The organism is Pectobacterium araliae, assembly GCF_037076465.1.
GTDB classification, from domain to species: domain Bacteria; phylum Pseudomonadota; class Gammaproteobacteria; order Enterobacterales; family Enterobacteriaceae; genus Pectobacterium; species Pectobacterium araliae.
In genome coordinates, this window is the sequence record NZ_AP028908.1 from 1,901,753 (window position 1) to 2,132,438 (window position 230,686).

The window sequence follows — 230,686 nt, forward strand, 5'->3', positions numbered from 1 at the left end:
CCGCATACAGCAGCGCCAGCGCAATCACGCCGCACAGGAATGGGCTGACTTCAAACATGCCGATATCCAGTTTTACCGGAATCTGCACGATGACGAGATTCAGGGTAAACCCGTCTGCCAGTATCATCAGCAACTGAGAAGAGCCGAAATAGATGAACAGCACGACCAGAATTTCTGGCAGGCCGCGCAACAGCGTCACGACGGCGGTTCCCGTCCAGCTCACGGCTTTCCAGCGGACAGTTTCCCAAACGGCAAACAGCATCGCCAGCGCGAGGCCGAGCACCAGTGCACAAACGGCAAGGCCGACGGTCATCCCGGCGGCGCTTGCAAGAGGTTGAAATTCAATCATTGCGCGTCAGATTATTGCTGGAACCATTTTTTGTAGATGGTCTCGTAAGTGCCATCCTGCTTGATTTTGTTGAGCGCATCGTTGAATTTTTTCAACAGCTCATCGTTATTCTGACGTACCGCGATGCCCAGACCGATACCGAAGTAGTCTTTATCCGTCACGCTTTGACCGACAGAGGCCAACGTATCGTTCTGCTTCAGCCATTCGTTGACCACGGCGGTATCACCGAACACGGCATCCAGACGACCATTCTTCAGATCCAATACCGCATTCTGGTAGCTGTCGTAAGGCACCGCGGTGATTTCAGGGTGCTTTTCCAGCAGGTATTTCTGATGGGTGCTACCATTCTGCATCCCTACGCGTTTGCCTTTCAGCGCCGCCATGTCGGCGACTTTCCCTTTTTGGGCGATGAACAGAGCAGAGTTGTCATAATAAGGTTGTGTGAATGACACCTGCTGCTGACGTTCAGGCGTAATATCCATCCCAGAGATAACGGCTTCAAAACGACGGAACTTCAGACCGGGAATCAGGCTGTCAAACGCCTGATTGCTGAACGTGCAGGTCGCTTGCATTTCTTTGCACAGTGCATTAGCCAGATCGATATCGAAACCTTGGATCTGGTTATTCGCATCGACAAATTCGAACGGAGGGTAGGACGCTTCGGTCGCGAAACGGATGGTGTCTGCGGCGTTTGCGGATACGGCACCAGCGGCGAATAAGGCTGCAATAATCAATTTTTTCATTATCATTTTCCTGATAGTAATCAATGTGACAAATAACCAGCGAATTCAGGCGTCTGCGGCTGGGTAAAATGCGTCGCATCCCCTTGTTCAACGATGCGGCCATTTTCCATATAAACGACTCGGCTGGCCGTTTTACGGGCAAATTCGACTTCGTGGGTCACAATCACCTGCGTAATGCCAGTTTCTGCCAATTCACGGATGATGTTGACGACCTGAGCAGTAATTTCCGGGTCCAACGCGGCAGTGGGTTCATCAAATAGCAGAACTTGAGGTTCCATCATCAGTGCGCGCGCAATCGCGACACGCTGTTGCTGCCCGCCAGAAAGATGAAGCGGGAAGCGATCGGCAAAGTCATTGAGGCGCAGGCGCGTCAGCAGTTTGTCCGCCCGCGCTTTCGCTTCTTCTTTACTCAGCCCCAGCACGCGGCAGGGCGCTTCGATCAGGTTCTGCACCACGGTCAAATGCGGCCACAAATTATATTGCTGGAACACCATTCCGACGTTCTGACGCAATTCACGGATCGCGCCGTCGGATGGCGTGTGCTGAAAATCAAACTGATTACCGGCGATGGAAAGCGTGCCAGAACGTGGCATTTCCAACAGATTAAGAACGCGTATCAACGAGCTTTTGCCCGCACCGCTGGGACCAAGGAGCACTAGCGTTTCACCCGCAGGACAATCGAGGGTGATATCAAATAGCGCCTGGTATGTGCCGTAGAAACAGTTAATGCCGTTTAGTTGAATACTCATGCGTAAGAATTGAATAGACATTGATGCGGCGAATGTTAACGTTGGCAGAATAGTTATGCAATCACCGTGGGTTAAAATTTGCCAATAAGCGATTTATTGGTTAAATAATAGCACAAAATAATGGCTTACGGCGTAGGGACACGGTTTCCCATCGCGGGTATTCGCAGAGCCGTACTGATAGGCAGCAATAAAGGAGACAACATGCAATTATCTACCACCCCGAATTTGGAAGGCTTCACGATTACTGAATATTGTGGCGTCGTGACTGGCGAAGCCATTCTGGGGGCGAATATCTTCCGTGACTTTTTTGCCAGTATTCGTGATGTCGTCGGTGGCCGTTCCGGTGCCTATGAGAAAGAGCTGCGTAAGGCGCGGCAGATTGCGTTCAAAGAGTTGCAGGAACAAGCGGAGGATTTAGGGGCGAACGCCATTGTGGGCATTGATCTCGACTATGAAACCGTTGGGAAGGATGGCAGCATGCTGATGGTGACCGTCAGTGGCACCGCGGTAAAAGTTCGCCGCTAGTAGTTGAAACAGCACGTATATAGCGAGTTGGTAAAGAGACGGTGTGGAAAAAACACATAATAGTGGAATAACGATGTTGAAATGGATGCTTTGCATAGTATTGGGGCTGTTGGCGGGGTGCCAATCAGTTCCTTCCTCGTTGCAGGAACAGAATAATTATGTACTGGAAACCGCATTACAGTCGCGGGCGCAGGAGTCTCGTATCCGCTTTCTGGTGATTCACTATACGGCGGAAGACTTTGCCACCTCGCTGAATATTCTGACGGATGAGCACGTCAGCGCCCATTATCTGATTCCAGCACACCCACCTTTGCAGTGCGGCAAGCCGCTTGCCTGGCAACTGGTGCCTGAATCTCAGGCCGCTTGGCATGCAGGAGCCAGTAGCTGGCGCGGATTTAGTCGATTGAATCATTCTTCGATTGGTATCGAGATCGAAAACGCAGGCTATCAGCGCACACTAACAGGCTATACGTGGGAGCCGTTTACCGCCTCGCAGATTCAGCTCGTGACTGCGATCGCTCGTGATATTGTCGGTCGCTATCAGATTGCCCCGCAAAACGTGGTAGCGCACAGCGATATTGCTCCACTGCGCAAACAAGACCCTGGGCCGCTGTTCCCTTGGCAGGTGCTGGCGCAAGCGGGCATTGGTGCCTGGCCGGATGTGCAGCGGGTCACGTTCTATTTGAACGGACGACAGCCTATGCAGCCGGTGGATGAAGCGGCTCTGCTGGAAAAACTGGGGCGCTATGGCTACTCGGTGCAAAACACGATGACGGCACGTGAGAAGCGGCAGGTGATTGCCGCTTTCCAGATGCATTTTCGACCTGATAACTATCAAGGTCAGCCCGATGCGCAGAGCGAAGCGATCGCTGATGCGCTGCTGGAGAAATACGGCAGCCGCTAAATCGTTTCCTTCTCTGCCAGTTTCGCAATACGCGCTGCCATGCCACGGAAGATAAACAGGTGAGCGGGCATCATCAGAAACCAGTAAACCAGCCCGTTAAACCCAGAAGGATGCCAGCGGGCGCGGACATCCACGGTTCGATGCGTGCCTTTATCCGTGATAGTAAAATTGAGTTTACCTAGTCCCGGCGCTTTCATGCCGAATAACAGCACTAACTGACGCTGTGGTTTGATAGAGATAACCTTCCAGCCGTCAATCTTGTCGCCCACTTCCAGCGTCGGATGCTCGGGGCGTCCGTAAGTCACGCCGTTGCCGCAGAGATCGTCCAGTCTGGCTCGAATATTCCACAGCGCATTCGCGTAAAAATATCCTTCCTTGCCACCAACCTGCTGGATGACCTGCCAGAGTGCCTGACTGGAAGCAGACGTCTCCATCGTATGGCCCGCCTGTTTGGGGTAAAAACCGTAATTCGGTTTCCAGCGTGCGCGGACTTCGGTGTCATCGCCCCAGTCGGCCTGCTGTACGCTCTCCATTTCGCTTTGCAGCGTGAGGCGCACGGCGTCATCAAAGCTCATCAGTTTTTGTGGAATCAACGTCTGTAGTGCGTGGCCATCGGCCTGTAAATCGTGCTTTAACCCTTGAATTAAGGCGCTGGCGATGGACGGGGGAACCGATGTCACCAGATGCAAGAACCAGACGGACACCAGATGCGTTGGCATAGGAACGGGGATCAGTAATCTGCGTTTACCGCTGATCTCAATGAAACGCTCGAACATGGTTTGATAACTGATGTATTCGGGGCCTGCGGCATCCATGATGCGATTTTCTGTCGCGGGGTGCTGCGCGATATTGATCAAATACACTAGCAGGTTTTCCAGCGCAATCGGCGACGATTTAGATCGCACCCAGCGCGGCGGCGTCAGTATCGGCAGGTTATAGACCATATCGCGCATGATCTCGAACGCCGCCGACCCGGCACCGATAATAATACCCGCACGCAACTCTGTGACGGGAATGCTGCTGTTACGCAGGACATCACCCGTGATCTGGCGTGCCAACATGTGCGGTGAGGTGTCATCCTTCGCCTGAAGCGACCCCAGATAAATGATCTGTGTTACGCGGCTGGAGGGCAGCGCCAGCAGCAGATTCATGGCGGCCATACGCTCTCTGGCGATAAAGTCCGCGCCGTCGCCCATACTGTGTACCAGATAATAGATCGTTTCCGCGCCCCACAGACCATCAGGCAGGCTTTCTGGCTTAGTGAGGTCAACCTGTTGACAGTCGACGCCCGGCCAGTTCCTCGACGCGAGGGATTCGATATTCCGACCGGCAGCGATGACTCGGTTGCCTTGTTTCCTCAACCGCTCGGTTAAATGGCGGCCAATATAGCCAGTTGCGCCCAGAATCAGAATTGGGGCTGAAGGAGATGTCATGCGCCAGCGGTTCCATAGCAAAATATAACCATGGCTTACTATATCCTAAATAATTCGTAACGGGGAAAAGGAAGGTGGTGAGGAAAAGTGTGTGGTATCAACGCGTAATTTACGCTGGTCTACCTGCCCGATAACCGTGGCTATCAGGCAGAAGGGGGTAAAACGAGGAGGGAATTAGGCCAAAACAGTGTCGCCTTGCAACTGGCAACTACAGGCCAAAACATAGCCCTGAGCGATCTCGGCGGGTGTTAGCGTCATGGTACTGCTGGTGGTGTAATTACCGGATAGCACGCGGGTTTTACAACTCCCGCACACCCCAGCACGGCAGGCGGCGATAACCTGCACCTTATTGGCTTCCAATGCGGCCAGCAGGCTGATACCCACTGGCACGCGCAGATTTTTTAGCGGACGGCTGATGGTCAGCGTGAGCCGATCGGCATCGTCATCCAACACGTCATCTGCCGGGCGGAACTGTTCTTTGAAGATACGGTTTGAGGTCACGCCAAGCTGCTGAGTCAGGGTTTCAATCTGGTTCATGTATGGCGCTGGGCCGCAGGTCATCACGGTGCGGCTGGCGATATCCGGCACGTGTTCGACCAGCAGATCGTCGCTGATACGTCCGGCAAGGAAACCGGGTGCGGCGTCAAATTCTGCCATCAGCGTAAGATGCAATTGCTGCGGATAACGCTGTACCAGATCTTGCCATTCGTTGGCGAAAATCACCTGCTGCGGGTTGCGCACATTGAAGATAACGTGAATATTAGTCTGCGGCTTGTTTGCCAGCAGCCAGCGGCACATCGACATAATCGGCGTGACGCCACAGCCTGCTGCGGCCATCAGGTAACGATCGCTGACGGCGTTAGCGCAGGTAAATTCTCCCTGCGCATCAGACAGCCACAGATAATCACCGACTTTCAGCGTTTGAGTCAGCCAGCGAGAGCCGATGCCGTCGTCCAGCCTTCTCACCGTCAAGGTAACAAAACGGCTGAGCCCCGGAGAAGAAGAAATCGTATACGCCCGTAGCGTCTCCGCGCTGTTAGCGATGCTGACTAGCGCATATTGGCCCGGCTGATACGGATAGAAATCATGATTAACCAGCGAAATCGTCCAGACATCCGGCGTTTCCTGGGTAATCGAGTGCACCTGCATGCGGTTAGGGCAAAGCGGTGTCGGCATCGTCATTGTTACTCTCCAAAAGAAACGGACTTACGGCGCATCTGGAAGTGGCCGCTGGGACATCATGTTATGACTGTCGGTACGTTGTCCGTCTTAATTCATCACGCGGCCAGAATGGTGTTCATGTCCTGTTCAACGGTGGTAATCGCCCGCATACCGAATTTGTCGTTCAGAATGGCAAGCAGGTTATCCGTCAGGAAGCCCGGCGCGGTTGGCCCGGTGTAGATGTTCTTCACGCCGAGAGACAGCAGGGTGAGCAGGATGACAATGGCTTTCTGTTCAAACCATGACAGCACCAGGCTTAGCGGCAGATCGTTGACGCCGCAACCCAGTTTTTCCGCCAGTTTGACCGCCAGAATAATGGCCGCATAGGCATCGTTACATTGGCCGACATCCAGCAGACGTGGCAGGCCTTCCAGCGTACCGAAGTCCAATTTGTTGAAACGGTATTTACCGCACGCCAGCGTCATGATCAGACAATCTTGTGGCACGTTCAGCGTGAAGTCGGTGAAGTAGCTACGCTCTTCACGGCTGCCGTCGCATCCGCCAACGAGGAAAACGTGGCGCAGCTTTTTCTGTGCCACCAGATCGATGACGGTATCTGCGGCGCTCAGCAGTGTTTCACGACCAAAGCCGACGGTGATCATGTGCTCAATTTCGCTGTACGGGAAGCCAGCCAGACTCTGTGCCTGTTTGATAACTGCGCTGAAGTCGTCACCTTCCAGATGGTTCACGCCCGGCCAGCCGACGATGCTGCGCGTCCAGATACGATCGCCGTAGTTACCTACGTTAGGATCGATAATGCAGTTAGAGGTCATGACGATTGCGCCAGGGAATTTGGCAAACTCAGTCTGCTGGTTCTGCCAGCCGCTGCCGTAGTTGCCTGCCAGATGCGTGAATTTTTTCAGTTCTGGGTAGCCGTGTGCTGGCAGCATCTCGCCATGGGTATAAATATTCACGCCGGTGCCTTCGGTTTGCTCCAGCAGCATGCGCAGGTCTTTCAGGTCATGACCGGAAATCAGAATGGCTTTACCCGCAATCGGACGCACGTTAACAGAAGTCGGCTGTGGGTGACCGTAGGCATCGGTTTCGCCACGATCGAGGATCGCCATAACGTTGAAGTTCATTTTACCGATGCCCATTGCGTTGTTCAGCAAGGTATCGACATCGGCTGGCTGTGTGCCCAACCACGCCATAAAAGCATGATATTCGGCATAGAGTGCATTGTCATACTGACCGAGAACGTGAGCATGCTCCATATAGGCCGCCGCACCTTTCAGGCCGTAAAGATTAAGCATGCGCAAGCCGTGGACGTCATCACCGATGATGGCTTTATCGCTATCCAGCGCAAATTCTTCCGCCTGTTGCAGTAAGGTTGGAATATCGTTTCCAGCCAGTTGCAGCGCCGCCATCGGGTGATCGACGGTTGCCGTGGCATCGTGCAGACGGCAGCGAACCGCCAGCGATTCACGCAGCGTGATGGCTTCCTGAGCGTAGCCAATAATACGTTGGGAATCGAAGTTAACGTTGGTCAATGTAGAGAAGAAGGCGCGTGGTGCAAAACTGTCGACATCGTGATCGATAATATCGAGCTCGCGTGCTTTCAGCACCCAGGCAGAAAGTCCCTGTAGCACAGCGACCAGCAGGTCTTGCAGATCGGAGGTTTCTGCGGTTTTACCGCACATGCCCTGCGCGTAAGAGCAGCCGTTTCCAACAGGGGTACGAATCGTTTGTTCACATTGCACACAAAACATAATGACTTCCTTTTTTAAGTTGCATTTAAAATGCTTGTTTAAAGCATAGTGTCAGCCGAGGCAGGTAAAAAGGCTTTTTTACTGCAACTTTAGGTAAATTTGATTTAGCGCAATTTTGATGATGGGCAATGAAAATCACTCTCAATCACGGCCCATAAACGAGGGAGAAAACGACGATAGGCGTGTACTTATGAGGTAAAGAACGCCATCAATATTGGCGCGGCGAGGCTTAATAAAAAACCGTGTACGATAGCCGCGGGTACGATATCGACACCCGCGCCGCGCTGTAAAACGGGCAGGGTGAAATCCATCGATGTTGCGCCGCAAAGACCTAATGCACAGGAACGATTGCGCTGCGCCAACGCCGGAATCAGCATAATGGCCAGCAGTTCACGGGTCAGATCGTTGAAAAATGCGGCGCTGCCGATGACGGGGCCGAGAGCATCGGTCAGTAGAATGCCAGATAGTGAATACCACCCGTAGCCGGATGCCATTGCCAAGCCGGTTTTCAGCGGTAACCCCAACACCCACGCGGCCAGCAGGCCACCACCGAGTGCGCTGATACCGACGATGAGCGCAATGACCAACCCGCGACGGTTTAACACAATCTGGCGCAGTGTCATCCCGCTGTTACGCAGTTGAATGCCGACCAGGAATAGCAGAAAAATCAGCGCGTATTCACTGCCTTTGCTGGCGTAGGTGAATCCTGACCATTGTGTTAATCCCAGTAAAAATCCACCGCAGACGACGCCGCAGAGAGTGAATGATTCAAGAATCATATGCAGGCGAGAAAATGGGGTGGCGTTTTTAAATTTGCTGTGCCATGCGCTACGTTTTTCCCACAGCCACAGCGCAATGCCGTTTGCTGCGAGAATGCAAAATGCGAAAACGCCCGTGTAGCGAAAGATTAGTAACAAATTGCTGCTGAGGTCTTCCAGAAAGGCCAGGCTCATTCCCATCAAAAACAGAATAACGTACACCATCCAACCCAGTAATTGGTTAATCCCCTGTAATGTTTTTTTGGCACGTAGCGGCACCAGATAGCCAATGATGAGCGGCAATAAAATCATTAATAATCCTGAATACATCACAGAATCGGTGTCCTTGCGCGAGAAAAACGGTGTTAACCCGTATGTTAGCGTTACCGGGATTGTTGTCGTCAGACCATGGGGTTTTCTTCTTCATTTCTACCCCGACAAACGGTGGCGCAGAGGAAATGTAAACCGTGCGTTGGCAGCCGTCGTGAGCGTCATCGGCTACACTTGGCGGGAAGACATACGATAATCTATTAAAATTAAACAAATTATCGGAGTGAGTAAAGCGTTGTCTGGCAGGATATTCTATACGATGGCTATCTTGGCAGCAGAAAACCGCAGGCAGTCGCTACAGGAGAGAAGGATGCATCTGGAAAGTATTGAAATCCTGGGATTTCGGGGAATCAATCGTCTGTCGCTGGTACTGGACGAGAATAATGTGCTGATTGGTGAGAACGCGTGGGGGAAATCCAGCCTGCTGGATGCCCTTTCGCTGCTGCTGGCTCCCACATTGCCGCTTTATCATTTTGATATGCAGGACTTTCACTTCACGCCGGGGGATGAAAATAGCCGGGAAAAGCATCTTCAGGTTATTTTTACCTTTTGCGAGACGGCAGTCGGCCATCATCTATCCCCTCGTTATCGTTCGCTGAGCCCCGTTTGGGTCGAGGGAAATGAATCGCTATACCGCGTTTTTTATCGGCTGGAAGGGGAAGTGGACGAAAGCCAGTCAGTCTTCACCTGGCGCAGCTTTCTGGACGCTGATGGGCACCCGATACCGCTGGATGATATTGATGAACTGGCTAGAGAGATCATCCGCCTGCATCCGGTTTTACGACTGCGTGATGCGCGTTTTATGCGGCGTCTGCGTACTGGGACGCTGGCGGCGACAGTAGATAACAATAATGAAAAACTGGCTCAGCAGTTTGAACAACTGATGCGCGAGTTGGCGCAGAATCCGCAGAAATTAACGGATAAAGAGCTGCGTCAAGGTTTAGTGGCGATGCGACAGTTGTTGGAGCACTATTTTTCTGAGCAGAATGCGACGGGCAACGACCGCCGCCATCATCGGCATGCGCGAACGCACAACGGTAAATCGTGGCGATCGCTGGACAACATCAACCGTCTGATTGCCGACCCCAATAGCCGCAGTCGCCGAATTATCCTGCTGGAATTGTTTTCTACGCTGTTACAGGCGAAAGGATCGGTGGTGTTGGATCCCCATGCGCGTCCGCTCTTGCTGATTGAAGACCCGGAAACCCGGCTACACCCGATCATGCTGTCAGTCGCCTGGGGGCTTCTGATGCAACTGCCACTCCAGAAAGTAACGACAACCAATTCAGGGGAGTTACTGTCGCTGGTGCCGATGGAGCAGGTGTGTCGTTTGGTGCGGGAATCTTCACGCGTTGCGACATACCGCATTGGTCGTCAGGGAATGAGTGCTGAAGACAGCCGACGTATCGCTTTTCACATCCGTCTGAATCGACCGGCTTCGCTTTTTGCCCGTTGCTGGCTGCTGGTGGAAGGGGAGACCGAAGTCTGGATGTTGAATGAACTGGCACGCCAGTGTGGTCATCATTTTGAGGCGGAAGGGGTGAAAGTGATTGAGTTTGCCCAGTCAGGCATCCGGCCATTACTGAGATTCGCACACCGTATGGGGATTGAATGGCATGTGCTGGTCGATGGCGATGATGCTGGGAAAAAATATGCGGCAACAGCAAGAAGCCTGCTAGCTACGCAGAATGAGAGCGAACGCGATCATCTGACCGTTTTGCCCGCATCGGATATGGAGCACTACATGTATCGTGAGGGATTTAGTCAGGTTTATCACCGCATCGCGCAACTGCCGGAGAAAGTACCGCTGTCGATGCATAAAATTATCATCAAGGCTATCCATCGTTCATCCAAGCCTGATCTGGCGATTGAAGTCGCGATGGAGGCGGCGGTAATGGGCAGCGATGCAATCCCTCCACTCATCCGTAGCATGTTCTCTCGTGTGCTGTGGCTGGCGCGCGGACGTGCCGATTAATGTTATGAAAAGATAAAAATGCCGTTCAGTATAACGAACGGCATTTGTCGCATTGTATTTTTTACTGTTTAGCGTCGTGTGTTCTGAGTAGAAGTGTAGGGTGTGGAAGGAATCAGGATACGGCCTCGACGATTTGTGGGACGATCAGGCAAGCATGATTGCCTTTCGGCCCTTGATGTACGTCAAACCTGACAACCTGTCCGGCTTTTAGCGTTCGGTAGCCATCCATCTGAATCGTTGAGTAGTGTGCGAAGATATCGTCACCGCCCCCTTCTGGACAGATAAAACCAAACCCTTTGGCATTATTGAACCATTTAACAGTACCTGTCTCCATGCATTGACATCCTTCGCAAGAGTATTCTTTTTCAGTAAGGTGTGGTTATTTGGTTACTACGAATACGAATTGATTAAAACCCCATCAATTCATCCGTACACTTTAGTGAAATCGATCCCGGCGTCAAGCGATCCACCGTGCGGCGAGGAGGGCAGTTTGTCAAAGTTTGATGCAGATAACGCTATTGATTAATCCACGATCGCGTGGTGTCATCAAGATATAGGTTACAGGCCTTGAATTTTGCTTTCCGGGAACCATTTAATCCCTCAGGTGGTAAAATAAAAAGCAGACGTGCTACTGTAAATGTAGAGATACCCGTAATGCTGATCGTTTAAGGATCGAGATACTGGGGGCTACCACGGTGCGAGGCATCCCTGCGGGAACCTCATCACCGTGTTTCCCCCTCAATCCATACTTAAGTCGCCAGCATTAAGAGATACCCGTCATCTTTCAAGTCGCAGGTGCTCATTTCCTGCTTCTCGGATTTATTGGGAATAAACAGACCAATATCGTGAGTCGCGATATTCGTTACATGATGTGGATAGAGAATGGGAAACAACAGCACGTGGTCACAATCTGAGAACCTGACCGCTGATAAACAGAAAGAAAAATTGCAGCCGCCATCCATGTATAACGTGGTGTTGAATAACGATGATTACACCCCGATGGAATTTGTTATTGACGTTCTGCAAAAGTTCTTTTCTTATGATATTGAACGTGCCACACAGCTTATGTTAACAGTGCATTATCAGGGTAAAGCAATTTGTGGCGTATTCAGCGCTGAAGTGGCTGAGACCAAGGTCGTACAAGTCAATCGTTATGCCAGAGAAAACGAGCACCCGCTGCTCTGTACGCTGGAAAAAGCCTGAAGTCAGGCGATTTATTGGGAGAGGTGCCTATGCTCAATCAAGAACTGGAACTCAGTCTCAACATGGCTTTCGCCAGAGCGCGTGAGCACCGACACGAGTTTATGACCGTGGAGCACCTGTTGCTGGCTCTGCTCAGTAATCCGGCCGCGCGTGAAGCGTTGGAGGCCTGTACGGTAGATTTAGCCGCACTGCGCCAGGAACTGGAAGCCTTCATTGAACAGACCACACCAACATTACCGCAGAGTGACGATGGGCGTGAAACTCAGCCGACGCTCAGCTTCCAGCGCGTATTGCAACGCGCCGTCTTTCATGTGCAGTCTTCTGGCCGCAGTGAGGTTTCTGGTGCTAATGTTCTGGTCGCCATTTTTAGCGAACAGGAATCTCAGGCTGCCTACCTGCTGCGCAAGCATGACGTTAGCCGCCTGGATATTGTGAACTTTATTTCTCACGGTACGCGTAAAGAAGAAACCGATCAGGCGCCAAACCCTGAAAGTCCCGTCAATGAAGAACAGGCAGGAGGGGAAGACCGTATGGAAAACTTCACCACCAATCTGAATCAACTGGCTCGCGTTGGCGGTATCGATCCGCTCATTGGCAGGGATAAAGAACTGGAGCGCACGATTCAGGTATTATGCCGCCGTCGTAAAAATAACCCGCTGTTAGTCGGCGAATCCGGCGTGGGGAAAACGGCGATTGCTGAAGGGTTAGCCTGGCGTATTGTGCAGGGTGATGTACCGGAAGTGATGGCAGAGTGCACCCTGTATTCACTGGACATTGGTGCGTTGTTGGCAGGCACTAAATACCGTGGTGACTTTGAAAAACGCTTCAAGGCACTGTTGAAGCAGTTGGAGCAGGATAAGAACAGCATTCTGTTTATTGATGAAATCCACACGATTATCGGTGCGGGTGCTGCGTCCGGTGGTCAGGTTGATGCCGCTAATCTGATTAAGCCGCTGCTTTCCAGCGGTAGGATTCGCGTCATCGGTTCCACTACTTATCAGGAGTTCAGCAATATCTTTGAAAAGGATCGGGCGCTGGCGCGTCGTTTCCAAAAAATTGATATCACTGAACCCAGCGTGGAAGAAACCATACAAATCATCAATGGCCTGAAGCCGAAGTATGAAGCTCACCATGATGTTCGCTATACCTCAAAAGCCGTTCGTGCTGCGGTAGAACTGGCGGTGAAATATATCAATGACCGCCATTTGCCGGATAAAGCCATCGATGTGATTGATGAAGCTGGCGCGCGCAGCCGTCTGATGCCGGCAAGCAAACGTAAGAAAACGGTCAACGTGAGTGATATCGAATCCGTTGTCGCCCGTATCGCCCGCATTCCAGAAAAAACGGTTTCTGCCAGCGATCGTGATGTGCTGAAAAACCTCAGCGACCGCCTGAAAATGCTGGTGTTTGGGCAGGATAAAGCGATTGAAGCGCTGTCTGAATCTATCAAGATGAGTCGTGCAGGGCTGGGCCAGGAGCGTAAGCCGGTCGGTTCCTTCCTGTTCGCTGGCCCTACTGGTGTCGGTAAGACGGAAGTGACGCTGCAATTGGCGAAGGCGCTGGATATCGAGCTACTGCGCTTTGATATGTCCGAATACATGGAGCGCCATACGGTCAGCCGCTTGATTGGTGCGCCTCCAGGCTATGTCGGCTACGATCAGGGCGGTTTGCTGACGGATGCGGTAATCAAACATCCTCATGCGGTGCTGTTGTTGGATGAAATCGAAAAAGCGCATCCTGACGTCTTTAACCTGCTGCTACAGGTGATGGATAACGGTACGCTGACGGACAATAATGGTCGTAAAGCGGATTTCCGTAATGTCATTGTTGTTATGACCACCAACGCGGGCGTGCGGGAAACACAGCGTAAATCCATCGGCATCATCCATCAGGACAACAGTACTGACGCGATGGAAGAAATTAAGAAGGTGTTTACGCCGGAGTTCCGTAACCGTCTGGACGGCATTATCTGGTTCAACCATCTGTCGACCGATGTCATTCAGCAGGTTGTCGATAAGTTTATCGTAGAACTTCAGGCGCAGCTGGATGCGAAAGGCGTGTCGCTGGAAGTGAGCGATGAAGCGCGCGACTGGCTGGCAGAGAAAGGCTATGACAAAGCAATGGGTGCCCGACCAATGGCACGCGTGATGCAGGAAAGCCTCAAGAAACCGCTGGCCAACGAGCTGCTGTTTGGTTCGCTGGTGGACGGGGGCTCTGTGACGGTGGAACTGGATAAAGAAACGCAACAGCTGACGTATGGCTTCGTGAGTGCGCAGAAGCGAAAAGCGGAAAGCGTTAATTAATCAATACTGCGTGTTACCTAAGAGGGATGCTGATGCATCCCTTTTTTATTGGTGCGCCGACTACAATTGATATCTATTGTTATAGGACACCGAGAGCAATGAACCCAGCAACAGGTCGCCTCCGGCTAGGAAATGTTGCTTGTATCCGTCGCGCAGACTCTCAATCGATGCCCATCAGGATCTATGGCAACAAAGGTATAACCGAACTCAAGATTTATTGGTTCGAGTGCAAACTTTACGCCTAATTCTTTCCATTCCTGATATATCGTGTCTACATCATTTGGGGTGACATCGGACAGGCAAATTTCAAACCCACCAAATTGGGCTTGAGGTTTTGGATCAATTCCTGATTTAGACTGAATGCCTAAAATAAACTCGGGGGAGAGGGGAAAAACAGAAAATTCTTCATAGGTTTCTAACGGTTCTGATTTTAATATTTTTTTATAAAATTCAGTGCTTAATGAAACATCTTCAACATAAATGATTAAGCTATTTGGTTTAAACATGTCACGTCCTTATATGAGCATTTCATCAATCGTATCTTTAATTTATATCCACACTAACTATACGCCGATTATCTTTGAAAAAGAGATGATTTTATTTGGCGCGATCGTTTAATCAGGATTGAAAGGCGATGGGCAAGATGACGTTAGAGTGAGGGCAGGGGCGGAAAGTATCCAAAAAACAAAAGCCCTTGCCATGAAGGAAAGGGCTGGAGAAGGAGTCACATCCTCATTTATCGCTGTTATCAGCGATGAGCGAACCGGTTAACGGCTGCGGAAGACAATGCGGCCTTTACTCAGGTCGTACGGGGTTAACTCTACAGTGACTTTGTCACCCGTCAGGATGCGGATATAGTTTTTACGCATTTTACCGGAGATATGAGCGGTAACCACGTGCCCGTTTTCCAATTCAACGCGGAACATGGTGTTGGGCAGCGTATCAAGCACGGTGCCTTGCATTTCAATATTGTCTTCTTTGGCCATCGAATCCTCTAGGTCTAACTACCTTTATTTTTTAACCGCAAGATAATGCCGAAAAACCGACATTATGTAAAGAAGCGTTCACGTTTGGCGCGTTATTTACCCGTTTTCTTTTATCACCACGCCGGTTCTGCAAGCTGTTGTGGTAACCAACAATTCTCATCGACAGCGATATCCTGCCACTGGGACAGCTGCTGTAGAAAGCGATCTCGGGGAATTTCACACACGCCCAGTGAGGCGGTGTGGGAATTTAACACCTGACAGTCAATCAACTGACCGCCATGGCGAATAAAATGCTGCTGAAACACTAACAGTGCGTATTTTGAGGCGTTATCCGTGCGGCTAAACATTGATTCGCCGCAAAATAATCGCCCTTGTTCAATACCGTATAACCCACCAATCAGTGCGCCATTATGCCACACTTCGACGGAATGTGCTTTCCCTACCTGATGAAGCTGGCGATAAGCCGAAATGATATCCGGCGTAATCCAGGTGCCATCGTGGTGTTCGTGTGCACAAGCGTGAATGACATCATCAAATGCCTGATTGAGCGTGGCGATAAAAGTGTGGCGCTTCAGAAATTTTTTCATGCTGCGGCTGAGGTGAAACTCGCCGGGAAACAGAACCGCACGCGGATTCGGAGACCACCATAAGATCGGTTCACCGGGGGAGAACCAGGGAAAAATTCCCTGGCGGTAGGCCGCTTTTAGCCGGGGAACAGAGAGATCGCCGCCAACGGCCAGCAGGCCATTGGGGTCATCCAGCGCATGGTTCGGATCAGGAAACTGAAGCGAGTGAGACGATAGCTGATAGAGGTGCATGTTTTTCAAACGTTGTATTGCAACGACGTTTGCCTTAAACGTGTTGGCGAAATTGCCAATAACGACCTTGTTGTGCCATCAAAGCCTGATGGCTGCCCTGTTCGATTACGTTACCATCGTCCAGAATACAGATGCGATCCATTGATTCTAAACCGTATAACCGGTGGGTGATGACGATCAGCGTCTTATTGGCACAGTGCTGGCGGAGCAGTTGCAGAATACGCTTTTCGGTTTCTGCATCCAACCCTTCAGTAGGTTCATCCAATAGAACGAGCGGTGCGTCGTGCAATAAGGCACGTGCCAACGCGATACGCCGCTGTTCGCCACCGGAAAGCTGACGACCGCCTTCTCCCAGCCAGGCATTCAGCCCCTCGTTTTCTAGCAGTTTTTCTAACCCAACCTGCTGTAATATCTCGGCCAGTTTTTCATCTCGTGCAGCCGGTGCTGCCAGTAACAGGTTATCACGCAGCGTGGCGCTGAAAATATGTACGCGCTGTGGTACGACACTCATCATGGCGCGGAGATCGTCTTCCCGCCAATTGGCTAGCGGGTGTTCATTGAGCGTAATCTCCCCGTATTCACAATTCCATGCGCGAGTCAGCAATTGTAATAGCGTCGATTTTCCGCATCCGGTGCGCCCAAGCCATGCCAGGTGTTCGCCCGGTTGAATCGAGAGCGTGATGTTTTGCAACACGGGCTGTGGCTGACCGGGATAAGTGAAACCGACATGTGAGAGTTCGAGTGAGGCTGTGCTCGATGTCTCTGGTCCATGTTCAGGGAACGTAACGTCAATGGGCTGGTGAATAATTTGATCGACCCTGGCGGCGGAAGCAATCACTTGTCCCATATGCTGGAAGGCCACCGTGACGGGAGCCAGCGCTTCGAAGGCGGCAAGCGACGCAAACACGAACAGGGCGATCAACGCACCGGGCTGTGGGTTACCGCCAACGCCATCGGCTGCCAGCCACAGAATCAGCGTAACAGTCAGCCCGCTGCATAAAATCATCACCGCCTGAGACAAACCAGTAAGATTGGCTTGCTGATGTTGGCGACGTAGCCAGTTAATTTCCACCAGTGCCAGCTGTTGTCGGACGCGGTCGAGTGCGCCAAAAACGGTTAACTCCGCCTGACCTTGCAGCCAGGTGGTTAGCTGAAGGCGGTATTGTGCCCGTAGTGCGGTTAAATCCTGCCCGATGCCGTTACCTGCGCGATAAAACAGAACAGGCAGACAGAGCAAGAGCACCAGCATGATAGCGCCAAGCGTCAGAGCCAATGTGACATCAATGAAGCTCAGACCGTAACAGACGATGAGAATGACGACAAAGGCGCTGACAATAGGCGAAATAACGCGAAGGTAGAGGTGGTCAAGTGTATCCACATCTGCCACGAGCCGGTTTAGCAGTTCAGCTTGACGAAACTGTGCCAGCCCGCCGGGAGAGAGCGGCAGAATACGAGAAAAGGTGAAAACGCGCAGACGCAGCAGAACACGAAATGTTGCATCGTGGCTGACGACTCTTTCGCCATAACGTCCAGCGGTACGCGCGATAGCGGCGCCCCGCACGCCTGCGGCAGGCAGCATATAATTAAAGGTGAGTAGCCCGACAATCCCTGCCAGTGCGGCTCCAGCGAGAAACCAGCCGGATAGGGCGAGTAAGCCGATGCTGGCCAGCAATGTGGCGATTGCCAGCACGACACCCAGACTTAAGCGCCAAATGTGTTGACGATAAAGTGCCAGAAAGGGTTTTAATACTCGCATCGTTTTTATCTGAGCCATTACAGCGCCCCCTGTCGTTGTGCCAGCAGTGCCGCGAAGGGGCCTGTTTCGGCGAGAAGTGTTTGATAATTCCCCCGCTGAACCAGTCGACCCTCTTCCATCACCCAAATGGCATCATAATCGGTGATATCGTTGAGCTGGTGCGTGACCAGCAGCGTGGTCTGAGAACGTGCTGCCGCGTTCAGTGCGCTCATAACCAGTTCCTCGCTGTGGGCATCGAGGCTGGCTGATGGTTCATCCAGCAGCAATAAGTTGCAAGGGTGGATAAGCGCACGGGCAACGGCGACGCGCTGTGCCTGCCCAACGGATAAACGTGCAGCACCATCACCGATGGACGTTTCCAACCCCTGTGGCAGTTGTGGTAAAAATTCTTGCACGTACGCGCGTTCAATCGCCTGCTGCAATTCCACAATGCTGGCCTGTGGATTACCCAGTAAAATATTGCCGCGCAGCGTCTGTTCCGGTAAATGGGGATTTTGCCCAACCCAGCTCAATTGCTTACGCCACGATTCAGACGTAAGCGAGTTGAGAGCTTTGCCATTTACGGTTAATGAACCACGATAAGGCAGGAACCCCAACAGAACATTAAGCAGTGAACTTTTTCCTGCTCCGCTGATACCGACTAACGCGATACGTTCGCCTGCGCGGATATTGAACGTTAATGGTTGGGTTAACGGCGTGCCGTTTGGTGCGAGGACAACCAGGTCTTCCGCGTGGATGGCAATGGCGGTATCGCTGCTGAATTCATCGGTGCCAAAACCTACCGATTCGCCTTCCTCGGCTAAAAAAGTCACCAGTGATTCCGCTGCACCGATAGCTTGAGCTTTGGCATGGTAGAAGGTGCCTAGATCGCGTAAAGGTTGAAAGAACTCCGGTGCTAAAATTAGGACGAGAAAACCAGCGAAGAGCGTGACGCCCATTCCATAATGACCAAAATCGAGTTCTCCGAGATAAGAGAAACCGAAATAGACGGCGACAACCGCGATAGAAATGGAGGCGAAAAATTCCAGCACGCCCGAGGAGAGAAATGCCATGCGCAGCACTTCCATGGTGCGGCTACGGAAATCTTCTGAGGCATGGCGGATTTGTTCGGTTTCAGCCTGACCGCGATGAAACAGGCGGAGTGTCTCCATCCCGCGCAGGCGATCGAGGAAGTGTCCGCTTAGGCGAGCCAACGCCAGAAAGTTACGCCGGTTGGCATCCGCGGCACCCATACCGACCAGCGCCATAAACAAGGGAATAAGCGGTGCGGTGAGAAATAGAATCAGTCCTGCGGCCCAGTTGAGTGGAAAGATCGCGATCAAGATAAGCAGCGGGACCAGCGCGGCAAGATACATTTGCGGCAGATAGCGGGCGTAATAGTCCTGCATATCATCCACCTGCTCAAGAATCATTGTTGCCCAACTACCCGCGGGTTTACCCTGAACCCAGGCCGGGCCGAGCTGCTGTAATCGATCCAGTACCCGCTTACGAATGTGCTGTCGAACCGCTTGTCCGCAAAGAAAACCGACACGCTCGCGTAACAGGCTGTTAAGCGCACGCAAAATAAAGGTGGCGATCAGCAGAAAGAAGGGGGAGAGCTGGGATTCTCGGGGGGTATGCTCGATGATCAAGGCATGCAACAGGGTGGCTAAGAGCCAGGCTTGTGCCACGATTAGTGCGCCGCTCAGAAATCCGAGCAGCAGTGAAAGCCGTAACCAACGTTGCGCCAGCTTGCTTTGCTGTTTCAGCCAGGCGGTCAGTTCTTGCTGTCTGGTTTTTTTCATCGGGCACCAGTTCGTTATGTTGCAGAAATGGACTTAACAGAAAATAACTCTTATGTAACTGTCAGGTAACAAAATTATCTTCTATCATGCAGAATGCCGCCATGTTACCGCGACAGGGACGCGCTGAAAACGAAAAGGAGAGGGGAAATCGGTGAGGCGATCAATTTTTGTGTTGCGGCAGGCAAATCGAAAGGAAGAAAACGGAACGGCTGTTGCCGCTCCGTTCCTGCATCGTACTACTTGGTGATGGTCAGCCCATCCAGGTAACGTTCAGCATCCAGTGCAGCCATACAGCCTGTACCGGCAGAGGTAATGGCCTGACGGTAAATATGGTCCATCACGTCGCCTGCGGCAAAGACGCCAGGAATGCTGGTTTGTGTCGCATTGCCATGAATACCTGATTGCACTTTGATATAACCGTTTTCCAGTGCTAATTGGTCGCCAAACACGACGGTATTTGGGCTATGCCCGATAGCGATAAACACGCCTGCCAGTTCCAGTTCTTCTGCGGCATTGCTTTGTGTATCGCGGATACGCACACCGGTTACGCCCATATCATCGCCCAGCACTTCGTCCAGCGTACGGTTGGTATGCAGGATGATGTTACCGTTTTTAACTTTGTCCATCAGACGGTCGATCAGAATCTTTTCTGAACGGAACGTCTCGCGGCGGTGAATCAAATGTACTTCCGCTGCGATGTTAGACAAATACAGCGCTTCTTCTACAGCAGTATTCCCGCCGCCAACGACGGCAACTTTCTGATTCCGATAAAAGAATCCGTCACAGGTTGCGCAGGCGGATACGCCTTTGCCTTTAAACGCTTCTTCAGATGGCAGGCCAAGGTAGCGAGCTGATGCACCCGTAGCGATGATCAGCGCATCACAGGTGTATTCGTCGCTATCGCCGAATAAACGGAATGGACGGTTCTGCAAATCAACACGTTCAATATGATCAAAAATCACGTCGGTATTGAACTTGGTCGCATGTGCATGCATACGTTCCATTAACAACGGGCCAGTTAAATTGTCGGCATCGCCCGGCCAATTTTCTACTTCGGTCGTGGTCGTCAACTGACCGCCTTTTTCCATACCCGTGATTAATACTGGCTGTAAATTCGCGCGTGCAGCATACACTGCGGCAGTGTAGCCAGCGGGGCCTGAGCCCAGAATCAATAACTTGTGATGTTTAACGGTACCCATGCTTTCCTCATTTCATGACGGCGAACAATGTTCATATAACCAGCCTTTACGACCAACTCGTTTCTTTAACGACGAACATATCTACCACGAACAATGAGAAAGATTGTAAGGAAATTACAAGAGTAAAAAAAGTATGCAGAAAAGTTGCTGGCTATTTGTTTAATCGTTAATGACGATGGAGAACATAAATTGCTGAAAAACCGGCCATATTCATAAGTAAAATGATTGAGCTTACCTCGGTAGAGGGCTCTGGCTTATCGAATCTGGCAGTTTCTTCTGATTTTCGTTGTTTTACTTTGACAATCGGCTGTGCATTTGCGAAAACATCTGGGTAAGAGGAAATTTTTTGTATGTGAACAGTTAAAAGCTCGGCTTTTTATTCGTTTTTGCGCAGGCAGGCCCTTGGGCCACGGATATGACGTGATGGCCTTCTTCGTTGGTCAGTAATACATGGGGCGATAACGAGAAGTTAATGACTGTTGATATACAAAATAAGCAGCGTGTCTTCTTTAAGGGTAACTCTGATACATGAGGTCTATCGGGGTAAAGCGGTGCAGGGAAAAGTGAAGAGAGACAATAATAATGGTAGACACTAAAAAGCGACCAGGAAAAGATCTCGATCGTATTGATCGTAACATCCTGAACGAATTGCAAAAAGATGGGCGTATTTCCAATGTCGAGCTTTCCAAACGTGTTGGGCTGTCGCCAACACCTTGTCTGGAGCGTGTGCGACGTCTGGAAAGACAGGGGTTCATTAATGGCTACACAGCGCTGCTAAACCCGCATTATCTGGATGCGTCACTGCTGGTTTTTGTTGAAATAACGCTGAACCGCGGTGCACCTGATGTGTTTGAACAGTTTAATTCTGCGGTGCAGAAGTTGGAAGAGATTCAGGAATGCCACCTGGTTTCCGGCGATTTTGACTACCTATTGAAAACGCGCGTACCCGACATGTCCGCTTACCGTAAACTCCTGGGCGAAACGCTGCTGCGTTTGCCGGGTGTAAACGACACCCGTACTTACGTGGTGATGGAAGAAGTGAAACAAAGTAACCGTCTGGTCATTAAGACTCGATAAACGCGTGGGTGTAAAACCCGATAAATTCAGCTACACTCCTGTGAATTTATACAGTCCCAGCGCCGGGGTTTCTCGGCGCTTTGTCATAAACCTTACAGGCCCCTGGAGAGACTCTTGAGCCAGGAATATACAGAAGATAAAGACGTTACCCTGAAAAAACTCAGCGGAACACGTCGTTTGCTTGAAGCGATTCTAATCGTTGTGGCACTTTTTGCGGTTTATCTCAGTGTCGCATTGCTCAGTTTCAGCCCCTCCGATCCCAGTTGGTCGCAGACTGCATGGCATGAACCTATCCATAACCTTGGTGGTGTGGCGGGTGCTTGGTTGGCCGATACGCTGTTCTTTATTTTTGGCGTTCTGGCCTATGCTATTCCGCCGATCATGTTATCCCTGTGCTGGGCCGCTTTCCGCCAGCGTGATAATCATCAATCCATTGAATATTTTACTTTCTCACTTCGCCTGATTGGGACGTTGGCGCTAATCCTGACTTCTTGCGGTTTGGCTGCGCTGAATATTGACGATCTCTACTATTTTGCTTCCGGTGGTGTATTGGGAAGTTTGTTGAGCAGTTCAATGATCCCGCGTTTTAACAGTATGGGCGCTACGCTGGTTCTGTTGTGCGTATGGGGGGCTGGGTTAACGTTGTTTACTGGCTGGTCATGGCTAACCATTGCCGAAAAAATTGGTGCGGGTGTATTGGGCTGTCTGACGTTCATGTCAAACCGCTCACGTCGCGATGAGGATGAGGAGTATCGCGAAGAACACGGTCGTGAAGAAGATGAGAACGAGGTGCTTAGCTTGCATCACGATGAAGCATCAGGTGAAGCGGCAACACAACAGCGTGATGACGATGACGTCCTGTTTTCTGCTCCCCCGGTTCCGGTTGCTAATGCCGTACACGATACGATGGCAGATAGCACGATAGAGACGGTATCACCTTCAACTGGAAACGAGCCAGCCGCTACACAGCCGATACTCTCAGCAGAAAGGCCAGCGGCAGCATGGTCTGATGCACCCGTGTCTGGCACTGTGCCGCCAATTACCCCATCTGCGATCGACTCGACGCCGCCGCTGTATTCGTTTGAGGTTCCTGAAGCGCCTATAACGACGCCAGATCCCCATGGCAGTGTGTCTATTCCTTATGGAAATGCTTACGAGAATCGTGTTGTACCGCCGATCGTCATGCCATCATCAGAGATTCAACCGTTTGCTGAGCCATCACAATCTGCACGCGATACCGATTTCAATGCGAATAACACTTTTACGCCGGCGTTCAGTGCTGATGCGGATGATAATCCGCAGATTAAACGCGGCGTAGGGCCGGAACTGCCGCGCCCGAATCCGGTTCGGATTCCTACTCGCCGCGAGCTGGCGTCGTATGGAATAAAGTTACCGTCGCAGCGGCTAGCCGAAGAACAAGCCAGGTTACAGGCGCAGAGCGGTAGCGCAGAGGCGGAGTTAACGAACGACGTGTATCAGGAAGAAACGCCGGATGACATCGCCCTGCAAGAAACTGCGTTGCAACAAGCGTATTTGGATCAGCAGCGTCAGCGTTATGGCGACGAGTATCCGTTACAGGAAGACGATGAAGACACACTCTTGCAAGCCCAACTAGCCAAAGATTTCGCTGCACAGCAGCAGGTTCGTTATGATGCCATCGCGTCACAACCTAATGAGATAACGCCTGTGCCGACAGTGTCACCTGCGGCCAGTGAGTCGGTTCGCCCAACGCCTGTAGCACCGCATAACGCCTTTTCATTCTCGCCGTTCAGCGCAGAAAATGAGCGCGAATCTGAACCGCATGTTTTTAGCGAGTCCTCGACTTTACCGCCGTCCTATCGCGCCGAGCCAGCGCTTCCGCCGATACACGCTGGTGAAGATGAGGACGATGACGACGATAAGCACAGCCCGCTGATGTTTGGCCAGCCAGTGCAACCGACACCAACGCCTGTTGAGGCGGTGAAACAGGAAAATGCGGCAGTGCCAGCGCATCATCCGGCAATGGATGGCCTGATTCATCCGTTCCTGATGCGTAATGAACAACCGTTGCAGAAGCCGACTACGCCACTGCCAACGTTGGATTTGTTGACCCCTCCACCCGCAAGTGAAGCCCCTGTTGATAATTTTGCGTTGGAACAAACTGCACGATTGATTGAAGCGCGTCTGGCTGATTTTCGCGTAAAAGCGGATGTGGTCGATCACTCTCCAGGACCGGTAATCACACGGTTTGAATTGGATCTGGCACCGGGCGTTAAAGCGGCCCGTATCTCGAACTTGTCGCGTGATTTGGCGCGCTCATTGTCGGTTGTCGCTGTGCGTATTGTTGAAGTGATTCCCGGTAGACCCTATGTCGGGCTGGAATTGCCTAATGCACACCGCCAGACCGTGTATCTGCGAGAAGTGCTGGACTGTGACGCGTTCCGGGATAATCCTTCGCCATTGTCGATCGTATTGGGGAAAGACATAGCGGGTGAACCTGTGGTTGCCGATCTGGCGAAAATGCCGCACTTGCTGGTTGCGGGTACGACGGGGTCAGGCAAGTCGGTCGGCGTCAATGCCATGATCATCAGTATGTTGTATAAAGCGACGCCAGAAGATGTGCGTTTTATCATGATCGACCCGAAAATGTTGGAACTCTCAGTGTACGAAGGTATCCCGCATTTGCTGACTGAAGTCGTAACCGACATGAAGGATGCAGCAAATGCATTACGCTGGTGTGTCGGTGAAATGGAACGCCGCTACAAGCTGATGTCGGCGCTTGGCGTGCGTAATTTGGCGGGGTACAACGAACGGGTCATGACGGCAAATGCGATGGGACGCCCGATTCCCGATCCGTTCTGGAAGCCGGGTGACAGTATGGATATGACACCGCCGGTGCTGGAGAAACTGCCATATATTGTTGTCATGGTCGATGAATTTGCCGACCTGATGATGGCGGTAGGTAAAAAAGTTGAAGAACTGATTGCCCGACTGGCGCAAAAAGCGCGTGCTGCGGGAATTCACTTGGTACTGGCGACGCAACGTCCTTCCGTTGATGTGATCACCGGGTTGATCAAAGCAAACATTCCGACGCGTATCGCGTTTACCGTTTCCAGCAAGATTGACTCACGGACTATCCTCGATCAAGGGGGGGCGGAATCGCTCTTGGGAATGGGGGATATGCTGTATATGGCACCTAACTCCTCGATCCCTGTTCGTGTTCATGGCGCTTTTGTGCGTGATGAGGAAGTGCATGCCGTGGTCCAAGACTGGAAAGCGCGGGGTCGCCCTCAATATATCGATAATATTGTCAGCGGTGGCGATGATGGGGAAGGCGGAAGCCTCGGCCTTGATGGCGATGAAGAACTCGATCTGCTGTTCGATCAGGCGGTGGAATTTGTCGTCGATAAGCGTCGTGCATCCATTTCCGGCGTACAGCGTCAGTTCCGAATTGGCTATAACCGCGCTGCGCGAATTGTTGAGCAAATGGAAGCGCAAGGCATCGTCAGTTCTCCTGGACACAATGGTAATCGTGAGGTATTGGCACCACCATCAATGGAATAACAACACGGTATCAGTTGAAATGACTCAACCATAAGGGCTGCGTGTGCAGCCCTTATGCAAAGAAGCGTAAATGCGCTAATAAGCAGATAATTCACCTATCACTGTCCGAGTGGGTTCAGATAACATAGATTCATCAATCACAGTGGTTCACAAAGTAACGGTGATCTACAAAGAACATCGACGCAACATTATGCGTTTGGCCTTTATAGACAAGGCCGGTTATATCAGGAAATTCAAAGGATTATGCGTATGAAAAAGTGGTTAGCTATCAGTTGCCTTATTGCGGGAATGACGTCGACCGCTGTCTATGCGGACGCAGCAAAAGATTTACAGGGGCGCCTCAATAAAGTAAACAGTTTCCACGCAAACTTCAGCCAGACCGTCACCAGCGCGGATGGCGCAGCGGTGCAGGAAGGGGAAGGGGAATTGTGGTTAAAGCGCCCTAACTTATTTAACTGGAAAACAACATCACCCGATGAAAGTGCATTGATTTCCGACGGGAAAACACTCTGGTTTTACAATCCGTTTGTTGAGCAGGTCACGGCGACCTGGCTGAAAGATGCAACAGGCAACACACCGTTCATTCTGATTACGCGTAACGATACCAGCGACTGGGATAAATATGATGTGCTTCAGAAAGGTGATGATTTCGAACTTACGCCGAAGTCAGCGAGCGGCAATCTGAAGCAGTTCGCGATTAATGTGACGACAAACGGCACGATCAAGCAATTTACCGCGACGGAACAGGATGGGCAGCGCAGTACCTATGTACTGAAAAATCAGCAAAACGGCGCTGTTAATGCCGCACGGTTTACGTTTACGCCACCGAAGGGCGTCACGCTGGACGATCAGCGTCAGTGAGGCCAGCGTGAGCAACCTGTCACTTGATTTTTCCCATAATGAATTCCAACCTCTGGCCGCGCGCATGCGGCCAGCAACATTGGCGCAATATATCGGCCAACAGCACCTGTTAGGTGTCGGTAAGCCACTGCCACGAGCCATTGAGGCAGGGCAGTTGCACTCGATGATTCTTTGGGGACCGCCAGGAACGGGAAAAACGACGCTAGCAGAATTAATTGGCCATTACGGACAGGCAGATGTCGAGCGTATTTCTGCCGTAACGTCTGGCATCAAAGAGATTCGCGAAGCAATTGAACGCGCTCGGCAAAATCGAAATGCAGGGCGACGTACCATTTTGTTTGTCGATGAAGTTCATCGCTTCAATAAAAGCCAGCAGGACGCTTTTCTGCCACATATCGAAGATGGCACGATCACCTTCATTGGCGCGACAACGGAAAACCCTTCTTTTGAACTCAATTCCGCATTGTTATCGCGCGCCCGCGTCTATTTGCTAAAAGCATTGACGGCAGAAGATATCGAACAGGTGTTATTGCAGGCGATGAGCGACCGTGAGCGTGGATACGGTGAGCAGAATATTGTCCTGCCAGCTGAAACGGGTCGAATGCTGGCAGAGCTGGTCAATGGCGATGCCAGACGTGCGCTGAATAGTCTGGAAATGATGGCGGACATGGCAGAAATTGATGCGCAGGGCATGCGCGTCCTGACGCCAGCACTCCTCAACGAAATTGCTGGTGAGCGCAGTGCCCGTTTTGATAACAAGGGCGATCGCTATTATGATCTGATTTCGGCTTTGCATAAATCAGTGAGAGGTTCTGCGCCGGATGCGGCACTTTATTGGTACGCCCGAATCATCACCGCTGGCGGCGATCCGCTGTATGTTGCGCGGCGACTGTTGGCGATTGCCTCTGAAGATGTCGGCAATGCCGATCCACGCGCGATGCAGGTGGCTATTTCTGCCTGGGATTGCTTCACCCGTGTTGGGCCGGCAGAAGGGGAGCGCGCCATCGCTCAGGCGATCGTTTACTTGGCCTGTGCACCCAAAAGTAACGCGGTATATAGCGCTTTCAAAGCAGCAATGCAGGATGCTCGTGAGAAGCCTGACTACGATGTTCCCGAACATTTGCGCAATGCACCTACCCGGTTGATGAAAGAAATGGGACTCGGAGCAGAGTATCGATATGCACACAATGAACCTAATGCCTATGCGGCGGGTGAGAGCTACTTTCCGCCTGAATTGGCGGATACACACTATTATGTGCCTACCTCGCGTGGCCTTGAGGGCAAAATTGGTGAAAAGCTCGCCTGGCTTGCTACTCAGGATCAAAATAGCCCGACAAAACGCTACCGTTGAACTAAGCGTTGCGGTAAGGTTATTGAGGTATTTTTTGAAACTGGCGCGCTAAGCGCGCCGTGTTCGCCATCATTTCATTTGATAATCATAAGCACAGGATTAGCATGCTCGATCCCAATTTACTGCGTAATGAGCTAGACGCAGTCGCCGAAAAGTTACTGGCTCGCAGAGGCTTTAAGCTGGATGTTGATACCCTGCGCAAGCAGGAAGAACGTCGTAAGGTATTGCAGGTAGAAACCGAAAACCTACAAGCAGTGCGTAATTCCCGATCGAAAGAGATTGGTGCAGCGAAAGCACGCGGTGAAGATATCGAGCCTTTGCGTCGTGAAGTTAACACATTAGGCGAAAAACTGGATGCCGCGAAAGCAGAGCTGGATCAGTTGCAGAATGAAATTCGCGATCTGGCGTTAACGATACCAAACCTGCCAGACGACTCCGTACCGCTTGGTAAGGACGATTCACAAAACCAGGAAGTCACTCGCTGGGGCGAGCCGCGTAAGTATGATTTCGCCGTGCGCGATCATGTTGAACTCGGTGAGATGGCTGCCGGACTGGATTTTGCCGCAGCGGTGAAATTAACTGGTGCGCGTTTTGTTGTGATGAAGGGACAGATTGCTCGTCTGCATCGTGCGCTTTCCCAGTTCATGTTGGATTTGCATACACAGCAGCATGGCTATCAGGAAGCGTATGTTCCTTATCTGGTAAACCACGCCACGTTATACGGTACGGGGCAGTTGCCTAAGTTTGGTGAGGATCTATTCCACACTAATCCGTTAAGCGAAGAAGCAGAAAGCAGCCAATATGCGCTGATCCCAACGGCTGAAGTTCCGCTGACTAATCTGGTGCGTGACGAGATTCTTGATGAAGAATCCTTGCCATTGAAAATGACCGCACACACGCCGTGTTTCCGCTCTGAAGCGGGGTCGTATGGCCGCGATACGCGTGGATTGATCCGTATGCACCAGTTTGACAAAGTTGAATTGGTGCAAATCGTCCGCCCTGAAGATTCTATGCGGGCGTTGGAAGAATTAACGACCCATGCTGAAACGGTGCTGCAACTGCTGAAATTGCCTTACCGCAAAGTGTTGCTGTGCACAGGGGATATGGGTTTTGGTTCCACCAAAACTTACGATTTGGAAGTTTGGCTGCCAGCGCAGGACACGTACCGTGAAATCTCTTCCTGCTCAAACATGTGGGATTTCCAGGCGCGTCGTATGCAGGCGCGCTGCCGCAGTAAGTCCGATAAGAAGACCCGTCTGGTTCACACGTTGAACGGTTCGGGACTGGCAGTTGGTCGTACACTGGTGGCGGTTTTGGAAAACTACCAGCAGGCCGATGGCCGTATTGAGATTCCTGAAGTGCTGCGTCCTTATATGGGCGGGCTGGAATTTATTGGTTAACCTCTGTTATCAGAATAAAGCGCCTCAGGGCGCTTTTTTTACGTCATCCGTTCGGTAATATTTTTTTATCGTAAAAATAATTTATCTATCCCATATCGCTTTTGTTATTTAATTTTTAAGCTAAAAATATTTTAAAATCAGATAAATAGTAGCCTTCTGTTTTCAAAGCTATGACCCTTTCTATGAGTGTTGATTAATTCTTTCAATCTATAATTTAAGAAAGAACTTTTCGCACTTTTTGCCCGGATTGACTTTTATATGCACAGTGGCATGATGCGCTCACTCTTCTCCCGTTGTTTGGTTATCCACTTCGCTATGTCTGCTTATTCCCCCCCAGTGCTGCTATTGCTCTGCGGACTTCTGCTGCTGACCGTTTGTATTGCGGTATTAAATACTCTGGTTCCACTTTGGCTGGCTTATCAGACTCTGCCTGTCTGGCAGGTGGGTCTGGTTGGTTCATCTTATTTCGGTGGCAATCTGGTTGGAACGCTATTAGCTGGCAAGCTAATCAAATTTTATGGTTTTAATCGCAGCTATTATTTCGCCGCTTTATTATTTGGCATCGCGATTGTGGGGCTTGGCATTTCTGCGGATATTGGCAACTGGTTGTTCTGGCGTTTTCTTGCTGGGATTGGCTGTGCATTGATTTGGGTTGTGGTCGAAAGTGCCTTGTTGTGTAGTGGAACACCGACGCAAAGAGGGCAACTGTTGGCTGCTTATATGATCGCTTATTACCTCGGTAGTGTGGTTGGACAGTTACTGCTTGGCGTGTTACCTACTTCATTATTGAGTGTGCTGCCGTGGATGGCGGCATTAGTTATTTTAGCCGTATTACCCTTGCTGTTTACTCGTCTCCCGACTCCGCCAGAACAGCGCGCAAAGCCCGTCAATATGTGGAAAATGCTGACATATCGCAGTGCGCGTTTAGGTGTACACGGCTGTATTATTTCTGGCGCAATTTTAGGTTCGTTGTATGGTCTGATGCCGCTGTATCTCTCCCATCAGGGGATGAATGATGCGCAGGTTGGATACTGGATGGCGCTGTTGATCAGCGCAGGCATCATTGGCCAATGGCCTGTTGGGCGTATGGCGGATCGCTATGGTCGATTGTTGGTTCTTCGGGTGTTGGTTTTTGTGGTGATTGTGGGCTGTATTGCCATGCTCAGTATCAGCCACTATGCCATGGCACCGTCGCTCTTCCTGTTGGGAAGCGCTGGTTTTACGCTGTACCCCGTTGCTATGTCATGGGCATGTGAAAAAGTGAGCCCTGATGAACTCGTGGCAATGAATCAAGCGTTGCTCCTCAGCTACACGCTTGGCAGCCTTTGTGGGCCAAGCGTTGCTGCGGTATTGATGCAGAGCTACTCCGATCGGTTGCTGTTTGTACTGATTGCTGCCATTGCTATGATCTACTTGATGCTGTTGCTCAGAAAAGCCGACCATCATCCAACGCCATTAGCTGCTGCTTGAGTTAGTGAGATCGAGGCTGGCCAGTGAGCTTTTTCCAGCCTCTACCATGTTATTCCATAGTGCTTCGGCTACTGGGCTAAGACGCTGTTTTGCGTTTCGCACCAGATAAAATATGCTGGTTAGCTTTAATCGATCTGGAGCAACGGCTGCAAGCCTCCCTTTTTCCACCCAAGATGCTGCATAATGGTCGGGGAGAAAACCAATATGGGTTCCCGCAAGCAGAAGTAATAGACTTCCTTCAAGATGCCAAGCTGTCTGATGGTAACCTTGCTTTGATACGGAACCTAGTTGTTTAGATATTTCGTTGACAGCGTGTCCACCAATTAGCAGTCTGCGAGGGTTTAATTCACCATTGAGCCATTCACGCTCGATCATTTCAGCATTTTCTGCTAGAGAATAAAAGTAGCTGTGTTCAACAAAGACCGGTTGATAAAAAATGTCTGCGGGGATGTCATCGGGTAAGGCGCTTAGAACAACATCGAGATGCCCATTTTTTAATCGTTCCATTAGTGGAAGGTATTCCATAATTTCGATTTCGACATTGACTTCCGGACTTTGGTCATAAAGATGAGATATCGCTTGTGATACAACGTTATTGGGGTGTGTGGCGATATTATCTAGGCAGCCAAGCTTTACCTTACCTATCAGTTGATGTTTGATTCGAGCTAGTCTGTTCGCGAAATCATCGAGTGTGGAAATGACCGACTTTGCCTCCTGATAGACAACTTCACCTTCAGTTGTTAAGGCAAAACCCCCTCTGCCACGTTCACACAAAACAAGCCCCAACGTATCTTCAAGTCGAGACAGGTAGTGACTTAGAACGGGTTGGCTTAAGCCTGTTGCAGTTTGTGCATTAGTAATCCCTTGTTTTTCAACAATTTTACAGAAAAGTTTTAACCAGCGAATCTCCAGTTTATCTAAGCGCATAGCATTTCCTTCGCATACATTACATATTTGAATGTTAACATCAAAATATATCTGTATTAATCGATATGAAACCCATTTATCTTGTTCTCACACCACATCATTGATGTGGTTGCCACAAAAGTGTGGTTTTATGCGTCACACCAGGGTCTCTCATAAGCACGATGGTGTTGTTAGCTTGCTAGCGACACCATTGTTCTATACGTCGTCAAGCAACCTCTATAAAATATCACAACGATACAATAATTATTTGCTGCTTATTAATGGAGGAATTATGTCTCAAGGGAATGCTGTGCCTGAAAAACAACTACAGGAGCGGCAAATCTATGATTATGAATACGAACCAGTCCCTGCTGAAGCCAGAAAAAGCTGGTATGTCATTGCCTTGATATGGCTGGCTATAGGGATCGATATTTCTGGTTTATTTTTAGGATCTTTTCTAAGTAGTGGGTTGCCATTTTCTCAGGCTGTCAGTGCCACGCTGATTGGATCAGCCTTGCTGGGTGTTCTTGCTGCATTATGTGCTAACGTCGGTTATGGATGTGGGCTATCAACCACGCTACTCAGTATCTCCGTTTTTGGGCGATTAGGTGGGAAAGTGATTGGCGTATTTTCCGCTGTTTCACTGGTTGGGTGGTTTGCTTTTCAACTTGATTTCTTTGGTGTGATGCTGCAAAAAGCACTGTCACATTATCAACTTGAACCTGGGCGCTTTTTCATCCTGCTTTTTGGTATGGCACTCATGGCATCGACAGCCATTTGGGGAGTTCGTGCGTTAGGGAAACTAAGCGCATTAAGTGTCCCGTTAATGCTTATACTCATCGTATCAGGAATATATCTTGCGGCTAGCGGCCATTCTTTTCCCGCCGAAGTTGTCATTAAGAATCCGATAAGCTTGGGGAGCGCTATTTCTTACGTGATTTCTATCTGGATAGTGGCTGCAAGTATTATGTCGCCTGATATCGCGCGTTATTCCAGGACACGTAAAGATGCCATATTAGGCTCAGGCTTGGGATTCTTACTGGGAAATAGTGCAACGATTCTTGTCGCGCTCATATTGACCCATATGGTTGGCAGTGACGATTTGGTCGAAATATTTTTTACTATCGGGCTCGGTGTTTCAGCTATTGTGATTTTAATTTTCGCGCAATGGACGACGAATAGTTCTAATTTAATTTCAGCTTCATTAGGCCTCTCTGTTGTTGTCAGAATAATATCCCGGCCAATACTCGTTGTGTTGATGGCATTTGCTGGTCTGCTTTTGGCTTATAACGGTATGATTAATAACTTTACTCAGTTTTTGTCGTTACTGGGTGTCCTGATTTCCCCTATTGCAGGGGTTTACCTTGCTGAATATTACTTTTTTGACTCTTCGCGTCTAAAGCAGGACGCATCACAACCACCATTACTGAATATTTGTGCATCTATCGCATGGTTATGTGGCAGTTCTGTCAGCTTGTTAACCGCTACAGATTTTTTTGATTTGTTCACGATAACATCTGTTTCTACGTTGGATGGCATAGTTATCAGTCTGGTAATGTATATCATTATGCGGAAAATGTTCCCGCAGTTGGTTGAATCGTCCGACTCACTCTCTAAATCCTAGTTTGCTTAGTGGGTATTGGATAAGTAATGGTCTGCTATATTGATTTTGAAATGATTGATGACATTGCGCTAGGAGCCTCAATTCTTGGCACTGGCGGCGGTGGAGATCCGTATTTGGGATCATTAATTGCAAAAAATGCTTTGCGCCACGGGAAGCCCGTAACGTTATGCAATTTGGATGGTATAAAGGATAACGATCTTTTTATCCCATGCAGCACGATGGGGGCGCCGACAGTCTCTGTGGAAAAAATCATTTCACCGCAGCAAATCCTTCTGGCATTTGAAACAATGGAAAATTATCTCGCAGAATCAGCTGCTGGAACTTTTTCTATCGAAGTCGGCGGCATCAACTCACTGATACCGTTAGTCGTTGCGGCTGCAAAAGGTGTCCCCGTCGTCGATTGTGACGCGATGGGGAGAGCCTTCCCCGAAGCGCAGATGGTGACCTTTTTCCTTGATGGTTTATCTTCGGCACCCAATACGCTGGCTGATGAGAAAGGTAACTCGGTTATCCTTAATCCAGTTGATGGTGTGTGGTCTGAACGGTTAGCCAGAGCCATTACGGAACAGATGGGGGCCGCCTGCGCCATGTGCGATTATCCATTACGCGGTAGTCAACTTAAGCGTAGTGCGATTAAAGGGACGCTCACACTGGCGCAGGATATCGGAAAAATGCTACGTCAGGCTCATCAGTCAGGTAGTCACCCAGTACAGTCTCTGCTTACGGTGTTAAATGGTCATCTCGTTGCATCAGGAAAAATTGTTGATGTAGTGCGGCGCACAACCGGCGGTTTTGCTCGGGGCAAGGTAGTGATTGATGGCATCGGAAGCGACAAAGGTGAATCGTTCACTGTGCTTTTCCAGAATGAGCTATTGCTAGCGTATCGTTCATCACAAACGACCAATCCTACACAGGATAATCTGCTGGCGGTGGTTCCTGACTTAATTTCTATAGTAGACAGCGAAACCGGACGCCCGATTATTACGGAGCATTTACGGTATGGGCAGCGAGTCGATGTTATTGCCTATCCGTGCAATGAAAAATGGCGAACGCCGAAAGGGATTGATGTTGCGGGTCCAGAGTATTTCGGTTATCCGGTGCAGTATGTACCGATAGAACAGCTTGTAAATCGCTGAGGCTTTTCCCCGATGTTACATAAACATGATTACCGACTCGGGATTGATGTCGGCGGCACAAACACGGATGCGGCAATTTTAGATGCTGACCTGCGCTGTATTGCGACGGCCAAATGTCCTACCAGCATGGACATCTACAGCGGTATCGAACGGGCGATTGCTGAGGTATTGGCGCAGTCTGGCATCGCGCCGCAGCATATTCATTATGCAATGTTAGGCACAACACAATGTACTAATGCGATTGTCGAGCGGAAAGGGCTGGATCGCGTCGGATTATTACGCCTGAGTTTGCCAAGCAGCGATAGCGTCCCACCGCTGTTTGGCTGGGATGACGAATGGCAAAAGACGTTAGGCGAGCATTTCTATCAACTTCACGGTGGCTATGAATTCGATGGCCGAGAGATTCATCCTGTATTATTGGATGAAGTGCGAGCGGTCTGTGACAAGATGCGTGGCTATGTGGATAGCGTGGCTATCTGCGGCGTATTTTCCCCAGTAAATAGTGCGCAGGAATTGCAGGTTGCTCGGTGGGTGAATGCGGCATTGCCTGATGTTTCTCTGTCGTTATCTCATCGGATTGGCAGCACGGGATTGCTGGAAAGAGAAAATGCGACGATCCTGAATGCGGCATTGCAAAGCACGGCAAATCGTTTTGTTAACGGCTTTACTCAAGCGCTAACCCGTCACGGCATTAACGCTACGCCATTTTTTGGGCAAAACGATGGTACGTTGATGTCCGAAAGTATCGTGAAGCAATATCCCATTTTGACGATGGCCTGTGGGCCGACGAACTCGATTCGTGGGGCGTGCCACCTTTCGGGATTGGATAATGCATTGATTATTGATGTCGGCGGCACGACAACAGATATTGGTGTGTTGGTGAATGGTTTTCCGCGTGAATCGTCAATCGCCGTTGAAGTGGGGGATGTGCGGACGAATTTCAGAATGCCAGATATTATTTCTATCGGTATTGGCGGCGGCACCTGCGTGCGGCAGTCTCAGGATAGAACGATCACCATTGGGCCTGACAGTGTTGGCTATCGTCTTCTTGAACAAGGCGTCAGTTTTGGCGGGAAAACGTTAACGCTTAGCGATATTATGCTGCAACTTCATCGTGAGCGATGGACATCAGCGTTTTCTCATCCGCTGCCCCAGTTGGATAAAACGCTTTGTCAACAGGCTTATCGTCAGATGATTGATAAAGTGGAAAGTGCTATCGATCGGATTAAATCGTCGAGTGCGGCTATTCCTGCGGTGCTTGTCGGCGGCGGAAGTATTTTGTTGCCTGAAGTTTTATCTGGCATCAGCCAGGTTGTGCGTCCGCTGAATTTCGATGCGGCAAATGCAGTGGGTGTTGCGTTAGGGAAGGTGGGGGCGCAGATCGAGCGCGTTGTGAAAATGCCGGATCATGACCGTGAAAAGATAAAAAACGAATTGCAACAGCAAACGATTTGTCTTGCAGAAGAGACGGGAGCTATATCAGGTAGCGTTGAAATCATTGATTATCAGGAAATTCCGTTGGCTTATCTGCCAGGAAATGCGGTGCAGGTGAAAATCAAAGCGGCAGGGAATCTGGCTTAGCACACTGTGTAACGATGCGCTGATGTTTATCTCTTGAAATGAAAATAGCGCGCCGTGGGCGCGCCATTTTTTCAGAAAGCGTCAAAGATTAGTAGATGACCTTGTGGCCGTAGCTTTCAAGAATCGATTTAACGCGATCCATCGTATCGGCCTTCGGCGGTTTCACACCGTCTAATTTGTACTCTTCGCCCATTGCGATCCACTTGTGTTTACCAAGCTCGTGATAGGGCAGAAGTTCAATTTTCTCGATGTTTGTCATATCTTTCGTGAACTCTCCCAATTTGTGCGCGGATGCGTCGTCGTCAGACCAGCCGGGAACCACGACATAACGTATCCAGGTTCGCTGGTTACGCTTTGCCAGATAACGAGCGAAGTCCAGAGTGCGATGATTCGATACGCCAACTAAATTTTGGTGTATGTCATCGTTCATTTGCTTCAGATCGAGCATCACTAAATCGCTGACGTCCAATAGCTTGTCAATGACGGGATCGTAACGGCGCACAAATCCATTGGTGTCCAGACAGGTATTGATACCTTCTGCTTTACAGGCGCGGAACCAGTCACGTACAAACTCGGCTTGCAGTATGGCCTCACCGCCCGATGCCGTTACGCCGCCACCGGATGCATTCATAAAGTGGCGATAGGTCACGACTTCTTTCATGAGTTCTTCAACCGTCACTTCCTTACCGCCGTGTGTATCCCAGGTATCACGGTTATGGCAATACAGACAGCGCATTAGGCAGCCCTGGAAGAAGATGATGAAACGGATGCCTGGGCCATCGACGGTACCGCAGGATTCAAAGGAGTGGATGCGACCGATTACTGACATTGCGAGGTTTTCTCCAAATTTGACCGGACAATAGCGGCCTTTATGAGCGCAGTCATGAGAAAGCGGGTATCGATCTGGCAGACGTTTCTGACAGAAGGACACCGTGTGACAGATGCTGCGTCGAATCTGTTTTGCAGGCCATCCACATTGAGCCAGCGTAGCTGGCTGGCAAAACAGGCTAACAATCTGAACAATAAAGCTAACAATCTGAACAATAAATAAGGGTAAGAAAAAGGCCCCACTGACGTGGAGCCTTTATTTTACGCCTTTTCAGACAGCCATGGAAATTAGATTGACTGTGTGAAAGTACGGGTAATGACGTCTTGCTGCTGTTCTTTCGTCAGTGAGTTGAAACGTACGGCATAGCCAGATACACGGATAGTCAACTGCGGATATTTTTCCGGGTTTTCCATCGCATCAAGTAGCATTTCACGGTTCATGACGTTGACGTTCAAGTGCTGGCCACCTTCGATGCTGGCTTCATGATGGAAGTAACCATCCATCAGGCCAGCAAGGTTCGCTTTACGCACGTTATCGTCTTTACCCAACGCGTTAGGGACGATGGAGAAAGTATAAGAAATACCATCTTTCGCGTAAGCAAACGGCAGTTTGGCAACAGAAGTCAGAGAAGCAACGGCACCTTTCTGGTCACGACCATGCATTGGGTTAGCACCTGGTCCGAATGGTGCACCTGCGCGGCGCCCGTCCGGCGTGTTACCCGTTTTCTTACCATATACCACGTTAGAGGTGATGGTCAGAACAGACTGAGTCGGGGTTGCGCCACGGTAGGTATTCAGTTTCTGAATTTTCTTCATGAAACGTTCAACCAGATCACAAGCCAGTTCATCTACGCGTGCATCGTTGTTACCGAATTGCGGATACTCACCTTCGATATCAAAGTCGATAGCCAGGCCATCTTCATCACGAATCGGCTTAACTTTGGCATATTTGATGGCAGACAAGGAGTCAGCAGCAACAGACAGACCGGCGATACCACACGCCATGGTACGGAACACGTCACGATCGTGCAGTGCCATCAGCGATGCTTCGTAGCTGTATTTGTCGTGCATGTAGTGGATGACATTCAGCGCGGTGACATATTGCTTAGCCAGCCAATCCATGAAGTGATCCATACGATCCATCACTTCGTCGAAGTTCAGAACATCGCCTTTGATTGGTTCTGATTTAGGACCAACCTGCATTTTCAGTTTTTCGTCCACGCCGCCATTGATAGCGTACAGCATGGTTTTCGCCAGGTTCGCACGAGCACCGAAGAACTGCATTTGTTTGCCAACGATCATCGGGCTTACGCAACAAGCAATCGCGTAGTCATCGTTGTTAAAGTCAGGACGCATCAAATCGTCATTCTCGTATTGCAGAGAAGAGGTATCGATGGAGACTTTAGCCGCATAATTTTTAAAGCTTTGTGGCAGTTTTTCAGACCACAGAATGGTCATGTTCGGCTCTGGAGACGGCCCCATGGTGTACAGCGTGTTCAGGAAGCGGAAACTGGTTTTGCTCACCAGTGTACGACCATCCAGACCCATACCAGCCAGAGACTCTGTTGCCCAAATCGGGTCACCAGAGAACAGCTCATCATACTCAGGTGTACGCAGGAAACGCACCATACGCAGTTTCATGACCAGATGGTCAATCATTTCCTGAGCGTCTTCTTCTGTGATTTTGCCTGCTTTCAAATCGCGATCGATGTAGATATCCAGGAAGGTGGAGACACGTCCGAAGGACATTGCTGCACCATTCTGTGATTTAACCGCAGCCAGGTAGCCAAAGTAAGTCCACTGAACGGCTTCCTGAGCTGTCGCTGCTGGGCCAGAAATATCACAGCCGTATTTAGCGGCCATTTCTTTAATTTGGCTCAGTGCATGATGCTGATCGGCAATTTCTTCACGCAGACGGATTGTTGCTTCCAGATCTTCACCGTTTTCCAGTTTGGATTGCAGAGAAGTGAACTGAGCAAACTTGTCTTTCATCAGGTAGTCGATACCGTACAGCGCAACGCGACGGTAGTCACCGATGATACGGCCACGGCCATAAGCATCTGGCAGACCAGTCAGAACGCCAGACTTACGACAACGCAGGATGTCTGGAGTGTAAACATCGAACACGCCTTGGTTATGCGTTTTGCGGTACTCGGTGAAGATTTTTTTCAGTTGAGGATCCAGTTCACGACCGTAAACTTTGCATGAACCTTCAACCATTTTGATGCCGCCAAATGGAATCAACGCACGTTTCAACGGCGCATCAGTCTGCAAACCAACGATTTTTTCCAGACCCTTGTTGATGTATCCCGCGTCGTGAGACGTGATAGTTGCAGCAACATTGGTATCAAAATCAACAGGCGCATGAGTACGGTTTTCCTGTTTGATGCCTTCCATGACGCTGTCCCACAGCGCTGAGGTCGCTTGAGTTGCGCCAGCCAGGAAAGACTCATCACCTTCATACGGCGTGTAGTTTTTCTGGATAAAGTCACGAACGTTGACGTTATCCTGCCATTCACCTTTGCTAAAGCCTTGCCATGCATTGGCCAATTTTTCATTCAGCTCGGTCATTTTACACCTACCTTTGATATGGATTTCTTAAAACCCGACGTTGCGGCCGATAGCACCTTAGTGGTGCTTGTCTCCACCGCGCAAATAAATTACCCAATATGTCAAACCGACCATTACGCCGCCGCCGATGATATTCCCTAGGGTGACGGGAATCAGGTTATCGGTAATGAAATGGCTAACGGTTAAATGTTCAAACTGAGACGGTACCATGCCAATGGCATTCCAGAATTCCGGGGTCGCAAAATTTTTGATAACGATGCCCATAGGAATCATGAACATGTTGGCGATGCTGTGCTCAAAGCCGCTGGCAACGAACATCGCGACAGGCAGAATCATGGCAAACATTTTGTCTGTAAGCGTACGACCAGAGTAGCTCATCCATACGGCCAGACAAACCATCAGATTAGCTAAGATACCCAAGCACAATGCTTCAACAAATGTATGCTCAAGCTTGTGCTCAGCCGTTTGCAGAACGTTCAGACCCCATGCACCGTTTGCGACCATATGCTCTCCTGAGAACCAAATAAGTCCAACGAAGAAAAGCGCGCCAATCAGGTTGCCGACATAAACATTAGCCCAGTTACAGGCTAGTTGCTTCCAGGTAATACGTCCACTGGCTTTAGCAATCACGATGAGAACAGTTGAGGTAAACAAGTCTGCGCCGCAGACGACAACCAGCATGAGACCAAGGGAGAAACAAATGCCCCCGATCAATTTCGCGATGCCGAAAGGAATCGTCGCTGTCCCTGTGGTAGCCGTAATATAAAAGACGAAGGCGATCGAAATAAATACACCCGCAGTGATCGCTAAATAAAACGTCGTGCACGGTTGTTTGGTAGCTTTATAGACTCCGGCGTCTTCAGCAACTTTTGCCATAGCGGCCGGTAGTAATAGAGTGAAGGGGTTGTCAGCTTTCACACTAACTCTCTCTTAAAATTTATCAGCGTTGAGATACTAACAAAGCAGTATACGGCAAAATTTGACGTGGATCATATTGCAAGAAATTAACGGGGTGATGGGGAGGGTGGGATACTGTGATTTAATGGGTAATATATTGAATATTATGGTAAAAAAATATTTTAATTTTTACAAAAAGAGTTGAATGATAGACGTTAAACCTACCGATTTAGCGTTAATGAAAATCATGTTTTGTAGAATTTCAGTACCGCCTTGTCGAGGTAATTTAATTAAAAATTCACCATTCAATAACAATATTCTGATTATGCATCACGAATAATAAAATATTGTCCTTCAGACAACAAAATAGCCCTTTTAAATGAAGGGCTATTGGGGTTATTTACAACAGAGCGTAGACATTATTTTGACTGCCAATAACGGCGTTTCGCCTGTTGCAGCTTTTCATAGGCCGCCAGCAGTGACTGATGCGCAGGTAAAGAGGCAAAGGTATCGTCTACGGCAAACAGGCCGTAGAAGCACGCTTCGCCAGCAACGGCGGCACTGGCGACATCAACCGTCTCACTACCGTACATTTTGGTAAAGGCATCGTAGTATTCAGCGGGATTGCGTTCAGGATCGAGCGCCAACAGCAGCAGGGTTTGCAGGCAACGATAGTAATTGCTGCGTTGTGTGCTGAAGACTGAATCGTTGAAATCCTGCGTCCATTCTGTCCAAGTCAGCGCCTGATCCAGGTCGCCGCCGGCCAGCGCCAACATGGCTTTCAATTCGCCAACGCGCAGAGTGAACCAGCCATTATCTTTGCCGGTGGCAATACCAAGCAACTCGCGTACGCGGGTGAAGTCATCCAGCCCTTCGTCATCCAACTGTTGTAACAATGTCAGATACGCTTCTTGTTCCCATTTGCTGTCAGGCAGAGCCAACAGCGTGTCACGCAGATGAGCACCCATGCTGTTATTGGCCAACAGCAGATCGTCAGCAGGATAGATGTCCGACATTCCTGGTACGATGATACGGCAGGCATAAACAGCCAGATGCTCATAGTCAGCAATGTAGACCTCTTTATCTTCCTGCTTGAAGATCGCCATCAGCGTGGCGAATTCTTCTTCTGTTGACCCTTTAAAGCTCCAGTCAGCAAATTCATAATCTGCCTCTTTTTTGAACATATCCCAGGAGATCAGGCCGCTGGAATCGATAAAGTGGGTTTCCAGATTAGCGTGCTCGGCCACTTCTTCATCATCAAACGTCGGCGGAGTGAAGACATCCAGATCTTTCAGGCCGCGGCCTTGCAGCAGTTCGGTGACGGTACGCTCCAGCGCTACGCCGAAGTCAGGGTGGGCGCCGAAGGAGGCAAAGCAGGTGCCGTTGGCGGGATTAAACAGCACCACGCAGATGACCGGATATTTTCCGCCCAGTGAGGCATCGTAAGAGAAAATCGGGAAACCTTCTTTTTCCAACGTTGCAATAGCTTTGACCACGCCTGGGTAGCGGTTCAACACCTCTTGCGGGATTTCCGGCAGGCTGATGGATTCGGCAATGATGCGGTTTTTGATACTGCGCTCGAATACTTCAGACAGCCCCTGAACACGGGCTTCGTTGGCTGTGTTACCCGCGGACATCCCGTTAGAAACGTACAGGTTACCGATGATATTCATCGGAATATAGACGGTTTGCTGATCGGACTGACGGGTAAATGGCAGCGCGCAAATACCTCTGTCGGCATTGCCGGATTGCAGATCGATCAGATCGCTAGCACTCAGTTCCTGTTCAGGATCGTAAAACAGGTGTAGGCGAGCATCCAAAATCCCTTCCGGCAGAGTATCGTCTTCCGGGATCGGGAACCATTTTTCATTCGGATAGTGAACGAAATCACCGCTAGCGATAGTTTTGCCGAGGTAGAAATCAGCAAAAAAATAGTTGGTGGACAGGCGCTCGAAATACTCGCCTAACGCAGAAGCCAGAGCCGCTTTCTTACTGGCGCCTTTGCCGTTAGTGAAGCAAAGTGGGCAATCACGGTCTCGAATATGGACAGACCAGACGTTTGGCACCGGGTTCAGCCATGACGCTTCTTCGATGTTAAACCCCAGGTCCTGGAGCTGCTGTTGAAAACGGGCGATGGAATCTTCCAGGGCGGCGTCTTTGCCTGGGATAAACGTTTGAGTCATGGTGTTCACTCTTATCGAGATTAGCGGAAGCGGCATGATACGGATTTTTCTGTCTGGACTCTATGTATTCATAACAGATCGGCAACAGTGAAAAAGCACAGACTGCGTAACGTGCCGTTTTGCATAATGAAAGCGCAATAAGCGTTGCAGCCGTGATGGACGAGTGATAAAACCGATAGTAGGGTAAAAGTAGTGTGGTTATGGCGGTCGTTCCGTTATAACTACAATCGTGTAACAGCGGTGTTTTTATAATCGGCAGGTTTATAAAAATGACATTTGTAACAACGGTGATAAAAACAGTCGCTATTTTTCAGGTGTGGTGAGGGGAAATGACTCAGATTTTTAATTTTAGCGCCGGTCCAGCAATGCTGCCGGTTGAAGTACTGCGTCGTGCTGAACAGGAATTATGTAATTGGAATGGCTTGGGTACATCGGTCATGGAAATCAGCCACCGTAGTAAAGAGTTTATGCAGGTTGCTGCTGAATCCGAACAAGATCTGCGTGACTTGCTGAAAATCCCCTCCAACTACAAAGTGCTCTTTTGCCACGGCGGTGCGCGTGCGCAATTTGCGGCAGTGCCGTTAAATCTGTTGGGTGAGCGTTCAACGGCGGACTACATCGACGGTGGATATTGGGCGCACAGCGCCATCAATGAAGCAGAAAAATACTGCACACCTAACGTGATTGATGTGAAAACGCGCGTAGGCGGCCTGCGTGGTGTTAAGCCGATGCGTGAATGGCAATTGTCTGATGATGCGGCATTTGTACATTACTGCCCGAATGAAACCATTGACGGCATTGCTATTGAAGAAGAACCGGATTTTGGCGACAAAATTGTGGTCGCCGACTATTCTTCCAGCATCCTGTCTCGCCGTATTGACGTCAGCCGTTATGGCGTGATCTACGCGGGTGCGCAGAAAAATATCGGCCCTGCAGGTCTGACGCTGGTTATCGTGCGTGAAGATTTGCTGGGCAAAGCACGCCGTGAGCTGCCATCGATTCTGGATTACCAAATTCTGGCAGACAATGATTCTATGTTTAACACACCGCCGACCTTCGCTTGGTATCTGTCCGGTATGGTCTTCAAATGGCTGAAAGAGCATGGTGGTTTGGTTGAAATGGAAAAACGTAACCAAGATAAAGCCGACCTGCTGTATAGCGCGATTGACGGTAGCGACTTCTATCGTAATGACGTCGCGGTGGCGAACCGCTCTCGTATGAACGTGCCATTCTTGCTGGCGGATTCGGCGCTGGATAAAGTCTTCTTGGAAGAATCAGTTGCTGCAGGTCTGCACGCACTGAAAGGTCATCGCGTAGTGGGCGGCATGCGTGCTTCCATCTACAATGCGATGCCGTTGGAAGGCGTGAAAGCGCTGACGGAATTTATGGCCGACTTTGCACGTCGCCACGGTTAATTAAAACCGTCTCCCGATACATTTTGATTAGCCCCGGACTTTCCGGGGTTTTTATGTCCACGTTGAAAGAATAGGCTTTACATGCAGGAATCCCTGACTCTACAACCCATCAAACTGATTAACGGCACGCTTAATCTCCCCGGTTCAAAAAGTGTCTCTAATCGTGCGTTGTTGCTAGCTGCCTTGTCTGAAGGTAAAACACGACTCACTAATCTGCTAGACAGTGATGATGTTCGCCACATGCTTACTGCGTTAACGGCGCTGGGCGTTGAATATCATCTGTCATCTGACCGAACCGTCTGTGAGATTACGGGTCTGGGTGGGGCGTTTACGGCATCGCAACCGCTGGAACTGTTTCTAGGGAATGCAGGTACAGCGATGCGTCCACTGGCAGCCGCGTTGTGCCTGACAGATGGCGATATTGTTCTGACAGGCGAGCCGCGCATGAAAGAGCGCCCGATCGGGCATCTGGTCAATGCACTGCGTCAGGGCGGGGCGAAAATTGACTATCTGGAGCAGGAAAACTACCCACCACTTCGTCTACACGGTGGTTTTCAGGGCGGTGAAATCAGCGTAGATGGCAGCGTATCCAGCCAGTTCTTAACTGCGTTGTTGATGACTGCGCCTCTGGCCACGCGGGATACGCAAATTAGCATTCAGGGCGATCTGGTTTCTAAACCATATATCGATATCACGCTGTATATGATGAAGGCGTTTGGTATTGAGGTACGTAACGAGAATTACCAGCGCTTCTTTGTCACAGGTCGCCAGCAGTACCGCTCACCGGGTGATTATCTGGTTGAAGGCGATGCATCGTCGGCTTCTTACTTTCTGGCAGCGGCGGCGATTAAAGGCGGTGTTGTTCGCGTGACTGGCGTAGGCCGTAATAGCGTACAGGGTGATATTCGCTTTGCTGACGTCCTGGAAAAAATGGGCGCGACCGTGCGTTGGGGTGAGGATTATATCGAATGTGAACGCGGCGAGCTGCGCGCGATCGATATGGATATGAACCACATCCCTGATGCGGCAATGACTATCGCGACGGCGGCACTTTTTGCCCAGGGTGGGACTACCACGTTGCGTAACATTTATAACTGGCGCGTGAAAGAAACTGATCGTCTGGCAGCTATGGCGATTGAGTTGCGTAAAGTGGGGGCGGAAGTTGAAGAGGGCAACGACTATATTCGTATTACGCCGCCCGCGACGCTGAAAGCGGCAGAGATCGGTACCTACAACGATCATCGTATGGCGATGTGTTTCTCACTGGTGGCGCTGTCGGATACGCCAGTCACCATCCTCGACCCAAAATGTACAGCGAAAACTTTCCCTGACTACTTCGAGCAACTGGCGCGTCTCAGCGAGCTGGCTTAATCTTTTTCTACGGCACGGTTTCCGTGCCTTTTCTCCCGTTCTATGCGCTATTTTTTCTTTTGAACTTGCGGACTACGTTCAGATAATGTCTTATTTTTCCCGTCATTCCGGCATTAGGGTAACCTTTCTCTGTATTGATGCGTATAATGAGGCTCCGTGACGCCATAAAACGGCGTAAGCGGAACTTCCCAGTATTAAAGGAGAGCGAAATGACGGTGATGGCACCGGTAGTTACGGTTGACGGACCGAGCGGCGCAGGCAAAGGGACGTTGTGTAAGGCATTAGCTGAAGCTTTACAATGGAACCTGCTGGACTCGGGGGCTATCTATCGTGTTTTGGCTCTTGCAGCGTTACACCACCATGTTGATATCAGCTCTGAAGATGCGTTAGTTCCGCTTGCTTCTCATCTTGATGTACGTTTTGTTGCAGAAGATGGGCAACTGAAAATTATCCTTGAAGGCGAAGATGTTAGCCACGAAATACGTACTGAAGCGGTAGGTAATACGGCTTCTCAGGCAGCAGCTTTCCCACGCGTTCGCGAAGCATTATTACGTCGGCAGCGTGCATTTCGTGAAGCTCCTGGGCTGATTGCCGATGGTCGTGATATGGGAACGGTAGTCTTTCCTGATGCACCGGTGAAGATTTTTCTGGATGCCAGCGCGCAAGAACGTGCACAACGCCGTATGCTACAGTTGCAGGGGAAGGGCTTTAATGTTAACTTTGAACGTCTTTTATCTGAGATAAAAGAACGGGACGAGCGCGATCGTAGCCGCCCTGTTGCGCCGTTAGTGCCTGCTGCCGATGCGTTGGTGCTGGATTCCACGGAAATGACGATCGATGAAGTGATAGCGCGCGCGTTGGCTTACGCCCGCGAAATTTTAGCGTAATCACAGAAAACTGAATTTTTACCTCGCTGTAAGGATGCACAGCGGGGCATGTTAAACAACCCCATTGAGCAGGATGCCAGATGGACGTTAAATTGAAACCCTTAAGATTATCAAACATGACTGAATCTTTTGCTCAACTCTTTGAAGAATCCCTGAAAGAAATCGAAACCCGTCCTGGTTCCATCGTACGCGGTGTTGTTGTTGCTATTGATAAAGATGTCGTACTGGTTGACGCCGGTCTGAAATCTGAATCTGCCATTCCGGTAGAGCAATTCAAGAACGCACAGGGCGAACTGGAAATTCAGGTTGGTGATGAAGTTGACGTTGCTCTGGACGCTATCGAAGATGGCTTCGGTGAAACGCTGCTTTCTCGCGAAAAAGCTAAACGTCATGAAGCATGGCTGACGCTGGAAAAAGCTTACGAAGAAGCTGCAACGGTTACTGGTATTATCAACGGTAAAGTTAAAGGCGGTTTCACTGTTGAGCTGAACGGCATTCGTGCGTTCCTGCCAGGTTCTCTGGTAGACGTTCGTCCGGTTCGCGACACGCTGCATCTGGAAGGCAAAGAGCTTGAGTTCAAAGTTATCAAGCTGGATCAGAAACGCAACAACGTTGTTGTTTCTCGCCGTGCAGTTATCGAATCTGAAAACAGCGCTGAGCGCGATCAACTGCTGGAAAACCTGCAGGAAGGCATGGAAGTTAAAGGTATCGTTAAGAACCTTACTGACTACGGTGCATTCGTTGATCTGGGCGGCGTTGATGGCCTGCTGCATATCACTGATATGGCTTGGAAACGTGTTAAACACCCAAGCGAAATCGTCAATGTGGGCGACGAAATCACTGTTAAAGTGCTGAAATTCGACCGCGAGCGTACCCGTGTGTCCCTGGGTCTGAAACAGCTGGGCGAAGATCCATGGGTCGCTATCGCTAAGCGTTACCCAGAAAGCACGCGTCTGACTGGTCGCGTAACCAACCTGACTGATTACGGTTGCTTCGTTGAAATCGAAGAAGGCGTTGAAGGTCTGGTACACGTTTCCGAAATGGATTGGACCAACAAAAACATCCACCCATCCAAAGTTGTTAACGTTGGTGATGTAGTGGAAGTGATGGTTCTGGATATCGATGAAGAACGTCGTCGTATCTCCCTGGGCCTGAAACAGTGTAAATCCAACCCATGGCAGCTGTTCGCTGAAACCCACAACAAGGGCGACCGCGTTGAAGGTAAAATCAAGTCTATCACTGACTTCGGTATCTTCATCGGTCTGGACGGCGGCATCGACGGTCTGGTGCACCTGTCCGACATCTCCTGGAACGTGGTTGGTGAAGAAGCCGTTCGCGAATACAAGAAAGGTGATGAAATCGCCGCTGTTGTTCTGCAAGTTGACGCAGAGCGCGAGCGTATCTCTCTGGGCGTGAAACAATTGGCTGAAGACCCGTTCAATAACTACCTGTCTGTTAACAAGAAAGGTGCTATTGTTACTGGTAAAGTTACAGCAGTTGACGCCAAAGGTGCTACAGTTGAATTGGCGGATGGCGTAGAAGGCTACCTGCGAGCTTCTGAAGCCTCTCGCGATCGCGTTGAAGACGCAACGCTGGTACTGAACGTTGGCGACAGCGTTGAAGCGAAATATACCGGTGTTGATCGTAAGAACCGCGTTGTTAGCCTGTCTGTCCGTGCGAAAGACGAAGCTGATGAGAAAGATGCAATCGCAACTGTTAACAACAAGCCGGAAGAAAACAATTTCTCCAGCGCGATGGCAGAAGCATTCAAAGCAGCTAAAGGCGAGTAATCACAACGGTAGAATGAGCAACGCAAGTTGCTCATTCTTGTAACGGTAGTCAGTTATCCTGGTTATTGATAACCGCACTTGGAGGAGCTATGACCAAGTCTGAACTTATTGAAAGGCTTGCTGGACAGCAATCTCATATCCCGGCCAAAGTGGTTGAGGATGCAGTGAAAGAAATGCTCGAACAAATGGCCTCTACGTTAGCCGAAGGCGACCGTATTGAAATCCGTGGGTTTGGCAGTTTTTCACTTCACTACCGTGCACCGCGTGTAGGTCGTAATCCGAAAACGGGTGACAAAGTTGAGTTGGAAGGTAAGTACGTCCCTCACTTTAAACCGGGCAAGGAACTCCGCGACCGCGCTAATATTTACGGCTAATTGTTAGTCTTAAATACCAGCCTTATAAAAGCACCCATCTCGGGTGCTTTTTTACGTTTATCGCTATTATTTTTTTCCGCGCCATCGGTAGTCGATAACGCGGGGGAAAGCTTATTTGTTGTGACGTTCTTTCAAACGATTGATGATGGTCGCCAGATCTAAATCCTGATCCTGCAACAGCACCAACAGATGGTACATTAAATCTGCTGCTTCATTGGTCAGTTCTTCACGGTCATGCACTGTTGCCGCTAATGCTGTTTCCAATCCTTCTTCACCGACCTTTTGCGCAATGCGCTTGGTGCCGCTGGAGTATAGGCGCGCGGTGTAAGAGCTATCTGGGTCGGCATGTTTGCGCTCGGCCAACAGTTGCTCTAGCTGATAGAGGAACGTCCAGTCGCTGGCCGCAGGCGAGAAGCAACTGCTGGTGCCCAGATGACAGGTTGGTCCGATAGGGTTAACCAGAATCAGCAGCGTATCATTATCGCAGTCTGGTGTAATAGTGACGACATTCAGGAAATGGCCGGAAGATTCGCCTTTCGTCCATAACCGCTGCTTGGTTCGCGAGAAAAACGTCACTTTGCCGCTCTCTTCGGTAGCTTGCAACGCATCCTGGTTCATATAGCCCAGCATCAATACCTCACCGGATACCGCATGTTGCACAACAACCGGCAGCATACCATCCGTTTTTTCCCAATCGAGTTGGTTTCGTTGTTCGTCGTTTAGAAAGTACTCTGCACTTAACACACTCGAATCTCCACACCTTGTTGCTTAAGATATTGTTTCAGCTCGCCAATATTAATAATTTGCTTGTGAAACACCGATGCTGCCAGCGCGCCATCAACGTGGGCGGTTTGGAACGCATCCAAAAAATGTTCCATGGTGCCTGCGCCGCCGGAAGCAATAAGCGGAACGTTGCAGACATCACGCACCAGATTTAACTGGTGTAAATCATAGCCGTTGCGCACACCGTCTTGATTCATCATGTTCAGGACAATTTCACCTGCACCGCGCTTTTGCACTTCTTGTACCCAGTCCAGCGTTTCCCAGGTGGTGACCTTGGTGCGTGTTTCGTCGCCCGTATATTGATTCACATGATAGCGACCGGTAGCAGCATCATGCCAGGTATCAATCCCGACGACGATGCACTGCACGCCATAACGGTCGGCCAATCGGGTAATCAGCTCTGGGTCGGCCAGTGCCGGTGAGTTGATGGAGATTTTATCCGCACCGAAAGAGAGGATCTGACCTGCTTCTTCCACGCTTTTAATGCCACCCGCCACGCAGAAGGGAATATCGATGACTTCTGCGACACGAGACACCCAGCTCTTATCGACGACACGACCGTCGGAAGAGGCGGTGATATCATAAAAAACCAACTCATCAGCGCCTTCCTGCGCATAGCGCTGCGCCAGCGGCACGATGTCACCGATGATTTCGTGGTTGCGGAATTGAACGCCTTTGACGACCTGGCCGTTACGCACGTCCAGACAGGGGATTATCCGTTTTGCCAGCATGAGATAGCCTCCGCGACGTTAAATTTACCTTCTAACAATGCGCGACCCACGATCACGCCTTGTACACCGCTGCCGCGCAAATTGGCGATATCCGTCAGATTACCGATGCCGCCGGATGCCTGAAAGGCAATCTGCGGGTAGCGCTGACTAATTTCACGATAGAGCTCGACGTTGGAGCCGCTCAGCGTACCGTCACGAGAAATGTCAGTGCACAGTACATGCTTCAGACCAAACGGCAGATATTGTTCGACGACCTGCTCAAGCGTGGCGTTTGAATTTTCCTGCCAGCCGCTGATGGCGACGAATTTCGTGCCGTTGGCGTCGATACGCACGTCCAGTGCCAGCACCAGCGCGTCTGCGCCGTAGCGGGTGAACCATTGCTGAACGAGTTCCGGCTGCTTAACGGCGGTGGAGCCAATGACGACGCGGCTGGCACCGGCTTTTAATAACGCTTCCACGTCCTGTTCAGTACGAATACCGCCGCCGATCTGAACGGGTACGCTAACGCCAGCTAACAACGTGGTTAATAGGGGGATCTGGCGGGCAGAGGGATCTTTGGCACCGGTTAAATCTACCAAATGCAGCACACCTGCGCCTTGTTGCTGGTAATCCTGCAAGCGGGGGAGCGGATCGCTGCCGTACTGGCGCTGTTGGCCATAATCACCCTGATGCAGACGGACAACCTGCCCATCAATCAGGTCTAATGCGGGAATAATCATGACGCTCTACATCTCCAGAAAGTTTTTCAGCAGTTGCGCGCCTGCTGCACCCGAACGCTCAGGGTGGAACTGCACGCCAAAGAAGTTATCTTTTTCCAGTGCGGCGGTGAAGGCTTCGCCGTAGTTGGCCTGCGCAATGGTGTTTTCGCAAACGGGCATGGCATAGCTATGGACGAAATAGAAATAGGCACCGTCATCGATATCGCGGAACAAACGGTGTCCGGCCTTCGGAATGACCTGATTCCAGCCCATGTGCGGCAGCGGCAAGCCGTGATCAACCATCTTTTTCACCGGCGAATCAACAATGCCGAGCGTGGGAATGCCGCCATTTTCGTCGCTGTTTGTGCCCAGTAACTGCATACCGAGGCAAATACCGAGAACGGGCTGGGTGCAGGCCTTGATCAACGCAATCAGGTCGCGATCTTGCAGTTGATTCATCGCGGCCTGCGCGGTGCCCACGCCCGGTAGAAACAGTTTATCCGCTTGCAGGACAATCTCGGCCTCGCGGCTGACGACGGGCGTATACCCCAACCGCTGTACGGCGTAGGTCACAGAAGAGAGGTTAGCGCAGCCGGTATCAAGAATAACGACCTTCATCAGAGCACTCCTTTCGAACTCGGCAGCGTGTCACCCTCGACGCGGATGGCCTGACGCAGCGTGCGTCCGAAGACTTTAAACAGGCTTTCAACACGGTGATGATCGTTACGCCCTTTGGTTTTCAGGTGTAGCGTACAGGCCATGGAATAAGACAGCGAGCGGAAGAAGTGTTCGACCATTTCCGTACTTAGATCGCCCACGCGCTGGTAGCTGAACTCTGCTTTATACTCCAGATGCGGACGTCCTGAAATATCCAGTGCACAGCGTGCCAGGCACTCATCCATTGGCAAAACGAAACCAAAACGGCCAATACCGCGTTTGTCGCCCAGTGCTTTATTCAACGCTTCGCCCAGCGCCAGACCGGTATCTTCCACCGTGTGGTGATCGTCAATGTACAGATCGCCTTTTACTTCAATGTTCATACGGAATCCGCCGTGAGTGGCGATCTGATCCAGCATGTGATCGAAGAAACCGACGCCGGTGTTGATTTTGCTGCCGCCTTCCTGATCCAGCCAGACGTTCACATCAATTGCGGTTTCACGCGTGACGCGGTTGACGTGGGCATGACGGTTACGCTTGGTCAACTGGTTGGTAATCGCTTGCCAGTTCAGGCTGCCACGCTGGTAGAGCAGGCCGGTAATGCCCATATTTTGTGCTAATTGAATATCGGTCTGGCGATCGCCGATGACGTAGCTGTTCGCCACATCCATCAGGCCGTTGTTCAAATAGGCCGTCACCAGTTCGGTCTTAGGTTTGCGGCAGGTGCAATTATCTGCTGGCAAATGCGGGCAGATCAGCACTTGCTCAAAACGGATGCCCTGCGATGTCAGAATCTGCATCATCAGGTTGTGCGGTGGATCGAAGGTTTCCTGCGGAAAACTCTCGGTTCCCAACCCATCCTGATTTGTAATCATCACCAGCGTGTAACCGGCTTTTTGCAGCGCCAGCAGCGAGGGAATGACATCTGGTTCCAGCGCCAGTTTATCCAGACGGTCAACCTGAAAATCCTCAGGTGGTTCAGCAATTAATGTTCCGTCACGGTCGATAAAGAGGTATTTCTGGCCCACGTGAGCTCCTTAAAATTAAGCGTTGATGCCCGGCAATGATTGTAATGCAGCAACAACGCGTTCACATTCGTAGCGGTTGCCGATAGTAATGCGCAAGCAGCCTGCGAGGCTGGGTTGCTTATTTTGGTCACGTAAAATAATGCCCTGATCCCACAGCGTTTTAAATACAGCAGGGGAAGCGGTAACGCGCACCAGCAAATAGTTACTCTCGCTGGGGAAGATTTCTTCAATGCAGGAAATGTCTTTTAAGGCGGCGCTCAGCCAGCGGCGGTTGGCGGTAACCTCTGCAACATTCGCCTTCATTTTGGCGATCCCTTCCTGGCTCAACGCCTGCGCCGCGATATCTGCTACCGGGGTGGACAGCGGATAAGGGGCGATCACCTTCAGCAAAAGTTGAATCACCTCTGGGTTTGCCAGCGTAAAGCCACAGCGCAATCCAGCGAGTGAAAAGGCCTTGGACAAGGTCCGCAGAATCACCAAATGAGGAAACTCAGCCAGCCAGACCGCGGTGGACGCCTGCGGACAGAATTCAATGTAGGCCTCATCGATAACGACCAACGCTTTTCCCTGTGCCAGCGTGAGCAACTGACGTAAATCTGCCGGTGCAATCAGGTTGCCAGTCGGGTTGTTCGGGCTGCAAACGTAAATGACCTTGGTGCTGTCCAATTGTGCTTCAATCGCATCGAGATCTAACTGCCAGTCTGCTTTGCTTGCCGCAGTGCGGCGCTCCACGCCAAATGTTTCGGCGCTAACGGCGTACATGCCGTAAGTCGGGGGACAGAAAAGAATCGCGTCTTTCCCCGGTTCACAGAATGCGCGAATCAGCAGTTCTATCCCTTCATCAGCGCCGCGGCTAACCAGAACCTGTTCCGGCGTTACGCCCGCATACTCGGCATAGCGGTTGATCACCGTTACTGGCTGGCATTCTGGATAGCGGTTCAACGTCTGCAACGTTAACTGATACTCAGGCGCTTGAGGATATTCATTGGCATTCAGCCAGACATCACCATTGCCGCCCAAACGACGGGCAGACATGTACGGTGTCAATGCGCGTACGTTGGCGCGTGCCAGTTCTTCAATACTACTCATGCTTGCTCCTTTAGTGCGGCAACACGCAGGGTAACAGCGTTTTTGTGGGCGGTCAGTTGCTCGGCCTGTGCCAGAATTTCTATCGTTGGTGCCAGTTGCAGTAACCCTTGCGGCGTGAGCTGCTGTACGGTCATGCGTTTCTGAAAATCGGCCAAACCGAGGCTTGAATAGGTTGAGGTATAGCCATAGGTCGGCAAAACATGGTTAGTGCCGGAGGCATAGTCACCTGCGGATTCCGGCGACCAGTCGCCAAGAAACACGGAACCCGCGCTGGTGATGCTATCAACCAGTGATTCGGCGTCGCGCGTCTGGATGATCAGGTGCTCTGGACCATATTGATTGCTGATTTCAACGCACTGTGCCAAATCTCGCGCGACGATAACCCGGCTGCTGGCAAGTGCCTGACGCGCGATGTCCGCGCGGGACAATTGCGTGAGCTGCTCTTCAACGGCGTCCGCCACGGCTTTGGCCATTGCTGCGTCGGGCGTGAGCAGGATGACCTGTGAATCTGGGCCGTGCTCTGCCTGCGACAGCAGATCAGACGCGACAAACGCAGGCGTCGCACCGCTGTCGGCGATCACCAACACTTCGGATGGCCCTGCGGGCATATCAATGGCCGCGCCATCGAGCTGCTGGCTAACCTGACGCTTGGCTTCCGTGACGTACGCATTGCCGGGGCCAAAAATTTTATCGACTTTCGGCACGCTCTCTGTGCCAAATGCCATCGCAGCAATCGCTTGCGCCCCACCAAGCTGAAAGACTTCTTTAATACCGCACAGCTGTGCGGCATATAAAATTTCATCGGCAATCGGCGGCGGTGAGCACAGCACCACACGACCGCAGCCAGCGATGCGTGAAGGTGTTCCCAGCATCAACACGGTCGACGGTAGAGGGGCCGAGCCCCCCGGAATATAAAGGCCGACAGTCGCGATAGGGCGAGTGAGCTGCTGGCAACGAACGCCCGGCTGTGTTTCGATATCGACAATCGGCAGCTTTTGCGCGTTGTGGAATGTCTCGATATTACGCACGGCGATTGACATCGCCTGTTTTACTTCATCACCCAGACGGGCGGAGGCAGCGGCAATTTCGGCATCGGTGACGCGAATCACATTCACCTGAACCTTATCGAACTGTGCGCTGTAGTCACGTAAGGCGCTATCACCACGGTTTTTCACGCTTGCCAAAATATCGCTCACGACGGCGGTAATACGGTCTGATGCGGAAATGGCCGGGCGTGTCAGCAACTGACGCTGCTCTTCTGCTGAGCAGCGCTGCCAGTCAACGATCGTGCTGAAACTGCCGATGCTTTTGGTGTTGTCAACCATTGTCATCACTCCATCATTTTTTCAATGGGCAGGACCAGAATAGAGCTGGCACCTAACAATTTCAGCTTTTCCATGGTTTCCCAGAACAGCGTTTCGCTGCTGACCATGTGCATGGCAACACGGCTTTGATCGCCAGCCAGCGGCAGAATGGTCGGGCGCTCAGCACCGGGCAGTAGGGCAATGACTTCTTCCAGACGTTCGCTAGGCGCATGCAGCATGATGTATTTGGATTCACGCGCCTGAATCACGCCTTGCATACGGGTCAGCAATTTATCGATCAGTTGCTGTTTCTCCGCAGGCATCTCGCCGTCACGCTGAATCAGGCAGGCTTTGGAGCGGTAAATGACTTCGACTTCGCGCAGGCCGTTGGCTTCCAACGTGGCACCGGTTGATACCAAATCGCAGATGGCATCGGCCAGACCCGCACGCGGTGCGACTTCGACGGAACCGTTAAGCAGACAGGATTTGAAATTAATAGATTTTCTGTCGAGATATTGTTTAAGCAGGTGAGGATATGAGGTGGCAATACGTTTGTTTTGCAGGCATTCAGGGCCGGTATAGGCTTCGTCCAGTGGCATCGCCAGCGACAGGCGGCAGCCGCCGAAATCCAGACGGCGTAGTGTGAAGTAACGCGGATCTTCACCTTGAGCGCGGCGGTTTAACAGTTCTTCTTCTAATACGTTTTCACCGATGATGCCCAGGTCGACCACGCCATCCATCACCAAACCGGGGATATCGTCATCGCGAACGCGCAGGATATCAATCGGCATATTTTCTGCGAATGCGATCAGACGCTGTTGCTGCAAGTTGATTTTGATACCGCAGCGTGCCAGCAACTCGCGTGAATCATCGCTCAGGCGGCCTGACTTCTGCATTGCTATCCGTAAACGTGTTTTATCCAGCATGGAAACCTCATTAACCTGTCAAATTTAAATGTCTAGAAATATAGCGAGCATAAAAAAACCCTCGGAAGATGATCTTCCGAGGGCTCTCTTTGTGTTCTGCGCCACTGGAAGATCTGAACGTCTTCCAGCACCAATTGCCCGAAAGACTAATCAGGATGATGGTGATGATGGTGGCTAAACAGAACGCGTGTCATAATATGTCTCTTTGTTGTGTCAGTATTTATTAAATGAATATCGATTTACTTGTCGAATAACCTAAACCATGTGCGGGTTGTTGTGCAACATCTTTTTAGCAGATATGGGAAGTTCGCTTTTATTGGGCGATACGCCAGCATAATCGTGCGGGGTATCGGTCTTTGATAGGCAGAAAAGCCTGTTGAAATCGGAAAGGTGCCGTAGCGATGGACATGAAAGCCGTTTACTCTGTAGGCATCGGTGTTAATCACAGGCTCCTTGCAGGGGAGAACGGCAGATGAAAAAAGTATCGATTGTGGGATTGGGTTGGCTAGGTATGCCACTGGCTCTGGCGCTGAATGGGCATGGTTACCACGTGGTGGGAACGAAAACGACCTCTGATGGCGTTGAAGCTGCGAGGATGAGCGGGATTGAATGCTATCAATTGACGCTGACGCCTGAACTGGAATGTGACGCTGACGAACTTAGCGCACTACTACAGGTTGACGTGTTGATCGTGACGTTGCCCGCCAGCCGAACGGCGGAAGGAGGCGACGGGTATGCACAAGCGGTACAGCAATTGGTGAATATGGCTCGTGTGTATCATGTCCCGCGTATTATCTTCACCAGTTCAACCTCGGTTTATGGCGATAGCAGCGGCACGGCAAGAGAAACCTCGCCGTTACAGCCGACGACGGTCGCAGGGAAGACGCTGGTATCCCTCGAACAGTGGTTGCAACATTTACCGGATATCTCCGTGGATATCTTGCGTCTTGCGGGGCTGGTCGGTGGCGATCGTCATCCTGGGCGTTTCCTTGCAGGGAAAACCAACCTGCCGCATGGCAATCATGGCGTGAATTTGGTGCATCAGGAAGATGTGCTGGCGGCGATCCTGTTACTGCTTAAGCTTCCGAACGGTGGGCATATCTACAACCTGTGCGCGCCAGAACATCCTGCCAGGCAAGATTTTTATCCTGAACAGGCACGCCGATTACAGGTATCTCCGCCACAGTTTGCACCCGTGACCGATAGCGCTCAGGGTCGAATTGTCGATGGGCAGCGTATCTGCCATGAGCTTGGGTTTGACTATCAGTACCCTAATCCTTCAACGATGCCGTTGAACGAGAGTTCGCCGCGTTAAGAATTCGTGTTGTGATGCGCCCGGAGAGCGTGCGGCTATCCGGGCGGGAGGTATTAGAACGACGTCCAGTCGCTTTCTGATGAAAGCGTTTTTTTGTCTGTCGTTGGCATACGTTGTGGCAACGCGTGCCGTGGTGTTGCGGGTGACGTGAGTGAAGCTGCGCGGTTGTCGGATTGAGACACGCGGAAGTGCTCAAGTAATTTCTCTAGCAGCACGGCCTGTTCTTCCAGCGAATTGGCGGAAATAGAGGATTCCATCACCAGCGAGGCGTTTTGCTGTGTGGTGGTGTCCAGTTCGCTGATTGCCTGTGCAATTTGCCCAATTCCCCGGCTCTGTTCTTCAGAGGCGGATGAAATTTCCCCCATAATATCGTTCACGCGGGAAACGGAATCGACGATTTGCTCCATAGTTTCTCCGGCAACGGCAACAAGGTGGCTACCTGCATTGGTACGTTCGACCGATTCTGAGATCAGTGCTTCGATGTCTTTGGCAGCCTGAGAGCTGCGCTGCGACAAACTGCGTACTTCGCCCGCGACCACAGCAAAACCACGACCTTGTTCACCGGCTCGAGCGGCTTCTACCGCGGCGTTTAGCGCCAGGATGTTGGTCTGGAAGGCAATACTGTTGATAACGGTGGTGATATCGGCAATTTTTCTGGAACTGGCCGCGATATTGTCCATGGTCGTTACCACTTGTTTCACAACCTCACCACCTTTAAGCGCATTTTGGGAGGCATCGGCAGCGATCTGGCTAGCATGTTTGGCATTGTCGGCATTGTTTTTCACCGTCGAGGTGAGTTCTTCCATGCTGGCTGCGGTTTCAACGACTGCCGCTGACTGCTGTTCGGTGCGTGATGAAAGATCGCTATTGCCTGTGGCAATTTTACTCGCTGATAGGCTGACGCTGCCGACGCTGTCCCGTACTTCGGAAATAACGTGGCGTAACTGTTCATTCATCGTCCCCATGGCGTGGGTGAGTCTTCCCAGTTCATCGTGGCGATCGGTATGAATCGTTGTGGTCAGGTCGCCACTGGCAATGCGTTCTGCCAGCGACAGGTTATGGATGATGGGACGGGTGATAATCCGGGTAATGTAGATTGAAATGATGATACCGATAATGACGGCAATGAGGCCGATAATCATCGTAATGGTGGCGGAGTTATAGGCTAACTCATCATTTTTGGCTTTGATTATGGCGGTCAGCGCATTAATGTCTGCGCTACTTTTCGTTCCTGCTCTCATGACCCGCGTTTCTGCTTTTTTCACGTCATCGAAAGCGGTGTAGTAGTTCGCATTGAGCTGTTGGTATTGCTTAACGTAATTGCGTAATGCGTCAGCTTGATCTTTCAAGTCAGTCGATAAAAGCGGTAATGCCTGATAGGCTGATTCCATTTCTGCATAACGAGTATTCAGCGCGGTTACTGTTTTCTCATCTTTTGTTATTTGCAGTTCATAACTCAGTTTTTGCACTTCACTTAACAAGAAGGCCAGCTTGCTCATCGCGTAATAAGCATCATTATCGGGGAATGAACTCGTGTTATGAATGGTTTGTGTAAAAGGCTCTAACGTAGCTTGTGTATGTAATACATTGACATTTTCTTGAATTCCAACGACTTTTAGTGTTGCGGTGGACATTGCGGAAACCGATGCCTGAAATTCCTCTAAATTTTCTTTTAAGTTTTTGATGTGATTTAATTCATCTGTGCTCCAAGCCAGATTTTTTGCACTGTCAGTTAAATCTGTCGCGCTCTTGACAAATTTTGCTAGAATATCTTTTGTTTTCTCATCAGGTGCGTAGAAATATTTAACACGATTTATTTTTGCCTGAAAAACCTCAATGTTGACGCTATAAATAAGATTGGTCTTTTCATAAATATCTTTAATGTCTTTAAATCTCTTTGCGCTAAGTGTCGAGGCAATAATAACGAGTAATAAAATAATGCCAAACCCCGCATACAATTTATGTGCGATCTTTGTGTTACGAATTCGACTAGCAAGATGTTGCATTATAACTCCCCATGTATGACGCTTTTTTAGCAAAAATATTGTTCACAATTTTATTGCTAACCACTATGGGTTATCGGGCTATGTTATTGCGATGTTAGTGTCAGATTAGGAGATAATAACGTTTTGTGATGGGTGTCAAAAAACACTGTGCAGATGCATGGTGTTTTATGTGGATATGGCTAAAACAGCGTAGTCTGATGATTATTTGGTAGTTTATTTATTAGTGATAAGGCGTTAAGTTGTAAAATCCAGCCCTGACGCGATATCAGGACTGGGAGGTAAAACGTTAGAAGGTTGTCCAGCCTGCGTCCTGTGCTTGTTTTGACGCCGGTGGTAAGTGTTTCTGCTGGGGCGACAAACTTGAGGTATTTGCTTTGGGTTGACGTCCCTCGTGAGTAGACAGGCGAAAGTTTGCCACCATACTTTCCAATATTGCAGACTGTTCCTCCAGCGAGTTAGCGGAGATTGACGACTCCATCACCAGTGCCGCATTCTGCTGCGTGGTGGTATCAAGTTCACTGATGGCGCGGGAAATTTGCTCAATGCCACGGCTTTGTTCATCGGAGGCGGAGGCGATTTCCCCCATGATGTCGTTGACCTGCGAGACGGAGGAGACGATCTGATCCATCGCGGTTCCCGCGTTGGCCACCAACCGCGTTCCCACATTGATACGTGACACCGACTCGGATATCAGGTTGGCAATCTCTTTTGCCGCTTGGGACGTGCGTTGAGAAAGCGTCCGTACCTCGCTGGCAACCACGGCGAACCCACGCCCTTGCTCTCCGGCTCTCGCGGCTTCTACGGCGGCGTTGAGCGCCAGAATATTAGTCTGGAAAGCGATGCTGTTGATAACGGCGGTGATGTCGGCAATCTTGTGCGAGCTTTCTGAAATGCCCGACATGGTATCCACCACATCTCGTACCACTTCGCCGCCCTTGTGGGCATTTTGTGAGGCTTCGGTGCTGATTTGGCTCGCTTGTTTGGCGTTCTCGGCATTGTTTTTAACGGTCGAGGTGAGTTCTTCCATGCTGGCGGCGGTTTCCACTACGGCGGCAGATTGTTGCTCGGTGCGTGAGGAGAGATCGCTATTACCCGCGGCGATCTTGGCTGCGGAGGTTGAAACGCTGTCCACACTGTCACGCACATCGCTGATCATATGGCGCAACTTTTCGTTCATCCTTCCCATTGCAGCGGTTAACTGACCCAGTTCATCATCACGGTCGACTGTGATTGTTGAGGTCAAATCGCCTGCGGCAATTTTTTCTGCCAGAGAGAGGTTATGAATTACGGGGCGGGTGATTTGGCGGGTAATCAGCAGTGAGATGATAATACCGATCACGACGGTGATGAGGCCAATGATCATCGTGATGGTAGCGGAACCGTATGCCAGCGCATCATTCTTCTCTTTGACGATAGTGATAATCGATTTAATGGAGGCGCTGCTTTTATCTCCGCCGACCTTCACGCCGTCTTCTGTTTTTTTCAGGTCATTGACGCTCTGAAAGTAGTCATTGTTGAGTTTTTTATAGCTGGTGGCATAGCTTCTCAGGCTCTCTACGGCGACCTTCTGTTCCGGTGCCAGCGCAGCAGTGACGGCCTGGTAGTTACTGTCAAAGCGGCCAAAAGCTTCATCGAACTTCTTCGCGGCATCGGCATTTTGCCTGAGCTGCAACGCATACGAAGCCTGTTTCAATTCTGCAACCTGCGTGACCAGATCCTCCGTCTGGTACTGTGTTACGTTATCAGAAGACTGCTGGCGTAGTCTGGCGTAAAAATTCGCAGTAATGTTTTGCCCGTTGGCGGCACTGATCTTGTCACGGTTTTCTACCACGCGCTGCGTGGCTTTCCCCATCTCGGTGATAGCATTCTGGAATTCGGTCAGGTGCTGGCCGAGATCGTTGACAAGAGTTGCCCCTTCTGGACTCCATGAGAGCGTTTTCGCTTCAGTGGTTAATTCTGACGCGTGTTTAACAAAGCCCGCCATGGTTTCACGCGATTTTTCATCATAGGAGTAAAAATACTTCAGGCGGTTTATTTTGGCCTGAAAGACTTCGATGTTGATGTTGTAAATAAGATTGGTTTTCTCATAGATATCGCGAATTTCCCTGAAGCGTCCTGCGCTGAGTAGCGATGCAATGATAACCAGTAGCAGGATGACCCCGAACCCAAGATAAAGCTTTTGGGATATTTTAAGATTTCTGATTTTTTTGGCTAAGAACATGTTGTCTCTCCAGGGATGAATTACTGGTATCAAGTAGCAAACTAATAAGGTATGACCCATAGTGCTTATCGGATTTATGACGCTTTTTTTTAGTGTGAGTGAAGAAACTAATAATAATTTGTGAGGCTTCTCTCTCACTATTGGACAACTGCACAGCAAGTAAGGGGGGTATTACCAATAAGCGTTACTTTGGTCGTTATCAGAATAAACACAGGAAATTGTGATTATTTTTTAATCTTTAAAAAATCGGGAAGAAAGTGGTTAATTTGGAAATATATTGAAATACAAATGGAATGAAAATAATGAATGGTTAAATTTTGTCTTAATGCTGGCGCGCGGAACGATGAGTTAATAACGTTACCCTTTCATCGGACTTTTTTTATCTTACTTTTCATCGCACACCGTCGTCTGGCTTTGCCGGATACGCTATGGCGGCGAATGGTACCGTCATAGCGTACGGGCTGCGGCACCTACAGGGTGCCCTTCATACGGTATAACCGACGCGGGTGGCCAATTTTGCCGTAACGCATTTCGATATCGAGGAATTGGTTCTCGACGCAGAACTCGAGGTAGCGGCGCGCCGTGGTTTTACTTAGCCCGGTTTTCTCGACAATCTCATCGACAGAATAGAGCGTCTCGTCTCCCTCATTGGCAAAAATCTGTTTGATCAGTCCCAGTGTGTTCTCCTCAATACCTTTTGCTGACGAAGAGGGCGCAGCGCCGGACGATTGCAACTGATAAAGAATATCGACGTTCTGCTGATCGACAACTTTGTAGGTATGCTGGGTTTTTACAAATTGAATAAAGCGTTCCAGCGAAGAACGCAGCCGTGGGTAAGAGAGTGGTTTGATTATGTAGTCAAAAGCCCCACAGCGAATCGCCTGAGCGCAGGTATTCATATCGCTGGCAGCGGTAATAAATATGACGGAGCAGTCCATCCCTTTCAGCAGTTGGCTTTCAATCAGCGAAACCCCTTCGCCGTCGGGCAAATAATTATCTAGCAGGATTAAGCGAGGCCTGTGCTGCTGAAGGAGCTTTTTGGCTTCAAAAAGTGTAGCGGCAATCCCTACGACGCGCAGATTGAAATTTTTTTCAATAAATTCAGCATGAATATTTGCCAGCTTACTTTCATCTTCAACGATTAAGACATCGAAATGTTCAGTGTGCTGCATGGTATGAATCCCTGTTAGTATCTGAAAGATAAAGAAGATCTAGTGCCCGTACACCCGTCATTCTCCAAATGGCTTGTGCGTTGTTCAACACACGGCAACTCAAATTATTTGGAGGATAGCGGTATAAATAGGGAAAATATGCTGCCGTTCGGCTGGTTGGCAGAAACTTCAATAATTCCCCGAGCCTGGTTTACGTAGCTGGCGACCAGATGCAGTCCCAGCCCGTGATCACCTTGCGTTTTACTGGTCACACCCATTTCAAACAGGCAATCGGCAATGGCCGGATCGATCCCTGTTCCCTGATCCGCGACTTCAATGACCAACTCTTGTTCACTGTCATAGATGTATATTTCGACAGGATAATGCGGCGTAGCCATGGCCAATGTGGCTTCCATCGCGTTATCCAGCAAGTTACCAATGATGGACATCAGCTCCGTTTCACTCAGTGCGGCAGGAATATGGGTGAGCTGGCAGCGTGGGTCGAAAACAATCTCAATGCCTTTTTCTCGTGCTGTCGCGTACTTGCCTAGCAGCAGCCCGCATAATGCTGGCGAACAGAAGCGGCGCGAAACAAAATCCAGCACCACCTGTGCACTTTCCGACTGCGCTTCAATATATTTGATCGCTTCGTCATAGCGTTTGAGGTGCAGCAGCCCAGCCAGCGTCGCGGTCCAGTTCAACTGCTCATGCCGCAGAATGCGCAGGCTATTCGCGTAACGCTTCACCTGACTGAGCTGCATGCTCAGTGTATGAATATCGTTTTTACTGCGGAAGCTGATGACCCAGCCTTGAAGCTCATCTTCTAGCATAATCCGCACCCGGCTGGCGATGACGGTGGCGTGATTAAAGCGACAAATTTCATCGTGAGTGTCGCTGTTCCACATCGCTTCACCGGAGAAGAAGGGGACGGGTTTAATGACGGTATCAATCGGCTTGCCGCGCAACAGATAGGAAGGTTCATTTAGTCCGAGGATTTCTTTGGCAGCATGGTTAATGGCGGCAATGCGGTGCTGTTTGTCGATCGCGATGACCCCTTCGTAGATCGATTCGAGTAACGCTTTCTGCTGCCTGACCAGCATGCGGATCTCAAGGGGTTCAAGACCAAACATCTGTTTTTTCAGATTACGTGAGAACCACCAGGAAAAGATAAACAGCGCGACAAACATCGCCAGAATGGCCAGCAGAATACGTGCTAGTTTACTGAACGTCAGGCTATCGATGTGAGTTTTCAAATAGCCCACGGAGACAATGCCGATCACCTGACCATCAGCAATGATGGGCGCTTTACTGCGTAGTGAGATGCCGATGCTGCCGTGGCGCACCGTGATAGCACTTTTTCCCTCTAATACATCGAAATTGTCTCCGCCGACCATCTGTGTGCCGACGAGTTGGTCATTCTCCGCATACTCAGAATGAAACAGGTGGCGCGCTTGACTATCGCCGATCACGATATAACTTGCATCGCTGCGTTGTTTTAATTGCCGAGCAAGGATATATATCTGTTTGATATTTCTATTTTTTACTGACTCGACTAGTGATGGGATGATGGCGATCTCTCTGGCCTGTACCTGCGCGCGCGTACCCAGCTCAGAATAGAGTTGTTTATCGATATCGTGATAATAATAAACACCTGCCATCAGCAGTAACAAAGAGAAGAAGACGATCAAATAGATAAACAATTTGATATGAAAAGAAAGTCTCACTCTCATGATGTGGGGTAGCCTACTGGTTAACTAAAAATAGCTACTGAATTTATCACGAATGCTAATCAGATTGGACTGAGAGGAAAAAAGTTGTGAGCAATAACACGTTTAAATCTGTTGTTGCCAATATGGTATGAGTAATAAATAGATAAAATTAAACGACTCCGTTTTCTTTAATAAACAACTTAATCACTTTTTATCAACATAATCACTTTTAGGAAATAAACACCATAAAAACCATAAAATCCTTAAAGTTTATTTTGAACAGAAAAACGTCTAACTGTCTGCGCAATAAACGATTATCGAATATAAATCATAAAAACCATAAACGCCTTTAAAACTCATTTTTTAATTTGAAGGGAATCACATAATAATAGATATCCGCCCCCTATGATGCACGGACAAAATAAAACGGGGACTAAGTTATGAGCACAACTGATGATTCATATATTGTGGTAAATAATGAGGCGGCTGGGAAGGCCTCATTAAAGGAAAAATGGTGGCACGTTCTGGATACCTACAAAGTCGGTATTATTCCAGTGCCACTTTTTGTGCTGGCGGGGGTATTAATCGGCATCGACTGCCTGAGTGGTAAGTTACCGAGCGATATCGTCGTGATGGTGGCGACGCTGGCATTCTTCGGATTTGCCTGTGGTGAATTTGGCAAGCGTCTACCGATTATCGGCAAGATGGGGGCGGCGGCAATCTGTGCAACCTTCATCCCTTCGGCGATGGTGCATTATGGCCTGCTGCCGGATGTTGTTGTGGAATCTACGACCAAGTTCTACAAGAGCACCAACATTCTTTATCTCTATATCTGCTGCATTATTGTCGGCAGCATCATGAGTATGAATCGGCAGACGCTGATTCAGGGCTTCCTGCGTATTTTCTTCCCGATGCTGTGTGGTGAAGTGGCTGGGATGCTGGTGGGGATGGGCGTGGGTATTGCGCTAGGTCTGGATCCGTTCCAAATTTTCTTCTTCCTGATTCTGCCAATTATGGCGGGTGGGGTAGGTGAAGGTGCTATTCCGCTGTCTATCGGCTATGCCACGATCCTGCACATGGATCAGGGGGTTGCTCTGGGACGTGTCTTGCCTATCGTGATGTTGGGCAGCCTGACGGCCATTATCCTTGCCGGTGTTCTGAATCAACTGGGTAAACGCTACCCACACTTGACTGGCGAAGGCGAATTGATGCCGAATAAAAGCAATAACCTGGGTAACGGCGAAAGCAGTGCTCCGGCTTCTGGCTTTAGTGGCAAAGCAGACGTAACGACGATTGCCTCAGGCGCGCTGTTAGCAATCCTGCTGTATATGGTGGGTATGCTCGGTCACAAAGTGGTTGGTCTGCCTGCACCGGTTGGCATGCTGTTCGCTGCGGTGCTGGTGAAGTTGGCCCATGGTGTTTCACCGAAAATGTTGGAAGGTTCTCAGGTTGTTTACAAGTTCTTCCAGACCTCTGTGACGTATCCGATTCTGTTTGCTGTCGGGGTGGCGATTACACCGTGGCAGGAACTGGTCAACGCCTTCACGATTCAAAACCTGCTGGTGATTATCTCTACCGTAGTGACGTTGGTCGGGACCGGTTTCTTGGTGGGTAAAAAGATCGGTATGCACCCGATTGATGTTGCCATTGTTTCCTGCTGCCAGAGCGGACAGGGTGGTACGGGTGACGTCGCGATTCTGACCGCGGGTAACCGTATGGTGCTGATGCCATTTGCGCAGATCGCAACGCGTATCGGCGGCGCGATTAACGTGTCGATTTCACTGCTGGTGCTCGCCAACTTTTTAGTCTGATGTCATTCAGAAAATAAAAAGAGGCTGAGAAAAATAAGTATTACGTTGAAAAAATGTGTTGAGTTAACGAAATAAAACCGCCATTGCGCGTGGGGTTATTTTGCACAGGAAATATTATGAAACTTGCAAGCTATCGTTATAACGGTAAAGACAGTTACGGCATTTATACTCCAACGGGATTAATCGATCTCGGCGGTAAAATTGGCCACCGTTACCCCGACCTGAAAGCATTACTGGCACAGAATGCATTACATGTCGCACATGAATTTAGTATGAGTACGCCGGATATTGCGGTCACCGATGTCACGTTCTTACCGGTTATTACCGCACCAGGGAAAATACTGTGCGTGGGGATGAATTATGCCGCTAAGCGTCAAGAATTTAATGAACTGAATCCTGCACCCACGTTATTCGTGCGCTTCGCAGATTCGCAAACCGGACACGCGACACCCGTCATCAAACCGCATTATTCCAGCGAATTTGATTATGAGGGCGAGCTGGCGGTCATTATCGGTAAAGGCGGACAGAATATTTCTCAGGATGTCGCACTTTCTCATGTCGCAGGGTATAGCTGCTACATGGATGGCTCTGCGCGTGACTGGCAGCATAGCTGGTTTACCGCCGGTAAAAACTGGCAGAAAACCGGTGCGTTCGGCCCTTATCTGACCACCACGGATGAAATTCCCGACCCGCATGTGTTGGCGATCCGCACGTATCTGAATGGCCGCATGGTGCAGGACGACAATACCAGCAGCATGATCCACAAAGTTGCTGAATTGATTGAATACATTAGTACCTTCACTGAGTTGAGTGCTGGCGACGTGATCATCACGGGTTCGCCGGGCGGCGTGGGTAAAAAACGCAATCCGCCGCTGTTTATGAAGGCGGGTGACTGCATTGAAGTTGAAATCGAAAACATCGGCCATTTGCGTAACACGATAGTGGATGCGGCAGCACCAGTGAAATCGGTTCCGATCACTGCTGAAGTCGCTGCGCACTAAGTTCAGGTGCTGGGTTTGTCGGTGTGAAAACCGGCAAGCCTGCAATGAATGCCCTAACTAATTTGAGTTGCAGGAAGAACCGTGATGTATGCCAATGATTCCGTCTTTTTTGACACGCTGGATGTGCGCCTTCGGGAGCAGGAGAGGGACGCCGTACGCCAGTTCCTTGCACACTGCCAGCTCGGCATGGATGACGATATTGACATCGTTGTTGTGGGTAAACTGGGTGGGCGACTGATCGCCTGCGCGGGTTTGGCTTCCAACACCATTAAGTGCGTTGCGGTCGATCCTGAATTCAGGCACCTCAATCTGGGTGTACAGGTGGTGAATGAAGTGATGCAACAGGCAGCGCAGCGCGGCCACTTTCACCTGTTTCTCTATACCAAGCCGGAAAATGTCGACATCTTCCGGGGATGTGGTTTCTACCCGTTAGCCTGTTATCAGGACAGCGCGATGCTGATGGAAAATACACCGATTGGTATCCAGCAATATTGTCAGTCTTTGGCAGATTGCGCGCAGCCTGAGTCGCTCACGATGCAAACCGAGAAAAAGATCGGCGCGATTGTCATGAATGCGAATCCCTTCACGTTGGGTCATTGCTATCTGGCGGAACACGCGGCACAGTCGTGTGATTGGCTGCACGTATTTGTGGTTCGGGAAGATGTTTCCTTTTTCCCATTCAGCGAGCGCCTGGAGATGGTACAGCGCGGCGTAGAACACATCCCTAATCTGACGGTACATGCTGGTTCGAACTACATGATTTCTAAAGCGACGTTCCCCGGCTATTTCCTGAAGGAAGAAAAACTGATCACCCGCGCCCATGCGGCGCTCGATCTCATTATTTTCAGGAAATATATCGCACCAGCCCTCGGTATTACTCAGCGCTTCGTCGGCACCGAACCCTTTTGCCCAGTGACGAATCAGTACAACCAGGATATGCACTACTGGCTGGAGAAAGACCAGACGGTGTCTGCCCCCGCGTTAAGCGTGGTTGAAATTGAACGTAAACGGCAAACCTCAGGACTGGCCATTTCCGCTTCGGAAGTCAGAAAATTACTCAAACTTCGGCAGTACAGCCGTATTCGGGACATCGTGCCAACCTCAACTTTTGAGCATTTACAGCACTATTACGAACCCGAGTACGCATAATTAAAATTAATCAGGATAAATCTATGAAGATTGTTAAGGAGTCTCTGGCAGGCACCTTTGAGTCCAGCGATTTGCTGGTCAAAGTGGCACCGGCAGACGGGAAGCTCACTGTGGTCATCAACAGCGAAGTCATTAAGCAGTTCGGTCATCAAATTAAACAGGTCGTAGATGACACGCTGAAAGCGCTGGGCGTAGAGGAAGGGACGATCATTGTGGATGACAAAGGCGCGCTGGATTGTGTCATCCGTGCTCGCGTGCAAAGCGCGGTACTGCGCGCTACAGACGGACAGCAGATTGAATGGGAGATATTATAATGAATAAGCTTCGCCGCAGTATGTTATTCCTCCCAGGCGCAAATGCCGCCATGCTGTCCAATGCATTTATCTATAAACCAGACTCCATTATGTTCGATCTGGAAGATGCGGTGTCACTGCGAGAGAAAGATACCGCGCGCCTGCTGGTTTTTCATGCGCTCCAGCATCCGATGTACCGCGATATTGAAACCGTGGTGCGGATCAACCAACTGAGTACGCCGTTTGGCCTGCTGGATCTTGAAGCGGCCGTGCGCGGTGGTGCTGATGTTATTCGTCTGCCAAAAACCGACTCCACTGACGATGTGAATGAACTGGAACACCATTTGGTTCGTATCGAAAAAGCCTGCGGTCGTGAAGTGGGTTCTACCCGCATTATGGCGGCGATTGAGTCTGCGGTGGGCGTGATTAATGCCGTTGCGATTGCCCGTTCTTCCGAGCGCATGATCGGGATTGCGCTGGCAGCGTTCGACTATGTGATGGATATGCAAACGGAACGCGGTGACGGAACAGAGCTGTTTTATGCCCGCTGCGCCGTGCTGCATGCGGCTCGCGCTGCCGGTATTGATGCCTTCGACGTGGTCTATCCCAACGTCAATGATGATGCCGGTTTCCTGAAGGAAGTCGATCTGATTCGCAAGCTGGGCTTTAACGGTAAATCCCTGATTAACCCACGCCAGATTGAGTTGCTACACAACGCTTATGCCCCGACGCAGGATGAAGTGGACTATTCCCATCTGGTGATCAAAGCCGCAGACGAGGGCGAGCGTGCTGGTCTGGGCGTCATTTCCCTGAACGGAAAAATGATCGACGGGCCAATCATCGACCACGCCAGAAGAGTTCTGGAACGTGCTCAGGCTTCCGGCGTTCGCAAATAGCCATTGCGCGATTACACCGCAATGGCCGCTCTCAGGAATTACAGGATTAGACAATGAGTCATTTTATTGAAGCACTGCAAAAGCAGTACCCGGAAAAACGTCACCTACAAGCCTTCGTCAGTGCCAATCAAAATACGCCGTGGCTGAATGATGTCGCCCAAAAGCATGAGCGCAAACTGTGTGCCGATCTGGAAGAGGCGATTCGCAACAGCGGACTGAAAGATGGGATGACAATCTCTTTCCACCACCATTTTCGCGAAGGCGATAAAGTCATTAATCGGGTGATTGATACGCTGGCACGCATGGGCTTTCGCGATCTCACGCTGGCATCCAGCTCGTTGATGAGTTGTAACGCTTCGCTGATTGACCACATCAAAGCGGGCGTGGTCAGCCGGATTTACACCTCAGGGATGCGCGGCAAGCTGGCCGATGCCATTTCTCATGGGTTAATGAAAGAACCAGTACAAATTCATTCCCACGGCGGCCGTGTTCATCTGTTGCAAAGTGGCGAACTGAATATTGATGTCGCTTTTCTGGGGGTTCCGTGCAGTGATGAATTTGGTAACGCCAATGGCACCGTTGGGAAATCCAGCTGTGGCTCGCTGGGTTACGCCATGGTTGACGCGCAGTTTGCTCGCAAAGTGGTATTGCTGACCGAAGCGCTGGTGCCGTTCCCGAACATGCCTGCCAGTATCGTGCAAGATCAGGTGGACTACATCGTTCAGGTCGATGAAGTGGGCGATCCGGCTAAGATCAGCGTCGGTGCGGCGCGCGTCACCAGTAATCCGCGTGAATTGCTGATCGCGCGTTCAGCGGCAGACGTGATTGAACATGCGGGCTATTTCAAAAACGGTTTCTCTATCCAGACCGGCTCTGGCGCGGCCTCAACGGCCTGTACGCGTTTCCTCGAAGATAAAATGCGTCAGCAGAATATCGTGGCGCGCTTTGCACTCGGTGGTATTACGGGCGGTATCGTCGATCTGCACGAGAAAGGACTGATCGAAAAACTGATCGATACCCAGTGTTTCGATGCCAATGCGGCGGCGTCGCTAGCGAAAAACCCCAACCATGTTGAGATTTCTACTAACGTTTATGCCAATCCAAGTTCGAAAGCGGCCTGTTGCGATCAACTGGATATGGTGATTCTTAGTGCGCTGGAAATTGATACCGATTTTAATGTCAATGTGATCACGGGTTCAGACGGCGTGATGCGTGGAGCATCTGGCGGACACTGCGATGTTGCGACGGCAGCGAATCTGACCATCGTCGTTGCGCCGCTGATTCGTAGCCGTATTCCGACGGTGGTACGTCAGGTAACAACCCGTGTTACACCGGGAGAAAGCATCGACGTACTGGTGACCGATCACGGTATTGCCGTCAACCCGGCGCGTCCTGACGTTGCTGAACGCCTGAAGCAGGCAGGTCTGACTGTGATGACGATAGAGGCGCTGTATCAACGTGCGATTGAACTGGTTGGTGAACCTCGTGCTATCGAGTTCCACGATCGCATCGTCGGCGTTATTCGCTATCGCGATGGCAGTGTGATTGATGTTGTTCGTCAGGTGAAAGAAGCCGACGAATAAGCGGTAAACCCATGAGGGAATCGATGATGACAAAGGCTGTTTCCATCTCGTTGGAAACCCTACTCGCGGCGAAGGAACGCCGCGCAGTTCGCCAACAAGAGTGGCTCGCTCGACATGGTGCGACGCTGGTTTCACTGACGCTGGTCACGCCGGGGCCAGTAAAAGATAACGACGGCTATAGGCAAGTGATGACCGAAGCGATCAAGGCGTTTGCTTCGCTGTGTCAAGCGCGGGGATGGATGGTGCTGGAGCAGCAGACATTCTGGCTGGCAACGGGGGCGGAAGGGCTGTGGTCGATCACCAAAGATGCATTGTCGGTGAAAGCGGCGACCATTGCGCTGGAAGATAACCATGAGCTGGGACGGCTATGGGATTTTGACATCTTCAGCCCGGAAGAGGGATCGATTGGGCGGTCGATGCTGGCGCATAGTGGGCGTGCCTGCTTATTGTGCGATCAGATGGCACATGCCTGTAGCCGTTCGCGCCGTCATTCGCTGCCTGAGTTGCTTGAACACATCGAGGAAAAGGTCAATGCCTACTTTACGCCAGCCTGACGGCATGCGGTTTGCCACGGCATCTCATTCTGCACCGTGTGAATATCAGGAACGCCATCTGTTACCCGATATTGGGCTGCGGGTAGCGCGTGCGCTGACAATGGAAGTCATGTTGACACCAAAACCCGGTCTGGTGGATCGCGCGAATAACGGGTCCCATCGTGATATGGATGTGGCGCTATTTCAGACCAGCGTTCAGGCTATTGCTCCTTGGTTCCACCATTTTACTGAGGCGGGCTATGAGTACGCCTGCGTACCGCTTGCGCAACTGTTGTCTCAGGTTCGGCCTATTGGTGTTGCCTGCGAGCAGGCGATGCTGTCAGCGACGAAAGGCGTGAATACCCATAAAGGGGGGATTTTTGCGTTTGGTCTGCTGTGCACGGCTGCGGGTTGGCTGGCAGGGCAGGGAGAGCGTATTACGCAGCGTAGCCTGTGCAACAGTGTTTCCATTATGTGCAGCGATCTGGTGTGTAATGAGCTGGAGTCGTGCTCTGGGGCGGCAACAGCAGGCGAACACCTCTATCAGCGTCACGGTCTTACGGGCGCAAGGGGTGAAGCTGCCAGCGGTTTTAATACCGTATGCCAGTACGCATTGCCCACCTTGCAGCAGGCGATTGCTGACGGTTCGGATGAAGAAACCGCGCTATTACGGACGCTACTGGTATTGATGGCTCATAATCCAGACACCAACGTAGTTTCACGTGGTGGAATGGACGGATTGGTGTTTGTGCAGAATTATGCGCAGAAATTACTGGCTGGCCCGCTGAATCGTCAGGCGCTGATATCGATGGATGAGGCGTTAATTGCCCGAAATCTTAGTCCAGGCGGTAGTGCCGATCTCTTGGCTGTAACCTGGCTGTTGTATCACTATCCTGCTGAATAGCGATCGGATGTTATAACGGAGCGGATGCGTGTCGATAAATTTCATCATTTGACCGCTCTTGAAAACTTTTTTACTAATCCGCTAAAGTTGTTGAGGAAATTGTTGATACCGTTTTCACCTATTTATATCATGTAATTTCAAGCGCCCCGCATGATCGTTTTCAATAGGCTGCCAGAGTGCCAGTGTATAAGCACTTATGGGACTTGAAAGATAACGAGGAGGCGTGCATCAATATAAGCCATTGACACATAATCCATGTAAATATGGTGGGGATGAAAGCGGTGAATGAAACTTTGAAAGAGCAGTTTGTTAAGCGCAACAAACTGGCTATCTGTGCAACGCTACGCGAATTAAAGAAGAATGATACGTCTCTGATGGTGCACCATCCTCACGGACAATTCATCAGTAAAATTCTTGATGTCGTACCCGACAGCAACCTGTTTGTCTTCGATTTAGGTGGCATTGCGCGTGAAAACAACCGTGCGCTATATGCGGGTACCCTGTCTTTTGTCGCTGAACCTGCTGGTGCAAAAGTCGAATTTAATGCCGAAATTGCCAAAACGGTGGAGTACGATGGGTTGCCCGCCTTCAGTGCGCAGATTCCTGAACGTCTTTACCTTATCCAACGTAGAACCTATTTCCGTATCAACACCCCACTGTGGCCACCGTTGACCTGCCGTGGCGAGTTGCCGGACGAGAGTGTTTTCCAGTTCGCCATCAAAGATCTCTCCTTGGGTGGATTGAGCTTGTATACCGACCGCGATACAACGGGATCGCTGACTGAAGGCGATATCATTAAAAACGTGGAAATGGATCTCGCCGATCACGGCTTCTTCTGCGTTGATTTGCAATTTGTCGGCCAGGCGATGGTGAAGATTGTCGATAATAAAGGTGAAGTGAAACTCACGCAGCGCCTGAGCTTTAAATTCCCTACACTGAATGCGGCGCAGGAGCGCGATCTTCAGCAGGTGATTTTTGAGTTGGAAAGATTACAAAACGAAAAGAAAAAGCGGTTTCAGGAGTTGTAATTTTTAAACACAACCCTTTATTTAGGCTTCACACATAACAGCAACGTATTTATAACGAGTATTATCTTATTTATCCTACTTATTTACCCATAAGTCATGTGAAAAGCCAACGTACAGGCAGATCGAAGAAGGGGGGGATAAATAAATGGTTTCTAACGTTCTCAGAGTCTTGTCAGATGAGATCGAGTGGTGCAGAATACGCGCCTTGCAAAATAACCGACGTCTAATAGCGTCGGTTATTTTTTTACATTTATGCTCGTCAACCTTCGGGTTACAGGGGTATTGGTGTGGCTTCTTACCTTTCTCTGTAGCTCAGGTTGGCTGGGTATAGGGTCTTCAACCAAAGAGGCCGGACAACGATCCGGATAGATAATTTTGTGTGTGCCTGTGAGCACAGTGAGGAAAGGAAAGATGGGGCAATTAACACGTTTCGCACCGGTGCCCGCCGGTTTGTGCTGCAAAGGTATTGGTTATGGCGCGACGCAGTCGCAAGTTATCTCTGGTGCTGTTACAGCCACCTCTTCTCATCGTGATTCAGGCGAGTCCTGTATCCACCCCCTTATTTTTAGTGCGTTCGCCGACAACAGTACTGTCTTTGCTGTGACTGACGGAGGTGTGCGCCATGTCGCTTGATTCTCAACTGCCTAATACTGGCGCAAAACGTGCCCAGTTAAAAAGAACGCTCACGCTGTGGCCTGTGGTTATGATGGGACTGGCGTACATGCAGCCGATGACCATTTTTGATACCTTCGGTATCGTGTCTGGCTTGACCGACGGTCATGTGGCTACTGCCTATGCGTTTGCGCTGATCGCCATTCTGTTCACGGCGCTGAGCTACGGCAAATTGGTAAAACGTTTTCCGTCCGCCGGTTCGGCTTATACCTATGCGCAAAAAGCGATCAGCCCGCACGTTGGGTTTATGGTCGGTTGGTCGTCATTGTTGGATTATCTGTTCATGCCGATGATCAACATCCTGCTGGCGAAAATCTATCTGGAAGCGATCTTCCCCGGCGTACCATCATGGATTTTTGTGGCGGCGCTGGTCGGGTTAATGACGTTGTTCAACCTGCGAGGTATCAACCTGGTGGCTAACCTAAACTCCATTATTGTGGTGGTACAGGTCGCTATCATGGCGGTATTCCTGGGGTTGGTGATCCACGGCGTTTATTTGGGGGAAGGTGCAGGAACGTTGACCAGCACGCGTCCGTTCTGGTCTGAGAATGCGCATGTCGTGCCGATGATTACCGGCGCAACCATTCTCTGCTTCTCGTTCCTGGGCTTTGACGGCATTAGCTCGCTGTCGGAAGAAACGCAGGATGCGGGTCGCGTGATTCCAAAAGCCATCTTCCTGACGGCGCTGATCGGCGGCGTGATTTTTGTTGCTGTGGCCTACTTCCTGCAACTGTACTTCCCAGATATCTCGCGCTTTAAGGAGCCAGATGCGTCTCAGCCGGAAATCATGCTGTACGTGGCTGGTAAATTCTTCCAGTCCGTTATTCTGGTGTTCTCCTGCGTCACGGTTCTGGCATCGGGTATGGCCGCACATGCAGGCGTGTCTCGCCTGATGTATGTGATGGGGCGTGATGGCGTATTCCCTGAGCGCTTCTTCGGCTATATCCACCCGAAATGGCGTACGCCGTCTTTGAACGTCTTACTGGTTGGCGTGATTGCACTGTCTGCGGTGTCGTTCGATCTGGTGACAGCAACGGCGCTGATTAACTTCGGTGCGCTGGTGGCGTTTACGTTTGTGAACCTGTCGGTTATTTCACAGTTCTATATTCGCGAACGTCGTAACCACACCCTGAAAGACACCATTAATTTCCTCGTGATGCCAGTGTTGGGGGCGTTGACGGTGGGGGCGCTGTGGGTGAATCTGGAAGCCAGTTCGATGACGCTGGGTCTGGTGTGGGCAACGATTGGATTGCTCTATCTGGCATTCGTGACACGCAGCTTCCGTCAGCCTGTGCCGCAATGCAGTGAAGAGCCGGTTTAAGTCAGCTGATGACTGACCGATAAGAAAAAGCGGAGCCAATGTGCTCCGCTCAGATTGATGACAAAGTCCTGGCCGTGAGGCCAGGACTTTGATCTAATAAGGTTAGTGCAAAAAACGGACTGACCGCCATGCTCAGAGAACCCTCCCCGCAGCAGTACCAGTTTGAAACCATCACCCTCGACGAACTTGTCCCAGAAGACCATCTGGTCCGTAAAATCGATGCTGCCATCAATTTTGAATTTATCCGCGATGCCGTTTCCCACCTCTATTGCCCCGATAACGGCAGGCCTGCTATCGACCCCGTTCGCCTGATTAAAATGATGCGGTTGGGCTACCTCTTCGGTGTCCCCTCTGAACGCCGTCTGGTCAAGGAAATCCAGGTCAATGTCGCTTACCGCTGGTTCCTGCGCATGGGCTTGACCGAGAAGGTCCCGGACGCCTCTACCCTTAGCCAGAACCGTATCCGTCGATTTAACGGCAGCGATGTCTTCCAGCAGATTTTTGACCATATCGTGTTACAGGCCCTGAGTCAGGGTATGGCAAACGGTCGTGTGCTCTACACCGACAGCACCCACCTGAAAGCCGATGCCAACCCGCGCAAAGCCGTGAATGAACTGCGCCCTGAAGGAGTCAGTGAATACTTCACGCAACTGAATGACGCGGTGGAGGCCGACAGGAAACAACGCGAAAAAAAGCCGCTGCCCGCCGCAAGAAAAGCAACCCAAAACGACGCCGTTAAAAACACCAAAGTGAGCACCACCGACCCGGAAAGCGGCTTTATGCACCGGGACAACAAGCCGAAAGGCTTCTTCTATCTGGACCACCGCACAGTAGACGGAAAGCATGGCATCATCATGGATACCCATGTGACACCAGGCAATGTGCACGACAGCCAGCCCTTTATCGGGCGACTCGAGCGGCAGGTAGAACGCTTCGGTCTGGAGCCGGTGGCGGTGGGCGTGGACGCGGGTTACTTCACGGCGGCGGTGTGCCAGCTCACTCAGGAGAGGGGTATCGCGTTGGTTCCGGGCTATCGCCGGCCACACAAGGGTCAGAACGCGTTCCAGAAGAAGCACTTCAGGTACGATGAGGAGCGCGATGTGTATGTGTGCCCGGCAGAGGAGTTACTGAACTACAGCACGACAGACCGTAACGGCTATCAACATTACCGTTCAGACCCGACGTTGTGCCAACGGTGTGAGCAGAGACAGCAGTGTACGCAGAACAGCAAAGCGCAGAAAACGCTAACCCGGCACGTCTGGGAAGCATCGAAAGAGGAAGCCAACAGGTTACGGCTGACGAAATGGGGCAAAAAGATATACGCCCGGCGTAAAGAAACGGTGGAGAGAAGCTTCGCGGATGCGAAACAGCACCATGGTCATCGATATGCCCGGTTCCGTGGACTGTCGAAAGTACAGATGCAGTGCCTGCTTGCGGCCACAGCGCAAAATATGAAGAAGATGGCGCTGCTGGCGCTTCTTTATTGTCTTTATGTGTGGCTGAAAAGGTCTTGTGAAGGTCAATACGCCGTCTTGGGTAAGCAGAAAGCTCAAATGACGAGGTTGTGGAAAAATATCGCGATCGCGACCTGCGGTCGCTAAAAAAGAAGAACCCCACCTGAAAAAGTGGGGTTAGTCAGCAGTCTGAGCGGAGCCAATGTGCTCCGCTTTTTTATGCTTTAGCCCACCAGTTCCTGCGCATAGGCGTACAGCGCTTTGAGCTGTGCCATCTTCTCTTTATTGTCTTCATGCAACTGATACAAGCTGCTGAGTTCTGACAGATAATCTTGCAAGCGCTCCGGCGTAAATACCGCACGCCGATGCTGCAACCAACGCTGCTGTTCGCGTTCATTCAGCGTGCCGGGGAAATTGCGGGCACGGTAGCGGAAGAACAGCGGTTCCAGACGATTATCGGCAAACGTGAGATCCAGCGCGGGAAGATTTTGCGGCGCGGTCTCCTGAATAATCTTCATCGCCATACGGTCGGCATCGCCAAAGAAGCCATCATAAAGCCGCAGATCGACATCATCAGAGGCGGCGAAAGCAGGGGCGTCGGCGAACAGTTCCACCACTTTTTCCCTGACGCTCGCGTTGTTGCGCAGCAGCGCCAAATTATCCAGACAGCGTTGACGATCGATGCCTAATCTTTCTGCGTCTTCCGGTCGTAAGGTATTGGCAGGCGCTAATACCGGACATTTATTGATGTGCACCAGCTTGAGTGGAACCGCGCTCTGATCGGCAGCCAGCGCCTCCCGGCGCGTGTATAAGCGTTCACGCAAGGTTTCGCTACCCAGCTCCAACAGCGGTGTCATATCGCCAGCCAAGTCGCACATGATGACCGCATTACGGTTGTCCGGGTGCCAGGCGAGCGGCACAACCCAACTGGTGTTGCTCCTTGCCGCGCCAAACATGCCAGACACGTGAACCAACGGCTTCATTTGCGGGATATCGATCAGTGCAGAAACTTTGTTTTTATTACGCAGCGGGAACAGATAGTCAAACAGCTTGGGCTGCGCCTGCTTGAACAGTTTTGCCATAGCGATGGTGGCGTACACATCGGACATTGCATCATGTGCTTGCTCGTGCGTGATGCCGTTGGCTTTTGTCAGATGTTCAAGGCGGAAACTGGGCAAACCGTCATCATTTTCCGGCCAGACGATACCTTCCGGCCGTAAAGCATAACAGGCGCGTAGCGCATCCAATAAATCCCAACGGGAATTACCGTGCTGCCAACTGTAGGCATAAGGATCGTAGAAGTTGCGGTAAAAGATATTGCGGCTGACTTCATCATCAAAGCGAATGTTGTTATAGCCCATGATGCAGGTGCCGGGCACGCTGAATGCTTCATGGATCTGACGGGCGAACGCCGCTTCATTCACGCCTTTCGCCAACGCAACCTGCGGGGTAATGCCGGTAATCATCACCGCTTCTGGTTCCGGCAGGTAATCATCGGTAGGACGGCAATAAATGACCAACGGCTCGCCGATAATATTGAAATCCATATCGGTACGGACACCCGCAAACTGCGCGGGGCGATCGCGCGCTGGATGCTTACCGAACGTCTCGTAGTCATGAATGAAAAAAGTGGGTTGTGTTTTCTCGGCCATATATGCAGTTAGCTACGTGTGCGCGTTGAGCCTGAAGTCAGGCAAACAGACTGGAAAGTGGCAAGGATACCATTGAATCGACTTTTCTGCGGTGCTTTCCTGATTTGCATCACTTCCCTGACTTACATCAATAGGCGGATAGACATAATCGCTAGGCATGAGTGTGTACGTTCGGTTACAATTTTCGTTTTAATGCGAATGATAATTAAATTCTTTATTGCCGCGTAGCGTCCGCTGCGGGGTAGCATTCGGCGACAAACAGCGAAATGGAGAACACACTTATGCGGTTAAATGCGGTGCGATTAAATGCGGCGTTTGCAGTGAAGGCGACGCTATTGGCATCTATGTTTGTTCTGGCCGGATGCGATCAGCAGGCATCGTCTTCAGAAGGAAGTCACACAGTTAACATTGAGCATGCACAGGGAACCTCTCAGGTTCCGCAACCGCCGAAGAAAGTGATTGTGTTTGATCCCACCTCTCTGGACACGCTGGATGCGTTGAAAGCCGAAGGCATTGCTGGCGTACCGAAAAGCAGCACGCCGCTGCCAGCGTTTTTATCAAAATACAACAGCGATACTTATCTGAACGCCGGGACGCTGTTTGAACCCGCCTATGAAGCGCTCAGCAGCGCTAAACCTGACCTGATTATCGCGGGTGGACGCACGCGCGACGCCTACGACAAACTGAGCGGTATTGCGCCGACGATCTCGATGGACGTGGATGAACACCAGTTTATGACGAGCTTTATCCAGCGCATCGAGCAACTGGGCACCATCTTTGGCAAAGAAGATGAAGCGAAAAAACAGATTGATGACTTTAAACAACAGATCGTTCAAACGCGCGCCAGAACGGAAAACGCGGGCAATGCGTTGGTATTGATGATCAGTGGTGGAAAAATGTCTGCCTACGGGCCTAAATCGCGCTTTGGGTTCGTGTTTGATGAGCTGGGCTTCAAACCAGCAACCGAGTTCCCTGATTCGGGCCGCCACGGCAATGTGGTGACATCAGAATTTTTACTGAGCGTGAACCCAGAGTGGTTGTTTATCCTTGACCGTGACAGTGCGATTGGTCGCCCGGGTGGTGAATCTGCTAAACAGGTACTGGATAACCCACTGATTCACAAAACCAATGCCTGGAAAAATAATCACGTGGTCTACCTGGATTCTGCATCGCTGTATATCGCTGGGGGGTTGCAAAGCTATAAAAACCTGGTGAGTACCGTCAACGACGCGTTGGATAAGCAATAACGGCAGATTACGGCAGAATCAATGAAGTCTTTTTACTATTCGCTAGGGCTTTTGTTTCTGGCCTGCATGATCGTTGTCAGCCTGTTTGTTGGGGCAGGGCAGTTGACTATGCAGGCCGTCTGGAACGATCCAGAAATGTGCGATATTTTCTTTATTAGCCGCGTTCCCCGCACTCTGGCCTTGTTGCTGGCAGGTAGCGCCATGAGTGTGGCAGGCCTCATCATGCAGTTGTTGACGCAAAACCGCTTTGTCGAACCGTCTTTGGCGGGAACCACGCAGTCGGCCAGCCTTGGCTTGCTGGTGGTGATGATTGCTGTGCCCAGCGCGACGATTTTCACCAAGATGGTGGTGGCGAGTCTGTTTGCGTTGGCGGGCACCTTCCTATTCATGATGCTGTTACAGCGTATTGTGTTGAAATCTGCACTGGTGGTGCCGTTGGTCGGCATTATGCTGGGTGCGGTCATCAGTTCCATCACCACGTTTGGCGCGATGTATTTTGATCTGTTACAGGCACTTGGTAGCTGGGAATCCGGTGATTTTTCCGGTGTCTTGCAGGGACGTTACGAGCTGCTCTGGCTGGTTGGGGCGTTAACGTTGGTGGCCTGCTGGATTGCTGACCGTTTCACGGTAGCAGGCATGGGGCGCGAATTTTCCGTCAATGTTGGCCTCAACTATCGGCAGGTGATGCTGATGGGGCTGAGCATTATCGCCATCGTCAGCGGCGTGGTAGTGGTGGTGGTGGGGAGCTTGCCGTTTATCGGGCTGATTGTGCCGAACTTGATCAGCATGATGCTGGGCGACAATGTGCGCAAAACGATCCCGTGGGTGTGCCTGCTCGGCGGCGGCTTGGTGCTGTGCTGCGATATTATCAGCCGCGTGATTCGCTATCCCTTCGAGATTCCAGTGAGTGTAATTCTTGGCGTCATTGGCGCTGCTGTTTTCCTTCTCTTATTGCTAAGCCAGAAACGCCATGTCAGTCAATGAACGTAATACGGTGCTGACTGGAGCTGTCAGCGAAAAACGTGCGGGGTTATCGCCTGTTCAGCGATTGCTGTGGCTGACGGGGGGGGCTGTCGTGGTGATCGTGCTATTTATGACTATCAACCTAGGCAGTAACTTACGCTACATTTTGACGCATCGCGGGTTGATGCTGACGACGATGCTGTTGGTGGCTTTTGCCGCCAGTGCGTCGACGGTGCTGTTTCAAACGGTGACGAACAACCGGGTGTTGACGCCATCGATTATGGGGTTTGAAGCCCTGTTCATCCTGATCCAAACCTCGCTGGTATTTACTTTCGGTATTGGCGGCATTCCGGGGTTGGGGATTGCGGGCAAATTTGTTCTTGAAACACTGCTGCTCATTCTCTTCTCCGCGCTGCTGTATCGCTGGTTGTTCACCGGCAGCCACAATAACCTGCATCTGGTTTTACTGGTCGGGATTATCTGCGGCACGCTGTTTCGCAGCATGGCGGGCTTAATGCAGCGTCTGCTGACCCCCGGTGAGTTCGCCATTCTACAGGGGCGGATGTTTGCCACCTTCACCCGTACTGTGCCTGAACTGGTGGCGCTGTCGGTTGGTATTACGCTGGTAGTCGCGGTGGTGATCTGGCGCATGCGCTTTCGGTTTGATGTGTTGGCGCTGGGACGTAATAACGCGATTAACCTGGGTATCGACTACAAGCGCAGCGTCACGGTCATTCTGCTGCTGGTTTCCGTGCTGGTCGCCATTTCAACGGCGCTGGTTGGCCCGCTCACCTTCTTAGGTTTTATGGTCGCAAACCTTGCCTATTTAGTCATTGGTTCCAGCCAGCATCGTCTGTTGCTGCCCGCGGCTTTTCTACTAGGCGTGATTTCACTGGTTGGCGGACAACTGGTGCTTGAGCACCTGCTGGATATGTCTGGAGCACTGTCGGTCGTGATTGAATTTGTGGGTGGATCGCTGTTTATTGTATTGCTACTGAAAAAGGTTTCCGTGTGATTGAGATCGGCAATGTAACTAAAACGTATAATAACGTGACGGTTCTGAATGATGTCACGGCGACGGTGCCTCGTGGTGGCGTCACGTCGATTATCGGCCCGAATGGCGCGGGGAAGTCGACATTGTTGTCCATCATCAGCCGCTTGCTGGACGCGGATCGCGGGCAGGTCAAAGTTAACGGCATGGACGTAATGACCACACCCAGCGATAAACTGGCGACGTGTTTGTCTGTGCTGCGTCAGGAAAACCAGTTTACCAGCCGCCTAACGGTAGCGGAGCTGGTGGGGTTTGGTCGCTATCCTTATACCAAAGGGCGGCTGAATGCTGACGATCGTGAACGTATCAACGCCGCGCTGGCGTTCCTCAATCTGACCGAATTGAAAGATCGGTTTTTAGATGAGCTTTCCGGCGGCCAGCGGCAGCGTGCCTATGTCGCGATGGTGCTGTGTCAGGACACGGAATACGTGCTGCTGGATGAACCGCTGAATAATCTGGATATGAAACACGCCGTAGCGATGATGAAGCAGATTCGCCGTGCGGCAGACGAGCTAGGCAAAACCATCGTGCTGGTTATCCACGATATCAACTTTGCTTCCGCCTATTCGGATTACATTATTGCGATGCGCAAAGGGCAGATCATCTACACGGGAAAACCGGAAGACATTATGGTATCCGAGGTGTTGGAAGATATTTTCGATACGGAAGTGGCCATTGAGCAGGTTCATAATCAGCGTATCGCGGTATATTACCGTTGATGGTTTGCTGACAGATTATCCGCTCAGCGAGGTGTTAGCGCAAAGGGCGTAAGCACTGCTTGAAAGACGCTGGGTATAACCTGTATGGTGAATGCATAAAGAATTTATGTATGACTTAAGGTAAGGGTAAAAGATGGATAAGGACACTAAGCCGTGTTTCCAGGATGTGCTGGAATTCGTGCGCATGTTTCGTCGTAAAAACAAACTTCAGCGTGAAATCATCGACAACGAGAAGAAAATTCGTGATAACCAAAAGCGCGTTCTGCTGCTGGACAACCTGAGCGAATATCTTAAACCTGGCATGTCCATTGAGGACGTACAGAACATCATCGCTAACATGCGCGGTGATTATGAAGACCGTGTTGATGACTACATCATCAAAAACGCCGATCTGTCGAAAGAACGCCGTGAGCTGTCTAAAAAGTTGAAAGCGATGGGCGAAGTTAAGTAACCTGACGCACCGTGTTTTACGGTAAACAGCTACGGTAAATAGCTATTGTAAAAGGATCGCTTCTGCGATCCTTTTTCTTTTACTGTGCGTACGGATCTTAACAAAGCCTGTTGGCGTTACAGACTATAGCTGCGCCTAGCGCTCCCTGTGCCGAACAAAGCTGGCGGAAAGCCGATCGAGTAAAATAGCCATCAGCACCACCACCATCCCACTTTGTAAACCCAAGCCGATATCAAGCTGCTGAATGCTACTGAGAATGTCATTGCCTAGTCCACCTGCACCGACCATGGAGGCAATGATCACCATCGACATCGCCATCATAATGGTCTGGTTCACCCCCGCCATGATTGACGGTTGAGCGGCGGGTAACTGTACTTTCCACAGCAGTTGCCACGGTGTACAGCCAAAGGCGACACCTGCTTCAATACGGGCAGCATTTACCTGACGGATACCTAAATCGGTCAGACGTACGACTGGCGGCATGGAGAATAAAATGGTGGCGAAAATACCGGGCGGTCGACCCAGCCCAAACAAGATCGTCGCGGGAATCAGATAAACAAAGGCGGGCATGGTCTGCATAAAATCCAACAGCGTGCGCACTATGCTACCAACGACCGCGCGCCGCGCGCTCCAGATGCCCAGAGGAATACCGAACAGCAGGCTGAAAAAAGTGGAAGAGAGCGTTAGCGCGAGGGTGATCGATGCGTGTTCGCTGTACCCGCTATAGATGATGTAGAGCATGGCAAGCAATGCGAACAGCGCGAATCCTTTTCCGATACGCCAGAGCCCGATACCCACGGAGAGGATTACCAGCCCCCACGGTGTTAACCATCCTGTGAGCGTTTCCATTCCCCCTGCGAAGGCATCAATACTCGCTGCCAGCGCGTCAAAAAAGCCACCAGCATGCGATAGCATGGCGTGGATTGCGCGGTCAATTTGGCGACTAAAATCTAATGGATAGGTCATAAATTTACCTTCTCAGGGCGCCATCTCGCTATCGGCATAACTTTCCGCCAGTTGCCAGCGTGATGTGTCCACGCCGGAGAAAAAATGGCGCACGTAGGGCGTTGCAGGCGTATTAATCAGAGTTTCCGCCTGGCCGACCTGCACCAGATTGCCCTGTTCCATGATGGCAATACGCGTTCCCAGTCGTAGCGCTTCCTCCATATCATGAGTGACAAACACGATGGTACGCCGTTGCTGCGTCTGTAGCGTCAGCAATAGCGATTGCATTTCCCGACGAATAATCGGGTCCAACGCGGAGAACGCTTCATCCATCAACAGCACTGACGGGTTCACAACCAGTGCTCTGGCAAGCCCGACACGCTGCTGCATCCCACCAGAAAGCTGGTGGGGATAATGGTTTGCTACCTGACCGAGCCCGACCTGTTCCAGCATATCCTGTGCTTTCTGGTAACGTGTTGCACGACTCACACCGGCGACTTCCAGACCGAATGCCACGTTATCCAATACCGTGCGCTCATCGAAAAGCGCGAAAGACTGGAAGACCATGCCCATTTTCTGACGACGTAGGGCGATCATTTGCGCAGATGAGAGTGATGACAGCTCTTGGCCGTCAAATAACACCGAACCGTCAGTGGGGGGAATCAGAAAATTCAGTGTGCGTAAAAGCGTCGACTTTCCTGAACCTGAAAGGCCAACGATGACAAAAATTTCGCCCGGATAAATTTGCAGATTAATATTATTCAAGGCATTAACCGACGTTTGCTGTTTAGCCCGAAAAAAAAGACCGCCTTTTTCTTTGCTGTAATAATTTTTATTGATGTCACGTAATTCGATAACTGGCTCTGACATGGCCATATCACCTATTTTCTGAGAATCATTATACGCTAACCTAAAATAGTCAGACCAAGTTAAAGGTTTTATTACGGAGAATAGAACTATTCTGCATTAGCTTAGCAATATTATTGCAATGCGTTATTTTTAAGATGGAAATTCCATGCCTCATCTAATAACCATGCTTTTACTTTTTCCTGCTGAGCAGATGACAGCTTTCCACTGGCGGAGATTAAGTAATATCCCCGCTCGGTGCGCATTTCTGGCCCACAGCGGAAAAGCTGTTTGCTGGCCAGAAAAGAGTCAATTAAGGGGCGCCAGCCGAGAGCAATGCCCTGGCCTTCAATAGCGGCCTGAATCACCAGAGAGTAGGCGTTAAACGTACGCGATGCCGTATGTTGCTGGCTGATAACCTGATGTTGTCGAAACCAGTCCTCCCACGTTAACCAGCGCGGTGGATGCGTTTCCGGTAGTTTTATTAACGGATGTCCCAGCAGTTTATCAGGCGAGGGGTTCGCACCGATTTCATTGATAAGATTTTGATTACAAACGGGAACGACGTCTTCGGGAAACAAGCGCTGCGCCTGCGTGCCTGGCCAATTTCCGTTGCCAAAATAAATGGCCAGGTGGGCGTTGTTGTCGCGGAAGTTGTAGTCGTTTGGCGAGGTGGAAATTTGTACCTCTACGCCGGGGATCAATGCCTGAATGTCGTTCAGACGTGGCAGCAGCCAGTAACTGGCGAAACCCATATCGGTATCGATTCGCAATGTGCTCCGCTGGTAGCGCGTGCGTTCCAATTGTTCGCTGATATCGTTAAGACAAGAGCGAACAATTTGATAAAGCCCATTGCCTGATTCGGTGAGTTCCACACCACGATGACGCCGTTCAAATAACGGTGTATTCAGTAGATTTTCAAGCATTTGGATGCGCTGACTCACGGCAGGTTGAGAAAGGCTTAACTCATTTCCCGCTGCGGTGAAATTGCCATGACGCGCCGCCGCCTCAAATACCACTAATACCTGTAATGGCGGTAGTTGTAATTTTCTTGCCATAATCTGACCTTATCTCATGATAATAAAATACCCCCTTCACAGAATGAAAAGGGCGTGAGATAAAAATATCACGATTCATTTAATTAATTTTAATTCCTGACTGATTATGCTTATAAATAAACCGAATATCGTTATTCTAATGGCCGATCAATTAACCGCCTCGGCATTACGAACGTATGGAAATAATGTCAGTCTGACCCCGAATATTGACAGGCTGGCGCGAGAAGGCGTGGTGTTTGAATCTGCATATTGTAACAGTCCGCTGTGCGCGCCGTCGCGGGCGTCATTAATGACGGGCCAGCTCATCTCGCGTAATGCCGTGTTCGATAACGCAGCCGAGTTTCACGCCGATTCGCCGACGTTTTGTCACTACCTGCGTGAACAGGGTTACCGTACCTGGCTTTCCGGCAAGATGCATTTTTGCGGCCCCGACCAACTGCACGGCTTCGATGAGCGGCTGACGACGGATATCTATCCTGCGGATTTTGGTTGGACGCCTGACTGGCGTCATCCCGAGCGGCGTCTGGATTGGTATCACAATATGAGTTCGGTGCTGGAGGCGGGCGAATGCGTGCGAACCAACCAGCTTGATTTTGATGATGAAGCCCTGTTTTTGGCGCGGCAACGGTTATATGACGCCGCTCGTCGCCCTGAGGACCCGCCGTTCTTGCTACTGCTGTCGTTGACGCATCCACACGACCCGTTTGCTATTCCCCGCCGCTATCTCGACCGATTCAATGCCGAGGATATCGACTTACCGAAAACGCAGACTGATGATGTTGAGGACGACCCTCATTCCGCCCGTCTGAGGGCGATGTATCAACTGGAGGAGGGACTACTTAGCGAAGATGACATTCGTCGAGCGCGTCATGCTTATTACGGCGCGATGGCCTATGTGGATGACTGTTTTGGTGAAATTGTACGCACGCTGGAAGAAACTGGACTGGCAGAAGATACCATCGTTTTTGTGGTCGCCGATCACGGTGAAATGTTGGGTGAACGCGGTCTGTGGTACAAAATGACGTTCTTCGAAAATGCGGTTCGCATTCCGTTTATTGTGCATAACCCGAAACGCTTCGCGTCGCGTCGTATCACCGAGAACGTTTCGCTGGTCGATTTGCTGCCTACTCTGTGCGAATTGGCGAGCGGTGAGGATCGCTCAGCGCGGGCGATTGCACCGCTGGATGGACGCAGCTTAGTGCCGCATCTGCGTGGAGAAACAGGCTCAGATGGCGTATACAGCGAATATCTGGCAGAGGGAGCAATAGGGCCAATGGTGATGATTCGCCGCGGGCCGTGGAAATACATTCACTCCCTGAGTGAAGCGCCGCAGTTGTTCAATCTGCAACAGGATCCGTATGAAAAGCGCAATCTGGCAACAGATAGTGAATATCAGGATACCGTTGAGAGCTTTGCTAAAGAAGTGGCCGCGCGTTGGCAGTTGGACAGCCTGAACCAGCAGGTGCTGGCGAGCCAGCAAAAGAGATTATTTTTAACCCGCATCGCGGGTCGTGACGCGATTCCTAAATGGGATTTTCAGCCTCATCAGGAAGCCTCGCAGCGCTATATCCGCAACCATCAAACACTGGACGAGCAGGAAGCCTTTGCTCGCTACCCACAGCCGTTAAAAAAATCAATCGGGGAAGCATAATGAAGCAGAAATCATTGTCGGTATTCATGCTGTTGGTCGGTGCTGCGCTATTGCCTGTGACCAGTTTCGCCGCAGAAGACCCACGCTGTGCGGTGGTCACGCAATCCGATCCCGGCTGGACGGATATCGCGGCAACCAACGCCGTGTCTGGCGTGGTGCTCAAGGCGTTGGGCTATCAGCAGAAGGTGCAGAATCTTTCCGTCGCGCTGGCTTTTCAGGGGCTGAAAACCGGGCAGGTTGATGTGTTCCTCGGTAACTGGATGCCCGCGCAGGAACCGATTATCAGCAAATATACCGCAGAGGGCTCAATCAAGGTGCTCGGGGCGAATCTCCCGGCCGCCAAATTCACACTGGCGGTACCGGAGTATGTTGCAGAGGCCGGAGTAAAAGATTTTGCTGATTTACAACAATACGCCGATAAGTTCGACCACAAAATATACGGTATCGCACCCGGTGCGCCAGCCAACCAAAATATTAAAAAGATGCTGGATAAACAGGATTTTGGGCTGCAAGGCTGGAATCTCGTGGAATCCAGTGAGAGCGGAATGCTGGCGCAGGTCACCCGTGCGACGAGCCGCAATCAGTGGGTGGTTTTCCTCGGTTGGGAGCCGCATGCGATGAATACGCGCTTCAAACTTACGTATTTAAGCGGTGGGGATGCCTATTTCGGCCCTAACTATGGTAGCGCGACGGTGAATACAGTGACACGTAAGGACTTCGCCACGCAGTGCCCGAATGTTAACCGTTTTTTCAGTCAGTTAACGTTTGATGTCGCGCTGGAGAATGCCATTATCACCCGCATTCTGGATGATAAACAAACTGCCGAAGACGCGGCGCGCGCAGAACTGGCGAAGCACCCAGAACGGCTTTCAAGCTGGCTTAACGGTGTAACCCACCGCGAAGGCCAGCCTGCTGAGGCTATCGTGAAAAAAGCGCTCGGGATTTAATGTGGTACGCCGTAGCCAGGTTGTTGTCATCGCACAGTCAGGGAGAAACGCAGGACGCTGAAAGTGGAATCAGGCTCACAGCGTCCATGTCGTTTACTGCCATTTAGCCGTTTTCTTGCGAAGCGTTTCCCTACCTGAATCTTTCGTCCTGTTGCATCAGCTTGGGTTACTGCAACATGCCAGGACGAACCACAGGAAAGAGGGAACGCTGTGTCATGGCAAGGGACGATGTCAGTAAATAGTCTGGCCTGGGCTGGTGTGCTGGGTATCCTACCGTTGCTTTTTTTACCGCAGATTCCAGCACAAACGCCGCTGTGGTGGGGCGGTGGTCTATCCCTTTGTGTGATATTGGTAGGGTATCGCTACGCGGGGATAGGTGTTGTGGCGATTATTGCCATGAGTTTTTGCTGGGCATCGTTGAATGCTCAAACCTTACTGTTACAAATTGAGCGCGCTACGCAGGGGCAGGTTAACGCTGTCGTAACGATAAGTAGCATACGGTTTAATGAGCATGATGATGATTGGATCACGGTTCGACTGGAAGAGATAAATCAGCACAGAATCTTCCCTCCATTATATGCCCAACTGACCTTATCACCTGAGATGAAAAACTGGTGCGGAGGTCAACGCTGGGCAATCACTGCCAATTTTCGTCCCATCCATAGTCGCTTAAACGAAGGCGGTTTTGATAGCCAACGCTGGGCGATAGCCAAACGGCAACCCGTGTCGGGTCGTGTGCTAACGGCAACGGTGGTTAACAGCCATTGTGACTTTCGCCAGCGCACGATTATACAGGCGGAGCAGCAGGTGCAGGGATTACCCTGGCGTTCTATTTTACTGGCGCTAACGTTTGGTGAGATGAAAACGGTGAGCCCTGATCTTAAAGCGCTACTTCAGAATACCGGGACGATGCACTTGATGGCGATTTCCGGCCTTCATATTGCGCTTGCTGGCCTGTTTGGTTGGGTAATCGTACGGGCGTTACAGTATGGCTTTCCTGTGCGGTGGATTGGTTATCGTCTCCCATTATTGACGGGCGTCATGGTTGCCTGGGGGTATGTCTGGCTGGCAGGGGGAAACCCACCGGCGGTGCGTTCTGCGCTAGCACTTAGCGTATGGGTCTGCCTAAAAATGCGCGGCGTTAACTGCTCAGCCTGGCAGGTTTGGCTATGGTGTGTCGCATTGATTCTGGTCAGCGATCCACTCAGCGTGCTGTCAGACAGTTTTTGGCTCTCTTGCCTTGCGGTGGCCTCGCTGATTTTTTGGTTTCAATGGGCTCCGCTTTCCTATCGGTTACAGACTCAGCGACGGTGGTTCTGGCTACGATGGCTTCATCTGCAAACGGGGATCACGCTGTTATTGATGCCTTTGCAGTTGCATATTTTCCACGGTTTTAGCATCACCTCTCTGCTTGCCAACCTGTGGGCAGTGCCTTTAGTCACCTTTGTTACCACGCCGCTTATTCTACTGGCATTGAGCACGGTTGCGTTTTCACCACTGAGCGAAAGGCTTTGGTGGCTGGCGGATATTTCACTGCAAGTGGTATTTGCCCCGTTGATGTCTCTACAAACGGGGTGGGTTTATCTTGATGCGTCGTTGCTACTTGTCAGTATCGCGGGATGGGGAGCCGTTGTAATTTGGCGTTTTAGCTGGTGGCGACACTATCCCATGAGTGTTGGCGCTATGATTCTTATTTTATTGGTTTTTCGCATAAAAACTGATGAGCCTGAGTGGCGTGTGGACATGCTGGATGTCGGCCATGGTTTGGCCGTCGTGATCGAACAACATGGGAAGGCGGTGCTGTACGATACGGGAAACCGCTGGGAAGGGGGAGATATGGCAACGCGAGAAATTTTGCCCTACCTGCGATGGCGTGGCGTCGATGTGGAAAAAATCATTCTGAGCCACAGTCATATGGACCACATCGGTGGTCTGGAAACCTTACAGGCAGCTTACCCGAATGCAGCAATCTATAGCGCTATTAACTCGGTGAGTCATCGTTCTTGCCTGCGTGGCGAACGTTGGCGCTGGCAAAATCTCACGTTTACCGTGCTGTGGCCACTTGAGCATGTCGAGAGGGCGGAAAATAATGACTCCTGTGTTATCCGCGTTGATGATGGTAAACACAGTGTTCTACTGACGGGCGATTTAGAGTCGGATGCGGAAAAAGCATTGATGAGAGTAGAACGCAGTGCGCTGCGTGCGAATTTGTTACAAATCCCCCATCATGGCAGTAAAACCTCGTCGTCTCCTCCCTTCATTCGTGCCGTTAACGCCGACGTTGTGATGGCGTCGGCGGCGCGTTATAACCCGTGGCGGCTGCCTTCAGTAAAGATTGTCGAGCGATATCGGCAACATGGCTACTCATGGCTAGATACGGCATCATTTGGTCAGCTAAGTGCACGTTTTTTCAGCGATTCATGGTATGTTTTACGGTTCAGGGATCACATATCGCCCCGTTGGTATCATCAGTGGTTTGGCGTCAGGCGGTATAATGAGTAAAATGGTCGGCTATTTCTTCCCGATTCAGGTTCACTACATGCTGAATGATAAAGATCTCTCCACCTGGCAGACCTTTCGCCGCCTATGGCCGATGATCTCTCCTTTTAAGGCAGGGCTTGCTGCTGCTGCAATCGCACTCATTATTAATGCGGCTGGCGATACATTAATGCTCTCTCTGCTTAAACCCTTGCTGGATGAAGGATTCGGTAAGGCGGAACGTTCAGTATTGCTCTGGATGCCGTTGGTTGTCATTGGGCTGATGTTAGTGAGGGGGCTGTCGGGCTTTGTCTCCAGCTACTGTGTTGCCTGGGTTTCAGGCAAAGTGGTGATGAATATGCGCCGCCGCCTTTTTTCCCACATCATGGGGATGCCGGTAGCGTTTTTCGACCAACAGTCGACGGGGACGCTGCTATCGCGTATCACCTATGATTCTGAGCAGGTTGCGGCTTCGTCATCTGGCGCGTTGATTACCGTCGTCAGGGAAGGGGCGTCAATTATTGGCCTGTTTATTCTGATGTTCTACTACAGTTGGCAGTTGTCCATCATCCTGATTGTGATTGCGCCGATTGTGTCGATCGCTATGCGACTGGTGTCCAAACGGTTCCGTAATATCAGTAAAAACATGCAGGACACCATGGGACACGTCACCACCAGCACGGAGCAAATGCTGAAAGGGCATAAAGAAGTGTTGATGTTTGGGGGCCAGGACGTTGAAACTAAACGTTTCGATCAGGTCAGTAACCGGATGCGTCAGCAGGGTATGAAGATGGTGTCTGCGTCTTCAATTTCCGACCCTATCATCCAACTGATCGCATCGCTGGCGTTGGCGTTTGTCTTGTATGCTGCCAGTTTCCCTAGCGTGATGGAGACATTGACTGCCGGGACGATCACGGTGGTGTTCTCTTCTATGATCGCGCTAATGCGTCCGTTAAAGTCACTCACTAACGTGAATGCTCAGTTCCAACGTGGTATGGCGGCGTGCCAGACGTTGTTCGCCATTCTGGACATGGAACAGGAGCGTGATACTGGCAAATTGGAAATCGAACGAGCGAAAGGTGACCTCGAATTCCGTCAGGTTAATTTCGCTTATCCAGGACGAGAAAATCTGGCGCTGAAAAATATCAATCTGCATGTTCCCGTTGGTAAAACGGTGGCATTGGTTGGCCGCTCTGGTTCAGGTAAATCGACAATTGCCAGTTTGATCACCCGTTTTTACGATATTCAGTCTGGTGAAATTTTACTTGATGGTCACGACTTACGCGAATATCGCCTATCTTCCTTACGCAATCAGGTGGCGCTGGTTTCTCAGAATGTGCACCTATTTAACGATACGATAGCGAACAATATCGCCTATGCCCGCAATGAGCACTATAGCCGTGAGGAAATTGAGCGTGCGGCAAAAATGGCGTATGCGACCGATTTCATCAACAAGATGGAAAATGGGCTGGACACGGTGATTGGTGAAAATGGTGTGATGCTCTCAGGTGGGCAACGCCAACGGATCGCAATTGCCCGTGCGCTACTGCGTGATAGCCCGATCCTGATATTAGATGAGGCCACGTCAGCGTTGGATACCGAATCTGAACGTGCGATTCAGGCTGCATTAGATGAGTTGCAGAAAGATCGTACTGCATTGGTCATTGCACACCGCCTTTCCACGATTGAAAAAGCAGATGAGATTCTGGTCGTTGAAGACGGCAGAATCATTGAGCGTGGTAACCATACTGCGCTACTGACGGCGAACGGTGCCTATGCGCAGTTGCATAGAATGCAGTTTGGCGAATGATTGAGCGTATTTGGTCCGGGCAGTCGCGGCTCTATTGGTTGTTACTGCCGCTTGCGTGGTTATACGGGTTCATCACGTTTCTGATCCGCCAGAGCTATCGACTGGGATGGCGGAAATGCTGGCGATCGCCTGTTCCCGTTGTGGTCGTGGGAAATTTGACGGCAGGGGGCAATGGGAAAACACCGGTAGTCATTTGGCTCGTCGAACAGTTGCAACACAGAGGTTACCGTGTTGGTGTGGTGTCGCGGGGTTACGGTGGAAAAGCTGAGCGCTATCCGCTGCTGCTTGATGAATCGGTAACGACGGCGCAGGCAGGTGATGAACCGGTGCTGATTTTCCAACGTACTGACGCGCCTGTTGCGGTTGCCCCCCAACGCCGGGAGGCCGTGCAGGCATTATTGGCTCGGCACACCGTAGATGTGGTGATCACCGACGATGGATTACAGCACTATGCGTTGGCAAGAGACATCGAACTGGTTGTGATTGACGGAATGCGGCGTTTTGGCAACGGTTGGTGGCTGCCAGCAGGCCCGATGCGAGAAAGAGAAAGCCGTCTGGCGTCGGTGGATGCCGTCATTGTTAACGGTGGCATGCCACGAACCAATGAGATAGGCATGACACTCACAGCGGGTATGGCAATTAACTTATTGTCCGGTGAATCGCGACCGCTGAGCCAATTACAGGATGTGGTGGCGATGGCGGGTATCGGACATCCTCCGCGTTTTTTTGCTACGCTGCGTGATGCGGGCGTCAGCATTGTGCGCGAAGTCGCTTTTGCTGACCATCAATCGTACCAGCCAGAACAGCTTGAATCGTTGACTCAAGATGTGAAGCAGCCTCTGCTGATGACGGAAAAAGATGCCGTGAAATGCAGAGCGTTTGCTAAAGATAACTGGTGGTATTTGCCCGTCGATGCCGTGTTAATTGAGCCTCATGGCACGCAATTACTTGATAAAATTGAAAGTGTTATTAACCGTAATGTCGGCGGAAAATGTGAATAATGTCGGTCATCGATCGGCCAAAGATGGAGGAAGTATGGATCACCGTTTACTTGAGATTGTTGCCTGTCCTGTTTGTAATGGTCGGCTGTACTTTAATAAAGAGAAGCTGGAATTGATATGCAAGGTCGATGGTTTGGCCTATCCGGTTCGTGATGGTATCCCCGTGCTGCTGGAAAACGAAGCGCGTAAACTCGGAGCTGACGAGACAGCACAATGACTTTTACTGTGATTATTCCTGCGCGTTTTGCGTCAAGTCGACTGCCAGGGAAACCGCTGGCGGACATCAACGGCAAACCGATGGTCGTCCATGTAATGGAGCGGGCGCTGGAGTCGGGGGCGCAGCGCGTTATCGTGGCTACCGATCATCCCGATGTTGAGGTCGCTGTGCGACAAGCTGGCGGCGAAGTATGTCTGACCCGTGCCGATCATAATTCTGGCACAGAACGTCTGGCTGAAGTTATCGAGCAGTACGGCTTTAGCGATGATGACATCATCGTTAACGTTCAGGGCGATGAACCACTTATTCCTTCCGTGATTATTCGTCAGGTGGCAGAGAATCTCGCCGCCAGTAAAGCGGGAATGGCAACGCTGGCCGTGTCGATTGAAACCAGCGAAGAAGCATTCAATCCAAATGCGGTAAAAGTGGTTACCGACGCGGAAGGATACGCACTGTATTTTTCTCGTGCGACCATTCCCTGGGACAGAGAGCGTTTTGCTCAGTCTAAAGAAGCCATTGGCGATCATTTCCTGCGTCATATCGGTATCTACGCTTACCGGGCTGGCTTTGTACGACGCTATGTCAGTTGGGCTCCAAGCCAACTGGAGCAAATCGAGTTGCTGGAACAATTGCGTGTGCTGTGGTATGGCGAGAAGATCCACGTTGCTGTTGCCAAAGCCGTTCCTAGCGTCGGTGTAGATACACCAGAAGATCTCGCCCGCGTGCGACAAATCATGGCTGCACAGTAAAACTCGTCGCATCAATCTGCGATGAGCGCGTTATAGGGGAATCTATTCTTATCGGAATAGTTTTTCCCCATGAAATTTTTTCTTAGTATTGTCATTTCGTTTTTTAATTATTTATCATTTATTTAGATAACTATTCTTAAAAAATAAAAATTATATCGTGCGGTTTTATTTATGCGATAATTAATTTTCATTTTTAATTTATACACGGCGAGTGGAACTTTTATTTTTATATTTAAATGTTACTATCAACTTGCCATGTTTTTGCATGGCGTTTTCTTTATTTCAACTAAGGATGGTAATAATATGAATGCTAAACGTTATATCGCAAATTTTTTCCTCGGCGGAATGTTAATGGGGGCAGCGGCAGGAAGCAGCGCGGCGGTTTATTACATGGCTCCCAACGGCAATGACGCGAATAATGGTAGTAAGAATTCCCCCTGGAAAACGATCGATCGTGCGCAGAAGACATTAAATCCTGGCGACCGCCTGTGGATACGCGGTGGTAAATACGTGTTCACCAAAGGGCTGAATGTCTGTGCTACGCGGACCGATGTAGTCAATGCGATTACGCTGAATAAAAGCGGCACGGAAGGTAAGCGTATTGAGTACTGGGCGTCTAGCGGAGAAGTGCCGATTTTTGATTTCAGCCAGATGCAGGATGATTGCCGGGTCAAAGGGGTTAACGTTGTTGCCGATTGGGTTTCCGTTAAAGGGCTGGAAATAACCGGTGTGCCACAACGTAATAACCTTAACCATGAATCCTGGGGCGTGTGGATTAGAGGCAGTAATAATATATTCGAGCAGTTGAATATTCATCACATTATGGGTACTGGTTTGTTCATCCAACGTGGGGGAAATAACCTGGTATTAAATAGTGACTCTCACCATAACTATGATCCACTGACCTCTAATGGTGCTGGTCAAAGCGGGGATGGTTTTGGTGCGCATATCCCTGCTAACCAACCAGGTAATATTTTCCGCGGTTGCCGGGCGTGGTCAAATTCGGATGATGGTTTTGATTTAATTAATGCCTATTCACCGGTGCTGATTGAAAACTCCTGGGCCTGGTCGCATGGGTATTTGCCGGGGACAACACAATCACTGGCTGCGGGTAACGGTAATGGTTTTAAAATCGGTGGCTACGGCGGCGTTTATGTGGCGAATGCGGTGAAACATACCGTGCGTAACTCGGTTGCGTTCTTAAATAAGGCTGCGGGTTTTTATGCTAATCACCATCCTGTAGCGAACGATTTCTTCAATAACACTGGCTATAAAAATAACCCGAACTTTAATATCCGCGGCATCGATGCAAATGGAAAAGCCATTGGGTTGGGTACGCTGCGCAATAATGTGTCTCACGGGGGTAAAGACCTGTCGTTCTCCGACGGAGCAAACATGCGCTATAATTCGTGGGATCTGAAAATTGCGGTATCAGATGCTGACTTCGAGAGCGTTTCCGTGACCGGATGGGATGCGCCACGTCAGGCGGACGGCAGCTTGCCGGTACTTAAGAGCCTGCATCTTGCATCGGGGAGCGCTCTGATCAACAAGGGGGGTGATGTCAAACTGCCTTATAAGGGATCAGCGCCAGATCTGGGGGCTTTTGAACGCGAATAGTGGCGAAATGTTAATACACTAGCCAGTCATTCACGGTATTCCTTGCTGACAGGCAGGGAGTACCGCTGCAACAACCCCGACAGGGTGTCTCTCATTATTATCCCGATGAGCTTACATAGGTAAGTGATTCGGGTGACTGACAAATCTGCCAGAGGCTGGTTTGAACGCTGCTTGCAGCGGCCCCAACGGGGCGAGGCACACGCAAGTGTGCTGAGTAGCGTAGCCAACGCACATGCAACTTGAAGTATGACGAGTATATTTGATCTGCGTTGAAGTATTTGTCTTCTGCTCGCCGCATCATGGTGAATGGAGCTATTTGGCTCAACTGAGGTATCACCGTTTATGGAACAGTTGAAATCAGAACTCAGTGCGGTGTTGGGGGAAAGCCTCAGCCGACTTGAGCGCATAAGCGAACAGCCCTATGCGGATCTGTATGCCTTGTATGACAAAGAAGGCAACGCCATTCCTTTGTTAGCGAAAAGTTATGTTTGTCAGGGGGTCGCGCAACAGGAAGCCTATAAGCTCTCGATGCTGGCGCGTGAAGGTGATGCCCGTCTGCCAACCGTCTATGGGTTGGTTCTGACGCAACAGCAACCTTACCGGGAGCTGCTGTTGATTGAGCGTTTACGCGGTGTATCGGTGGAAGCGCCACCAAGAAACGGCCAGCGTTGGACGTTGCTAATGGATCAAATTGTTGAAAACGTACTTGCCTGGCACCGAATTGACAGCCATGGTTGTGTCGGTTCTGTGGACAGCACGCAGGACAACGATTGGTTCAGTTGGTATCAACAGCGTCTGGAAGTCCTGTGGTCTACGTTGCTCAATGTTAGCGCGCCCCAGCTTACGCAGCAGGATCGCACCGTGCTTTATCGCTCTCGCCAGTGCCTGAAAATGTTGTTTGAGGATTTTGACGATAACTGTGTATTAGTGCATGGCAACCTTTCATTACGCAGTATGTTGAAGGATGCGCGTAGCGATCAACTATTAGCGATGATCAATCCGGGGATGATGCTGTGGGCACCCAGAGAGTATGAACTTTTCCGACTTTGCGAATCTGGCATGCCAGAGCAACTGCTTTATCACTATCTGAAACAGGCTCCCGTTTCTGAATCCTTTGTTTACCGCCGCTGGCTGTATGTGATTTGGGAAGCCGTGGCCCGCTATATTCACACGGGCCAATTGGATCGTCAGCTATTTGATGTGGCTTCCCGTGAGTTGTCCCCTTGGCTGGAGTGAGCCTGCGGTTGTGCCGCGTCGTGGGGTGCTGTCGTGGTTCCCTTTAGTAATTGCCAGAGGCGACCGAGCGTTTCATACCAGGCTCGTTCACTGTGTGATAGATAGTAAGCGGAAGGGAATACCTTTTCCCACGGATTAAGCGCAGACGTGATTGCCATCTGGTTCGCCGGAGCTGGAATCGGCGCTAGTCCTTGGGCTTGGAAAAATCGTATAGCGCGAGGAAGATGGTTGGCTGAGGTCACCAGCAGGAAAGTTCGATCGCCAACAATCTTAGCCGTTGCCGCCGCTTCTTCTTCCGTATCCCTCGGTGTATCCAGAATGACGATATCCTGCTGGGGAATGCCCAAACTTTCGGCGACCAGCGCCGCCGTTTTCGCGCTACTGACAGGGTTCCCTTGCGCAGCGCCACCAGTAAAAATCAATTTTGCGCCGGGGTTGGCATGATAAAGACGAACGCCTTCCGTGACGCGCGGGAGGCTATTGCTGATGAGATTAGAACTGGGTGCCCATTCCGCGTTATAGGTATATCCCCCGCCTAATACGACAATATACTCGACATTGCCCGCTTGCGGCGTCCGTCGCCAGGTTGGGTACTGTGATTCCAGTGGTAACAACAGTCGATCGGCAACAGGTTGCAGGCTGAGTAGAATAAGCATCAGCCAACTGGCTACTATCATCGTTTTCCCCGTGCGCTGTCGTTGGGTAAACCAGAGCAGCAACAGACCAACACCCATCAGAATCAATAGCAATGGCAGGGGTTGCAGAAGGCCACCGACGAACTTTTTGAGTGTGAAAAGCATAGAATTGCATTCCTTTTGAGTGAAAAAACCGCATCCGGGAAGATATCATGCGGTAAGGCCATTTATTCTAAGCCAGCCTGTGCCAAAATGGCAGGCAGGAAAAATCGCCTCGCGCAGATACGAGTTGCGTGAGCTATCCCGTTTATATGATGCGGAACAATGACTGATGCAGGATCGCAATTTTAACGATATCGCGGAAAAATTTGCTCAGAATATCTATGGCACAACGAAGGGGAGACTTCGGCTGGCGGTATTGTGGCAAGATCTTGACGGTCTTTTAGCCCAGCTTCCGGCACGGCCTTTACGCATCCTTGATGCGGGAGGGGGTGAAGGGCAGATAGCCTGCCGTCTTGCGGCTTTAGGACATCAGGTATTGTTGTGCGATGTTTCCGATGAGATGATTCAGCGCGCCAAAAATGCGGCAGCGGCGCAGGGCGTCACCCATAATATGCGTTTTGTGCAGTGTGCCGCACAGGATGTCGCGCAATATATGGACGGCCCCGCTGATCTGATATTGTTCCATGCGGTGCTGGAATGGGTCGCACAACCACAGCAGGCACTGAAAATATTGTACGATTGCCTGTCGCCGGGTGGCGCATTGTCCCTGATGTTCTATAACCATCATGGGTTGCTGATGCGTAACATGGTGGTGGGTAACTTTGATTATGTTCAGGCCGGTATGCCTAAGGGCAAACGGCGCTCGCTCTCGCCAGATCACCCGCTGAACCCGCAAGACGTGTACGGCTGGCTTGATGAGATGGGGCTGACCATTAGCGGGAAAACTGGCGTGCGTGTGTTTCATGACTACTTGAAAAGTAAACAGCAGCAAGTTGAAAAATTTGACGACATTCTGGAGATTGAACAGCGGTATTGTCGGCAAGAGCCTTTTGTAAGTTTGGGCCGTTATATCCATGTCATGGCGCATAAACCCCATTTGAAGGATGCATTATGAGTGATTTTTCCCAGACTGTACCCGAACTGGTCGCCTGGGCACGAAAAAACGATTTCTCCATTTCCCTCCCCACCGAACGCCTGGCGTTTTTGATGGCGATCGCCACGCTTAATGGCGAGCGTATGGATGGTGAAATGAGTGAAGGCGAGCTGATTGATGCCTTCCGCCATGTGAGTCAGGGATTTGATCAGACGAACGAAACCATTACTGTTCGCGCCAATAACGCAATTAACGATCTGGTGCGTCAGCGGTTGCTTAACCGTTTTACCAGCGAACAGGCGGAAGGGAATGCGATTTATCGGCTGACGCCGCTGGGGATCGGCATTACCGATTATTACATCCGCCAGCGTGAGTTCTCAACGCTACGGCTTTCTATGCAGCTTTCTATCGTGGCGCAGGAGCTCAGTCGTGCGGCCGATGCGGCGGAAGAAGACGGCGATGAGTTTCACTGGCACCGCAACGTATTTGCACCGCTGAAATATTCCGTTGCTGAAATTTTTGACAGTATTGATTTGTCGCAACGCGTGATGGATGAACAGCAGCAGGGCGTTAAAGATGATATTGCGGCGCTGCTAAACCAGGACTGGCGAGCCGCGATCGGTAGCTGTGAACACCTGCTGACTGAAACGTCATCGACGCTGCGTGAATTGCAGGACACGCTCGAAGCCGCAGGCGACAAATTGCAGACGAGCCTGTTGAGCATTCAGGATGCGATTATGAATAACCCGCATAACCTGGAGTTTGTCGATAAACTGGTGTTTGACCTGCAAAACAAACTCGATCGCATTGTGAGCTGGGGGCAGCAGACGATAGATTTGTGGATTGGTTACGACCGCCACGTACATAAGTTTATCCGTACTGCGATTGATATGGATAAAAACCGCGTCTTTGCCCAGCGATTACGCCAGTCAGTGCAGAACTATTTCGACAACCCTTGGGCGCTGACGTTCGCCAACGCCGATCGGTTGCTGGATATGCGTGACGAAGAGCTGACATTGCGTAGTGAAGAAGTGACCGGTGAGCTGCCGCCGGAGCTGGAGTACGAAGAGTTTAGTGAAATGCGCGAGCAACTGATCGCGCTGGTTGAGCAGGCGCTGCATAAATATAAAGCGCAACAGATTCCGCTGGATTTGAGTGAAGTGATGCGTGAATACCTCACGCAGTATCCTCGCTCGCGGCATTTTGATGTTGCTCGAATCGTGGTCGACCAGGCTGTACGTCTGGGCGTAGCCGAAACAGATTTCTCCGGATTGCCAGCACTGTGGCAGGCAATCAATGATTACGGAGCCAAGGTGCAGGCCCATGTCATCGATAAATATTGAACAATTTATGCCAGTAAAGCTGGCAAGCGCGCTGTCGAATAACCTTTTTCCCGCGCTGGACAGCCAATTGCGCGCTGGGCGCCATATTGGTATTGAAGAACTGGAAAACCACGTATTTTTGATGGATTTTCAGGAGGTGCTGGAGGAGTTCTACAGCCGTTACAACGTGGAATTGATCCGCGCGCCGGAAGGGTTCTTCTATCTGCGTCCGCGCTCTACCACGCTGATCCCGCGTTCGGTGCTATCTGAGCTGGATATGATGGTAGGGAAAATTCTCTGCTATCTCTATCTGAGCCCGGAGCGTTTGGCGCACGAAGGCATTTTCAGCCAGCAGGAGCTCTATGAAGAGTTGCTGAGTCTGGCGGATGAAAGCAAACTGCTGAAGTTGGTTAACCAGCGTTCCACCGGTTCCGATCTGGATCGCCAAAAGTTGCAGGAAAAAGTTAGAACCTCACTTAACCGCTTACGTCGGTTAGGGATGATCTACTTTATGGGCAATGACAGCAGCAAATTCAGAATTACCGAATCGGTATTCCGCTTTGGGACTGATGTGCGCAGCGGCGATGATGCCCGTGAAGCACAGCTACGCATGATTCGCGATGGTGAAGCGATGCCTATTGAAGGTAATTTGTCGCTGAAAGATGACAGCGACGATAACGATCGCACCGATGATACCGCGCCAGAAACGGGCGAGGATGAATAAGAGCGTATCCCATTCCTACTGGGGCAAGCTTTACGTGTTGAGGATGAACAGGAATGATTGAACGCGGTAAATTTCGCTCACTAACGCTGGTCAATTGGAACGGCTTTTTCGCCCGCACCTTCGATTTGGATGAACTGGTTACCACGCTATCTGGTGGTAACGGCGCGGGGAAATCCACCACGATGGCTGCTTTTATTACGGCGTTGATCCCTGACCTGACGTTACTGCACTTCAGAAATACGACTGAAGCCGGTGCCACCAGTGGCTCACGCGATAAAGGTCTGCACGGTAAATTGCGTGCAGGCGTCTGCTACTCCACGCTGGATGTCGTTAACTCGCGTCATCAGCGCGTGCTGGTTGGAGTTCGCCTCCAGCAGGTTGCAGGACGCGACCGTAAAGTCGATATCAAACCTTTCACCATTCAGGGGTTACCGACGGCGATACAGCCGACGCAAATTCTGACGCAGGTAGTCGGCGATCGTCAGGCTCGCGTACTGTCGTTGCAGGAACTGAAGGATCGCGTCGAGGAGATGGAAGGCGTTCAGTTCAAGCAGTTTAACTCCATCACCGATTATCATTCGCTGATGTTTGATTTGGGCGTGGTGCCTAGGCGCTTGCGTTCAGCCTCCGATCGCAGCAAGTTTTATCGCCTGATTGAAGCCTCGCTATATGGCGGTATTTCCAGTGCGATTACGCGCTCGCTGCGTGATTACCTGCTACCAGAAAACAGCGGTGTACGTAAAGCGTTTCAGGATATGGAAGCGGCGCTGCGTGAAAACCGCATGACGCTGGAAGCGATTCGCGTTACCCAATCCGACCGCGATCTGTTCAAGCATCTGATCTCTGAAGCGACGTCCTATGTTGCTGCTGACTACATGCGACACGCCAATGAACGTCGTATTCATCTGGATGGTGCGTTAGAACTGCGTCGTGACCTGTTCTCCAGTCGTAAGCAACTGTCGAGCGAGCAATATCGCCATGTGGAAATGGCGCGAGAACTGGCGGAGCAGAGTGGGGCTGAAGGCGATCTGGAAACGGATTATCAGGCAGCCAGCGATCACCTAAATCTGGTGCAAACTGCCATGCGCCAGCAGGAAAAAATCGAGCGTTATAACGCCGATCTGGAAGAGTTGAGCTACCGCCTCGAAGAACAGAATGAGGTGGTGGAAGAGGCGCGGGAGCAGCAGGCGGAAAACGAAGAACGTGCCGATGCTGCCGAGTTGGAAGTGGATGAACTGAAAAGCCAGCTTGCCGATTACCAGCAGGCGTTGGACGTGCAGCAAACGCGCGCCATTCAGTACCAGCAGGCGCAACAAGCGCTTGAACGCGCCCGCACGCTGTGCCAGTTGCCGGATTTAACGGCAGAGAATGCGGATGAGTGGCTGGACAGCTATCAGGCGAAAGAGCAGGAAGCAACAGAGATTCTGCTGATGCTGGAACAGAAGCTCAGCGTGGCCGATGCGGCGCACGGTCAGTTCGAACAAGCCTACCAGTTAGTGAGTAAAATTGCCGGAGCGGTCAATCGCAACGAAGCCTGGCAGGTTGCGCGCGATTTGCTGCGCGACAGCGCTTCACTGCGTTATCAGGCGGAGCGAGTACAGCCGCTACGGATGCGTTTGTCTGAACTGGAACAGCGCCTGCGTGAACAACAGGATGCTGAGCGGTTATTGCAGGATTTCAGCAAGCGCAACGGTCAGGATTATCAGCCAGAAGAACTGGAGTCGCTCCAGCAAGAACTTGATGCGCGGATCGAAACCCTGTCAGCGCTGGTGGCGGAAGCGGGTGAGCGCCGTATGGCGCTGCGTCAGGAACTTGAGCAGACCCAACAGCGCATTCAGAAACTGACGGTGCGTGCGCCAGTCTGGCTGGCCGCACAGGAAATGCTGACGCAACTGAGCGAGCAGAGCGGTGAAACGTTTGAAGATAGCCGTCAGGTGACGGAATTCATGCAGCAACTGCTGGAGCGCGAGCGTGAAACCTCGGTTGAGCGCGATGACATCGCCGCTCGCAAACGTCAAATCGAGGCGCAGGTTGAGCGACTAAGCCAACCCGGTGGTTCCGAAGACCCGCGTTTGAACGCGCTGGCGGAACGTTTTGGCGGCGTGCTGTTGTCTGAAATATATGATGATGTCACGCTGGATGATGCCCCGTATTTCTCGGCGCTTTATGGCCCGTCCCGCCATGCGATTGTGGTGCCCGATCTTTCGCTGATCCGCGAGCAGCTTGCCGGTCTGGAAGATTGCCCAGAGGATCTGTATCTGATCGAAGGTGATCCGCAGTCATTTGATGACAGCGTGTTTGCGGTTGAAGAACTGGAACGTGCTGTCGTGGTGAAAATCGCGGAGCGCCAGTGGCGTTATTCTCGTTTCCCAGAAGTGCCGCTGTTTGGTCGCGCCGCGCGGGAAATGCGGCTGGAAGGTCTACGTGATGAGCGCGAAGCGTTGGCAGAGCAGTACGCGACGCTGTCATTTGACGTGCAGAAAACGCAACGCTTGCACCAGTCTTTCAGTCGATTCATCGGTACGCATCTGGCTGTCGTTTTTGATGACGATCCCGAAGCAGAAATTCGTACACTTAGTTCCCGTCGTGGCGAGCTGGATCGTGCGATGGCCAACTTTGATGGCGAAAACCAGCAGCAGCGCCAGCAATACGATCAGGCGAAAGAAGCCAGCGCACAACTGAATAAACTGATTCCGCGTATTAGCCTGTTGTGCGATGAAACGTTGCAGGATCGCGTGGAAGAGATCCGGGCGGAGTTGGATGAAACCGAAGAATCTGCCCGTTTTATCCAACAGCACGGGGCAACGCTGGTTAAGCTGGAGCCTCTGGTTTCTGTCTTGCAAAGCGACCCGCAGCAGCATGAACAATTGCAGGAAGATTATGCTCAGGCGCAGAACGCACAGCGGCAGGCAAAACAGCAGGCATTTGCGCTGACTGAGGTTGTGCAGCGTCGCGCGCACTTTAGCTATGCTGATTCGGCTGGCATGTTGGGTGAAAATGCGGGTCTGAATGACAAACTGCGCCAGCGGCTGGAACAGGCGGAGGCTGAACGTGCAAAAGCACGCGAACAGCTACGCCAGCATCAGGCACAACTGACGCAGTACAGTCAGGTTCAGGCCTCGCTAAAAAGCTCTTATGACGCCAAACAGGACATGCTGAAGGAACTGACGCAGGAACTTCAGGATATCGGTGTGCGTGCGGATGCCGATGCTGAAGCGCGCGCCCGCCAGCGTCGTGATGAGCTACATGCCGCATTAAGCACCAACCGTTCGCGGCGTAATCAGTTGGAAAAACAGATTACGTTCTGTGAAGCGGAAATGGACAGTTTGCAGAAGAAACTGCGCAAGCTGGAGCGTGATTATCACCAGATGCGTGAGCAAGTTGTCACCGCGAAAGCGGGCTGGTGTGCAGTCATGCGTTTGGTGAAAGACAACGGCGTCGAGCGCCGTCTGCACCGCCGTGAACTGGCGTACATGGAAGGCGATGAGCTGCGTTCCATGTCGGATAAGGCGTTGGGTGCACTGCGTCTGGCGGTGGCGGATAACGAACATCTGCGCGATGTACTGCGGCTTTCCGAAGATCCGAAGCGACCCGAGCGCAAAATTCAGTTCTATATTGCCGTTTACCAGCATCTGCGTGAGCGTATCCGTCAGGATATTATCCGCACCGATGATCCGGTAGAGGCCATTGAGCAGATGGAAATCGAGCTTAACCGATTGACTGAAGAGCTGACGGCGCGTGAGCAAATGCTGGCTATCAGCTCTCGTAGCGTGGCAAACATCATTCGTAAGACGATCCAGCGTGAGCAGAACCGTATTCGGATGCTGAACCAGGGGCTACAAGCGGTTGCGTTTGGTCAGGTGAAGAGCGTTCGCTTGAACGTCAATGTGCGCGAAACGCATACCACGTTACTCAATGTGCTGTCCGAACAGCAGGAAATGCATCAGGATCTGTTTAACAGTAATCGTCTGACCTTCTCGGAAGCGCTGGCGAAATTGTATCAACGGCTTAATCCTGAAATTGATATGGGGCAACGCACGCCGCAGACGATCGGTGAAGAGCTACTGGATTACCGAAACTACCTTGAAATGGAAGTTGAGGTTAACCGTGGTGCGGATGGTTGGCTGCGGGCGGAGAGCGGGGCGCTATCGACCGGGGAAGCGATTGGTACTGGGATGTCGATTCTGGTCATGGTGGTACAGAGCTGGGAAGAAGAGTCTAAGCGCCTGCGTGGCAAAGATATTATTCCGTGCCGTTTACTCTTCCTCGATGAAGCGGCGCGTCTGGATGCCAAGTCGATCGCGACGCTATTCGAGCTCTGCGACCGCCTGGAAATGCAGTTAGTTATCGCGGCACCGGAAAATATCAGCCCCGAAAAGGGAACTACCTATAAGCTGGTGCGTAAAGTTTACCAGAACAATGAGCACGTCCATGTGGTTGGGCTGCGTGGGTTCGGAACGGAAGCGCCAGAGCAAGCTTTGTAGCTATGAGTTCTGCTGTTATTTTCTTCTATAATGATAAAGCCGCTTTTTTAAGCGGCTTTATTTTTACTTAAAGAGAAGGCTGACGACGAATGGGTTCATCAAATACGAAGATAATACCCAGAAGAAGAAGCAAAAATATTTTTCTCTTTATATACTGACGATAAAACGATTGCAGGCCGTAGAGGGATTTACGGGCGTATGTTGTAAAGTGGCATGCGGTAATAATGGCGCTATATAAAAACGATCCTATTTCATTCTTTATCGTTTTCTATACGAGGAAAGTGAAAGAATGAGTTTACGCTAGTGTGACCGTGTGCGAGCGAATTCGGTTTGTTATTTCCATGTTCAACGTGGATTGTCGTGAAAGCATAGTGATTAATGAGTACAGGGGATAAATGGATGTTGTTGTTACATAAGCGAAAAATGGTCAGGCTAATGTTGCGCGTGGGTTGTATTTGGGTCGGAAGCCTGTCTCCTTCGTTTTCGGTGTTGTCAGCGTCTCCGACGGTGTTGCCTGGATTATCACAAAGCGCGGGTGTGGTTTCTGTCGAGAAGAGTCGGGCAGGGCTTTTGGCTGCGCTGCCACACGGTATGGCGGTGCATTATCTCTCTGATTTATCATCACTTTATGCCAAAAATAGAATGCAACCGATGTGGGCAGATAACCGCGCTGTTCAACAGTTTCAGCAGCAGCTTGCTGAATTGGCGATAGCGGGTGTACAGCCGCAGTTCACCACGTGGGTGACCTGGCTGGCTGACCCTCAACTAACCGGATTTGCGCGTGATGTCGTGTTATCGGATGCGATGCTGGGCTATTTGCAGTTCGTTTCTGGCGTGGAGCGTAACGGCAATGACTGGTTGTACAGCAGCGTGCCTTATCGTCTGCAATCACCTGCGCTGAATAGCATTTCTCAATGGCAACAGGCCGTGGAGTCCGGCACCAGTGCGGCCTATGTGGTGTCGCTGGCACCGCCGCATTCGCAATACGCCAAAATGCATGAAGCATTGAAGATAATGCTGACGGACACGCGTCCCTGGCCGAACCTGAATCTGGCGGAATCTCTGCGCCCGGAACAGCAGAGCCGTGAATTGACCGTGCTGCGTGAGATCTTGCAACGTACTGGCATGTTATCGTCAACGGAGAGCATCACGCTTTTTAATGAAAATGTCGCTGCAACAACCACGTCGCTAACCGCACAAACCGCTGTTGTCGATGGCGCGACCAACGCAGACGATCGTTACACGGGAGAATTGGTTGAGGCGGTTAAACGCTTCCAGCAGTGGCAAGGGCTGGAAGATGATGGTGTGATTGGTAAGCGCACGCGTGATTGGCTCAATGCCTCTCCGCAAATGCGAGCAACGTTGCTGGCGTTGAATATCCAGCGTCTGCGCTTGTTACCGGATAATGTTCATACCGGTATCATGGTGAACATTCCCAATTACTCACTCATCTATTATCAGGATGGTGCCGAACGTTTATCGTCGCGCGTCATTGTTGGGCAACCGAAACGTAAGACGCCGCTAATGAGCAGTTCGCTGTATAATGTCGTGGTCAACCCGCCGTGGAATGTCCCTACGACGCTAACCCGACAGGATATTATTCCTAAAGTGGTGCGCGATCCCGGTTATTTACAGCGTCACGGCTATACGGTGCTGTCCGGCTGGAGTCAGGATGCAGAAGCCATTGACCCCTCAATGATCGATTGGCAGGGCGTGTCGGCAGAGCGCTTCCCCTATCGCCTGCGTCAGGCACCTGGGGCAAACAATTCGCTGGGGCGTTATAAGTTTAATATGCCGAATTCAGAAGCGATTTATCTGCACGACACACCGAATCATAACCTGTTCCAGCGTGATATCCGGGCGCTGAGTTCCGGCTGCGTGCGGGTCAATAAGGCATCAGAACTGGCTAACATGCTGCTACAGGATGCTGGCTGGAATAATACCCGCATTTCTTCCACGCTAGATCAGGGAAATACCACCTTTGTTTCAATGAAACATCGGATTCCTGTTAATCTCTATTACCTGACCGCGTGGGTCGCGGAAGATGGTAAACCGCAGTTCCGAACAGATATTTACAATTATGATGATATCGCCCGAGCGGGGACGAAAGTGCTGTCCAGCGCTGGGCTGTTGCTTCAGTAAGTATTGAAAACACGGGTATTAGCGGTACTGGCTTTTTATTGTTTTGCGGGAGAACGATGCGATCTCCCGCAAACCCGTAAGCAAAGCGGGTTGACTCACTTTTCTCTGGCAGTTAAGGTTCAAGGCGGTGCGTTTTGTACCGCTTTTATACCGTTCTTTTAGCCAGGATACTCGTTCTATGGATCACATTGACAATCATCGTCGTAAGTGGCTTGCACTGGGTGGTGCTGCCTTGGGCATCGCACTGCTTCCCGGTCAGGCATTTGCAACGTTATCTACGCCTCGGCCACGAATTTTGACGCTGGATAACCTGAATACTGGAGAACGGCTGAAAACGGAATTCTTTGATGGCAAACGGTATAACAAATCAGAACTCTCCCGCCTAAATCATTTTTTCCGCGATTACCGCGCTAATAAAATCAAAACGATTGATCCGCAACTTTTCGATCAGCTCTATCGTTTACAGGTCATGCTGGGCACCAACAAGCCCGTGCAACTGATTTCTGGTTATCGCGCAGTAGATACCAATAACGAATTACGTGCGCATAGCCGGGGTGTGGCAAAGCAGAGTTACCACACGAAAGGGCAGGCAATGGATTTCCATATTCAAGGTGTTCAATTGGCCAATATTCGCAAAGCTGCCACCAAAATGCGTGCCGGTGGGGTGGGCTACTACCCGCGCAGTGATTTCGTTCACATCGATACTGGTCCGGTCCGCACCTGGTAATCGGCTATAGCAGTGCGACACTTTTCTGATACGGCTCGCAGCAATATAGCGAGCCGTTTAGTTATTCAACATGGAGTGATATGAAATATCAAATTGTCCCTGTGACGGCATTTAGCCAGAACTGCACATTATTATGGTGTGAAAAAACCAATGAAGCGGCGATTGTCGATCCCGGTGGTGACGCAGAAAAAATCAAACAAGCCGTCGTTGATGCGGGGATTACGGTTAAACAAATTCTGTTGACGCATGGACATTTAGATCACGTCGGTGCAGCAGCGGAACTGGCCGAACACTATCAAGTAGCAATTATTGGCCCGCAAAGTGAAGATGCTTTTTGGCTGGACGGGTTACCTGCACAGAGCCGGATGTTTGGTCTGGAAGAGTGCGCGCCACTGACGCCATCACGCTGGCTAAAGGAAGGTGATGAGGTTAGCGTGGGCGAAACGACGCTGGCGGTTTTCCACTGTCCGGGTCACACACCGGGTCACATTGTATTCTTTGATGCCGAATCGCGTCTGGCACAGGTAGGCGATGTAATTTTCAATGGTGGCGTAGGGCGCACCGATTTCCCTCAAGGCGATCATCAGGCGTTGATTGCGTCCATCAAAAATAAACTACTGCCGCTGGGGGACGATGTGACATTTATTCCGGGCCATGGTCCGATGTCAACCTTAGGACATGAACGTAAAACCAATCCTTTCCTGCGTGAAGATGCCGCAATTTGGTAGTGTTTTATTGGCTTGAAAAGCAGAAATAAAAAAGCCGACACAGGGTGTTAATGCTATTCACTTAAGCGTGGATTTAGGGGGAAACACGGGGATGAGGTTCCCGCAGGGATACCTCGCACCGTGGTAGCCCCCAGTATCTCGTTTCTTAAACGATCGGCATTAGACACTGGGTGTCGGCTTTTTTGATCGCAGAACGATCAGAGTACGGCAACAATCGCTTCGCAGAGCGGCGCCATGTTTTCTGGCGTCATCCCAGCAACGTTGACACGGCCAGAGTTCACCGCATAAACGCCGAATTCGTCGCGCAGACGCAGAACCTGTTCCTTGGTCAAGCCGCTGAATGAGAACATCCCATTCTGGTTGATAATGAAGGAGAAATCCTGCTGCGCACCTTTTTCCTGCAAGGTATTGACGAACAACTGACGCATACGTTGAATGCGCTCACGCATCGCCGTCAGTTCCTGCTCCCAAATGGCCTTCAGTGCATCGTTACCCAAGATGGTAGCAACAACGGTTGCGCCGTGTGACGGTGGGTTAGAGTAGTTTGCGCGAATAGCGGCTTTCACCTGGCTGAATGCTTTATCTGCCGTTGCAGCATCAGCGGCCACCAGCGTACAGGCACCGACACGCTCATTGTACAAACCGAAGTTTTTAGAGTACGAGCTGCATACGATCAGTTCATCGTGAAGTGCGGCAAAGAGGCGCAGACCTTCCGCATCTTCTTCGAGCCCACGGGCAAAGCCCTGATAGGCGAAGTCAAACAGCGGTAGCCAACCTTTCGCTACCGACAGCTCTGCTAGTTTAGCCCACTGCTCGGCGGTAGGATCGATACCGGTCGGGTTATGGCAACAGCCGTGGAACAGTACCACGTCGCCTGCCTGTGCGGCATTCAGGCTGTTCAGCAGGCCATCAAAATCCAGCGCATGGTTTGCGGCATCGTAGTAATCATATTGGCAAATTTCTAAACCGACGGCAGAGAACACATTATTGTGATTTGGCCAGGTTGGGTTGCTGATCCAAATACGTTTTGCTGACGTCTGGTTGGCAATGAAATCAGCAGCTACGCGTAACGCACCCGTTCCGCCAGGCGTTTGTGCTGTACGAGCCCGTTTGTCGGCAATGATGGCATTCTGCTTGCCAAACAACAGTTCCTGCGTGCACTGACCAAATGCTGGCAGACCGTCGATGCCCAGATAGTTTTTGGTGGTTTCATTTTCCAGCAGATAGTGTTCTGCTTTTTTCACGCTGGTCAGAACCGGAGTTTTACCGGTTTCATCTTTATAGACACCAATACCCAGATTGATTTTATTCGCGCGGTCATCGGCGCGGAAAAGATCGGTCAGCCCGAGAATAGGATCGGCCGGTGCGGCAGAGATATTTTCAAACATTGCCAGAATGTTCCATAACTGAGATGAAATAAGAATTCTCAGAGTACCGTCAGTAAAAGGCTTTGCCAACCGTTGATGTCAAAAAGAAAGGGAAATAACAGGGAGAAGGAGAGAGACGAAATAAAAGACTGGTTAGGTGAGAATAATTGGCGCAGCGTGGTGCAAAACATAAACAAAAAATGCGGGAACGTTTTTCAATGTCGCTGGCGACGGCTCGTAGGGCGTTATCTAAAACACAATAAAAAAGACAGAGCCGAAGCTCTGCCTTTTCATGCAATACGAACGATTAACTCGTTACGTTATGCTGCGACAACTTAGAACTGATAGATTACACCGACGTCTACACGGTCGCTGTTTTCTTGATTAAATGTCTTAGTCTTGTCTTTATCCAGCAGGCTGATGTCGTACTCAACATAGGTAGAGAAGTTTTTGTTGAATGCGTAAGTTGCACCAACGCTTGCATATTTAACAGCGTAGTCGTTAGCAACGTTATTAATTTTGTCTTTACGAGATACGTAAGCAATGGTAGGCGTTAAACCGAAATCGAAGTTGTACTGTGCAACCACTTCAAAGATTTTGCTCTCATCAGCAATTCTGCCATCTGAGCTGCTGGTCAAGAAGAAATTACGACTTTCGCCGTAAACTGCTGCAACATAGATGTTGTTTGCGTCATATTTCAGACCTGTTGACCATACGTCAGCACGATCACCTTTAGCGCCAGCAGCATTTTGCTGGTCTTTAGTACGGTCATACGCACCGTAAGAGGCAACCACACCTACGCCGAAATCGGTATCATAGGACAGAGATGTCGCCCACGCATCACCATGTTGACGATCCAGACGTGAAATTTTAGCGTCACCGTCGTTCTCGTCTTTAGCGAGATATTGCAGACCGAAACCTAAACCGTCAACCAGACCAAAGAGATTGGAAGTGTTGAACGTTGCGGCGTTACCGATACGACCAGTCAGAGTATCAGTAACGCTGCTGTCGCCGCCGTTTTCTGGCAGTACGTCAGTATAGGCCAGAGCGTTGTAAGCGACGCCACTATTACGGCCATAGTCAAAAGAGCCGAAATCAGCAAATTTCAGTCCAGCAAATGCCTTACGGGTTTTGCCTTCATCATTATTTTTACTTTCTGTATTGTTAGCACCGAACTGGTATTCGAAAGTACCGTAACCTGTCAGGTCGCTAGTGATCTGCGTTTGGCCTTTAAAGCCCAGGCGAGCGGTAGTATTGTCTTCGTTTTCTGCACTCTGGTTTTGGAACGCATAACCTGCATGCACACGACCAGTCAGATCCAGCTTGTTCGCATCTTTATTATAGATTTCTGCTGCGTTGGCAGCGCCTGCGACTAACAGAGCTGGGATTACTACTGCAAGAATGTTGCGTTTCATCATTATTACCCTCATTGGTGTTATTTAGACACCTGCCACTGCCATAAATAATTCTTTAGGGAACTATTCCTGAAAGTTTGGTGTCTTCCTGTGTCTGAACGCAGTTTTCCATTCACTCGCCCGTTAATCCACCCTAAAGATGCTACAAACTTCGTAATCGAGTAACAAATAGAAAAATTATGTGTCAAAATGTAAAATACAGGGAACTTTTTGTGATATAACAAAAATTAAAAAAAAGAGCCGGGAAACCCGACTCTTTTTTTCTACATATTTGTTTTACTTATATTAAATTTTTATTTAGAAACTGGCATTCCGTGGTGTGCGTGGGAAAGGGATCACGTCGCGCACATTTTGTACACCGGTAACATAGGCAATCAGTCGTTCAAAACCTAAACCGAAACCGGAATGGGGAACAGTGCCGTAACGACGTAAATCACGATACCACCAGTAGTCTTCTTTATTCAGCCCCATCTCTTCCAGACGGCTATCCAACTGCGCCAAACGTTCTTCACGCTGAGAGCCACCGATGATTTCACCGATACCTGGTGCAAGAACATCCATCGCGGCAACGGTTTTACCGTCGTCATTCATACGCATGTAGAACGCTTTGATGTCTTTCGGATAGTTTTTAACCACAACCGGTGCTTTGAAGTGTTGCTCAGCCAGATAACGCTCATGCTCTGAGGAGAGATCAACGCCCCAGTAAACTGGGTTCTCGAACGGCTGCCCGCAATTCAGCAGGATATCGACGGCATCGGTGTAATCGACTTGGGCGAAATCGGAGCTGACAAATTTTTCCAGTCGAGTGATGGCTTCTTTGTCGACACGCTCAGCAAAGAACGCCATATCATCTGCACGCTCGTTCAATACGGCCTGGAAAACATATTTCAGCAGGTTTTCAGCCAGACCGGCTACGTCATCCAACGTGGCGAAAGCGACTTCCGGTTCGATCATCCAAAACTCGGCCAGATGGCGGCTGGTGTTGGAGTTTTCTGCGCGGAAGGTTGGACCGAAGGTATACACGTTGGACAGCGCACAGGCGTAGGTTTCGCCATTCAACTGGCCGGATACGGTCAGGAATGCTTCTTTACCAAAGAAATCTTCACTGAAATCGACTTTACCTTGCTCGGTACGTGGCAGATTCTCCAGATCGAGGGTAGAAACGCGGAACATTTCGCCCGCCCCTTCGGTATCGGATGCGGTAATCAGCGGGGTTGATACCCAGAAGTAACCATTCTCATGGAAGAAACGGTGAATCGCCTGCGCCAGCGTATGGCGAACACGCGCCACGGCACCGATCAGATTGGTACGTGGACGTAAGTGCGCGACTTCACGCAGGTATTCGATACTGTGACGCTTCGCCGCCATCGGATAGGTATCGGGATCGTCAACCCAGCCGACAACGTTGACGTGGGTGGCTTGCAGTTCGAAGCTTTGTCCTTCGCCCGGGGAAGCAACGACGTTACCGGTGATTTCAACGGAACAGCCGGTGGTCAGGTGCAGTACGTCATCCTGATAATTGGAGAGATTATTATTAACGACAGCCTGTAATGGATTAAAGCAGGAGCCGTCATAAACGGCGATAAAGGAGATACCGGCTTTAGAATCTCTCCGGGTACGTACCCAGCCGCGCACGGTGACTTCGCTGTCAACGGCGACACGGCCTTGCAGTACATCGACTACAGGCACTACGCTCATAAAATTCTCTCTTTAATTAATCGTGTTTAAGAAATATATCGTGGTTAAAACGTCAAATGGCCCAATCCGAGCCATTCGCTATGTTACTTGCGATGCAACAGGACACAAGCAGAAATCACCGGAATGGCGCGAAGTTTTCGCTCATGCCGGTGAATCTGCTGCAAAGTTGGTCAACATCTATAGGGGAAAGCCTCAACTGGCCTTTTTCACGCGGGGTAAGTCAAAGGCTTTGCGTAACTCACACACGAAGTTCTGATCCTGACAGATGGTTTTACCTGGGCTATCGGAAAGTTTTGCTACCGGTTTGCCGTTACATTCCACCAGCTTGATAACGATATTCAGCGGTTGTACGCTGGGGATATCACACGTCAGACGTGTACCTATGCCAAATACCAGATTCACACGTTGGTAAAAATGACGATACAGCGCCAGCGCTTTATCCAGATTTAGATTGTCGGAGAAGACCAGCGTTTTGCTCATCGGATCAATGTTCAAGCGTTGATAATGTGCAATGGCTTTCTCCCCCCAATCGACCGGATCGCCAGAATCGTGGCGTAGCCCCTGATAGGCTTCGGCGAACGGTAAATCGAAATCGCGTAGGAAGGCATCCATGGTGATGCAATCAGTCAATGCAATGCCTAAATGCGTGGAATATTCACGCAGCCACATGTCTAGTGCAGCGCGCTGGCTGTTTGCCAGCGTCGGACTAATCTGCTGATGTGCTTGAAACCACTCGTGTGCTTGCGTACCGACGGGGGTGATGCCCAAACGGCGCGCCAGATCGTAATTACTGGTGCCGATGAGATAAGGAAAATCGGCTTGCAGCACCGTAACAATCGTCTGCTGAACGTGGTGTGAGAAGCGGCGACGTGTTCCAAAATCCATCAGCTTAAATTGGCTGAGATCCACATCCGCGCTGTTCTGGCGGAAGCTCTCCAGTGAGGCAGACAGTTGGACGAGTGCCTGCTCAGTCGTGACGTTGGGCGAACGATGCCGATGCACGACTTCACTGATCACCGCCAGCAGGGGAACTTCCCACAGAATCACTTCACGCCACGGTCCGGTGATACGGATATCCAGTTTGCCAGCGTGATTCTTGATCGACACCTGCTGTGGATTGAAACGGAAGTCCCGCAGCCAGTGGAGATAATCTGGTTTAAAGAACGGCAGAGAAGAAAGGTAGGTGAACTCATCGTCACTCAATGACAGGAAACGCATCAGATCGACCTGATGGGCTATCTCGTCGGCGTAAACGCCTAATAACTCATCGCCACGGCAGCGGAATTCAGCCGCAACATCGACATCATAATAATGATGATACACCGCCTGTTGCATATGCAGCTTGTAGGCATCGGTATCCAGCAATGAGTGCAAAATCGGGGAAGTGTGCAAAGTCATAATGCGTTACAGCATCCTTGTAAGATGCCTATCCACCATCGGGACAATCAGCAATGTCCGGTCAGTATACCTTGATTATCTGTTTATTACATTACGACAACATAGCGAGATGTGCGGGAGGCGAACCACGGTACGATGATTATCCTCATAATTTTGTTGTGATAACATTAAGGTAACAGGTATAGACTTGATCTTTGATGTTTATGACGAGGTGGAAACTTTATATGAATCAACAGCCGCAAATAAAATATCGCCATGACTACCGTGCGCCGGATTACACCATTACCGATATAGCACTGGATTTCGATCTTCATGCTGAAAAAACTCGCGTAAAAGCCGTTAGCCAAGTGGTGCTGCAAGGGGACGCTGGCGCGCCGTTGACGCTGGATGGAGAAGGGTTGACGCTGATTAGTCTGAGCGTTGATGGCCAGCCATGGACACATTACCAGCAGCAGGACGATGGCCTGATTCTGACGCAATTGCCAGCGAGTTTTACGCTCAGTATTGAAACGGACATCAATCCTGCCGCCAATAGCGCACTGGAAGGGTTATACCTCTCTGGTGACGCGCTCTGTACGCAGTGTGAGGCCGAAGGATTCCGCCACATTACCTATTATCTCGACCGACCGGATGTGCTGGCGAAATTCACGACGCGCATCACCGCAGATAAAGCTCGCTATCCTTATTTACTCTCTAACGGTAACCGTATGGCGCAAGGAGAGCTGGAAGGTGGTCGCCACTGGATTGAATGGCAGGACCCGTTCCCGAAACCGGCTTATCTGTTTGCACTGGTTGCTGGGGATTTTGATGTCCTTGAAGATCGCTTCACGACGCGTTCTGGTCGCGATGTTGCGTTGGAGCTGTACGTTGACCGTGGCAACCTCGATCGCGCGGATTGGGCGATGACTTCGCTGAAAAATTCGATGAAGTGGGACGAAGAGCGTTTCGGTCTGGAATACGATCTCGACATCTATATGATCGTCGCCGTGGATTTCTTCAACATGGGGGCGATGGAAAATAAAGGGCTGAACGTATTTAATTCCAAATACGTGCTGGCCAAGGCGGAAACCGCGACGGATAAAGACTATCTGAACATTGAAGCGGTGATCGGCCATGAATATTTCCACAATTGGACGGGCAACCGTGTCACCTGCCGCGACTGGTTCCAGCTTAGCCTGAAAGAAGGGCTGACGGTGTTCCGCGATCAGGAATTCAGTTCCGATCTGGGATCGCGTCCAGTAAATCGCATTGATAACGTGCGAGTGATGCGGGGTGCGCAGTTTGCCGAAGATGCCGGCCCGATGTCGCATCCGATTCGTCCCGATCAGGTGATCGAGATGAATAACTTCTATACGCTGACGGTCTATGAAAAAGGATCGGAAGTGATCCGCATGATGCACACCTTATTAGGTGAAGAAGGCTTCCAGGCAGGCATTCGTCTGTATTTTGCGCGTCACGACGGCAGCGCGGCGACCTGTGATGACTTCGTGCTGGCGATGGAAGAGGCTTCTGGCGTCGATCTCACGCAGTTCCGCCGCTGGTACAGCCAGTCGGGCACGCCAGTATTGACGGTGCATGATGATTACGATCCGCAGACGCAACAATATCTGCTGAGTGTGAGCCAAACGACGCCAGTCGGTGCCGACAAACAGCAGAAGCTGCCGCTGCACATTCCGCTGGATATTGAACTGTACGATCTGCAAGGGAAGGTGATTCCGCTCCAGAAAGACGGGCAACTGTTGTCGTCAGTACTGAATGTAACTGAATCTGAGCAAACGTTCATTTTCGATCATGTACCTTGCCGCCCGATTCCTTCTTTATTACGTGAGTTTTCTGCACCGGTAAAACTGAATTATGCCTGGAGTGACGAACAACTGACGTTCCTGATGTGTCATGCGAGTAATGCGTTCTCGCGTTGGGATGCAGCACAGAGCCTGTTGGCTAACTATATTCGTCTGAACGTGTCTCGCTACCAGCAGAAACAACCGCTTTCTGTACCGATGCATGTCGTCGATGCTTTCCGTGGTGTATTGCTGGATGACAAACTGGATCCGATGCTGGCTTCTCAGATTCTGACATTGCCGAGCGAAAACGAAATTGCTGAACTGTTTGATATCATCGATCCCACCGCTATCGCTGCCGTACGTGACAGCATGACGCGTACGATGGCAAAAGAGATGGCGGATGAGTGGTTGGCGGTATACCACGCGAATCATGCGCCGCAATATCGTATTGAACATGCCGATATGGGCAAACGTGCGCTGCGCAACGTCTGCCTGCATTATCTGGCATTCAGCGATGCGGATCAGGCGGATAAACTGGTGCAAGCACAGTTCCGTCAAGCGGATAACATGACCGACTCGCTGGCGGCGCTAGCGGCGGCGGTTGACGCTCAACTGCCCGTGCGTGATGAATTGCTGACGCAGTTTGATGACCGCTGGCATCAGGATGGTTTGGTCATGGACAAATGGTTCGCGCTGCAAGCCACTAGCCCAGCAGATAATGTGCTAACCCGCGTGCGTGACTTGTTGCAACACCGTTCATTCAGCCTGAACAACCCTAACCGCCTGCGTTCGTTGGTGGGGGCGTTTGCCGCGTCAAATCCATCGGCTTTCCATGCAGAAGATGGCAGCGGTTATCGCTTTCTGACGGAGATTCTAACCGATCTGAACACCCGCAATCCGCAGGTCGCGGCACGGATGATCGAACCCTTGATCCGCCTGAAACGCTATGATGTTAAACGTCAGGCGCAAATGCGTCAGGCGCTGGAGCAACTGAAGACGTTGGAAAATCTGTCTGGCGATCTGTTCGAGAAAATCAGCAAAGCACTGCAAGACTAATTCCGTCACGGTCGTTCCTCTATCACACGCGGTAGCCTGCTGCGTGTGATATTTCCCCCCACGCTAATTTCTTACTTCCGCAAACGTTTTACTTTCCGCAGAGATGGCACTACCATCACCGACCGTGAGTTAAACCGTAATCCACTATTGCTTACTTTCTGCGTAAGCAAGATACCTTTGTGATAGGGATCTCAGGAGACAATATGTTCTATCCCGTTATCAAAAAAGCCCTGTTTCAGCTCGATCCAGAGCGTGCACATGAGCTGACCTTCCAACAATTACGCCGTATTACCAACACGCCTTTTGAATTTCTCGTCCGTCAATCCGTTCCGACTAAACCCGTTACCTGCATGGGATTATCTTTTAAAAATCCACTGGGTTTGGCTGCGGGATTAGATAAAGACGGCGAATGCATCGATGCGTTAGGCGCAATGGGATTTGGTTTTATTGAAGTGGGGACGGTAACGCCGCGTCCACAAGCCGGTAATGATAAACCAAGATTATTCCGCGTAGTGGAAGCGGAAGGGTTGATCAACCGGATGGGATTCAATAATAAAGGCGTGGATTATCTGGTCGAGAATGTAAAGAAAACGCGTTTTGGCGGTGTATTAGGGATCAATATTGGCAAGAATAAAGATACGCCAGTTGAGCAAGGCAAAGACGATTATTTGATCTGTATGGATAAGGTTTATCCTCACGCGGGCTATATCGCTATCAACATTTCGTCACCCAATACGCCGGGATTACGTAGCCTGCAATATGGCGACGCGCTGGACGATCTTTTGCTGGCGATAAAGAATAAGCAGACAGAATTAAAAGAGAAGCATCAGAAATATGTCCCAGTGGCCGTGAAGGTCGCCCCGGATCTTTCTGAAGAAGAATTGATCCAAATTGCCGATAGTTTGGTTCGCCATAACATTGATGGTGTGATTGCCACTAATACGACGCTCGATAGGAAACTGATTCAGGGGCTAAATCATTGCGGACAAACGGGAGGATTAAGTGGTCGCCCATTGCAGATGAGCAGCACGGAAATTATCCGTCGTTTGTCACAGGAATTAGCGGGACGTTTACCGATTATTGGCGTTGGTGGTATTGATTCTCTGGTTGCCGCACGTGAAAAAATGGAGGCTGGCGCATCGCTGGTACAGATATATTCTGGCTTTATTTTCCATGGTCCTCGCCTGATTAAAGATATCGTTACACATATTTAATCCGAAATGCCTTTCATTTTTAGCTGGGGGTTTATTTATCCCCCCAGCTAGTCTATATTTTATCCGTTTGCGTAAATAACCTATCAACCGATGTCTGATCTTCTTACCGCACCGTTTATAGAGATGAACGATTATTGCAATGTGAGAAAACACAATCAGCCATTTCTGATATTTCTACTGTGAAGGCGAAGGGTAAATAATATGAAGTTAAAACCTGACGATAACTGGCGCTGGTATTTTGATACCGAACACGATCGCCTAATGTTGGATCTGGCTAACGGCATGTTATTCCGTTCTCGTTTTCCTTCTAAAATGCTAACGCCGGATGCATTTAATGAATGTGCATTTTGCGTTGACGATGCCGCATTGTTTTTTACTTATAATGATAAATGCCAGAAAGTGGCATTACATCGCGATCTTCAGGGTGAATTAGTTCTGAATGCGCTGGTGGCAAGTCGATTCTTAAAACCGCTCATGCCAAAAAGCTGGCACTTCATCCAACAACCGGATGCCGTGGCCTATTCACCGCAGACGGGGGATGTTGTACAGGTACAGCTCACCGAAACGCATGAAATGGCCTGTTTTCTGGTGGCGGAAGCGGGAGATAAAGCCTGTCTCTGTTTGCTGGCGCAAGAACAACTGCCATTAAATGGGAAAATGATGGTGCTGGGCGACGCCATAAAAATCATGCACGACAGATTAATGCCTGCCGTCGTTCAGAATAGGGCCGAGTGGGAAACCACGCTGGGTGACGGTACGTTGGCATTTGAGTACGCCAAGGTCGTCTAAACCCCCGTCATACTTTAAGCTGCATACATGCTGGCTTTTCTTCGGCTATTGCAGATGAACGTCACTCTGCGGAATACAGCTACAGGTAAGAATCTCATCGTTTTCCCTGATGGCACTTTGCTTCAGCGCGGAAACCTCTCCGCAGACTAACGTCAATTTACAGCAACCGCACAGTCCAGCCCGACAAGAATAGGGGATTCGAATACCCTGTTGCTCCAATTGTTCCAGCAAAATTTGCTGATTATTTCCTTGCAACAATTTTCCCTGATAGTGGATGGTGACGGTCTGTTCGCTTTTTTCGGGAACGACAAGGTTTTCGACCACCTGAGCGGAACCATAAGGACGCGGTGGTTTGGTCGCTAACACTTCCAATGTGTCGCCCACGCGAATGATGCCTGTATTTCTGGCGACCAGATTTTGCCCAAAATCGACGTCACCGTTGTCGGCAGTACGGAAAGATTGCAGCGTTGCCAACGGCTCTGCTGACGGGTGTTTACGCCCGCGTTCGATGCTGACGGTAGTTAGAATGCAGCGGCTACAGGGTTTGACGACGTCAAAAACAACCTCGCCAATACGAATGGTCTTCCAGCTATCTTCGGCAAAGGCTTCTGCGCCCGTCACCACCAGATTAGGGCGAAATTGTTCAATTTTAATGCCGGCGGAGCAGCGCTGGCGTAGCGCCTGAAATGACGCATCATTGACTAATAGAAACGGATAACCATCGGCAAAAGCCAGAGGAACATCGGGATAATGCTTTACCCGCCGTGACGGCGCATTGCCCACCCAACGCAACTGCACGGCGCGCTGAAAATAGTGGCTTAACCAACGATTGATAGCATCGGGTGCAACGCTCGCGGTGAAGTGTGTTCCCCACACTTCTGTCGGCTGAGGTGATTCGGTAAAGTCGGCAAAACGAATCGTGGCCGTTTGACCATCCGGCGCGGCAATAAACAGCCCATCCGGTAGCAACGCGGGAGTAAATAACACCATTTGTGGATACTGGCGGGCAGTAATAAATGTGCCATCAGGTTCGGTGATCATGAACGCACGATCGTTCGCCAAACCGCTGACAGACGCCATCGCGTGGGACAGTTGCAACCCCCGCATCGATTTTACTGGGTGTATATAAAGCCGCGTTACGCCGATCACTGACCTGTTCCTTGCCGAAGTAAAGCGGCAACTTTATGACAAGCGTCTCGGATTAGCTATAATGCGCCCCAATTTCTTTTTTACTGTTTTTCTTTTTGGTGATAGTGACGACATGAATGCTTTGTTTGCCAGCACGGCGCGGGGACTGGAAGAGTTATTAAAGAGCGAGCTCGAATCATTGGGTGCGCAGTCCTGTGCGGTTGTGCAGGGCGGTGTCCATTTTGAGGGTGACAACCGCCTGCTGTACAAGAGCCTGTTGTGGAGCCGTCTGGCGTCGCGCATTCTGCTGCCGCTGAATGAATTCAAGGTGCACAGCGATCTGGATTTGTATCTGGGCGTGCAGGCGATTGACTGGTCAACGATCTTTAGCATCGATAAAACCTTTGCCGTGCATTTTACCGGCACCAATGAAGATATCCGTAACAGTCAGTACGGCGCGTTAAAAGTCAAAGATGCGATTGTGGATAGCTTTACGCGCAAAACCGGGCAGCGACCGGACGTGGCGAAACAGCAGCCGGATATTCGCGTTAACGTCTTTTTGCAGCGTGATATGGCCAGCGTGTCGCTGGACTTAAGCGGCGACGGCTTACATCAGCGCGGTTACCGCGATCTGGCCGGACTCGCACCGTTAAAAGAAAATCTGGCGGCAGCGATTGTGTTGCGCTCCGGCTGGCAGAGCGGCACGCCGCTGGTCGATCCGATGTGTGGTTCCGGTACGTTGCTGATCGAAGCCGCCATGATTGCGTCCGATCGCGCGCCCGGTTTACACCGTACACACTGGGGATTTAACGCCTGGTTAAAGCACGATGTTGAACTGTGGCGCGAAGTGATTGCAGAAGCACAAGTGCGCGCCCGCCAAGGTTTGCAGGCAACCACGTCACGCTTCTTCGGATCGGATAATGACCGCCGAGTGATTGAGATCGCCAAAGCTAATGCGCGTCGCGCAGGCGTTGCCGAACTGATTTCTTTTGACGTGAGGGATGCGGCACAGCTAAAAAATCCACTGCCAGAAGGCCCGAAAGGGACGGTTGTCAGCAACCCACCTTACGGTGAGCGTCTGGAAAGTGAACCTGCGTTGATCGCCCTACATAATATGCTGGGTCGTAAGATGAAAAGCGACTTTGGTGGCTGGCAGCTCTCGCTGTTCAGTGCGTCGCCGGAGCTACTGAGCTGTCTGCAACTGCGTGCTGAACGTCAATTCAAGGCGAAAAACGGCCCGCTGGACTGTGTGCAGAAGAATTATCAACTGGCAGAAACGCAGGGGGAATCTGCGGGGCAAATCGCAGAAGACTTTGCTAACCGCCTGCGTAAGAACCTGCGCAAGCTGGAAAAATGGGCGAAGCAGCAGGGGATTGAATGCTATCGCCTCTATGATGCCGATTTGCCTGAATATAATGTGGCGGTTGATCGCTACGGCAGTTGGGTCGTGGTACAAGAGTATGCCCCGCCGAAAACCATTGATGCGCAAAAGGCGCGTCAGCGCCTGTTTGATGTGATTAACGCGACGCTGAGCGTGCTGGAATTACCGTCGAACCGTCTGGTACTGAAAACGCGCGAACGTCAGAAAGGTAAAAACCAGTATGAGAAACTGGCACAGAAAGGTGACTTCCTGCTGATGGAAGAGTTTGGTGCCAAGCTGTGGGTCAACCTGACCGATTACCTCGATACTGGTCTATTCCTCGACCACCGCATCGCCCGCAAAATGCTGGGTGAGATGAGCCGTGGCAAAGACTTTCTCAACCTGTTTGCCTACACCGGCACGGCGAGTGTGCACGCTGGATTAGGCGGTGCACGTTCAACGACTACCGTCGATATGTCACGCACCTATCTGGAATGGGCGGAGAAAAACCTGCGGGTGAATGGCCTGAGCGGGCGTCAGCATCGCTTAATCCAAGCGGATTGCCTGTCATGGTTACATAACGGCCATGAACAGTTTGATGTGATCTTCATTGACCCGCCGACCTTCTCGAACTCAAAACGGATGGAAGAGTCGTTTGATGTCCAGCGCGATCATCTGGCGCTGATGAAAGATCTCAAACGCCTGTTGCGCCGTGGTGGCACTATCATGTTCTCGAATAATAAACGCGGCTTCCAGATGGATATTGCTGGCCTGACCGCGCTGGGGTTGAACGCCAAAGAAATCACAGCGCAGACCCAATCACAAGATTTTGCTCGTAATCGTCAAATTCATAACTGCTGGCTGCTAACGCATGCCGGTGAGGAAAAGTAACCGATGTCTTTAATTAGTGTTGCAGGAGCATGGCTGTCGTTTAGTGATGCGCCGTTGTTGGATAACACCGAACTCCATATCGAAGAGAATGAGCGCGTTTGTCTGGTTGGGCGCAACGGTGCGGGTAAATCGACGCTACTGAAAATTCTGGCCAAAGACATTCCGTTGGATGATGGCCGTATCATCTATGAACAAGATCTGATCGTCGCGCGTCTGCAACAGGATCCGCCGCGCGATGTTGCCGGTAGCGTGTTCGATTTTGTTGCTGAAGGGGTCGCGGCACAGGCGGGTTACCTGAAGGATTACCATGCCATGTTGCGCCTGGTAGAGACGGATCCCAGTGAAAAGAACCTGAACCAGCTCGCTAAGTTGCAGGACATTCTGGAGCATCAGGGGTTGTGGCAACTGGAGAGCCGTATTCACGAAGTGCTGGAACAGCTTGGCCTGTCTGCGGATGCTCCGCTGGCGTCGCTTTCTGGTGGCTGGTTGCGTAAAGCGGCACTCGGCAGAGCGCTGGTAAGTTCACCGCGCGTGCTGCTGTTGGATGAACCGACTAACCATCTGGATATCGAGACGATTGACTGGCTGGAAACCTTCTTGAAAACATTCCAGGGGAGCATCGTCTTTATCTCCCATGACCGTTCATTTATTCGCAATATGGCGACCCGGATTGTCGATCTTGATCGCGGTAAACTGGTTTCCTGGCCGGGTAATTACGAGAAATATCTGGAAGGAAAAGAAGAAGCACTGCGGGTGGAAGATCTGCAAAATGCGGAGTTCGATCGCAAACTGGCACAGGAAGAAGTGTGGATCCGTCAGGGCATCAAGGCCCGGCGTACCCGTAACGAAGGGCGCGTGCGGGCGCTGAAGGCAATGCGTCAGGATCGTGCGCAGCGTCGAGAAGTTATGGGCTCGGCGAAAATGCAGGTTGAAGAGGCTGCCCGTTCCGGCAAGATAGTGTTCGAGTTGGAAGACGTAAGCTATCAGATTGACAATAAGATACTGACACGCAATTTCTCTGCTCAGGTACAGCGTGGTGACAAGATTGCATTGGTGGGGCCGAATGGCTGCGGTAAGACTACACTGCTAAAATTGATGCTGGGTGGGTTAGAACCGGTCAGCGGACGTGTACACTGTGGCACGAAGCTGGAAGTTGCCTATTTCGATCAGCACCGCGCTGAACTCGATCCAGAACGTACGGTGATGGACAATCTGGCGGAAGGCAAACAGGAAGTGATGGTCAACGGCCGCTCACGTCATGTGCTGGGCTACTTGCAGGACTTTCTGTTCCATCCGAAACGTGCGATGACGCCAGTAAAAGCGCTGTCAGGTGGGGAACGTAACCGTCTGCTGCTGGCACGCTTGTTCCTCAAGCCTAGTAACCTGCTGATTCTTGATGAACCGACCAACGATCTGGATGTGGAAACGCTGGAACTACTGGAAGAATTAATCGAAAGTTATCAGGGAACCGTTCTACTGGTCAGCCACGATCGTCAGTTCGTGGATAATTCGGTCACTGAATGCTGGATCTTTGAAGGCGAGGGCAAGATTTCCCGTTTTGTCGGCGGTTATTTCGATGCGCAACAACAGCGTGCAACGACAACACCCCTGCGAACGACGACGGCTCCGGCAGTCACCGCGCCGGTGGCAACGGCGAACACCGCACCGTCCGCTAAACGAAATACTGGGAAATTAAGTTATAACCACCAGCGCGAATTAGAGCAGTTACCGCTGCGTATTGAACAACTGGAACAGGACATTGCGTCGCTGCAAGCGCAGATGAACGATGCCAGTTTCTTTAGTCGCCCACATGATGAAACACAGTCGGTACTGACCGCACTGGCGGAAGCGGAAAGTGCATTGGAAGCCTGCTTCGCACGTTGGGAAGCGCTTGAAGCACAGAAAAACGGCTAATCTGCGCTGTTTGTGTTATGTCATCAATACGGGAGGTTAACTCCCGTATTGATAGAAGATGTTTTCAGTCAGAAGCTGACGAGTTTGAAGGAGAGGGCGCGTGTGTTCCCATCACGATCGGCATGACTGTAATCTTCAACGTGAACATGGTCTTCACGACGAATATGGCCTTGAACACGAACATCATCACCATGATGACTATATGCTTTGCCCGCAGTGTGACCTGCTGGTGGAGTTACCTGCTTTGTTACAAGGACAGAAAGCGACCTGTCCACGTTGTAAAACTGCGCTAACTAGCCGTCAGGCGGAACCACGTAAACGGCCAGTCGGCTACGCGGTGAGCGCACTATTCATGTTATTGCTGGCAAATCTTTTCCCCTTCGTTTCTATGCGCGTGGCGGGAATCACCAGCGAAATTACCCTGATACAGATTCCTAAAGTGATGGTGGCGGACGACTACGCCAGCGTCGCGACGCTGTTTATGCTGTTTGTTCAACTGGTTCCCGCTTTCAGTATGGTGACCCTTATTTTGCTTTGCCTGCATGCTTCGCTGCCGTTGGCGTTGAAAAAAGGGATGGGCAAGATGCTACTTCATCTTAAAAGTTGGGGAATGGCAGAGATTTTTCTGGCTGGTGTATTGGTCAGCTTTGTCAAACTGATGGCCTATGGTGACATCGGCATCGGCACCAGCTTTATGCCTTTTGTTCTGTTCTGTCTGTTGCAACTGCTGGCTTTCCAAAGCCTCGATCGCCGCTGGCTATGGAATGATATTGTGCCGCCACCCGCGTTACCGGCACCGCCGGTTTTAGGGAAAAGCGGGCTATCGCAAGGGCTGCGTTCGTGTTCATGTTGCACTGCCATTCTGCCCGCCAGCCAGTTAATATGCCCGCGTTGTCACTCACGTGGACACGCCCGTAAGAAGCATAGTTTGCAATGGACGCTGGCTTTGCTGATCACCTCTGTCATGCTGTATATTCCCTCGAATCTGATGCCGATTATGGTGACCGAAGCCTTCGGCGATCGCATGGGATCGACGATCATGTCAGGTGTTATCCTGCTGTGGGGAATGGGATCTTATCCTGTCGCCCTGGTGATTTTTATTGCTAGCGTGATGGTGCCGACACTAAAAATGCTGGCGTTGGGCTGGCTGTGCTGGCAGGCCAATGGCAAAACGAAAAAAACGGAAGACAGCGAGCGAATGCACGTCATCTATGAGATGGTTGAGTTTGTCGGACGTTGGTCAATGATTGATGTGTTTGTTATTGCTGTACTGTCTGCGATGGTGCGCATTGGTCGCCTGATGAGTATTTACCCCGCCATTGGGGCGGTACTGTTCGCGGCCGTGGTGATTCTGACCATGTTTGCCGCGATGATGTTTGATCCCCGTTTGCTGTGGGATCGTCGTGATGATGTTCTTCATAAGGAGTCCTCCGTTGGCGAAAGATAATCATGCCGTTGCGGATGTAGAAGCGATTAAACGCTGGTCACCGGTCTGGATTGTGCCGATTGTCACGGTGCTGATCGGTGCGTGGATACTGTTTTACCATTTCAGCCACCAGGGGCCGCAAATCACGCTGATTACCAGTAACGCCGAAGGCATTGAAGCAGGTAAAACTGCTATCAAAAGCCGTAGCGTAGACGTGGGTGTGATAGAAAGCGTCGTGTTGAGCGATGATCTTCACCGGGTGGAGATCAAAGCGCGCTTGCATGATGGCATGGATAAATTATTAAAACAGGACTCCGCTTTTTGGGTAGTGAAGCCGCAAATTGGTCGGGAAGGGGTTTCCGGGCTGGGAACGTTATTATCCGGTGCGTACATTGAGCTACAGCCCGGTGCCAATAAAGATGAAAAGCGCGAGTTTACCCTGCTGGATGCGCCACCGCTGGCCTCGCCGGATGCGAAAGGCATCAGGGTGATACTGGACAGTGAACAATCCGGGCAGTTGAATGCGGGTGACCCTGTCCTGTTTCGCGGCTATCGGGTAGGGTCGGTGGAAACCAGCGAGTTCGAGCCGAAAGCGCGTAAAATGCGTTATCAACTGTTTATCTCAGCTCCGTATGACGGTCTGGTTACCAGCAACGTTCGTTTCTGGAAAGACAGCGGCGTCGCGTTCGATATGTCGGCACAGGGAATGCGTGTCGAAATGGGCTCTCTGACGACGCTGTTTAGCGGCGGTGTCAGCTTTGATGTCCCTGCCGGGTGGGAACTGGGTGATGCGGCCAAGGCAATGGCGCAGTATCGGCTATTTGATAGCCAGCGCAGTATCCAAGACTCGCTATACACCGAATATAAAGAGTATCTGCTGTTCTTCAGCGAATCGATTCGCGGTTTACAGGCGGGGGCGCCAGTTGAATTTCGCGGTATTCGGCTGGGGACGGTTGCCGAAGCACCGTTTTTCCCGAAAAATATGAAGCAGGAACTGGATGATGACTATCGCATTCCGGTGCTGATCCGTATTGAACCCGATCGGTTCGAGAAGAAGATTGGCGGCTCGTTCGACTTTGAACAGCATCTGAAGCAAGCCCAGTCGCTGGGGCTGCGTGCGTCGATGAAGTCGGCTAACCTTCTGACGGGGGCGCTCTATATCGACTTCGATTTTTATCCGAAAGAAAAAGTGGATAAGCAGCTGTTTGTTTTGGATGGTTACCCGATTCTGCCTACCATTGACGGGGGGCTATCACAGATTCAACAGAAGCTGATGGCGGTGCTGGATAAGGTGAATAACCTGCCGCTGAATCCGATGGTTAATGAAGCAACGAAGACGCTGACGGAAAGTCAGGCAACGCTGCGCGAAATGCAAAAAACGTTAGCGACGTTGAACAAACTGACGTCCAGCAAAGCGATGCAGGATTTGCCTGAAGATATGCAAAAAACGCTGCTTGAACTGAATCGTAGCATGAAAGGCTTCCAGCCTGGCTCACCAGCGTATAACAAGATGATGGCGGATATGCAGCGGTTGGATCAGGTCTTGCGGGAACTACAGCCTGTGCTGCGTACTCTGAACGAGAAAAGCAACGCGTTGGTGTTTGAGTCGTCGGGTAGTCAAGATCCTCAGCCGAAGAGGGCAAAATAATGATGAAAATCTGGACGCTAGTTCTGGTGCTGGTATTGAGCGCCTGTAGCAGTAGCAATACGCAGAAAACGTACTATCAGTTACCGACAGTTGTGGATACCAGCACGGTGCAGACTGCCCTGACTCAAGGGCAGTCGTTATGGGTTGAACATGTCAGTGTGGCGGATTATCTCGTTAATACGGGTTTGGTCTACCAGACTAACGATGTGCAGTATGTCATTGCCAGTAATAACCTGTGGGCCAGCCCGTTAGATCAGCAATTGCAGCAGGCGCTGGTGGCTAATCTGGGGCATAAACTGCCGGGGTGGGTCGTCACCACGCAGCCGCAGGGAAGTGAACAGGCTGTTCTGAACGTGGCCGTCACGGGCTTTCACGGTCGTTATGATGGGAATGTTGTCGTTCGTGGCGAATGGCTGCTGACCTATCAGGGAAAAGTGCTTAAACGTCCCTTCAGCGTGGTGCTGCCACAAACGGAAGATGGCTATGACGCGCTGGTAAGAACACTGGCTCAAGGCTGGCAGCAGGTTTCCCAGTCGATTGCCCAGCAGGCAAGTACGCTTAATTAAGTGTTACCGTTGTTTGAAACAACGACAACACGAAAAACTCGGGTTCTAAAAACCAGACCTTTAAAGATGTAATGCTGTGATTGCATTGCATTTTTAGAGGTTTTTTATTGTTTTCAAATGGTTATGTTTTTTCGTTCTCCAGTGGAGAAAATTCCTATTTTGGATCACAAATATGACACTGGCGTGAATTTTGCGCCTTGACCTTTGGCGGCAGAATCGGTATTGATAGTCTGTGGTTGCTTATAAAGTAATCATTGTTTTCTTTCCACCAGATAAATAATGAGGGAAATAAGGCATGAAGAGACAGAAACGCGATCGCCTTGAACGGGCTCATTCACGTGGTTATCAAGCCGGTATTGTCGGTAGACCAAAGGAATTTTGTCCTTATCAATCAATTAATGCTCGGTCTTACTGGTTGGGAGGCTGGCGAAAAGCCATGGAGGACAGGGCTGTTACCGCTTAGCGCGCCTTGTCATTAGAGGGAACGCCTCCGCTTTCGCGGAGGCTTTTGTATTTGTGCGCCGGGCATGGCGCGTAGCGCCTTGACGGGCGCTGTCCGTTGACTGTAGTGGTCAAGGGGCGACTTGGCGGTGAAAGTCCTCTACACACCCGGCAAGGGGAAGTGTTAGCCGAACGGCAAGGGTGCCCACCGCGAGGTGGGATCTGAAGGAAGCTGAAGGCAAAATGCTGGCCTGACGAACAGGAAGCAGTTTAGGCGGCACAGCGGGGTAAGGTGGCAAATATCATCAAAGCCCAATACTTGCACAGAACGCTGTGACGTAAAGCTGACAGGCATAAGCAGGAAGGTCGCGCGAATTACCCCGGGAGGGCTGCACGTTTGCTTCAGGGCTACCGAGCGTCGAGAGGCGACGGGATGAACGTGCAGCAGTCAGCCGAAGCCGTAGTAGTGCTGCATAACTGGCAGCATGAAGGGCTGAACATGATTAACCATGATTAGGACACCGATACTCGATGGGAATTAATGAGGCACAAGCGCAGAGCACTGCGGCCAGCGGCAGAGGAGACGGACAGTATCCGTCAGTGCTGCATGAGGGTGCTGAAATCCCCACGGCGGTCGGTGGGCAAACGAAAGCGGAAATGCCGTTGACGATGGAAACGGTGATAACGAGAGAGAACCTGATGCTGGCCTATCAGCGCGTGGTGGAAAACAACGGCGCGGCAGGGGTAGATAACCTGAAAGTGACGGAGTTGAAGCCGTGGCTGAAACAGAACTGGGCGAGTATCAGGCAGGCATTGATTACGGGCGCCTACCAGCCGCAGGCGATACGCAGAGTGGATATCCCAAAGCCGGACGGCGGCGTGAGAACCCTGGGTATCCCGACGGTAGTGGACAGGCTTATCCAGCAGGCGATAGCACAACAACTCAGTCCGGTCGTGGAGCCGCACTTCTGCGAATCGAGTTACGGGTTCAGAAGTAACCGCAATGCGTGGCAGGCAGTGCAACAGGCACAGCGCTACATACAAAGCGGGAAACGCTGGGTGGTCGATCTGGATCTGGAAAAGTTCTTTGACCGGGTGGATCATGACATTTTGATGTCACGTCTGGCGAGGCATGTCAGGGATAAACGGCTGTTGAAACTGATACGTCGCTACCTTGAAGCGGAAATGACGAACGGGTGCGAGACAGAGAAGCGAGGTAAGGGAATGCCGCAGGGCGGACCGTTGTCGCCGCTACTGTCGAACATTCTGCTGGATGAACTGGATAAAGAACTGGAGCGTCGAGGTCACAGCTTCTGTCGCTATGCGGATGACTGCAACATTTACGTGAGCAGTCGCAAAGCAGGCGAGCATATCTTTAGGGCAATCAGGGTGTACCTGAGAGACATACTGAAGCTAAAGGTCAATGAGCAGAAGAGTGCGGTGGCGCGACCGTGGGAGCGTAAGTTCCTGGGATACAGCGTGACACGGCACAAACAGACCCGACTGAAGATCGCAGGGAGCAGTGTCGAGAGGCTGAAGGAGAAGATCCGTAGCCTGACGACAGGGCACGCGACGAAATCAGTGAAAGGCGTAATCAATGAACTCACACCGATACTGCGAGGCTGGATGAGCTACTTCAGATACACGGAAGTAAAAGGAGTTCTGGAGAAGATTGACGGCTGGGTCAGGCGTAAACTGCGCAGTCTACTGTGGCGGCAATGGAAACGAACGTATACGCGAGCCCGAATGCTAATGCGAGCGGGCTTGTGTGAAAAGCGAGCGTGGAGGTCGGCGAGTAACCAGCGAGGAGCGTGGTGGAACGCGGGGTCGAGTCACATGAATGATGCGATAAAGACGGCGCAGTTCAGACGACTCGGCTTGATATCACTAGTGGAGCAGCAACGGCAGTTCCAGAGTTAACATGAACCGCCGTATGCGGAACCGCACGTACGGTGGTGTGAGAGGACGGCGGGAGTAATCTCGCCTCCTACTCGATTAGAGGCAAATGTCCTGATTTTACCTCTCTCTCTGTTCAATCGATACAGAGGTCAATCAACAAACGCGATTAACCAATATATGAATTTCGGATGATGATCTGGATATTTTCGCGTTTGTAACATCACTTACGAATTTATTTCGATTTCGATCATTTATTACCATTTTTTAGTCGTTATTGCTCGATTATGGTTTTAAATTGAGCGAATTGGGTTTTTTTTCATTATTTATTGTTAAAAAATCTATCATTATTACCTGAATGGTATGGCTCAAGGCGGCAATGTAGTATAACTTTTTATTCGGAATTTTCTGAAAAAGTTAAAGGTTAGAGAGAAAAATAGAGTGAAACTACGAACCAGAATTGCACTGCTGTGCGGTACGACCTTGTTAGGGATGCTAATTTTATCGGCAGTGGCGTTGAATACGCTTTATAGCACGATGATGAGCGAGCGCACTGGCCAACTCTCTACGCTGGTGGAACTGGCTCATTCGGCGGCGCAGAAAGCGTATGACCAGGAGAAAAGTGGCCAGCTGTCGCGCGACGAAGCAGAGAAAGAAGCCAAGCGGGCGATAGCCAGTTTCCACCAAGGCGATCGTTATTTCTTCGTGCGTGGTTACACGAACGATGTGAACTATGTTCACCCTAACCCTAAGCGCATTGGTATCGTCGATGCGAATGGCGGCAAAGAAGCGGGGGAACGCTACCGTGCGTCGCTTCAGGGTAATACGATCGGCACCGTGATTGCGGAAGGGACGCGCCCAGGGCAGCAGAATAAGGTTGAGAAGCTTTATGCCGTCATCAAGTTCGAGCCTTGGGACTGGACGATTGGCTACGGTGATTACATTGACGATATCCAGCAAACATTCTGGCACAATGCGTTGATTTTACTGTCTTTAGGGTTGGTTCTTCTGCTGATTATTTCCGCGTTTGCATGGAATATGTTGCGCACGCTGATGCGCCAGCTTGGCGGTGAGCCGCAGTACGCGGTGGATGTGGTACGCGAAATCGCGGAAGGCAATTTACGCGTTGACGTTGAAACGAAGCCGGGCGATCAAACCAGTATTCTCTACGCTATCCGCGCGATGCGAGACAACCTGTCGCATCTGGTTAATCAGGTTCGCAGCAGCACAAACTCCATTGCTACGGCTTCGACGCAGATCGCATCGGGTAACGGTGATTTGTCTGCGCGTACTGAATCGCAGGCCAGCGCCTTGGAACAGACGGCGGCGGCCATGGAACAGCTGACCGCAACGGTGAAACAGAACGCGGATAATGCGCGTTATGCGAATGAACTCGCTGTATCGGCATCGGATGTGGCTGTTCGTGGCGGTGACGTTGTCAGCCGAGTTGTCGTGACGATGGATTCGATCAGTCTCTCATCGCGTAAAATTGTGGATATCATCGGCGTGATTGACAGCATTGCTTTCCAGACGAACATTCTGGCGTTGAATGCAGCGGTGGAAGCCGCACGGGCGGGTGAGCAAGGACGTGGTTTCGCCGTGGTCGCGAGTGAAGTGCGCACGCTGGCACAGCGCTCGGCATCCGCAGCCAAAGAAATTAAAAACTTGATTGATGATTCTGTCGCTAAGGTTGGAGAAGGCACTGATTTCGTGAAGCAGGCTGGCGATACCATGAGTGAAGTGGTTGAAAGTGTGCACCGTGTAACATCCATGATGGGCGAAATCAGCGTCGCGAGTGCAGAACAGCGTTCCGGTATTGAGCAGGTTAATCTCGCGATCTCGCAGATGGATCAGAGTACTGAACAGAATGCGGCACTGGTCGAAGAAGCGCTGGCCGCCGCAAGATCGCTGAGCGAACAGGCACAGGGTCTATCACGCACCGTTGAACAGTTCCGCGTCGATGAATCTGCGGGCAGCTATCTGGCACTGGGAGCAAGATCGTAGAAACAACAAACGGCGGGGTTCAATAATAGAGTGAATCCTGCTGACGTTTCTCATCCATCCCATCACCATAAAAGAAAACGCCCCTGACTTGCGTCAAGGGCGTTTTCTTTTATATGGCGGTGAGGAAGGGATTCGAACCCTTGATACGTTTTCACGTATACACACTTTCCAGGCGTGCTCCTTCAGCCTCTCGGACACCTCACCGTGATCTCGCCATATGTCATGCTGGCGGACGGCGCTAATGTAGGGAAATTGCGGAACAGCGTCAACAAACTTCTGCACTCAACGTGTGTAATGAGCCAAAGTTAACGCAATTTGTTGCTTTTCTCTCCGTTTCTACTCTCGCACTGGTTTATTTCCCGGCATTGCTTCAAGAAACAATGTTTCACTTTTGTTAATAATACGTTGTAATTCCGCTTACTGGCTGCGGAATATCCCTAAAAATGGTATGCTAACTTGCACTCGTTGACCCCAGGAGAACCTATGTATCCCGTCGATTTACATATGCACACCGTTGCCAGTACGCATGCTTATAGTACTCTGCATGATTACATCATCGAAGCACAGCAGAAGAATATCCGTCTGTTTGCCATTACCGATCATGGTCCTGATATGGCGGATGCACCGCATTACTGGCACTTTATGAATATGCGTGTGTGGCCGCGTTTGGTTGATGGCGTCGGTATCTTGCGTGGCATCGAAGCGAATATTAAAAATATCGAAGGCGACATCGACTGTACCGGACCCATGTTGGATCAGGTGGATGTGATTATTGCGGGCTTCCATGAGCCGGTTTTTCCACCACAGGATAAAAATACGCATACTACGGCGATGATCGCGACTATGACACGTGGTGACGCGCATATCATTAGCCATCCTGGTAACCCGAAATTTCCTGTCGATATCCGCGCGATTGCGGAAGCCGCGGCGAAATACAACGTGGCGTTGGAGCTGAATAACTCTTCTTTTATGCATTCACGCAAAGGCAGTGAACCAAACTGTCGGGCGATTGCGGAAGCCGTTCGTGACGCCGGTGGGTTACTCTCTTTAGGTTCTGATTCCCATATCGCGTTTTCTCTGGGGGACTTTACCCACTGCGAGCGTATTTTGCAGGAAGTGAATTTCCCACAGGATCGGATATTAAATGTGAGTCCCCGTCGTGTGTTAGATTTCCTTGAGCAACGTGGGATGCCTGCAATTGCTGAGTTGATCGATTTGTGACGTTGTCACTTAAAAGCCGTTATTTAAAAACAGTATTACTTAAAAATAAATAGGATGATGAATGAACGAGTTTTCTATTGTGTGCCGTCTGTTGGGCACGCTGTTTTATCGTCAGCCGCAGGATACCTTGCTGACACCGTTATTTGCGTTGATTAAAGACGGGAAACTGGCGCAGCACTGGCCGTTGGATCAAGATGCTTTGTTAGCACGGTTGCAAAAAGGTCTGGATTTACCCGCAATGGCGGCAGACTATCAGGTGTTGTTTGATCAAAAAAATGGCTCGGTTTCACCGTTGCGCTCGACCTATGAAAGCGATGCCGATGATGCGGAAATTCGTACCTTTCTGCAACAGCGTGGCATGCCGTTAAATGACGGTGTGGTGGGTCATTTTGGTAGCTTACTGCTGGCGGCATCATGGCTGGAAGATCAGGCACAGGAAGATGAAACCGCAGCGCAAATTACGCTGTTTGATGAATATCTATTACCGTGGAGCGATCGTTTTCTCGGCAAAGTAGAAAGTCATGCTACCACTGCATTCTATCGCACATTGGCGATAGTGTGCCGCGAAGCGCTGGAAGCCATGCGGGATGAGCTGGGCGAAAGTGAAGAAGATGATGAGTTGGAAGCGGAAGAATAATACGGTGGGATGAAACCGTATTACGCCGATAGCAGACATCACGTGTGCTATCGGCGGGGGAATATTAGTCAGTAAACAGGATAACGATCTGGCCCGGTTTGATTTCGATGCCTTTCGCCATCTTCTTTGCCAGCGATTCTGTTGTGCTTTTATCCGCATTCAACAAATAGGCCGGTTTTTGATCAAAATAGCTTTTTAGCGATTGATTGAAATAAGGGCTCAGTGTTTTCATTACCGTCTGCATTTTTTCCGGTTGCACGGTGTAATCAACGAGTTCCATGTCTTTCAGATAAATCGCGCCCTGAGTTTTATCAAATACCGGCTGTGCTTTCAGTGTAAGCTTCATATCCGCCGCCTGATTGCCCAACAGGGAGGAAATATCGACCTTTGCGTTACCCGTCAGGGTCACTTTACCCGGTTCTGCGCGACCAATTTGACTGGATAGTTCGGTTAACACGATATGTGCATCCACCACGCCAGGCACGCCCAGTTGTTTCTGGTAATCATTGTGCTTTTGCAGGTACTCATTCACTTCCTGTTCACTGAGCGAGTATTGGGTGAGCTTATTGCAACCGCTGAGTGTAAAGGCAAGCAGCACAGCAGCCGCTGCTATCCATCCTGATTTTTTCATTATTTTAACCTCTTAGTACCATTTATGCGCGCGACTTATTCATTCGAGCAATGTCTTTACGTGGGCGATCTCTTTATATGAACAATCTACATAGTTTCGTATGGGCAGCGTGCGCCCGATACACAGAGTAAACAATAGGATAGCACTGAAATAGCCGATAATGCCGCTTAAGGATGAAACGGTGGAGCAAAACTGAATGGCTTGTGACGAAACAATGCTTTAAATGTATGAGGAAAGTAGAGAAGGACTGTACCGACGAGATCAAACTCGTCGGTACTATTCAAACTAATGCCCCCCCAACATCGCAGGTTCGATGCGACGTTGGTTGAACTGCCAGTACAGTGCGGCTAGCGTCAGGAACCCGATGGTGCCGAGCATGAACCACGGTAGCTCCGGTTGATTCAGCGCATGTCCGGTATCAAATAGCCAGCCACCGCCGCTGTAACCAATCGCGCCACCAAGTGCCAATCCAAGCCGACTGAAACCCATATAGCTGCCCCTTGCCCTGGCGTCTGCCAGAGAGGCACTTAAGGTTTCACGCGCGGGTTCAGCGATAATTGAGCCAATGTAAAACAAGCAGATAAGCATCAGCAGTGTTTGAAGCTCTGTCGTCATCCCGATCGGAAACATGCTGACAGACATGATAAACAGCCCGGCCATAAGACGTTGTTCCAGCCGGAAGTGTTTCTCGCTCCAGCGAGCGATAGGGTAAAGCAGCGTCAGCGACAGCGCCGCTTCAATGGCGTACATCCATTTCACGGCAGATGGTGTTCCAGCGAGTTGGTTGACCATAATCGGGAGCATCAACAGAACTTGTACGGCCAGCATGTAATAGCCTGTCAGCGTTAATACATACATCAGGAAACGACGATCGCGAATTACGCGCATCAGACCTTCCCCGATCGGGGTTCTTACTGTCGAAATGCGATAGGCGGGTAGTAACCAGGCATTGAGCGCAGCCGCAAGTACGAAGATAACGGCTCCTGCCCAACAAACAATCTCGAAATCGTACTGAAGTAACCAACTGCCGATTAGGGCACCGATAACGGCGCCAGCGCTATCTTGCATCATTAACAGGGAGTAGAAGCGGCCGCGCTCCTGCGGACGCACCAATTTGATTACCAGCGCGGTACGCGGTGGATCGAATAGCGTGCCACCAAGGCCGGATAGCGCACAAGACAACCAGAGCAGCCAGGGCTCATCGGCAATCGCCATAAAAACGAAGCCGGAGGCACGCAGCAGCATCCCAGTGATAATCATCGGCTTGGCGCCAAAACGATCGGCAATAGCCCCGCCGAAAATACCGAGCCCTTGCTGAATAAACTGGCGTAATCCCAAGGCGATACCGACTAATAATGCAGCCCAGCCGAGATCGTCGACAAAACGGATGGAAATAAGGGGAAAAACAACGAAGAACCCTAAAACCACCAGCATATTATCTAGTAATAAAAAATATTTACCCAAGCTCCGAGCTTGCGACATCAGAGGCATGTTTCACCACAATGAAAAAAGAAGGAAAATAACAGACGTGACTATTTTGTACTCTAATCCGACTTTGGTATAGCCTATTGTTGGATAATATTTTTTTATCGATTTAACGTTATGTGAGTAGCATTTTGGCGAGAAAAAATGGCTTTCCTGATTCAATTGCGCAATAACTCGGCGAAGAGGATTTTACGCCTATGAATTTATGTGGTTATAGTAAGGATTATCGGAAATACCGATATTTTGTGCTTGTGTAGAATAGTGATTTTTTCAGTGCCGATGAATTTTACTTATCGACAACATGGAGAGGTAGGGGGAAAAATGTTTGGCTATCGTTCAACACCAGCAAGAGTGCAGTTGACAACCGACAGGCTGGTGGTGCGTCTGGCCCATGAACGCGATGCATGGCGTTTGGCTGAATACTATTCTGAAAATCGTGATTTTCTCAAACCGTGGGAGCCCGTGAGGGACGCGAGCCATTGTTATCCATCAGGCTGGCAGGCGCGGCTGAGCGTGATTAATGATATGCATAAACAGGGCAGTGCCTATTACTTCCTCCTGTTAGATCCGAATGAAAACGAAGTGTGTGGCGTAGCTAATTTTAGCAATGTGTTACGGGGCTCGTTTCACGCCTGCTATCTGGGCTATTCCCTCGGTCAAAAATGGCAAGGGCAGGGGCTGATGTATGAAGCGTTGCAGCCCGCGCTGCGTTATATGCAGCGTCAACAGCATATGCACCGCATCATGGCTAACTATATGCCGCACAACCAGCGTAGCGGGAATTTATTGACGCGTTTGGGGTTTGAACGTGAAGGCTATGCGAAGGACTATCTGCTTATTGATGGAAAATGGCAGGATCACGTATTAACCGCGCTGACCAACGCCGAGTGGAAGTCTCCGCGTTAAGGAAAAATGATGAAATACCAATTGGATGCTCGTGAAGCCCGCGTGATCGGCTGTATGTTGGAAAAGCAGATCACCACACCAGATCAATACCCCATGTCACTAAACGGTATCACCACAGCCTGCAATCAGAAAACCAACCGCGAGCCAGTGATGGAACTGAGCGAAAGCGAGGTGCAGCAAACGTTGGATTTGCTGGTGAAAAAGCACTTCCTACGTACGCTCAGTGGTTTTGGTAACCGTGTTGTGAAGTACGAACATCGTTTTTGTAATTCCGAATTTGGCGACCTGAAACTCTCTCCTGCGGAAGTGGCGCTGGTAACCACGCTCCTTCTCCGTGGTTCACAGACCCCGGGGGAACTGCGTACGCGCGCGGCTCGATTGTATGAATTTTCAGATGTCAGCGAAGCCGAATCCACGCTTGAGCAACTGCAACGGCGTGACGATGGTCCATTTGTGGTCAGGCTCGCGCGGGAAGCGGGTAAACGAGAAAGCCGCTATCAGCATCTTTTCAGCGGTGAGGTCAGCGATGTATTGGCTTCTGAGGAAGAAACGGCGAGCGACAAGTCGCATCCGCTTACCGAGCGGGTTGAGGCGTTAGAAAAAGAGGTCGCTGAACTCAAGCGCCAGCTTGCCGTGCTGTTAGCGTAATGCATTTGTACCAGGGAGAATACCAGCCATGAAGCCTCAGTTGCCATCCGCGGACAGTACCGCAGAACCTATCGTATCCACCCGACGCCCCCGCATCGGTGTCGTCGGGCTAGGAGGCATCGCGCAGAAAGCTTATTTGCCCATTCTCAGCCAGGCTGCTCGCTGGGAACTGGTCGGTGCCTATTCTCCTGACCAGCAAAAAACGCAGCGGATTTGCCAGAACTACCGGATGACGAATTTCTCTACGTTGGATGAGTTAGCGGCTCATTGTGAGGCTGTTTTTGTCCATAGCAGTACCGCTAGCCATTTCTCCGTAGTGAGCCAACTGCTTAAAGCAGGTGTCGATGTCTATGTGGATAAACCGCTGGCAGAAACGCTGGATCAGGCGGAAATGCTGGTCGAATTGGCAGAACAACAAAAAAGAATTCTGATGGTCGGTTTTAATCGCCGTTTTGCCCCGTGTTATCAGCAGTTAAAACAGCGGTTAGACCAACCTGCATCTCTGCGTATGGATAAACACCGCATTGATAGCGTCGGGCCACAGGACGTGCGTTTTACCTTGCTGGATGACTATCTGCACGTAGTGGATACCGCGCTATGGCTGGCTGGCAGCGATGCTCAGTTGGTTGATGGTGTGCTGCATGCGAATGCGGACGGTCAACTGCTGTATGCCGAGCACCATTTCCAGAGCGGCGACTGTCAAGTGACGACCAGTATGCATCGTCAGGCCGGTAGCCAGCGGGAATGGGTTCAGGCTGTTGCTAAGGGAGGCCTCTATCAGGTAGACGAGATGCGTGCATGGCGTGAAGATCGTGAGGGAATGACGTTCAGCCCAGCGGTGCCATCCTGGCAAACTACGCTAGAACAACGCGGGTTTGTCGGTGCAGTGCATCATTTCATGACCGCGATTGAACAACGAAAACCAGCGGAAACATCAGGTAATCAAGCGTTACTGGCCCAGCGTATGATTGAGAAATTGCTGGGAAAAAGCTGAAAAGTTCGGCGGTTATGGCAATGTTAAGTAGCTATTACACGCGCAATGCGTAGACTAGTCGCACCTCGCAATCAGGATGACCTCAACGGGTCAACAATCACCCCTGAACCGTTCAGAACATAATCGGATGAATTTACTTAAATCACTGGCTGCCGTCAGTTCCATGACCATGTTATCACGCGTGTTAGGGTTTGTGCGCGATGCTATTGTCGCCCGCATTTTTGGGGCAGGCATGGCGACGGATGCCTTTTTTGTGGCGTTCAAATTACCCAACCTGCTTCGCCGTATTTTCGCGGAAGGCGCATTCTCACAGGCATTCGTACCTATTCTCGCCGAATATAAAAGCCAGCAGGGCGATGAGGCTACGCGAACGTTCCTCGCTTATGTTTCCGGTATGCTGACGCTGATTCTGGCGCTGGTTACCGTTGCGGGGATGGTCGCCGCCCCTTGGGTCATTATGGTCACGGCTCCTGGCTTTGCCGCGACGCCTGATCGCTTTGAGCTTACCTCTAATTTACTCAGAGTCACGTTTCCCTATATCCTGCTGATCTCACTGACTTCCATGGTAGGTTCGGTGCTGAACACTTGGAACCGTTTCTCGGTGCCAGCATTTGCGCCGACGCTGCTTAACGTCAGCATGATTGGCTTCTCGCTGTTTGCTGCGCCGTATTTTAATCCTCCCGTTATGGCGCTGGCCTGGGCGGTATTAGTGGGTGGTTTACTGCAACTCGGCTATCAATTGCCGCATCTGAAAAAGATTGGGATGTTGGTCTTGCCGCGCCTGAAATGGCGTGACCCGAGTGTCTGGCGAGTCATGAAGCTGATGGGGCCTGCGGTTTTAGGCGTGTCGGTGAGCCAGATTTCGCTGATCATTAACACTATTTTCGCGTCCTTCCTCAGCGAGGGCGCGGTATCATGGATGTATTACGCCGATCGTCTGATGGAATTTCCGTCCGGCGTGCTGGGTGTGGCGTTAGGGACGATCTTACTGCCGTCGCTGGCGAAAAGTTTTGCCAGTGGCAATCATGATGACTATTCCCGTCTCATGGATTGGGGGCTCCGTTTGTGTTTCCTGCTGGCGCTGCCGAGTGCGGTCGCATTAGGCATTTTGGCTAAACCGTTAACCGTGTCGCTGTTCCAGTACGGCAAATTTAGTGCTTTTGATGCGTTGATGACGCAACGTGCGTTGGTTGCTTACTCGATTGGGCTGATGGGGTTGATTGTCGTCAAAGTGTTAGTGCCTGGCTTTTATTCTCGGCAAGATATCAAGACGCCAGTAAAAATCGCGATAGTTACGCTGATTCTGACACAGGTTATGAACCTGATCTTTATCGGTCCGTTGCAACATGCGGGTCTGGCATTGTCCATCGGTCTGGCCTCCTGCCTGAATGCAGGATTGCTGTACTGGCAACTGCGTAAGCAGGATATTTTCCGACCACTGCCGGGTTGGCGAGGATTCTTGGGTCGCCTGCTGGCAGCAGTTATCGTGATGGCATTGGTTTTGCTGGGCATGCTGTGGTGGATGCCCGAATGGGATGACGGCAATATGACGATGCGTATTCTGCGTCTGTTGCTGGTTGTTGTCGCAGGGGCGGGTTCCTATTTCGCCACGCTGGCACTGTTGGGATTCCGACCACGGGACTTCGCCCGCCGTAGCGTGTAACAGCGCGACGCCATTGCGGAGTAAAAAAACGTAGGGAACGTTTTTCAACGTTGCACAGCAACGGCCCTCAGGGTGACGGACAAGGATGTTCGTCATAAAAAAACGCCATTGGTTTGTCACCAATGGCGTTTTACTTTCAATCGATGAATACGTTTTCAGGCGATGGAGAATTACATCTTCTCAACGGTTTCGATACCTAGCGTATCCAGACCTTGCTTCAACGTTTTCGCCGTAAGCAGTGCCAGTCTCAAACGGCTTTGACGCACGTCGTCACTTTCGGCGTTGAGAATCGGGCAGTGCTCGTAGAAACTGGAGAACAAGCCCGCCAGATCGTACAGGTAGCTACACATCACATGCGGTGTACCTTCACGGGCGACGGAGGTGATGGTTTCTTCAAATTGCAGCAGGCGTATGGCAAGCACAAATTCGCGCTCATCGCTCAGCGTAATCGGCTGCGTTAAACTGTCTTCCTGTATGCCTGCACGCTTGAAAATGGACGCGACGCGCGTATAGGCGTATTGCATATAAGGCGCAGTATTGCCCTCAAACGCCAGCATGTTGTCCCAATCAAAAACGTAGTCTGTAGTACGGCTCTTCGACAGGTCCGCATATTTGATCGCGCCGATAGACACTACTTTCGCCAGTGCGGTTAACTCATCGTTTTCCATCTGTGGATTTTTTTCTGCGATGAGTTTCAGGGCGCGATCGTAGGCTTCATCCAACAGTTCGGACAGTTTGATTGTTCCACCCGCACGCGTTTTGAATGGCTTACCGTCTTTGCCCAGCATCATACCGAACATGTGGTGTTCCAGGCTGACAGAATCGGGCACGTAACCGGCTTTACGCACGATAGTCCAGGCTTGCATCAAATGCTGATGCTGGCGAGAATCGATGTAATAAAGTACACGATCGGCGTTCAAGGTTTCATAACGGTATTTGGCACAGGCGATATCTGTCGTGGTATAGAGGTAGCCACCATCCTTTTTCTGGATGATGACGCCCATCGGTTCGCCTTCCTTGTTTTTATATTCATCAAGGAAAACCACTGTGGCGCCTTCGCTTTCAACCGCCAAGCCTTTTGCCTTCAGATCGGCAACGATGCCCGGCAGCATGCTGTTATACAGGCTTTCACCCATCACATCCTGTTTAGTCAGCGTAACATTAAGGCGTTCATAGTTGATCTGGTTCTGCGTCATGGTGATATCGACGAGCTTGCGCCACATCTGACGGCAATATTCATCGCCACTCTGTAATTTCACCACGTAACCGCGTGCGCGCTCGGCGAAATCGGCATCGTCGTCGTAGTGTTTCTTTGCTTCACGATAAAACGCTTCAAGATCGGACAGATCCATTTCGCTGGCGCTTTCGTTTTGCATTTTTTCAAGGTACGCGATCAGCATGCCGAACTGCGTACCCCAATCGCCAACGTGATTAGCGCGAATGATGTTGTGGCCTAAAAACTCCAGCGTACGGGCGGAGGCATCACCAATAATGGTTGAGCGTAGATGGCCGACGTGCATTTCCTTCGCGACGTTGGGGGCGGAGTAGTCAATCACGATCGTTTGTGGTTCAACGGGCATTAAACCCAGTTTTGGTGCATTCAGGGTGTTCTCAACCTGGCTCGCAACCCACTGTTTATCGAGAAAAATATTAATAAATCCTGGGCCTGCGATTTCCGTTTTTTCCGCAATGCCTTCCAGTGCCAAGAACGGGATGACTTTTTCAGCCAGTTGTCGTGGCGGCATACCGAGTTTTTTTGCCACTGCCATGACGCCATTAGCCTGGTAATCACCAAACTGTGCTTTTGCCGACTGACGGACCTGAGCTTCGCTGCCTGCTGGTGCGCCTGCGGCAGTTAACGCCTGGCTGACTTTTTCGGAGAGAAGAGCCTGAATATTCACCGGTTTACCTTAAATAAAAAATCAAGCCTTGCTTATACCATATTTGCCTTTCCCCGTCAGCAGACGGGCAGGGGGAACAGAGAGATATTCAGAGGGAAATTGCCCGCGGAGCGAGGGGGGGAAAGAGGGGGGAATATGAAAAAAGAAACAAGGAGAACACGAAAAAGAGAATGTAACTTAGGTAGAATGAAAATAAATAGAAATCGTGCGCTTAACGCTTTCTTGAACGGTTATTTACACCAATTTTATGTGAGTCTCTGGTTTTAAAATGACGAAAAATAGCATATGCCGCAATGGCAATAAGCACGATAGATATAATGAGTAAAACCATGGTGATATCTCTACGTTATTATTTGATTCCTTAATTTATATGTTTTCATTCTGGTGTTCAATGGGCTAAACCTTATTTAAGATTCTTCCCAGAACAAGTTGCGAAAAGTATCTCAAATTAACGTCGGGTAAAATACATTTCCGTTTATTAACTAAGCGATAGGTTTTTTTTTACATTTAATGCGATTTATAGGACGAGAATGTAAATCAATACATGTGAGAGGAACGTCTAATTTAATTAGAAAATGTTATGAATATGATATTCTCGCTGCATGAATAGCCGTTGATATGTGAGATGCTGTAAGGAGTGTTACCCGATATGTTGCCCGATGATTTGATAACAGATTTAGCGCGTTTTGAGCAAGAACTACAGAAATTTGCTGGTGTGCTACAACTAGATTTACGTGAATTTCATGCCGATCATATTTCTTTGCGCTGCCATCAGAATACGACCGCTGAATCATGGAAAACGGCGCTACTAAAAGCAGGCAGTCTATTGTCTGAAAACCTCATCAATGGTCGGCCAATCTGTTTGTTTATATTGGATAAAGCCATCTTGGTTGGTCCCTGGCTGATTACGTGTGTTGAGCTGCCGTGGCCAGGAGAGAAGCATTATCCCCATGAAGGCTGGGAGCACGTAGAACTGGTGCTGTCTGGTGATACAGAAACGCTGCATCAGCGTGCGTTAGCCTGCTTGTCTGATGACGCATTGTGTACACCGGGCATTAAGCTTAAATTTAGCGTTCCGCAAGGCGAAAAAGAACGAATTCCTAATCCGACGTTGGCGATAACCAATGGGAAAGTGACAATAAAATTTCATCCATATGATATACGAGATATTGTCGCGAGCGAAAGGTCTCCCCTGTGGCAAGAAAATAGTAGATAATTTGAGCATAACGTAATCAGAAAGATAAAATGATATACCCGTCATACTTCAAGTTGCATGTGCGTAGCCGCCTTCCTGAAACTCGAATTATTTGGGGTATATATTGCGTTATTCATGCCGATTTTTTTTACTGTAGAACAGATTAATAAAATTGTGGTTTATGTCATGTTTATTTCGCTAATGTATCGTGTTCATTGTGACTCCTGTCTCCTCACGACATGAATGTGAATGCCATAGTTATGACTTTACTCGGCGTGATGATTTGTCGATTTTCGATGATTAAGAAAAATGGTCTGGGAGTTTATGTGGAGGAGTCACGATGACGAAACTGGAAGTATGCTGCTATAGCGTTGATTGTGCGATAACGGCAGCGCAGTCTGGGGCCGACAGAATTGAACTCTGTGCAGGACAGCGAGAGGGGGGATTAACGCCATCCTATGGTACGCTGTGTGGTGCCCGCGAAAAGGTCGCGATCCCTGTTTACCCGATTGTACGTCCGAGAGGTGGCGATTTTTGCTACAGTCCGGCGGAGTTTGCGGCCATCAAATATGACATTGAGCAGATTGGCGAGATGGGATTCCCCGGCGTTGTTGTCGGCGTTCTCAATGAGGAAGGGCACATCGATTTGCTCAAAATGCGCGAAATCATGGCGGTGGCTCAGGGAATGGCAGTCACCTTCCATCGTGCATTTGATATGTGTTTGAACCCTTATATTGCATTAGAACAACTTACCGATCTTGGCGTATCGCGCATATTGAGTTCTGGGCAGCAGCAGACAGCGGAAAATGGATTACGTTTGTTACGTGAACTAACACAGGCTAGCCACGGTCCTATTATTATGGCGGGCTCCGGCGTGCGGTTGACTAACGTGCATAAATTTCAGCAGGCCGGCATCCGGGAATTGCATAGTTCCGCAGGCCAGTGGACGCCATCACCTATGCGTTATCGCAAGATTGGTGTGTCGATGTGCTCTGAGACGGAATTAGATGAATTTAGCCAGTACTGTGTGGATGGTGATGTGGTGGCCGCCATGAAACGGGCGGTCAGCCCGGATAGTGAAATGCAGTACGTATCGTAACCTAAGGAATTTCGCAGCGTAGCAATAGAGAAGCCGCGTTGCTGTAGATGCCACATCGTTATATTTTGCCGCGCCCGCCGCATACCATTAAGGTTTGCATGGCAAGTACCAAGCCCCAGTGTGTTACTGGGGCTTTTTTTGTCTAGCGCAGCGATTTAGGACTGGTAGATACCGGGTTTATTGGCAACCAATACCGCCCGTACCGGTGCGGGGTAGCCTTCTACCGTTTTTGTTGGATCGTCAGGATCGAGAAATTCGGCCAGCGACTCCGTTGTCATCCAGTCAGTTCGGCGTTGTTCCTGCGTCGTGGTTGCACAGATATCGACGATACGGACATCTACGAACCCACATTTCTCAAGCCACGTGGTTAAGGCCGTAGCGGACGGAATAAAGTACACATTACGCATTTGCGCGTAACGTTCTCCCGGTACTAATACCTGGTTCTCATCACCTTTGATGACCAGTGTTTCCAGTACCAGCTCACCACCCGCCACCAGTTGATTCTTCAGTTGCCACAGGTGATCGAGTGGGGAACGACGGTGGTACAACACACCCATAGAAAATACCGTATCGAAGGCTGCAAGTTCAGGCAGTTGTTCAATACCGAGCGGCAGAACGTGTGCGCGCTGATCGTCGCCAAGTAGTTTGCGCACGGCTTCAAACTGGCATAAGAATAGTTGCATAGGGTCGATACCGACCGCCATCGTGGCACCTTCGCCGACCATCCGCCACAGGTGGTAACCGCTGCCGCAGCCTACATCCAGAATCAGGCGGTTTTTCAGCGGGCTGATATGTGGCAGAACGCGCTGCCATTTCCAATCTGAACGCCATTCCGTGTTGATATCCACGCCGTAAAGCGAAAACGGACCTTTGCGCCAGGGCATCAGGTTACGCAGCAGTTTTTCAATACCTTCACGCTGGCCGATGGAAATATCAGGCTCAATACGCGCCGTGACGCTGTCGTTCAAGTCCAGCGAGGTTGGCGTTAGCGAGGGGAGATGTTCCAACGAGTTAAACCATAACTTGAATTTACCGTGTAAGGACTCTTGCTGCCAACTACTGAGCTGTGAAGGCAGCGTATTAAGCCAGTGGCTGAGCGGGCTTTTCGCGATTTGCTGATAAAAATTGCCGAAATCGATCACGCTTTTTCCTCTGCTTTCACGGCTAATAACGAACCAAAATTAAAACACTGAAACCACACTTCGCTGTGCTCAAAGCCAGCCTCTGCCAGCCGAGCTTTATGAGTTTCTACCGAGTCGGTCAGCATGACGTTTTCCAGCATGCTGCGCTTCTGGCTGATTTCTAACTCGCTGTAGCCATTGGCTCGTTTGAAATCGAGGTGCATATTGAACAGCAATTCCCCGACGTCTTTGTCTGCAAAGTTGAATTTCTCAGAAAGTACCAGCACGCCACCGGGGTTTAGTCCCTGATAAATACGCTCAATAAGCACCTGACGCTGAGAAGGTTCCAGAAATTGAAGGGTGAAATTCAACACAACCATGGAAGCATTTTCAATATCAATGTTCAGGATATCTGCTTCGACAATTTCGACGGGGGTTGTGGAGCGGAAAGCATCAATGTGGCTACGGCAGCGTTTCACCATTGCCGGAGAATTATCTACTGCGATAATTTTGCAACCCGATACGTGGATATTGCGTCGCATAGATAGCGTGGCTGCACCTAGCGAACACCCGAGATCGTAGACGAGGCTATCCGGGCGAGCGAACCGCTCTGCCAACATGCCAATCATTGAAATGATGTTGGAATAGCCGGGCACGGAACGTTGGATCATATCGGGAAATACGTCGGCAACGCGTTCGTCGAATGTCCAGTCGCCTAAATTGGCAATTGGCACAGAAAAAAGCATATCGCGGTTTGGCATGGCAGAAAGTGTACTGAGAGTAATAAAGAGGCGCGCATTCTAGCAGAATACGCTATACCCGTCATACTTCAAGTTGTCTGTGCTCTGGTTGTGCTCGTTACTCGGCTCATCTATGAGCCTCGCCCCGTTGGAGCCGCTGCAAGCAGCGTTCAAATCTGCTCCCGGCAGATTTGTCACCCGAATCACTTACCAGTGTAAGCTCATCGGGACTCACTCACTCACTCACTCACTCACTCACTCACTCGCTTGCCGTCTGCCTGAAACTCGAATTATTTAGGGTATATGATCTTCGTCTTCCACAGGGTGTGGACGCGGTTTTTGATTCTCGGACGCCTACTGCCTATGCGCCCGAGAACAGCGGGTATCGTTTTTGTCTCACGGCATCAATACAGCGTGAAAACCAGATCCCATGGAAGGTAGTAGAGATTTGCTACAATCATCAAAATGGTCGAGGCATAGGTTGCGGCCATACCTGAACGCCGCCAGCGAAATTCGCGATGCCGAAGGCCGTAGTAGTGAGCTAAGCGCCCGGCGATCAATAACATGCCGCAAAAATGGATCATGATGATAAGTGCGCCATTCATTTCCATCAGCACCAGCAAAATCACCGCAATCGGAATATATTCCACCGCATTGCCATGTACTCGGATTGCGGTTTGTAATTCATAAAATCCGCCGTCGCCATAGGCCACGCGATACTGCATTCTCAGTTTGAAAACATCAATAGACAGCTTTATCAACAAGATTGCGCCGAGCACGATATAGAGCGCACTTACCATTTTTTACTCCGTGACCTAACCGAAAACGGCTTGCAGAATAATAGCTTTACCTGGCGCCCCTGTCGCCTGTAAAGCCCAATTTTTTTAGCGGAAATGGGTTACATTAAGAGAATATTTATAACTAAACGAACTAACACATTCCCTGTTTGCTGAATCAAAAAAGCGTTGCTTGCCGCGGCCAATCCGGCTGCGGTGGCAATGTCGGGTCGATCTCGGTGAGTAATGGCCAGAGCTGTTGTGCCAGCGGTGGTGCATCACCAATATCCGGCGTGTGAATAAAGAAGAAGGGATTTGCCTCGGGCCACTGTGGCAGTTTATTGCGCCATGACTCAAACCAGCGTAGGTTTTCTTCCTGTGTTTCACTGCCGATAAAGCGGATCAGCGGTTGCGTGGCGGTCAACACGGCGTGTACTGGTACGCGCGGTTTTTTACGCTGGGCTTCACGCATTGCAGCACTATCTGGTGTGGCATGGTGGACTGGGCGGCTGTCTAAAATCACGCGATTGACGCCGCGCTGCTGTAGCCCCTGATTGAGCGCACGCTCCTCATCACCTTTAGCAAAAAATAGCGGGTGACGCACTTCTACTCCGTAGCTAAATTCCTGCGGTAAGGCATCAAGAAAGCGCCACAACACGGGCAATTGTGCGGGGCCGAAGACGGCAGGGAGTTGTAGCCATAACTGTCCGATACGGTGCTCAATCGGCTCAAGGCATTGATAAAAAGGCCGATATCACAGTCACAGTTCTGCAAAGCGGCTTTATGACTGATCGCCGAGGGAAATTTGAAGCAAAAGCGGAAGTTGTCATGCGTCATATCACGCCAGCGTCCGACAATCTCGCGCGAAGGTAACGCATAAAAAGTGGTGTTACCTTCAACGCAGGTAAAATAACGGCTGTAGTCGGCAAGATCGTTTAATCCCAACCGACTCCAGGCGGGATGCTGCCATTGTGGTAATCCGATGTACATCTACTGCACCATAATGTCATTGAGCTTCAATAGGATGTTTGCCATTATCGCGTAATTGACAGGGGAGCGCGAGTGAGTCGAGGGGAACCGTTTATAAAATCTCATCCGCCCACAGTGTTGCTTCCATTATCATGGTAAAGAAATTTTCTTCATCGATACCTAACTGATTTAAGAGGTGTTCAAGTTCTTCCCACTCTTGCTGTTCGTATTTAGCGATTAACGTCAGATAAATTGCCAGTTCGCCGGTGTTTTCTAATAAGCTTTGGTTAATTTTTTCGGATAATGCGATTTGTGAAAGCAGCAGCGGCATGGGGGAATCGAGTACGGCATCAAGCAGCGATAATAATCCGCATAGAAACGCTTCAGTGGTATCTTCCTTCACATTAAAGGAGGCATACAATAATTCAAAAAATCTGGCGCGGATTAAGCTGGTACGATAAAGCTCGCTGGGTTTATTTTCATTACTGCTGGTAATGCTAATTAATGAGACAAAACGTTTAAGTTCACGCTGCCCCAGCAGCATTGCCATCGAACGAAACGACATAGAGGTCGCGGTGATGCCAAAGCGGGTATGGTATTTGATATTAGTAATATGGCGCATTAATTTATAGTAAAGCGACAGATCGGCACAGACCAACTCTTCGATCGTGGCATAGTTGATCTCAGGTTTGTTTACCTCTCGTAGTAACCTGATGGTATTGCTGGAGTTATTGACCAATTTTTTTGATTTAATCATTTCAGGACGACTGAAAAAATAGCCCTGGAACAGTGAAATGCCCAGCTTTTTACTTTGCAAATATTGCTCATGTGTTTCTACTTTTTCAGCCAGATAGATTAACTTGCGCTGCGCGGTTCGTTTGATGAAATTGTCAATATCATCAAACCTTGATAAGGTTAAATCGAATTTGATGATATCAACGTAAGGTAAAAATCGATCCCACTCTGACCCCATCGAAAAGTCATCAAGTGCAATTCTGAAGCCCTTCCTTTTTAGCTTTTTTACGGCAGCAAAGAGATCATTATTCGGTATCGCATTTTCAAGGATTTCGATCACGACTTTTTCCTGTGGCAATACTTCGGCCTGGCCATCGATCAGCATCTGATGGGGAAAATTAATATAGTAAGGTTGTTCCACGACGGATTTTGTCAGTGGGTGGGTCAAAAATTGATCGGAAATAAGCTGTGCGGTCGCAAACTCAGGGCTGACATCAGGAAATTTATTGGTGATGTCCATGCGAAAAAGTAGCTCGTAGGCAACGGTTTGTAGGTGTTGATTTAAAATAGGTTGACGGGCAACAAATGAATACATAGCGGTTCTCCATGTAAACCATACGCATTAGCCAATAATAGGAACGCGCTTTTTATTAAAATTTTTATAAAAATAATGAGTTACTTATTAATTTTAGCAGGTTTTATTAAAAGGGAAGGCGGGTTTCCACAAATCCTCTTCCGGTGGCATTAGGGAAAAAGCGTCCTTTACTGAGAAGAGGTGTCATGTCAACCTCGCGGAGAAGTGATGGCTTTCGGGAGTCTGGGGCTGTGTTTTGCAACAACGCTATCCTGATTGGTGAACATTTCGTTAACCAGCAGAGAATTTTCGTAAAAAGAGTAGGCTCCTGCATCGCAGAGCGTTACCTTCATACTTATCGTTCGCGCTATTATCCTTTATAATAGCCGCCTTTTTTCACCGAACAGTAACTCAGAAAAACCATACCGCGCAGCGAAAATGTCACGGTTTTTGCACTGTGATTTACTGTGAAAAGTAATCTACCGTGAAAACGTGTGAGCTGGCGGATGAGTAAAAGGACATCGTGATGCGTACTAATTATTGCGGACAGTTGAATTCGTCCCATGTGGGCCAGGAAGTGACATTGTGCGGTTGGGTTAACCGCCGCCGCGATCTGGGTGGTTTGATTTTTATTGATATGCGTGACCGTGAAGGGCTGGTACAAGTGTTCTTTGACCCGGATCGTCAGGACGCATTTCAACTGGCATCCGAGTTGCGTAACGAGTTCTGTATCCAACTTACCGGAGTGGTGCGCGCCCGTCCAGAAAGCCAAATCAACAAAGATATGGCGACAGGTGAAGTCGAGATTTTTGCCAACGCCCTGACGATCGTTAACCGTTCTGAAGCATTGCCGCTGGATTCCAACCAAACCAACACCGAAGAAGCGCGTCTCAAATTCCGCTATCTGGATTTGCGCCGTCCTGAAATGGCGCAGCGCCTGAAAACGCGTGCCCGTATCACCAGTTTTGTTCGCCGCTTTATGGACGACCACGGCTTTCTGGATATCGAAACCCCGATGTTGACGAAAGCGACGCCGGAAGGCGCGCGTGACTATCTGGTGCCGAGCCGCGTGCATAAAGGCAAGTTTTATGCGCTGCCGCAGTCTCCACAGCTATTTAAACAACTGCTGATGATGTCCGGTTTTGACCGCTACTATCAGATAGTCAAATGTTTCCGTGACGAAGACCTGCGCGCTGACAGACAACCTGAATTTACCCAGATCGATGTGGAAACCTCTTTCATGACTGCGCCACAGGTGCGTGACGTGATGGAGAAACTGGTGCGTGAATTATGGCTTGACGTCAAAGGCGTCGATCTGGGTGATTTCCCGATCATGACGTTCGCAGAAGCCATGCGTCGTTTTGGTTCCGACAAGCCGGATCTGCGTAACCCGCTGGAACTGGTCGACGTTGCCGATCTGGTTAAAGACATCGAGTTCAAAGTGTTCTCTGGCCCAGCAAACGATGCTAAAGGCCGCGTGGCTGCTATTCGCGTACCGGGCGGCGCACAGCTGAGCCGTAAGCAGATTGATGAATACGGCAAGTTTATTGAAATCTACGGTGCGAAAGGTTTGGCCTACATCAAGGTCAACGAACGTGCCAAGGGATTGGAAGGCGTACAAAGTCCGGTAGCGAAGTTCCTGAGCGAAGACCTGTTGTCTGCACTGCTGGATCGTACTGCGGCGCAAGATGGCGACATTCTGTTCTTTGGCGCGGACAGCGCGAAAGTAGTAACCGATGCGCTGGGCGCGTTGCGCCTCAAATTGGGTCGCGACCTAAGCCTGACGAAAGACAACAGTTGGGAGCCGCTGTGGGTAGTCGATTTCCCAATGTTTGAAGGCGATGGTGAAGGTGGCCTTGCCGCGATGCACCATCCGTTTACTGCTCCGCGCGACATGCTGCCTTCTGAGTTGGCCGCTAATCCAGTTTCGGCGATCGCCAACGCGTATGACATAGTGATCAATGGTTATGAAGTGGGTGGCGGTTCCGTGCGTATTCACAGTGGTGAAATGCAGCAAACGGTGTTCGGTATTCTGGGCATTACCGAGCAAGAACAGCGTGAGAAATTTGGCTTCCTGTTGGACGCGCTGAAATACGGGACACCGCCGCACGCGGGTCTGGCATTTGGTCTTGACCGTCTGGTGATGTTGCTGACGGGCACCGATAACATTCGTGACGTTATCGCCTTCCCTAAAACAACGGCGGCGGCGTGTCTGATGACGGAAGCGCCAAGCTTTGCCAACCCGACTTCGTTGGAAGAGCTTGCTATTGCGGTTGTTGTAAAAGGGAAAGCGGCTCAGGATGGAAAATCCGAGAACGAATAAGATGGTATACAAGCGACCCGTTTCGGTGCTGGTGGTGATTTATGCCCGCGATACCGGGCGGGTGCTGATGCTGCAACGGCGTGACGATCCTGAATTCTGGCAATCCGTGACGGGGAGTATAGAAGAAGGGGAAAGTGCGCCGTATGCTGCACAGCGTGAAGTCAAAGAAGAAGTTAACATTGATATATCCGCTGAAGCGTTATCACTCTTTGACTGTCAGCGCTGTATTGAGTTTGAGCTATTTGCTCATTTGAGACGTCGCTATGCGCCAGGGGTCACGCACAATACCGAACATTGGTATTGTCTTGCGTTACCTGCTGAGCGCGAGGTGCAATTATCCGAGCACCTCGCTTACCAGTGGCTGGACGTGCCCAATGCGGCACAGTTGACTAAGTCCTGGAGCAATCGGCAGGCGATTGAGGAATTTGTTATTTATCCGGCCTGAACAGGCTTTTTTCGGAGATTTTTATGGCAGGTCATAGTAAGTGGGCTAACACAAAGCATCGTAAAGCAGCACAGGACGCTAAGCGCGGTAAAATCTTTACCAAGATTATCCGCGAACTGGTAACCGCAGCCCGTTTGGGCGGTGGCGATCCGGGTTCTAACCCACGTCTGCGCGCCGCGATCGATAAAGCACTGTCCAACAACATGACGCGCGATACGCTGAACCGCGCGATTGCCCGTGGTGTCGGCGGTGATGATGATGCCAACATGGAAACCATCATTTATGAAGGTTACGGCCCTGGCGGTACGGCTGTCATGGTGGAATGCCTGAGTGACAACCGTAACCGTACCGTTTCCGAAGTGCGCCATGCGTTTACCAAAACCGGCGGCAACTTGGGTACCGATGGTTCTGTGTCGTACCTCTTCACTAAGAAAGGCGTCATTTCTTATGCGCCAGGTCTGGATGAAGATGCGGTGATGGATGCAGCGTTGGAAGCCGGTGCTGATGATGTCGTGACGTATGACGACGGTGCGATTGATGTCTTCACGCCGTGGGAAACGTTTGGTGATGTGAAGGATGCGTTGGATGCGGCTGGCCTGAAAGCAGAATCTGCGGAAGTGTCGATGATTCCGTCCACTAAGGCGGATATGGATGCAGAAACGGCACCGAAGCTGATGCGTCTGATCGACATGCTGGAAGACTGCGACGATGTTCAGGAGGTTTACCATAACGGTGAGATCTCCGATGAGGTGGCTGAACTGCTGTAATGGCAGGTCGGTAATGCAACGTAGCAACAGCTATCCACACGGGCGAATCGGCGGAGCGGTATGATGATAATCGTAGCACCATGACAATCATAGTCGGCATTGACCCCGGTTCGCGCGTGACGGGTTATGGCATTATCCGCCAGCAGGGGCGGCATCTGACGTATCTCGGTAGCGGTTGCATTCGTACCGTGGTGGATGATATGCCTACACGGCTTAAGCTGATTTATGCGGGCGTCAGTGAAATCATTACGCAATTTCGGCCAGATTGTATGGCGATTGAGCAGGTTTTTATGGCAAAAAACCCGGATTCGGCCTTGAAGCTGGGGCAGGCGCGCGGTGTGGCTATCGTCGCAGGCGTGAATCAGGATCTGCCTGTGTTTGAATACGCGGCACGGTTGGTCAAGCAAACCGTGGTGGGAACGGGCGCAGCGGATAAAAAGCAGGTGCAGCACATGGTGCGCTCGCTGTTGAAACTGTCGGCCAGTCCGCAGGCGGATGCCGCAGATGCCTTGGCGATCGCCATTACACATTGCCACTTTAACCAGAACCTGCTGCGAACGGCGGCGGCAAAAGTTAACCCACTGGCAGGACGACTGCGTTGAAACAGGAGGCTGGATATTCATCCAGCCTTTTTTATGTTATATACTCGTCATACTTCAAGCCATTCATTCCCTATGTAAAAGGAAGCGCAACGTGATAGGTCGTCTCAGAGGCATTATTCTGGAAAAACAGCCGCCGCAGGTGCTGATAGAAGCTAACGGCGTGGGTTACGAAGTCCATATGCCGATGACGTGCTTTTACGAACTCCCTGAACTTAATCAGGAAGCGATTATCTTTACCCAGTTTGTTGTCCGCGAAGATGCACAACTGCTGTTCGGTTTTAATGATAAGCAGGAGAGGGCACTGTTCCGCGAACTGATTAAAGTGAACGGCGTTGGGCCGAAGCTGGCGCTGGCCATTCTTTCCGGCATGTCCGCGACACAATTTGTCAGCGCGGTTGAGCGTGAAGAGATCGGTGCGTTGGTTAAACTCCCAGGCGTTGGTAAGAAAACGGCAGAAAGGCTGGTGGTGGAAATGAAAGATCGCTTCAAGGGCTTGAGCGGCGATCTGTTTAATCCGGTCAGTGAGATTCCGCTGGCGTCGCCTGCTAGCGCAGACAGCCGTGTTGGCGAACCAGAAGCAGAAGCTGCTGCGGCACTGGTGGCGCTGGGCTATAAACCACAGGAAGCTAGCCGCATGATTTCCAAGATCGCGCGTCCTGATGCTGACTGTGAAACCCTGATTAGGGATGCACTGCGCGCAGCGCTGTGAGGTATTCATGATAGAAGCCGATCGTTTAATTTCCGCTGACGCTATTCCCGAAGAAGAATTTCTCGACCGAGCGATGCGCCCTAAGCTGCTGAAAGAATATGTGGGCCAGCCGCAGGTGCGTGAGCAGATGGAAATTTTCATTCAAGCCGCCCGCAAACGTGGGGATGCGCTGGATCATCTGCTAATTTTTGGTCCTCCCGGCTTGGGTAAAACGACGTTGGCGAATATTGTCGCCAATGAGATGGGTGTGAATATGCGCACGACGTCGGGGCCGGTGCTCGAAAAAGCGGGCGACCTTGCTGCGCTGTTGACCAATCTCGAACCGCATGATGTCTTGTTCATTGATGAAATTCACCGTCTGTCGCCCGTTGTGGAAGAAGTGCTGTATCCGGCAATGGAAGATTATCAGCTGGATATCATGATCGGCGAAGGGCCCGCCGCCCGTTCGATCAAACTCGATTTACCGCCTTTTACGCTGATTGGCGCAACGACGCGTGCGGGGTCGCTAACCTCGCCGCTGCGCGATCGTTTTGGCATTGTGCAGCGTCTGGAGTTTTATAATGTGGCGGATTTACAGTATATCGTTGGCCGCAGCGCACAGTGTCTGGGGCTGGATCTGACGCCGGAGGGTTCCCTTGAAGTGGCCCGTCGTGCTCGTGGTACACCGCGTATTGCTAACCGACTATTGCGCCGGGTACGCGATTTTTCCGAAGTTAAGTCGGAAGGGGCGATTACCGGAGATGTAGCGACGCAGGCGTTGGATATGCTGGCGGTGGATACCGAAGGCTTTGACTACATGGATCGTAAGCTACTGTTGGCGATCATCGATAAATTCATGGGCGGCCCCGTCGGGCTGGATAATTTAGCCGCAGCGATTGGCGAAGAGCGCGAAACTATCGAAGATGTATTGGAACCGTTTCTGATTCAACAAGGGTTTATTCAGCGCACGCCGCGTGGTCGAATGGCGACGCAGCACGCCTATCGGCATTTTGGCTTAACGCGTGAAGAATAGTGCCGTCTGAGCCTAGGTGACCCTATTCAGGGAGGCCGGATGGTCTCCCTGAATTTATCTGATTAGAACCAGGCTTCCCACATTGCCCCAACGTTGAACGAATCAAGCTGTGTATTGACGCCGGTCGTTGTCCGCGCGGTGTGTTTGTTATCCACTTCTCCGCCAGTCACATAGAAACGCAGCATCGGTCTGAACTCTGGCCCCATGGCGATCGAGACATTCTGGGAAAGCGTCAGCTTCCACCCTTTGTTATCACCACCCTGACCGTAATCTACGTGTTGGTAGCCTGCTTCAAGCCAGGTGGAATGCACATCATTCCAGAAATACATTGGGCGAACGATGGCATTGTAGTTACGACGGTCGTCCTGACTCGCAAAATCGTTCGAGTAGTCGTGGTAGGCCAGCAGATAGTCAACCTGCGTTTGCGGCGTGAATTTGTATTTACCTTCAAAGCTGGCATAGAAGGTTTTCAGGTTGTCCGTTTTGTTGTAAACGCTGTTATCCGCATTGTCCGAGTAGCGAGTGATAAACTGATTGAGGCTATTTTTCCCCGTGTGGCTCAGGACCGCGCCGCCTTGCCAGGCTTTCAGTCGTGCATCGTTATCCACCGCTTTCGAGTCAAAACCGTAGTTCGCGTACAGCGCAAGATCCAACGGCCCCAGCTTGATGCCGTGTACTTTGGAGGTCAGCGCGTAATTGCCTTTGTCTCCCGTGCCGGAGCTACCGGTACAACTGATGCGCGAGGGGTTCGCATTATCATCCATCACCTCAGGATTACAGGATTCCACGGCACCGACGGCCGCCATATCGAATTGAATACCGCCGAGTTCAAAATTCTTTATCCCCGCGCCTTGACCGTCATGGTTCATCCAGAAGTAGTCGTTGATGCCTTGCTGTGGGCGCTGGTGGAAATCACGTCCGGCCCAGAGATAGGCATTTGGCTGGGAAGCAAAAAGGTTGGTAACGCCTGCATAGGCTTTTTTCAGGTTAACTTCGTCACCCCAGTGGTCGATCATTACGACGACATCCCAGATTGCGCCGTTGTTACTTTTGAAAGCCTTGGAAAGCTGGAATTCACCGCCATTGCCTTCGTTGCCCAGACGGCCCAGTGCGGAGGCACCGTTATAGGAGCCGTCAACTGCCACATATTTCTGGTCACCGCTCTGGAATTGCGCACCGTAACGCGCATAGCCAGTAAAGTTGATGCCATAAGGTATCGCCATGTCAGGCGTTTTGGGGGCATCGGGCGTTGTCAGTGGATCGACCTGTTTACTGGCAATCGCGTCTAATTTGGCCTGACGTTCCGCCAGCGCTTTTTCTACGGCCTGAGCAACGATACGATCTAATTGCTCTTGAGTAATCGTTTCTTGTGCGAATGCGGAACCGGAGCAAAGGGCAGCCAGCACCGCCAGCGTAACGGGCAGTTTTTTGCAATGTTTCATCGTCATCTCAATTCGGTAAGTTATTTTCAGACAATAACCATCCCGCTCTGATTGGCGTGAATAATGACACGACGTTCAGAACAAGGTGATTGTTATTTTTTTAACAGCATGACGTAATTAAATAACTGACGTAATCGCTCCTCCTTTTAAGAGGCATTTATTATTTGCACTATTGCCGTTGATAAAGGTGAATAATCTCTTCTGATAATTCACGAGCAAGTAGCGATGTCATTAAATGGTCTTGAGCATGAACCATAATTAATGTCATCGGCTGTCTGGCTTCCCCCGCATCCTGTTCGATCAGTTGGGTCTGCATATGGTGGGCTTTACGCGCGTAGCCATCGGCTTCCTTCAACAGATTTTTAGCTTCATCAATGTTACCTTTACGCGCAGCCTGTAGCGCTTCAAAACACAGACTGCGCGACTGTCCCGCATTGACGATAATTTCCATTACTGCATCTTCTAATGTAATCATCATATGACCTGTTTTTTATGTGAACGAATATTCGCAGCACGTATTTTCTATGCCGCCTTCTTGAATGTCGTTCAGGTCGATGAAGGAGAATAATAAAAATATCCCGACCATGAACGCTTTATTTTATTTCTTCTATTTAATAGCTATCGCTGTTTTTATTAATCCCATTAATTACTACTCACTGTTTTCGTCAGCGAAATATCGCCTTGTATTTTTTGCTCCTCGGTTTTCATTAATGTGCGTTCATAAGCTCGCAGGAACGGCAAATACATCAGCGCGGAAAACACCATGCACATCAGGCACATGATCAGCGGGCTGAAACTCCAGTTTGCCGCCCACGATGCACCAATCGGTGCTGGTGTTGTCCATGGCGTTAACGACACCACCTGCACCAGCCATCCCATCTTGGTTGCGGTGTAAGCCAGCACGGCGTTAACCATCGGTACGAAGACAAAAGGGAGGAACAGCATCGGGTTCATAATGATGGGGGCACCAAACATGATCGGCTCGTTGATGTTAAAGAAGCTGGGTACGACGCCCATTCTGCCGATGGTCCGCAAGTGCGTGACCTTGCTGCGTAACAGCAGAAATGCCAGAGGTAGCGTCGAGCCGACGCCGCCAATCAACAGATAATGATCCCAAAAGCCTTGTAAATAGATATGTGGCAAGACTTCACCGGCCGCCAGTGCGGCCTGATTGACGGCCAGGTTAGTCATCCAGAATGGATTCATGATGCCCGTGACAATCAGCGAGCCGTGGATACCCGAAAACCAGAAAAGCTGGCACAGCAGCACGGACAGCAGAATCGCGGGCAGCGAGTCTGAGGCGGAGACCAGCGGTGCCAAAAGATGCATAATCGCTTCGGGAATGATCATGCCTGTTTGCGCCTCAACGAAGAGATTGAGCGGATGCAGTGTGGCAACAATCACCAACACGGGAATAAGAATTTCAAATGAGCGGGCGACTCCCGTTGGCACCTCTTTCGGCAGGCGAACCGTAATGTTGTGCTGTTTCAGCGCGGCATAAACGCGAGTGGCGTAGATCGATGTGAGTAAGGCGGTAAAAATGCCTTGCCCTGACAAATACTCGATAGAAATTTTGTCATCGGCGTAAGGGGCGGCAACGAGCAGGAAAGCCATCAATGCCAACAGGCCAGACATCACGGAATCGAGCTGAAGCTGTCGTCCCAGACTGGCCCCCACGCCTACGGAGATGAAAAATGTCATCACGCCCATGCTTAACTCGAAAGGCAGCATCAGTTGTTCGCGATAGGTGATAGAAAAGTCCAACCAGGTACGCGCAAACCCGACGGTGGTATCGGCGGAGAACGGGGGATAAATAAACACCAACATGAACGATCCGATGATCATAAAGGGGAGTGCGGCGGTAAAGCCATCGCGGATAGCGATCACATACTTTTGTTGCCCCAAACGCCCGGCCAGCGGGGTAATCGATTGTTCGATAGTGGCAATCATTGATTGATATAAGGAACTCATGTGAACACCTTTTCGTGTGTCACCGCGATGGCGACGGATCATCATCAAGTATGTTGTCGCCACATTACGTCTCATAACCCATTGTATTAACTGGTTGGATGGAAATGTCGCGTGTAGCAACCTTTTATAAACATCGGCTTATACCATTATGTATCTTCCGAAATGGATCGCATTTTTCGCTAAGCAGAATGTAAAAAGTTATTGCCAGGATGATTGGATATCATATGGAAACCGTTTTCCATGCAAAGAAAAGAGAACTGTGATGCCGGTCAATGTGTGACGATTTCTGGCGGTATTAATTAGATTTGCATCACATCTTATTCGCCAAAATGCTTCTTGGCTGTTAAACGGATAATCGGTTTCCATGCAGGGTGGAAACGGTTATACTGCGAAGCAACGTAATGCGCGGTTGGTGTTTAGGGTTTTGAGTCGGATTTAGCGTTTTCCAGGGGCAAAATGATGTCTACAATCAACGATGTATCGCGTTTAGCTGGGGTGTCCAAAGCCACAGTCTCCCGGGTGTTGAGTGGTTCGCGCGGCGTGAAGGAAACTAGCCGTCTGGCGGTGTTAAAGGCCGTTGATGAGCTTAAATATCGGCCAAACGTTATTGCTCAATCGCTGTTAAGCCAGTCAACCGGATGTATTGGTGTCATTTGCGCGCAGGACAACATCAACCAAACGACTGGCTATCTCTATGCGCTGGAAAAACACTTTAGTCGGCATCAGAAGCATCTCTTGTTACGGTTTGCCAGCAGTAGGGCAGAAGTGCTGAGTGTGCTGGATGAACTGACTAGCGGGTTGTGTGATGATATTTTAATTATCGGCGCACGCTTTCCGCTGAATCTGCCCGATAAGAACATTATTCTGATTGATTGCATGGAGGCTGACGCCACCAACAGTCTGCAATTCGATCATGCTTTTGCTACAGAAACAGCATGTAACTACCTGATTCGTCAGGGTAGACGACAAATCGCGCTGATTAATCCCTCTGCCAGCAGCTCGGCGGAACAGGTGTTATTAGGGTACAAGCGAGCGCTAGAAAATAACTTTCTGCCGTTTAACCGCAACTTGATTTTTATGGATGCGTCTTCATCGTCGTCGGTGGCGCTGCAAGTGTTGCTCAATAACAGTACGACGCTGAATTTCAATGCGCTTCTGGTAGCCGATGAGTTGGAAGCAAAACGCGTTATCACCCAGCTTCAGGCGTTTAATAAATCAGTACCGAAAGACATTATGGTATTCAGCCTTGCTGGTTCTCTCGATATTCCGGGCATTCCCGCGATACCCGCAATTGAATATTCGATGGATGCAGTGGCAGCCAGAATTGTGTCTTGGCTCAATGAAAAAACGCAAGATGTACTAAGCTCGTATGTTTTACGGGGAGATTTAATCATTCCAGATATGGCTAACCAGAAATAAACGCGGCTTATGCAGTTTTCAAAGCCCTTCTGAATCACGTATTTTGAAGGGCTTTTTGCTATTGCGTTTTTGTACTATTGACTGGTTGATAGGCTAAGCGGGTTGTGGTTTAAGCAAGCTGGCAATAAACAGCAGCGATGCGCACAGCACCACCGATGGCCCGGCTGGCGTATTATAACCCGCTGAGAAGGCCAATCCCCCTGTCACGGCAATCATGCCAACAATAATCGCGATGCTTGCCATTTGTTCCGGCGTCCGTGCGAAGCGTCGGGCACTGGCGGCAGGAATAATCAGCAGTGATGTAATGATCAATGCGCCAACAAATTTCATGGCGATACCAATGGTTAACGCGGTGGTCAGCATCAGTAGCAGCTTGGTGCGCTGGAGCTTCACGCCATCGACGTGTGCCAACTCCGGGCTAATCGTCATGGAAAGCAGCGCACGCCATTGCCAACGCATGACGGCGACAACGACGATCACACCAGCGCCGATCACCCACAGATCCTCTGTTGTGACGGAGAGCAAATCGCCAAACAGGTAAGCCATCAGATCCACACGTACATTGTTCATTAGACTGACGACCACTAATCCAAGCGAGAGCGCGCTGTGTGCCATGATGCCGAGTAACGTATCGACGGCCAGATAGGGACGCCGTTCCAGCCAGACGAGACCCAGTGCCAGAATGAGCGTTACGGCGATGACGGCAGCAAACAGGTTAATATTCAGCAGCAGGCCGAAGGCGACGCCGAGCAAGGAAGCGTGCGCCAGCGTATCGCCAAAGTAAGACATCCGTCGCCAGACGACGAACGAACCGAGCGGGCCTGCGGCAATAGCCAGTAAAATCCCCGCTAGCCAACCGGGAAACAGTAGCTCTATCATGCGTCGTTTCCCTCTTGTCTTTTTAGAATGATACGCCCTTGCAGGTCGTGGCGATGATTATGGTGATGGCGATAAATTGCCAATTGCTCGGTGCCGCGGTGACCAAACATGGCTAAAAATTCGGGGTGAAGGGAAACCACTTCGGGCGTGCCGGAGCAGCAAACATGTTGATTAAGGCAGAGGACTTCATCGGTTTTCGCCATCACCAAATGCAGATCGTGTGACACCATCAGTACGCCGCAGTGGAATTCTTGCCGTAGCTGATTAATCAGGTCGTACAGCGCCAGTTGCCCATTGACGTCGACACCCTGTGTCGGTTCATCCAGAACCAAAAGTTGGGGCTGGTTGAGCAGTGCGCGGGCTAACAGGACGCGTTGGGTTTCGCCACCGGAGAGTTTCTGCATCGGCTGTTCCAGCAGGTGCGCAGCCTGAACGCGTTTAAGGGCGGGTAAAATATCCTGCTTTTTCACGCCGGGGCGCAGTTGCATAAAACGGCTGACGGTCAAGGGCAGGGTGGTGTCCAGATGTAGTTTCTGCGGCACGTAACCGATACGTAGCGCTGGATCGCGAACCAGCGAGCCAGAAGTGGGAGAAAGTAGCCCCAGAACCACACGTACTAACGTCGATTTTCCTGCGCCGTTCGGCCCAAGCAGCGTCAGGATTCGACCTTCTTGTAAGGTCAGAGAGATATCTGACAGCACCTTTCGGCTGCCAAATGTCACTGAAATATTATTAAGTGATACCAATGTAGACATATAATTCGGTTTGCATAACTCATGTTACGTTATAATATAACAAACAACACCATAAAAATCGATGGGATCGACTTTCATGCAGCAATCTATTCAACAAAAAAAATGTATTCAGCCAAAAAAATGGTTAAAAAGTGTGTTTGTTGCCAGCGTGCTACTCGCAAGTGGGATGTCAATCAGCGCGGCATCCGCTGCGGTCATTACGTCAATTCGCCCTTTAGGATTCATTGCGTCGGCTATTGCCGATGGCGTGACGCCAACTGAGGTTTTGTTACCTGATGGCGCATCGCCCCACGATTATGCCCTGCGTCCGTCTGATGTCCAGCGTTTACAGTCTGCCGATCTGGTGATTTGGGTCGGACCGGAAATGGAAGCCTTCCTCGGGAAGCCGTTAGCGAAAGTTTCACCTGCAAAACAAATCGCGCTTTCCGCGCTACCCGGCATTAAAGCTGAGCTGGAAAAGGAAGCCGCTCATAGCCACGAAGAAGACCATGAATCCGCGCATCATGACCATGATAAAGGCCACGATCATAACCATGCCGGGCATAATGACGGCGACGATGGTCACCATCATGGTGAGTACAATATGCACATTTGGTTATCGCCGGAGATGGCAAAACAGGCGGCAATCGCCATTCATGCAAAATTATTGGAACTTATGCCTCAGAATAAGGACAAACTAGACGCGAATCTGCTTTATTTCACGGATAAAATTGCGCAAGCAGATGAAAAAATTGTTAAGATGCTAGCACCTGTGCAGGGTAGAGGCTATTTCGTGTTTCATGATGCCTATGGCTATTTTGAGAAACACTACGGGTTAAGCCCTTTGGGTTACTTCACGGTTAACCCCGAAATCCAGCCCGGTGCACAGCGTTTACATCAAATACGAACACAGTTGGTTGAGCACAAAGCCGTATGCGTTTTTGCTGAACCACAATTCAGGCCAGCCGTTATTAATGCTGTTGCCAAGGGAACCGACGTGCGCTCGGGTGTGCTCGATCCATTGGGAAGCAATATTGCACTGGGTAGAGATAGCTATGCCGATTTCTTGTTGCAGCTATCGAACCAGTATGTGAGCTGTCTGGAGGAAAAATTATGAGGATACGAATAAGTGCAGCAGATAGTCCGAACTATCGCTCTGGCGTATAGCAGTTTACCCCGGCCCCATCGCGTTATGCTGGGGTCGCTTACCGTTGTGACATTGGCCGTTGCTGTTTGGCGGCCTTTTGTTTATCCCCACGTCGATGATGCACCCGTCATCGTGAAAGATATCGATTTGGAAACCAACCAACTGCGTACGCTGACGCCGGAAGCCAGCGAACCGATAGACCAACCCTCGCCAGATGATGACATTCCGCAAGATGAACTCGATGATAAAGTTGCCGATGAACGCGGCTCACACGAGTATGTGGTTTCTACGGGGGATACCTTAAGCAGCATTTTGACGCAGTATGGGATCGATATTGCGGATGTCACCTTGCTCGCAGAGCAGAATAAAGATTTGCGCAACCTGAAAATTGGGCAGCAGATGTCGTGGGCTCTGGGAGAGAATGGCGAACTGCAAAGTTTGACCTGGCAGATGTCCCGCCGCGAAACACGCATTTATGAGCGTGTGGGTTCGGATTTTAAAGAGCGTATTGAAACGCTGAAAGGCGAGTGGCGCAACAGCGTCCTGAATGGCCGGGTGAGTGGCAGTTTTGTCAGCAGTGCGCAAAGCGCGGGTTTAACCAGCTCAGAAGTGCGTGAAGTCATCAAGGCGCTGCAATGGCAACTGGATTTTCGTAAATTACGCAAGGACGACACGTTTTCTGTTCTCATGTCTCGTGAAATGCTCGATGGCAAAAGTGAACAAAGTGAGCTGGTCGGCGTTCGTCTGAATACGGGCGGCAAAGACTACTACGCTATTCGTGCAGAAGACGGTAAATTCTACGATCGCGAAGGTTCCGGTCTGACGCGTGGCTTTATGCGTTTCCCGACGATGAAACAATTCCGCGTTTCCTCCAACTTCAATCCGCGTCGTTTGAACCCGGTGACAGGGCGTGTCGCGCCGCATAAAGGTGTCGATTTTGCGATGCCGATCGGTACACCCGTTCTGGCTGTCGGGGATGGTGAAGTGGTGATTGCGAAACGTAGCGGAGCGGCTGGCAACTATGTTGTTATCCGTCATGGCCGTCAGTACACGACTCACTTTATGCACTTAAACCGTATATTGGTTAAATCGGGTCAGAAAGTGAAGCGTGGCGATCGCATCGGATTGTCCGGTAATACGGGGCGTTCCACCGGGCCGCATCTGCACTACGAATTCTGGATCAACCAGCAGGCCGTTAACCCGTTAACGGCGCAACTGCCACGCTCTGAAGGGCTGGCGGGTAAAGAACGTCGTGATTATCTGGCGCAGGTGAAGGAAGTGGTACCGCAGCTTAAGTTTGATTAACGATATTGATTGCATGTTATGCCGGTGGCTTGCTGCCGGCATTTTCATTTATAGCGCATTTTATCGAACACGGGTTCCTGATTTTTTATTATCGATCAGGCGTGTTTTTGCGTAATTGTCGGCGAGTATTGCTAAACGTTGAGCGGCAATTATGATGGTGTTTATTGATTGATCTGAAGAGTTTAGGCATGGAAAAAGAAAAAAAATCGAACGCTGAATTTGTTCCCCAGTTTCAACGCGCCTTTTTTTATCCGCGCTATTGGGGCGTTTGGTTAGGCGTTGGTGTGATGGCACTCGCTGCCTATATTCCGGCACGGTTAAGAAACCCGGTACTCGGTGGGCTGGGGCGTTTTGTCGGGAAAATATCAAAAGGTGCCCGCCGCCGTGCTCGCATTAATCTGCTGTATTGCATGCCGGAGTTAACGGAAGCACAGCGTGAAGCCATCATTGATGACATGTTCGCGACGGCACCTCAGTCGATGATTATGATGGTAGAAGTGGGGATTCGTAACCCGAAGAAAATCGAGAAGTATGTACGCTGGCACGGTGAAGACATTCTTGAGCGTATTAAAGCGCAAGAGAAGAACGTGATCTTTCTGGTTCCACATGGGTGGGGCGTTGATATCCCCGCGATGCTGCTGACCTCTCGCGGGCAGCGTATGGCGGCGATGTTCCACAATCAGAAAAATGAACTGGTGGATTATTGGTGGAATCGGTTACGTCGTCGCTTTGGTGGACGTATCCATGCCCGCAATGATGGCATTAAACCGTTTATCAGCTCCGTGCGCTCTGGGTGTTGGGGGTATTACTTACCCGATCAAGATCATGGCCCTGAGCACAGCGAGTTTGTTGATTTCTTCGCGACGTATAAAGCAACGCTGCCCGCCGTCGGACGGCTGATGAAAGTGTGTCGCGCGGATATTGTGCCACTGTTCCCGGTATATAACGCCAAAGATGGTTGCTTGGATGTGTTTATTCGTCCGCCGATGGTTGATTTAGCAGAGGCGGATGATGCATACATTGCACGGCGCATGAATGAAGAAGTGGAAATTTTAGTCAGGCCGAACCCTGAACAGTACACCTGGATTCTGAAGCTGCTAAAAACCCGCAAACCGGGAGAAGTTGAACCGTATTGTCGGGATGATTTGTACCGTAATTAACTGCGGGATGAAAAGCAAATACTGCCTATTGATAAAAAAGCCGGACGATTTCTCGTCCGGCTTTTGCTCGAATGAACCGTCCGATACGGCGTAGCGGACGTCGTCAAGTAATAATTATTCCACGCGTAAGATGCGAATCGTGTTGGTTGTACCTACGGTCCCCATGATGTCGCCCTGTGTAACGATGACCAGATCCCCAGACATCAGGAAGCCTTTATCGCGCAGTCGGATCACCGCATCATTGGCCGCGGCAACGCCATCGGTGTAACTGTCGAAATGCACCGGGGTGACGCCGCGATACAGAGCGGTCAGGTTCAGCGTGTGCTCATGACGAGACATGGCGAAAATAGGCAGACCGGAACTGATACGGGACATCATCAGCGCAGTGCGGCCAGATTCCGTCATGGCGATCAACGCGGTAACCCCTTTCAGGTGGTTGGCCGCGTACATGGAAGACATCGCAATGGATTCTTCCGTGTTATCAAATTCCACGTCAAGGCGGTGTTTGGATACGTTGATGCTTGGAATTTTCTCCGCGCCTAAACACACTTTCGCCATAGCCGCGACGGTTTCCGCAGGATATTGACCCGCAGCGGTTTCTGCGGACAGCATCACGGCATCGGTGCCATCGAGCACGGCGTTGGCGACATCCATCACCTCGGCACGTGTTGGCATCGGGTTGGTGATCATCGATTCCATCATCTGCGTAGCGGTAATGACCGCACGGTTCAGTTGACGGGCGCGACGAATCAACTTTTTCTGAATCCCCACCAGTTCTGGATCGCCGATTTCAACGCCCAGATCGCCCCTCGCGACCATCACCACGTCGGAAGCCAGAATAATGTCATCCATTGCGGCATCTGAACAAACCGCTTCAGCGCGTTCAACTTTTGATACGATCTTGGCGTTACAGCCCGCATCACGTGCGAGTCGGCGTGCGTAGTTGAGGTCTTCTCCCGTACGTGGGAAAGAAACCGCCAGATAGTCGACGCCAATTTTTGCGGCAGTAATAATGTCGGCTTTATCTTTTTCCGTCAGGGCTTCGGCAGACAAGCCGCCACCGAGTTTATTGATACCTTTGTTGTTAGACAGCGGCCCACCAACGGTGACTTCGGTATAAACCTTCAGGCCTTCAACTTGAAGGACTTTCAACTGTACCCGACCATCATCCAATAGCAGGATGTCGCCTGGCACCACGTCGCTCGGCAAGCCTTTATAATCGATCCCGACTCTTTCTTTATCGCCTTCGCCTTTCGCTAAATTGGCATCTAGTAAGAATTTGTCGCCGATGTTCAGGAAGATTTTACCTTCTTTGAAGGTAGAAACACGGATTTTTGGACCCTGTAGATCGCCAAGAATGGCAACATGGCGGCCTAATTTTGCCGCAATTTCACGAACTTTGTTGGCACGTAATTGATGGTCTTCTGCTGTGCCGTGAGAAAAATTCATGCGTACTACGTTAGCGCCCGCACTGATAATCTTTTCGAGATTATTATCACGGTCGGTAGCGGGCCCCAGGGTGGTGACAATCTTGGTTCTTCTGAGCCGTCTGGACATGTATAACTCCGTTCACTTGTGAAGCTGTCGTGTTGCGATTAAGCGTCGAATAACGGTGCAAAATGTCACTTTATAACAAAACTGTTTCACCTGCGTTATTCGAACATCGTGTTGAGTCTGATTATCATACTGTACAGGTAATCCCCGTCATCTTTCCATGACCGTAGTCTCTGGTCACATTGCGATGAGGCGGGTAGATGATACCGCTCATTTTTCATGGATATAACTAAAAAACAAAGCACAATCTAAAACTTACCTATCACCTGAAGGGATTGATCAACCGTTCATCTTTATCAAAGCGTGATTCGCGCAAGGCCTCTTTGACCCGTTTCAGGTTATCACGAAATTTTTCTCCACGGCGTAAAGTAAATCCTGTCGCCAGCACATCGATCAACGTTAGCTGAGCGATACGGGACACCATCGGCATATAGACATCGGTGTCTTCAGGTACATCAAGCCGTAGTGCTAGCGAGGCTTCACGCGCCAGCGGTGTGCCGTCTGAGGTAATGGCGATCACGGTCGCATCGTTCTCGCGCGCCAACTGTGCCATTTCGACCAGACTTTTGGTTCTGCCAGTATGGGAGATCAATACGACGACGTCGCCGTCGCTGGAATTCATGCAGCTCATGCGCTGCATCACAATGTCATCGAAATAAACGACGGGGATATTGAAGCGGAAAAATTTGTTCATCGCATCGTGTGCGACGGCGGCGGAAGCACCCAAGCCAAAGAAAGAGATTTTCTTCGCCTGCGTGAGCAAATCCACGGCGCGGTTGACGGCAGCGACATCCAAACTGGATTTTACCTGCTCCAGGCCAGCCATTGCGGATTCAAAGATTTTACTGGTGTAGGCGTCAACGCTGTCATCTTCTTCAACGTTACGGTTCACATACGGCGTACCGTTTGCCAGACTTTGCGCCAGATGTAGTTTAAAATCGGGAAAACCCTTAGTTTCAAGGCGACGACAGAAACGGTTAACCGTTGGCTCACTGACGTCGGCCATTTTTGCCAAGGTCGCGATGCTGGAGTGAATGGCCGTCTGCGGAGTGCTCAGGATCACTTCAGCCACTTTTCTTTCTGATTTACTCAAGAGTTCTAAGTGACTCTGGATTTTTTCCAGCATATTCATACGACAGGGACCATGTAAGTTTTTTCCAATTTCAACTAAAGGTACAACTGGCATGCATTACGTGAAAAAATGCAGGTCATGAAAATATACTACGACCCTGTGATGGTTGGCAGCGGGCAACAGGCTAAGTTGGGTCCTTTTTTTGCCAGAACATGACATGTGTCTAACTTTCAGAAAAGTAATCGACTGTCAGAAACGACGAAAAATTTCGGTTTAGGGGAAATCAACACGTGATTCCAACCACGGCACAGCGCGATTGATGTGTGGTTTTCGGTCAATACCACCCGTTATTTGGCATTTTTATGATGGGTTTACTGGCTGTAGTCAAAAAGAGTACATTAGCGCTGTAATAAAATTACAGCATCCTGCAACGAGGAGATGAACATGGCGGTAACTTCAACAGCCCAAGCGTGCGATCTGGTTATTTTCGGTGCCAAGGGCGATCTGGCACGCCGTAAATTACTACCTTCCCTGTACCAGTTGGAAAAAGCAGGGCACATCCACGCGGACACCAAAATTATTGGCGTGGGTCGTGCGGATTGGGATAAAGCGGAGTATACCCGCGTCGTACGCGAAGCGCTTGACACCTTTATGAAAGAAGCCATCGATGATAAGTTGTGGGAAACGCTAAGCAGTCGGCTGAATTTCTGCAATCTCGATGTGGAAGACACCAAAGCGTTCAATAAACTGGGCAAGATGCTTGACCAGAAAAACCGTACTACTATCAACTATTTTGCGATGCCGCCCAGCACGTTTGGTGCGATTTGCAAGGGGCTGGGAACCGCAGGGCTGAATAAAGAGCCCGCGCGGGTGGTGATGGAAAAACCGCTGGGTACCGATCTGGCGTCTTCTCGCGTCATTAACGATCAGGTCGCGGAATTCTTTAACGAGTGTCAGGTTTACCGCATCGACCACTATCTGGGTAAAGAGACGGTTCTAAACCTGTTGGCGCTACGCTTTGCCAACTCGCTGTTTTCCTCAAATTGGGACAACCGGACGATCGACCATGTACAGATCACAGTAGCGGAAGAAGTCGGGATTGAAGGGCGCTGGGGCTATTTTGACAAAGCTGGCCAGATGCGCGACATGATCCAGAATCACCTGTTACAGATTCTGACGATGATTGCGATGTCTCCGCCGTCTGATTTGACGACTGACCGCATCCGTGATGAAAAAGTGAAAGTGTTGCGTTCACTGCGTCGTATTGACCGTTCCAACGTGCACGAAACGACGGTACGCGGCCAGTACACGGCTGGTTTTGTTCAGGGCCACAAAGTGCCGGGCTATTTGGAAGAAGAAGGCGCGAATAAAAGCAGCAGCACGGAAACCTTTGTCTCGATTCGTGTCGACATCGATGACTGGCGCTGGTCTGGCGTGCCGTTCTACCTGCGCACGGGTAAACGCTTGCCGACCAAATGTTCGGAAGTGGTGGTGTACTTTAAAAATCCTGCGTTGAACCTGTTCCATGATTCTTACCAGCAGTTGCCGCAGAACAAACTGATCATTCGCTTACAGCCGGATGAAGGTGTGGAAATCCAGATTCTGAATAAAATTCCCGGATTAGAACACAAGCACCGCCTGCAAACGGTGAAGCTGGATTTGAGCTTCTCTGAAACCTTTAATCAGCAGCATTTGGCAGATGCCTATGAGCGTCTGCTGCTCGAAACGATGCGCGGGATTCAGGCGTTGTTCGTCCGCCGTGATGAAGTTGAAGAAGCCTGGAAATGGGTGGACTCCATCATGGATGCATGGGCGATGGACAACGATGCACCGAAACCTTACCAGGCGGGAAGCTGGGGGCCTGTAGCATCCGTAGCGATGATCACTCGCGATGGTCGTTCCTGGAATGAGTTCGAGTAATTTTTTGATAATACGTCAGTAGCGAGAATGCCGGAGGATGTCGGCATTCCACGGTTTTAATGTATGGCTTACGGTGCGGTTGGCATTTGCGGCAACGCAGATCCCTGTGGCAGGGGCGCGCTATATAATTAATGATGCCTTCGGGCATGACTGGAGATAACTTTTGATGAAAAACTGGAAAACGAGCGCGGAACAGATTTTGACAACGGGTCCCGTTGTTCCTGTGATTGTGGTCAACAAACTGGAACACGCGGTGCCGATGGCAAAAGCGTTAGTCGCCGGCGGCGTTCGCGTTCTGGAACTGACATTGCGTACCGACTGTGCTATCGATGCGATCCGTGCGATTGCAAAAGAAGTGCCTGAAGCGATTGTGGGTGCGGGTACGGTCACAAACCCTGAGCAATTGGCTGCGGTGGTTGAAGCCGGTGCGCAGTTTGCCATTAGTCCGGGATTGACCGAGCCACTGCTGAAAGCGGCAACGGAAGGCAATATTCCGTTGATCCCAGGCATCAGCACTGTGTCTGAACTGATGTTGGGTATGGATTACGGCTTACGTGAGTTCAAATTTTTCCCTGCTGAAGCTAACGGCGGCGTGAAGGCGCTTCAGGCGATCGGCGGTCCATTTGCTCATATCCGTTTCTGCCCGACTGGTGGTATTACGCCGAATAACTACCGTGATTACCTGGCGCTGAAAAGCGTGCTGTGTGTGGGTGGTTCTTGGCTGGTGCCGAACGATGCGCTGGAAAGCGGTGATTACGCACGTATTACTGAACTGGCGCGTGAAGCGGTTGCAGGCGCAAAAGCGTAAGTTTACTGGCTACTGAATGACGAAGGCCACTCACTGCGAGTGGCCTTTTTTGTTATGGCGGGCGGTTAGTGACGGTATACACCGCCCAACAGCAAAGTAGATATTAACCGCTGACGTTTACGCCAGCCGCGACGCGCCTGGCGATTGCAACGGCATCGTCTGTGGTCTCTGCGCTGGCTAGCGCGACGCCCATACGACGCTTGCCATTGATATCCGGTTTGCCAAACAGGCGAATTTGCGTATGGGGGAGTAGTGCGCTTTCCAGCCCCTGATAGCGCGTATTGTTGCTCTCCAGTTCTGGCAAAATCACAGCAGAAGCCGCTGCACCGTACTGGCGAACTGCGCCAATTGGCAACCCAAGGAAAGCGCGGACGTGCAGAGCAAATTCGGACAGATCCTGAGAAATCATCGTCACCATGCCGGTATCGTGTGGGCGAGGGGAAACTTCACTAAAGATGACATCATCGCCGCAGACGAACAGTTCAACGCCGAACAGACCATAGCCGCCGAGCGCTTTCACGACATCGCTGGCCATCTTTTGCGCGCGTTCCTGCGCCAGCGCACTCATCTGCTGCGGCTGCCAGGATTCACGATAATCGCCGTCTTCTTGTCGGTGACCGATTGGTGCACAGAAATGAATGCCGTCAACCGCATGGATGGTCAGCAGGGTGATCTCAAAATCAAAATTTACCAACCCTTCAACGATGACGCGTCCGCCGCCTGCACGCCCGCCCTGTTGAGCGTAGATCCATGCCTGCGCTAACTGCTCAGCGGAGCGAATCAGGCTTTGTCCTTTGCCGGATGAGCTCATGACTGGCTTCACAATGCAGGGATAACCAATAGCGTCCACTGCCTGACGAAAGCTTTCTTCACTGTCGGCAAAGCGGTAAGTGGATGTCGGAACATTGAGCGTTTCGGCAGCCAGACGACGGATGCCTTCTCGGTTCATCGTCAGGCGTGTCGCTTCAGCACAAGGAACAACATGGTGACCCTGCTTTTCCAGCGTCACCAGCATATCGGTTGCGATGGCTTCAATTTCCGGCACGATGTAATCAGGACGTTCGGCTTCAACCAACGCTTTTAATGCATCGCCGTCCAACATATTGATGACGTGGCTGCGATGCGCAACCTGCATGGCGGGGGCATCGGCATAGCGATCGACCGCAATCACTTCGATTCCCAAGCGCTGACACTCAATCGCCACTTCTTTGCCTAATTCACCGGAGCCAAGCAGCATCACTCGTGTGGCATCCGCACGCAGGGCGGTTCCAATCGTTAACATAACCTTATACCTGATCGGGTTGTGAAAAATGGCCGCAGTATAAACGAAAACGTTTGCGTGCGCATTAAAGAGGGGGAGGCTCTGGAATGCATTACGCAAAAGCGCACCAAGAGACAAGGACGTAGCTTGGCATTGCTGGGCAATCGTGCCACTCTTCTTACAGAGTGAAAATTTTATGTCAAGACAACGAGATCCGACGCGATGAAGACACCGCAAGCAGAAAAAAGGCCCCACGCGATAAGCACACATGGCGATACGCGCATCGACAATTACTACTGGCTGCGTGATGACCAGCGTACCGATCCGCAGGTGTTAGCGTATCTGGAACAGGAAAATACCTATAGTGAGGCGATTATGGCGCCTCACGACGCGCGTAAACGGTCGCTGTATGACGAAATGGTTAAACGTATTCCGTCGACGGACATGTCTGTGCCGTATGTCAGAAAGGGGTATCGCTACCAAAGTCGCTATGAGCCGGGTAAAGAGTACGCCATCTATCTGCGTCAACCTGAGCAGGCAACAGACGCATGGGAAACGCTGCTGGATGGGAATCAACGTGCAGAAGGGCATGAGTTTTATAGTCTCGGCACGCTTGAGGTTAGCCCTGATAACACGCTGCTGGCGCTCTCGGAGGACTTTTTATCCCGTCGGCAGTACACGCTTCGTTTTCGCGATCTGAACAGCGGCGACTGGCTACCGGATGTGATCGAAAATGTGACGGCAGGTGCCGAATGGTCGGCAGATTCGACGGTGTTGTACTATGTGCGTAAACATGAGCAAACGCTATTGCCGTATCAGGTTTACCGTCATCGTCTGGGGAGCGACCCGGCACAAGATGAACTGATATATGAAGAGAAAGACGACACCTATTATGTCAGCCTGAGCAAAACGACATCAGAGCACTACATCACCATTTATCTCAGCAGCACCACGACGACTGAGGTGCTATTGCTCGATGCAACGATCTCAGAGGCGGTGCCGCAGGTATGCATTCCGCGCCGAAAAGATCATGAATATGGCATCGATCACTATCAGGGACGGTTTTATCTGCGCTCCAACCGAGAAGGGAAAAATTTCGGCCTCTACCGTTCAGACAAGCCTGATGAGCAAACGCTGGAAACACTGATTGCTCCACGGGAACACTGCGTATTGGAAAGTTTTGAATTTTTCCGTGATTGGCTGGTGGTGGAAGAAAGAGAGCGCGGTTTAACCCGATTACGTCAGATCCACTGGCATACACAAGAAGAAAAAACGATCTCCTTCAATGACGCGAGCTATGTGACGTGGTTGTCGTACAACCCTACGCCAGAAACGGCATTGATGCGATATGGCTATTCATCAATGACAACCCCCAGCACGCTGTATGAATTGAATCTGGATACGGGGGAGCAACAGTTACTTAAGCAAGCTGAAGTAAAAGATTTCTCCCCGGATAACTATCGGAGCGAACGTTTATGGATCACGGTCAGGGACGGCGTCGATGTACCCGTTTCCCTCGTTTACCATCGCGATCATTTCAGCCCTGGTAGGAACCCGATACTGGTTTACGGTTATGGCGCGTATAGCCATAGCCTAGATCCGGATTTTAGCGTTAGCCGTCTGAGCTTGCTGGACCGAGGGTTCGTCTTTGCCTTAACGCACATCCGCGGTGGTGGTGAACTGGGGCAACAGTGGTACGACGATGGCCGCCTGCTCAATAAAATGCATTCCTTCACCGATTTCATCGATGTGTCTCAGGCATTGATAGAAAAAGGCTATGGCGACAGAGAAAACATGTTCGCGATGGGAGGCAGTGCAGGGGGACTTTTGATGGGGGCGGTCGTCAATATGGCCCCCGATCTGTTCAAAGGCGTTGTGGCTCAGGTGCCGTTTGTTGATGTGCTGACGACAATGCTGGATGAGTCAATTCCGCTGACGACCGGAGAGTATGATGAGTGGGGCGATCCGAATAAACAAACCTACTATGACTACATAAAGCAATATAGCCCCTATGACGGAGTGACCGCTCAGCGCTATCCACATTTATTGGTGACTACGGGGTTACACGACTCTCAGGTTCAGTATTGGGAACCTGCGAAGTGGGTGGCAAAATTACGGGAAGTTAAAACGGACGATCGCCTAGTGTTATTGTACACCGATATGGATGCCGGACACGGCGGGAAATCCGGTCGCTTCAAACGCTATGATGATATCGCGCTGGAATATGCTTTCTTATTGATGGTGCTTGAAAAGGCGGCGTAAGAGCACAACTAGGGGTTAGCAACTGCGTTTATGAGGGTAAACCCGTCTTCGGGTTTACCCGATCAGCATGGCACATTACTTACTTAGGTAATATCAGCCTGTGGTTTCTTCGCCTTTTTATCGGCACGCTTTTCGGCTGCCGTTTTTAGTGGTTTTTTCTTGCTGTTCTTTTTGCTATCCAGTCCTTTACTCATATATTACCTCTCTTGATAAAAGGTTAGGCCGCCTCTCCATTAACCTCTTGTATGGGCCGATATGCAAGCAGAAAATCGTTTTTGCTGTGTAAGAATGTAACCCACGGAAGAGGGACACGGTAAAACAGTCTTGCTTGGACCGAAATAAGGTGAATCGCTATTTGGACTTAGGTTCGTAGGGTAAACGAGAGAACTGCAGCGACCTTTGCCGATAAAACATCACACGTTCACGAAAGTAGTTACGCAGGTGCTCGGGCTGTTCTCTCTCAACGGCCTCTGGAATGACGGGCATATTATAACGTTCTTTGAAGGCAACGCCTGATGCTGCCAGATCTACGTTAACTTTATCCATATCCTCTTTGGACAATTCTGCCAGATTATGTCCCATACCGCTTTCTCCTGCTTATTGGCCACAGACTGATAGGTGTCACGGTAAAGTAGCAACAGGAAAATGGCAAGTGTTCACCTTGTCATGTGGATGTTTATTATTCTGATTACGAAATAGGAATCATTTTTAATACAGATTTATCTGTAAATGATATAGCGCGATATTGTGATTTTTTGGTAATAAAAACGATTCGCAATAATACATTGAAAACCAGCTTTAAGTGATAATAAATATCAATAGCAATTATTATAATATATTGTTTTTATTGGTTATTTTACTAATTATTTGTTGTTGTTAATAAAGTGTTTTTTATTTTATTTTTTCAGGCATAATGCCCTAAATAATTTCACCTGCCGTGAAAATAGGGAGTAACTATGTTAAAAAAAGAAATGATTCAGAAGCTGAATGAGCAACTTAATCTGGAGTTTTATTCCGCAAATTTATATTTGCAAATGAGTGCATGGTGCGGTGACAAAGGCTTTGAAGGCGCATCTAGTTTCCTGAAGACGCATTCTCAGGAAGAAATGCAGCACATGCAGCGCCTGTTTGACTATCTGGATGATACGGGAAGCCTGCCTGTATTAGGCGCGATTGCTGCACCGCCGATTGATTTTGATTCACTGGCTGATGTCTTCAAATTGACCTATGAACACGAACAGTTGATTACAGCAAAAATTAATGAGCTGGCGCATGCGGCGATGGCATTGCAGGATTACTCTACATTTAATTTCCTGCAATGGTACGTGGCTGAACAGCATGAAGAAGAAAAATTGTTCCGTTCTATTCTAGACAAACTGGCTCTGGTCAAAGCGAGCGAAGGCGGTCTGTTCTTCATCGATCAGGACTTGAAAAAAATGTCTGCGGCGGCACCTTCAGCCTAACGGCAATCAACGCTTTTGTCGGCCAATGTGCATGTGAGTAACGCGGGATAATGTTCTTTTTATCCCGCTATTTCTTTCCTCGAACGACCTTCCTACTTATATCACATCGTCGATTTTATTCTTTGCTTCCCGCTCGACTTCATCTCCCTCTGTCGCTATGATCGCGTGAGTAGTGATATACAACTTTATGTTTTATAAGGTTTGATGCTGTCTTTCTGTGATTTGGACAAGGCTGCAAAACTCACACACATCATTGTCTGAATATGCATGTCGGGAATACCATGATGAAGAAATTTTTGCTATCAATCGTGCTTACCTCACTGTCTGCGAATGCTTTTTCTGCCGCCAAACTGGCAAATATCAGCCGACTGGAATATGGCGAACGCTGGGCTTTTACGCGTGAAGAAGTTCAACTGATTTGTCGCCCTGGCAATGCACTGTACGCCTTACATACTGGGACACTGATGCAATATCCACTGAATGATATTGCTATTGAGCAGATGAAGTCCGGGCAGGTAAGCGCACAACCGATAGATGTGATTTGGCTGGACGATCCTAAGCATCCGGAACAGAAGAAAAGTCTTCAGCCATTTATCGAACGAGCAGAGCAACTATGCTTACCAGAGGGGAAGCCATGAAGTAATTGATTTACCTATTTAATGTTAACTAATTACCTCTATTCGGTTAAGCGAAAGTGTGAAATCTGTTCCATTTGTGATAATTACGAACGGGTTTAAGCTGGAAAACGCGGTGCAGTTGGCTACGCTTAAGGTACAAGGCTAGTGCAGCTTGTATAAATGCCAACTTTTAGCGCACGGCTCTCCCAAGAGCCATTTCCCTAGACCGAATACAGGAATCGTATTCGGTCTTTTTTTAACTAATTGATATTTAATAGTTTATTTTTTATTTACACGAAAATACACGAAAAATCCACGAAATTCGATATACGGTCTTTTATAAATAGACGTAATCTTTCCCTCTCGTATCTAAATATTTCTCCGTCATCTTTGCTGATTTGTGACCCAGTAACTTCTGTGCAAACTCCTTTCCACGCTCTTTCTCATACAGCCTGCCAGCCAGACTTCGTATCTCATGAAATGTTGGCGGTTTCTCGTCTAACTCAATCCCTGCTGCCTTTCTTGCTTTAACAAACCCCTTTGTTAGCCCATTGAGTTCCACAGCCCCGTTAGGGTTATTTTTTCTAATACCGACACTAATCATGTAATCTGTATTGCTGGCATTAACGTCGCAAATAAAAATCATTTCCAGGCTCGCTTTGCGGGTCTTTTTATTTCAAAGAGATTGACGTGAATATGCGAAAAATCATTATGTTAGTACTGGCTTTACCATTGGCATCATTTGCTGCCATTAATGATACCAACAACGCTGCGCATGAAATCTGCCTGACTGAGTGGAATATTACTGACAAGGCGGGATCAACGGATAGAGATGTGCTGTCGATCGTCAATGAAGAGGTATCCAGCTTCAAAGAACGTGGTTTTAGCCTTTCAGATTTCGGTATTGATGAGTCGGAGTATATTGCTACATCGGCTAGAATTGCCGAATCATTTCGCAAAGATCATCGTCCTCCTAATCGACAATATGACGATGATCTAAGGGATACACTCAGAGAGTTGATGGTTCCTCGCTGTGTGACAAAAGTAAAAGAGAGTTTAACTAACCATTAAGCTATCGCGGTGCAAAAAATATGGGCTGCGCTAACGCGTGGCCTTTTTTATTTATTTGACCCGTCCTGAATGACGTTGATACATTTTTCTCGTTCCTTGAGGAAAATGTGATGAAACAATACGTGAAACGTAGTCAACGTGATTATTCTCTATCTCTTCTCAAGAAAACATTGTGTTCTTTCAATGGGAATGAGAAAAACTGTTGATGTTATCGCGAATGGAAACGAACAAGAGTATGTCGCAGAAGTGGGCGTTTGGGGGCAATATAAGCTGTGGCAAACTAAATAAACGGTAAACCTCTCTTGGCTGCTGATAAAACATCCGTTTATTGTCATGATTATCGCGATTCAGATCAGGTACTGTGTCTTTTAAAGGCACTGCACCTGTTAAGGATGACGGGGAGTTGCAGGATTGTCATTGGTTTTTAAACACTTTTAAAATAAATGCTTGCTAAAGATTTTCATCCATGCGTTAATAGCTCGTCGGTTTGATTCGCAGACCTAAAAAGCAGTTTAGTAAAGCAGTTCTCATTTCAAAGTGTTATCCATAGATATCCCTTCTTTTGAGCCTCCTTATTGTTGCTAATTAAATTCTGTGCACAGGCCCTATTTGCCGGAAGGCGCTATAAAAATTAAGGTAATTTCTATGTCTAACAAAATGACTGGTTTAGTAAAATGGTTTGACGCTGGTAAAGGTTTTGGTTTCATTACTCCTGACAACGGTAGCAAAGATGTATTCGTACATTTTTCTGCTATTCAGAGCAACGATTTCAAAACTCTGGACGAAGGCCAAAAGGTTGAGTTCACCATTGAAAATGGTCAGAAAGGCCCATCAGCTGGCAACGTTGTTGCGCTGTAATAAGCCAAATTGAATTGATGTTTCTCTTGCGATAGCGATGATGGTTTAAACCGGAGCAGCCAAGAAGAGCACTAAGAACCCCTAGCATAAAGCTGGGGGTTTTTTGTTTATATAGTATCTTGAATGGCTAAGGGATTTTTATACTTTACGTTTGCGGGAGTCACCGAACTATTCGTTCAATTGCGCATTGTTTTTTTATCATACCGTGTTTCTTTGCGAGGTTATTTCTCGTTTTACTGACTATCGACTAAATTTATAGAACACGATGTGATAGGAGGAAGCGATGACAGAAAAAAATGCAGGCGGCAAACATAAGGATGAAAACGATCATCCAGCAAAAGATGCACCGAAAGATCAGGGAGAGATTCCTCGTAAGCGTGATGACAGCAAGGATGATGTCGATGATCCGTTTGATGCGAATAAGGATTAATAAGTTGGCGACAGATTTCTGTCGCCAATTTGCTGCGAAGAATTAGTGTGTTTTAGGTGCCACTGCGACCGATGAGTTGGGGGTGAAATAATCGCTATCTTCCACAATCGGAATATAAATCCTGACCCATTCAGTGCCTTCAACCATCTCCCAACTATGTCCTTCACCCTGCGTATCGGCAGCGATCAAGACCGTTCCAGGAGAAAGCAGGAACGTTGAACCATCGCTGACCCTGAATTTCAACGTGCCTTTCAGTGTGATGACATACTGTTTGCGCGGTGCTGGATGAACGTTCATCTCCCAGTCTTCGGTGGAGTGACTGAGCCAAAATTTCTGTGCGGTGATTTTTTCCAGTGCTGGCACACTGCCAGTGACGAAGGCCGAGTGGTTGTCTGGGGTATTGATCAGTTTGATGGCTGGTATCCGTGGTACCTCAGTGCTTGAGGGCGCTGTGGCGGAATAAGCCGTAACGGAAGCCAATAATCCAGCAAACGCCAGAAGAAAACGCGATGTCTTTTTCATTTAAATAAAGTCCATATTATTTATACCCGATAAGCAGGCAACCCTATGTATGCCAGTCATCGAGGCATACGTCTTACAATTCTGGGATGGTACTGCTGAGAACTCTTCTTCACCAGACGGTTAAAACAATTGCACTGATTGGCATATTACTTGATTTGTTGATATTTTCGCCACAAAGGGATGAAGTGCAGAAACGTCAGGTGGGATTATTGTTGCGAATAATGCGACAGAGGAGCCCTGAGGCTCCCTGACGTCTGGTGTGAATTATTTATACAGAATCGCGGTGCCATGTAGCTGGTCGCGACCGGTAGCAGAAACGATGCGGTATGACGATGCACCCGCTTTTTGGGCTTTTTGAGCGACCTGAGCTTCGAAAGAATCTAACGATTGTGCCCCGCTAATGGAGACGGTCGCGATTTCTTGTGCAGCAAAAGCGCCGAAAGATAACGTTGAAAGAGCGACAACTGCGATAAAATTTTTGATGCTTTTCATGATTCATTCCTTCACGGTTTATTGTGTTAATTAGGTGGTTTGCCTTGATGTGAAAAATGATAGCGCCATACTCCGGTAATGAATATCAGAGAGATTTGCTATTCTTTTTCAAAAATATTGTTCGTTATTCGTTGTGCCATTCATTCCTGTTCCGCAGTAGGATGAAATCTGTGAACAATAAATCAAGTAGATAAAGGGAAGAGATATGCAGATTTCAGCTAATCGTCTGATGGCGACGATGCAAAGCGTATTGCAGAAAGCAGGATGTGAAGAAAATGAAGCCCGTATTGTCACTGAACACCTTGTGGCCGCTAACCTAAAAGGGCATGACAGCCATGGCGTAGGGATGCTGCCGCACTATGTAGCGTTCATCAGAAAAGGGATTATGCACCCGAATACGCCGGCGCGTTTACTGCGTGACAGTGGGGCTGTGCTGCAATTTACGGGCGATCGTGGTTTTGGTCAGCGCACGGGTAAAGAAGCGATGCAGGCGGCTATTGAGCGGGTGAAAACGACGGGCGTGTGTTTAATGACCCTGTCGTCGACCTGTCACTTGGGGCGCATCGGCACCTATGGGGAAATGGCGGCAGACGCCGGGCTTGTTTCGATACACTTTGTCAATGTTAACGATCTTTACCCGATCGTGGCTCCCTGGTGTGGCAGTGAAGCGCGCTTCGGAACAAACCCGATCTGTATTGCATTCCCGCCGACAGAGCACAATGCGGCTTTTGTTCTGGATTTTGCCACCAGCGTGGTGGCGCTGGGGAAAACCCGCGTTGCGTATCTGGCAGGCAAAACGTTTGATGAAGAGGTGATGCTGGATTGCAACGGTGTTTCCACTAACGACCCGAAAGTTATGTGGGAAGGCGAAAAACACGGTGCGTTAAAGCCGATTGCGAAACATAAAGGCGGCGGGTTGATTTTAGCGGCTGAAATGCTGGCCGGGCTGCTTTCCGGTGGCGGAACTATTCAGCCAGAGAATACACGTCAGGGAGCGATAGTGAATAACATGACGACGATTGTCATCGATCCCACCAGCATGGTTTCCATGGCGTGGTTGCAAAAAGAATATGATGCCATGCTGGACTACGTCCGTTCTTCAACGGCTCCCGATCCGACGCAGCCTATTTTAATCGCCGGTGAGCCAGAGAATTTGTCTCAGGTGCAACGCCGCGCTGACGGTATTTATCTGTCCGATCAGGAGTGGCAGAAAATCGTCGAAGCGGGGATATCACTGGGGATGAATCCGGCCGAATTTGCATTAATAGCATAATATTGTTCAGGAAAAAAATAACCGGGGGGGGATACTGATGCGGGGATGGTTACTATTTGCTGCGATGCTGGGGACGCTAATTGCCTTGGCACCCTGGGTTCAACGCCAGCTTCCACCCGGTTACGATCCTTTTTCTCCGCTGTCTGTCGATGATCCACCCACGTTTATTACTCGACTAAAAATGAAGTCTGTCGCCAGCGATCCTGACGCCTGTTTGGCGGTGTTAAAGCAGGCACAGGAAAACGGACGGCTGCGATTTTCCGAGGCCAATGCTATTCGTGGGCAATGCTCGGTAGCATCGCCTGTTCGGGTGCAAAGTTTTGGCGCGGTCACGCTGAGTTCCAGTTTTCTCGCCAGTTGCCCGCTGGCGCTGAGTAGCACCATGTTTGTGACGCAGGTCGCGGTGCCGCAGGCGCAATCTCTTGGTACATCACTGGCGCGTATCGACCATATGGGCAGCTATGCCTGCCGAAATGTGTATCACAGGCCAGAAGGGCGTCTGAGTGAACATGCAACGGCAGAGGCGTGGGATATCGCCGCTTTTCGCCTCTCTGATGGCCGACAGGTTAGCGTCCTGAATCAGTGGTCGGCCACGGACGATCGCGGCAGCTATTTACGCACCATATTCAGTGAAAGCTGTCGTTTTTTCGGCAACGCTCTGGGGCCGGAATATAACGCCGCGCACGCTAATCACTTTCACTTTGGTATGCGCGGTTTTGGTGTATGTCGATGAGGAAGTGACGTTGAAAATGAGGTGAGGGCGATAGCATCACCACCCTGATCGATATTTTGCGATAACCTATTAGGGAATAACGGGGTCAGGTATTGAGAATTTTTCTCTAAACTCGGTGAGTTTATTATGTGACTTCAGTAATTCTTCGGGCTTCATTTTTAGTGTGAGTGCCATGACCTTTTGGTATGCCTCACTTTTCCCGTTTGCCAGCGCAATCGAAAACCAGATATGGGCTAACGTATTATCTTGAGGAATTCCTTCTCCCTCATAATACATAAGGCCAAGATTATATTGCGCATTCGGTAAGTTTTGTTCCGCCGCTTTGGTATACCAGGCTATAGCTTGAGTATTATCCTTCTTAACACCTTGTCCATTGTAATAAACTACACCGAGATTGAATTGTGCCCAGGCATAACCCTGTTCGGCGGATTTGGTGTACCAGATTACGGCCTGGACGGGATCTTTCTTGACCCCTTTTCCCTTATCATAAGCGACCCCCAGATTGTATTGTGCATGGAATTGTCCTTGTTCAGAGGCCTTTCGATACCACGCGATGGCTTGAGCATAATTTTGCTGAACGCCTTTCCCTGTTTCATACAAATAGCCAAGATTGGTTTGTGCATCGGCGTTTTCTTGTGCTGCCGCTTTGGTATACCAGGCTAGGGCTTGAGAATAATCTTGTGGAACGCCTTTCCCGTTTTCATATAAATAGCCCAGATTAGTCTGAGCTCGGGCATAATTTTGTTCGGCGGCCTTGATGTACCAGACTCTTGCTTGAGCATAATCCTGTGGAACACCGTTTCCGTTGTAATACAGATCGCCCAGATTATTTTGTGCCGTGGCGTTTTCCTGCTCGGCAGCCTTGGTGTACCAGATCGCAGCTTGAGTGTAATCTTGTGGAACGCCTTTCCCGTGTTGATATAAATAGCCCAGATTAGCTTGAGCTCGGGCATAATTTTGCTCGGCGGCCTTGATATACCAAATTTTTGCTTGCGCGTAATCTTGCGGCACACTGTTTCCGTCGTAGTACAGATCGCCCAAATTTGTTTGCGCGTGGGAATGGTTTTGTTCGGCGGCCTTGGTGTACCAGACCCTTGCTTGCGCATAATCTTGTGGAACACCTTTTCCAGTTTCATACAAGTAAGCCAAATTGTTTTGTGCCCAGGCATCGCCCTGTTCGGCCGCTTTGGTGTACCAGATGACGGCTTGAGCATAATCCTGCTGAACGCTTTTTCCCTTATCAAACATATAGCCAAGGCTGTATTGGGCATCAGGATTGTTCTGTGCGGCTGCTTTCTGATACCAACTGACTGCCTGCTGATAATCCTGTTTTACATCTTCGCCATCATAATACCTGTCACCCAGAGCGTTCTGTGCTTCAGCATCGTTTTGATTGGCTAATGTCTGCACTTCAGTGAAAGTTTTGTTGTCGAATTTACCGGAAAAAGCGGGGGTGGTGTATAAGGCGCATCCCAGTGTCGCCCATAATAGTAATGAGGGTATTGATAATGAGGTCATGTGTAATCCGTCACGTGATAAGTATTAAATAGAAGCCCTGATGAACAAACCATACGGCATGGTTTCGCTAGCAGAAGACCAAACCGCTGGGAATAGTGAACCTAAACTCTAATATAATCAATTAACTAATATATTAATTGGGCAATAATAGGAATAGATAATCAGATGAAGGATTGGTAGCGCGTGCCGATGAGAGAATTAGAAATCAGCGTACTCTTGGGCAGGAACCCAGAAGCCATCAATATACGCTTCAATGGGGAAGCATCCCGCGCGACGCAGACGCTGTTCGTCCATCGCTTGTAGACACTGCGCTTCGGTGTTGTAGGCACCGACGACCAAATCGTCACAGCCATGCCCGAGATAACAAACAAATATCACTAACGCAAACATGTCGCTCTCCAGATATTACTGAGTTTCTCTATCTGTCAGGGTAATTGTAGATGAAAATCAGTAAGGACAGGGAGGCTGAGCGGCTCATCAGGTGGTTTTATCGCCACCTGATGCAGAAAGCGCATTTATTCGTTAGCAGGGGGCTGTGCGGAAGAGGCGCCATCCCGAACTAAATCGCGCGGCAGGCTGTTTTTTATCCGGCTGCTGATGCGTTTTGCCAGACCAACGGGCGTGTTTTGGTAGGTTAAAATCACTTCATCTGCTGTAGGGAGCGGCTCTGGGTAAGCGTCTTTACCCTGAAACCATTCACAGGCGATACGATCGTTCAGTGCGTAGGCATTGTCTGCGTTCGGATCGGCCAGCGCGACAATCGCTTCATGTTGCCAGCGGAAACCTTTAGGGAAACGTTCAGCGAGTTTAATACCAATCCGCGAGAATTTAATATTGCCAAAAGCGGAAGTCAGCGCCGTAGGGAAGAGCCAAATCTCGCTATCACGCTGCCACAGTTGGAGCAATGTCTCATCCCAGTGAATACCCTGCTTACGTGCAGCCTGGGTGAGCAACGTGCAATCTTTGGGCGCGACGGGAGAGAACGGGAATTTACCGACTTTATAACCCGGTCGCGGCAGCGGTGGCACGCTAGCGGTTTTACGTAAGCGGGCAACAAAGAAGCCTTCACTGTCATAAATCTGTGGGAAGACGTGCAAAAAACCTTCTTCCGTTGTGGCGCGTTCTGCATCGATGAAGAGACCGTCTAACGGCTCAAACTCGCAGGCATCAGGGAATTGCGCTCGTAACCAATGACAGACCTGCTGATTTTCCTGTCTGTTCAGCGTACAGGTGGAATAAATCATCACCCCGCCGGGCTTCAAGGCATGAAATGCACTCAGAATCAGATCGCGCTGTGTAGTGGCAATGTCGAGAATACTCTCTTGCGACCAGTGGCTCATCGCCGCCGGATCTTTACGCACCACGCCTTCCCCTGAACACGGGGCATCCAGCAGTATCGCATCAAAATATTCCGGCAGCGCTGCGCCGAAAACGCGCCCATCGAAGTGCGTAATCGCGGTATTGCTGACGCCGCAGCGGCTGATGTTGGCATGCAGCACTTTTACCCGGCTGGCTGAGTATTCGTTGGCAACGATGGCACCTTCGTTATTCAGTCGGGCTGCGATCTGCGTCGTTTTGGAACCTGGCGCAGCAGCCACATCCAAAATAGTTCCCAACGCATCATTACGATGAAACAGAGCACTGACGGGCAGCATTGAGCTGGCTTCCTGAATGTAGAATAGCCCGCTCAGGTGCTCCAATGTATTGCCTAACCGCGTATTTTCCTCTTCCGCGTTCAGTAGCCAGAAACCTTCCTGGCACCAGGGAATCGGTTCAAGCTGCCAGCCATAAGGTTGCACGAGCTGTAGAAAGGCATCAACGCTGATTTTTAGCGTATTGACGCGGATGCTTCGGCGCAGTGGGCGTTGGCAGGCGGCAATGAAATCCTCCATCGAAAGTGATGAAGGCATAACATCCCGCATAGTGTCGAGAAATTCAGTAGGCAGATTGGCTGGGGTAAATTTTGCCACGACGTGGTTCCGTACCAGTTATTCAGTAAAACGAGGGGAAAGGAGCGGCGAAGTGTAGCACGGATCTTTCATCGATAGCGTGAAAACGACAGGGCGACAACCGCCGCCCTGTTAGGTGCTGAATGCTAATTACTCGGGGGATTTGGGATTGCCGTACCCCATTGCCGCCACTCTTTAGGTTCTTCGTTCCTCAGCAAGAAGTGCTTTCCTTCCTGTGCCTTAGGGGCGAGTGGTGTGCTAGGGGGCGTGGCGAAGGCGATACCACCGCGAATAAACTGCTGGAAGGTGCCGCTCTTAATGACGCCGCCAACCAGTCCGAATTCCAGATTGTAGCCAGAAGCTTGCCAGAAGACGGAATTGTCGCGTACCAGATGCTGATAGCGTTTGCTAATGCGCAGCGACACGGCGATACGATCGGAAAGCGTGCCTAACGACAGCCCTGTCACCGTTCCCACCTCGATGCCTCGGAACAGAACCGGTGTGCCAACCTGTAGCGCCCCCGCTTCTGGCGCATCAACGCTGATATTCAGACCGTCCTGATAACGGGAATCAGAGATAGTCGCTTGTTGCAGCTCAAAATTACGCGTCACGCTACCGTTACCCGGTTCGACGTTAATATAAGGCTGGAATAGCGTTTCCAGATGATTCACACCGGCGGCGGAAATTTCTGGTGTGACGACGGAAAAACGTGCCCCGGAACGAGCGAAATTACGCACGTATTCAGGGTAGAGCACCGCCTGCACCAGCACTTCATTACGCTGTTCGGACAACTTCAGCGAATCCAACTGGCCGATATCGATGCCCAAATAACGAATCGGCATACCCGGTGCGAGTTTGCTGGCGTCGTAGGTACGCAGGATGATACGGCTACCCACGGCGCGCGCGGCGGTTTCGTTATTGTACAGTACACGCTTACCGCCTTTAATTTCCGGTGCGCCTTCCAGATTATCGAAGCTGATCGCCCCTTTAAGTGCGCGATTCAATGGTGAGGCCTGCACCGTTAAACCTGAGGTGTTCAACTGCACGCGGGCGCCACCTTCAGCCCAAAATACGCTGTTTTCTGTCAACAGCTTGCGGTGTTCTGGACGGATATAAACCTCGACTTCAAAGATATCCGCCTTGGGTCGCACCCGCATGATTTCGCCTACCTGGAATTTACGATACAGCACGATAGAGCCGTCCTGAATATCCGGTAAACTGTCGGTGACCAAGGTGAGGGTCGGTGAGGGAGTGGCACCGCGAATACCTTCTTCGGCTTTTTCGAGATCGCTGAACAGCGGGTAACGTGCCTGAACGTCACCTTTGCTGCCCGGTAAAACCTGAATGCCGCCGCTGACCCATTCTTGTGCACTGGCACCCAGCACTTGAATCCCATCCAGCCCCATCTTCACGTTCACTCGGCTGTTAACGATGAATTTGCTGTCGCGGTGTAGTAGCTGACGATAGCGCGGTTCGATCACCAAAATGAAGCTGACCCCTTGGTCGTCTAAGGTACGTTTCACGACCTGGCCGATTTGTACGCCGTGCAGCAGTATGGGCTGACCGCTATCAATGCCATAGCTTTGTGTCGCAGTGAGCTGAATAGAAAGCGCTCCGGGCTGTGAGAGTTGTTGTTGCCCTCGATCCAGCACCTCAAAATGCTGGCGCGGTTCGCCTTCGCCGGGGAGTAACGTCAGCGTTGGGCCACTTAGCAGACGTGACACATTCAGATCGCTGAGCGAAAGCTGGGGTTTGCTGAGTTCAATACGCGTGCCTTCTCGCATCAGCGATACCACGGAAGGATCGATGATCAATTCTCCGCTGACTTTGCTGTCGTCTGGATTCAACGTGACTTTATTCAGCGTACCCACTTCTAATCCTTGATACATCAGCGGAGTATGGCCTTCGGATAAGCTGTCACCGGAAGGTAAATCCAGCGTAATTTTCACCCCACGCTGACTTTGAGCCAGATCGGGATAGAGACGATAGGATTGCTCGGCGTTCGCATCCTCGCTCTCTTCTGGCGAGTCGAAGGCAATTGCACCATTGACCAGCGCTGCCAGATTCTCCATCTCAATTTTTGCACCGCTGACGCTGATGTCAGCATTAAAGCCGGACACATTCCAGAAACGGCTATTCTTTTTTACCAAATGGGTGAAACGGCGTTCGACCAGCACGTCAATCATCACACCGCGACGATCCTGAGAAACGGTGTAATCGTAGACTTTCCCCACCGGAATTTTACGGTAGTAAACCAGCGAACCTGTATTCAATGATCCGAGATCGTCGGCGTGGAGATGAATCAGCAATTCTCCGGTATTCACGCGGTATTTGGGCTGCGTATCCAGCGCGGAAAAGTGTTCCTGTGCCTCACCGGGACCGGGCATCATGCCGATGTAATTACCGCCCACCAGCGCATCTAGCCCTGAAACCCCGGCGAGAGAGGCTTTGGGTGTGACCAGCCAAAATTGCGTGCCGCTGCGCAACGCTTCCTTCATATCGCTTTTGATACTGGTTTCAACCTGTATGGTGCGCAGGTCTTCGCTCAGCTTAACATTTTGCACGGTGCCGACTTCGACGCCCTGATAGCGCACGGGGGTGCGCCCGGCGACAATGCCGTCAGCTGAGACGAAATCAATGGTGACTGTCGCCCCGCGCTCCTGCTGATTGGTGTAAATCAGCCAACCAGCAATCATTAGTGCAATCAGCGGCAGCAGCCAAAATGGCGATAGGCGACGCTTGTTTTTCACGGTCGCTTCGGTTGGTGTCCCAGACGTATTATCTTGCATTGTTATTCCACATCAGTGTTGTCCCACATCAGTCGGCTATCCAGCCATTCAACGGCAAGGATAGTGAGAATCACCGCCGCGCCAAAGTAAAAAGCAGCAGGCCCCATGGTGAAAGCGAGGAGTTGATCACGGTTGACGAGCGACATCGTCAGGGCAATCACAAATAAGTCGAGCATGGACCAGCGGCCGATCCAACGGATAATGCGTAGCAGCTTCATACGCATCATTATATTGCCTTCCGACTGGACATGAATGCTAACCAGCAGGCCGAACAGTACAATAACCTTAGTCAACGGCACCAGAATACTGGCGATGAAAACCACCATGGCGATCGGAATATTGCCTGATGCAAGCGAAAGAATACCGGAAAAGATCGTATCCTCTGTGCGTGCGCCGTTGACATAAATAATCGATATGGGCAGCAGGTTAGCGGGTAACAGTAAAATTATAGAGGCAATCAGCGCCGCCCAGGATTTCTGCAAGCTCTGACGCTGGCGCAAACGAAGCGGAATATGGCAACGGGGACACCGTCCCCGGTTGTCGGGCGAGCTGGTGAAATGGCAGGAAAGGCAGATTCGGTAGCGATCTGGGGAAATTAGCGGCCTCAGGCGTGGATAAAAGCGCTGCCAGAGTTGGTCGGTATTTAAGTGGATCAGCGTCAACAGGTTTAAGATCATCAGCGCCAGAAAGGCAACCAGCCCGATACCCGCCTGAACATCCGCGAATTCACGGACTTTGATCGCGGCGACCGCCATACCAACCAGATAGATATCCAACATCATCCACTCTTTTAGCCGTTGTAACATCAGCAGAATGGGGCGCAGGTTCATACCGATGCGAGGGGCAAAAAACAGGTATAACAGCGAAAAAACTAACGTTAGCGGTGCACCAACGGTACAAAAGGCGACCATACTTGCTGTGAGCGGGTGTCCTTGCCGGGTGATTTGCCAAATGCCTTCAAACAGGCTGGCATTGATGGTGACACCCAGCAGGCGAATGCTGATCAACGGTTCGGTGAAGGCAAACGGCATGAGTACCAGCATCGCGACGGCCATTGCAGCAAGCCGGGAAATGGCCCAGTCTCTGCCTGAACTGACTTTTGCATCACAGCGTGGGCAGTTTGCTGTCTGGTTCCGCTTCAACTGTGGCAGCGTAAAAACTGCATCGCATTCCGGGCAGCGATGATAGCGCTCTACGGCGGACGCGGTGCTTTTTGCGCCACCGGTTAGCGGTGGGCGGGCAGAAGAAAATGGCGCAGGGCGGGTTATATTATATATTTTCATCGTTCCTGCGATCCGGTAGAAGGTATCGAACCCTGTTATTCCCAATGGATAACGTATTCACAGCCACTCAGTGTAACTGAATGATAAATTCATAAAAGGATATGATCTCTGACCGATGTGATTTTACCGATGGAAATAGCACGATATGCACGACAACGATACCGTAAAACAGATGATTCTTCGCGCGAAGGCGCTCATCTTATGGCATTCTGTAGCCGATGCTAATGCAGCCTGTGTGGGAATTGTCCGCACTGTTTTGAAAAGACAACAATATATTTTATGAATAAACCAGTATGAATAAACAAGCATTTTATCAGGATCTCATTCGCGATCTGTCATCGCTTATTGCGGATGAAAACCGTTTTATTACGATTTTGTCAAACAGTAGTGCGCTGCTGTTTGAGCGTTTGGATGGGGTTAACTGGGCAGGGTTTTACCTGTTGGATAACGACACGCTTTTCCTGGGACCGTTTCAGGGTAAGGTTGCCTGTGTACGTATTCCGGTTGGCAAAGGTGTGTGCGGTGCGGCGATAGCTGAAAATCGCATTCAGCGCGTGGATGATGTTCATGCGTTTCCCGGTCATATTGCCTGTGATGCCGCGAGTAATGCTGAAATCGTGCTACCGCTTGTCGTTAATGGGCAACGGATTGGCGTTCTGGATATTGACAGTACCCTTTATCAACGTTTTGACGCGGAGGATGAAGAAGGGCTGAAGGCTGTGGTGAGCGTACTTTGTGCTCAACTGGAAGCGAGTGATGTGACAACATTCATCAATTCTCTCTCGTTGATACAAGGTTAACGTGGCAATTGCCGATGGCGTCATTATAATGACGCCTGTTCATGCCTGCGCCGGTTGGCAAACCCGTTGTAATCAGGAAATTTCATGGAAAATCAACCTAAGTTGAACAGTAGTAAAGAAGTCATTGCCTTTTTGGCAGAGCGGTTCCCGCTTTGTTTCACCACAGAAGGTGAAACTCGTCCGTTAAAAATCGGTATTTTTCAAGATCTTGTTGAGCGAGTACCGGAATCCGATAACGTCAGTAAGACGCAATTACGCTCTGCGCTGCGTCTTTATACTTCAAGCTGGCGGTATCTGTACGGTGTAAAATTGGGTGCTCAACGTGTCGATCTGGACGGTAACCCGTGTGGCGAGTTGGAACAGCAGCATGTTGATCATGCCCGCACACAGTTGGAAGAAGCGAAAGCGCGAGTTCAAGCTCAGCGTGCTGAGCAGCAGGCGAAAAAACGCGAAGCAGCCGGAGAGACGGCAGATGCAGTGCGTACTCCTCGTCCTGCTCAGAGACGTGCGCCGCGTCGTGATGCTTCAAACGACGCATCCCGAAACGGTGCATCTCGAAACAATCCATCTCAAAACAGCGCATCGCGTAAACCACGCCAGTCTTCTTCCGGCCAATCTCAGTCCTCTTCTCAGCAATCAGCGAATGCTCAACCGCGTCAGGCAAAACCTGCCAGCAATGAGCGTCAGCGGGTTGCGGTTACGGATGTTTCCAAACTGCAAATCGGTCAGGAAATCAAAGTCAGAGCCGGCAAAGACGCCATGGATGCCACCGTGCTTGAAATTGCCAAAGGCGAAGTCAGAGTACAATTGGCTTCTGGACTGGCAATGATTGTACGCGCAGAACACTTGCAGTTCTGATACGGAGGCCAACCTGGGCATGAACAACTTAGTCAAAATAACCGCCATTGCAGGCTTACTGCTGGCGGGCTCTAGTTTTGCAAATGAAAATATTACGCGTGTTGAGCAGATCCCTCAGCTCCATCAGGAGCCTCAACATGCCACCGTTAGCGACAGGGTGGCCTCACGTTTCCTGCGTTCGCATTATCGCCAGTTTATGCTGGATGCATCGTTCTCTGAGAAAATTTTTAACCGCTACCTCAACATGCTGGACTACAGCCACAATGTGTTGTTGGCCTCGGATGTAGCGCAGTTTTCCGGGCAAAAGAACCAATTAGGCGACGCGTTGAAATCCGGCCAACTGGATGTTCCGTATGCGTTGTACAATCTGGCGCAGAAACGTCGGTTTGAACGTTTCCAATATGCTCTGTCGCTGCTGGATAAACCGGTCGATCTGACGGGGAATGAGACGTTTGAGCTCGATCGCAGCAAAGCGCCTTGGCCACAAAACGCGGGGGAACTTAACCGTCTGTGGGATGCCAAGGTAAAATATGACTGGCTCAGCCTGAAACTGACCGGTAAAGATGATAAAGACATCAAAGAGACGCTGACCAAGCGTTACCAGTTTGCGATTCGCCGTTTGGCGCAGAGCAACAGCGAAGATGTTTTCCAACTCGTCATGAACGCCTTTGCGCGTGAAATTGACCCGCACACCAGCTACCTGTCACCGCGTAACACTGAGCAATTCAATACCGAAATGAGCCTATCGCTCGAAGGGATTGGCGCCGTGTTGCAGATGGATGATGACTACACCATGATTAATTCGATGGTGCCCGGGGGGCCGGCCGCGAAGAGTAAAAACATTACCGTCGGTGACCGTGTGGTCGGTGTAGGCCAAAGCGGTAAACCGATGGTGGATGTTATCGGCTGGCGTCTGGACGATGTGGTCGCGCTGATCAAAGGGCCGAAAGGCAGTAAGGTGCGTCTGGAAATCTTGCCTACTGGCAAGGGGACGAAAACCCGCATTGTCACGCTAACGCGTGAACGTATCCGTCTCGAAGATCGTGCGGTTAAAATGTCCGTCAAAACGGTCGGCAAAGATAAAGTCGGCGTGCTGGATATCCCCGGTTTCTATGTCGGTCTGACGGATGACGTCAAAGTTCAGCTCCAAAAACTGGAAAAACAGAACGTCAGCAGTATTGTGATTGACCTGCGGACTAACGGCGGCGGAGCGTTGACGGAAGCGGTAGGGCTTTCTGGTCTGTTTATTCCAAGCGGCCCTGTGGTTCAAGTGCGTGATAATAATGGTAAGGTGCGTGAAGACAGCGACACTGACGGCATTGTTTATTACAAAGGTCCACTGGTGGTGCTGGTCGATCGCTTCAGTGCTTCTGCTTCCGAGATCTTCGCCGCAGCGATGCAGGATTACGGTCGTGCGCTGATCGTGGGTGAACCGACGTTTGGTAAAGGCACCGTACAGCAGTATCGCTCGCTGAATCGGATTTACGATCAGATGTTGCGCCCTGACTGGCCTGCGCTGGGTTCCGTACAATACACGATCCAGAAGTTCTATCGCATTGACGGTGGCAGTACGCAGATGAAAGGCGTGACGCCTGAAGTGATGATGCCAACGGGCACCGAGACGGTAGATACCGGCGAGAAGTTTGAAGATAACGCGTTACCGTGGGACAGCATCAAAGCAGCCAACTACATAAAGAGCGGCGATTTGAAGGCGCTGATTAGCAGACTGCATGAGCACCATCAGGAGCGCATCGCCAAAGATCCTGAGTTCCAATTTGTTGCGCAGGATATTGCCCGCTACAACGCGATGAAGGATAAACGCAATTTCGTATCGCTCAATCTTGCCCAGCGTGAGAAAGAGAATGACGATGATGAAGCGTTGCGTCTGAACCGGATTAACGATCGACTGGCGCGAGAGGGTAAGAAACCCCTCAAATCGCTGGAAGATTTGCCGAAAGATTATCAGGCGCCCGATCCTTATCTCGATGAAACGGTAAAAATCGCTAACGATTTGGCGCAAGAACAGAAAGAGTAATACGCCAACGTTGTTCCGATTATCTTTTGAATCGTTCCTTAAGCGCCCTGTTAGTTTATCTGACAGGGCGCTTTGTTTTAGATGTGGCCGATGACAGTGTTGTGTCGTCAATGACGAATTAACGAATCTTGGTGGGTGAACAACCAAAACGGGTTTTAAACCGTTCGGAAAAACGCGCAGAGGATTTATACCCGCAGGCCTCAGCCAGACGTTGCATACTCCATGACGTTGTCTGTACCAACATCATCGCGTGCTGCATCCGCGTCTCCAGCAACAAGATTTCAAAACGCGTCTGCTCGGCAGACAACCTACGGTGCAGCGTGGCTTCGCTCATCGCCAGCACACGCCCAGCAGACTGTGCGGTCCAGTGGCGCGCCGGCTCCTCGCTGATAAGCGCACGTAGCTGAACTGTCACGCCGGGTTGTGGTGGCGCGCCAAAACGATATCCTCGTTCTGACAGTACCAGCAGCATATCCATCAGTCGGAGGTCGAGACGCGATTCATTGAGCGTGTTGTCTGTAATCCCTTCAACCAGACGCTGCAATGTACCACGGAGGTCGTCATCCAATGAGACAGACGTGAAGGGGTTCTGACGTTCTTCTGTCGCTAATTCATCAGGATAGCGGAGATAAAAACGCGTCAGAAGCGTGGGTGAAAACGTCAGAAAGATCGACCGGAAAACAGCATCATGGCCACCGGGCATTTTCATCAAATCGGCACTGGCATCCGGCGTAATCAGGCAAAGTTGAGACGACGTGTCGATAACCGTCGCTTTATCCTGCTCAAGAATGGTTAATTGACCAGAGAGAACCAGCAGAAGCGTGGCCTCATAAAAATGGAAACGCGTTGTCTGCTGCGGAGTGCGCAGATGAGGCTGGGCTAACGCACACAGGCCATACCGCTGGAGCGGCTGGCCTGACGGCAAGCGCCAGTCCACCGTTGCAATGAAAGGTGGAGAAGCAGGGCGCAGAGTGACCACAGTCATAACAATTGAGGATTCAACGTATACAACCCGGTGAGTTTCGCCTCCGTCAATACGGGCGCATGAGCCAATGCGGCGCGGACACTCGCCCCGTTAATCTCACCTTCTATTGTTAAAGACGGTGTCGCGAGAGCGTAAAGTGTGAAGATGTAATGGTGGACGAGCGCATCGTTCCATGGTGGGCAAGGGCCATCATAACCATAGTAGGTGCCTTTCATCTGCTCATCGCTGGCGAACCAGGCTGTGTAGTCATTAATACCGTGTCGGAATCCTGTTGGTGCATCTGGGCCTGCTTTGCCGCGCGGAGTAATGCTAGTGGAATGCGAGGCGGCGGCGATTTCGCTGACGCTGGCGGGAATATCCAACAATAGCCAATGGTAGAAATCGACACGGGGCAGAGAGGCGCTCACCTCGCGGCCTTCCTGATTCACATCGTCACCGCGACTGGGTACATCCGGGTCGTGGCAGATCAACACGAAAGACTGTGTCCCTTCGGGCGCGCCGTGCCAGACAAGGTGGGGATTGTGGTTAGAAGACAGCGCAATGTGGTTGTTTGCATCTGGTACGGCAAAGGCAAATTCGCCCGGGATAGTTTCGCCGTCCTGAAAACTGTGGCTGGAGAGTTGCAGCATGGTGGTGCTCCTTAGCGTGATTCTGATGGGGGTGGAATTATTATAGAAGAAGCCGCACGCAATTATTTTCCTAATACCGTCAGGATAATGCTTTTAGCTGTCAATTTGAGGGGTTGAGATATTTTTGCTAAAAAAATGGCTTCCGATAAGGGAAGCCTCTGTGATTGTGCCGATGCACATCGCGATAGCGTGCGCGATTAACGACCCGCTTTTAGCTGCTGGAAGTAGGTTTCATACAGCGTGTTGGCGCTGCCGACGTCGTTCTGCCATTCGCCTTTCGCGATGGTTTCATCATCTGGGTACAGCGTTTTGTCCCCTGAAACTTCAGGTGGCAGTAATTTTTTCGCTGCCAGATTCGGCGTCGGGTAGCCGATGGTTTCCGCAACCTGTGCTGCCACTTCAGGGCGCAGCAGGAAATCGATCAGCTTCATCGCACCGTCAACATTTTTGGCGTTGGCCGGAATCGCCAGACTGTCCATCCAGAAGATGCCGCCTTCTTTCGGCCAAATGACATCCAGCGGTGTCCCCGCCTGACTCGCAACATAAGCAGAACCGTTCCACACCATGCCCAGATTAACTTCGCCTTCGATGAATGGGTTGCCGGGGTTGTCCGAATTGAACGTCAGCACGTTTGGCATCAGGGTTTGCAGCTCTTTATAGGCCGCCTCAATCTCTTTGGGGTCGGTGGTGTTCGCGGAGTAACCCAGCTTACGCAGGGCGATTTGGAACACTTCACGCGCATCATCCGTCAGGAGCAGGCTGTCTTTATATTTCTTATCCCACAGATCGGCCCAACCGGTGACGCTGGCGGGGTCAATCACCTCATGATTAATACCAATCGCCGTTGCGCCCCAGATATAGGGAATCGAGTAGTCATTGTTCGGGTCGAAGGATTTGTGCAGCAGGTTCGGATCGAGATTATGGAAGTTGCTCAGCTTGCTGGTATCAATTTTTTGCAGCATGCCTTCTTTACTCATCTTGGCGATGAAATAGGTCGATGGCACGACCAGATCGTAGGCACCGTCCTTATAGGTTTTCAGCTTGGCATACATACTCTCATTGGATTCATAGGTGGAGTAAATCACCTTGATGCCCGTTTCTTTAGTGAACTGTTCCAACAGACCCGGTGGGACGTATTCGGTCCAGTTGTAGAAATAGAGCGTTTTACCGTCGTTGGCGTTGGCGGTGTTGATGCCAAACGCTAGCGCGCAGGCTGCCAGTAGGTGTGGCCACTTTTTCATTATGTTTACCTCCTTACAGGTCCCAAAGGAAATACCCGTTGTTTTCAGCGGGCATGAAAATCAGATGTGAATGACGTTAGCCGCAACCTTATTTTCCGGTGCGGTCGCGTAAAATCAGCTGGCTACTGAGCACCAGTACGAGTGACAGAATCAGCAAAATCGTTGCCAGCGCATTGACTTCAGGGGAGACGCCGACCTTCACCATCGAGTAAATCTTCAACGGCAGAATTTCATACGCAGGGCCAGTGACAAACGAGGACACTACCACATCATCCATCGACAGCGTAAAGCTGAGCAGCCAACTGGCCGCTACGGCTGGCATCGCTAGCGGTAGAATGATTTTGCGCAGAATAATCACTTCACTGGCACCTAAGTCGCGTGCGGCTTCCAACATTCGCACGTCGAAACCTTTCAGACGTGAGTAAACGGTGACCACCACAAAGGGCAGGCAGAACGTGATGTGGGAAAACAGCAGCGACCAAAACCCGAGTGATATGCCCAACAACATGAAGAGTACCAGCAGCGATATCGCCATCACGATATCCGGCGACATCATCACCACGAACAGCATACCGCCGACAAAAGGCTTGCCGCGAAAACGATACCGATACAGCGCGACAGCCGTCAGGGAACCCATCAACGTGGCGAACGTCGCGGAAAACACCGCCATCGTCAGCGAGTGCTGTGCAGCCTGAAGCAGGCTGTCGTTGTTCATCAGCAGCCGATACCAGTCCAGCGTAAATCCCTGCCAGTTGATGCCGAAGCGCGCCTGATTAAAGGAATTCACGATCAGAATAATGATCGGAATGTATAGGTAAGCATAAATGATGAACATAAATCCACCGCGGATTAAGCGTCCAGTCATTCCAGCTCTCCCTTTTTATTCAGCAGGCGGGCTGTGCGGTAGTAGATAAACAGCAGCACGCCCATGACCAGCGTCAGACAGATGCTGGTGGCGGCACCAAACGGCCAATCGCGGATATTGAGAAACTGGCTTTTAATCACGTTACCGATCAGCAAATTCTTGGCTCCGCCCATCAAATCGGCAACGAAAAATAATCCCATGGCGGGCAGTAGAACCAGCAGGCATCCGGCAATAATTCCCGGCATAGTTAGCGGGATTACCACGCGAATGAAGGTTTGCCATTGATTGGCACCCAAATCGCGGGCGGCTTCAAGGTAGGATTTATCGAGCTTTTCAATGCTGGAGTAGAGTGGCAGCACCATAAACGGCAGCAGGATATAAATCAGACCGAGAATCACTGCTTCGGAGGTATACATAATCCGCAGCGGCGTATCAATCAGGCCCGTCCAGAGCAGAAACTCATTCAGATGACCGCGCGTACTCAGAAAGATTTTCAGACCGTAAATGCGGATTAGCGAGTTAGTCCAAAATGGCACAATCAGTAGGAACAGCATCAGCGGCTGAATTTTTTTCGGTAAGCGCGCCAGAATAAAGGCAAACGGATAGCCGAGCAGCAGACAGCAGAGTGTGGCGATCACGGCCATGTTCAGCGAATGCAATAGGACAGAAGCATAAAGTGGATCGGCCAGTCGCGTGTAGTTTTCCAGCGTAAAGACCAGACTGACGAAATGGGTGTCATCGCGCGTCAGAAAACTGGTGCCGATGATCATCAGGTTGGGCAGGAAAACAAACAGCACCAGCCAGGCAACGATGAGGCTAATAATGATGTTTTGAAAGCGTTTACGCGACTTCTTCATCTTCATCGTGCAGGACGACCTCCCAACTTTCCACCCAGGTGACGTCTACTTTCTGGTTGAGTGAATGGTCGACGTCGGGATCGTCTTCATTAAAGAATTCGCTGACCATGACCATCTTGCCGTTTTCCAGCTCAATGTTGGATTCCAGCGTCATGCCTTTATAGTTGCGCTCACGCACATAGCCCACCATCCCTTCCGCTGGCATACCATCGCCCAGTTCTTCGACGCGTAAATCTTCCGGCCGCAGCAGCACGTTGAGGTGTTGGCCGACGTTGACTGGAACGCTGACGGTGATAATGCATTCGTGGCCTTCAACCTGTGCGCGAACCCGCTGTTCGTCCAGCGGTTCTAGTACGATGGCATCAAAGATATTGATTTCACCGATAAAACTGGCGACGAACAGATTTTTCGGTTCTTCGTAGATTTCACGCGGCGTTCCATCTTGCTCGATGCGTCCATCGCGCATTACCACAATGCGGTCAGACATGGTCAGCGCTTCTTCCTGATCGTGCGTGACGAAAATAAAAGTGATACCCAGCTTACGTTGCAGCGCTTTCAATTCATTCTGCATCTGCTTACGCAGTTTATAATCGAGCGCGGACAGGGATTCATCCAGCAGCAGCACTTTCGGCTGGTTAACGACGGCGCGAGCGATGGCAACGCGCTGTTGCTGGCCGCCGGACAACTGATGCGGGCGACGCTGCGCCAGATCTTCCAATTGCACCATTTTCAGCGCGTCAATCACGCGAGGGGCAATCTCTGCGGCAGGCGTTTTCTGCATGCGCAGGCCAAACGCCACGTTTTCAAACACGGTGAGATGTGGAAACAGGGCATAACTTTGAAACACGGTATTCACGTGCCGCTGCTCGGCAGGTTGATGAGTAATATCCTGTTTTTCCAGCATGACATTACCGCTATCGACCGTTTCCAGACCGGCAATCAGGCGCAGTACCGTGGTTTTTCCGCAGCCAGATGGGCCGAGGATCGTCAGAAACTCACCGTTATTAATGGTGAGATTAAAATGTGAAATGATGTCTTTGCCATCAAAGCCTTTATGGACGTTGATCAATTCAATGACCGGCACAGCCAGAGTGTTTTCTTTCATTAAGGTCTAGCTCTATTTCCTGATTTGGCCAATCAACGGCATTTCCGTTGCGATCGTACCAAGGGTTATCACCTTTCAGACAGCGTGTGCAATTAAGTGCGGCATTTTACGGGAAACGTTGCCTAACGCCAACTTGTGTAGTCCTGCATCCTGCCGATTAGTGAGCAAACGGTGGTGATTTAATCAATGGATTGGCTCAGATGTCTCTCTGTTGTTATGTAGTTGTTGCTTGTTTTGGATGTTCTTCGTGACGTGGTCGCTGCTTTTTGGTCAGAATTATGGTCTGACGGTTTGTTAAATCGGGAAAAAACTGACCTGACGCAATATCTACCGTGGTAGCCCTATCCATAATGCTTTTCAGGGTTCAGGGGGCATAAATAAGATGGATAAATTACTCGACAGATTTTTGAATTACGTTTCATTTGATACACAGTCTAAATCCGGTGTTCGGCAGGTGCCGAGCAGCGACGGTCAGTTAAAACTGGCGCGAGCGTTGCAGCAGGAACTGCTCGAACTGGGATTTGAACAGATTGCATTGAGTAAACAAGGTTGCCTGACGGCGACACTTCCGGCGAATGTCGCCTGGCCAGTACCGGCCATTGGCTTTATTTCACACATGGATACGTCACCGGATTTTAGCGGCAAAAATGTGAATCCGCAGATTCTGGAAAACTATCGCGGTGGCGATATTGCGTTGGGGATGGGAGATGAAGTGCTGTCACCCGTCATGTTCCCAGTTCTGCACCAGCTACTGGGGCACACGCTGATTACCACCGATGGCAAAACGCTGCTAGGGGCAGATGATAAAGCGGGGATCGCTGAGATTATTACCGCGTTGGTACGGCTGAAAAAAAGTCAGCTACCGCACGGGGATATTCGTATTGCCTTTACGCCCGATGAAGAAATTGGCAAGGGCGCGCAGTTTTTTGATGTCAAAACGTTTAACGCACAGTGGGCTTATACCGTAGATGGTGGTGGTGTCGGTGAGCTGGAGTATGAGAATTTTAATGCTGCATCGGTTCAGATAAAAATCGTAGGCAACAATGTGCATCCCGGTAGTGCCAAAGGTGTGATGGTCAATGCGTTGACGTTGGCCTCTCGCTATCATCAGCATGTGCCGGAGAATGAGTCGCCGGAGCAGACGGACGGCTATCAAGGGTTCTATCATCTCCACACGATAAAAGGTTCTGTAGAACGGGCAGACTTGCACTACATCGTCAGGGATTTTGACCGTAATGGTTTTGAGCGGCGTAAGCAGGTGATGTTGGATATTGCTGAAAAGGTCGGCGAAGGACTGCATCCAGATTGCTATATTGAAGTCACGATTACCGATACCTATTACAACATGCGTGAGCAGGTTGAACAGCACCCGCACATTATCGCGTTGGCACAGCAGGCGATGCGAGATTGCGATATTGAACCTAACATGAAGCCGATTCGCGGTGGCACAGACGGCGCACATCTGTCATTTCTGGGACTACCGTGCCCCAATCTGTTTACCGGCGGCTACAACTATCATGGTAAACATGAATTTGTCACGCTGGAAGGGATGGAAAAGGCGGTGTCTGTGATTATGCGCATTGCTGAACTGACGGCGCTGCGCGCGAAGCCGTAAGTGTACCCACTTTGCATCGACGAATAAGGCGGGAACTTCCCGCCTTATCTTTGCACGAACGATGAGCTTCGTTTGCCTTAATCTGCAAAGTACCAGTAACCGCTGTTAATCAACACGGTAAGCTGCGCGAGGAAAGATGGGTCTTCCAGTGCATTGCCCAGCTGTTCCGCATCAATAGTCAGGTGCTCAGCCAACGCAAACAGTGCCGCCTGGTGCGTGCTGTTCACTTTCTCTCCGTTAACGAAGCAGTTATCCCCAACACAGATGACTCGCAAGCCGCCTAAACGACGCAGCGGTTCACCTTGTTGCAGGTAATCATAGACTTCACCCACCTGATAAGGCGGTTCCGGTGGTGAGAGATCGAGTTCATGACGAGACTGGGAAATAAATTCACCAAACCAGTTCTGGAAATGCTCCGGTTGTTGCACCAGATCTAGCATCATTTTTTGCAGCGCATCCAGCTCTTGCGGCAGCACGCTGGCGACATGTTCACGGGAGGGAATATTGGGATCGCTGTAACGATAGCTACCGAGCTCACGGGAAAGTACATAATCGGCAAAGCCGCTAACCAGTTCGCGAGCGTTCGGTGCGCGGAACCCGACCGAATAATTCAGCGAATTCTCCAGTGAATAGCCTTCATGCGGGAAGCCCGGCGGAATGTACACGATATCGCCCGGTTCCAGTTCTTCATCAATAATCGCCTCAAACGGTTCAACCTGAAGCAGGTCTGGATGTGGGCAGTGCTGCTTCATCGGTATTTTTTCACCGATGCGCCAGCGGCGACGCCCCGTCCCCTGAATGATGAAAACATCATATTGATCTAGGTGCGGTCCGACACCTCCACCGGGAACCGAAAATGAAATCATCAAATCGTCGGTACGCCAGTCTGGCAACGGTCTAAATGGTTGCATCAGAGCGGAAGAGGGTTCATGCCAGTGGTCGACGGCCTGTACCAGCAGCGACCAATTACTTTCCCCCAGATGATCGTAGCTCTCGAAAGGACCATGGCTCACCTGCCAACGCCCATTCTGATGGCTGACCAGACGGCTATCTACCTCATTTTCCAACGCCAGACCCGCGAGTTCGTCAGGTGAAATCGGGTCGATAAAATGTGTGAAACCGCCTTTAATCAGGAGCGGGCGCTTTTGCCAATAGTTCGCTAAAAAATCCTGCCAGTCGAGGTTAAGCTGATAGTCCATACCGTTTTCCAGAAACTTGTTTTTGAGGAAATGACTGTTCTTGAAGACATGATTTTCGTGAAACAATCAATATGTTAAAATAATTCACACGTTGGCAATAAGTATAGCGGAAGCATTGCGCGCTGTACCGTCTTTCACCCTTCATTCTGGCTAAGGTTCTGGCGGGAGAAAATAGCTTCGACTCGGGCACCACCCAGTGCGCTGTCGCTAATGAGGATCTCACCCTGGTATTGTTCGATAATTTCGGCGGCAACGGCAAGGCCGATACCTTGTCCGGGGCGCATACGGTCGGCGCGTTGCCCACGTAGGAAGATCATTTCGCGCTTGCTTTCGTGGATGCCAGGACCATCGTCATCGATAATCAGATGCAGTTTGTGATCGGAGTGTTGCACGCTAATTTCGACAAATTCCAGGCAGTACTTACAGGCGTTATCAAGGATATTGCCCATGACTTCCATAAAGTCATTCTTCTCGCCCACGAAGGTCAACTCCGGCGGAATATCGAGCGTCAACACTACGCCCTTGCGCTGGTACACTTTATTTAACGCGGAACATAAGCCATCCAGTAATGCCGGAACCGAGTGGACTTCGCGTATCAGCAGATTATGTTCGGCGCGTACGCTGGCACGATGCAGGTAATAGCCAATCTGCTGCGAGATACGGCTGATCTGCGACAGCATAATAGGCTCAGCCTGATCGATAGTGATCTCTTTACCGGTTCGCAGCGCACGTAACGTGGTCTGTAAAACCGCCAGTGGCGTTTTTAAACTGTGGGTGAGATCGGTGAGCGTTGTGCGGTACTTATGGTAGCGCTGGCGTTCGTTATTCAGCAGAATATTCAGATTTTTTACCAGGCTGAACAATTCGCGCGGCGGGTTTTCATCCAGTTGATCGCGCGTCCCTTTTTCCAGCTCGGCGATCTGTTTTACCAGATGCTGAATAGGACGCAGGCTCCAGTGAGCGCCCAGCCACAGCAGGGGAAGCACCAGAAGAAGGTTGGCGATCAACACATAGCTGAACCATTCCCACACGACGTCTTCCTGTTGCAGTTCCTGTGGGATACGGTCGACTACCACAATGGTAATGGAGGGGAGATGCTCGGTCTTCGGATAAACGTTTACGGCGATGGAGTGCGTTAATGCATTACTTTGCGCGCCATTCAGCGCGCGTAGGCTGCTTAACAGTAAGGCATTGCCAGTTAAGACCGCGCTGCTGGTATCGGTGTCGGTATCTAATTCATGATAGGCCGTTTTGTTCAGCCATTCGGATTTTATTAGCGCTTCCAGCTCAGGGAAATGCTTTTCGCGCCAGAGCATGTTGCCATGCTCATCGTATATCAACACCAGAGTGGGGAAGTTGATGCCAACGTCGGGCGGCGTAACGATAGTCAGTTGGTTGTCGCGCCACTGTGCGAGACTGTAGTAGAGGTTGCTCTCGCCACGTAATAGGCGGAATGACGTTTTATCAAAGTTGACGCTATAACCGATAATGGCGACGACGCCATAAGCCAGCGACAACGCCAGCACAATGGCTGCTGTCGCAAGTAAAAAACGAATGCGAAGTGAAAAGGGTAGCTTCTTATCGTTATCGCTCATACCGAGCCTGAGGGGGTATCAATATCAAAACGATATCCTTGTCCACGCACGGTGGTGATCACATCCGGCGCATCGGCCTGTTGAATTTTCTTGCGTAGTCGCCCCATCAGCACATCAATGGTATGACTTTCCCGCAACTCTGCATCCGGATACAGCTGTAGCATCAAAGACTCCTTGCTGACGACTTTACCCTTGTTGCGAATCAACGTCTCGATAATGGTGTATTCAAACGCGGTCAATTTGATGGGGGTGCTGTGGATCACCAACTCGCGGCGCGACAAATCAACCTCAAAGGGCGGTAGGCTGATAATTTGTGATGCCAATCCGCTGTTGCGTCTCATCAGCGCCTGTAAACGTGCCACAACTTCTTCCATATGGAAGGGTTTAGTGACGTAGTCATCCGCACCCGCTTCCAGTACGGCAACTTTGTCCTGCCAGCCTTCACGCGCGGTCAGCACCAAAATCGGGAGCTTGGCCTGATTGGCACGCCAGCGACGGATCATGCTCATACCGTCTTCATCGGGCAACCCGAGGTCGACAATGGCAATGTCTGGCATGTTTTCATGCAGAAAATAATCCGCTTCTTTAGCGTCAGACGCTGCGTCAACCTGATGCCCCATTTCATTCATCTGAACGGTTAAATGATGGCGTAGTAATACATTATCTTCAACGACCAGAATCCGCATTGTTATATCCTCTGTCGAGTAGAAATGGCCATGTTTATCGAAATACGGCTATGCGCTGTGTCTTTCACGTATGTCTCTCCCGCCTATCAACATGGTGCCTGTCATACTTCAAGCTGCTTGTGCGTTGGTTGCCCTTACTCACCCCAGTCACTTACTTGTGTAAGCTCCTGGGGATTCATGCGGTTGCCGCCTTCACGCAACTCGAATTATTTAGGGTATATACGCAGAGAAAGTAATTTATTTTATTCGCTAAATTATCCACAGAGAGGGTAAACCGGGTATAAACAGGCTGTGAATGCTTGGTCTTATTGAAAACTGGCGGGCAGGGTGCCCGCCAGAGTGCGGTCGAAATTGGTTTGAAAATACTTATTTCAGGTCATCGACCATCGCGATAGCACGGCCGATGTAGTTGGCTGGAGTCATCGCTTTCAGGCGTGTTTTTTCTGCTTCCGGCAATGCCAAACCATCGATAAATTCCTGAATACCCGCAGCATCAACGCGTTTGCCACGGGTCAGCTCTTTCAGTTTCTCGTATGGCTTTTCAATCCCGTAGCGGCGCATCACAGTCTGGATGGGTTCTGCCAACACTTCCCAATTGTGATCCAGCTCGTCTGCCAGACGATCGCGGTTCACTTCCAGTTTGCTAATACCTTTCATTGTGGCCTGATAGGCAATCAGCGCATAGCCTACACCGACGCCCAGGTTACGCAGCACGGTAGAGTCGGTAAGGTCACGCTGCCAGCGGGAAACCGGCAGTTTGCTAGCCAGATGCCCCAGCACAGCATTGGCCAAACCCAGATTGCCTTCCGAGTTTTCGAAGTCAATCGGGTTAACCTTATGCGGCATGGTAGAAGAACCGATTTCGCCCGCAATGGTTTTCTGTTTGAAGTGATTCAGTGCAATGTAGCCCCAAATATCACGGTCAAAGTCGATCAAGATCGTATTAAAACGCGCGATGCAGTCGAATAATTCGGCGATGTAATCATGCGGTTCGATTTGCGTAGTGTACGGGTTCCAGTTGATGCCTAACGATGTGACAAAATTTTCGCTGAACTGGTGCCAGTCCACTTCCGGGTAGGCTGCCAGATGGGCGTTATAGTTACCGACGGCACCATTAATTTTGCCCAGAATCTCAACCTGTTGCAGTTGACGATATTGACGTTCCATACGGTAAGCGACGTTAGCAAACTCTTTACCGATGGTGGAAGGTGTGGCTGGCTGACCGTGAGTACGGGAAAGCAGGGGAATATCGCGGTATTCCTGCGCCAGTGTTTTCAGCGCATCAATGATTTGACGCCAGTGCGGCAGAATGACATCGCGGCGAGCGGTATCCAGCATCAGCGCGTGAGACAGGTTGTTGATATCTTCTGACGTACAGGCGAAGTGGATGAATTCGTTAACGGCATGCAGCGCGGGAATCGCAGCCACTTTTTCTTTCAGGAAATACTCAACGGCTTTCACGTCGTGGTTGGTGGTGCGCTCGATAGTTTTAATCCGTGCCGCATCTTCTTCGCTGAATTCGGCGGCAATCTTATCAAGGAAAGCGTTTGCGTCCGCGTTAAATGCAGGAACTTCCTGGATCTCTGCACAGGCCGCCAGTTTTTGCAGCCAACGTACTTCAACCTGCACACGGAATTTCAGCAAACCGAATTCGCTGAAAATGGTGCGCAACGTGCTGACTTTATCGCCGTAGCGTCCATCAATAGGGGAAACGGCGGTCAGTGAGGATAATTCCATCGCAAGCAACTCCTGAGATTGGTTTCAATAACAATTAATTTCGACAAGAACGATTAATTTCGACAAGAACGATTAATTTCAATAAGAACGATTGATTCTCGTGACGCTGGCGTTAGTTACACCAGCGTCAGCCATAGCGGCAAGAATACCATTAAACGGACGTGCAACGTGCCAATATCTGTTTCGCTTCTTTGACCAACTGGCTGCGTGAAAACATCAGTTGTAAGCGTCCGCCGCCAATTTGTTGCCAAAGCACGACAGAACGGATACCCGCCAAGAGTGTGGCACGCACTTTAGCCTGTACCTGACTGTTTTGTAGCACCTCTGGTGAGCCAGTAACCTGAATGCGTGGCCCCAACGTACTGATGACATCCACGTAAATTGCGGCCAATGCGCTAACGATCGTCTCGGAAAGCAGCTCGAAATGTTCCAGCTGTCGCTCCAACTGCCCGATACGTTTGCCCAATTCGTCCAGTGCGGCAGATTTTGCATTTAGCTTACGTTCTAGCGCAATCAGGCTGAATGTATAGCGCGATAATTCCGCACCCGCGCCTTTATTGCTGCTGGTGTTCAGGATACCTAATAGCGTTTCCAACCCAACTTTTAAGTTTTGTTCATCATTGCCATAAACGGCAAGTGTGGACGCTGGATTGAGGTTCAATACGCTGTTTAGGGAGGTATGCAGAACATCGTTATTACAGTTACCCGTATGAGCCAACTGTTGGACTAAATGCGCCGATTGGCAAACGCCAGCTAACGCCAGTGTGATTTCATAATAATTCTTAGCCACGGTTACTCCTGTAAGCGTTCTTCGATGATACCGCCACCAAGGCACACGTCGTCCAGATAAAAGACGGCAGATTGGCCTGGTGTCACGGCGGCGACGGGCTCATCAAAACGTACGGTAATGCGATCGTCGCCAAGCGGCGTGACGGTGCAGGGGATGTCCGCCTGACGGTAACGCGTTTTTACTGTACAACGACGTTCAGCCGTGAGTGGCTGGCGGTCGACCCAGTGCAGTTGCTGCGCGATTAAACCATACGACATCAGGCGAGGGTGTTCATGACCCTGTGCGACATACAGAATGTTGTTGGCGACATCTTTATCCACCACGTACCAGGGATCTTCGCCACCGTCTTTGACGCCGCCGATGCCTAATCCTTTGCGTTGCCCCAGCGTGTGGTACATCAACCCCTGATGTTGTCCCATCGGTTTGTTGTCGTCGACGGACAGAATCGGGCCGGGCTGTGCGGGCAGGTAGCGCGCCAGAAAATCGGTGAATTTGCGCTCGCCGATGAAGCAAATACCGGTAGAGTCTTTCTTCTTCGCGGTTGCTAGTTCAAGCTCTTCGGCAATTTTACGAACCTGTGGTTTTTCCAGCTCACCGACCGGGAACAGGCTCTGTGCAATCTGTTCGTGGCCCAGCGTATAAAGAAAATAGCTTTGATCTTTATTACCGTCCATTCCACGCAGCAAACGGCTTTTACCGTCAACATCGTGACGACGGACATAGTGGCCTGTCGCGATATAATCCGCACCGAGATCCTCGGCAGCGAATTCCAGAAAGGCTTTAAATTTGATCTCTTTATTGCACAGGATATCGGGATTGGGGGTACGACCCGCTTTATATTCTTCAAGGAAGAGTTCAAAAACGTTGTCCCAATACTCAGCGGCAAAATTGACGGTATGTAACTCGATCCCCAGCTTGTCGCAAACGGCTTGCGCATCGGCAAGGTCAGTGGCGGCTGAGCAATATTCGGTGTCGTCATCCTCTTCCCAGTTTTTCATGAACAGGCCTTCAACATGATAGCCCTGTTGCTGTAACAGGTAAGCGGAAACGGAGGAATCAACACCGCCGGACATACCGACAATCACTTTTTTCTGGCTGTTATCTGACATGGGAGTCTCACGAACTGAATTTACTGACGCATTGATGCGAAAAACAAGCGGCGCATTTTAGCATGTTGAACGGAGGGCTGCATCGCTATTCCTGCCACGAGCTGGTCAGGCCATTCACGGCAGGTCTAAAAAGGTGAATATTTAAAAAGGCCAGTTGAACGCGCCCAATAAGGCTAACGGGTAGCGTTCTAGCTGCTGATAGCAGCGAATACTTTCCGCCACCAGCGGTGAACGAAGCTGGCGAGAATGCAAAATTTCCTCGGCGGTCACCCAGCGGCAGCATTCAATATCGCTGTCGTGTGGCTGGGTGTCGACTCGCGTAGGCAGATCGAGCGCGAAGCAAAAGCGTAGAAACGGTGTGCTGTCTGGGGCAATCCATTGATGGAGGCGCAAAAAACTCTGCGGCGTGGCCTGAATTCCGGTTTCTTCCCACAACTCACGGCTCGACGCCTGAATCAGCGTTTCATCGGCTTCCAAATGGCCCGCAGGCTGGTTCCATAATAATTTGTCGTTAATTAACTCTTCGACGACCAGAAAATGGTTTTCGGCCTGCACGACGCAGGCAACCGTGACATGGGGTTTAAACATCCGCTATCTCCTTCCATTCTCCAGGTAACAGGTTTTCTACGGTTTGATTGGCCATGCCGTATCGAATCAGACGCAGGGTAGGATACCCGATATTCGCCGTCATACGACGCACCTGTCGATTACGGCCTTCATACAGCGTGATTTTTAGCCAGCAGTCAGGAATACTTTTACGCTCGCGTATTGGCGGATTGCGTGGCCACAACCAGTCAGGTTCTGGAACGATCTCCGCGCCTGCGGGCAGCGTCTTGCCGTCATTCAGTTCCAGACCCGTGCGAAAGCGCACCAGTGCGGCGTCATCAGGAATACCTTCTACCTGAACATAGTAGATTTTGGCCGTTTTTTCCGTCGGTTGGGTTAGCCGTGCCTGAAGCTTACCATCATTGGTGAGGATCATCAGACCTTCGCTGTCGCGATCCAGACGCCCGGCGGCGTAAATACCGCTAACCGGAATGTAATCTTTCAGCGTGCGACGCCCGGCTTCATCAGTGAATTGCGGCAAGACATCGAAGGGCTTATTGAACAAAACAATCCGGCGCGGTGCATTGTCAGGTTGCCTTTTTCTTGCTGGCTGTGAGCTGAATCGTTTAACTTTGTGATTTTTAACAGGGAATTTATTCATCATCTTTATAGTCGCGGGTAACAAAAGCATTATACTCGAAATGGTTTGCGATTGGCGCGGGCTAAATATTCAAGTAGTATTGACATGCATCTTACAAGTCATTAACAAAATTGCGCTCGAAGGAGAGGTTAATGGAAAGCAAAGTAGTTGTACCGACAGAAGGTCAGAAAATCACGGTTGACGCTCAAGGCAAACTGGTTGTTCCGAACAATCCGGTGATTCCGTTTATCGAAGGCGACGGCATCGGTATCGATGTAACGCCAGCTATGATCAACGTCGTTGACGCCGCCGTGAAGAAAGCCTATCAGGGCAAGCGCGCGATTTCCTGGATGGAGATCTACACGGGTGAGAAATCCACGCAGGTCTACGGTAAAGATGTCTGGTTACCGGAAGAAACACTGGATTTGATCCGTGAGTATCGTGTGGCGATTAAGGGCCCGCTGACAACGCCAGTTGGCGGTGGTATTCGTTCTCTGAACGTTGCGCTGCGCCAACAGTTGGATCTGTACGTTTGCCTGCGTCCGGTACGCTACTACGAAGGTACACCTAGCCCGGTTAAACAACCAGAGTTGACCGACATGGTGATCTTCCGTGAAAACGCCGAAGACATCTATGCTGGAATCGAGTGGAAAGCGGGTTCTGCTGAAGCAGACAAAGTGATCAAATTCCTGCGTGAAGAAATGGGTGTTAGCAAAATCCGTTTCCCTGAGCAGTGTGGTATTGGCGTGAAGCCGTGCTCTGAAGAGGGGACTAAACGTCTGGTTCGTGCTGCGATTGAGTACGCGATTACCAACGACCGTGATTCCCTCACGCTGGTTCACAAAGGCAACATCATGAAATTCACCGAAGGCGCGTTTAAAGACTGGGGCTACCAGTTGGCGCGTGAAGAATTCGGCGGTGAGCTGATCGATGGCGGCCCGTGGGTGAAGATCAAGAACCCGAACACGGGCAAAGAGATCGTGGTAAAAGACGTGATCGCCGATGCGTTCCTGCAACAAATCCTGCTGCGTCCTGCTGAATATGATGTGATTGCCTGTATGAACCTGAACGGTGACTACATTTCTGATGCCCTGGCGGCACAGGTTGGCGGTATCGGTATTGCACCGGGCGCGAACATCGGTGACGAATGCGCACTGTTTGAAGCTACGCACGGTACGGCACCGAAATACGCGGGTCAGGATAAAGTGAACCCAGGTTCCGTTATTCTGTCTGCTGAAATGATGCTGCGTCACCTGCAATGGTTCGAAGCGGCTGACCTGATTGTTAAGGGCGTTGAAGGCGCGATCAAGAACAAGACCGTGACTTACGATTTCGAACGTCTGATGGAAGGCGCTAAACTACGGAAATGTAGTGAGTTCGCGCAAGACATCATCGATAATATGTAATCTGCTCTTTAACGCAGGTTATAATGAATGGTAGGGGCCAGTTCAGGCCCCTTAATATTGCCCTCAATTTATTTTCCCCAACATCATCCCGTCTTGTATTAATCAATATTGACCTTACCAACCGTTATGGGTGATCAATGCCCTGTGAATCAGTAATAAGCCGGAAGTACATCTGTTCGGGAATCGGACTGTTCCAGCCTCCTGTATACATGGTGAAACCGATCATGCCGAAAAGGATACCGAGCACCAGTACGGCCATCGTAATACCGGACAACGCGGTTTGTTGCCATAGCGGTTTCGCTGCGGCACCACCTTTTTCCTGCGCTCCTGAAGGTTTCATCAATGAGAAATGGAGCGTCGATGCTACCGGGCAGGATTCGACGCAGGTCATGCAGGCTGTGCATTCTGCTGTTCTCACCTGAATCAGCTTATCCACCGGGATGTTAGACGGGCAGGCCTTGGCACACTTACCACAGTCGATACAGCTGGTGGCTTGCGACGAACTTTGAAGGGCGACAGCAGTGAAAATACGCCTAAGATCGCGCCGTAGGGACAGAGGTATCGGCAACATGTTGAGAAAGTTCGACCAAATCGCGTTATGTGTTTATTTAAAACTATAGTTGTTTTTGCGTCAACATCTTTAGTTTTAATTTGGGTTGTTTTTGGTTGTAAAACGAAATGGCGGTCTGCGGGTTATATGCTAGAAAAGGTTCGATGAAAGAGTAAAAAAATCCCGCCATAGGGCGGGAAAGCAACACATAGACAGGAGGAATAACACAACATCAACAAGGGATGGTGAAACAATAGCACGGTGATTGTATAAAACTGTGACGCGTGGGTAAGGTTATCTGGGGGAGGGTAAATGTTTTTGACATATGAAACAAAGCCGGTGCTCGCATTGGTTTGCCAGCTTTGATGAGAGGAAAGGTCGATAGCGACGTAAGCGGAAAACCACCTATATCGAGCTATAACAATACCGAATACCAGAACACGCGACCGATGATCTCGACCTCCGATTCGTAAGCTTCTTCGTCAGCATCGCGGTTAAAGCTATGGATGACGAGGAGGCCGCCAGGCTTGCGGTAAAGTTGTTTGATTCGCTTGAGCTTGTCGTTGCCGCTGCCCTCCTGAGCAATGGCGTAGAGCTTTCCATCAATGATACGCTTGTTGTTGGTATCAACGGCGACAGTGGTGCCATCGGGGATGATGGGTTCCATACTGTCGCCCGCTGCCGGGAAACAAAGCACACCTGAACCGTCAGTATTTGCACCGACTTTACGCAGTGTTGCTTTAGAAAAACGGAGCTTAAAGTCGTTGTAATTCTCACTTTGAATGCGTCCGTCGCCGCAGGCAAACTCTATATCCTTCAAAAAAGGTACTTCCACCTCGTCCTTTGATAGTTCTGTCGTGCTATCCCAAGCTGATACGGTGCCCCATTTTGATGTTGGCGGAATACTCGATTCCTGGAGTGATCGAACCACCCTGTCGCTACGCATTGGGCCTTCGCCATTTGCCAACCATTCAGGGCGAATATGGAGTACATTGGAAAGCTCAACAATTTTGGTTGTTTGCGACGCTTTCCCCCCCTCAATCTTCTGTATGGCGGCCTGAGATACGCCAATCATGTCGCCAAGTGCTTTTTGGCTAAGCCCTTGTGCAGCCCTGGCGGTCTTTAATCGTTCTGCAAGTGTCGTTTTCATTCGGTCAATTTACAACCTAAGTTGTAAATCATCAAGCGGATATTAATCGTGCTGACAAAAACCAACGTTATATATAGCTGGTGTGCGAAGAAAATCATAAATACAACCATGGAGACAGCTAAAGTTGTTATATCGCGCGAAAAAACTGTGCGTATGTATGAGATAACATCAAAATAAACGCTATCGCCTGACTATCAAAAATCCTAATAAATGTCAGGCTGTCATAGTATCGTCTTATTCCACCCCCTGATTTGGCTTAAACCTGTGTGTCACTTGATCTAAATCACAATCTGGCCGCAACCATTTTGCTTTTATGGAAATCCCGTTGTGGGAAATATAACCAATAAATTTGTTTTATTATGCATGCGCATGACTGCGTGTCGCGGAGGATGTATGTCTGTAATTCGCACGTGTTTAAGTCTGTTTGGCGGTGATACGGTAATTGTCCGGTGTGCTAATACGTTTGAAGTAAAAATGAGCAATGGTGAACAGGAAACAATGGCTAAAGAGAACCGTTATACGGAGGATTCTATTTGCCGCTATGCGGAAGGTGAAGTGTATTTAACTGTTCCTTATACAGGGGTTTGGGATGTCGTTATTCGAGCGAAGAATGATACCCCTGAGCATTCAATAACCTATTTCCCCGCCTGATGATACCTTGGTTGGTTATATTCTGTTAATAACTTGATAATACGTTGTCGTTATCCAGTAATAAGTATTTGAATATACCAACCCTTCTCTTTATTTTTTGTCTGCATTACTGCACGTGTGAGTTCATCGGTATCTTTCTATTTCGCTTTTCATCTATCATCTTAATTGATGCTTCCAGTTGTTATTATTAATGATTCGAAGGGGTGATAGAGTTTGAATCTTTTGCCATACTCAACATTCGGCCACTTTCTGGCGAGAAAAAGAGCCTTGGTTTACTCACGTTGACCTGGTGTTGCTCTTATTGTGCTCATTGCTGCAATATTTTGGATTTATAGCTAACCTTTTGTCTAATCTGAACATTAATACGGTGGGAGGGGGGAACCCATGAGTCGTGCCCCAATAAGCAAAGATGAAGACAAACGCCTTGCTGCTCTTCGTGAGTATGGAGTTAGAAACGCACTGTTCGATCCGAGTCTGAGCAACCTGATTAGCCTGGCTGCCAACATTTTTAGTGCCCCCATCGTTTTAGTCTCGTTGGTGGAAGCTGAACGTCAATTGTTTGCCGCCAGTGTAGGGGTTCCTTTTTGCGAAACACCACGCGATATCTCTTTTTGCGCCCACACGATCTTGAAGAAAAAGATCATGGTGGTGCCTGATGCACTTAAGGATGTGCGATTCAAAAATAACCCACTGGTTGTAGGAATTCCCTGTATTCGTTTTTATGCAGGGATACCCTTAATTACGCCGTCTGGGCATGCTATTGGCACGTTATGCATTATTGATTTGAAGCCCAGAGCAACATTCACCAAGCGTGATGAGCACAATTTGCAGGATCTGGCGTCATTGGTTATGGACAAGCTGGAAATGCGGCGTCTGGAATTGGCGCGTAAAGCCAGTCAGGTGCGTTTTGAAAATATCGCCAATACCTCGCCTGATACGATTTTGTGCGTTAATGAGAAGGGGATGATTACCTTCTGGAATGCGGCCGCAGAGAAGATGTTGGAATACAGCGACGATGAAATTATCGGTCAAAATATTAATAACATCATACCTGACGCTTTTATCGTGCAGCTTAAGCAACGGGTCACTGACCGTGATTCCCTGATGAAAGGGGTGATGCTGGAACTGAACGTACAAGCCAAAAGTGGTAACCGGGTTCCGGTCGAACTGTCTGTTTCGATGTGGGAAGACAATAACAACATTAGCTATGGCGCGATATTGCGTGATATTACCGAGCGTCGGCGCAACGAAGAGCGACTGTTTTTACTGGCGCACATGGACCCCTTGACGGGGTTGGCAAACCGGACATTATTAACATCAAATTTGGAAACCGCGCTCAAGAATGAACCTGCGGTCTGCATCATGATGGTCGATCTGGATGGGTTTAAGGATGTTAATGACAGTCTGGGGCACTCGAGTGGCGATGATATTTTGGTGCACGTTGCCAAAAAAATAAAAGCAACCGTTCGTTCCGGTGATGTGGTCGCGAGAATGGGTGGAGACGAATTTGCGCTGCTGTTTCCAAGCCTGAATGATAAAAGGGTTGCGGGTAAAATTGCTGAGCAAATTATTCATGAAATTTCTCAGGCAATGGTTATCGACGATCACCAAATCAATATCAGTGCCAGTATTGGTGCGGTGCTGTACCCAGAATATGGCGCGACCGTGCAGGAACTGTTGACCAGTGCAGATTTAGCGTTGTATCAGGCGAAATCTGAAGGCCGGAATTGTTATCGTTTTTTCACGCGCGAACTGCTTGAAGCCTTTCAGGCTAAGCATGCTTTCCAGTTAGAGTTTGTGCGGGCTTATGAGCAGCATGAATTTGAAATGTTCTATCAACCACAGGTAAAACTGGCAACAAATGAGATTGTTGGTGCTGAGGCGCTGTTACGTTGGCGTCACCCAGAGAAAGGGCTACTTGGCCCTGCTGCATTTCTTACCGCACTGGAAAATGGCCCGTGGGCGGAACGAGTAGGGGATTGGATCGTAGAAACGGCCTGTAGGCAGGCCGCAGAGTGGTGTCAGGTCAGCAACAGCTACTTCCGTATTAGTATTAACCTTTTCAGTGCGCAATTTCGTACTGGCATGTTGGCGCAAAAGATTATGGATACCCTCGCTCGTACAGGGTTGTCACCAAGTTCGCTGGAGCTTGAAATCACGGAAAACATCATTCTGCGTTACGATGAAAATATGTTACAGCCATTAAAAACGCTGCAGGATGCGGGAATCGGGATTGCCTTTGACGACTATGGAACGGGCTATGCGTCTCTCAGTATGCTGAAGAACTACCCGGTGACTCGGCTGAAGATCGACCAAACCTTTGTCAGGACTATGTGTGAATCTCCGCCGGATGCAGCGATTGTCAGGGCAATCCTCTATCTTGGGAAAAGTTTCGGTCTGGGTGTGATTGCAGAAGGGGTTGAAACGTTAGAGCAGAGTGAGCGACTGCGAGGCAAAGGGTGTGAAGAAGCTCAGGGATATTTGTTCGGACATCCGATGCCTGCAGAAGAGTTTACCCAGCTACTGAAGTTGAATAAACCAACAGACGTGTAAGCTGTTGTGTTACAGCAATCCTTTCTAAAAGCCTGCGTTTGCTGGTTTTCATTCGCTAACACCGTCTTCGCATTGTTAGCAGACTAAAAAGTGGAATCTGGATCACATTTTTTCTATAGTGCTGGCTCGTAACCCAGTATCGGATGTCCCGTGCACGAAATATTTGAGATGCTCCTTGCGGTTTTTGACCGCGCCGCCTTGATGCTGATTTGCCTGTTCTTCCTGACGAGGACGCACCAGTTCCGGCAATTGCTGCAAAAAGAGCAACATTCGCCGAGAGAGCGGGTGACGGTGACGGCCATTTTTTCACTGTTTGCACTGTTCGGTACCTATTCCGGCATTAATGTTGAAGGATCGCTTGTCAACGTGCGCGTGATTGCGGTGATGTCCGGCGGAATTCTCTTTGGCCCTTGGGTGGGCATCGCGACCGGTATCATTGCAGGAGTGCATCGTTATTTAATTGATATTGATGGCATTACCTCCGTACCTTGCCTGATTACCAGCATCATCGCAGGTACCACTTCTGGCTACATCAATAAAAAAATCAAAAAAGAGCAGCAGTGGAGCATCGGGATTCTGGGCGGAATGCTGTGTGAGTCGTTAACGATGCTGCTGGTTGTGGTATGGGCGACGCCAATCGAGTTAGGGCTGGATATTGTGTCAAAAATTGCGGTGCCGATGATTCTTGGCTCTGTGTGTATTGGCCTGATCGTTTTACTGGTACAGAGCGTGGCGAATGAAAAAGAGGTGATTGCGGCCAGACAAGCCAAACTCGCGCTGGATATTGCACACAAGACACTGCCGTACTTCCGTAATATCAACAGTGATTCGCTGACGGCCATTTGTCGGATCATTCGCACTGAAATTAATGCAGATGCGGTAGCGATAACGAACACGCAGCACATTCAGGCTTACGTGGGGATTGGCGAAGACAAATATAATATCGGGCACGACATTATCAGCCCGATGACGCAGCAGGCGATTCAGGATGGGAAAATTATTATTAAAAATAATGATGAACAGCATTTGACGCCGGAAATCCATTCGATGATTGTCATCCCGCTATGGGAGCACGGGCAGGTGACTGGCACATTGAAAATTTACTACTGCCACGCCCATAAAATTACCTATTCATTACGCGTGATGGCCGTTGGTTTATCACAAATCATGTCAACGCAAATTGAAGTCTCCCGCACCGAACAATTGCGAGATATGGCAAATAAAGCGGAATTGAGAGCGCTGCAAAGTAAAATCAATCCGCACTTTCTTTTTAATGCACTCAATGCGATCTCCTCATCTATTCGTATTAATCCCGATACCGCGCGCCAGTTGGTGATCAACCTGTCTCGCTATTTGCGCTATAACCTCGAACTCAACGACGATGCGCTGATCGATATAAAGAAAGAGCTGTACCAAATTCAAGATTATATCGCGATTGAGCAGGCGCGGTTCGGTGCCAAATTAACGGTGATCTACGATATAGACGACGATTTAGCGTATAAAATTCCCAGCTTATTAATTCAACCGTTGGTAGAAAACGCGATTGTGCATGGTATTCAGCCTTGCAGAGGCAAAGGAACCGTTGTGTTATCCGTGAAAGAGCAGGGCGATAAGCTGCTGGTAGCGGTAAAAGACACGGGCAATGGCATTAGTCAGGAAACGATGGATCGCGTCGCGCGTAACGAATTGCCAGGGAATCGAATTGGTCTGCTGAATGTCCATCATCGGGTGCGTTTACTCTATGGCGATGGTCTGCATATTCGCCGTCTGGAACCTGGGACTGAGATTTATTTCTACATTCCACGAGAAGATAAAACCCCGTCGGCGTTGCCGGATGCCGTGCTGGTGCCGTCGTCGACCTATTCTGCTGCTGAACACAGAGGAGGCAACCCATGAAAGCCATTATTGTTGAAGATGAGTTCCTCGCACAGCAGGAGCTGAGTTACCTTATCGAACAGCATAGTGATATTACGATTGCGGCAACATTCGATGACGGGCTGGATGTACTGAAATACCTGCAACATAACGACGTCGATGCAATCTTCTTAGATATTAATATTCCGTCGTTAGATGGTGTATGGTTGGCGCAAAATATCAGCAAATTTGCGCATAAGCCTTACATCATTTTTATTACGGCGTACAAAGAACATGCGGTCGAGGCGTTTGAAGTCGAGGCTTTCGATTACATTCTCAAGCCGTATCATGAATCGCGCATCATCACGATGCTGCGTAAACTGGAAACGACCTGGCAACAGCGGCAAATGGCACCCGCTGTTGAAACGGGCGCGCAGGTAGGGGCACCGAGAGGCGCACAGCAAACGATTAATTTGATGAAAGACGAACGGATTATCGTCACGGATATTAATAATATCTACTACGCTGCTGCGCAGGAAAAAGTCACGCTGGTTTATACCCGGCGTGAGGAATTCATCATGCCGATGAATATTACGGAGTTTTGTCATCGCTTGCCGGAAGAGTATTTCTTCCGTTGCCATCGCTCTTACTGCGTCAACCTGACGAAAATCCGTGAAATTGTCCCCTGGTTTAACAATACCTATATCTTGCGATTGAACGATCTGGATTTTGAAGTCCCGGTAAGCCGAAGCAAGATAAAGGCGTTCAGGTCATTGATGCGTCTTTAACGGCATTTCATTCCGCGTTTCAGGCATCTCATTCCCTATTCGATCAACCATTGTCAGCCCGCTTGTATACTAGCCTCAGCCCATAAGCTGACAGTGTTTTGATGGATTTTCTCTTCTCCACATCAGCTTATATTTTTTAGCGTGCCGAGCGAATCGGACCAATTTTGATGTAGGGGAAAACCCATGAATACTAAACCTGTTAATCGGGGAGTCATTGTCCTCGGTACGATTATCACCCAAATGGGACTCGGCACGATTTACACCTGGAGTTTATTCAACCAGCCTCTGGTGGATAAATTTGGTTGGGCGTTGAGCTCTGTGGCGACGACGTTTTCAATTACCAGTTTCTGCCTGGCATTTGCCACACTGTTTGCTGGTAAATTTCAGGAGCGTATTGGCCTGCGCCGCTTAACCATGATCGCTGGTATTGCTCTGGGTGCCGGTCTAATGGCCAGCGCGGTGAGTCCGTCGCTGACGTTGATTTATCTGCTGATGGGGGTTGTTGTCGGTTTTGCTGACGGCACGGCTTATATCACGACGTTGTCTAATTTGATCAAATGGTTCCCTAACCGTAAAGGGCTGATAGCGGGTGTTTCAGTTGGCGCATTTGGTACCGGAAGCCTGTTGTTTAAATATGTAAACAGCTTTTTGATTGTGGAAGTCGGTGTCTCAGAAGCCTTTTTCTACTGGGGGATTATTGTTATGGCGATGATTCTGGTCGGGAGTTCATTGCTGAAAGAGCCTGCTACGGTGCCCGTACAGCAGGCTGCGGTTCAGGGAGCGTCGCGTGATTTCTCGCTGGCCGAGATGTTGGCAACCAAAGAATCGTATATGCTGTTTATTATCTTCTTCACCGCATGCATGAGTGGCCTGTATTTGATCGGCATTGTGAAAGATATTGGTGTGCAAATGGCCGGAATGGATATGGCGACGGCGGCCAATGCTGTGTCTGCGATTGCGATTTTTAATACCGTTGGGCGTATTGTGCTTGGTGCACTTTCCGATAATGTCGGGCGTATGCGAGTGATTAGCTTTACGCTGTTTGTCACTATTCTTGCGGTGTCAGTCATGACCTTTCTGCCGCTTAGTCCAATTCTGTTCTTTATCTGTGTCAGCGCGATTGCCTTCTGTTTTGGTGGCAATATCACGGTATTTCCGGCGATTGTCGGTGACTTCTTTGGTCTGAAAAATCACAGCAAAAACTATGGCGTGATTTATCAGGGGTTCGGTATCGGTGCGCTGTCTGGCTCGTTTATCGCCGCACAGTTAGGGGGCTTCCAGGCCACCTTTATGGCAATCATCATTATGTCTGCCGTCTCGCTGCTGATTACCCTGTGGATTACTCCCCCTAAATACCAACCTGTTACTGACGCAATGCGTGCGGACATGGCACATGCACAAAGTTAATAACATCCCACGCTAACAGAATATCGCGCTGGGCTGGCACATGCTGCCCAGCGTGACGTTTTTCCTCTTATTATCCCTGCAAAATACCTGCTCTTCATCTGCTGAAATATCGCGATACAGTTCACCACTTTCACCGTCATCCATGTATCACAGGCGAACTCTAGCGCCGTTAAGTGATACCCGTGCCTTAGTCGATCCTGACGCCGTATAGGGGGGGGGGGCACTCATCCGTGCTGGCGTTGGGGTGATTCAGGTCGATCACACTGCCGCATTTATCGATTTTTAGTCAACGCTATTACGCTGAGCTATCGGGGTCACCAGCAAGCAGGATGCCGCTTTCCTTTTGAAAAATGTAAAGTTATGTGGATTTAGTAACTGAAAAGTTAAGAATACTTGAAAATACCACGACAACCCATACGATGTAGGTGTTGTAAACTTTATTTTTCTGCGAGAGGAAATCAGACCTTTATGATGCGTATTGCGCTTTTCCTGATCACCAACCTGGCGGTGATGTTGGTTTTCGGGCTGGTACTCAGCCTGACGGGAATTCAGTCCAGCAGTGTCCAGGGCTTAATGATTATGGCTGGGCTGTTTGGCTTTGGCGGTGCGTTTGTTTCACTGCTGATGTCTAAATGGATGGCGTTGCGGTCCGTTGGCGGTGAGGTCATTGAACAACCACGTAACGAAACCGAACGGTGGTTGGTGGAAACCGTTCGTTCACAGTCACAGCTGGCTGGGATCGCGATGCCACAGGTGGCTATTTACCATGCGCCAGACATCAATGCGTTTGCGACGGGAGCGCGTCGTGATGCTTCTCTGGTGGCGGTGAGCACGGGTTTGCTGCAAAACATGAGTCGTGACGAGGCCGAAGCGGTTATCGCGCATGAAATTAGTCATATCGCGAATGGCGACATGGTAACGATGACGCTGGTTCAGGGGGTAGTAAACACCTTCGTTATCTTTATCTCTCGCCTGATTGCTCAGGTCGTTTCTGGTTTTCTGTCCGGCAATCGTGATGAAGGCGAAAGCAGTAACGGCAATCCGCTGGTTTATTTTGCCGTCGCGACCGTGCTGGAACTGGTGTTTGGTATTCTTGCCAGCATTATTACCATGTGGTTCTCACGCTATCGTGAATTCCATGCGGATGCCGGTTCTGCCAAGCTGGTGGGGCGTGAAAAAATGATCGCGGCACTGCAACGCTTGAAGACCAGCTACGAACCACAGGAAGAGGGCAGCATGATGGCTTTCTGCATTAACGGAAAATCGAAATCCTTCAGCGAGCTATTCATGTCACACCCGCCGCTGGATAAGCGCATCGAAGCGCTCCGATCCGGTGAGTACCTGAAGTAATTCACGCTAGTTTCTTCCCAAAGGCCCATTCGGGCCTTTGTTATTTCTGCGTTTATTGATTCATCGCTCCTGCTCTTTATCTGTCCGAATGTTTTCATTAGATCTGAAACAGGTGGTGAAAATATGAAGAATGTTTTATAAAATAAAACCACGATCACGGAAAAATGAAACATTGTTTCTATAATGTCGATATAACAGGCGTCTCGCGTGAGATTGGTGGCCTGATTTTTGAACAACCAGTGTCGGCGTGACCGACTAGCTGGGCGAGCTGAATGTCAGGTTATCGGAGAGTATGCGCGTGTGGCGTCAGATTCTTCATGATAAGTTCTAAGGATTTACGGATGGCCAAAGGTAACAAGATCCCCCTAACGTTCCATACCTATCAGGATTCAGCAACTGGCACCGAAGTTGTGCGTTTAACCCCGCCCGATGTTATCTGCCACCGCAACTATTTCTACCAGAAATGTTTCTTCAATGATGGCAGCAAACTGCTGTTTGGTGCAGCATTTGATGGTCCATGGAATTACTATCTGCTGGATTTAAAAGCGCAGAACGCCACGCAGTTGACGGAAGGCAAGGGCGACAACACCTTCGGTGGTTTCCTGTCCCCGAATGACGATGCACTGTATTACGTTAAAAACACCTGCAATCTGATGCGCGTCGATCTGGCTACACTGGAAGAGAAAACCATTTATCAGGTGCCTGACGATTGGGTCGGCTACGGTACTTGGGTTGCCAATTCCGATTGCACTAAAATGGTCGGTATTGAGATTAAAAAAGAAGACTGGAAACCACTGACCGATTGGAAAAAATTCCAGGAGTTCTATTTCACTAATCCTTGTTGCCGTCTGATTCGCGTCGATTTAGTCACCGGCGAAGCGGAGACGATTCTTCAGGAAAATCAGTGGTTGGGTCACCCAATCTACCGTCCAGGAGATGACAATACGGTCGCTTTCTGCCATGAAGGTCCACACGATTTGGTTGATGCCCGTATGTGGTTTATCAACGAAGACGGTACCAACATGCGTAAAGTGAAAGAACATGCTGAAGGCGAAAGCTGTACCCACGAATTCTGGGTGCCAGATGGTTCTGCGATGATTTATGTCTCTTACCTTAAAGATGATACCAACCGCTATATCCGCAGCATCGATCCCGTTACGCTGGAAGATCGTCAACTGCGTATCATGCCGCCATGTTCTCACCTGATGAGTAACTATGATGGCACTCTGTTGGTGGGGGATGGTTCCGATGCGCCAGTCGATGTACAGGATGACGGCGGTTACAAAATTGAAAACGATCCGTTCCTGTATGTTTTCAACCTGAAAACCGGCAAAGAACACCGTATTGCGCAACACAATACATCCTGGGAAGTGTTGGAAGGCGACCGTCAGGTCACCCACCCACACCCTTCTTTCACGCCGGATAATAAACAAGTCCTGTTTACTTCTGACGTAGATGGAAAGCCTGCACTGTATCTGGCGAAGATTCCTGATTCAGTCTGGCACTAATAATATTAATAATATTAATAATACTAATAATACTAATAAATCCGCGTCACATTTTATGGCGCGGATTATTTTAAAATATTTACTTACATATTATTTTATTTTATTAAGTCTCTGACGCGGTTATTTCTCAAACTTAACTTGATTATCGTTATTGCGCCATTGCCATAATCAAAGCGTTCCCTTTATACTAAAACCATTGTTCTATTTTTTTTAAAACAAAAAAAACTGAGTAGGGTAACCACAAAAATGGCTAGTGCAGATTTAGATAAACAACCCGATTCCGTGTCGTCCGTTTTAAAGGTTTTTGGTATTTTGCAGGCATTAGGTGAAGAGAGAGAAATTGGTATTACCGAGCTTTCTCAGCGCGTCATGATGTCCAAGAGTACCGTTTACCGCTTCTTGCAGACGATGAAATCCCTGGGCTATGTGGCGCAGGAAGGTGAATCGGAGAAATATTCGCTGACGCTCAAGTTATTTGAACTTGGGGCAAAAGCATTACAGAACGTAGATTTAATCCGCAGTGCGGATATACAGATGCGTGAATTGTCTGCTCTGACGAGAGAAACGATCCACTTAGGCGCACTGGATGAAGACGGCATCGTTTATATCCACAAAATTGATTCGATGTATAACCTGCGCATGTATTCGCGTATCGGTCGCCGTAATCCCCTGCACAGTACCGCAATTGGTAAAGTGCTATTGGCATGGCGCGATCGTGGCGAAGTGGAAGAGGTTCTATCGACTGTCGAATTCACTCGCAGTACACCACACACGTTGTGTTCTGCTGAAGACCTTCTTAATCAATTGGATGTCGTGCGCGAGCAAGGCTACGGCGAAGATAACGAAGAGCAGGAAGAAGGACTACGTTGCATCGCTGTTCCGGTATTCGATCGCTTTGGTGTGGTGATTGCTGGCCTCAGTATTTCTTTCCCAACAATTCGTTTTTCAGAAGAAAATAAACACGAATATGTCGCGACGTTGCACACCGCAGCCAGAAATATCTCTGAGCAGATGGGCTACCACGATTATCCTTTCTGATATCCCTTATCGCTTGCTAAGCCTGTCCTTGCCGACAGGCTTTTTTATGGCGTGCCGTCGCAAGCGACGTTGAAAAACGTTCCCCACGTTTTTTTATTTTTGCACCAAGACGATAACGATGTACATCAACATGCTGTGGATAACGGACTGCGTCGGGTATCGAATTTGGCTACGCCCTGATGTTAAGATAGCCCGTAGATGTCTGTCTAAGTAGCGATAAGTGGAGTCGTTGTGAACATATTAGAAGTGGTTTTCATCTTGTTGGTTGTGCTACTGGCCGCACTGGTCTGGTTTTTTGTCAATCGTGCGAGCGTCAGAGCGAATGAGCAAGTGAAATTGTTGCAAGAGATCGTAGAGCAGCAACGCCAGCAGTTAGCGTTATTGAAAAGATTGTTGCCTCAGAATGTAGAGAAAAGCGAACCGGAAGCGCTTGTCGCCGAACTTGGTCGTGATGATGATGTGGAGTTAACGTTTAAAAATGTCATTCCCGAACGTTAATAGTCCAATCACTGTGTAGCGCTTAAATACATTTCTTTTGTCTGTTTGCACCTGCTTTCATGCGGATGCCGCAAACAGGCACTGTTATAAAATGAAGAAAGCTTTACAGGAAGCACAAAAACAACATGGCAAACCATCAAAAAAATATAGCAAACGATCAACAGGAATTGGTTCTAAAACGAGGGCTAAAAAATCGGCATATTCAGTTGATAGCGCTGGGGGGGGCCATCGGTACTGGGCTATTTTTAGGGATATCGCAGACTATTCAAATGGCTGGCCCGTCCGTTCTATTGGGCTATGCGATCGCTGGCATGATTGCGTTTCTGATTATGCGGCAACTGGGTGAGATGGTAGTGGAAGAACCAGTAGCGGGTTCATTCAGCCATTTTGCCTTTAAATACTGGGGCGATTTTGCGGGTTTCCTCGCGGGTTGGAACTACTGGGCGATGTTTATTCTGGTAGGAATGGCGGAGTTGACCGCCGTGGGGATTTATATCCAATACTGGTGGCCTGAGACGCCAACCTGGTTGTCTGCGGCGATCTTTTTTGTGCTGATCAACCTGATCAATCTCGTTAATGTACGGATGTTTGGGGAAACGGAATTTTGGTTCGCCATTATCAAAGTCCTTGCCATCGTCGGAATGATTGTCTTTGGCAGTTGGCTGTTGCTGAGTGGTAATGGTGGCGAAACGGCGACGGTTCGTAATTTATGGATTCATGGCGGATTCATGCCGAATGGCGCAAGCGGCTTGATCATGGCGATGGCGGTGATCATGTTTTCATTCGGTGGCCTGGAATTGGTGGGGATCACGGCCGCAGAAGCGGCCGATCCGAAACGTTCTATCCCTCAGGCGACTAATCAGGTGGTGTACCGCATCCTGATTTTCTATATCGGCGCGCTGTCTATTTTGTTGTCACTCTACCCGTGGGGGAATGTCGTCGGCGGCGGTAGTCCATTTGTCCTGATTTTCCATGCCCTTAACAGTAACATAGTGGCGAACGTGCTCAACATCGTGGTACTGACGGCGGCGCTATCCGTATATAACAGCGGCGTATACTGCAATAGCCGGATGCTGTACGGTTTGGCAAAACAGGGAAATGCGCCAGCGTCTTTGGCTAAGGTGAATGCGCGCGGTGTGCCCGTTCGCTCTATCGCGCTGTCGGCGCTGGCGACCTCACTCGGCGTAGCGATTAACTACCTGATGCCGGGCAAAGCCTTTGAGCTGCTGATGGCGTTGGTGGTGTCCACGCTGGTGATTAACTGGATCATGATCTGTTTTGCCCACCTGCGTTTTCGTCAGGCGATGATAGCGAAGGGCGTTGTGCCTGCGTTTAAAGCTTTCTGGTATCCGTGGAGTAACTATCTGTGTCTGGCGTTTCTGGCGGGGATATTGGTGATTATGCTGCTATCGCCAGAGATTCGCATCTCGGTCGTGTTAATTCCGTTCTGGATTGCCGTTATTTGGCTTGGTTTCCGCTTTTCCCGCAAAAATAATGCAGCACTGAAGTCGGCACAGACACCGTAACGATTTTCTGGCCTGCTCATTACGATACCAAGATGAGCAGGCTACCATCCGGCTTTAACACCCAAGTTATAAGGTGTATTATTGCCCCGACGTTATTCATGTCACGCTAATGCGCACCTGTAGTGTTCGCATCATGTGTATATATTTCACAGAGTACAGAGAAATAGCATGGGTAACACTTTTGATTTTCAATTGATATGCGATTTTTTGCATGTGAGCTTTCGTGTGGCTCACCACTGTAAATAAGGGAATTATAATGCCAGTTATCACCCTTCCTGATGGAAGTCAGCGTCATTACGACCACGCCGTTTCTCCCCTCGATGTTGCACTTGATATTGGTCCCGGTCTGGCAAAAGCCTGTATTGCCGGACGTGTCAATGGCGAGCTGGTTGATGCCAGCGATAAAATCGATACCGATGCGCAGTTAGCCATCATTACTGCCAAAGATGAAGCCGGTCTGGAGATTATTCGCCACTCCTGTGCGCACCTGCTGGGTCATGCGATCAAGCAACTGTGGCCAAATACCAAAATGGCGATTGGCCCGGTTATCGATAACGGTTTTTACTATGACGTTGACATCGACCGAACCCTGACTCAGGAAGACGTTGAGCTGCTCGAAAAGCGTATGCACGAGCTCGCTGACACTGACTATGACGTAATCAAGAAAAAAGTCAGTTGGCAGGAAGCGCGCGACGCGTTCGCTGCGCGCGGTGAGACCTACAAAATTGCGATTCTGGACGAGAACATCAGCCACGACGATCGTCCAGGTCTGTATCACCATGAAGAATACGTCGATATGTGCCGTGGTCCGCACGTCCCGAATATGCGTTTCTGCCATCATTTCAAATTGCAGAAAACCTCTGGTGCATACTGGCGCGGCGACAGCAAAAACAAAATGCTGCAACGCATCTACGGCACCGCATGGGCGGATAAAAAGCAGTTGGCTTCTTACCTGCAACGTCTTGAAGAAGCCTCTAAGCGTGATCACCGTAAAATCGGTAAACAACTTGACCTGTATCATATGCAGGAAGAAGCGCCGGGTATGGTGTTCTGGCACAACGACGGCTGGACGATCTTCCGTGAATTGGAAGCGTTTGTGCGCATGAAACTGAAGTCGTACCAGTACCAGGAAGTGAAAGGTCCATTCATGATGGATCGCGTGATGTGGGAAAAAACCGGTCACTGGGAAAACTACAAAGAAGCAATGTTCACGACGTCATCAGAAAACCGTGAATACTGCATCAAGCCGATGAACTGTCCGGGCCATGTACAGATTTTCAATCAGGGATTGAAATCCTATCGCGATTTGCCGCTGCGTATGGCTGAATTCGGTAGTTGCCATCGTAATGAACCGTCAGGCTCTCTGCATGGTTTAATGCGTGTGCGCGGCTTCACTCAGGATGATGCACACATCTTCTGTACGGAAGAGCAGGTTCGTGATGAAGTGAACAGCTGCATCAAGATGGTGTATGACATGTACAGTACCTTCGGTTTTGAAAAAATCGTAGTGAAACTGTCTACGCGTCCTGAAAAACGCATTGGTAGCGATGAGATGTGGGATCGCGCTGAAGCCGATCTGGCAGCCGCGTTGACTGAAAATAACATTGAATTTGCTTATCAACCGGGTGAAGGGGCGTTCTATGGCCCAAAAATTGAATTTACCTTGCATGACTGTTTGGATCGCGCGTGGCAGTGTGGTACGGTGCAGCTCGACTTTTCATTACCGGGTCGTCTGAACGCATCTTACGTTGGTGAAAGCAATGAACGTCAGGTGCCGGTTATGATTCACCGGGCTATTTTGGGTTCAATGGAGCGTTTCATCGGTATTTTGACCGAAGAATTCGCTGGTTTCTTCCCAACCTGGTTAGCGCCGGTTCAAGTGGTGATTATGAATATCACCGATAGCCAGTCTGATTATGTCAACGAATTGACCCAAAAATTGCAAGAAGCGGGCATTCGTGTGAAAGCAGACTTGAGAAATGAGAAAATAGGCTTTAAAATCCGCGAACACACTTTACGACGCGTTCCCTATATGCTGGTTTGTGGCGACAAAGAGGTCGAGGCAGGAAAAGTTGCTGTCCGTACTCGTCGTGGTAAAGACCTGGGGAGCCTGGATGTCAGTGAAGTTATCAGCAAGCTGCTGCAAGAGATTCGCAGCCGTAGTCTTCATCAATTGGAGGTATAGGTATTAAAGGCGGAAAACGAGTTCAACCGGCGCGTCCTAATCGCATCAACAGAGAGATTCGCGCACATGAGGTACGCCTGTCAGGCGTCGAAGGCGAACAGCTGGGCATCGTAAGTCTAAATGAAGCATTAGAAAAAGCCGAAGAAGCAGGTGTTGATTTAGTTGAAATCAGTCCGAACGCCGAGCCGCCGGTTTGCCGAATTATGGATTACGGCAAGTTCCTTTATGAGAAGAGTAAAGCCACAAAGGAACAGAAGAAAAAACAAAAAGTTATTCAGGTCAAGGAAATCAAATTCCGGCCTGGTACCGATGATGGCGACTATCAGGTCAAACTACGCAACCTGATTCGCTTTCTTGAAGATGGTGACAAAGCTAAAATCACACTGCGTTTCCGCGGTCGTGAAATGGCGCACCAACAGATTGGTATCGAAGTGCTTAACCGCGTTCGTGACGATCTGAGTGAACTGGCAGTCGTCGAATCCTTCCCATCGAAGATCGAAGGCCGCCAGATGATCATGGTGCTAGCACCGAAGAAGAAACAGTAAGGCATTCAAGTAGCAAGACCGTACAACCGTTGTGTTGTACGGCTTTGTTCGCCTTGTCTGATTCGTTTTATTAACAATGCGAAGTGGAAATAACAATGCCAAAGATTAAAACAGTACGTGGCGCCGCTAAACGCTTTAAAAAAACCGCAGGCGGTGGTTTTAAGCGTAAGCATGCTAACCTGCGTCATATTCTGACCAAAAAGTCAACTAAGCGTAAACGTCACCTGCGTCCGAAGGGTCTGGTCTCCAAAGGGGATCTGGGTCTTGTCATCGCTTGTCTGCCATACGCATAAGTAACCTTTTTTTAATTCAGAATAAGACTTTAGGAGAGAGCATATGGCTCGCGTAAAACGTGGTGTAGTTGCCCGTGCACGTCACAAGAAAATATTGAAACAAGCGAAAGGTTACTACGGTGCCCGTTCGCGTGTTTATCGTGTTGCCTTCCAGGCAGTAATCAAAGCTGGTCAATACGCTTACCGCGACCGTCGTCAACGTAAACGTCAATTCCGCCAACTGTGGATTGCACGTATCAATGCGGCAGCTCGTCAAAACGGTTTGTCTTACAGCAAATTCATCAACGGCCTGAAAAAAGCTTCTGTTGAAATTGATCGTAAGATTCTGGCCGATATCGCAGTATTCGATAAGTTAGCGTTCAGTGCGCTGGTCGAAAAAGCGAAAGTGGCACTGGCGTAAGTCAGTTGAAAGAGGGAGCTTTGGCTCCCTCTTTTCGTCAAGCGCCACAGTTTTCGGTATTTACAATACCATTTGTTATTTACACGGCTTTTTGTGATTCTCAAAACAAGGTAACGCAAGTATGAACGCTGCTATTTTCCGTTTCTTTTTTTACTTTAGCGCCTGAACTCAGGGGGCTTTGCGCGTAAGAAAAGAAACGAAAAGTAGCGCTTAAGCCTCCCTTAGGGAGGCTTTTTTATTTATAATTATCGGTTTTTACTCTCGTTTTAGTAAAACGACATTCTTCAATCATGACCGTTGGCCACATAGGCAGAAAAAGAGGAACACAATGCCACATCTCGCAGAGCTGGTTGCCAAAGCCAGAACAGCTATAGAAGAGGCTCAGGATGTTGCCGCACTAGAAAATGTGCGTGTCGAATATCTGGGCAAAAAAGGTCACTTAACCCTTCAGATGACCTCGCTGCGCGAGTTGCCGGCTGAAGAACGTCCTGCGGCTGGTGCTGTCATTAACCAGGCTAAGCAAGACGTTCAGGACGCGCTGAATACCCGTAAGCAAATGCTGGAATCCGCTGAGTTAAATGCACGTCTGGCACAAGAAACCATTGATGTCTCTCTGCCGGGCCGCACCATTGAAAATGGTGGTTTGCATCCGGTGACGCGCACCATCGATCGCATCGAAACCTTTTTCGGCGAGCTGGGTTTTTCAGTCGTAACCGGGCCAGAAATCGAAGACGACTATCACAACTTTGATGCGCTGAATATTCCAGGGCATCACCCTGCGCGTGCTGACCACGACACGTTCTGGTTTGATGCAACACGTCTGCTGCGTACACAGACTTCAGGCGTTCAGATCCGCACGATGGAAAAGCAGCAACCGCCTATCCGTATCATCGCGCCGGGCCGTGTTTATCGTAACGATTACGATCAGACCCACACGCCGATGTTTCATCAGATGGAAGGGCTGATCGTCGATAAAGACATCAGTTTCACCAATCTGAAAGGCACGCTGCATGATTTCCTGCGTAATTTCTTTGAGGAAGATTTACAGGTTCGCTTCCGCCCGTCTTATTTCCCGTTTACTGAGCCGTCCGCAGAAGTGGATGTGATGGGTAAAAACGGTAAATGGCTGGAAGTGTTGGGTTGTGGCATGGTGCACCCGAACGTCCTGCGTAATGTCGGTATCGATCCGGAAGTCTATTCTGGTTTCGCATTTGGTATGGGCATGGAGCGTCTGACGATGCTGCGCTATGGCGTGACCGATCTGCGTGCATTCTTCGAAAACGATCTGCGTTTCCTCAAACAGTTTAAGTAAGGCGGGTATACATCATGAAATTCAGTGAACTCTGGTTACGCGAGTGGGTAAACCCGGCGGTTGACAGTGAAACGCTATCCGAACAAATCACGATGGCTGGGCTGGAAGTGGATGGCGTTGAACCTGTTGCTGGCGCATTCCACGGTGTGGTTGTCGGTGAAGTGGTTGAATGTGGGCAGCACCCGAATGCAGATAAACTGCGTGTGACAAAAGTAAATGTTGGTGGCGATCGCCTGCTGGACATCGTTTGCGGTGCGCCGAACTGCCGTCAGGGGCTGAAAGTGGCGGTGGCGACGGTAGGTGCCGTGTTGCCAGGCGATTTCAAAATCAAAGCCGCCAAACTGCGTGGCGAGCCGTCTGAAGGTATGCTGTGTTCATTTTCCGAATTGGGCATTTCCGACGATCATGATGGCATCATTGAATTGCCAACGGATGCACCGATCGGCACGGACATTCGTGACTATTTGGCGTTAGATGATAACGCAATTGAAATCAGCGTGACGCCAAACCGTGCTGATTGCTTAGGCATCA

194 protein-coding genes, 1 tRNA gene, 3 pseudogenes and 2 other annotated features (2 of these 200 cut by a window edge) are annotated in these 230,686 nt (G+C 50.2%); of the genes and pseudogenes, 114 read left to right on the plus strand and 84 right to left on the minus strand.

From position 1 onward, the window contains the following. The 3 genes in view from artQ to artP are tightly spaced (at most 20 nt apart) and all read right to left on the minus strand, a layout consistent with a single transcriptional unit that may run on beyond the window. On the minus strand, nt 1-349 hold the 5' portion of the coding sequence (gene artQ, locus AACH44_RS08655) for an arginine ABC transporter permease ArtQ (RefSeq protein WP_261849176.1). Its footprint begins 368 nt before the window's first position; only the first 349 of its 717 coding nucleotides appear in the window; its start codon is at nt 347-349; its stop codon lies off the left edge, out of view. 11 nt (nt 350-360) lie between these two features. Then, nucleotides 361-1,092 carry an arginine ABC transporter substrate-binding protein gene (artJ, locus tag AACH44_RS08660; protein ID WP_261849177.1) on the minus strand — a complete coding sequence of 244 codons (732 nt, stop codon included), beginning with the start codon at nt 1,090-1,092 and terminating at the stop codon, nt 361-363. Between the two features lie 20 nt (nt 1,093-1,112). Beyond that, nucleotides 1,113-1,841, minus strand: coding sequence for an arginine ABC transporter ATP-binding protein ArtP (gene artP, locus AACH44_RS08665; protein WP_261849178.1), 729 nt, complete (start codon nt 1,839-1,841; stop codon nt 1,113-1,115). 201 nt (nt 1,842-2,042) lie between these two features. On the opposite strand from artP, the gene AACH44_RS08670 reads away from it, so the two are divergent. Both AACH44_RS08670 and AACH44_RS08675 read left to right on the plus strand, forming a co-directional pair. Then, a complete protein-coding gene (locus AACH44_RS08670; RefSeq protein WP_005967367.1) occupies nt 2,043-2,366 on the plus strand; it encodes a heavy metal-binding domain-containing protein in 324 nt (107 codons plus the stop codon). A gap of 73 nt (nt 2,367-2,439) precedes the next feature. Beyond that, on the plus strand, nt 2,440-3,270 hold the full coding sequence (locus AACH44_RS08675; protein WP_338659566.1) for an N-acetylmuramoyl-L-alanine amidase: 831 nt from the start codon (nt 2,440-2,442) through the stop codon (nt 3,268-3,270). Here the strand turns inward: AACH44_RS08675 and AACH44_RS08680 are convergent. The 4 genes from AACH44_RS08680 to AACH44_RS08695 form a co-directional block, all read right to left on the minus strand. Next, nucleotides 3,267-4,703: an SDR family oxidoreductase gene (locus tag AACH44_RS08680; protein ID WP_261849179.1), complete on the minus strand. Its 1,437-nt coding sequence runs from the start codon at nt 4,701-4,703 to the stop codon at nt 3,267-3,269. The two genes, AACH44_RS08675 and AACH44_RS08680, sit on opposite strands and share 4 nt — an antisense overlap. A 174-nt stretch (nt 4,704-4,877) precedes the next feature. Next, nucleotides 4,878-5,885 (minus strand): NADH oxidoreductase, encoded by a 1,008-nt coding sequence (gene hcr, locus AACH44_RS08685; RefSeq protein ID WP_261849180.1) that lies wholly within the window; start codon nt 5,883-5,885, stop codon nt 4,878-4,880. A 95-nt stretch (nt 5,886-5,980) separates the two neighbouring features. Then, the gene (gene hcp, locus AACH44_RS08690) at nt 5,981-7,633 is read right to left on the minus strand and encodes a hydroxylamine reductase (RefSeq protein ID WP_261849181.1); all 1,653 of its coding nucleotides are present in this window, start codon (nt 7,631-7,633) and stop codon (nt 5,981-5,983) included. Nucleotides 7,634-7,821: 188 nt separating this feature from the next. Then, nucleotides 7,822-8,721: a lysine exporter LysO family protein gene (locus AACH44_RS08695; RefSeq protein ID WP_261849226.1), complete on the minus strand. Its 900-nt coding sequence runs from the start codon at nt 8,719-8,721 to the stop codon at nt 7,822-7,824. Nucleotides 8,722-9,031: 310 nt separating this feature from the next. Between AACH44_RS08695 and AACH44_RS08700 the strand changes: the two genes are divergently transcribed. Beyond that, nucleotides 9,032-10,696: an ATP-dependent endonuclease gene (locus tag AACH44_RS08700; protein WP_261849227.1), complete on the plus strand. Its 1,665-nt coding sequence runs from the start codon at nt 9,032-9,034 to the stop codon at nt 10,694-10,696. Nucleotides 10,697-10,808: 112 nt separating this feature from the next. On the opposite strand, the gene cspD is transcribed toward AACH44_RS08700, so the two are convergent. Beyond that, entirely contained in the window at nt 10,809-11,030 is a 222-nt protein-coding gene (cspD, locus tag AACH44_RS08705) for a cold shock-like protein CspD (RefSeq protein WP_039300708.1), read from the minus strand. Between the two features lie 548 nt (nt 11,031-11,578). Between cspD and clpS the strand changes: the two genes are divergently transcribed. Both clpS and clpA read left to right on the plus strand, forming a co-directional pair. Beyond that, nucleotides 11,579-11,899, plus strand: coding sequence for an ATP-dependent Clp protease adapter ClpS (clpS, locus tag AACH44_RS08710; RefSeq protein WP_005967385.1), 321 nt, complete (start codon nt 11,579-11,581; stop codon nt 11,897-11,899). A 29-nt stretch (nt 11,900-11,928) separates the two neighbouring features. Beyond that, on the plus strand, nt 11,929-14,202 hold the full coding sequence (gene clpA, locus AACH44_RS08715) for an ATP-dependent Clp protease ATP-binding subunit ClpA (protein WP_261849182.1): 2,274 nt from the start codon (nt 11,929-11,931) through the stop codon (nt 14,200-14,202). A gap of 125 nt (nt 14,203-14,327) precedes the next feature. Here the strand turns inward: clpA and AACH44_RS08720 are convergent, their stop codons facing one another. The 6 genes from AACH44_RS08720 to trxB all read right to left on the minus strand — a co-directional run bounded on the left by AACH44_RS08720 (nt 14,328) and on the right by trxB (nt 20,745). Next, complete coding sequence (locus AACH44_RS08720; protein ID WP_137740449.1) at nt 14,328-14,708, minus strand: VOC family protein; 381 nt, start codon at nt 14,706-14,708, stop codon at nt 14,328-14,330. 261 nt (nt 14,709-14,969) lie between these two features. Next, nucleotides 14,970-15,188, minus strand: coding sequence for a translation initiation factor IF-1 (gene infA / locus AACH44_RS08725; protein WP_002211347.1), 219 nt, complete (start codon nt 15,186-15,188; stop codon nt 14,970-14,972). A 113-nt stretch (nt 15,189-15,301) separates the two neighbouring features. Then, nucleotides 15,302-16,006 carry a leucyl/phenylalanyl-tRNA--protein transferase gene (gene aat, locus AACH44_RS08730; protein ID WP_261849183.1) on the minus strand — a complete coding sequence of 235 codons (705 nt, stop codon included), beginning with the start codon at nt 16,004-16,006 and terminating at the stop codon, nt 15,302-15,304. Nucleotides 16,007-16,040: 34 nt separating this feature from the next. Further along, nucleotides 16,041-17,780, minus strand: a complete 1,740-nt coding sequence (gene cydC, locus AACH44_RS08735; protein WP_338659567.1) for a heme ABC transporter ATP-binding protein/permease CydC — start codon at nt 17,778-17,780, stop codon at nt 16,041-16,043. Continuing rightward, nucleotides 17,780-19,546, minus strand: coding sequence for a heme ABC transporter permease/ATP-binding protein CydD (cydD, locus tag AACH44_RS08740; RefSeq protein ID WP_261849185.1), 1,767 nt, complete (start codon nt 19,544-19,546; stop codon nt 17,780-17,782). The genes cydC and cydD overlap by 1 nt, the downstream gene beginning before the upstream one ends. 236 nt (nt 19,547-19,782) lie before the next feature. After that, nucleotides 19,783-20,745, minus strand: coding sequence for a thioredoxin-disulfide reductase (gene trxB, locus AACH44_RS08745; protein ID WP_261849186.1), 963 nt, complete (start codon nt 20,743-20,745; stop codon nt 19,783-19,785). A 582-nt stretch (nt 20,746-21,327) separates the two neighbouring features. On the opposite strand from trxB, the gene lrp reads away from it, so the two are divergent. From lrp to AACH44_RS08775, 6 genes are all read left to right on the plus strand, one after another. Next, on the plus strand, nt 21,328-21,822 hold the full coding sequence (gene lrp, locus AACH44_RS08750; protein WP_005967536.1) for a leucine-responsive transcriptional regulator Lrp: 495 nt from the start codon (nt 21,328-21,330) through the stop codon (nt 21,820-21,822). A gap of 114 nt (nt 21,823-21,936) precedes the next feature. Continuing rightward, complete coding sequence (locus AACH44_RS08755) at nt 21,937-25,365, plus strand: DNA translocase FtsK 4TM domain-containing protein (protein WP_261849187.1); 3,429 nt, start codon at nt 21,937-21,939, stop codon at nt 25,363-25,365. A gap of 249 nt (nt 25,366-25,614) precedes the next feature. After that, nucleotides 25,615-26,226, plus strand: a complete 612-nt coding sequence (gene lolA, locus AACH44_RS08760) for an outer membrane lipoprotein chaperone LolA (RefSeq protein ID WP_261849188.1) — start codon at nt 25,615-25,617, stop codon at nt 26,224-26,226. 7 nt (nt 26,227-26,233) lie between these two features. After that, nucleotides 26,234-27,577 (plus strand): replication-associated recombination protein A, encoded by a 1,344-nt coding sequence (locus AACH44_RS08765; RefSeq protein WP_261849228.1) that lies wholly within the window; start codon nt 26,234-26,236, stop codon nt 27,575-27,577. Nucleotides 27,578-27,681: 104 nt separating this feature from the next. Continuing rightward, nucleotides 27,682-28,977: a serine--tRNA ligase gene (gene serS / locus AACH44_RS08770; protein ID WP_261849189.1), complete on the plus strand. Its 1,296-nt coding sequence runs from the start codon at nt 27,682-27,684 to the stop codon at nt 28,975-28,977. Nucleotides 28,978-29,292: 315 nt separating this feature from the next. Continuing rightward, a complete protein-coding gene (locus tag AACH44_RS08775) occupies nt 29,293-30,447 on the plus strand; it encodes an MFS transporter (RefSeq protein WP_261849229.1) in 1,155 nt (384 codons plus the stop codon). Here AACH44_RS08775 and AACH44_RS08780 read toward each other — a convergent pair. Continuing rightward, nucleotides 30,433-31,374 carry a LysR family transcriptional regulator gene (locus AACH44_RS08780; protein ID WP_261849190.1) on the minus strand — a complete coding sequence of 314 codons (942 nt, stop codon included), beginning with the start codon at nt 31,372-31,374 and terminating at the stop codon, nt 30,433-30,435. The two genes, AACH44_RS08775 and AACH44_RS08780, sit on opposite strands and share 15 nt — an antisense overlap. A gap of 271 nt (nt 31,375-31,645) precedes the next feature. Between AACH44_RS08780 and AACH44_RS08785 the strand changes: the two genes are divergently transcribed. Genes AACH44_RS08785 through AACH44_RS08795 form a run of 3 tightly spaced genes read left to right on the plus strand, consistent with a single transcriptional unit; the run spans nt 31,646 to nt 35,694 of the window. After that, the gene (locus tag AACH44_RS08785) at nt 31,646-32,977 is read left to right on the plus strand and encodes a cytosine permease (protein ID WP_261849191.1); all 1,332 of its coding nucleotides are present in this window, start codon (nt 31,646-31,648) and stop codon (nt 32,975-32,977) included. A 26-nt stretch (nt 32,978-33,003) separates the two neighbouring features. After that, nucleotides 33,004-34,113, plus strand: a complete 1,110-nt coding sequence (locus tag AACH44_RS08790; RefSeq protein WP_261849192.1) for a DUF917 domain-containing protein — start codon at nt 33,004-33,006, stop codon at nt 34,111-34,113. Between the two features lie 12 nt (nt 34,114-34,125). Beyond that, complete coding sequence (locus AACH44_RS08795; protein ID WP_261849193.1) at nt 34,126-35,694, plus strand: hydantoinase/oxoprolinase family protein; 1,569 nt, start codon at nt 34,126-34,128, stop codon at nt 35,692-35,694. An 88-nt stretch (nt 35,695-35,782) separates the two neighbouring features. On the opposite strand, the gene pflA is transcribed toward AACH44_RS08795, so the two are convergent. Then, complete coding sequence (gene pflA / locus AACH44_RS08800) at nt 35,783-36,523, minus strand: pyruvate formate lyase 1-activating protein (RefSeq protein WP_261849194.1); 741 nt, start codon at nt 36,521-36,523, stop codon at nt 35,783-35,785. A 54-nt stretch (nt 36,524-36,577) separates the two neighbouring features. On the opposite strand from pflA, the gene AACH44_RS08805 reads away from it, so the two are divergent. Next, nucleotides 36,578-36,745, plus strand: a complete 168-nt coding sequence (locus AACH44_RS08805) for a hypothetical protein (RefSeq protein ID WP_261849195.1) — start codon at nt 36,578-36,580, stop codon at nt 36,743-36,745. A gap of 65 nt (nt 36,746-36,810) precedes the next feature. On the opposite strand, the gene pflB is transcribed toward AACH44_RS08805, so the two are convergent. The 3 genes from pflB to ycaO form a co-directional block, all read right to left on the minus strand. Continuing rightward, complete coding sequence (gene pflB, locus AACH44_RS08810) at nt 36,811-39,093, minus strand: formate C-acetyltransferase (protein WP_261849196.1); 2,283 nt, start codon at nt 39,091-39,093, stop codon at nt 36,811-36,813. Nucleotides 39,094-39,150: 57 nt separating this feature from the next. Beyond that, nucleotides 39,151-40,011 carry a formate transporter FocA gene (gene focA / locus AACH44_RS08815; protein WP_261849197.1) on the minus strand — a complete coding sequence of 287 codons (861 nt, stop codon included), beginning with the start codon at nt 40,009-40,011 and terminating at the stop codon, nt 39,151-39,153. A gap of 398 nt (nt 40,012-40,409) precedes the next feature. Next, complete coding sequence (gene ycaO / locus AACH44_RS08820; protein WP_261849198.1) at nt 40,410-42,173, minus strand: 30S ribosomal protein S12 methylthiotransferase accessory factor YcaO; 1,764 nt, start codon at nt 42,171-42,173, stop codon at nt 40,410-40,412. 329 nt (nt 42,174-42,502) lie between these two features. Here ycaO and serC point away from each other — a divergent pair, with 329 nt between their 5' ends. From serC to ihfB, 5 genes are all read left to right on the plus strand, one after another. Beyond that, a complete protein-coding gene (serC, locus tag AACH44_RS08825) occupies nt 42,503-43,588 on the plus strand; it encodes a 3-phosphoserine/phosphohydroxythreonine transaminase (protein WP_261849199.1) in 1,086 nt (361 codons plus the stop codon). Nucleotides 43,589-43,669: 81 nt separating this feature from the next. Continuing rightward, nucleotides 43,670-44,959, plus strand: a complete 1,290-nt coding sequence (gene aroA / locus AACH44_RS08830) for a 3-phosphoshikimate 1-carboxyvinyltransferase (RefSeq protein ID WP_338659568.1) — start codon at nt 43,670-43,672, stop codon at nt 44,957-44,959. Nucleotides 44,960-45,168: 209 nt separating this feature from the next. Beyond that, entirely contained in the window at nt 45,169-45,846 is a 678-nt protein-coding gene (cmk, locus tag AACH44_RS08835; protein ID WP_261849201.1) for a (d)CMP kinase, read from the plus strand. Nucleotides 45,847-45,962: 116 nt separating this feature from the next. Next, nucleotides 45,963-47,636 (plus strand): 30S ribosomal protein S1, encoded by a 1,674-nt coding sequence (gene rpsA, locus AACH44_RS08840; protein WP_107169815.1) that lies wholly within the window; start codon nt 45,963-45,965, stop codon nt 47,634-47,636. Between the two features lie 89 nt (nt 47,637-47,725). Next, nucleotides 47,726-48,010 (plus strand): integration host factor subunit beta, encoded by a 285-nt coding sequence (ihfB, locus tag AACH44_RS08845; RefSeq protein ID WP_005967571.1) that lies wholly within the window; start codon nt 47,726-47,728, stop codon nt 48,008-48,010. Nucleotides 48,011-48,121: 111 nt separating this feature from the next. Here ihfB and hisIE read toward each other — a convergent pair whose 3' ends face one another. The 9 genes from hisIE to hisL form a co-directional block, all read right to left on the minus strand. Further along, nucleotides 48,122-48,685 carry a bifunctional phosphoribosyl-AMP cyclohydrolase/phosphoribosyl-ATP diphosphatase HisIE gene (gene hisIE / locus AACH44_RS08850; protein WP_338659607.1) on the minus strand — a complete coding sequence of 188 codons (564 nt, stop codon included), beginning with the start codon at nt 48,683-48,685 and terminating at the stop codon, nt 48,122-48,124. A 62-nt stretch (nt 48,686-48,747) separates the two neighbouring features. Further along, entirely contained in the window at nt 48,748-49,524 is a 777-nt protein-coding gene (gene hisF, locus AACH44_RS08855) for an imidazole glycerol phosphate synthase subunit HisF (RefSeq protein ID WP_005967575.1), read from the minus strand. Beyond that, complete coding sequence (gene hisA / locus AACH44_RS08860) at nt 49,506-50,243, minus strand: 1-(5-phosphoribosyl)-5-[(5-phosphoribosylamino)methylideneamino]imidazole-4-carboxamide isomerase (protein WP_261849203.1); 738 nt, start codon at nt 50,241-50,243, stop codon at nt 49,506-49,508. Before hisA ends, hisF begins: the two co-directional genes overlap by 19 nt. A gap of 6 nt (nt 50,244-50,249) precedes the next feature. Beyond that, on the minus strand, nt 50,250-50,840 hold the full coding sequence (gene hisH / locus AACH44_RS08865) for an imidazole glycerol phosphate synthase subunit HisH (protein ID WP_261849204.1): 591 nt from the start codon (nt 50,838-50,840) through the stop codon (nt 50,250-50,252). Beyond that, nucleotides 50,840-51,907 (minus strand): bifunctional histidinol-phosphatase/imidazoleglycerol-phosphate dehydratase HisB, encoded by a 1,068-nt coding sequence (gene hisB, locus AACH44_RS08870; RefSeq protein WP_261849205.1) that lies wholly within the window; start codon nt 51,905-51,907, stop codon nt 50,840-50,842. Before hisB ends, hisH begins: the two co-directional genes overlap by 1 nt. A 15-nt stretch (nt 51,908-51,922) precedes the next feature. After that, complete coding sequence (gene hisC, locus AACH44_RS08875; RefSeq protein WP_261849206.1) at nt 51,923-52,996, minus strand: histidinol-phosphate transaminase; 1,074 nt, start codon at nt 52,994-52,996, stop codon at nt 51,923-51,925. Further along, nucleotides 52,993-54,321 (minus strand): histidinol dehydrogenase, encoded by a 1,329-nt coding sequence (gene hisD, locus AACH44_RS08880; RefSeq protein WP_261849207.1) that lies wholly within the window; start codon nt 54,319-54,321, stop codon nt 52,993-52,995. Before hisD ends, hisC begins: the two co-directional genes overlap by 4 nt. Before the next feature lie 5 nt (nt 54,322-54,326). Continuing rightward, the gene (hisG, locus tag AACH44_RS08885) at nt 54,327-55,226 is read right to left on the minus strand and encodes an ATP phosphoribosyltransferase (RefSeq protein WP_261849208.1); all 900 of its coding nucleotides are present in this window, start codon (nt 55,224-55,226) and stop codon (nt 54,327-54,329) included. 49 nt (nt 55,227-55,275) lie between these two features. After that, nucleotides 55,276-55,397 (minus strand) — a sequence feature (His leader region). Further along, nucleotides 55,373-55,420 (minus strand): his operon leader peptide, encoded by a 48-nt coding sequence (hisL, locus tag AACH44_RS08890; protein WP_233983461.1) that lies wholly within the window; start codon nt 55,418-55,420, stop codon nt 55,373-55,375. (Overlaps the previous feature by 25 nt.) A gap of 278 nt (nt 55,421-55,698) precedes the next feature. On the opposite strand from hisL, the gene AACH44_RS08895 reads away from it, so the two are divergent. Further along, nucleotides 55,699-56,541 (plus strand): SDR family oxidoreductase, encoded by an 843-nt coding sequence (locus AACH44_RS08895; protein WP_261849209.1) that lies wholly within the window; start codon nt 55,699-55,701, stop codon nt 56,539-56,541. A 53-nt stretch (nt 56,542-56,594) separates the two neighbouring features. Here AACH44_RS08895 and AACH44_RS08900 read toward each other — a convergent pair whose 3' ends face one another. The 4 genes from AACH44_RS08900 to AACH44_RS08915 all read right to left on the minus strand — a co-directional run bounded on the left by AACH44_RS08900 (nt 56,595) and on the right by AACH44_RS08915 (nt 63,649). Next, the gene (locus AACH44_RS08900; protein ID WP_261849230.1) at nt 56,595-58,547 is read right to left on the minus strand and encodes a methyl-accepting chemotaxis protein; all 1,953 of its coding nucleotides are present in this window, start codon (nt 58,545-58,547) and stop codon (nt 56,595-56,597) included. 286 nt (nt 58,548-58,833) lie between these two features. Continuing rightward, nucleotides 58,834-60,768, minus strand: coding sequence for a methyl-accepting chemotaxis protein (locus AACH44_RS08905; RefSeq protein WP_261849210.1), 1,935 nt, complete (start codon nt 60,766-60,768; stop codon nt 58,834-58,836). Between the two features lie 470 nt (nt 60,769-61,238). Beyond that, nucleotides 61,239-61,940 (minus strand): response regulator, encoded by a 702-nt coding sequence (locus tag AACH44_RS08910; RefSeq protein ID WP_261849211.1) that lies wholly within the window; start codon nt 61,938-61,940, stop codon nt 61,239-61,241. 104 nt (nt 61,941-62,044) lie between these two features. After that, the gene (locus AACH44_RS08915; RefSeq protein WP_261849212.1) at nt 62,045-63,649 is read right to left on the minus strand and encodes an ATP-binding protein; all 1,605 of its coding nucleotides are present in this window, start codon (nt 63,647-63,649) and stop codon (nt 62,045-62,047) included. Nucleotides 63,650-64,068: 419 nt separating this feature from the next. On the opposite strand from AACH44_RS08915, the gene AACH44_RS08920 reads away from it, so the two are divergent. From AACH44_RS08920 to AACH44_RS08970, 11 genes are all read left to right on the plus strand, one after another. Then, the gene (locus AACH44_RS08920; RefSeq protein WP_261849213.1) at nt 64,069-65,439 is read left to right on the plus strand and encodes a 2-hydroxycarboxylate transporter family protein; all 1,371 of its coding nucleotides are present in this window, start codon (nt 64,069-64,071) and stop codon (nt 65,437-65,439) included. Between the two features lie 116 nt (nt 65,440-65,555). Then, nucleotides 65,556-66,440, plus strand: coding sequence for a fumarylacetoacetate hydrolase family protein (locus tag AACH44_RS08925; RefSeq protein ID WP_261849214.1), 885 nt, complete (start codon nt 65,556-65,558; stop codon nt 66,438-66,440). A gap of 84 nt (nt 66,441-66,524) precedes the next feature. Then, nucleotides 66,525-67,589 (plus strand): [citrate (pro-3S)-lyase] ligase, encoded by a 1,065-nt coding sequence (citC, locus tag AACH44_RS08930; RefSeq protein WP_261849231.1) that lies wholly within the window; start codon nt 66,525-66,527, stop codon nt 67,587-67,589. Nucleotides 67,590-67,612: 23 nt separating this feature from the next. Further along, nucleotides 67,613-67,903: a citrate lyase acyl carrier protein gene (gene citD / locus AACH44_RS08935; protein WP_261849215.1), complete on the plus strand. Its 291-nt coding sequence runs from the start codon at nt 67,613-67,615 to the stop codon at nt 67,901-67,903. After that, nucleotides 67,903-68,778 carry a citrate (pro-3S)-lyase subunit beta gene (gene citE / locus AACH44_RS08940; protein WP_261849216.1) on the plus strand — a complete coding sequence of 292 codons (876 nt, stop codon included), beginning with the start codon at nt 67,903-67,905 and terminating at the stop codon, nt 68,776-68,778. Before citD ends, citE begins: the two co-directional genes overlap by 1 nt. A 53-nt stretch (nt 68,779-68,831) precedes the next feature. Further along, on the plus strand, nt 68,832-70,361 hold the full coding sequence (gene citF, locus AACH44_RS08945) for a citrate lyase subunit alpha (RefSeq protein WP_261849217.1): 1,530 nt from the start codon (nt 68,832-68,834) through the stop codon (nt 70,359-70,361). A 26-nt stretch (nt 70,362-70,387) separates the two neighbouring features. Further along, on the plus strand, nt 70,388-70,915 hold the full coding sequence (citX, locus tag AACH44_RS08950; RefSeq protein WP_261849232.1) for a citrate lyase holo-[acyl-carrier protein] synthase: 528 nt from the start codon (nt 70,388-70,390) through the stop codon (nt 70,913-70,915). Then, nucleotides 70,893-71,798 carry a triphosphoribosyl-dephospho-CoA synthase CitG gene (gene citG / locus AACH44_RS08955; RefSeq protein WP_261849218.1) on the plus strand — a complete coding sequence of 302 codons (906 nt, stop codon included), beginning with the start codon at nt 70,893-70,895 and terminating at the stop codon, nt 71,796-71,798. The genes citX and citG overlap by 23 nt, the downstream gene beginning before the upstream one ends. Before the next feature lie 272 nt (nt 71,799-72,070). Beyond that, entirely contained in the window at nt 72,071-72,826 is a 756-nt protein-coding gene (locus AACH44_RS08960; protein ID WP_261849219.1) for a flagellar brake protein, read from the plus strand. 622 nt (nt 72,827-73,448) lie between these two features. Continuing rightward, nucleotides 73,449-74,819, plus strand: a complete 1,371-nt coding sequence (locus AACH44_RS08965; protein WP_261849220.1) for an APC family permease — start codon at nt 73,449-73,451, stop codon at nt 74,817-74,819. Between the two features lie 128 nt (nt 74,820-74,947). Further along, on the plus strand, nt 74,948-76,420 hold the full coding sequence (locus AACH44_RS08970) for an IS1182 family transposase (RefSeq protein ID WP_338659569.1): 1,473 nt from the start codon (nt 74,948-74,950) through the stop codon (nt 76,418-76,420). A 77-nt stretch (nt 76,421-76,497) separates the two neighbouring features. Here the strand turns inward: AACH44_RS08970 and sbcB are convergent, their stop codons facing one another. Beyond that, a complete protein-coding gene (gene sbcB / locus AACH44_RS08975; protein ID WP_261849653.1) occupies nt 76,498-77,925 on the minus strand; it encodes an exodeoxyribonuclease I in 1,428 nt (475 codons plus the stop codon). A 281-nt stretch (nt 77,926-78,206) separates the two neighbouring features. Here sbcB and AACH44_RS08980 point away from each other — a divergent pair, with 281 nt between their 5' ends. From AACH44_RS08980 to tmaR, 5 genes are all read left to right on the plus strand, one after another. After that, on the plus strand, nt 78,207-79,172 hold the full coding sequence (locus tag AACH44_RS08980) for a siderophore ABC transporter substrate-binding protein (protein ID WP_261849654.1): 966 nt from the start codon (nt 78,207-78,209) through the stop codon (nt 79,170-79,172). A 21-nt stretch (nt 79,173-79,193) separates the two neighbouring features. Then, nucleotides 79,194-80,156 carry an ABC transporter permease gene (locus tag AACH44_RS08985; protein WP_261849655.1) on the plus strand — a complete coding sequence of 321 codons (963 nt, stop codon included), beginning with the start codon at nt 79,194-79,196 and terminating at the stop codon, nt 80,154-80,156. Next, nucleotides 80,143-81,150, plus strand: a complete 1,008-nt coding sequence (locus tag AACH44_RS08990) for an iron chelate uptake ABC transporter family permease subunit (RefSeq protein ID WP_261849656.1) — start codon at nt 80,143-80,145, stop codon at nt 81,148-81,150. The genes AACH44_RS08985 and AACH44_RS08990 overlap by 14 nt, the downstream gene beginning before the upstream one ends. After that, entirely contained in the window at nt 81,147-81,905 is a 759-nt protein-coding gene (locus AACH44_RS08995) for an ABC transporter ATP-binding protein (protein ID WP_261849657.1), read from the plus strand. The genes AACH44_RS08990 and AACH44_RS08995 overlap by 4 nt, the downstream gene beginning before the upstream one ends. Before the next feature lie 133 nt (nt 81,906-82,038). Then, entirely contained in the window at nt 82,039-82,356 is a 318-nt protein-coding gene (gene tmaR, locus AACH44_RS09000; RefSeq protein ID WP_261849658.1) for a PTS system regulator TmaR, read from the plus strand. A gap of 135 nt (nt 82,357-82,491) precedes the next feature. Here tmaR and AACH44_RS09005 read toward each other — a convergent pair whose 3' ends face one another. The 3 genes from AACH44_RS09005 to AACH44_RS09015 form a co-directional block, all read right to left on the minus strand. Beyond that, nucleotides 82,492-83,322: an ABC transporter permease gene (locus AACH44_RS09005; RefSeq protein WP_261849659.1), complete on the minus strand. Its 831-nt coding sequence runs from the start codon at nt 83,320-83,322 to the stop codon at nt 82,492-82,494. A 12-nt stretch (nt 83,323-83,334) separates the two neighbouring features. Next, the gene (locus tag AACH44_RS09010; RefSeq protein ID WP_261849660.1) at nt 83,335-84,171 is read right to left on the minus strand and encodes an ATP-binding cassette domain-containing protein; all 837 of its coding nucleotides are present in this window, start codon (nt 84,169-84,171) and stop codon (nt 83,335-83,337) included. 110 nt (nt 84,172-84,281) lie between these two features. Then, on the minus strand, nt 84,282-85,205 hold the full coding sequence (locus AACH44_RS09015) for a LysR substrate-binding domain-containing protein (protein WP_338659570.1): 924 nt from the start codon (nt 85,203-85,205) through the stop codon (nt 84,282-84,284). Nucleotides 85,206-85,311: 106 nt separating this feature from the next. On the opposite strand from AACH44_RS09015, the gene betC reads away from it, so the two are divergent. From betC to AACH44_RS09060, 9 genes are all read left to right on the plus strand, one after another. Further along, nucleotides 85,312-86,856 carry a choline-sulfatase gene (betC, locus tag AACH44_RS09020; protein WP_338659571.1) on the plus strand — a complete coding sequence of 515 codons (1,545 nt, stop codon included), beginning with the start codon at nt 85,312-85,314 and terminating at the stop codon, nt 86,854-86,856. Next, nucleotides 86,856-87,803: a choline ABC transporter substrate-binding protein gene (choX, locus tag AACH44_RS09025; protein WP_261849663.1), complete on the plus strand. Its 948-nt coding sequence runs from the start codon at nt 86,856-86,858 to the stop codon at nt 87,801-87,803. The genes betC and choX overlap by 1 nt, the downstream gene beginning before the upstream one ends. 228 nt (nt 87,804-88,031) lie before the next feature. Further along, the gene (locus AACH44_RS09030; protein WP_338659572.1) at nt 88,032-90,305 is read left to right on the plus strand and encodes a ComEC family protein; all 2,274 of its coding nucleotides are present in this window, start codon (nt 88,032-88,034) and stop codon (nt 90,303-90,305) included. 37 nt (nt 90,306-90,342) lie between these two features. After that, nucleotides 90,343-92,091, plus strand: coding sequence for a lipid A ABC transporter ATP-binding protein/permease MsbA (gene msbA, locus AACH44_RS09035; RefSeq protein ID WP_261849689.1), 1,749 nt, complete (start codon nt 90,343-90,345; stop codon nt 92,089-92,091). Then, nucleotides 92,088-93,092 (plus strand): tetraacyldisaccharide 4'-kinase, encoded by a 1,005-nt coding sequence (lpxK, locus tag AACH44_RS09040; RefSeq protein WP_261849665.1) that lies wholly within the window; start codon nt 92,088-92,090, stop codon nt 93,090-93,092. The genes msbA and lpxK overlap by 4 nt, the downstream gene beginning before the upstream one ends. A gap of 34 nt (nt 93,093-93,126) precedes the next feature. Continuing rightward, the gene (locus tag AACH44_RS09045; RefSeq protein ID WP_107168257.1) at nt 93,127-93,309 is read left to right on the plus strand and encodes a Trm112 family protein; all 183 of its coding nucleotides are present in this window, start codon (nt 93,127-93,129) and stop codon (nt 93,307-93,309) included. Continuing rightward, the gene (gene kdsB / locus AACH44_RS09050; protein WP_261849666.1) at nt 93,306-94,058 is read left to right on the plus strand and encodes a 3-deoxy-manno-octulosonate cytidylyltransferase; all 753 of its coding nucleotides are present in this window, start codon (nt 93,306-93,308) and stop codon (nt 94,056-94,058) included. Before AACH44_RS09045 ends, kdsB begins: the two co-directional genes overlap by 4 nt. A 303-nt stretch (nt 94,059-94,361) precedes the next feature. Then, nucleotides 94,362-95,675 (plus strand): pectate lyase PelN, encoded by a 1,314-nt coding sequence (pelN, locus tag AACH44_RS09055; protein WP_261849667.1) that lies wholly within the window; start codon nt 94,362-94,364, stop codon nt 95,673-95,675. Between the two features lie 342 nt (nt 95,676-96,017). Next, entirely contained in the window at nt 96,018-96,911 is an 894-nt protein-coding gene (locus AACH44_RS09060; RefSeq protein ID WP_261849668.1) for a YcbJ family phosphotransferase, read from the plus strand. Here AACH44_RS09060 and elyC read toward each other — a convergent pair. Then, nucleotides 96,863-97,711, minus strand: coding sequence for an envelope biogenesis factor ElyC (gene elyC, locus AACH44_RS09065; RefSeq protein ID WP_261849669.1), 849 nt, complete (start codon nt 97,709-97,711; stop codon nt 96,863-96,865). The genes AACH44_RS09060 and elyC overlap by 49 nt on opposite strands. Nucleotides 97,712-97,877: 166 nt before the next feature. Here elyC and cmoM point away from each other — a divergent pair, with 166 nt between their 5' ends. From cmoM to AACH44_RS09100, 7 genes are all read left to right on the plus strand, one after another. Continuing rightward, nucleotides 97,878-98,663 (plus strand): tRNA uridine 5-oxyacetic acid(34) methyltransferase CmoM, encoded by a 786-nt coding sequence (cmoM, locus tag AACH44_RS09070; RefSeq protein ID WP_261849670.1) that lies wholly within the window; start codon nt 97,878-97,880, stop codon nt 98,661-98,663. Next, the gene (gene mukF, locus AACH44_RS09075; protein ID WP_261849671.1) at nt 98,660-99,985 is read left to right on the plus strand and encodes a chromosome partition protein MukF; all 1,326 of its coding nucleotides are present in this window, start codon (nt 98,660-98,662) and stop codon (nt 99,983-99,985) included. Before cmoM ends, mukF begins: the two co-directional genes overlap by 4 nt. Further along, complete coding sequence (gene mukE / locus AACH44_RS09080) at nt 99,966-100,688, plus strand: chromosome partition protein MukE (protein WP_338659573.1); 723 nt, start codon at nt 99,966-99,968, stop codon at nt 100,686-100,688. Before mukF ends, mukE begins: the two co-directional genes overlap by 20 nt. Nucleotides 100,689-100,741: 53 nt before the next feature. Continuing rightward, nucleotides 100,742-105,172: a chromosome partition protein MukB gene (gene mukB, locus AACH44_RS09085; RefSeq protein WP_338659574.1), complete on the plus strand. Its 4,431-nt coding sequence runs from the start codon at nt 100,742-100,744 to the stop codon at nt 105,170-105,172. Nucleotides 105,173-105,571: 399 nt separating this feature from the next. Then, a complete protein-coding gene (gene ldtD / locus AACH44_RS09090) occupies nt 105,572-107,314 on the plus strand; it encodes a L,D-transpeptidase (RefSeq protein ID WP_338659575.1) in 1,743 nt (580 codons plus the stop codon). Between the two features lie 178 nt (nt 107,315-107,492). Then, on the plus strand, nt 107,493-108,041 hold the full coding sequence (locus tag AACH44_RS09095; protein WP_261849675.1) for a YcbK family protein: 549 nt from the start codon (nt 107,493-107,495) through the stop codon (nt 108,039-108,041). Between the two features lie 80 nt (nt 108,042-108,121). After that, the gene (locus AACH44_RS09100) at nt 108,122-108,769 is read left to right on the plus strand and encodes an MBL fold metallo-hydrolase (RefSeq protein ID WP_261849676.1); all 648 of its coding nucleotides are present in this window, start codon (nt 108,122-108,124) and stop codon (nt 108,767-108,769) included. Between the two features lie 197 nt (nt 108,770-108,966). Here AACH44_RS09100 and AACH44_RS09105 read toward each other — a convergent pair whose 3' ends face one another. The 4 genes from AACH44_RS09105 to pncB form a co-directional block, all read right to left on the minus strand. After that, entirely contained in the window at nt 108,967-110,157 is a 1,191-nt protein-coding gene (locus tag AACH44_RS09105; protein ID WP_261849677.1) for an amino acid aminotransferase, read from the minus strand. Between the two features lie 314 nt (nt 110,158-110,471). After that, nucleotides 110,472-111,554: a porin gene (locus AACH44_RS09110; RefSeq protein ID WP_338659576.1), complete on the minus strand. Its 1,083-nt coding sequence runs from the start codon at nt 111,552-111,554 to the stop codon at nt 110,472-110,474. 294 nt (nt 111,555-111,848) lie between these two features. Beyond that, a complete protein-coding gene (gene asnS, locus AACH44_RS09115) occupies nt 111,849-113,249 on the minus strand; it encodes an asparagine--tRNA ligase (RefSeq protein WP_261849678.1) in 1,401 nt (466 codons plus the stop codon). Nucleotides 113,250-113,441: 192 nt separating this feature from the next. After that, nucleotides 113,442-114,647 (minus strand): nicotinate phosphoribosyltransferase, encoded by a 1,206-nt coding sequence (gene pncB / locus AACH44_RS09120; RefSeq protein ID WP_261849679.1) that lies wholly within the window; start codon nt 114,645-114,647, stop codon nt 113,442-113,444. Nucleotides 114,648-114,871: 224 nt separating this feature from the next. Here pncB and pepN point away from each other — a divergent pair, with 224 nt between their 5' ends. The 3 genes from pepN to AACH44_RS09135 all read left to right on the plus strand — a co-directional run bounded on the left by pepN (nt 114,872) and on the right by AACH44_RS09135 (nt 119,490). Beyond that, nucleotides 114,872-117,487, plus strand: coding sequence for an aminopeptidase N (gene pepN / locus AACH44_RS09125; RefSeq protein WP_261849680.1), 2,616 nt, complete (start codon nt 114,872-114,874; stop codon nt 117,485-117,487). 203 nt (nt 117,488-117,690) lie between these two features. Further along, the gene (gene pyrD, locus AACH44_RS09130; protein WP_261849681.1) at nt 117,691-118,701 is read left to right on the plus strand and encodes a quinone-dependent dihydroorotate dehydrogenase; all 1,011 of its coding nucleotides are present in this window, start codon (nt 117,691-117,693) and stop codon (nt 118,699-118,701) included. 201 nt (nt 118,702-118,902) lie between these two features. Next, entirely contained in the window at nt 118,903-119,490 is a 588-nt protein-coding gene (locus AACH44_RS09135; RefSeq protein ID WP_261849682.1) for a cell division protein ZapC, read from the plus strand. 45 nt (nt 119,491-119,535) lie between these two features. Here AACH44_RS09135 and AACH44_RS09140 read toward each other — a convergent pair whose 3' ends face one another. Beyond that, a complete protein-coding gene (locus AACH44_RS09140) occupies nt 119,536-120,639 on the minus strand; it encodes a YcbX family protein (protein WP_261849683.1) in 1,104 nt (367 codons plus the stop codon). Between the two features lie 112 nt (nt 120,640-120,751). On the opposite strand from AACH44_RS09140, the gene rlmKL reads away from it, so the two are divergent. The 8 genes from rlmKL to AACH44_RS09180 all read left to right on the plus strand — a co-directional run bounded on the left by rlmKL (nt 120,752) and on the right by AACH44_RS09180 (nt 132,764). Continuing rightward, nucleotides 120,752-122,869 carry a bifunctional 23S rRNA (guanine(2069)-N(7))-methyltransferase RlmK/23S rRNA (guanine(2445)-N(2))-methyltransferase RlmL gene (gene rlmKL / locus AACH44_RS09145; RefSeq protein ID WP_261849684.1) on the plus strand — a complete coding sequence of 706 codons (2,118 nt, stop codon included), beginning with the start codon at nt 120,752-120,754 and terminating at the stop codon, nt 122,867-122,869. A gap of 3 nt (nt 122,870-122,872) precedes the next feature. Beyond that, nucleotides 122,873-124,783 (plus strand): ABC transporter ATP-binding protein, encoded by a 1,911-nt coding sequence (locus AACH44_RS09150; protein ID WP_261849685.1) that lies wholly within the window; start codon nt 122,873-122,875, stop codon nt 124,781-124,783. Nucleotides 124,784-124,985: 202 nt separating this feature from the next. Then, on the plus strand, nt 124,986-126,230 hold the full coding sequence (gene pqiA, locus AACH44_RS09155; protein WP_338659608.1) for a membrane integrity-associated transporter subunit PqiA: 1,245 nt from the start codon (nt 124,986-124,988) through the stop codon (nt 126,228-126,230). Beyond that, nucleotides 126,190-127,857: an intermembrane transport protein PqiB gene (gene pqiB, locus AACH44_RS09160; protein WP_425606638.1), complete on the plus strand. Its 1,668-nt coding sequence runs from the start codon at nt 126,190-126,192 to the stop codon at nt 127,855-127,857. The genes pqiA and pqiB overlap by 41 nt, the downstream gene beginning before the upstream one ends. Continuing rightward, on the plus strand, nt 127,857-128,423 hold the full coding sequence (pqiC, locus tag AACH44_RS09165; RefSeq protein ID WP_261849688.1) for a membrane integrity-associated transporter subunit PqiC: 567 nt from the start codon (nt 127,857-127,859) through the stop codon (nt 128,421-128,423). The genes pqiB and pqiC overlap by 1 nt, the downstream gene beginning before the upstream one ends. A gap of 295 nt (nt 128,424-128,718) precedes the next feature. Then, complete coding sequence (rmf, locus tag AACH44_RS09170; protein ID WP_010276992.1) at nt 128,719-128,886, plus strand: ribosome modulation factor; 168 nt, start codon at nt 128,719-128,721, stop codon at nt 128,884-128,886. A 509-nt stretch (nt 128,887-129,395) separates the two neighbouring features. After that, on the plus strand, nt 129,396-130,784 hold the full coding sequence (gene ltrA / locus AACH44_RS09175; protein ID WP_338659228.1) for a group II intron reverse transcriptase/maturase: 1,389 nt from the start codon (nt 129,396-129,398) through the stop codon (nt 130,782-130,784). 417 nt (nt 130,785-131,201) lie between these two features. Next, nucleotides 131,202-132,764, plus strand: coding sequence for a methyl-accepting chemotaxis protein (locus AACH44_RS09180; protein WP_261847636.1), 1,563 nt, complete (start codon nt 131,202-131,204; stop codon nt 132,762-132,764). 114 nt (nt 132,765-132,878) lie between these two features. Here AACH44_RS09180 and AACH44_RS09185 read toward each other — a convergent pair. After that, nucleotides 132,879-132,968, minus strand: a tRNA-Ser gene (locus AACH44_RS09185). Nucleotides 132,969-133,247: 279 nt separating this feature from the next. Here AACH44_RS09185 and AACH44_RS09190 point away from each other — a divergent pair. Then, nucleotides 133,248-133,985 (plus strand): phosphatase, encoded by a 738-nt coding sequence (locus AACH44_RS09190; RefSeq protein WP_261847635.1) that lies wholly within the window; start codon nt 133,248-133,250, stop codon nt 133,983-133,985. A gap of 61 nt (nt 133,986-134,046) precedes the next feature. After that, complete coding sequence (locus AACH44_RS09195) at nt 134,047-134,622, plus strand: TorD/DmsD family molecular chaperone (RefSeq protein WP_261847634.1); 576 nt, start codon at nt 134,047-134,049, stop codon at nt 134,620-134,622. A 64-nt stretch (nt 134,623-134,686) separates the two neighbouring features. On the opposite strand, the gene AACH44_RS09200 is transcribed toward AACH44_RS09195, so the two are convergent. Further along, nucleotides 134,687-135,253, minus strand: coding sequence for a lipoprotein (locus AACH44_RS09200; RefSeq protein WP_261847633.1), 567 nt, complete (start codon nt 135,251-135,253; stop codon nt 134,687-134,689). 285 nt (nt 135,254-135,538) lie between these two features. After that, entirely contained in the window at nt 135,539-136,744 is a 1,206-nt protein-coding gene (gene mdtH, locus AACH44_RS09205; protein ID WP_261847632.1) for a multidrug efflux MFS transporter MdtH, read from the minus strand. Between the two features lie 315 nt (nt 136,745-137,059). On the opposite strand from mdtH, the gene rimJ reads away from it, so the two are divergent. The 4 genes from rimJ to murJ all read left to right on the plus strand — a co-directional run bounded on the left by rimJ (nt 137,060) and on the right by murJ (nt 140,949). Then, nucleotides 137,060-137,644 (plus strand): ribosomal protein S5-alanine N-acetyltransferase, encoded by a 585-nt coding sequence (gene rimJ, locus AACH44_RS09210; RefSeq protein ID WP_137741380.1) that lies wholly within the window; start codon nt 137,060-137,062, stop codon nt 137,642-137,644. A 9-nt stretch (nt 137,645-137,653) separates the two neighbouring features. Beyond that, nucleotides 137,654-138,292 (plus strand): YceH family protein, encoded by a 639-nt coding sequence (locus tag AACH44_RS09215; RefSeq protein ID WP_261847647.1) that lies wholly within the window; start codon nt 137,654-137,656, stop codon nt 138,290-138,292. 28 nt (nt 138,293-138,320) lie between these two features. Further along, the gene (locus AACH44_RS09220; protein ID WP_261847631.1) at nt 138,321-139,286 is read left to right on the plus strand and encodes a Gfo/Idh/MocA family protein; all 966 of its coding nucleotides are present in this window, start codon (nt 138,321-138,323) and stop codon (nt 139,284-139,286) included. Nucleotides 139,287-139,413: 127 nt separating this feature from the next. Further along, complete coding sequence (murJ, locus tag AACH44_RS09225; RefSeq protein WP_261847630.1) at nt 139,414-140,949, plus strand: murein biosynthesis integral membrane protein MurJ; 1,536 nt, start codon at nt 139,414-139,416, stop codon at nt 140,947-140,949. 170 nt (nt 140,950-141,119) lie between these two features. On the opposite strand, the gene argS is transcribed toward murJ, so the two are convergent. Continuing rightward, nucleotides 141,120-142,850 carry an arginine--tRNA ligase gene (argS, locus tag AACH44_RS09230; RefSeq protein ID WP_338659577.1) on the minus strand — a complete coding sequence of 577 codons (1,731 nt, stop codon included), beginning with the start codon at nt 142,848-142,850 and terminating at the stop codon, nt 141,120-141,122. Between the two features lie 649 nt (nt 142,851-143,499). On the opposite strand from argS, the gene AACH44_RS09235 reads away from it, so the two are divergent. Next, nucleotides 143,500-144,066, plus strand: a complete 567-nt coding sequence (locus AACH44_RS09235) for a VOC family protein (protein WP_261847628.1) — start codon at nt 143,500-143,502, stop codon at nt 144,064-144,066. Between the two features lie 319 nt (nt 144,067-144,385). After that, complete coding sequence (gene cutC / locus AACH44_RS09240) at nt 144,386-145,144, plus strand: copper homeostasis protein CutC (RefSeq protein ID WP_261847627.1); 759 nt, start codon at nt 144,386-144,388, stop codon at nt 145,142-145,144. Between the two features lie 155 nt (nt 145,145-145,299). On the opposite strand, the gene cmoB is transcribed toward cutC, so the two are convergent. From cmoB to AACH44_RS09265, 5 genes and pseudogenes are all read right to left on the minus strand, one after another. After that, nucleotides 145,300-146,286 carry a tRNA 5-methoxyuridine(34)/uridine 5-oxyacetic acid(34) synthase CmoB gene (cmoB, locus tag AACH44_RS09245; RefSeq protein ID WP_261847626.1) on the minus strand — a complete coding sequence of 329 codons (987 nt, stop codon included), beginning with the start codon at nt 146,284-146,286 and terminating at the stop codon, nt 145,300-145,302. Beyond that, nucleotides 146,283-147,026 carry a carboxy-S-adenosyl-L-methionine synthase CmoA gene (gene cmoA, locus AACH44_RS09250; RefSeq protein WP_261847625.1) on the minus strand — a complete coding sequence of 248 codons (744 nt, stop codon included), beginning with the start codon at nt 147,024-147,026 and terminating at the stop codon, nt 146,283-146,285. Before cmoA ends, cmoB begins: the two co-directional genes overlap by 4 nt. A gap of 383 nt (nt 147,027-147,409) precedes the next feature. After that, nucleotides 147,410-147,805, minus strand: a complete 396-nt coding sequence (locus tag AACH44_RS09255; protein ID WP_261847624.1) for an MAPEG family protein — start codon at nt 147,803-147,805, stop codon at nt 147,410-147,412. Nucleotides 147,806-147,959: 154 nt separating this feature from the next. After that, a pseudogene (locus AACH44_RS09260) lies at nt 147,960-148,771 on the minus strand (DUF72 domain-containing protein). A 91-nt stretch (nt 148,772-148,862) separates the two neighbouring features. After that, nucleotides 148,863-150,080 (minus strand): EAL and HDOD domain-containing protein, encoded by a 1,218-nt coding sequence (locus AACH44_RS09265; protein ID WP_261847622.1) that lies wholly within the window; start codon nt 150,078-150,080, stop codon nt 148,863-148,865. Between the two features lie 505 nt (nt 150,081-150,585). On the opposite strand from AACH44_RS09265, the gene aspS reads away from it, so the two are divergent. The 6 genes from aspS to ruvB all read left to right on the plus strand — a co-directional run bounded on the left by aspS (nt 150,586) and on the right by ruvB (nt 155,917). Next, entirely contained in the window at nt 150,586-152,382 is a 1,797-nt protein-coding gene (gene aspS / locus AACH44_RS09270; protein WP_261847621.1) for an aspartate--tRNA ligase, read from the plus strand. A 1-nt stretch (nt 152,383) separates the two neighbouring features. Continuing rightward, nucleotides 152,384-152,827, plus strand: a complete 444-nt coding sequence (gene nudB, locus AACH44_RS09275; RefSeq protein ID WP_261847620.1) for a dihydroneopterin triphosphate diphosphatase — start codon at nt 152,384-152,386, stop codon at nt 152,825-152,827. 23 nt (nt 152,828-152,850) lie between these two features. Beyond that, the gene (locus AACH44_RS09280) at nt 152,851-153,594 is read left to right on the plus strand and encodes a YebC/PmpR family DNA-binding transcriptional regulator (RefSeq protein WP_010275900.1); all 744 of its coding nucleotides are present in this window, start codon (nt 152,851-152,853) and stop codon (nt 153,592-153,594) included. Nucleotides 153,595-153,674: 80 nt separating this feature from the next. Next, nucleotides 153,675-154,196, plus strand: a complete 522-nt coding sequence (ruvC, locus tag AACH44_RS09285) for a crossover junction endodeoxyribonuclease RuvC (protein ID WP_261847619.1) — start codon at nt 153,675-153,677, stop codon at nt 154,194-154,196. Nucleotides 154,197-154,287: 91 nt separating this feature from the next. Beyond that, nucleotides 154,288-154,905, plus strand: a complete 618-nt coding sequence (gene ruvA / locus AACH44_RS09290) for a Holliday junction branch migration protein RuvA (RefSeq protein WP_261847618.1) — start codon at nt 154,288-154,290, stop codon at nt 154,903-154,905. 7 nt (nt 154,906-154,912) lie between these two features. Continuing rightward, complete coding sequence (gene ruvB, locus AACH44_RS09295) at nt 154,913-155,917, plus strand: Holliday junction branch migration DNA helicase RuvB (protein WP_015730385.1); 1,005 nt, start codon at nt 154,913-154,915, stop codon at nt 155,915-155,917. A 62-nt stretch (nt 155,918-155,979) separates the two neighbouring features. Here ruvB and AACH44_RS09300 read toward each other — a convergent pair whose 3' ends face one another. From AACH44_RS09300 to AACH44_RS09310, 3 genes are all read right to left on the minus strand, one after another. After that, nucleotides 155,980-157,359 (minus strand): carbohydrate porin, encoded by a 1,380-nt coding sequence (locus AACH44_RS09300; RefSeq protein WP_261847617.1) that lies wholly within the window; start codon nt 157,357-157,359, stop codon nt 155,980-155,982. Between the two features lie 169 nt (nt 157,360-157,528). Next, nucleotides 157,529-157,834: a PTS lactose/cellobiose transporter subunit IIA gene (locus tag AACH44_RS09305; RefSeq protein ID WP_261847646.1), complete on the minus strand. Its 306-nt coding sequence runs from the start codon at nt 157,832-157,834 to the stop codon at nt 157,529-157,531. Between the two features lie 167 nt (nt 157,835-158,001). Further along, entirely contained in the window at nt 158,002-159,330 is a 1,329-nt protein-coding gene (locus tag AACH44_RS09310) for a PTS sugar transporter subunit IIC (protein ID WP_261847616.1), read from the minus strand. A gap of 459 nt (nt 159,331-159,789) precedes the next feature. Here AACH44_RS09310 and AACH44_RS09315 point away from each other — a divergent pair, with 459 nt between their 5' ends. Continuing rightward, nucleotides 159,790-160,749 carry a LacI family DNA-binding transcriptional regulator gene (locus AACH44_RS09315; RefSeq protein WP_261847645.1) on the plus strand — a complete coding sequence of 320 codons (960 nt, stop codon included), beginning with the start codon at nt 159,790-159,792 and terminating at the stop codon, nt 160,747-160,749. 93 nt (nt 160,750-160,842) lie between these two features. Here AACH44_RS09315 and znuB read toward each other — a convergent pair whose 3' ends face one another. Next, nucleotides 160,843-161,628 (minus strand): zinc ABC transporter permease subunit ZnuB, encoded by a 786-nt coding sequence (gene znuB / locus AACH44_RS09320; RefSeq protein ID WP_261847615.1) that lies wholly within the window; start codon nt 161,626-161,628, stop codon nt 160,843-160,845. Beyond that, entirely contained in the window at nt 161,625-162,383 is a 759-nt protein-coding gene (gene znuC / locus AACH44_RS09325; protein WP_261847614.1) for a zinc ABC transporter ATP-binding protein ZnuC, read from the minus strand. The genes znuB and znuC overlap by 4 nt, the downstream gene beginning before the upstream one ends. Before the next feature lie 76 nt (nt 162,384-162,459). On the opposite strand from znuC, the gene znuA reads away from it, so the two are divergent. The 3 genes from znuA (at nt 162,460) to lpxM (ending at nt 165,974) form a co-directional block, all read left to right on the plus strand. Next, nucleotides 162,460-163,479, plus strand: coding sequence for a zinc ABC transporter substrate-binding protein ZnuA (gene znuA, locus AACH44_RS09330; protein WP_261847613.1), 1,020 nt, complete (start codon nt 162,460-162,462; stop codon nt 163,477-163,479). 12 nt (nt 163,480-163,491) lie between these two features. Further along, entirely contained in the window at nt 163,492-164,814 is a 1,323-nt protein-coding gene (gene mepM, locus AACH44_RS09335; protein WP_261847612.1) for a murein DD-endopeptidase MepM, read from the plus strand. A 188-nt stretch (nt 164,815-165,002) separates the two neighbouring features. Further along, entirely contained in the window at nt 165,003-165,974 is a 972-nt protein-coding gene (lpxM, locus tag AACH44_RS09340) for a lauroyl-Kdo(2)-lipid IV(A) myristoyltransferase (RefSeq protein WP_261847611.1), read from the plus strand. Nucleotides 165,975-166,088: 114 nt separating this feature from the next. Here lpxM and pyk read toward each other — a convergent pair whose 3' ends face one another. Both pyk and AACH44_RS09350 read right to left on the minus strand, forming a co-directional pair. Next, a complete protein-coding gene (pyk, locus tag AACH44_RS09345) occupies nt 166,089-167,531 on the minus strand; it encodes a pyruvate kinase (protein ID WP_261847610.1) in 1,443 nt (480 codons plus the stop codon). Between the two features lie 259 nt (nt 167,532-167,790). Continuing rightward, nucleotides 167,791-168,660, minus strand: coding sequence for a MurR/RpiR family transcriptional regulator (locus tag AACH44_RS09350; protein ID WP_039286791.1), 870 nt, complete (start codon nt 168,658-168,660; stop codon nt 167,791-167,793). Between the two features lie 384 nt (nt 168,661-169,044). Here AACH44_RS09350 and zwf point away from each other — a divergent pair, with 384 nt between their 5' ends. Both zwf and AACH44_RS09360 read left to right on the plus strand, forming a co-directional pair. Continuing rightward, complete coding sequence (gene zwf, locus AACH44_RS09355) at nt 169,045-170,520, plus strand: glucose-6-phosphate dehydrogenase (protein ID WP_261847609.1); 1,476 nt, start codon at nt 169,045-169,047, stop codon at nt 170,518-170,520. Between the two features lie 166 nt (nt 170,521-170,686). Continuing rightward, the gene (locus AACH44_RS09360) at nt 170,687-171,328 is read left to right on the plus strand and encodes a bifunctional 4-hydroxy-2-oxoglutarate aldolase/2-dehydro-3-deoxy-phosphogluconate aldolase (RefSeq protein ID WP_103860831.1); all 642 of its coding nucleotides are present in this window, start codon (nt 170,687-170,689) and stop codon (nt 171,326-171,328) included. A gap of 103 nt (nt 171,329-171,431) precedes the next feature. Here the strand turns inward: AACH44_RS09360 and purT are convergent, their stop codons facing one another. Then, entirely contained in the window at nt 171,432-172,610 is a 1,179-nt protein-coding gene (gene purT / locus AACH44_RS09365; protein WP_261847608.1) for a formate-dependent phosphoribosylglycinamide formyltransferase, read from the minus strand. 201 nt (nt 172,611-172,811) lie between these two features. Here purT and AACH44_RS09370 point away from each other — a divergent pair, with 201 nt between their 5' ends. Further along, entirely contained in the window at nt 172,812-174,851 is a 2,040-nt protein-coding gene (locus AACH44_RS09370; protein ID WP_261847607.1) for a S9 family peptidase, read from the plus strand. Nucleotides 174,852-175,202: 351 nt separating this feature from the next. On the opposite strand, the gene AACH44_RS09375 is transcribed toward AACH44_RS09370, so the two are convergent. Beyond that, nucleotides 175,203-175,433, minus strand: coding sequence for a DNA polymerase III subunit theta (locus tag AACH44_RS09375; protein ID WP_261847606.1), 231 nt, complete (start codon nt 175,431-175,433; stop codon nt 175,203-175,205). 374 nt (nt 175,434-175,807) lie between these two features. Between AACH44_RS09375 and ftnA the strand changes: the two genes are divergently transcribed. Both ftnA and AACH44_RS09385 read left to right on the plus strand, forming a co-directional pair. Continuing rightward, entirely contained in the window at nt 175,808-176,314 is a 507-nt protein-coding gene (ftnA, locus tag AACH44_RS09380; RefSeq protein WP_015840082.1) for a non-heme ferritin, read from the plus strand. Between the two features lie 281 nt (nt 176,315-176,595). Next, complete coding sequence (locus AACH44_RS09385; RefSeq protein ID WP_261847605.1) at nt 176,596-176,952, plus strand: YebY family protein; 357 nt, start codon at nt 176,596-176,598, stop codon at nt 176,950-176,952. A 316-nt stretch (nt 176,953-177,268) separates the two neighbouring features. Here AACH44_RS09385 and AACH44_RS09390 read toward each other — a convergent pair. Beyond that, nucleotides 177,269-177,550 (minus strand): annotated as a pseudogene (locus tag AACH44_RS09390) (tyrosine-type recombinase/integrase); the annotation flags it as partial. Between the two features lie 77 nt (nt 177,551-177,627). Here AACH44_RS09390 and AACH44_RS09395 point away from each other — a divergent pair. The 3 genes from AACH44_RS09395 to AACH44_RS09405 all read left to right on the plus strand — a co-directional run bounded on the left by AACH44_RS09395 (nt 177,628) and on the right by AACH44_RS09405 (nt 179,290). Then, nucleotides 177,628-178,002: a hypothetical protein gene (locus AACH44_RS09395; protein WP_261847644.1), complete on the plus strand. Its 375-nt coding sequence runs from the start codon at nt 177,628-177,630 to the stop codon at nt 178,000-178,002. A gap of 645 nt (nt 178,003-178,647) precedes the next feature. Beyond that, complete coding sequence (gene cspE, locus AACH44_RS09400; RefSeq protein ID WP_005967874.1) at nt 178,648-178,860, plus strand: transcription antiterminator/RNA stability regulator CspE; 213 nt, start codon at nt 178,648-178,650, stop codon at nt 178,858-178,860. Nucleotides 178,861-179,143: 283 nt separating this feature from the next. Beyond that, entirely contained in the window at nt 179,144-179,290 is a 147-nt protein-coding gene (locus AACH44_RS09405) for a hypothetical protein (protein WP_261847604.1), read from the plus strand. Nucleotides 179,291-179,332: 42 nt separating this feature from the next. On the opposite strand, the gene AACH44_RS09410 is transcribed toward AACH44_RS09405, so the two are convergent. Both AACH44_RS09410 and AACH44_RS09415 read right to left on the minus strand, forming a co-directional pair. Further along, entirely contained in the window at nt 179,333-179,812 is a 480-nt protein-coding gene (locus tag AACH44_RS09410) for a hypothetical protein (RefSeq protein ID WP_261847603.1), read from the minus strand. Between the two features lie 264 nt (nt 179,813-180,076). Next, a complete protein-coding gene (locus AACH44_RS09415; protein ID WP_261847602.1) occupies nt 180,077-180,304 on the minus strand; it encodes a YdgH/BhsA/McbA-like domain containing protein in 228 nt (75 codons plus the stop codon). 205 nt (nt 180,305-180,509) lie between these two features. Between AACH44_RS09415 and AACH44_RS09420 the strand changes: the two genes are divergently transcribed. Both AACH44_RS09420 and AACH44_RS09425 read left to right on the plus strand, forming a co-directional pair. Continuing rightward, entirely contained in the window at nt 180,510-181,577 is a 1,068-nt protein-coding gene (locus AACH44_RS09420) for a malate/lactate/ureidoglycolate dehydrogenase (protein ID WP_338659578.1), read from the plus strand. Between the two features lie 37 nt (nt 181,578-181,614). Then, a complete protein-coding gene (locus AACH44_RS09425; protein WP_261847600.1) occupies nt 181,615-182,310 on the plus strand; it encodes an extensin family protein in 696 nt (231 codons plus the stop codon). A gap of 69 nt (nt 182,311-182,379) precedes the next feature. Here AACH44_RS09425 and AACH44_RS09430 read toward each other — a convergent pair whose 3' ends face one another. The 5 genes from AACH44_RS09430 to yebS form a co-directional block, all read right to left on the minus strand. After that, a complete protein-coding gene (locus AACH44_RS09430) occupies nt 182,380-183,828 on the minus strand; it encodes a tetratricopeptide repeat protein (RefSeq protein ID WP_261847599.1) in 1,449 nt (482 codons plus the stop codon). A 198-nt stretch (nt 183,829-184,026) separates the two neighbouring features. Next, nucleotides 184,027-184,218, minus strand: a complete 192-nt coding sequence (locus AACH44_RS09435; RefSeq protein WP_261847598.1) for a YebW family protein — start codon at nt 184,216-184,218, stop codon at nt 184,027-184,029. Nucleotides 184,219-184,343: 125 nt separating this feature from the next. Next, nucleotides 184,344-185,798, minus strand: a complete 1,455-nt coding sequence (gene rsmF / locus AACH44_RS09440; protein WP_261847597.1) for a 16S rRNA (cytosine(1407)-C(5))-methyltransferase RsmF — start codon at nt 185,796-185,798, stop codon at nt 184,344-184,346. A 125-nt stretch (nt 185,799-185,923) separates the two neighbouring features. After that, a complete protein-coding gene (locus tag AACH44_RS09445; protein WP_261847596.1) occupies nt 185,924-188,566 on the minus strand; it encodes a PqiB family protein in 2,643 nt (880 codons plus the stop codon). Between the two features lie 2 nt (nt 188,567-188,568). Further along, nucleotides 188,569-189,849 carry a membrane integrity lipid transport subunit YebS gene (gene yebS, locus AACH44_RS09450; protein ID WP_261847595.1) on the minus strand — a complete coding sequence of 427 codons (1,281 nt, stop codon included), beginning with the start codon at nt 189,847-189,849 and terminating at the stop codon, nt 188,569-188,571. A gap of 293 nt (nt 189,850-190,142) precedes the next feature. Between yebS and AACH44_RS09455 the strand changes: the two genes are divergently transcribed. From AACH44_RS09455 to prc, 3 genes are all read left to right on the plus strand, one after another. Further along, nucleotides 190,143-190,649, plus strand: coding sequence for a GAF domain-containing protein (locus AACH44_RS09455; RefSeq protein ID WP_261847594.1), 507 nt, complete (start codon nt 190,143-190,145; stop codon nt 190,647-190,649). An 84-nt stretch (nt 190,650-190,733) separates the two neighbouring features. Further along, complete coding sequence (gene proQ / locus AACH44_RS09460; protein ID WP_261847593.1) at nt 190,734-191,507, plus strand: RNA chaperone ProQ; 774 nt, start codon at nt 190,734-190,736, stop codon at nt 191,505-191,507. Between the two features lie 19 nt (nt 191,508-191,526). Beyond that, the gene (gene prc, locus AACH44_RS09465) at nt 191,527-193,542 is read left to right on the plus strand and encodes a carboxy terminal-processing peptidase (protein WP_261847592.1); all 2,016 of its coding nucleotides are present in this window, start codon (nt 191,527-191,529) and stop codon (nt 193,540-193,542) included. 118 nt (nt 193,543-193,660) lie between these two features. On the opposite strand, the gene AACH44_RS09470 is transcribed toward prc, so the two are convergent. The 6 genes from AACH44_RS09470 to potA all read right to left on the minus strand — a co-directional run bounded on the left by AACH44_RS09470 (nt 193,661) and on the right by potA (nt 199,224). Further along, nucleotides 193,661-194,527, minus strand: coding sequence for a helix-turn-helix transcriptional regulator (locus AACH44_RS09470; protein ID WP_261847591.1), 867 nt, complete (start codon nt 194,525-194,527; stop codon nt 193,661-193,663). Further along, nucleotides 194,524-195,156 (minus strand): YbhB/YbcL family Raf kinase inhibitor-like protein, encoded by a 633-nt coding sequence (locus tag AACH44_RS09475; RefSeq protein ID WP_261847590.1) that lies wholly within the window; start codon nt 195,154-195,156, stop codon nt 194,524-194,526. Before AACH44_RS09475 ends, AACH44_RS09470 begins: the two co-directional genes overlap by 4 nt. 197 nt (nt 195,157-195,353) lie before the next feature. Continuing rightward, the gene (potD, locus tag AACH44_RS09480) at nt 195,354-196,397 is read right to left on the minus strand and encodes a spermidine/putrescine ABC transporter substrate-binding protein PotD (RefSeq protein ID WP_261847589.1); all 1,044 of its coding nucleotides are present in this window, start codon (nt 196,395-196,397) and stop codon (nt 195,354-195,356) included. 88 nt (nt 196,398-196,485) lie between these two features. Continuing rightward, on the minus strand, nt 196,486-197,262 hold the full coding sequence (gene potC, locus AACH44_RS09485) for a spermidine/putrescine ABC transporter permease PotC (RefSeq protein ID WP_261847588.1): 777 nt from the start codon (nt 197,260-197,262) through the stop codon (nt 196,486-196,488). Continuing rightward, nucleotides 197,259-198,119: a spermidine/putrescine ABC transporter permease PotB gene (gene potB, locus AACH44_RS09490; protein WP_261847643.1), complete on the minus strand. Its 861-nt coding sequence runs from the start codon at nt 198,117-198,119 to the stop codon at nt 197,259-197,261. Before potB ends, potC begins: the two co-directional genes overlap by 4 nt. After that, the gene (potA, locus tag AACH44_RS09495; RefSeq protein WP_261847587.1) at nt 198,103-199,224 is read right to left on the minus strand and encodes a spermidine/putrescine ABC transporter ATP-binding protein PotA; all 1,122 of its coding nucleotides are present in this window, start codon (nt 199,222-199,224) and stop codon (nt 198,103-198,105) included. Before potA ends, potB begins: the two co-directional genes overlap by 17 nt. A gap of 382 nt (nt 199,225-199,606) precedes the next feature. On the opposite strand from potA, the gene pepT reads away from it, so the two are divergent. Then, nucleotides 199,607-200,839 (plus strand): peptidase T, encoded by a 1,233-nt coding sequence (pepT, locus tag AACH44_RS09500; protein ID WP_261847586.1) that lies wholly within the window; start codon nt 199,607-199,609, stop codon nt 200,837-200,839. Nucleotides 200,840-200,916: 77 nt separating this feature from the next. On the opposite strand, the gene AACH44_RS09505 is transcribed toward pepT, so the two are convergent. The 8 genes from AACH44_RS09505 to rluE form a co-directional block, all read right to left on the minus strand. Further along, entirely contained in the window at nt 200,917-202,038 is a 1,122-nt protein-coding gene (locus AACH44_RS09505) for a cupin domain-containing protein (RefSeq protein WP_261847585.1), read from the minus strand. Between the two features lie 134 nt (nt 202,039-202,172). Beyond that, the gene (phoQ, locus tag AACH44_RS09510) at nt 202,173-203,633 is read right to left on the minus strand and encodes a two-component system sensor histidine kinase PhoQ (protein ID WP_261847584.1); all 1,461 of its coding nucleotides are present in this window, start codon (nt 203,631-203,633) and stop codon (nt 202,173-202,175) included. Next, nucleotides 203,630-204,319, minus strand: coding sequence for a two-component system response regulator PhoP (phoP, locus tag AACH44_RS09515; RefSeq protein ID WP_261847583.1), 690 nt, complete (start codon nt 204,317-204,319; stop codon nt 203,630-203,632). The genes phoQ and phoP overlap by 4 nt, the downstream gene beginning before the upstream one ends. A 366-nt stretch (nt 204,320-204,685) precedes the next feature. Continuing rightward, nucleotides 204,686-206,056: an adenylosuccinate lyase gene (gene purB, locus AACH44_RS09520; protein WP_261847582.1), complete on the minus strand. Its 1,371-nt coding sequence runs from the start codon at nt 206,054-206,056 to the stop codon at nt 204,686-204,688. Between the two features lie 151 nt (nt 206,057-206,207). Continuing rightward, nucleotides 206,208-206,846: a high frequency lysogenization protein HflD gene (gene hflD, locus AACH44_RS09525; RefSeq protein ID WP_261847581.1), complete on the minus strand. Its 639-nt coding sequence runs from the start codon at nt 206,844-206,846 to the stop codon at nt 206,208-206,210. Between the two features lie 2 nt (nt 206,847-206,848). Then, entirely contained in the window at nt 206,849-207,955 is a 1,107-nt protein-coding gene (gene mnmA / locus AACH44_RS09530; protein WP_338659579.1) for a tRNA 2-thiouridine(34) synthase MnmA, read from the minus strand. A gap of 141 nt (nt 207,956-208,096) precedes the next feature. Continuing rightward, nucleotides 208,097-208,543: an NUDIX domain-containing protein gene (locus AACH44_RS09535; protein ID WP_261847580.1), complete on the minus strand. Its 447-nt coding sequence runs from the start codon at nt 208,541-208,543 to the stop codon at nt 208,097-208,099. After that, entirely contained in the window at nt 208,536-209,162 is a 627-nt protein-coding gene (gene rluE, locus AACH44_RS09540) for a 23S rRNA pseudouridine(2457) synthase RluE (protein ID WP_261847641.1), read from the minus strand. The genes AACH44_RS09535 and rluE overlap by 8 nt, the downstream gene beginning before the upstream one ends. A gap of 131 nt (nt 209,163-209,293) precedes the next feature. On the opposite strand from rluE, the gene icd reads away from it, so the two are divergent. After that, the gene (icd, locus tag AACH44_RS09545) at nt 209,294-210,547 is read left to right on the plus strand and encodes an NADP-dependent isocitrate dehydrogenase (RefSeq protein WP_261847579.1); all 1,254 of its coding nucleotides are present in this window, start codon (nt 209,294-209,296) and stop codon (nt 210,545-210,547) included. Between the two features lie 124 nt (nt 210,548-210,671). Here the strand turns inward: icd and AACH44_RS09550 are convergent. Continuing rightward, nucleotides 210,672-211,114: pseudogene (locus AACH44_RS09550) on the minus strand (4Fe-4S binding protein); the annotation flags it as partial. Nucleotides 211,115-211,512: 398 nt separating this feature from the next. Beyond that, entirely contained in the window at nt 211,513-212,247 is a 735-nt protein-coding gene (locus AACH44_RS09555; protein ID WP_261847578.1) for an XRE family transcriptional regulator, read from the minus strand. A gap of 393 nt (nt 212,248-212,640) precedes the next feature. Between AACH44_RS09555 and AACH44_RS09560 the strand changes: the two genes are divergently transcribed. The 17 genes from AACH44_RS09560 to pheT all read left to right on the plus strand — a co-directional run. Further along, nucleotides 212,641-212,898: a hypothetical protein gene (locus AACH44_RS09560; RefSeq protein ID WP_261847577.1), complete on the plus strand. Its 258-nt coding sequence runs from the start codon at nt 212,641-212,643 to the stop codon at nt 212,896-212,898. 384 nt (nt 212,899-213,282) lie between these two features. After that, nucleotides 213,283-215,451 carry a sensor domain-containing phosphodiesterase gene (locus AACH44_RS09565; protein ID WP_261847576.1) on the plus strand — a complete coding sequence of 723 codons (2,169 nt, stop codon included), beginning with the start codon at nt 213,283-213,285 and terminating at the stop codon, nt 215,449-215,451. Nucleotides 215,452-215,601: 150 nt separating this feature from the next. Next, nucleotides 215,602-217,347, plus strand: a complete 1,746-nt coding sequence (locus tag AACH44_RS09570; RefSeq protein WP_261847575.1) for a sensor histidine kinase — start codon at nt 215,602-215,604, stop codon at nt 217,345-217,347. Next, complete coding sequence (locus tag AACH44_RS09575) at nt 217,344-218,093, plus strand: LytR/AlgR family response regulator transcription factor (protein WP_261847574.1); 750 nt, start codon at nt 217,344-217,346, stop codon at nt 218,091-218,093. The genes AACH44_RS09570 and AACH44_RS09575 overlap by 4 nt, the downstream gene beginning before the upstream one ends. Before the next feature lie 183 nt (nt 218,094-218,276). Further along, nucleotides 218,277-219,500: an L-lactate MFS transporter gene (locus tag AACH44_RS09580; protein WP_261847573.1), complete on the plus strand. Its 1,224-nt coding sequence runs from the start codon at nt 218,277-218,279 to the stop codon at nt 219,498-219,500. Nucleotides 219,501-219,968: 468 nt separating this feature from the next. After that, the gene (gene htpX, locus AACH44_RS09590) at nt 219,969-220,850 is read left to right on the plus strand and encodes a protease HtpX (protein ID WP_261847572.1); all 882 of its coding nucleotides are present in this window, start codon (nt 219,969-219,971) and stop codon (nt 220,848-220,850) included. A 341-nt stretch (nt 220,851-221,191) separates the two neighbouring features. Continuing rightward, nucleotides 221,192-222,358: an oligogalacturonate lyase gene (gene ogl / locus AACH44_RS09595; RefSeq protein WP_338659580.1), complete on the plus strand. Its 1,167-nt coding sequence runs from the start codon at nt 221,192-221,194 to the stop codon at nt 222,356-222,358. Nucleotides 222,359-222,604: 246 nt separating this feature from the next. Continuing rightward, on the plus strand, nt 222,605-223,396 hold the full coding sequence (gene kdgR / locus AACH44_RS09600; protein WP_261847570.1) for a DNA-binding transcriptional regulator KdgR: 792 nt from the start codon (nt 222,605-222,607) through the stop codon (nt 223,394-223,396). A gap of 231 nt (nt 223,397-223,627) precedes the next feature. Next, complete coding sequence (locus AACH44_RS09605; RefSeq protein WP_261847569.1) at nt 223,628-223,894, plus strand: YebO family protein; 267 nt, start codon at nt 223,628-223,630, stop codon at nt 223,892-223,894. 125 nt (nt 223,895-224,019) lie between these two features. Further along, complete coding sequence (locus AACH44_RS09610; RefSeq protein ID WP_261847568.1) at nt 224,020-225,420, plus strand: amino acid permease; 1,401 nt, start codon at nt 224,020-224,022, stop codon at nt 225,418-225,420. Between the two features lie 256 nt (nt 225,421-225,676). Beyond that, a complete protein-coding gene (thrS, locus tag AACH44_RS09615; protein ID WP_137739597.1) occupies nt 225,677-227,605 on the plus strand; it encodes a threonine--tRNA ligase in 1,929 nt (642 codons plus the stop codon). A gap of 2 nt (nt 227,606-227,607) precedes the next feature. After that, nucleotides 227,608-228,150: a translation initiation factor IF-3 gene (gene infC / locus AACH44_RS09620; RefSeq protein ID WP_071822580.1), complete on the plus strand. Its 543-nt coding sequence runs from the start codon at nt 227,608-227,610 to the stop codon at nt 228,148-228,150. A 95-nt stretch (nt 228,151-228,245) separates the two neighbouring features. Further along, entirely contained in the window at nt 228,246-228,443 is a 198-nt protein-coding gene (gene rpmI / locus AACH44_RS09625) for a 50S ribosomal protein L35 (protein WP_239766573.1), read from the plus strand. A gap of 43 nt (nt 228,444-228,486) precedes the next feature. Next, a complete protein-coding gene (gene rplT, locus AACH44_RS09630; RefSeq protein WP_261847567.1) occupies nt 228,487-228,843 on the plus strand; it encodes a 50S ribosomal protein L20 in 357 nt (118 codons plus the stop codon). Nucleotides 228,844-228,959: 116 nt separating this feature from the next. Further along, nucleotides 228,960-229,083: a sequence feature (Phe leader region), on the plus strand. Then, entirely contained in the window at nt 228,965-229,009 is a 45-nt protein-coding gene (gene pheM, locus AACH44_RS09635; RefSeq protein WP_106120997.1) for a pheST operon leader peptide PheM, read from the plus strand. It overlaps the preceding feature by 45 nt. Before the next feature lie 88 nt (nt 229,084-229,171). Continuing rightward, on the plus strand, nt 229,172-230,155 hold the full coding sequence (gene pheS / locus AACH44_RS09640) for a phenylalanine--tRNA ligase subunit alpha (protein ID WP_261847566.1): 984 nt from the start codon (nt 229,172-229,174) through the stop codon (nt 230,153-230,155). Between the two features lie 14 nt (nt 230,156-230,169). Then, nucleotides 230,170-230,686: the start of a phenylalanine--tRNA ligase subunit beta gene (gene pheT, locus AACH44_RS09645; RefSeq protein WP_261847565.1), read on the plus strand. 1,871 nt of this gene lie beyond the right edge of the window; the window shows 517 of its 2,388 coding nt (coding positions 1-517); its start codon is at nt 230,170-230,172; its stop codon lies beyond the right edge, outside the window.

Coding starts and splice junctions, on each gene's coding strand:
- AACH44_RS08795 (WP_261849193.1), top strand. CDS start 34,126: ATGTTACATAAACATGATTACCGACTCGGGATTGATGTCGGCGGCACA.
- ihfB (WP_005967571.1), top strand. CDS start 47,726: ATGACCAAGTCTGAACTTATTGAAAGGCTTGCTGGACAGCAATCTCAT.
- hisA (WP_261849203.1), bottom strand. CDS start 50,243: ATGATTATTCCCGCATTAGACCTGATTGATGGGCAGGTTGTCCGTCTG.
- AACH44_RS09300 (WP_261847617.1), bottom strand. CDS start 157,359: ATGAAACATTGCAAAAAACTGCCCGTTACGCTGGCGGTGCTGGCTGCC.
- prc (WP_261847592.1), top strand. CDS start 191,527: ATGAACAACTTAGTCAAAATAACCGCCATTGCAGGCTTACTGCTGGCG.
- AACH44_RS08910 (WP_261849211.1), bottom strand. CDS start 61,940: ATGCAGCACACTGAACATTTCGATGTCTTAATCGTTGAAGATGAAAGT.
- htpX (WP_261847572.1), top strand. CDS start 219,969: ATGATGCGTATTGCGCTTTTCCTGATCACCAACCTGGCGGTGATGTTG.
- pqiB (WP_425606638.1), top strand. CDS start 126,190: ATGATGTTCTTCATAAGGAGTCCTCCGTTGGCGAAAGATAATCATGCC.
- hisF (WP_005967575.1), bottom strand. CDS start 49,524: ATGCTGGCAAAACGGATAATCCCCTGTCTGGACGTGCGTAACGGCCAG.
- AACH44_RS09560 (WP_261847577.1), top strand. CDS start 212,641: ATGTCTGTAATTCGCACGTGTTTAAGTCTGTTTGGCGGTGATACGGTA.
- citC (WP_261849231.1), top strand. CDS start 66,525: ATGTATGCCAATGATTCCGTCTTTTTTGACACGCTGGATGTGCGCCTT.
- AACH44_RS08680 (WP_261849179.1), bottom strand. CDS start 4,703: ATGACATCTCCTTCAGCCCCAATTCTGATTCTGGGCGCAACTGGCTAT.
- kdgR (WP_261847570.1), top strand. CDS start 222,605: ATGGCTAGTGCAGATTTAGATAAACAACCCGATTCCGTGTCGTCCGTT.
- asnS (WP_261849678.1), bottom strand. CDS start 113,249: ATGAGCGTAGTGCCTGTAGTCGATGTACTGCAAGGCCGTGTCGCCGTT.
- aroA (WP_338659568.1), top strand. CDS start 43,670: ATGCAGGAATCCCTGACTCTACAACCCATCAAACTGATTAACGGCACG.
- purT (WP_261847608.1), bottom strand. CDS start 172,610: ATGTTAACGATTGGAACCGCCCTGCGTGCGGATGCCACACGAGTGATG.
- sbcB (WP_261849653.1), bottom strand. CDS start 77,925: ATGGCCGAGAAAACACAACCCACTTTTTTCATTCATGACTACGAGACG.
- murJ (WP_261847630.1), top strand. CDS start 139,414: ATGAATTTACTTAAATCACTGGCTGCCGTCAGTTCCATGACCATGTTA.
- cspE (WP_005967874.1), top strand. CDS start 178,648: ATGTCTAACAAAATGACTGGTTTAGTAAAATGGTTTGACGCTGGTAAA.
- AACH44_RS09135 (WP_261849682.1), top strand. CDS start 118,903: ATGAAGTTAAAACCTGACGATAACTGGCGCTGGTATTTTGATACCGAA.
- mdtH (WP_261847632.1), bottom strand. CDS start 136,744: ATGCCTCTGATGTCGCAAGCTCGGAGCTTGGGTAAATATTTTTTATTA.
- AACH44_RS09405 (WP_261847604.1), top strand. CDS start 179,144: ATGACAGAAAAAAATGCAGGCGGCAAACATAAGGATGAAAACGATCAT.
- aat (WP_261849183.1), bottom strand. CDS start 16,006: ATGCACCTCTATCAGCTATCGTCTCACTCGCTTCAGTTTCCTGATCCG.
- AACH44_RS09255 (WP_261847624.1), bottom strand. CDS start 147,805: ATGGTAAGTGCGCTCTATATCGTGCTCGGCGCAATCTTGTTGATAAAG.
- AACH44_RS08990 (WP_261849656.1), top strand. CDS start 80,143: ATGTCAGTCAATGAACGTAATACGGTGCTGACTGGAGCTGTCAGCGAA.
- pqiA (WP_338659608.1), top strand. CDS start 124,986: ATGCTTTGCCCGCAGTGTGACCTGCTGGTGGAGTTACCTGCTTTGTTA.
- rplT (WP_261847567.1), top strand. CDS start 228,487: ATGGCTCGCGTAAAACGTGGTGTAGTTGCCCGTGCACGTCACAAGAAA.
- hcr (WP_261849180.1), bottom strand. CDS start 5,885: ATGACGATGCCGACACCGCTTTGCCCTAACCGCATGCAGGTGCACTCG.
- AACH44_RS08970 (WP_338659569.1), top strand. CDS start 74,948: ATGCTCAGAGAACCCTCCCCGCAGCAGTACCAGTTTGAAACCATCACC.
- AACH44_RS08915 (WP_261849212.1), bottom strand. CDS start 63,649: ATGAGAGTGAGACTTTCTTTTCATATCAAATTGTTTATCTATTTGATC.
- citE (WP_261849216.1), top strand. CDS start 67,903: ATGAATAAGCTTCGCCGCAGTATGTTATTCCTCCCAGGCGCAAATGCC.
- AACH44_RS08960 (WP_261849219.1), top strand. CDS start 72,071: ATGAAAGCGGTGAATGAAACTTTGAAAGAGCAGTTTGTTAAGCGCAAC.
- serS (WP_261849189.1), top strand. CDS start 27,682: ATGCTCGATCCCAATTTACTGCGTAATGAGCTAGACGCAGTCGCCGAA.
- AACH44_RS09370 (WP_261847607.1), top strand. CDS start 172,812: ATGAAGACACCGCAAGCAGAAAAAAGGCCCCACGCGATAAGCACACAT.
- potC (WP_261847588.1), bottom strand. CDS start 197,262: ATGACTGGACGCTTAATCCGCGGTGGATTTATGTTCATCATTTATGCT.
- yebS (WP_261847595.1), bottom strand. CDS start 189,849: ATGAAAATATATAATATAACCCGCCCTGCGCCATTTTCTTCTGCCCGC.
- AACH44_RS09360 (WP_103860831.1), top strand. CDS start 170,687: ATGAAAAACTGGAAAACGAGCGCGGAACAGATTTTGACAACGGGTCCC.
- cydC (WP_338659567.1), bottom strand. CDS start 17,780: ATGGCTCAGATAAAAACGATGCGAGTATTAAAACCCTTTCTGGCACTT.
- trxB (WP_261849186.1), bottom strand. CDS start 20,745: ATGGGTACCGTTAAACATCACAAGTTATTGATTCTGGGCTCAGGCCCC.
- AACH44_RS08920 (WP_261849213.1), top strand. CDS start 64,069: ATGAGCACAACTGATGATTCATATATTGTGGTAAATAATGAGGCGGCT.
- AACH44_RS09445 (WP_261847596.1), bottom strand. CDS start 188,566: ATGCAAGATAATACGTCTGGGACACCAACCGAAGCGACCGTGAAAAAC.
- rpsA (WP_107169815.1), top strand. CDS start 45,963: ATGACTGAATCTTTTGCTCAACTCTTTGAAGAATCCCTGAAAGAAATC.
- mukF (WP_261849671.1), top strand. CDS start 98,660: ATGAGTGATTTTTCCCAGACTGTACCCGAACTGGTCGCCTGGGCACGA.
- AACH44_RS08675 (WP_338659566.1), top strand. CDS start 2,440: ATGTTGAAATGGATGCTTTGCATAGTATTGGGGCTGTTGGCGGGGTGC.
- AACH44_RS09430 (WP_261847599.1), bottom strand. CDS start 183,828: ATGACCTCATTATCAATACCCTCATTACTATTATGGGCGACACTGGGA.
- AACH44_RS09455 (WP_261847594.1), top strand. CDS start 190,143: ATGAATAAACAAGCATTTTATCAGGATCTCATTCGCGATCTGTCATCG.
- potA (WP_261847587.1), bottom strand. CDS start 199,224: ATGAAAGAAAACACTCTGGCTGTGCCGGTCATTGAATTGATCAACGTC.
- citX (WP_261849232.1), top strand. CDS start 70,388: ATGACAAAGGCTGTTTCCATCTCGTTGGAAACCCTACTCGCGGCGAAG.
- pflA (WP_261849194.1), bottom strand. CDS start 36,523: ATGTCAGTAATCGGTCGCATCCACTCCTTTGAATCCTGCGGTACCGTC.
- AACH44_RS09005 (WP_261849659.1), bottom strand. CDS start 83,322: ATGACCTATCCATTAGATTTTAGTCGCCAAATTGACCGCGCAATCCAC.
- hcp (WP_261849181.1), bottom strand. CDS start 7,633: ATGTTTTGTGTGCAATGTGAACAAACGATTCGTACCCCTGTTGGAAAC.
- AACH44_RS08700 (WP_261849227.1), top strand. CDS start 9,032: ATGCATCTGGAAAGTATTGAAATCCTGGGATTTCGGGGAATCAATCGT.
- elyC (WP_261849669.1), bottom strand. CDS start 97,711: ATGCTTTTCACACTCAAAAAGTTCGTCGGTGGCCTTCTGCAACCCCTG.
- mukB (WP_338659574.1), top strand. CDS start 100,742: ATGATTGAACGCGGTAAATTTCGCTCACTAACGCTGGTCAATTGGAAC.
- cmk (WP_261849201.1), top strand. CDS start 45,169: ATGACGGTGATGGCACCGGTAGTTACGGTTGACGGACCGAGCGGCGCA.
- aspS (WP_261847621.1), top strand. CDS start 150,586: ATGCGTACTAATTATTGCGGACAGTTGAATTCGTCCCATGTGGGCCAG.
- AACH44_RS09150 (WP_261849685.1), top strand. CDS start 122,873: ATGTCTTTAATTAGTGTTGCAGGAGCATGGCTGTCGTTTAGTGATGCG.
- cmoM (WP_261849670.1), top strand. CDS start 97,878: ATGCAGGATCGCAATTTTAACGATATCGCGGAAAAATTTGCTCAGAAT.
- AACH44_RS09435 (WP_261847598.1), bottom strand. CDS start 184,218: ATGTTTGCGTTAGTGATATTTGTTTGTTATCTCGGGCATGGCTGTGAC.
- clpA (WP_261849182.1), top strand. CDS start 11,929: ATGCTCAATCAAGAACTGGAACTCAGTCTCAACATGGCTTTCGCCAGA.
- AACH44_RS08670 (WP_005967367.1), top strand. CDS start 2,043: ATGCAATTATCTACCACCCCGAATTTGGAAGGCTTCACGATTACTGAA.
- AACH44_RS09235 (WP_261847628.1), top strand. CDS start 143,500: ATGTTGCCCGATGATTTGATAACAGATTTAGCGCGTTTTGAGCAAGAA.
- phoQ (WP_261847584.1), bottom strand. CDS start 203,633: ATGAGCGATAACGATAAGAAGCTACCCTTTTCACTTCGCATTCGTTTT.
- pepT (WP_261847586.1), top strand. CDS start 199,607: ATGGATAAATTACTCGACAGATTTTTGAATTACGTTTCATTTGATACA.
- AACH44_RS09110 (WP_338659576.1), bottom strand. CDS start 111,554: ATGATGAAACGCAACATTCTTGCAGTAGTAATCCCAGCTCTGTTAGTC.
- pqiC (WP_261849688.1), top strand. CDS start 127,857: ATGATGAAAATCTGGACGCTAGTTCTGGTGCTGGTATTGAGCGCCTGT.
- AACH44_RS08805 (WP_261849195.1), top strand. CDS start 36,578: ATGAGAAAGCGGGTATCGATCTGGCAGACGTTTCTGACAGAAGGACAC.
- AACH44_RS09580 (WP_261847573.1), top strand. CDS start 218,277: ATGAATACTAAACCTGTTAATCGGGGAGTCATTGTCCTCGGTACGATT.
- AACH44_RS09535 (WP_261847580.1), bottom strand. CDS start 208,543: ATGTTTAAACCCCATGTCACGGTTGCCTGCGTCGTGCAGGCCGAAAAC.
- AACH44_RS09010 (WP_261849660.1), bottom strand. CDS start 84,171: ATGTCAGAGCCAGTTATCGAATTACGTGACATCAATAAAAATTATTAC.
- pncB (WP_261849679.1), bottom strand. CDS start 114,647: ATGACTTTGCACACTTCCCCGATTTTGCACTCATTGCTGGATACCGAT.
- AACH44_RS09415 (WP_261847602.1), bottom strand. CDS start 180,304: ATGAAAAGCATCAAAAATTTTATCGCAGTTGTCGCTCTTTCAACGTTA.
- thrS (WP_137739597.1), top strand. CDS start 225,677: ATGCCAGTTATCACCCTTCCTGATGGAAGTCAGCGTCATTACGACCAC.
- rimJ (WP_137741380.1), top strand. CDS start 137,060: ATGTTTGGCTATCGTTCAACACCAGCAAGAGTGCAGTTGACAACCGAC.
- citF (WP_261849217.1), top strand. CDS start 68,832: ATGAGTCATTTTATTGAAGCACTGCAAAAGCAGTACCCGGAAAAACGT.
- AACH44_RS09315 (WP_261847645.1), top strand. CDS start 159,790: ATGTCTACAATCAACGATGTATCGCGTTTAGCTGGGGTGTCCAAAGCC.
- AACH44_RS08985 (WP_261849655.1), top strand. CDS start 79,194: ATGAAGTCTTTTTACTATTCGCTAGGGCTTTTGTTTCTGGCCTGCATG.
- rlmKL (WP_261849684.1), top strand. CDS start 120,752: ATGAATGCTTTGTTTGCCAGCACGGCGCGGGGACTGGAAGAGTTATTA.
- clpS (WP_005967385.1), top strand. CDS start 11,579: ATGGGAAACAACAGCACGTGGTCACAATCTGAGAACCTGACCGCTGAT.
- AACH44_RS09015 (WP_338659570.1), bottom strand. CDS start 85,205: ATGGCAAGAAAATTACAACTACCGCCATTACAGGTATTAGTGGTATTT.
- hisD (WP_261849207.1), bottom strand. CDS start 54,321: ATGGTTGACAACACCAAAAGCATCGGCAGTTTCAGCACGATCGTTGAC.
- lrp (WP_005967536.1), top strand. CDS start 21,328: ATGGTAGACACTAAAAAGCGACCAGGAAAAGATCTCGATCGTATTGAT.
- citG (WP_261849218.1), top strand. CDS start 70,893: ATGCCTACTTTACGCCAGCCTGACGGCATGCGGTTTGCCACGGCATCT.
- infA (WP_002211347.1), bottom strand. CDS start 15,188: ATGGCCAAAGAAGACAATATTGAAATGCAAGGCACCGTGCTTGATACG.
- AACH44_RS09395 (WP_261847644.1), top strand. CDS start 177,628: ATGCGAAAAATCATTATGTTAGTACTGGCTTTACCATTGGCATCATTT.
- AACH44_RS08980 (WP_261849654.1), top strand. CDS start 78,207: ATGCGGTTAAATGCGGTGCGATTAAATGCGGCGTTTGCAGTGAAGGCG.
- mukE (WP_338659573.1), top strand. CDS start 99,966: ATGTCATCGATAAATATTGAACAATTTATGCCAGTAAAGCTGGCAAGC.
- potD (WP_261847589.1), bottom strand. CDS start 196,397: ATGAAAAAGTGGCCACACCTACTGGCAGCCTGCGCGCTAGCGTTTGGC.
- AACH44_RS08775 (WP_261849229.1), top strand. CDS start 29,293: ATGTCTGCTTATTCCCCCCCAGTGCTGCTATTGCTCTGCGGACTTCTG.
- AACH44_RS09410 (WP_261847603.1), bottom strand. CDS start 179,812: ATGAAAAAGACATCGCGTTTTCTTCTGGCGTTTGCTGGATTATTGGCT.
- AACH44_RS09100 (WP_261849676.1), top strand. CDS start 108,122: ATGAAATATCAAATTGTCCCTGTGACGGCATTTAGCCAGAACTGCACA.
- lpxM (WP_261847611.1), top strand. CDS start 165,003: ATGGAAAAAGAAAAAAAATCGAACGCTGAATTTGTTCCCCAGTTTCAA.
- AACH44_RS09475 (WP_261847590.1), bottom strand. CDS start 195,156: ATGCTGCAACTCTCCAGCCACAGTTTTCAGGACGGCGAAACTATCCCG.
- cutC (WP_261847627.1), top strand. CDS start 144,386: ATGACGAAACTGGAAGTATGCTGCTATAGCGTTGATTGTGCGATAACG.
- AACH44_RS08790 (WP_261849192.1), top strand. CDS start 33,004: ATGGTCTGCTATATTGATTTTGAAATGATTGATGACATTGCGCTAGGA.
- ldtD (WP_338659575.1), top strand. CDS start 105,572: ATGTTGTTGTTACATAAGCGAAAAATGGTCAGGCTAATGTTGCGCGTG.
- AACH44_RS09425 (WP_261847600.1), top strand. CDS start 181,615: ATGCGGGGATGGTTACTATTTGCTGCGATGCTGGGGACGCTAATTGCC.
- ogl (WP_338659580.1), top strand. CDS start 221,192: ATGGCCAAAGGTAACAAGATCCCCCTAACGTTCCATACCTATCAGGAT.
- AACH44_RS09420 (WP_338659578.1), top strand. CDS start 180,510: ATGCAGATTTCAGCTAATCGTCTGATGGCGACGATGCAAAGCGTATTG.
- betC (WP_338659571.1), top strand. CDS start 85,312: ATGCTTATAAATAAACCGAATATCGTTATTCTAATGGCCGATCAATTA.
- rpmI (WP_239766573.1), top strand. CDS start 228,246: ATGCCAAAGATTAAAACAGTACGTGGCGCCGCTAAACGCTTTAAAAAA.
- rmf (WP_010276992.1), top strand. CDS start 128,719: ATGAAGAGACAGAAACGCGATCGCCTTGAACGGGCTCATTCACGTGGT.
- pflB (WP_261849196.1), bottom strand. CDS start 39,093: ATGACCGAGCTGAATGAAAAATTGGCCAATGCATGGCAAGGCTTTAGC.
- AACH44_RS08720 (WP_137740449.1), bottom strand. CDS start 14,708: ATGTTTAAACCAAATAGCTTAATCATTTATGTTGAAGATGTTTCATTA.
- pelN (WP_261849667.1), top strand. CDS start 94,362: ATGAATGCTAAACGTTATATCGCAAATTTTTTCCTCGGCGGAATGTTA.
- AACH44_RS08905 (WP_261849210.1), bottom strand. CDS start 60,768: ATGTTCTTAGCCAAAAAAATCAGAAATCTTAAAATATCCCAAAAGCTT.
- potB (WP_261847643.1), bottom strand. CDS start 198,119: ATGAAGAAGTCGCGTAAACGCTTTCAAAACATCATTATTAGCCTCATC.
- AACH44_RS09215 (WP_261847647.1), top strand. CDS start 137,654: ATGAAATACCAATTGGATGCTCGTGAAGCCCGCGTGATCGGCTGTATG.
- AACH44_RS08900 (WP_261849230.1), bottom strand. CDS start 58,547: ATGCAACATCTTGCTAGTCGAATTCGTAACACAAAGATCGCACATAAA.
- AACH44_RS09095 (WP_261849675.1), top strand. CDS start 107,493: ATGGATCACATTGACAATCATCGTCGTAAGTGGCTTGCACTGGGTGGT.
- AACH44_RS09280 (WP_010275900.1), top strand. CDS start 152,851: ATGGCAGGTCATAGTAAGTGGGCTAACACAAAGCATCGTAAAGCAGCA.
- AACH44_RS09565 (WP_261847576.1), top strand. CDS start 213,283: ATGAGTCGTGCCCCAATAAGCAAAGATGAAGACAAACGCCTTGCTGCT.
- lpxK (WP_261849665.1), top strand. CDS start 92,088: ATGATTGAGCGTATTTGGTCCGGGCAGTCGCGGCTCTATTGGTTGTTA.
- ycaO (WP_261849198.1), bottom strand. CDS start 42,173: ATGACTCAAACGTTTATCCCAGGCAAAGACGCCGCCCTGGAAGATTCC.
- pyk (WP_261847610.1), bottom strand. CDS start 167,531: ATGTCCAGACGGCTCAGAAGAACCAAGATTGTCACCACCCTGGGGCCC.
- AACH44_RS09190 (WP_261847635.1), top strand. CDS start 133,248: ATGTATCCCGTCGATTTACATATGCACACCGTTGCCAGTACGCATGCT.
- serC (WP_261849199.1), top strand. CDS start 42,503: ATGACTCAGATTTTTAATTTTAGCGCCGGTCCAGCAATGCTGCCGGTT.
- purB (WP_261847582.1), bottom strand. CDS start 206,056: ATGGAATTATCCTCACTGACCGCCGTTTCCCCTATTGATGGACGCTAC.
- AACH44_RS09105 (WP_261849677.1), bottom strand. CDS start 110,157: ATGTTTGAAAATATCTCTGCCGCACCGGCCGATCCTATTCTCGGGCTG.
- AACH44_RS09195 (WP_261847634.1), top strand. CDS start 134,047: ATGAACGAGTTTTCTATTGTGTGCCGTCTGTTGGGCACGCTGTTTTAT.
- lolA (WP_261849188.1), top strand. CDS start 25,615: ATGAAAAAGTGGTTAGCTATCAGTTGCCTTATTGCGGGAATGACGTCG.
- artP (WP_261849178.1), bottom strand. CDS start 1,841: ATGAGTATTCAACTAAACGGCATTAACTGTTTCTACGGCACATACCAG.
- msbA (WP_261849689.1), top strand. CDS start 90,343: ATGCTGAATGATAAAGATCTCTCCACCTGGCAGACCTTTCGCCGCCTA.
- AACH44_RS08895 (WP_261849209.1), top strand. CDS start 55,699: ATGAAAAAAGTATCGATTGTGGGATTGGGTTGGCTAGGTATGCCACTG.
- hisG (WP_261849208.1), bottom strand. CDS start 55,226: ATGCTGGATAAAACACGTTTACGGATAGCAATGCAGAAGTCAGGCCGC.
- hisH (WP_261849204.1), bottom strand. CDS start 50,840: ATGAAGGTCGTTATTCTTGATACCGGCTGCGCTAACCTCTCTTCTGTG.
- AACH44_RS09200 (WP_261847633.1), bottom strand. CDS start 135,253: ATGAAAAAATCAGGATGGATAGCAGCGGCTGCTGTGCTGCTTGCCTTT.
- AACH44_RS09305 (WP_261847646.1), bottom strand. CDS start 157,834: ATGATTACATTAGAAGATGCAGTAATGGAAATTATCGTCAATGCGGGA.
- AACH44_RS08785 (WP_261849191.1), top strand. CDS start 31,646: ATGTCTCAAGGGAATGCTGTGCCTGAAAAACAACTACAGGAGCGGCAA.
- nudB (WP_261847620.1), top strand. CDS start 152,384: ATGGTATACAAGCGACCCGTTTCGGTGCTGGTGGTGATTTATGCCCGC.
- AACH44_RS09575 (WP_261847574.1), top strand. CDS start 217,344: ATGAAAGCCATTATTGTTGAAGATGAGTTCCTCGCACAGCAGGAGCTG.
- hisC (WP_261849206.1), bottom strand. CDS start 52,996: ATGAGTAGTATTGAAGAACTGGCACGCGCCAACGTACGCGCATTGACA.
- AACH44_RS09265 (WP_261847622.1), bottom strand. CDS start 150,080: ATGTATTCATTTGTTGCCCGTCAACCTATTTTAAATCAACACCTACAA.
- pepN (WP_261849680.1), top strand. CDS start 114,872: ATGAATCAACAGCCGCAAATAAAATATCGCCATGACTACCGTGCGCCG.
- artJ (WP_261849177.1), bottom strand. CDS start 1,092: ATGAAAAAATTGATTATTGCAGCCTTATTCGCCGCTGGTGCCGTATCC.
- zwf (WP_261847609.1), top strand. CDS start 169,045: ATGGCGGTAACTTCAACAGCCCAAGCGTGCGATCTGGTTATTTTCGGT.
- AACH44_RS09505 (WP_261847585.1), bottom strand. CDS start 202,038: ATGGACTATCAGCTTAACCTCGACTGGCAGGATTTTTTAGCGAACTAT.
- AACH44_RS09385 (WP_261847605.1), top strand. CDS start 176,596: ATGATGAAGAAATTTTTGCTATCAATCGTGCTTACCTCACTGTCTGCG.
- pheS (WP_261847566.1), top strand. CDS start 229,172: ATGCCACATCTCGCAGAGCTGGTTGCCAAAGCCAGAACAGCTATAGAA.
- cmoA (WP_261847625.1), bottom strand. CDS start 147,026: ATGCCAAACCGCGATATGCTTTTTTCTGTGCCAATTGCCAATTTAGGC.
- AACH44_RS09470 (WP_261847591.1), bottom strand. CDS start 194,527: ATGACTGTGGTCACTCTGCGCCCTGCTTCTCCACCTTTCATTGCAACG.
- AACH44_RS08695 (WP_261849226.1), bottom strand. CDS start 8,721: ATGTATTCAGGATTATTAATGATTTTATTGCCGCTCATCATTGGCTAT.
- phoP (WP_261847583.1), bottom strand. CDS start 204,319: ATGCGGATTCTGGTCGTTGAAGATAATGTATTACTACGCCATCATTTA.
- znuA (WP_261847613.1), top strand. CDS start 162,460: ATGCAGCAATCTATTCAACAAAAAAAATGTATTCAGCCAAAAAAATGG.
- kdsB (WP_261849666.1), top strand. CDS start 93,306: ATGACTTTTACTGTGATTATTCCTGCGCGTTTTGCGTCAAGTCGACTG.
- AACH44_RS08780 (WP_261849190.1), bottom strand. CDS start 31,374: ATGCGCTTAGATAAACTGGAGATTCGCTGGTTAAAACTTTTCTGTAAA.
- mnmA (WP_338659579.1), bottom strand. CDS start 207,955: ATGTCAGATAACAGCCAGAAAAAAGTGATTGTCGGTATGTCCGGCGGT.
- proQ (WP_261847593.1), top strand. CDS start 190,734: ATGGAAAATCAACCTAAGTTGAACAGTAGTAAAGAAGTCATTGCCTTT.
- ruvC (WP_261847619.1), top strand. CDS start 153,675: ATGACAATCATAGTCGGCATTGACCCCGGTTCGCGCGTGACGGGTTAT.
- pyrD (WP_261849681.1), top strand. CDS start 117,691: ATGTTCTATCCCGTTATCAAAAAAGCCCTGTTTCAGCTCGATCCAGAG.
- znuB (WP_261847615.1), bottom strand. CDS start 161,628: ATGATAGAGCTACTGTTTCCCGGTTGGCTAGCGGGGATTTTACTGGCT.
- icd (WP_261847579.1), top strand. CDS start 209,294: ATGGAAAGCAAAGTAGTTGTACCGACAGAAGGTCAGAAAATCACGGTT.
- AACH44_RS09555 (WP_261847578.1), bottom strand. CDS start 212,247: ATGAAAACGACACTTGCAGAACGATTAAAGACCGCCAGGGCTGCACAA.
- AACH44_RS09310 (WP_261847616.1), bottom strand. CDS start 159,330: ATGAGTTCCTTATATCAATCAATGATTGCCACTATCGAACAATCGATT.
- AACH44_RS09610 (WP_261847568.1), top strand. CDS start 224,020: ATGGCAAACCATCAAAAAAATATAGCAAACGATCAACAGGAATTGGTT.
- znuC (WP_261847614.1), bottom strand. CDS start 162,383: ATGTCTACATTGGTATCACTTAATAATATTTCAGTGACATTTGGCAGC.
- AACH44_RS08925 (WP_261849214.1), top strand. CDS start 65,556: ATGAAACTTGCAAGCTATCGTTATAACGGTAAAGACAGTTACGGCATT.
- cydD (WP_261849185.1), bottom strand. CDS start 19,546: ATGAAAAAAACCAGACAGCAAGAACTGACCGCCTGGCTGAAACAGCAA.
- AACH44_RS09350 (WP_039286791.1), bottom strand. CDS start 168,660: ATGAATATGCTGGAAAAAATCCAGAGTCACTTAGAACTCTTGAGTAAA.
- cspD (WP_039300708.1), bottom strand. CDS start 11,030: ATGGAGACAGGTACTGTTAAATGGTTCAATAATGCCAAAGGGTTTGGT.
- AACH44_RS08965 (WP_261849220.1), top strand. CDS start 73,449: ATGTCGCTTGATTCTCAACTGCCTAATACTGGCGCAAAACGTGCCCAG.
- ruvB (WP_015730385.1), top strand. CDS start 154,913: ATGATAGAAGCCGATCGTTTAATTTCCGCTGACGCTATTCCCGAAGAA.
- hisIE (WP_338659607.1), bottom strand. CDS start 48,685: ATGCTGCCGGTTGTTGTGCAACATGCGGTATCCGGTGAGGTATTGATG.
- choX (WP_261849663.1), top strand. CDS start 86,856: ATGAAGCAGAAATCATTGTCGGTATTCATGCTGTTGGTCGGTGCTGCG.
- AACH44_RS09220 (WP_261847631.1), top strand. CDS start 138,321: ATGAAGCCTCAGTTGCCATCCGCGGACAGTACCGCAGAACCTATCGTA.
- ltrA (WP_338659228.1), top strand. CDS start 129,396: ATGGGAATTAATGAGGCACAAGCGCAGAGCACTGCGGCCAGCGGCAGA.
- citD (WP_261849215.1), top strand. CDS start 67,613: ATGAAGATTGTTAAGGAGTCTCTGGCAGGCACCTTTGAGTCCAGCGAT.
- AACH44_RS09375 (WP_261847606.1), bottom strand. CDS start 175,433: ATGGGACATAATCTGGCAGAATTGTCCAAAGAGGATATGGATAAAGTT.
- AACH44_RS09060 (WP_261849668.1), top strand. CDS start 96,018: ATGGAACAGTTGAAATCAGAACTCAGTGCGGTGTTGGGGGAAAGCCTC.
- ftnA (WP_015840082.1), top strand. CDS start 175,808: ATGTTAAAAAAAGAAATGATTCAGAAGCTGAATGAGCAACTTAATCTG.
- AACH44_RS09045 (WP_107168257.1), top strand. CDS start 93,127: ATGGATCACCGTTTACTTGAGATTGTTGCCTGTCCTGTTTGTAATGGT.
- rluE (WP_261847641.1), bottom strand. CDS start 209,162: ATGAATAAATTCCCTGTTAAAAATCACAAAGTTAAACGATTCAGCTCA.
- AACH44_RS09030 (WP_338659572.1), top strand. CDS start 88,032: ATGTCAGTAAATAGTCTGGCCTGGGCTGGTGTGCTGGGTATCCTACCG.
- tmaR (WP_261849658.1), top strand. CDS start 82,039: ATGGATAAGGACACTAAGCCGTGTTTCCAGGATGTGCTGGAATTCGTG.